This is a genomic window from Bacillus sp. N447-1 (assembly GCF_022701035.1).
Classification (GTDB): domain Bacteria; phylum Bacillota; class Bacilli; order Bacillales; family Bacillaceae_G; genus Bacillus_A; species Bacillus_A cereus.
Genome location: NZ_CP065509.1, coordinates 4,595,397 through 4,826,082 on the forward strand (window position 1 = coordinate 4,595,397; position 230,686 = coordinate 4,826,082).

Sequence of the window (230,686 nt, forward strand, 5' to 3'; positions counted from 1 at the left end):
CGTGTTTTAAATGCAGCATTAGGCATTTCGGGAGAAGCTGGTGAGATTGCTGATATTGTAAAAAAAGCTATTTTCCACGGTCATGGATTTGATCCGGCTCATTGTCCAGGAGAAGAAGAAGGGAATACGCATAAAATCGCTTTAGAGCTGGGAGACATCTTATACTACATTTCGATTATGTCTCACGAAATGGGATATACCTTAGAAGATATCGCTCAAATGAATATTGCAAAATTAGCTAAAAGATATCCGGATGGTTTTAGTAGAGAAGCAAGCCAAGCACGTGTAGATGTAAAATAAGACAAAATTTGAATTTTGTTAAGAAAAGGAGCTGGAGATAATGAGAGAACGTGAAAATTGGGATGTATTATGTGAGGTTTGCGATAAAACGATTGAACGTGGAGTAGCAACAGAATCTGGAGATAACTACTGTGACACATGTTACGACAAATTGGCATATGAGAACCAAGCTAAATGAATTTCAATTTTGTACAAAAACGGAGGGGAAAAGATGGCCTTTAGAACAGAGGAAATCAAAACATATAAAACATTTGTGATTTGTGATGATTGCAGAAAGAAAGAATCGCTATGTACAACGGATTGTCCGCCTAGTTTTGATACTAAAATGAACGGTGCGTTATCAAAGGGATACACATTCAAAGATACAGGTAAACAGTTCAAAAATTATTGTAGAGATTGCAAAGGGAAGCATGAGGTAATGAAAACAGTCATTAAAGGTTTTCTTGAAGATTATGACGGATTGATTGTTCTGAGTGATATTAGAAATTTTAAAGATGAAAAAGAATTTGTTGAACAAGCTGAAAAATATATCTTAGAAAATAGAGGTCATCGTATACCGATTCTCACTCCGCAAGTAACGGATATTATTGTTGGTGATGAAGAATGGAAACCTGGAGATGATCCAGATATCGAAGGAGAAAAAATTACAGTATATTGTTCGGAATTAGATTGGGAGAACCCGGAAGAAAACTAAACAAAAGCGTTATTTGGTCGGAAAGGGGGATTATGATGTATCCATTTTATGTAGATGGTGAAAAGGTATTTTCATTTTCTTATAAGCCAAGTAAAGGCGTTGTGAAAGATGATGATACTGGCAAGTGGTACGAAATAACAAAAGTCGAGCAAGGACGCGGGCGTAAGGTATATGGCAAGGAAACATGCAATTTGGATAGTTGGAACTGGAAACCTTATAACAATTAATCGAAAAGGGGATGGAAATCATGAGAGAACGTGAAAATTGGGATGTATTGTGTGAGGTTTGCGATAAAACAATTGAACGTGGAGTAGCCACAGAATCTGGTGAGAATTATTGTGACTCATGTTACAACAAGTTGGCATACGGGGGCAAACCTAGTCAATTTAAATCCTGTAAAAAAAGTGAGGGGTACAAATGAAAGATAAAATGGAAGGTGTCATACGCTGCGTTCAATATGAATACGAGCAACTAAATAGAAAAGTCAAAAAAGTTAAAAGAAGAAAAAAATGAACTTTTAGAACAATTGGCATCATGTAGAGAGCATTTGCTTCCATTAATGGAAAATCACAATGATTATGAAGAATTGCTTGCTTTGACTGTATCCGATCCACTGCAAATATCATATTTGTGTAAACGTGTAGCAGAAGAGTTTTATGCATTGAAATAAATTTAAACAAAATTATTATTTGAGAGGGGAATGGAGCGGATGAGATATACAAGAAATAGACAAATGACAAAAATAGGTGAAGAAAATTTTATAGGAATGAAGAATTTCAAAATCTCAACGATACGAAAGTTTGATGGGAGGTTTCCTAATAGATTAGACCCAACTTTTAAATGGATCAGAAAATCACTTGTGACTGGCAGAAATACAGTGTTTTTTCAGAAAGGCGTATGGTTACACATTATAAAAGTTAAAACACAATAAAAACGCTATTTTATTAGAAAAGGAGGGTTGCTTGTGATTAACCAAATTCACAACATGGATTGCTTAGAAGGAATGAAATTACTGCAGGATAAATCGGTAGACATGATTCTATGCGATTTGCCGTATGGGGTGACTGCACGAAACAAATGGGATGTAATAATCCCTTTCGATAAATTGTGGGAACAGTATGAACGGATCATTAAAGATGATGGAGCAATCGTATTAACAGCAACTCAACCATTCGCATCAAAGTTAATTATGAGTAATCCCAATCTATTTAGATACGATTGGATTTGGGAAAAGACATTAGCCACAGGTCATTTAAATGCAAAGAAGATGCCAATGAGGGCCCATGAGAGTATTTTAGTTTTTTATAAAAAGCTACCAACATACAACCCTATAAAAACAACGGGACATACTCCTGTTAATTCATATACAAAGCATCAAGATGATGGTAGTAACTACGGAAAAACGAAGATTGGAATAAGTGGCGGAGGAAGCACAGAAAGATATCCGAGAAGTGTACAACGTTTCTCTGCAGATAAACAAAAGGAAGCTATGCATCCTACTCAGAAGCCAGTTGCTCTTTTTGAGTATCTTATTAAAACATACACAAATGAAGGTGAAACAGTATTAGATAATTGCATGGGATCTGGAACAACTGCAGCAGCAGCTGTAAATACGAATCGTAACTTTATAGGGTTCGAGATTTTGGAAGAATATTGTGCTGCAGCTAACGAACGGATTAATAATATGCAGAGAGTATTACAAGTAATTTGAACAAAATAATCCTTTTGTAGATAAGGAGAGATTGAAGTGGAAACATTCGATATGGGATTAAAAAGTAATTGGAGAGCATTTAAAGAATTTGTGGAGAATAAACAAAAAGATTATTTAACTAAGTATTACTTTGTATTTGAAGAATGTGATGGTGGTAATATATCTTACGTTTTCGTACAACATAACGAATTGGACGAATGGTTAGAAAAAGTATTTTGGGAATGGTTGCGTTATGATACTGATGATTTAACAAATTCAATGAATGATATAAAAGTTTGGAAACTAATATCTGAGGATGAATTTAAAAAATGGAATCCACTTTATAAAGGGTCAAGAAAAACATCTATTGTTATTAATGGTGAAGTGTACTATAGAAAACTAATAAAAATCAACGTAGAGCCGTCTGTAATTGTGTCAACTGATATTCATTAAAATATTTTTTGAAGCGAGGTTGGGAGAATGAAAGGTTTGAAGAAAAGAAAAATTAGAAAAGCGATTGCTCGTCGTGCAAAAGATGTGGAGAAGTATCAAGTGAATAGAGCTTGGAGAAACATTTTTGTACAAGCTGGTATTTTAAAGTGAATGCAAACAGAATATAGTCCGGCTAGAAAACTAGAGGACACCAATTTTTAGAACAGTAATTAAAGCTGTTTTAGGAATAGGTGTCCTTTTTATTTTGGAAAGGGAGATGGGGAAATGAAGGGGTTAAAAGATCAGTTACGTGAATGGAAAAAGCAATCGAATCGAGCAAAGAAGAAAAAGAAGAAAAAACGAAAAGAGAAATTAAGTACTCGTGAAATTGAGGATTTAATGGGGATGCATAGACCTTGCTATGAACGAAGACGTGGAGCAATAAGACAAAAGTAATTTAAAAATAAAAAGGAGTGGTCTTACATGACTAAACAATTATCTTTCTTACCAAAAATCGATAGAACAGCGACACAAGAGGAATTAGAAGGTGTGTTGGAAAGCGTACGTATACATAGACAATTTGGGATGATGCGTAAAGAAATGAAAGTCACTCCTTCTTATGAAGTACGCGAGCATGGTCCTACACATACAGTTGGTAAACCATTAGAAGATGTTGCTATGGCAAATATTCAACAAAGCAAACGAGAAGAGTGGCTTGAAAGAATGTCTGTACGTATTGATCAGTTTCTAAATCGATTAGGAAACGGACGTGCAGGAAGTATTCAAAGAGATATTATTTATAAACGATATTTAGAAGAAGAAGATGTATGTGATTACATGGTTTATAACGAAATAGGGATGTCAGAGCGTACTTATCGACGTTGGAAGTCTAAAGCATTTTATAAGCTTGCTTTTGCACTTGGATTAGAAGTTTACGAGACAGAAGAAAAGGGAGGTAATGAATAATGAATTTTGTTCAACCGATACGTGATCCGGAGCAAATACAGCAGTTAAAAAATTATTTTAAGGGAAAGAGCTTACGTAATTACATTCTCTTCATTATGGGAATCAATACAGGCCTGAGAATCTCGGACATTTTGAAATTAAAGGTAGGAGATGTCAAAGGTAGTCATATATCTATGAGAGAGAAGAAAACAGGGAAACAGAAACGAATACAAATTACTGCAGCATTAAAAAGAGAACTAAAATGGTTTATAGAAGAAAGGGAAGATCATGAATACCTTTTACAAAGTAGACAAGGCAAGAATCGCCCTATCGGCCGCAGCATGGCATATAAGATATTAAGTGGAGCAGCGGCAGAGTTTGGGCTAGATGAAATAGGAACACATACACTGAGAAAGACGTACGGGTATCATATGTACATGCAAACAAAAAACATAGCATTACTTATGGAGATATTCAATCACTCGTCAGAGAAGGTCACGTTACGTTATATAGGTGTAAACCAAGATGCAATGGATAAAGCAATGACTAGGTTTAAAATCTAAGCATTGCTTTTTCTTTTTAAATCTATACAGTTACTCATAAATTCCGTACTGTGTAACTCAAAAGAGAAAGTTAAATGAAATCAATGATAGCAAGGGATTTGGCGAAGGGGTCAGTTACACACAATACAAGATATGGGTAACTCATTAGAGAAAGAACAGCGGAAATAAGTAGTTGCCAAAAACCACTGATTTGGGTAAAACAGTTGCAAAGAGTAAGTTAAGATATTGATAGGAAAAATAAGTGGCAGAGTCGTGACCGCTTTTTGGCAGGATATGTGCCGGTTGTTTTGGAATTCACGTGATATATTTGTATTGTGAGAAGTGGCGGAAAACACAACTCACAATGTTCCTTTATAAACTATATGTTGTCTAAACGATTTCGTAATGATGGCACATAAAATCCGAAACCAGCAGATGGTAATGATTGAATGGTACCATTATTAGGGAGAGCTTTTGCTCTTCTTCCAGTTACTTAATATTGTTGATACATATCAGCGGTTCATTATTAGGTGATTGGAATAAGGATAAAACTTCACGTACCGGAATTAAAGTACAAATTAATAACCTATTTCAAAGCATCCATACGGGTGCTTTTTATTTTGGAGGAGGATTCACAAAATGGCTAATAACAAATTAATTATTGAAGTAACTGCTGATACAAATGAAGCATTAGAAGGGATTAAGGAAGTAACAGAAGCTGCAAATGAATGTGCGGAAGCGTTAGAGAAGTTGGAAAAGGTCATGGGTAAGTTTATAGGTAAGAGTGAATTGGATGGAATCACAGTAAAAGTTCTTACTGTTTTAGATGGGAAGACAATTAGTGAAGCTGTTTCTAGAATTCAACAAACGGCAAATACAATTGTTTCAAGAACATGCTAAGGAAAGATAAGGAGTGAGGATAGATGCAAGTCTATTGTTCTAGTTGTAATAAAGATTACGATATGCAACCGCAAGTAGTACAGCTTCCTAATCGTATTGAAAAGTGTTACTTCACGTGTCCTCATTGTAAGCATGAACATGTTGCTGCGTATGTGAATGATAAGATTCGTAAGCATCAAGCGGACATCGCAAAGTGTCATGAACGGATTAATAAAAAGAATCTTGCTATCGAGGATGAAATGAAACGGTTGAGGAAGAGGATGGAGGGAAGTAAATGATGATATTAACCTATCTTATTATTGGTTTCCTTTATAGTTCCATTGCGATGTATCCAGTTGCGAGGGATGTTGGACAGAGAAAGAAACATGATGGTGTACATATAGTAAGTACATTTATAATCTCTATTGTATTTGCAATTTGTCTCGCGCCTCTCTGGATTATTCTTCTTGGGTTTAATATAGCGAAGTTATTTTATAGATGGAAGAATAGAAACCAAATGAAGTGTGAATGTTTTAATTGCGGTTATGAATCAACAATAGATATAGTAACTGAATCTGGTAAACGTTGTTCACAATGTAATGGTATAACAATACCTAAACCTACAGGTGATACACATGCCAAGTAAACCATTCAAGCCATGCAAGTCGTTAGGTTGTAATGAACTAACACGGGATAAGTATTGTATCAATCACCAAGATAAAGTACAGGAGACCACAAGATACTATGACAAACACATACGAAACAAAAGCTCACGCTCATTCTACAACTCAAGATTGTGGAAGGATATGCGTGAGCTTATTTATCGTAGAGATCATGGCTTATGTGTTCAATGTAGAAGCAATGACATCATTAAGATAGGAGATGTAGTCGATCACATCATACCTATTCGAATGGATTGGTCAAAACGATTAGAACCAACTAATTTACAAACACTCTGTCACGCTTGCCATAACAAGAAAACAAAAGAAGATGAGAAGAAAAACAAAAAATAATTCGAAAGAAAAAATTCATAACCAACCCCCCACCATGAAAAAGCAAAAGGCGACTTCCTGGAGACCGCCGCCTAGCTTTCCGTGTAAAAAGTTCGTTTTATTCCATAAAAGGGGGTTCAGTCGAGGGAGGTGGTTCTCATAGGAAGGAAAGCGAAGCCGATTCATTTGCATTTATTAGAAGGTAATACAAATCGATTGACAAAAGATGAAATTGAACAACGATTAAAAGCTGAAAAACAGTTGCAAGCAAAAAAAGACAAGGTAAAGCCACCAACGTGGTTAGATTTAGTTGCAAAGAAAGAGTTTAGGAGAATTGCTGGTGAATTACTAGAGCTAGACGTTATCACAAACATAGATGTGAATGCATTAGCAACGTATTGCGATGCTTATTCTGACTATGTTGAATGCACCAAAATTATCCGAGAAGAAGGACTTCTTGTTGAATATACCAATAAGGCAGCTGAAACCAATAAAGTTCCACATCCACTACTTACAAAGAAGAAGCAGTTGCATGAACAAATGAAGGCTTTGGCTGTTGAGTTTGGTCTTACACCAAGTGCAAGGGCGAAAATTGTCATTCCAAATATCAAACAAGGTCCGAAAACAAACGTAGAAAAGGAGTTTGACGTATAACATGATCAGAGAATGGATGTTGGACTACTGTGATGATGTATTAAATGGTGAAGTTGTGGCTTGTCAGAAGCATAAACAAGCTTGTAAGCGATTTTTAAGAGATATTGAGCGTGAAGGTTCTGAAGATTTTCCATATGTTTTTAAAGAAGAAAAAGCGCTTCGTTTTTTAAAGTGGATGTCTCTTTTTAAACATACAAAAGGAAAATTAGCAGGTCAGAGAATTGAACCGCATTCCATACAAATTTTCGTATTTAGCAATATTTACGGATGGGTTCATCGTAATACAGGATTAAGGCGTTTTAAAAAGGCGTATTGGCAAGTTGGACGTAAAAACGCAAAGTCTCAATCTTTAGCGTGTGTAGGCTCTTATGAAGCAATGGCATTTGGTGAAAATATGTCAGAAGTCTACATTGGTGCTACGAAAACAGAACAAAGTAAAATTGTCTGGAATGAAATTAAAGCACAAATGAATGGATGTGAAGATTTAAAAGGAAAGTTCAATATTGCGTATGGGAAAATTGAACACCTTAAAACGGATTCTTTTATTTCCGCGCTCTCAAAAGATGCTGGGAAATCTGGTGATGGACTGAATGTTCAGTGCGGAATTATTGATGAATATCACGCGCATCCTACTTCTGAAATTTATGATGTTCTGGTTTCAGGTTCGGGCGCTCGTCCGAATCCACTCATGATGATTATAACGACAGCTGGTTTCAATTTGAGCCATCCTTGCTATCGTGTGGAGTATCAATATGTTTCTAAGATTTTGGACCCTAATATTGATATTGAAAACGAAGAATACTTTGTCATGATTAATGAGTTAGATAAAGATGATGAGATTACGAATCCAGAAGTGTGGGAGAAAGCAAACCCAATCCTATGTAGTTATGAAGAAGGACGTACTTTCTTAAAGGGAGAACTTCAATCAGCCCTTGATGTACCTGAGAAAATGCGTAATTATCTCACGAAAAACATGAATAGATGGGTGGATATGAAAGAAAATGGCTACATGGATATGCAAAAATGGAAAGATTGCAAAGAAACGGTGGAATTATCCGAATTAAAAGGGTTGGAGTGCACAGTAGGTGTCGATTTATCAGCAAAAATTGACTTAACAAGTATTTCATTTGAATTTAAAAAGGATGATAAGTATATCGTAATTAGTCATAGCTTTATGCCAGAAGATACGTTAGCTGAAAAGAGAAAAACGGATAAAGTCCCTTATGATCTGTGGGTACAACAAAAATGGATCACAACAACACCTGGTGCAGTAGTTGATTACGAATATATTAAAACGCATATTAGAAATATGGAAAAAGATCATAAATTTAAAATTAAAGAAATATGTGCTGATCCTTGGAACGCAACACAATTTATGCAAGACATGGAGACAGAAGGGTATACCATGATAGAAATACGCCAAGGGATGGCAACTTTATCAGGCCCTACTAAGGATTTTCGTGAACAAGTGTATCAAAAGAAGGTCATCCATAACAACAACCCTGTACTGAACTGGGCAACTAGTAATGCTATAACAAAACAGGATGCTAACGAAAACATTATGTTGGACAAGTCAAAAACAACAGAAAGAATTGATCCGATAGCGGCTGTAATTAACTCGCATGTTCGATGCATGCTTAATTCTGGTGAGATGGACTTAAACTCCTATATTTTAAGTCAAGATTTCTCATTCTAGGAGGAATCACATGCGATTCTTATTATTTTTCATAAGTATTTTAGAAGATATTCTATTGATTTCGGGGTTGTCCATTATTGTAGGGACGACTTTTTTTGTTAATCCGATTTATGGATGGTATCTATTAGGGATTATTCTCACAATGCTGGGGGTGGTAATGATAAGAAGATAGAAAGGAGGTGAAATATTTGATTTTTCGGCAGTTATTTAGAAATCAGGATACGACAGATTTAAAAACTCCTTCTCCTTGGTTCAAAAGTTTATTTGGATATCAAGCCGCAAGTGGTGAAAAGGTAACGGTTGAGTCCTCTTTAGGTGTTCCGACGGTTTATCGGTGCATTAACATCCTTGCAAATAGTGTTGCGATGCTACCTTTTCAAACGTTTAAAAAGACAGTGAAGGGTAGGGAACGGGATAAGGCGCATCAAGTGTCATTTGTTCTAGAAAGAAGACCAAATCCTTATCAAAGTCCATTTAAATTCAAACATTTAATTGAAACACATCGTAATACATGGGGGAATGCTTATATCAATATCCATTGGGGTGTGGATGGCAGACCGAAAGAGTTGTGGGTATTAAATCCAGCTGTTACAACTCCAACTGTTGATTTAAAGACAAATAAGTTATGGTATTTCACTAGTCTTCCAGATGGTACACCTGTAAAAATACCTGATGATGACATAATTCATCTTACTACATTGTCTACTGATGGTTTGAAGGGTAAACCACCTATTCAGATTGCAAGAGAATCAATAGGTAGCTCACAGGCGGCACAAAAGTTTAAAGGTAAGTTCTTTACAAACGGTGCAGCGCATAGTGGGATATTAAAAACGCAACAAGCACTTGGTAAAGAGGCGAAAGAAGTACTTCGTGATGCATGGGAAGAGGCAAATACAGGATTAAATAATGCTCAAAGAATTGCTATTTTAGATGCTGGTTTAGAATTTGAGAAGGTTGGTATGCCTTTAAAAGATGCTCAATTTATTGAAGGTATGAAATTTGATAAAGGTGAGATTGCAAATATATTTAATATTCCGTTGCACATGATTAATGAGTTAGATCGTGCTACTTTCTCCAATATCGAGCAACAAGCGTTGGATTTTATTCAAAATACATTGAGCCCAATTCTTATTCAGTACGAGGAAGAGTTTTCTTATAAAACTTTTTCAATTCATGAGCAAAAACGATATTATTTGAAGTTTAATCTAACAAGCTTATTACGTGCTGATTCTAAATCACGAGCAGAATTCTACAAAATTATGTTAGATGCTGGTGCTTTTTCAATTAATAAAGTGCTGGAACTGGAAGACATGGACGGGATTGGGGAATACGGCGATAAACATCGTGTTGACTTAAACCATGTATCTATCGAGATTGCAGATGAATATCAATTAGCAAAAGCTAATGGAGGGACGATACAGAAGGGAGGTGAGGACGATTAAGGACGTATTTACTATTAAAAATCAAACGGAATCGTCAGCAGATCTATTTATCTATGGTGACATCATAAATAATACAGGTTGGAAATGGGATGATTCTGATATTATGCCGGATGATGTAAAAAACATTTTAGGGCAATTGGATGATAAAAGTAACCTTAATATCTATGTAAATAGTGGTGGTGGTTCTGTATTTGCTGGTTTAGCTATTTATAATATGTTAAAGCGCAATAAGGCTCAAAAAACTGTTTATGTAGATGGTGTTGCAGCTTCAATTGCTTCCGTAATCGCCCTAGCTGGTGATCGCGTTGTTGTTCCTTCTAATGCTTTCTTAATGATTCATAAACCTTGGACATATACAGCTGGAAATGCAATTGATTTCCGAAAAGCAGCAGAGGACCTTGATAACATCGAGTCAGGAATCATGAATGTATACAAAGAGAACTTAAAAGAAGGCGTTGAAATTGAAGAAATTCAACAATTAGTAGATGCTGAGACTTGGTTAAGTGGTGAAGAAGCCGAAAAATACTTCAATATAGAAGTTGTGGAAGCAAAAGAAGTTGCAGCATGTAGCAGTGATTATTTTGATAAATATCAAAAAACACCAAAGAGGATTGTAGCAAAGGCTCCTTCTATTCCAAAAAAGGATAATAGCGAACAATTAAAAATACAAAACGCACTAGACCTGTTAGAGCTTTAGGTCTATTTTTTGTGCCAAAACAAGGAGGAAATACCGAATGGATAAACGTGAACAAGAGTTACGTCAAAAAGTTGCTGATTTAAAAGCGAAAGCAGAAGAATTTAACAATAGTGGTAAATATGAAGATGCAAAGGCAAAAATTGAGGAAGCGAAAAACGCGAAAAATGAATTGGATAACTATCTAGCAATGAAGCAAATTCAAGTTCCTGAGCCTGTAAACTCACAAGCAGGAGTATTACCTCCAGCATCAGTTAAAAATGAAGATCCATCATACAAAGACGTATTTATGAAAGCTATTCGTGGCCAAAGTTTAAGTCATGAAGAAGCAAGTGTTATGCAGGAATATAAAGCAGCTTTATCTGAGAATACAGGTAAAGATGGCGGTTATATTGTTCCAGAAGATATTACTACAACTATTAATCAGTTAAAACAAACAGTTGATAACTTAGAACAATATGTAAATATACAACCTGTTTCAACAAATAAAGGGGCTCGTACATTAGAAAAGCGTGCGGCATCAACACCATTTGCGCCATTATCTGAGTATGGTAAGCCGAATGCGATGCAAGAAATTGCTTCTCCTGAATTTGATCGTTTATCTTATGCTATTGAAGATTACGCAGGATTTTTACCAGTACCAAATGATTTATTAGATGATACAGATCAAGCTTTAGAAGAATATTTACGCCAATGGATCGCTAAGAAATCTATTGCAACTCGTAACTATCTAATTTTACAAGAACTCAACAAATTGACAAAGGTTGATTTTAAGGATTATAAAGGCATTAAAACAGCGTTAAATGTTACATTAGACCCGGCATTTGCAGCTGGAGCTAATATTTTCACTAATCAAGATGGATTCAATTACTTAGATCAATTAGAAGATAAAAATGGTCGTCCACTTCTTCAACCAGACCCAACAAATCCAACACGTAGTTTATTGTCAGGAAAACCAGTTATTACTTTATCAAACAAGACAATTGCTACAGATAAAGATGGGAAAGCACCTTTCATTGTTGGTAATTTAAAAGAAGCTATTATTCTTTGGGATAGAAAACAATTATCTATCGATATGACTACAGAGGGTGGAAACGCTTGGAGAACAAATACTTCTGAGTTCCGAGCAATTGAGCGCGAAGATGTTACTCCGTGGGATACAGAAGCAGTTGTATATGGACAAATTACGGTTGCACCTAAAACAGGAGCTTAATAAGATAGGGGGTGTCCTTCTTGGTACTAACATTAGAGGAAGCAAAAAAGTATCTTCGTGTGGATGGGGATGAGGAGGACGATCTCATTACATCTTTCGTAATAGCAGCTGAAATATATATTAAAAATGCTACAAGTAAAAATGTGGATTTAGAAAGCGAGCTTGCTAAATTAGCAGCTCGTATTTTAATTGCTCATTGGCATGAAAACCGTGAAGCGGTTGGGAAAGCTGAACAATTGGCATTTAGTTTGCAGTCAATATTAGTTCAGTTGCAATATTGTGGTGGTGATTCAAGTGAATCCAGGTAAATTAGATAAACGTCTTACATTTCAAGTGAAAGACGAGGAAGTAAAGAGCCCGGACGGTGATCCAATAGAAGGTTACAAGGATTCCTTTACTGTATGGGGCTCTTTTATTTTTTTAAAGGGAAGAAAATACTTTGAAGCAGCGGCAGCTAATAGCGAAATTCAAGGTGAAACAGAAATCCGATATCGTTCTGATGTGAATGCTGATATGAAGATTAAATATAAGAACGTAATTTATGACATTGTTTCAGTTATTCCAACTGAAAAACACACCTTATCAATTATGTGGAAGCGTGGTGGAATGAATGGCTGATGGTGTTGATTTTTTAGGCTTTGATCGCTTGATATCTGAATTAGAACAAATGGGTTTACGTGGAGAAAAGATTGAAGATAGAGCCCTTGCGGCTGGTGGTGAGCAAATTCGAAAAGCCATTGCTGAAAGAAGTGAACCGAGGAGTTCAAGCCCTAAAAAACCGTCCAAGAGTGAACCTTGGCGTACAGGCCAACATTTGCTTGATAATATACGGGTTACAAAGGCACGAATGGAAAATGGTGTGAAAACGATCAAGATTGGAATAGACAAAGCGGATCGTTCTCCATATTTCTATGGAAAGTTTTTAGAGTGGGGTACTTCTAAAATGCCGGCACATCCATTTATAGAACCCGGTTTTAACGCTTCTAAAGCTGATGCGGTACGTGCTATGACAGACATCTTAAAGAATGAGATGAGGCTGAATGTATGATAAATTTACGACCTGAAATTGTGCAAGCTCTTGGAAATAATCAGGAGCTTGTTTCTTTATTAGGTGGAAAACGTGTTTATTATCGTAAAGCCAAAAACGCTGAAGAGTTTCCACGTATTACGTTTTTCGAATTAGATAATAGGCCAGATGGATTTGCAGATAATGATGAAAGCGAAAGTGAAATCACATTTCAAATCGACATTTGGTCAAAGGGAAGTACAACAGCAATCCATCAAAAAGTAAATGAAATCATGAAAGATATTGGTTTCTCACGTTATGCAGTAGCTGATTTGTATGAAGATGATACACAAATTTTTCATTACGCGATGCGATTCGCGAAAGGAGTGGAGTTATAGATGGCTGGAGAAGTGATTACAATTAGTTCGACTGTCGGTGTAGATAGTCTTGTTTATGCAAAACTATTAAAAGATGATGCATCAGGTGTTTCATATGCAGATGTAAAGAAGTTAGAAGGGGCAGTAAAGGTTAAAACTTCTAAAAAAGTAGCTTCAGAAATTATGTGGAGTGATAATAAAAAATCAGAGATTGCTGAATCTGACGGAGAAGTGGAAGTTGAAATTGAAGTTCGTGGACTTTCCTTATCAGCGAAAGCAGATATTGAAGGGTATCCAGAAGTTACAGATGGCGTATTAGATGAAAAACGAGAGGGAGAAAAGCCATATTTAGCAATCGGATGGCGTTTCTTAAAGGGTAATGGAAAATATCGATATGTTTGGTTATTAAAAGGGAAGCTTTCACAAGAGGAAGAAGAAGCTGAAACTAAGAAGGATAAACCAAACTTCCAAACTACAAAACTTAAAGGCTCATTTATTGAACGAGACTTTGATGATAGACCAAAATTTACAGCTGATGCCGATGAGCCTACATTTACAAAAGCCGTTGGCGATAACTGGTTTAAAAAGGTATATGAAAAAACAGCAACAACACCAGCAGGAAAGTAAGGGGGAGCAAGAGCTCTCTCTTTTTTATTAACGAGGAGGAAAAGCCATGAAATTAACACTAATGATCAAGGAAGAAAAGAAAACTTTTAATTTACCGGATTTTATTCCAGCACGTTTAATTCGTCAAGCACCTGAACTTGCAGATATTCCAAACAATCCTGGACCTGAGGATATGGATAAAATGGTTCAATATGTAGTAAAAGTTTACGGAGAACAATTTACATTGGATCAATATTGGGATGGTGTGGATGCCCGTAAATTTTTATCAACAACTTCAGACGTAATTAATGCAATTATCAATGCAACTGTGGATGCGGCTGGTGGTACACCAGGAACTGGAGAAGAAACAAACCCAAACGCGTAGAGGGAGGGGGGTTAACGTTCAGTGAGTTTATGGACGAGCTCTACCTCTCTTTATTACGTCAGGGGTATAAACACCATCATATCGATAACGAAATGGATATCTGGCATTATTTAAGGTTAAACCAAAAATATCGTGAGCAAGATCATTCAAATAGTGATAATCAGAATTCAAATGAGATTGAAGTTCCAGCAGAAAACATTATCTAATAAGGGGGAAGATGATGGCGAATGAAATGAATAATTTAGTCGTTAGGCTGTCCCTTGATAATGTAAATTTTCGTCAAGGTATAGCCAATTCAGGACGTGCCGTAAGGACATTGCAGAATGAATTGAAATCAATCAGTACGGGTATGGGTGGCTTCTCTAACGCTAGTGATCAAACGCGTGCTAAAACAGATGCACTTAACAGATTAATTGAAGCACAAAAAGAGAAAGTAAGAGCATTAAGACAAGCCTACGATCAAAATAAGGCTAAATTAGGTGAAAATGATGCAGCAACCCAGCGATATGCTTCACAAGTAAATAGAGCCGTTGCTGATTTAAATAGATTTGAAAATGAATTAAAACAAGTAAACCGTCAAGCTGAACAAAAAGGAATGGATAAGTTAAACAACTCTTTAAAAGCTTTACAAGCTGAATTCCAGTCCGTTACAACAGGCATGGGTGGTTTTTCTAATGCAACTGAACAAACACGAGCTAAAATTGATGTTTTATCTCGTATGGTAGATAAACAGAAAGAAAAAATTAGAGAACTTCAATCAGCATATAACCGGGCTAAGGCTGAAGAAGGAGAAGCGAGTCAATCGGCACAACGATATGCTGAGCAAATCCATCGAGCAACAGGTGAATTAAATCGATTTGAAACACAATTACAACAGTCTAATCGTGAATTAGAAGAACAGGGAAATAGACTTCTTAACTTTGGGAATCGAATGGAGTCATTAGGTAACCATTTGCAGAATGCCGGAATGCAGATCGGCATGGTGTTTGGTGGTATGACTTATGCAATTGGTCGAGGTCTAAAATCAGCTGTGGAAGAATCTATGAACTTCGAACAACAGATGGCTAACATAAAAGCCGTATCAGGTGCGACTGGACAAGAAATGAGTAAACTCTCTGAATTAGCTGTTAAATATGGAGAAGATACAAAATATTCTTCTGTTGAAGCTGGAAAAGGGATTGAAGAATTAATAAAAGCCGGCGTTAGTTTAAAGGACATTATCGATGGTGGATTAGAAGGAGCATTAAACTTAGCGGCCGCAGGAGAATTAGAGTTAGGCGAAGCAGCTGAAATTGCTTCAACCGCCTTAAATGCATTTAAAAAGGATGGCTTAAGTGTTACAGATGCCGCTAACTTACTTGCAGGAGCTGCTAACGCTTCGGCCACTGATGTACACGAATTAAAATATGGTCTGTCAGCATCCGCAGCAGTTGCTGCTGGGGCAGGTATGACGTTTAAAGATACATCAACAGCCTTAGCAGTTTTTGCGCAGAATGGTTTAAAAGGTTCAGATGCAGGTACGTCTTTAAAAACAATGCTTATGAGATTAAATCCATCTACTAAAGAAGCGTATAACAAGATGGCGGATTTAGGTCTTATCACTTATAATGCGCAGGCTGGATTTGATTTCTTGGTTAAAAACGGAATCACGCCAGCATCTAGAAGTGTGGGAGATATTGAAGTTGCATTAGAGAGTTATGTAATGAAAACGGAGGGCGTAAAGAAATGGAATGATAAGTGTGATACTACATTTCGTGAATTAGCAACTAGTTCGGCTTTCCTATCTTCTAAATTTTATGATCAAGAAGGACATATCCAAAGTTTAGAAAATATATCTGGAATTCTTCATGAATCCATGAAAGGTTTAACAGACCAACAACGAAGTATGGCTTTAGAAACATTATTCGGATCAGACGCAGTTCGTGGTGCAACGATTCTGTTTAATGAAGGATCACAAGGTGTAAATAAAATGTATACCGAGATGTCCAAAGTTACTGCTTTAGAGACCGCTAATACGAAAATGAACACTTTGAAAGGTCGTATCGAACAATTAAGTGGAGCGTTTGACACTATGAAAAAGACAATCGGTGATGCGCTTGCTCCTGTGGTAAGTGCTTTTGTCGCTGGATTGCAGAAACTTGTGGATGGTTTCAATGCACTGCCTGGACCAATACAAAAGGCAATCGCAATTACAGGTGGTATTGTTCTTGCTTTAACGGCTATTGCAACGGTTATTGGAGTAGTTCTAGCAGCAGTTGGAATGGTGGTTTCAGGGATTGGCGCTTTAGGGGTTGCATTAGGAACTTTAGCAACATCTTTAGGGATAGCAGGTGGAGTCGCAGGTTTGTTGGCCGTAGCACTGGGACCAGTAGCAATTGCTTTAGGTGTAGTAGCAGCCGCTGTGGGTGTTGGGGTATTAGCATATAAAGGATATCAAAAAGCAACAGAGGACAGTATCGCTTCGGTAGATCGTTTTGCTACAAATACAGAAGGGAAAATAAGTTCTTCCACAAAGAAAGTTCTTGGTGAGTATTTCAAGTTGTCTGATGGTATTAGACAAAAGTTAACTGAAATTAGATTGAACCATGAAGTGATTACAGAGGAGCAATCACAGAAGTTAATAGGTCAATATGACAAGTTAGCTAATACAATTATTGAAAAAACTAATGCAAGGCAGCAAAAAGAAATTGAAGGGCTTAAAAAATTCTTTGCTGATTCATATGTATTGACCGCTGAAGAAGAGAACAAACGAATCGAACAGTTAAATCAGCATTATGAACAAGAAAAGCTAAAAACACAGGAAAAGGAAAATAAAATTAAAGAAATTTTACAAACCGCAGCTAGAGAAAACAGAGAGTTAACAACATCTGAACGCATCTCCTTGCAAGCTTTACAAGATGAAATGGACAGAGTTGCTGTAGAGCAGATGTCTAAAAATCAAATGGAGCAAAAAGTTATTCTTGAAAATATGCGCGTACAGGCTAGTGAGATTTCAGCTAGACAGGCAGCGGAAGTTGTAGAGAATAGTGCCAAAGCAAGAGATAAAGTTATTGAAGATGCGAAAAAGACTCGCGATGAAAAAATTGCAGAGGCAATTCGTCAGCGTGATGAAAATAAAACGATTACTGCTGATGAAGCGAATGCAATCATTGCTGAGGCAAAACGTCAGTATGATAGTACAGTTTCCACGGCAAGAGATAAGCATAAGGAAATTGTGAGTGAAGCAAAATCTCAAGCTGGGGAACATGCAAATCAAGTGGATTGGGAAACTGGACAAGTAAAATCTAAGTTTGAAGTTATGAAAGATGATGTTGTTCGAAAAATGAAAGAAATGGGTTCGGATGTTTCCAACAAATATGACGAGATGAAAAATGCAGCCAGCAATAAAGTAGAAGAAATCAAAAATACTGTTTCAAGAAAATTTGAGGAACAGAAAAAAGCTGTTAAAGATAAAATGTCAGAAATAAAACAGGACATTGAAGATAAGTGGAATACAGTCGAAAAATTCTTTAGCACTATAAATCTACGTTCCATCGGTAAATCAATTATAGAAGGGCTTGGTAAAGGAATAGATGATGCTTCAGGAGGTCTATTTAGTAAGGCAGCTGGAATTGCAAATGACATTAAAAAGACTATTTCCGGAGCTTTAGAAATTAACAGTCCATCTAAAGTAATGATTCCAGTTGGTAGCGCCGTACCAGAAGGTGTTGGGGTTGGTATGGATAAAGGGAAACGTTTTGTTGTGGATGCAGCAAAAAATGTAGTTGGAACTGTAAAAAAACAAATGAGTAATATGCCATCTGTTTTTGATTTTGGATTCCAAACTTCGCATTACAGTATCCCTAACGATTCCTTAAATGGATTTGGAGATTATGATCAACCTAATGGTGGACAAAATGTTTCAACTAATAGAAATGTTTATCCAAATAGATCTTTTGATGAAAAGGAAATAAATCTTACTGTAAACATGACCAATGTTCTTGATGGAAAAGAATTAGCGAATGGTACGTATGAGTACACCACAGCGCTTCAAGAACGTAAGCGAAAACAATTAGAGCAATTTTAAGGACGGTGATATATTTGAGTAAATTAAATTTTACATTTAATAATATTCGAAAAGATTATATTCAAATGCTAGTAGGAAGAAAACGTCCTTCATGGGCTCCAATTAAACAAAATCTTGTCAGAGTTCCTCATCGTCCAGGGGCTTTTTTTATTAATACAGAAACACAGGAGCGTCGTATTGACGTTCCTATTGTTATTAAAGCGAAGAAAGATATAGCTGATTTGCAAAAAGTAAAAGAAGATTTAGCGGCTTGGTTAGTTACTAAACAACCTTCTGAACTTATTTTTGACGATGAATTGGATAGAACATACCTGGCACTTATCGATGGCTCTTTTGACGCGGAAGAATTAGTTAATCGTGGTAAAGGCATAATTACATTTATTTGTGCAATGCCTTATAAATTAGGGCCGAATAGAAAAATAGATTTGAAATTAGAGGGGAGCAGATTAATAACAAATATATTGAATAATGGAAGTGAATATTCTGATCCTAAGTTTACAATTAAGGTGGAAAACCCATCTACTTTTATTGATATTTCACGAAAAAAGGAAGAAGAAACACAACATTTTCGTATGGGATACCCTGTTTCTGTGGAAGAACGAACAGTCGAGAAAGAACAACTTGTTATGCATGATGAAATGAAAACAATGGTTGGTTGGACTCAAAATGGTCCAAACACTGACGAAGGTGAAAACACGGGGACGCTAAAGTCAGATGGTGAACGCTTTGTAATTGATAACTTTGGTGCAGGTAGCAAATGGCATGGCGGGGTTGCTAGAAAGAGTTTAAAAGAACCGCTACAGGATTTTACTGTTGAAGCAATTGTGGAATGTTGGAATCAAAATAGTGCTAAATCTATGGGGCGTGTAGAAATATATCTTCTAGATGTGAATTCTGATGTCATAGGCAAAATGACAATGGCGGAAGTACATGTGAACGTAGCTTCTAATTACGGAGAGATACGCGCCGGAAAAATTAACGAAGGACAGCACATTATCTCAACTACGGGGGATTCTCCCTGGACTTGGAATGACTTTACGGGTCGCTTGCGAATTACTCGTGTCGGAAACTTTTGGGTGGCTGATATTGCTCGTATTTTAGAAAAGGGTGGATACGATTCAGAATCATACCGTGAGTATTTTGATGTGGATGAAAGATACTCAAAAAATCAACTAGCACAAATTATGGTTCATATTGGAGGATGGAAAGAAGCACCTAATTTAAATGCTTCGATAAACGATATAAAAGTTTGGAAATTTAATAAAACCACCACTCTCGAAGCGCCTTATATCGTACGAAAAGGTGATGTAGTGGAAATTGATACGGCAGATGCAAGCATCAAGATTAATGGCAAAGATGCAATCTATACGAAAGACTTATTCGGTGACTTTATAAATATAGAAAAAGGAACGAATCAAATCGAAGTTTTTCCTTCTGATATCGGACAAGTGGAAGTGGCATACAGGGAGAGATATCTATGAGTAATAATGATTTACACATTTTTGATTTTAAAACAGAACAAATCATTGCAGTAATTAAAGAACAAGACTATTGGGATGATCTCCGTAAATGGGAACTAAAAAACAATGTAGATCAATTTGAATTTACGGTTTCAGATGGTACACATAAAGCAGCAAAGTTAATGCAACAAAACATAGTCTTAAAGCGTGTTCGTGATGGATCGTTTGTTTCATATGTGATAAATGAAAGTGAACAAGATTCTGTAAATCGTTCTAAAAAAATCTATGCGCTCAGTGAACATACAAAACTCAGAAAGGCAAAAGTTATTAAACCACAAACAATTGAATCTTATACAGTAAATCAATGGATGGACTTTGCTTTAGAAGGTACAAAGTGGCAACGTGGTGTAACAGAATATGCAAGTTTCCGTACCATTCATATTAAAGAATTTACAAACCCATTAGACTTACTTAAAACAATAGCAAGTACCTTTGAGCTAGAAATCCGATTCCGTACAGAAGTACAAGGTTCGTTTATTGTTGGTAGATACGTAGATATGGTACGTAAGGTAGGCAGGGACAATGGAAAAGAAATTGTCTTAGGAAAGGACTTACAAGGTATACGCCGTATTGAAAATTCACAAGATGCGATTTCTGCACTAGTTGGTGTAGGACCTTTTAACGAAGAAACAGGTGAGTATCTAACTTTTGAAAAGATAAATGGCGGGAAGTTATACGTCGCTGATGCAGATGCCTTACAACGTTGGACAGAAGATGGTTCACACAAATATGACATCTATAGCCCGCAAACAGAAGATCAAAACATGTCACCTGAGAGATTAAAGCAATTGACGAAAGCAGAACTAAAGAAACGTATTAATAGCACTGTACAGTATGAAGTAACTCCAATTGCATTAGAAAAGATATTTGGTTTATCTCATGAAAAAGTAAATAAGGGCGATATTGTCCATATCAAAGATACAAAATTTACGCCACCTCTGTTTTTAGAAGCGCGTCTTATCGCAGCGGATGAATGTGATACAAATGCAGCAAATGATAAATGTTATTTTGGTGATTTTAAAGAAGTGGAAGATACGAGAAGTCTGTTAGATCGGATGTATGCCCAAGTTATGGGCAGTCTAGCTGGAAAAGCGAATAAGGGTTTGTTAGATAGACTAGAAGAACTTGTGAAAGAAACGAATGAGCAAGTTGATGTTGTGAAAAAGGAATCAGAAGCAGCAAAAAAGTTAGCAGAAAAAGTACAAGAAAACCTTAAAAATTATCAAACAAAAATTATTGAAAGCGCAAAACCACCGACAACCGGTTTAGAAGATGGAAAAACCTTATGGTTAGATATTTCAAAAGGTAAGCCTGGCATCCTCAAATTATGGAAGAATGGCAATTGGGAGTCGGTTGTTCCTGATGTGGACAAAGTAAAGAAAGAAACCTTAGAGCAAGTCAACAAAGATATTGAAACCACCAAAAGTGAATTAAATCAAAAGGTTCAAGAAGCACAAGAGCAAGCGACAGGACAATTCAACGAAGTAAAGGAAAGCTTACAAGGTGTGAGCCGTACGATCTCGAGTATTGAGAACAAGCAAGATGAAATCGGCAAAAAGGTGACTAAGTTCGAACAGGATTCTAGTGGATTTAAGCAATCTATTGAAACGTTAACAAAAAAAGACGGTGAAATTACCGAAAAATTAAATACGGTAGTAGAGACTTCCGAAGGCACCAAAAAGATAATCTCTGAGGTGCAGCAAACAACAAGTGAGCTTAAGAAAACAACAACTGAAATTACAGAAGAAGCAGGAAAAATTTCTACAAAATTAGAACAGGTTGAAGCTCGTACAGTAGGCGGTGAAAACTGGCTAATCAATACTGGGAAAAATCAAAAACCACAAACAATTGGAATGTCTGGAGGCGCACAAATCAATAAGGCTGGTCAAGCATTCTCTGAGGATTACATAATCTTAGAATGTACAGATCATACCGACTCTTTCTATCAATTCCATTTAGATAATACAAAGATGGGTGACTTTGAAAAAGGTAAGGATATGACATTCAGTATCGATATGCAAAACGACGTTCCAATTGATCTAATTGTATTCCAATTTATTAATGGAGTGTGGACAGAAAACTTATACAATAGATTTCCTGTTGCTGATTGGTCCAGAAGATCATTTTCATTTAAGATTGATGCGCGAGCAACTGGATGGGGATTGCGATTAAGATTTGAAAGAAATGAAAATTCAAAGGGTAAGAGATTTCGTTTTAAGAAAGCTAAACTAGAAAAGGGTTCTGTTTCAACAGACTTCAGTCAGTCAACATATGAGCTAGGGCAAAGTGTGGATGGAATCAAAGAAACAGTAACAAAAGTAGAAAATAATCAGGGGGGATTTGATAAGCGTGTAACAGCAGTAGAGAAAAACGCTGAAGGTATTTCTCAAAACGTTAGCAAGTTACAAGAAACACAAACGACACAAGGTAAACAGATTTCTGAAGCACAATCTACAATCGAACAACATTCTGAAGCGCTAAATTTTGCTGTAAAAATGAAAGATGTTGAAGATTACGTTGGGGGAATTGGCAACCAAACGGTTTTACGCAATGTCTTGTGGAAGAACGACACGAAATATTGGCAATTAAATTCAAACGTAGTAAGAGATACACAAGTCACTTATAAGGGGTGCAATTCACTTAGTGTTATTACTACAGGCAATGCGAGCAATTTGTATAAAGGAGCATCGCACGATTATATAAACGCTGGGCCTGGATGGAATTACGTTTTCTCTGCTTACTTTTATACAGATAACAAAACTAGTATAGATGCTGGAGCTGCTATCGAGCTTCAATGTTACGATGTAAACAATAAAATGATTAAAAATTATTTACAAGAAATAACTATTTCACAAGGTACATGGATTCGTACACATGTGGCAGGGCTATTAGTAGAAGGTACAAAAAAAGTTAAAGTGCTGTTTTGGGTTCGTAAAAATGGTCGCCTATGGATGGCACAACCCATGCTACAAATTGGTGATAAACCTTCTTCATTTCAGGAGAATCCTGTTGATATTGTAGATAAAGATAAAATCATGGAAGAGTTGGCTGATAAGATAGCAACTGAAAAATACAATCAAAAAATCACTGAGTTAGAGAGAGGTATTACCGCAAACCAAGAAGGGGTTTCAATTGTCTCGAAAAAGCACGAGACTTTTGTGGGTGAGACTTTTGATGCTTACGTCAAAGAAACAGGTTCTAAACTTAAGGTTTTAGATGAAGGAATTCTATTAGAAGTAAAAAAAGGAAATATTATTTCAGCAATCAATCAAACAGCAGAGCAAATTACAATTGATGTTGCCAAGCTAAATATCAACGCTGATACCGTTGTGAAATGGCTAACAGCAAAAGGGATAAACGCCGATGTCATTAAAATCAGTGGAGATAAAGTAACAATTGATAAAAATGGAATTACAGCTAAAATGGCTGATTTCTTGTATGAAGATGACAATGGGCAGAAGTTCTCAGTTATTCCAAGAAAAAATTTAATTGTAGATCATTGTTTCGCACATATCACAAAAGGATATCAAAACGCACAATTCTTTAACATTCAGTACAGTCCATTCTGGGAGATCCATGGTTCGCCAGCTGTAGAGAATTCCATCGTAGAAACAGGTATGGAGGGTATGATTAATGCAATGCGAATCAATGGTGAAGATTGGATTCGTTATAAGCATTTTCGTGATGTACAACCTGGTAAAAAGTATACGATTTCCGCTCACTTCAGAGCGGCTATATTATCTGGAAAGAAAGTAACAGCTGAACCAACAATACGTGTGAAATTTGGAACATGGCAAGGCGACAAGCCAGTGGACAAACAAATATTTGAGAAAAAATTCTCAGCTCCTAAAATAGCAGATGGAAAGATTGTTAGATACACTGTTACATTCACGGTCCCATCGGACTACAACATGAGTAGCGGGTATATTTTCTTTGATATTTTTGGCTATGGACAAGTTGCATATGGACAATCTTGTATGGTTTCAGGTGTCCAATTAGTAGAAGGAGAATTACCTTGTATATACAATTGGGATTTATCCTATGCACAAGCAGTTAGCGGAGAAACGCCTTTTAGCGGTTTTACGTTAGGTACTGTAGATAATGCATTTCTGTTTGAGAATAACCGAAATAAAATACCATTTATAACAGCAGCAGGGGACGGTCATGCGTTAGAAATAAAAGGGGTATCACATGGTTTCGTGTCTTTTACAGATCAAAATGGTCGATTCGGATACATTGGTCATGGTTCGCCGAATGACAATCGTTTTCGTATAAGTACAAGAAACAATGTGTCTTTTGATAAATATATTGAAGCACCTGGAATCAATATGGGAGGCGGTGCATTTCATGGCCCAGGGTCAATGTATTATGGCGAAGGGTTTCAAGGGATTAATTGGTATATAAATGAAGGCGGATGGAGAGTAGCTAGTATCTAATATAAGGAGTGACAATAATGGATATGGACGTAAGACCATTTTTAGGAAGAATTATGAAAGTGAACCGAAATGAAGAAGGTTTATTTATTCCGATTCCAAAAGAAACATTGGATCGTTCAGGGATATTTAATAGTGATGAAGTAGAAGTAATCGGTCATATGGACGGAACAATTGCGATTCGTATTGCGACATTATGTGAGTTATGTGGACGAGGTTCAAGATTATATGAATTAAATATGGGACCAGTCAATAGAAAGATTTGTGCAGAGGATTACTATAAGTTAACAGGGGTATATCCTCAAAATTTAGAAAAACCAACAACTGAAAATACAATGCAAATAGAGCAGCCATAAGCTGTTTTTTATTTTGCACAAAATACGGCTTTGAGTAAATTCAATTCATAGATCAAGAGGAGCGATTTCGCTTCTCTTTTTATTTTGAGGAGATGATCAGTGTGAAACGAATAGTAGACCAAGCAATTTATGAAAAGTATGTTAGCCAAGAAAACAAAAACCTAGTCAAAGATTTTCTTATTGAAAAGAAAGCACAAGGAAAAGCGGCAAGCACTTTAAAACAATATGGTTGGGATTTGAGAATTATTTTGTTTCTAATACATCAACACTTCGAAAATAAAAACCTTATTGACCTAACACGTAAAGACATTCGGAATTTATCTATTATTTTTCAAGAGATGGAAATGTCTAATGCTCGTGTAAATGGATTAATGAGTGCGTTAAGATCCGCATTAGAATTTTGTGCGGATGATGACGACTATGATTATGAATTTAATGTGGGTTCAAGGGTACGTGGTTTACCTAAGAATCCAATTCGAGATATCACTTTTATAACTGAGGAGCAGATTAATTGGTTAATCGATGAATTACTTGAGCAAGAAAAATACATGTTAGCAATGTATTTGGCCCTTTCTTATTACAGCGCAGCTAGAAAGAACGAAGTTTACCAGGTCCAGAAAGAAGGGTTAACAGAAAACTATTATACAAATGTGGTACGAGGAAAACGTGGTAAGAAGTTTAGATTATATTACAATCACCGGGTGCAGAAATGCATTCGTTTATATATAAATCAGCGAGGTAAGGATACAATTCCAGATTTGTTTGTGCGTGTTTATAAGAATGGTGAGAGAAAAAGATTGAACAAGAGTGTATTTAATTATTGGTGCGACATATTTGCTAAGATGCTGAATGAAAAGGAAGGAAAGGAATATAAAATCAATCCTCACTGTTTCCGTCATAGCAGATTAGATAATTTGAAAGTACAAGGAGTACCACTTGAAAAACTAAAATCACTCGCTAACCATTCTGATATTTCCACAACTGAATCTTATTTAAAAGATAGAAGTGAGGAAGATATTGCAGAGATATTTGGAATGGATCCAAGTTTCTTTGCAGCATAAAAAGGAGTGAAGAAATGACAATTGAAGTAGGAGTACTTATCGCAATCGCGTCAGCATTGATAGGATATATGTCTTATTCACTGAATCGCTCGAAAGAGATTAAGTCAGATGGTAGACAAGGGGCAGAAACAAACGCGAAATTGGAGTACATCAGTAAAGGAGTTGATGATATTCGCATTGATTTAAAGGCAAACGAAAAGCAAATGATTGTACTTGGAGAGCGTATTACAAGAGTTGAAGAGAGTGCTAAACAAGCGCATAAGCGCTTAGATAACGTGGAAAAGGAGATAAATTAGTTATGAATCAATCAAAAGAAAATATCAAAAAACGATTCCGCAACTGGAAAACATGGGTTGCGGTTTTTTCTTTGCTTGGATTTTTATTTACTAAATTTGGTGTGCCAGAGGCTAAAAGCTTTTTGGATGAATTAGCGCCTTATTTGTTGACAGTTGGTATCGCTTTGGGGATTTGGTCTGATCATGATGTAAATAGCGAAGGAGAGGATAAATGATGGGTTACACTGTAGATATTTCAAAATGGAATGGCGATATTAATTGGCCTGTGGCAAAACAATACATTGATTTCATCATTGCTCGTGTACAAGATGGTTCAAATTATGTAGATCCTCTATATAAAGGATATGTACAAGCTATGAAGCAGCATAAAATTCCTTTTGGCAACTATGCATTTTGTCGTTTTGTTTCTGAAAATGATGCACGTATAGAAGCTCGAGACTTTTGGAACCGCGGAGACAAGAGCGCAACGGTCTGGGTTGCTGATGTAGAAGTAAAAACAATGGATGATATGAGAGCAGGAACACAAGCTTTTATCGATGAACTGCGCCGATTAGGTGCTCGAAAAGTTGGTTTATATGTTGGCCATCATATGTATGCTCCATTTGGTATGGCAAATGTGAAAGCTGACTTTGTGTGGATTCCGCGTTATGGCGGGAAGAAACCGGATTATCCATGCGATATTTGGCAATACACTGAAACAGGTAATGTACCTGGTATCGGTAAGTGTGATTTGAATGAATTAATTGGAAGCAAGCCGCTATCTTGGTTTACAGAAGAGAAGCAGACAGAACAAACCGTTTCTAATGGTGGCTATCAATACGTTAAATCTGGTGGATTTGGCGTTTCATTAGTTCCAGAAGTATTAAATGCTATGGCCGAACGTGGAACTAAAGGAAAAGTTATTTCTGATCCGTCAACTGGTATAGCGTACTTACAAACGGAGGTATTACCTAATTCTGAATTAGATAAAATCACTTGGTGGATGGATACTAGACCTGAAGGAAAATGGTTTTACGAGTACATTAAGAAATAAAACAAAAGAATAGTTTTATTAATAAAAATAAAAGCCGTCATTATGACGGCTTTTTTTATTGCTCAATTACTGTTGCACTAATTTTAGGCATTCCTGTTTTATCTTTTTCATCGTAAGCGCCATAAATCGTGACTGTTGCACCTTTAGATATTTTCAATCCACTTTTGAGAGTTATTTCATTTTCGCTTGATTGCACACCACTTTGTGCAATTTGAATAGTGTACATACCTTTTCCATCATTTTCATTTGTGCTTATGACAAATGAAGGTAATGCTGAAGATTTAAGTAATAAATCTACCGTTCCTGTAGCTTTAAGTCTCTTTCCTTTTTCGTATTGATCTCCATTTGCTTTAATAAAACTAACTTCTTCAGCATCTTGCTTGATCTTCTTATTTAATTCATCCTGAGATGTTAAATCTTTTTTAGTTTCTGGTTGAGATTTGACGTTTGTTTTTTCGCTTGATTCATTTGGTTTGGAAGAATCACAAGCTGTTAGACCTAATAATAGGGTACTTCCGACACAAAGACTTATAAGTTTTTTATACATTTTCATTATCCTCCTCTATATCCTCTATCCAAATTTCTTCCATGTGCAATTTTAATTCTTTTGCAATTTTGTAAGCTGTAAGAAAGCTAGGGAGCGTCGTGTTATTAACAAGTGAGCTCATTGTAGTTTGACTAATTCCAATAAGATTTGAAAATTCCTTTTGACGTATTTCTCTTTCAGCAAAAATAACACGTAGTTTACATTTTAATCGCACAATATCACCTCTTTAATTATATACAATTCGCATATGGAAATGTGTCCTCCTTTAATTTAATCAAGGAACATTTAGAAAAGTTTAAATGGACAGGCAATATAACTCTTTCTAAGTCATATACCTATATCAAGACCACCAGGAATACCAAGTAGAACTAAGGACACCAAGAGGGGAGAGGGTTACATGCGTTGGCAGTACAATCATCTGAACACAACTCCATATCTTCATCCATCAAAGGAATTACGCTCGATGTACAATGAATCCAGATCAAGAGCAGAAACAGAATCAATTATGAATCACATGAAAAATCATGAAGTGTTTAATAACAAGGAATATAAAAGATATTTTAGCTTATCCCAGGTTATCGAAGAGGATCTATACGGTGAGGAAGAAGACGTTTTAAATTGGGAAATCCTAATGGACTGTTATGATGTAGTGCTTGCGAGAAAAGGTATTATATTCCGTGAAAAAGAAGAGGAGGAATAGGTATGACTCTTGTAGGAGAAGCAGTAATTATTTGGACGGCAACAGGTTTGTCAGTAATTACGATGAAGGTAGCAGAAAAAATGGGGAAGAACGTTCCACGTTGGCTTCCACGTATTACTTTGTACACAACGCTTACAGGCTCGTTTTTATACCTTCTACGTTATGTTCTAGTTATGTTTCTATGAAGGAATGGGATGTGGAAAGCTTATATTTTATATGTCATAAGGGATTTTGCTTGTATGCACGTATTCCTCGAAACAGGGATATATACCCTCTATAAGAGGGGTATAGGGAGTGATTTTATGTTGGAGCTATTATCGGTACCGGTCGCTGGATTATTATTCGCCATATTCGGTGATAAACTTAAAAGTAAAGATGATGACCGTAAAAAAATACAAGTATTTTTTGAGGTAAGTGGAATTGCTATCCGGATTGAGGAGAGATTACAGTATCCGGTTTTTCTTGAGCGAAAAAATGATGACCGGAGCACAACTTATGTATATCGATTACCAGTAGGAATGCCAAGTAAAATTATTCAGAAAGTTGAGGATGTTGTTTCTGAAGGATTGAACAAACCTGTTCGAATTGATTACGACAATTACAAATTAAATATTCGTGTGTTTCATAGAGATATACCGAAAAAATGGTCATGGTCAAATGACTTAGTGACACAAGGGAAATGGCGTGTGCCAATGGGCCAAGGTTTAGAAAAACTTATCTACCATGATTTTGATAAAACTCCACATATGACACTAGGTGGTCTCACACGAATGGGTAAGACGGTGTTTCTAAAGAATGTAGTTACTTCACTTACTATAGCGCAACCAGAGCATATTCATTTATACATTATTGATTTAAAAGGCGGTTTGGAGTTCGGACCATATAAGAACTTAAAACAAATAATTTCCATTGCTGAGAAGCCCGTAGAAGCCTTTATGATATTAAAGGACATTCTTGAGAAGATGGAAGAGAAAATGCAATACATGAAAGATAGACATTATACAAACGTTGTAGAAACAAATATCAAAGAGCGGTACTTCATTATAGTAGACGAAGGAGCCGAACTTTGTCCTGATAAAAGTATGAAAAAAGAACAACAAAGACTATTGGGAGCGTGTCAACAAATGCTGTCCCACATAGCTCGTATAGGCGGTGCCTTAGGATTTAGATTAATTTTCTGTACACAGTATCCTACAGGAGATACATTGCCACGCCAAGTGAAACAAAATAGTGATGCGAAATTAGGTTTTAGACTACCAACTCAAACAGCTTCAAATGTTGTAATAGATGAACCAGGATTAGAATCAATAAAAAGCATTCCTGGTCGTGCAATTTTCAAAACCGATAGACTTACTGAAATACAGGTGCCTTATATTAGCAATGAAGTGATGTGGAATTATTTAAAACAATTTGAGGTGGAGAAACATGAGGATGCAAACGCATATGCAAATCAACCGTCAAATGGCGATACTTGCGACGATTAGGAAGCTACAGTTTGCGACAAGAAGGCATTTAATGAGTGTGCATGATATGGGCGGGATAAGAAATGCAAATCGAATTATGAAGGATCTCTCTTCTTACACGAGTAAATTAACTCACAATAAAGAATATGTTTATTATTTAAATCAATCAGGGCACAAGCTATTTGGTGAAGGGAAAGTAGTTCATCATAGTAGAGTAGCACATGCTATTTTACGCAATGAAGCTTGGCTACATTTGTTTTGCCCAGATGACTGGCAAATAGAAACAGAAATTAGATATATAAAAGATAATAAAAAGAAGAAGATAATTCCTGATGTGAAATTTCGTGACGAGGACAGAATACTTCATGCTGTAGAAATAGATCGTACCCAAAAGATGGTGGTCAATGATGAAAAATTGAAATGTTATGAGGAGCTTACTAGAATATATAAACAAAAATATAACGGAAAAGTGCCAGTTATTCATTTCTTCACCATAACCAAATATAGAGAAAAGAAATTGGAACAACTGGCAGCAAAATACGATGTGTTTGTAAAAGTATATGTAATTCAAGAAATTTAATTCTGTAGGAGTTAACGGGGATAGTAAATGGGAATATATATAAGAAGAGAGTGATCGCAAACGACCACTCTCTTTTGACCACGCAGACCACATTGACCACAACTTGTACCACATTTATTATTTACTTTATGTCCATTTTGTCTAAAATAGAAAATATAGCTGGACAAAAACACACGTTTTAACACATAATGGACACAATGCTTCTTTAGAGGTGTAAAGAAAAAACATTGACAAATATAAAATGGCTAGCTATAATTTTGTTTGTTGCCTTGAGGTGATATGATATGAAATGGTCCATCCATCAATTGAATAAATTGAGAAATAAAGGATTGACATTGGATGAGATGGTAGATGTAAGTGAGCTAAAAGAGGTCGAGAAAGATATTCGTGAAATTAATCCTGTTCATGTAACGGGAAGAGTTGATTTTGGCTCCGGTAAGTTTACGTTTCATCTACATATAACTGGAAGCATGGTTTTACCATGTTCTCGCTCTTTAGTAGATGTGACATTACCATTTGACATTAAAACAACTGAGGTGTTCCAAACTTCACAAGAAGAATTTGAAACTGAAGCTGAAATTCATTCTTTAGAAGGAGAAGTACTTGACTTACTGCCCGTAATCAAGGAAAATATACTTTTGGAGATTCCAATGCAAATTTTCAGTGATGATGTTTCTGGTGGAGCACCGACGCAAGGTCAAGACTGGCAAGTGATTTCGGAAGAAGACAAAGAAAAGACTGTTGATCCAAGATTGGCAGGACTTGCAAAGTTTTTTGACAAATAATCGGAAGACTGGTTCAGGCCTTCATATGAAAATAACTATTTCTTTTAAGGAGGTGGGAAGAATGGCTGTACCTTTTAGAAGAACTTCTAAAACAGTAAAAAGAAAGCGTCGTACGCATTTCAAATTATCAGTACCTGGTATGGTAGAGTGCCCAAGCTGTGGTGAAGCGAAATTAGCTCACCGTGTATGTAAAGCATGCGGTACTTACAAAGGTAAAGAAGTAATCAGCAAGTAATTGCGGGAAAATAAACGCAGAAGATATCTTCTGCGTTTATTTTTTTTTTTGTCTTAATCTTTAGTTGTTGTATTCTATCTTTTCTAGTAACTGCATATGCTTAATAAAAAATGCATAGGGAGGACTAGAGAGATGGCGACAACAAGACAAGATGCTTGGACTGATGATGAAGATTTGCTTCTGGCAGAAGTAGTACTCCGGCATATTCGAGAAGGTGGAACACAACTTTCTGCCTTTAAGGAAGTGGGAAAAAATTTATCTCGTACACCAGCAGCATGTGGGTTTAGATGGAATTCTTACGTAAGAAAGCAATATAAAGAACGTATTGAGGAAGCAAAGCAACTTCGTAAAGTAGAACATTATGAAGTGAAAGAGACAAAGGTGTTAGAACCTACGTCAATTACGTTGAATGATGTTATTGATTTCTTGCAAAATTATAAAGATGAAAACTCTTTAACGGTGTTGCAACAACAAGTTGAATCATTACAAACAGAAAGAGAGCGCCTTCTGGAGCGATTATCAGTATATGAAGAAGAGTATAGAACATTACTTGATTATATCGATCAAAAAAGAAGTGTAATGGTAGCGGAAAGAAACAATGCTCGCTCGAATGAGAAGTTAGAGAAGCTTAAGAAATAAAAAACAGCTGTTATACAGCTGTTTTTTTATTTTTTAAGCCGATTCTTCGTTTGTAACCGCATTCAAATTTGTTTCTGGATGCCAAATATAAAAATCACCATCAGTTACTGATACGGGGTTGAAATTTAATTTATCCCAAAAACCAGCTGAATGAATACGTGCTATTGTTTTAATAGGAAATTGCATTTGTTTCGCATGATTTACAAGCATTTGCCCGAATCCTTGTTTTTGAAAAGTTGGTAATACTTCAAGTTTATAAAGTTCTAGGTAAGGACCTGTAATTTCGAATGGTTCTCCGCCGTTTCTTTTCATATATAGACTCATACGTGCGATTAGTGATCCACCATAATAAATGCCATAAAATGGAGATTCACTGTCATTTTCAATAATGTTTGCTTGCAATTCTTCCAGCATAGATAGTTCTTGGGCTCCGCACCCTTTAAATTTTTTGAATTCATCTAACGTTTTATAATTGATGAGCAAGCGCTCAACTTTTGGGAATCCCATTACATCACATCCTTTTGTTATCTTGTTGAATGCAGAAAAGTAAAAATATTTACAATAATATTATAACTCATTTTTTTATTTTTATGAAGAAGATAGTATATTTCTTTTATTATTTTTTTGAGGATTTGCTAAACTAAGAGTATAAGTGTATTAATAGGCAGTATTATACATAGCGAAAAAAGAGAGTGTATTTGTTTGACAGAGGACAACGAAATTATAGGGCGTGCTCATGTACTTTAAAAAGATATAAAAAGGAGGGGAGGCAAGGGCGCTTAATGTGAATCCCTTGTGTGAAAATGAAAATTGGAATTGTCGGACCAGGTGCTATTGGTCTATTGTATACATTTTATTTACAAAAAAGTAACCAAGATGTTACGTTGTTTACAAGAACGGCTAAGCAGGCTGAAGAGTTGAATGAAACAGGTGTAACTTGTATTAGAGATGGAAGATGTGAAACAGTATATCCACCTGTTTTACCGATAGAAAGTATGGTAGCACAAAATTTAGATTATATATTTATTTCTGTGAAGCAATATCATATAGATGACGTACTACCGTTTGTGGAAGGGGCATCATCATTAATCTTTTTGCAAAACGGAATGTCGCATCTTCAAAAGATGCTGAAAATAGGGAGTGAAAATATAGCTGTTGGTATTGTAGAACATGGTGCGAAAAAAGAGGGAGGGCATATCGTTCATCATACTGGGATAGGGGTAACAAAATTTGGAGTGGTTTGTGGTCAATCTATACATTTCAAGAAAATATTCCGTTATTTTCCTGTTACTTATTTTCCAGTTCAAATAGAAACGGATTGGGAAGAGATTATGCACAAAAAATTAGTAGTAAATGTATGTATCAATCCATTGACAGCACTATTGGGAGTTAAGAATGGTGAATTAATCACGAATCGTTTTTTTTATCAAATGATGGAGCAAGTGTTTCAGGAGGTCGCATTTCTTATTAGAGGAGAAAAAGAAATGGTATGGCAAATGGTACGAAATGTGTGTGAAGGAACGTCTCGTAATACATCCTCTATGTTAGCGGATGTAAGAGCGAATAGACAGACGGAAATTAATGCGATTGTTGGATATGTATTAGAAGAAGCTAAGAAACAGCAACTACCAGTTCCGACACTTCAATTTTTGTTCGATGCAATAAAAGGGTTAGAAACAAGAGTATAAGTGTTATTCTTTGCTTTTACGTGAAACATTGACTACAATGTGGATTGGTGAGAGAACTGGATACGAAAGGAAGAATTATATGGAGATAAAAGAAATCTCTGTTCCGCAACAAGGTGTTGTAGCGGACTATATGAACGGTAAAAAAGAGATACAGTCATGTTTTGATTATATGTTAACAGAAGATGCTTTTAAACAACGTTTACATGATTTGCGTGAAAGGGAGTTTTTCCGCCAAGATTTAGTAGCGCATTTATTAGAATATAATACAAAATTACAAGCGGGAGAATCTACACTTCAAAATGTAAAAGCGCTTGGAGATGAAAATACATATGTTGTTATAGCTGGACAACAAGCAGGGTTATTAACTGGACCGCTTTATACAATTCATAAAGTTATTTCAATTTTACAGCTTGCAAAGGAAAAGGAAGAAAGTTTAGGAGTTAAAGTTGTCCCTGTCTTCTGGATTGCGGGTGAAGACCATGATATGGATGAGATTAACCATACTTTTGTAGCGAAAAATAAAAAGATGAAAAAAACTATTTTTTATGACCGTAATCCGAAAAAGGCGAGTGCTTCTGAGTCTGAACTTTCTGTTGAAGATTGTAGAAATTGGATTGAAGAGATTTTTAAAACATACCCAGAAACAAATTTTACAAAGGATGTATTAAAATTTGTTGATGATGCTTTGAAAAAATCGAATACGTATGTAGATTTCTTTGCTCATCTTATTACGAAAATCTTTGCTAATTCTGGTTTAATCCTTGTTGATTCACATCATCCTGAATTAAGAAAGTTAGAAATTCCATTTTTCAAGCGAATTATAAGTAAGTATAAAGAGGTACAAGAGGGGCTTCGTAATCAGCAAGAAGTAATTAAAGAACTAGGATACAAACCGATTATTGAAACGAAGTCTCATGCAGTGCATATATTCATGGAAATAGATGATGAACGAGTATTGCTTGAAGATCAACAAGGTAAGTTTGTTGGAAAGGATGGGGCGCATTCCTTTTCATACGAAGAGTTGATTGAAGAGATGGAGAGAAATCCGGCACGTTTTAGTAATAATGTTGTAACACGTCCTCTTATGCAAGAGTATGTATTTCCTACGCTCGCATTTATTGGAGGTCCAGGAGAATTAGCTTATTGGAGTGAATTACAACAAGTATTCCATACTGTCGGTTTTCAAATGCCACCTGTCGTTCCTCGTCTTACAATTACTTATGTGGAGAGAGATATAGCGACGGATTTATTTGATTTGCAATTGAGAGAAAGTGATCCGTTTTTAAATGATGTCGATAAATTGCGTGAAAACTGGTTGTCTAATCAAATAGAGGAACCGATTGATGATCATTTTGAAAAGGCGAAAAAAGAAATTGCCGATATTCATACATCTTTACAGCAATTTGTAAAGAAAATAGAGCCAGGGTTAGGTGCGTTTGCAGGGAAAAACGAATTGAAAATTAATGAACAAATTGAACTGCTGGAAAGAATGTTGAAAAGAAATGTTGAGAAAAAGTATGAGGTTCAGCTAAATAAATTCCGCCGTATACAATTCGCACTTCGTCCATTAGGTGCACCGCAAGAACGTGTGTGGAATGTATGTTATTATTTAAATCAGTTTGGTTTGGATTTCGTTGATCGTGTAATGGAAAACCCTTTTTCTTGGGACGGAAAACATCATGTTATAAAACTATAAAATCTTGCTCTTTGGAGCAGGATTTTATTTTTATTCCGTTGAATTTACTGTGAAGTGATTTTTTTCTGAATTATCAATCAAAAAAAGTGTTAAATATGGCAATTGTGTTGGATACTTAAATATATGACAAAATAGCACAAAATGTAAACGTATTATTCGCTTTTTCGACAGTTTTTTATTTAAATTCCCGCAAAAGATGATAAAATTTAGTATATAATAAAAGAAAATAGCGATTTGTATAGTATGTTGCCTTTGTTGGTAAGTTAAATGAGTCGTTCTTTCGTATTATTTCATTCTCTAAGCGTGAAATATGTGTTTAGAGGAAGGGATACATTCAACATAATTAATTGGAAAAAGAGTAGGTGCAACAATGTTTAAACACGTAACAGTGCTTTTAAAGGAAACAGTAGACGGCTTAGATATAAAGCCAGATGGTACATATGTAGATTGTACACTGGGGGGAGGAGGACATAGTTCTTATTTATTATCCCAATTAACTGAAGGTGGAAAATTAATAGCGTTTGATCAAGATGAGATAGCGATTCAAAACGCGAAAGAAAAGTTCTCTTCATACGGTGAACAGTTTATAACAGTAAAGAGTAACTTCCGTTATTTAGCTGAAAAACTGCAGGAAATAGGTATAACAGAAGTAGACGGTATTTTATTTGATTTAGGTGTTTCATCCCCACAATTAGATACACCAGAACGAGGCTTTAGTTATCATCATGATGCACCGCTAGATATGCGGATGGATCAAGATGCCCCATTAACAGCGTACGATGTTGTAAATAGCTGGTCATATGAACAACTTGTAAGGATTTTCTTCCAATACGGTGAAGAGAAATTTTCAAAACAAATTGCAAGAAAAATTGAAGCTTATCGTGAGAATAAAGCTATTGAAACGACAGGAGAATTAGTAGAGCTAATTAAAGAAGGTATTCCGGCTCCTGCTCGTAGAACGGGTGGGCATCCTGCTAAGCGAGTGTTTCAGGCAATTCGTATAGCTGTAAACGATGAATTAAAAGTATTTGAAGAAGCATTGGAATCTGCTATTGAGATGGTTAAGCCAGGTGGAAGGGTTAGTGTTATAACATTCCATTCATTAGAAGATCGTATTTGTAAAACAACGTTTAAGCGAAATAGTACAACGCCACAATTGCCGCCAGGATTACCGATTATTCCTGATGAATTTAAGCCGAAATTAAAGCTTATTACAAGAAAACCGATTTTACCTTCTGATATAGAGCTAGAAGAAAATAATCGTGCGCGTTCTGCGAAGTTGAGAATCGCTGAAAAACGATAAAAGGGAGAGAGAGGTATGACTAATTTAGCTGTAAAGTACAAACAACAAGCGCAAGAAGAGGTGCAAATTCAAACGCCCCCACAGCAGATGGCTAAGCCGAAGGTTAAAGCGAAAATTACAAGAATCGAAAAACTGTTGTATGTAGCGTTTATTGGCTTTTTATTGTATGCCTGTGTCGCGTTTATTGGAAATAAAGCAGGCCTTTATCAAGTTAATGTAGAAGCAGCGACGATAGAAGAAAAAATTGTACAGCAGCAAAAAGAAAATCAAGAATTACAAGCTGAAGTAGAGAAGTTAAGTCGCTATGAACGAATCGCTGAAGTTGCAAAAAAACATGGGCTAGAAATTAATGCGAATAATGTGAAAGGCCTCAAATAAGGCAATAGGTGTGAAGGAACGATGAAGAAGAATATGACTAAATTTCATACCAATAAGGGAGCAGGTTATTTTATGATATTTTTCCTCCTGCTCTTTTTGCTGTTATTAGCCCGATTTTTTTACATACAATCAACAGGAACCGTTCATAATCAGGATTTAGATGCACTTGCTAAACAAAAGCATAGTAAAAAAGGAGTTCTTGAAGCGAACCGAGGAACCATTTATGATCAAAACGGTCATGTGTTAGCGCAAGACGCAAACTCTTACAAAATGGTAGCTGCACTAAAAGGTGCTAACTCAGTTGAGAATAAAGAAGATACTGCAAAGAAAATTGCAGGAGTACTTGGAAAAGGCGAAGAGGATATTTTAGCTTCTTTAAACAAGGAAGGTAGAAGTCAAGTCGAATTTGGAACGTTAGGCAAGGATTTGACGAAAGAAAAGAAGGAACAAATAGAAGCGTTGAAGTTGCCGGGAATATCTTTTATTACAGAAAATGCAAGGGTGTATCCAAACGGTGATTTTGCATCTTACGTTATAGGTCATGCAAAACCAAATGAGAATGGAACCTCGGTAGGTCAATTTGGCATAGAGAAAAGCTTGGATAAATACTTAAGTGCTTCGAATGGAGAAGTAGCATATACAGGTGATCGTAAAGGTGTGTCCCTTGATGGGGGAAAAGTTAATGTAAAGGCACCTAAAAATGGAGATAATGCTTATTTAACAATTGATCAACGTGTCCAAAGTTATTTAGAAGACGCGATGAAAGCAGCAAGTAAGCAATATGAGCCAGAAAGTTTAATAGGGATTGTTGCAGATCCGAAAACTGGGAAAATATTAGCGATGTCTACTAAACCTAGTTATGACCCTAATGATCGCCAAATTAAATATTTCTTCAATGACGCGATTGCCAATGCATTTGAACCTGGATCAACAATGAAAATTTTTACGTTAGCGGCAGCTATTAATGAAGGTGTGTACAAAGGACAAGATTATTATCAATCCGGGACATATCAAGTCGGAAATAGGAAAATAAAAGATCATAATGGCGGTGCTGGTTGGGGCTCTATCACGTTTGATGAAGGGGTAGAGCGTTCTTCAAACGTAGCGTTTGCAATTTTAGGAGATCAAAAACTTGGTCCAGAACGTTTCCGAAAATATATTCATAGTTTTGGATTAGATGAAAAAACGAACATTGATTTATCAGGTGAAGGATCGAATACAATTTTATTTGATCAGCAAATACAACAAGTGACAACAGCTTTTGGACAAGGTTCCACTGTAACACCAATTCAGCTTGTACAAGCTGCAACGGCCATTGCAAATGATGGGAAAATGATGAAACCTTATGCAATTGATAAAATTGTAGATCCGATAACAGACAAAGTAAAATTAGAACATAAGCCAGAAGAAGTAGGAAAACCTGTTACAAAGGAAACAGCAGCGCAAGTAAGACAGTTATTAGAACGTGTTGTTACATCTCCGAAAGGTACAGGGACAGCTTATAAAATTGATGGATATTCAGTTGGTGGTAAAACAGGTACAGCGCAAATTCCGGATGGAAAAGGCGGCTATATGACAGGAAGACAGAATTATATATTCTCATTCTTAGGTATGGCACCAATGGACGATCCACAACTTGTCGTGTATGTAGCTGTTAAACAGCCGAAATTAAAAGATGATGAGAACGGCGCACAACCTTTAGCTGATATTTTTAAATATGTAACAAAAAATAGTTTAGAGTATTTAAAGATTAAGCCAAATGAAGTGAAAGATCCGAAAAAACATCTGAAAGAACAACAAACTACTGTTCCAGATGTAACTGGTAAAACGATGGCTGAAGCGGGGAAAGCGATTGATAAAGCAAAACTTCGTCCAATCGTACTAGGTGAAGGGAAAGTACAGCAACAAGTACCAAAAGCGACTGAACAAACATTAAAAGGCGACCGAGTCTTCTTGGTAGGAGATAAGCCTACAATGCCAAATATACAAGGATGGGCACTGCGTGATGTTATGAATTTAGCGAAGACATTACAGCTTAACTTGAAACCTTCTGGTACAGGATACGTAACAGAACAAAGTGTGGCGGAAGGAACATTATTACAACCTGGTACAGAATTAGGTGTCACACTCGTACCGCCACTCGAACCACAGCAAGAAGCAGAAAAGCCGTAATGGTAAAAGAGAATAAGTTCTAATTAAATAAGTACAAGCATATATTGGAACAAGCTAGGCGTAAGGGAGGCTTGTTCCGATATGCGTGTATCAAATGTAACAGTTAGAAAACGACTTATTTTTATACTTATATCAGGTATACTTATTTTCACTATTATCGATATTCGTCTTGGATATGTGCAATTTTTTCTTGGGAATATGTTAACGGATCGTGCGAAAGATTCATGGAGTCGTAATATTACTTTTGAACCCGAACGTGGGAAAATTTTAGACCGAAATGGTGTGGAACTTGCCACGAATAAAAGTGCTCCAACTGTCTTTGTTGTACCGAGGCAAATTGAAAAACCAGCAGAGACTGCAGAGAAGTTAGCTGCAGTATTAGGTGTGGAAAAAGATGAGATTTATAAAAGGATTACAAAAAAAGAATCGATTGTAAGGTTAGATAAAGGCGGAAGGAAAATATCACATGACAAAGCGAAAGAAGTACGAGGATTAAGTTTGAAGGGCGTGTATATCGCAGAGGATTCTATCCGGTACTATCCATTTGGAAACTTTTTATCACATGTATTAGGTTTTGCAGGTAGCGATAACCAAGGTCTTATGGGACTAGAAAAATATTATGATAAAGAGCTAAATGGGGACAAAGGTCATGTGCGTTTTTTTGCAGATGCGAAAGGACAAAGGATGCCTAATGTTGGTGATGATTTCAAAAAGCCAGAAGCTGGTTTAAATTTAGGATTAACAATCGATGCGCGTATTACAAGGATTATGGAAAGAGAAATGAATATTGCTGAGTCAACTTATAATCCTGACGGTATGATTGCGATTGCAATGAATCCTAAAAATGGTGAAATTTTAGGTATGTCTAGTCGACCGAGTTTTGACCCAGCGGATTTTCAAAGTGTCTCTCCAGAAGTGTATAACAGAAATCTACCTGTATGGAGTACGTATGAGCCTGGTTCAACATTTAAGATCATTACATTAGCTGCAGCATTGAATGAAAATTTAGTAGACTTAGAGAAGGATACGTTTTATGATGATGGAGCAGCTGAAGTAGGTGGAGCTAGATTGAAATGCTGGAAAGCAGGAGGTCATGGCAGTCAAACGTTTTTAGAAGTCGTTCAAAACTCATGTAACCCGGGATTTATTGAACTTGGTGATCGCCTTGGTAAAGACCGATTATTTAAATACATTCGTAATTTTGGTTTTGGGCAGAAGACTGGAATTGACTTGCAAGGTGAAGGCAGTGGGATTTTATTTAATTTAGATAAAGTTGGTCCAGTAGAGCAAGCAACAACTTCATTCGGCCAAGGGGTTTCTGTTACACCGATTCAACAAGTAGCAGCTGTAGCGGCGGCTGTAAATGGTGGAACATTGTATCAGCCGTATATAGCTAAGGAGTTTATTGATCCGAAAAATAATCAAGTTGTTAGTAAAAAGACACCTGTTGAGAAAAGAAAAGTTATTTCCAAGGAAACTTCAGAAAAAGTTCGTTATGCATTAGAGAATGTTGTAGCGAAAGGTTCTGGTAAAGGTGCTTATATTGATGGATATCGTGTAGGTGGAAAAACGGGTACTGCTCAAAAGGTGAAAGATGGTAAATATTTAGAGAATAATTATATAGTATCTTTTATCGGATTTGCTCCAGCGGATGATCCAGAGATTGTTGTGTATGTTGCTGTTGATAATCCAAAAGGGGTTACACAGTTTGGTGGAGTGGTAGCAGCTCCGATTGTCGGGAATATCCTTCGAGATGCGCTTCCTGTTATGGGAGTGAAACCGAGAAAAGAACAAGTTGAGAAAGAATATAAATGGGGCGATACACCAACTGTGGAAGTTCCGAATTTAATTGGAATGAAAAAGAAAGACTTACAAACACAACTCGTCGATTTGAAGCTTGATATAAGTGGAGATGGAGAGAAAGTAATTAAACAATCACCAGAAGCGGGAGCTAAAGTAAAAGAAGGCTCAAAAATTAGAATTTACTTCGGGAATTAAAGGTAACATAGTACGTTTTATGGTACAATTGGTGGAAGTGAGTTCTTTATAGAACAGTTACTTAATTTGAGACAGTAAGTGTCTCATTCATAAATAGGTCAGTAGCACTTACCTCCTTATATAGGAGGTAATGTGTTGCTTACTGAAAAAAGATAAATAAACAATGTAGAGAGGGTTTAGTGAAATGAAGTTGCATACACTTGTATCATGTTTGCATGATTTTCCAGTTGTTCCAAAAGAAAATCCAGAAATCACATCTATAGAAGCTGATTCACGTAAAGTGAAAGAGGGAAGCTTATTTGTATGTATGAAAGGATATACGGTTGATAGCCATGATTTTGCTAAGCAAGCAGCGGCACAAGGAGCGGCTGCTATTGTTGCGGAAAGACCAATTGATGTTGACGTTCCAGTTGTACTTGTGAAAAATACTTTTCGTTCGTTAGCGGTTTTAGCTGATTATTTTTATGGTCAACCGACACACAAGTTACATTTAATCGGAATTACAGGTACAAATGGAAAGACAACAACATCGCATATTATGGATGAGATTATGCGAGCACATGGTCATAAAACAGGGCTAATTGGAACGATTAATATGAAAATCGGTGATGAAACATTTGAGGTGAAAAATACAACACCAGATGCACTAACACTTCAACAGACGTTTTCAAAAATGGTTGAACAAGGTGTGGACAGCACGGTAATGGAAGTTTCGTCACATGCGTTAGATCTTGGTCGTGTACACGGATGTGATTACGATGTAGCGGTGTTTACGAATTTAACCCAAGATCATTTAGACTATCATAAAACGATGGAAGAATATAAACATGCAAAAGGGTTACTATTTGCACAGCTTGGCAATAGTTATAATCATAATCGTGAAAAGTACGCTGTGCTCAATAGCGATGATAATGTAACAGAAGAGTATATGAGAAGTACTGCAGCAACAGTTGTAACATATGGTATTGATACAACAAGTGATATTATGGCAAAAAATATCGTTATGACGAGTGGCGGGACTACATTTACGCTTGTCACACCATATGAAAGTGTAAATGTTACGATGAAATTAATAGGTAAATTTAATGTATATAACGTACTTGCAGCAACAGCAGCAGGACTTGTTTCGGGTGTGAAATTAGAAACAATCATTGCTGTTATAAAGGATTTAGCTGGGGTTCCAGGACGTTTTGAAGTTGTTGATGGAGGGCAAAATTATACAGTTATTGTTGATTACGCACATACGCCAGATAGTTTAGAAAATGTATTAAAAACTGCAAAACAATTTGCAAAAGGTGATGTGTATTGTATCGTTGGTTGTGGTGGCGATAGGGACCGAACGAAGAGACCGATAATGGCAAGTGTTGCAACAAAATATGCAACTCATGCAATTTATACATCAGATAATCCAAGAAGTGAAGATCCAGCGGCTATTTTAGATGATATGGTACATGGTGCAAGCGGGAAAAATTATGAAATGATCATTGATAGAAAAGAAGCAATACACCATGCAATCGCTAAAGCGAAAGCGGATGATATCATTATTATTGCTGGTAAGGGTCATGAAACGTATCAAATTATTGGTAAAGAAGTTCATCATTTCGATGATCGTGAAGTTGCTAAAGAAGCAATTACAGGGCGTTTAAACAACGAAGAGTAACAACGTGAGAGGAGGACTACATGTGCTTGAGCAAGGTTTATTAGTAACGGCTGGGGTAGCATTCTTAATTTCTGTTGCCCTTTCGCCATTGTTTATTCCATTTTTAAGAAAATTAAAGTTCGGACAGAGTATTCGTGATGAGGGACCAAAGTCACATCAAAAAAAATCAGGGACACCGACAATGGGTGGTATCGTCATATACGTATCTATGATGGTAACTTCACTTATTATGGCGATTAAGTTTAATTATTTAGGTGCAGAGGTTTCGTTATTACTATTAGTGACGTTTGGTTACGGATTGATTGGATTTTTAGATGACTACATAAAGGTAGTTAAGAAGAGAAATCTTGGTTTAACATCAAAGCAAAAATTAGTAGGTCAGCTTGTTATTGCTATTGCATTCTTTTTAATTGGAAAAGGGCAAGCGTTCCACACATACATCATGATTCCGGGAACGGATGTTAAGTTTGAATTAGGTTGGGCGTATTTCGTACTTGTACTATTTATGCTTATTGGTGGATCAAATGCAGTTAACTTAACTGACGGTTTAGATGGTTTATTATCAGGAACAGCTGCTATTGCATTTGGAGCATTTAGTATTATTGCTGTGGCACAAGAGCAATTTGGAGTAGCGATATTCTGTATGGCAGTTGTAGGAGCTGTACTTGGATTTTTAGTATTCAATGCGAATCCAGCAAAAGTGTTTATGGGAGATACAGGTTCATTAGCTTTAGGTGGAGCCATTGCAGCTGTAGCGATTTTATTAAAACAAGAATTGCTACTTGTAATTATTGGCGGAGTATTCGTAATGGAAACTTTATCGGTTATCATTCAGGTCATTTCATTTAAAACAACAGGAAAACGTGTCTTTAAAATGAGTCCATTACACCATCACTATGAATTATGTGGTTGGTCAGAGTGGCGTGTTGTTGTGACGTTTTGGTCTGCAGGATTTTTATTAGCTGTGTTAGGAATTTATATCGGGGTGTGGATGTAATTGAAAACTGTAACTGAATTTCAAAATAAGAATATTCTTGTATTGGGCATTGCAAAAAGTGGTTATGCAGCAGCTACATTGTTACAAAAGTTAGGGGCAAATGTTATTGTAAATGACGGAAAGCCTTTAGCAGAGAATGTACTTGCTGCAGAATTACAAGCAAAAGGAATGGACGTTGTATGCGGTGGTCATCCTTTAGAATTATTAGAGAGAAATATTTCTCTTGTAGTAAAAAATCCAGGAATCCCGTATTCTAATCCAATATTAGTTGCTGCGAAAGAAAAGCAAATTCCGATTGTTACGGAAGTTGAATTAGCATATCGTATTTCAGAAGCACCATTTGTTGGGATTACGGGGTCTAACGGTAAAACGACGACGACAATGCTGACATTTGAAATGCTAAAAGAAGGACAAAAGCATCCTGTAATTGCAGGGAACATTGGAACTGTAGCGTGTGAAGTAGCACAGGATGCAAAAGAAAATGAAGTTGTAGTTACAGAACTTTCATCGTTTCAATTGATGGGAGTAGAATTGTTCCAACCTAAAATTGCTGCGTTTTTAAATTTATTTGAGGCCCACTTAGACTATCATGGGACGAAGAAAGAATATGGTTTAGCAAAAGCAAATATTTTTAAAAACCAAACAGAAAATGATTATAGTGTAATAAATGCGGATGATGCAGATGTGATGGCTTTGTCTGCGTATTCTAAAGGTCAAAAAATCCTGTTTTCGACAACGAAAGAAATTGAAGATGGTGCGTGTATAAAAGATAACGCTCTTTATTTCAAAGGTGAAAAAGTTATTGAAGTAAGCGATATCGTTTTACCTGGTCAACATAATCTAGAAAATATTTTAGCTGCGATGAGTATTGCGAAATTATTAGGTACTTCTAATGAAGCAATTACGGTCGTGTTAAAACGTTTTACGGGTGTAAAACATCGTTTAGAATATGTAACAACGATTAACAACCGTAAGTTTTATAATGATTCAAAAGCAACGAATATGTTAGCGACTGAGAAAGCACTATCTGCGTTTACACAACCGATTGTGTTACTAGCAGGTGGGCTTGATCGCGGAAATGAATTCGATGATTTAATTCCGTATTTCAAAAATGTAAAAGCGATTGTAACATTTGGACAAACAGCTCCTAAACTAGTAAGAGCGGCAGAAAAAGCGGGATTAGATATAATTGAAAGTGTCGATACTTTAGATGAAGCAGTGGTGAAAGCTTATGCTCATTCTAAAGATGGTGATGTCGTTCTTCTTTCTCCAGCGTGTGCAAGCTGGGATCAATTTAAAACATTTGAAGAAAGAGGAGACATTTTTATACAAGCTGTGCATAAACTTATATAAAGTAAATCAAAACATCAGTAGGCTAACACCTACTGATGTTTTGTTACATAGGGCAAAAGGTTCTGCCTAAAGAGGTGGTGTTTGTGGGTAATGAAGAAAACGCCTGATTTTATTCTCATCATCGTAACACTTTCATTGTTGACAATCGGAATGATTATGGTTTATAGTGCGAGTGCAGTTTGGGCCTCTTATAAAATGGGGGACTCATTCTTTTTTGCAAAAAGACAATTACTGTTTGCGGGTCTTGGTGTAGTAGCTATGTTTTTTATTATGAAAATTGATTATTGGGTGTGGCGTACGTATTCAAAAGTGATTTTGCTAGTTTGCTTCATTCTTCTTATTCTCGTTCTTATTCCTGGAGTAGGTCTTGTTCGAGGAGGAGCACGAAGTTGGATTGGAATCGGGGCATTTTCGATTCAGCCGTCAGAATTTATGAAGTTTGCGATGATTATTTTCTTGGCAAAGTTTTTAGCAGAACGGCAAAAATTGATTACATCTTTTAAACGTGGTTTATTACCGGCTCTTAGTTTTGTGTTTCTTGCTTTTGGGATGATTATGTTACAGCCAGACCTTGGGACAGGAACGGTAATGGTTGGGACATGTATCATTATGATATTCATTTCGGGAGCGAGAGTTTTTCACTTTGCAATGTTTGGTTTGATTGGTGTAGCAGGATTTGTAGGGTTAATTGCATCAGCACCGTATCGAATGAAACGCATTACATCATATTTAGATCCGTGGTCAGATCCGCTCGGGAGTGGATTTCAAATTATCCAATCATTACTTGCAATTGGACCTGGTGGATTATTTGGGCTTGGACTTGGACAAAGTAGACAAAAATTTCTTTATTTACCTGAACCACAAACTGACTTTATATTTGCGATCTTATCCGAGGAATTAGGTTTTATTGGTGGTTCATTTGTGTTATTATTATTTAGTCTATTATTATGGCGCGGGATTCGTATCGCATTAGGAGCGCCAGATTTATATGGTACGTTTTTAGCAGTAGGTATTGTGGCGATGATTGCGATTCAAGTAATGATTAATGTTGGTGTTGTAACAGGACTAATGCCTGTTACGGGTATTACCTTGCCGTTTTTAAGTTATGGTGGATCAAGTTTGACATTAATGTTAATGGCAGTAGGTGTATTATTAAATATAAGTCGCCATTCTCGCTACTAAACCCTGTTTATAAGACAGGGTTTTTCGTATGTGTGTAAAAATGCAATATGTATATAGAAATAAATATAATGGAAATAAGAAAAGAGAAGCGGAGGAGTTAGTAGTGCGTGTATTAGTGAGTGGTGGGGGTACTGGTGGTCATATTTATCCAGCTCTTGCTTTAATTAGAGAAATAAAAAAGTTAAATCCAGAAGCAAGATTTTTATATATTGGTACGGAAAATGGACTAGAGAGTACAATCGTTCCAAAAGCAGGTATACCATTTCAATCTATTGTTATAAGTGGATTTAAACGAAAAATATCATTAGATAATGTGAAAACAGTAATGCGTTTTCTAAAAGGTGTACAGGATAGTAAACGATATATTCGTCGTTTTAATCCGGATATCGTAATTGGAACGGGTGGATATGTATGTGGACCAGTTGTATACGCTGCAGCCAAATTAGGTATTCCAACTATTGTACATGAACAAAATAGTGTACCAGGTGTAACGAACAAGTTTTTAAGCCGTTATGTTGATAAAGTTGCTGTTTGTTTTGAAGCAGCTATAGAGCATTTTCCGGAGTCAAAAGTGGTAATGACAGGTAATCCACGAGCATCAGAGGTAATGGAACAAAATGGAATGAAGGGGAAACGTTCAGTTGGGCTTTCTCTTCCTAAAAAGTCTGTACTTATATTTGGTGGAAGTCGTGGGGCTAGACCGATTAACGATGCCTTCGTTGAAGCAATTGAACAGTTTGGGAACAAAAGCTACGAAATACTATATGTAACAGGTGAAGTACATTATGACAAAGTGATGGAAGCCGTGAAGCAAAAAGGGAACCCAAGCAATGTTATTATTAAGCCGTTCATTCATAATATGCCAGAGGTACTAACTGGTGTAGACCTTGTTGTTTCAAGGGCTGGGGCAACAACACTTGCAGAATTAACAGCGTTAGGAAAACCAAGTGTGTTAATACCGAGTCCGTATGTAACAAATAATCATCAGGAAAAGAATGCACTTTCAGTTGTTGATAAAGGAGCGGCAAAAATGTTACTTGAAAAAGATTTAACAGCTGAAACGCTTATTCGTGATATTGATGAGATTTTATTAGATACACAAACATTACAAAATATGAAGCTAGCTGCTAAGCAACTAGGTATTCCAGATGCAGCAAATAAGCTGTATGAAGTAATGAATAAACTTGTAAAAAAATAAAGTGAGGCTTTAATCAGTAGGGAGTGATTCTCTCTCTTTGATTATTACCTTTCACTAATCGGATGTTTACTGGTATCCTCATTTCGCCTAATTTCTTTGTTATCACCTAATTTTGATTTAGGAGCTGTACTGCCCGTAAATAGAGGGATAACGTTAGGTGAACGCCCTGCATATTATTGTCATAAGGAGACTTAATATGGGGGAGATTGTCTATGGAACAATTAGTAAATGAGCTTATAGAAGCAGACGTTGGTCGTGTTTTGGCTAACGAGCCGTTAGCACGTTATACAACTATGAAAATAGGTGGCCCAGCGGATATTTTAATTGTGCCAAAGCATGTAGCCGGTATTGAAAAAACATTACAGTTAGTAAAGCAATACAAAACGAAGTGGACTGTAATTGGTCGCGGTTCAAACCTTCTTGTATCTGATCAAGGCATAGAAGGTGTTGTTATTCGTTTAGGAGAAGGATTAGATCACTTAGAGGTCGAAAAACATAAGGTAAGAGTTGGTAGTGGATATCCTCTTATTAAATTGTCAACTTTACTTAGTCGTCAAGGGTTAGCTGGATTGGAGTTTGCAAGCGGTATTCCAGGAAGTGTCGGTGGTGCAGTATATATGAATGCAGGTGCACATAAATCGGATATATCGAGTGTATTATCGAAGGCTCTCATTCTGTTTGAAGACGGTGCAATTGACTGGTTAACGAATAAAGAACTGGAGTTTTCTTATCGGGCATCTGTATTGCAAACGAAACGTCCTGGTATTGTTTTAGAGGCGGTGTTTCAATTACAGGCGGGGAAACGTGAAGAAATTGTACGTAGCATGCAAAATAATAAAGATTACCGCCGTGAAACGCAACCATGGAATCACCCGTGTGCAGGAAGTGTATTTCGGAATCCAATCCCACATTTTGCAGGAGATTTAGTAGAAAAAGCAGGGCTTCGTGGCTATAGGATTGGTGGAGCTCAAATTTCTGAAATGCATGGCAATTTTATTGTTAATACTGGGGGAGCTTCAGCGCAAGATGTATTGTCTTTAATTGAATTAATAAAACATACAATTAAGGATAAATTTGATGTAGATATGCACACAGAAGTAGAAATCATTGGAAGATAACGGTTATTCGTTCCGCTCATTATCATTTATGTTATAATAAGAAGATAAGAACGGCATGAGGAACATGCCGTTCTTTATGTTACATAGGGGGATCGTACATGAATAATAGTAAAGTGATTAAACTACAAGATCGTGTACCAAAATTGAAAAATCAAAAGAAAAAAAACAAAAAAAATGTTAATCATCGATTGATTTTATACATATCAATTTTATTTTTATTAGTGCTCTTTTTAATTTATTTTCGGTCTCCGCTTAGTAATATAAAAAAGATTAGTGTGTTTGGAAATCACTATATGACGGATGAACAAGTAATGAAGGATTCAGGCGTGACATATGATACAAGTTATTTCCGAGTGACAGCACATAAAGCTGAAGAAAACTTAACGAAGCGAAAAGAAATTAAAGCAGTAAATGTAAAAAAACGTTTTCCAAACAATATTGATATTCATATCGAAGAATATTTAACGATTGGTTATATAAATAAAGAGGGAAAATTACAACCGTTATTAGAGAATGGAAAAACGCTTGATGTACTACCTAATGGAAAACTTCCTGTTGCAGCACCGATTTTCGAACCTTTTAAAGAAGAGAAAATGAAGGAGTTAATCGCTGAACTAGAAAAATTAACACCAGCTATTTTAAAATCTATTTCGGAGATTCGCTATTCACCAACGAATGCGAATGAAGATCATCTTACTTTATATATGAATGAAGGTTATGAAGTGAGCACTACAATTCAAAATTTCGCAAAACGTATGGAAGCCTATCCGCTTATTTTAAAAACAATTGAGCCAGGTAAGAAGGTATTAATTGACTTAGAAGTAGGTGCATATACGAAAGAATTAGGTGCGGAAGAAAAAAAAGAATAGAATGGTAGTTTTCGTTACTTATAGCAGAAAAAACGAAACGAATGTTCTATTATGTGTATACGAATTTAGAAGAATGGTTCATTTGATGAAAAATATGTAAAATTCTTAGATTCATACTAGTATTGGTACAAGTTTCACTTTTCTATGAGTACATCTTAGTGTAGACTTATACTTGGCGGTAAACTTTACACTCGAAATAGAATTATTTCAAGATAAGCAGTTATTCATAGTTTACTGCGATATTCTTAATTGAATGCTAAATAAAAATAAGAAAAATATAGGGTTAAAAAAGGGAAACGTATAAAGACGTTGAATATTTTTCTTATAAATAGTAAAGTTGCGATTGTTGTTCCATATATTGAGTTGTATGGTATAAATAAAGAAGGAGGTGCCAAAGAATGAACAGCAATGAAATATATGTTAGTCTTGACATCGGTACATCCAATGTTAAAGTCATCATTGGTGAAATGGTTAATGACAGCTTAAACATTATTGGTGTTGGAAATGTAAAATCAAATGGTTTAAAGAAGGGATCGATAGTTGATATAGACGAGACTGTTCGATCAATTAAAAAAGCAATTGAACAAGCTGAGCGCATGGTGGGAATCCACATTGAGCAAGTTGTAGTAGGTGTCAATGCAAACCAGGTACAGCTACTTCCTTGTCACGGAGTAGTCGCTGTTTCAAATGAAGATCGTGAAATCGGGAATGAAGATGTCTTACGCGTTCTAGATGCAGCACAAGTTGTGTCAATTGCTCCAGAACGTGAGTTTATTGATGTGGTACCTCGACAGTTCATCGTAGACGGTCTTGACGAGATTAACGATCCACGCGGGATGATCGGTGTAAGATTAGAAATGGAAGGTACACTTATTACAGGCTCGAGAACTTTACTACATAACCTACTTCGTTGTGTAGAAAAAGCAGGTCTTGAAATTGTTGATATTTGTCTTCAACCTTTAGCGGCTGCAACAGTTGCAATATCTTCAGATGAAAAAAATAGAGGAGTAGCCCTTGTTGATATGGGGGGAGGATCTACAACTTTATCTATTTTTAAAGATGGAGAGTTACAAGCGACAAGCGTATTACCATTAGGTGGAGACCATATAACGAAAGATATTGCGATTGGGTTGAAAACTTCAACAGAAAATGCAGATCAAATTAAGTTGAAATATGGACATGCTTTTTATGATACAGCATCTGAAGAAGAGATGTTTACGGTTCCTATTATGGGAAGTGATCAAACAGAACAATATTCTCAGTTGGAATTATCGGATATAATAGAGGCTCGTGTAGAGGAAATTTTAATGTTTGTTCAAGATGAAGTGCGTAAGTTAGGAGTAAAGCAAGTGGCTTCTGGTTATGTACTAACTGGCGGAATTGCTTCTATGCCAGGTGTTCTTGATCTTGCATATGATATTTTACATGAAAATGTTCGTGTAGCAACTCCTGATTATATTGGTGTGCGTGAGCCCCAATATACAAGTGGAGTTGGATTAATTAAACATTCTTATCAAAAAGCTAAATTACGTGGGAAAAATGTGCAGGAAAAGCAAGAGCATTTTGAACCAGTACCAGCACCAGCACCAACGCCGGTACAACAGCAACCCACGAAACAAAAAACTCGTAATCAAAACAATAATAATCAAAATGATGACCGCATGATGTCAAAAGTAAAACGTGTATTCCGTTATTTATGGGATTAAAATTGGACACGAAAAATGAGGTTCTAGGGGGATTTCGACATGTTAGAGTTTGATACTACTCAAGATCAATTAGCGAATATAAAAGTTATCGGTGTCGGCGGTGGCGGAAACAATGCTGTAAACCGTATGATTGAACACGGTGTACAAGGTGTAGACTTTATCGCTGTGAACACTGATGCACAAGCATTAAATCTATCAAAAGCTGAAACAAAAATGCAAATTGGTGGAAAATTAACGCGTGGACTTGGTGCAGGCGCAAACCCTGAAGTAGGGAAAAAAGCTGCAGAAGAAAGTAAAGAACAGATCCAAGAAGCACTTCGTGGTGCGGATATGGTCTTCGTAACTGCCGGTATGGGCGGTGGAACTGGAACTGGTGCAGCTCCAGTTGTTGCTCAAGTTGCAAAAGAATTAGGTGCTTTAACAGTAGGTGTTGTAACACGTCCATTTACTTTTGAAGGACGTAAGCGTGCGACGCAAGCAGCATCTGGTATTGCAGCATTTAAAGAAAATGTAGATACTCTTATTGTAATTCCAAACGATCGCTTATTAGAGATTGTTGATAAAAATACGCCAATGTTAGAAGCATTCCGTGAAGCTGATAACGTATTACGTCAAGGTGTTCAAGGTATTTCGGATTTAATTGCAACGCCAGGTTTAATTAACTTAGACTTTGCAGACGTAAAGACAATTATGTCTAATAGAGGTTCTGCTTTAATGGGTATTGGTTCTGGTAATGGGGAAAATCGTGCTGCAGAAGCTGCGAAAAAAGCAATTTCTAGCCCATTACTAGAAACATCTATTGATGGAGCTCAAGGTGTTATCATGAACATTACGGGTGGCGCTAACTTAAGCTTATATGAAGTACAAGAAGCGGCAGACATCGTAGCTTCAGCTTCAGATCCAGAAGTAAATATGATCTTCGGTTCTGTTATTAACGAAGGATTAAAAGATGATATCGTTGTAACTGTAATTGCAACTGGTTTTGATGATAGCATTGCAACTCAACCACCAAAACCAATTATTCGTCCGAATGCGAACCACACGCAACAACAGCAACAACCAGTAGCTCAACCTTCAAAACAGCGTGAAGTAAAACGTGAAATGAAGCGTGAAGAGCCAGTTGTACATGAGCGTCATTCAGATTCAGATGATATCGATATTCCAGCATTTTTACGTAACCGTCGTAGACGATAAAAAAAGGAGCTTTCATGCTCCTTTTTATTTTTTATGGAAAAGACCTGCTAAGCAGGTCTTTTTTTATTTCGTATATTTCAATATATTTTGTTTGTGAAAATAAGAGTATATCATTCTATGAATTTGTACTTTTATTTTTTACCGACAGATTATGTCTAGAAATCACAAAATAACAAAAAAACACCTCCGCAAATTGACACACTTTCCTATTGGATATGCATTATACTAGTCTCAACTTGAAAAAAGAGGTGAATTGTTTGGTTGTTTACGCCGACGTTGTTTGGTTGTTAAACGCCTGCATTGATTTTCTTTTGCTTTTATTAACAGCTACCGTGTTAAAAAAGAAAATCAAAAGATGGAGGCTTGTGTTAGGGGCATTTATAGGTTCAACCATTGTTATTTTTGCCTTTACTCCTTTTGCTTCTATGATGACACATCCAATTATGAAACTACTGTACTCGTTACTTATTGTGTATACAGCATTTGGGTTTACGACATTTAGAAATTATGCACAAACTGTTTTTACTTTTTACTTTGTAACCTTTATGGTTGGCGGAGGATTAATTGGAACTCATTTCTTTTTGCAAACGAATGAAATGGTAAATGGATTGGTTCAATCTCAGTCAATTTCTTACGGTGATCCAATTAGTTGGTTATTTGTTATTTTTGGTTTTCCAGTAATTTATTATTTTTCTAAAAAGCGTATTGAAAGCGTAGAGGTCACGAAAATACACTATGATCAAATTGTGAAAGTAAAAATTCAATTAGCCGAAGAAGAACTAGAACTCGCAGGTCTTATTGACAGTGGGAACCAACTTTATGACCCATTAACAAAAACACCTGTTATGATTATGCATGTTTCATCATTAGAACATTGCTTACCATCTTGGTTAACAGAACAAATTTATTCCAAAACAGAAATTCCTCAAATACCAGAAAATGATTCTGGTTGGGCGACCAAATTACGCTTAATTCCTTTCCGTGCAGTAGGAGTAGAGAGTCAATTTTTGTGGGCAATTAAGCCTGACAGTGTGCAAGTTGACCATGAAGGTAGTTCTATTGTTGTAAACAAAGTATTAATTGGATTAAATACACAACAGCTGTCTACTAATGGGGAGTATCAATGTATTGTGCATCCAAAAATGTTGATTTCGCAAAAAATGGTGATCGCTTAATAAATGAGAGGCGGGATAATATGATGAAATTAAAATTTTATTTAGTATACCTTTGGTATAAAGTATTGCTGAAATTAGGAATTAAGACCGATGAAATTTATTATATTGGTGGAAGTGAAGCGTTGCCACCACCGTTAACAAAAGAAGAAGAGGAAGTTCTTTTGAATAAATTGCCAAAAGGAGATCAGGCAGCAAGGTCATTACTTATTGAACGTAACTTAAGGCTCGTTGTATATATAGCAAGAAAGTTTGAAAATACAGGGATAAATATTGAAGATTTGATTAGTATAGGAACAATCGGCCTTATTAAAGCGGTAAATACATTTAATCCAGAAAAGAAAATAAAATTAGCAACATATGCATCGCGTTGTATAGAAAATGAAATTTTAATGCATTTACGTCGAAATAACAAAAATCGTTCGGAAGTTTCTTTTGATGAACCACTAAACATTGATTGGGATGGGAATGAACTGTTATTGTCTGACGTGTTAGGTACAGATGATGATATTATTACAAAAGATTTAGAAGCTACTGTAGATCGTCACCTTTTAATGAAAGCATTACACCAATTAAATGATCGTGAAAAACAAATTATGGAACTTCGGTTTGGGCTTGCTGGAGGAGAGGAAAAGACGCAAAAAGATGTGGCTGATATGCTTGGGATTTCACAGTCATACATTTCGCGTTTAGAAAAAAGAATTATAAAAAGATTACGAAAAGAATTTAATAAAATGGTGTAAAGAATAAGACCAGCCGTTATGTAGGCTGGTCTTATTCTATTTAGTTGTATTAGGAAAGATAATTTAAATAATAAATCGTGAAAAAACCACATGCATAAAATCCCCTTCAAAGGAAATACTTTACACTGTACAGCAACTCCCGATAGGAGGGAACACTTTGACGAGAAACAAAGTAGAAATTTGCGGTGTTGATACAGCTAAACTTCCAGTATTAAAAAATGAAGAGATGCGTAAATTATTTCGTGAAATGCAAAGTGGAGAGATAAGCGCAAGAGAAAAATTAGTGAATGGAAACTTACGTCTTGTACTGAGCGTCATCCAAAGATTTAATAACAGAGGAGAATATGTTGACGATTTATTTCAAGTTGGTTGCATCGGACTTATGAAATCAATTGATAATTTTGATTTAGGCCAAAATGTAAAATTTTCAACGTATGCTGTGCCGATGATTATTGGGGAAATACGCAGATATTTGCGTGATAATAATCCGATTCGCGTATCGCGCTCATTGCGAGATATTGCGTATAAAGCTTTACAAGTAAGAGAAAAATTGATTGCAGAAAATTCAAAAGAACCAACAGCAATGGATATTGCAAAAGTGCTAGAAGTAACTCATGAAGAGATAGTATTTGCTTTAGATGCGATTCAAGATCCAGTTTCATTATTTGAACCGATTTATAATGATGGGGGAGATCCTATCTTTGTTATGGATCAGTTAAGTGATGAAAAACAAAAGGACGAGCAGTGGGTTGAAGAATTAGCATTGAAAGAAGGAATGAAGCGTTTAAATGATAGAGAGAAAATGATTATTAGAAAACGTTTCTTCCAAGGAAAGACACAGATGGAAGTTGCAGAAGAAATTGGGATTTCCCAAGCGCAAGTATCACGTTTAGAGAAGTCAGCCATTAAACAAATGAATAAAACGATTCAAGGATAAGGTCTCACCAATTATGGTGAGACCTTTTTATATGTAATATGGTTTGTGCTCATAGTAGGGGATTAGTGTTCATATAATGAAACTAGCATGGTGTTTCGTATAGGTGGCTTCCTGTAAATATGAGAAACAGTTTCCAATTTGTCATATAAGGGAGAGGATAAAAATGGTGATACGAATTTCAGAGTTACAGATGAAGGATGTTATAAATATTTCAGATGGAAAAAGGATTGGGAATATTGGAGATATTGAAATTGATATGAACACAGGGAAAATTTGTTCTGTTATTATTTCCAAACAGACACGTATGCTAGGTATTTTTGGAAAAGATGTTGAGATTGTAATTCCTTGGAAGGAAATTGTGAAAATTGGGGAAGATGTCATACTTGTAAGAGTAAATCCTGTTAATTCTGTAACAGAATCAATACAAACACCGACAATTTCATAAAGAATATTACAAATTCCTCTTTTTTTTCTGTTAGGATTATGAAAAAATAAAAGTATGGTAAAATAGACAGGAAGTACCATGCTTTTTTCTGTTATTTTAATTAAAAGGAGCCGCTTTATTATGAGAGAACCATTTAAATATGTGGACGGTATACTGTATTTACAAGCGTGGAAAGAACTTGGAAACATTACTGCTGGATTTACGACAAAAGATGGTGGGATAAGTACGGGCTCCTTTCATGCGATGAATTTAGGATTACATGTGAATGATATCGTGGAGAACGTTCATGAAAACAGACGCATTTTAGCAAATAAGTTACAAAAACCATTAGAAAACTGGATTTGCTCTGAACAAGTTCATGCTCATCATGTTGAAAAAGTAGGGCAACAGGAAAAGGGAAGTGGTGTCTATTCATATGAGGACGGCATTTCAAAAACAGATGGCATTTATACGAGTAATGAAGATGTTCTGTTAACGTCTTGTTACGCGGATTGTGTTCCGCTCTATTTTTATGCACCATCACATGGTATGATAGGACTTGCGCATGCTGGATGGAAAGGCACTGTACAAGAGATTGCAAAGGAAATGATTCAAAAGTGGAATGCAGAAGGTATTTCAAGTGATGAAATTCATGTTGCAATTGGGCCGTCGATCGGATCTTGTTGTTATGTTGTGGATGATCGTGTATTAACAGCAGCACAGGAAGTAGTTAGCGGTGCTGTTCCTCATCAAAAAATTTCTGACGGGCAGTACGCAATTAATTTAAAAGAAATTAATCGTATATTATGTGTACAAGCAGGCATAAAAGAAGAGCATATTGTAATGTCATCTCTTTGTACAAGCTGTGAAGAGCAACTATTTTTCTCTCATCGTCGTGATCAAGGTAAGACAGGAAGAATGTTGAGTTTCATAGGTTTTAAGGGGGAAGGAAGCAAGTGACAGTACAAGAAAATTTAGTAATTGTAAATGAAGCTATTAAAGAATCTTGCGCTCGAGCTGGACGTTCGTTGCAAGATATTAAACTTGTTGCAGTTACAAAAACTGTAGGGATTGAAAAAACAAACGAAGTAATTGAAGCTGGAATTATCGATTTAGGTGAAAATAGAAATGAAGGTTTCTTACAGAAATACGAGCATTTCGGTTCAAAAGTTAATTGGCACTTTATTGGCTCATTACAAACGAGAAAAGTAAAAGAAATCATTAATGAAATTGATTATTTACATTCGTTAGATCGTCTTTCGCTGGCGAAAGAAATTCAGAAACGTGCTGATAAGAAAGTGAAATGCTTTATTCAAGTGAAAACCTCATCTGAAGAATCGAAGCAAGGATTGGCAATAGAAGAGGTTGTTTCTTTTATTCAAAGTTTGCAAGAATTCGATAAAATTGAAGTGGTTGGACTAATGACGATGGCTCCATTTACAGAAGAAGAGGAAGAAATCAGACGCTGTTTTAAGGAATTACGTATGCTGCAAACAGAGGTGCAGGAGCTAGAGTTATTACATGCGCCATGTAAAGAATTATCAATGGGAATGTCCAACGATTACACAATTGCAATTGAAGAAGGGGCTACATATATTCGTTTGGGAACGATTTTAGTAGGAAAAGCGTAAAAGGAAGGAGAATCTTATTATGAGTTGGTCAAAAGTAAAATACTTCTTTTTTGATACACCGGAAGAAAAAGAAGCAGCTCAATATGGTTATGAAAAGGAGCAAACAGACATGAAAAAGCAGCAAGATCCACCAGAACAACAAGACGTTACGTTTCCGAAAGCGCAACCGAAGCAAAATGTTGTGAGTATTGAAACAGCAAAACAATCTTCAAAAGTTGTTTTATTAGAACCACGCACATATTCGGAAGCACAAGGGATTGCGGACCACTTAAAAGGTAGACGAGCTGTTGTAATTAATTTGCAGAGAATGTCTACTGATCAAGCGGTACGTATCGTTGACTTTTTAAGTGGTACTGTATACGCTATAGGCGGGGACATTCAAAAAATAGGGCCGAAAACATTTATGTGTACACCTGAAAATGTAGATATTGTTGGTGCGATTTCAGAGTTATTCGGTGAAGAAGAAGAAACAAATATAAAGAGGTGGTAATACGCCATGACAACAGTTTTTATAGTGTTAAGTTATGCTATCGAGATTTACTCGTGGGCACTTATTATTTACATTCTCCTATCATGGTTTCCTGGTGCAAAGGAATCATCTTTTGGAGAGTTCCTGGCACGTATTTGTGAACCGTATTTAGAACCATTCCGCCGCTTTATTCCGCCGCTTGGAATGATTGATATTTCTCCAATCGTTGCGATCTTTGCGTTGAAACTTGCTAAAACTGGTTTGTTCAGTTTATTAAGCTATTTCTTATAGTAAGAAGGTAAATACATGAGCATCTACGAACATTTTAGGCCTGATGAGGAGGTCTTTGTGGATAAAGTGCTAGAGTGGAAGCGAGCGGCGGAGTACCATCAAGTGAAGTTAACGGATTTTCTTGATCCTAGGCAACAACAAATTGTTTCTATGGTAATAGGACAAGGTGATGTTGCTGTACAATTTGGTGGTGCAACGCCTAATGCAGAGCGTAAAAGAGCACTTATTTATCCAGACTATCTAGAATTAAATGAAGAAGAATTTCAAGTAGAAGTATTAGAAATTGACTATCCTTCCAAGTTTTATACGCTAGAACATAGGCAAATATTAGGTACATTTATGTCTCTTGGTTTAACAAGAGAAAAATGTGGTGATATTTTGCTGCAAGAAAATCGTGCCCAAATTGTAGTTGCGAAAGAAATTGTATCGTATATTGAGATGAACTTACAATCAATAGGGAAAGTAAAAGTCTCTTTAGCGTCAGTGCAAGGAGAACAAATTCTACAGATAGATGAAACGTGGGGAGAGAAATCTGGAACGGTTTCTTCACTTCGTTTAGATGTTATGTTAGCTGAAATGTTACATTTATCTAGACAGAAAGTACAACCTTTCATAAAAAATGGTTTAGTAAAAGTCAATTGGAAAACAGTGGAGCAAACTTCTTATGAATGCTATCCAGGAGATGTTTTTTCTGTTAGAGGATATGGCCGAAGTAAATTATTTTCTGTAGAAGGTAGAACAAAACGCGACAAATGGAGAATTTTGTATGGTATACTAAAATGATTGGTTTTTTAGAAGGAAATCCTCCTATTTTGTCGAAGAAAAGATATAATTGAAAGAGGAAATTTAGATAACTACTTGGAGGTGGCGTTGTGCCGTTAACACCATTAGATATTCATAACAAAGAATTTGGTCGCGGATTCCGTGGCTATGATGAAGATCAAGTAAATGAGTTTCTTGATCAAATTATCAAAGATTATGAATTGGTCATTCGTGAGAAAAAAGCTTTAGAAGAAAAAGTTGCGCAGTTAGAAGGGAAGTTAGATCATTTCTCTAATATTGAAGATACGTTAAACAAATCTATCGTCGTTGCACAAGAAGCAGCGGAAGAAGTAAAACGTAATGCGCAAAAAGAAGCGAAATTAATTGTGCGTGAAGCTGAAAAGAATGCTGATCGTATTATTAACGAAGCATTAGTAAAATCAAGAAAAGTTGCTTTTGATATTGAAGAGCTAAAGAAACAAGCGAAAGTATTCCGAACTCGTTTCCGTATGTTATTAGAAACACAGCTTGAGATGTTAAACAACGATGATTGGGATAAACTAATTGAATTAGAAGACGAAGTAGATGAACTGTTGAAAAAAGAAGAAACAGTGTAAGCTTGACGTTTTTCTCATTATTACATATAATTTTAAACAACATATTTATTAAGAAAAACGAAGATAGGGATAAGTACCTTTTCAAACCTTATATAGCGAACTGAGGATGGTGTAAGCTCAGGATAAGGAGATAGTGGGAATATCACCCTGGAGTTCCGCGCTGAACAAATAGAGTAAGCGTAGGCGTGTATTCGCGTTAAGAATATAAAGAGGATTCTATACATATGTATATGATCTACTAGGGTGGTACCGCGGGAGACTTTCTCGTCCCTTTTTGGGATGAGAAGGTCTCTTTTTTATTCCGTTTTTTAAGTGTTTCTTTTATACATGTAAGGAGGAATTGAGCATGGAGTACAAAAATACATTACTGATGCCAAAAACAGAGTTCCCAATGCGTGGGAATTTACCAAAACGTGAGCCTGCAATGCAAGAAAAATGGGCTGAAATGAATATTTACGAAAAAGTACAAGAACATACAAAAGGACGTCCTTTATTTGTATTGCATGATGGACCTCCATATGCGAATGGTGACATTCATATGGGACATGCATTAAATAAAGTATTAAAAGACTTTATTGTTCGTTATAAATCAATGACTGGTTTTAGTGCGCCATATGTTCCAGGATGGGATACGCACGGTTTACCAATTGAACAAGCTTTAACAAATAAAGGTGTAAAACGTAAAGAAATGACAGTTGCTGAGTTCCGTAAGTTATGTGCAGAGTATGCATATGAACAAGTAGAACGTCAACGTGAACAATTTAAGCGTCTAGGTGTACGTGCAGATTGGGATAATCCATATATTACTTTAGAGCCAGCTTATGAAGCACAACAAATCAAAGTGTTTGGTGACATGGCGAAAAAAGGTTATATCTATAAAGGTCAAAAACCAGTTTACTGGTCTCCAACGAGTGAATCTGCTTTAGCGGAAGCTGAAATTGAATATCAAGATAAAAAATCAGCATCTATTTACGTAGCATTCCCTGTAAAAGATGGAAAGAACGTATTAGAAGGTGATGAAAAGTACATCATTTGGACAACGACACCTTGGACATTACCTGCAAACTTAGGTATTTCTGTTCACCCAGAGCTTGAATATAGCATTGTAAAAGTAAACGATGAGAAATATATCATTGCTTCTGAGCTGTTTGAGACAGTTGCAAAAACGTTAGAGTGGGAAAATGCTGAAGTTGTGAAAACAGTAAAAGGTAGCGAACTTGAGTACACAGTTGCAAAACATCCATTCTACGATCGTGATTCATTAGTTATGCTAGGAGACCACGTAACAACAGATGCAGGTACAGGTTGTGTTCATACAGCACCAGGACACGGGGAAGATGACTTCGTTGTTGGTAAAAAGTATGGATTAGAAGTACTTTGCCCAGTCGATGATAAAGGTGTATTAACAAATGAGGCACCTGGATTTGAAGGCTTATTCTATGATAAAGCTAATAAACCAATTACAGAAAAATTAGAAGAAGTAGGCGCGTTACTGAAACTAACATTCATTACACATTCATACCCACATGATTGGAGAACGAAAAAACCAATTATTTTCCGTGCGACAGCACAGTGGTTTGCATCTATTGAAGCATTCCGTAAAGAATTAATAGAAGCTGTAGCAGAAACAAAATGGGTACCAGCATGGGGAGAAACTCGTCTTCATAATATGGTTCGTGACCGTGGTGACTGGTGTATTTCTCGTCAGCGTGCATGGGGTGTGCCAATTCCGGTATTCTATGCTGAGAATGGTGATCCAATTATTACGGATGAAACAATTAACCATGTAGCAGATTTATTCCGTGAACACGGTTCTAACGTATGGTTCGAGCGTGAAGCGAAAGATCTATTACCAGAAGGATTTACACATCCAGGTAGCCCAAATGGCGAATTCCGTAAAGAAACAGACATCATGGATGTATGGTTCGATTCAGGTTCTTCTCACCAAGCGGTATTAGAAGAGCGCGAAGATTTACAGCGTCCAGCTGATTTATATTTAGAAGGATCTGACCAGTATCGTGGTTGGTTTAACTCTTCATTATCAACAGCAGTTGCTGTAACAGGTAAAGCTCCATATAAAGGCGTACTAAGTCACGGTTTCGTACTAGATGGTGAAGGACGTAAGATGAGTAAGTCGATTGGAAACATTGTCGTACCGAAGAAAATTATGGATCAATTAGGCGGAGACATTTTACGCTTATGGGTATCTTCTGTTGACTATCAATCTGACGTACGTATTTCAGATGATATTTTAAAACAAGTAGCAGAAGTGTATCGTAAAATCCGTAACACATTCCGTTTCTTATTAGGAAACTTAGACGACTTTAAGCCAAGTGAAAATGCAGTAGCTGTAGCTGAACTTCGTGAAGTAGATCGTTACATGTTAGTGAAATTAAATGACTTAATTACAAAAGTTAAAGAAGCATATGAGACATACGACTTCGCTGCTGTGTATCATGCAATTCATAACTTCTGTACAATTGATTTAAGTTCATTCTATTTAGACTTTGCAAAAGACATTTTATATATTGAAGGTGCAAACCACGAAGATCGTCGTGCGATTCAAACTGTATTATATGATGTTCTTGTTGCGTTAACGAAACTTGTAACACCAATCTTACCGCATACAGCTGATGAAGTATGGCCATACATTCCAGGCGTAACAGAAGAAAGTGTACAATTAACTGATATGCCAGAAGCTGTACAATTAGATGACGCGGAAGCGTTAAAAACAAAATGGGATGCATTTATGACATTACGTGATGATGTGTTAAAAGCACTAGAAGTAGCTCGTAATGAAAAAGTAATCGGTAAGTCATTAAATGCAAGCATTACGCTATATCCAACTGCAGAAATGAAAGCTATGTTAGAGTCTATTAGCGAAGACTTAAAGCAATTATTCATCGTTTCTGAGTATAAACTTGGTGGTATGATGGATGAAGCGCCAGCAGATGCACCGAAGTATGAACATACAGCGGTTGTTGTTGCTCAAGCAACTGGTGAAACATGTGAACGTTGTTGGGTAGTTTCAGAAACAATTGGTAAAGATGCTGAACATGAAACATTATGTGAGCGTTGTGCAACAGTTGTTAAAGAAAACTATGTAAAATAAACAAAAAAGCTGACTGCTATTGATGCAGTCAGTTTTTTTGTTTATGGCATATCAAAATCACTTTCAGACTCTTTCCTGTGAAGGAAAAATGTGTGTGAGGTAAGCAAATAAATTTCGGACACACTAACTGTACATTACAGCTAGGAGGAATGTACACGTGAATGAAATTTACATGGAAATAAAAGAAGAATTGCAATTGATGAGAAAAGAGTTGCAAGAGAGACTAGCTAAAGAAGTAATGCACAAATATGATGTCGAGTTCAGCCAAGAGCTTGGATATGAAATTAAGGAAGAGATAAAGAAAAAATTGCTATTACATGATATAAAAGAGGATTTAAAGGATGTAGAACGCGCATTATTTAAAATGGAAATAGACATGTATGGTATTTGTGAAGAGACGGGGAGATTAATTTCGACAAAGCAAATGAAGACAATGCCGACTGCCCGTACGATTCATGAATTCTTTTATGAAAAGGTAAATGTATGAATACGCACAACGATATTATATTACCTTTTTTTAATTTATTTTATTCTTCTATAAAGGTTCATTGTGAAAAGGTAGCAGCTATGCTAAAATTTTGAGGTACACTGTCTTTGTGGGGGAAATGAAAATGATATATTATGTAATAGCGTTATTCGTCATTGCTATCGATCAAATATCGAAGTGGTTAATTGTAAAGAACATGGAATTGGGTACGAGTATTCCGATTATCGACAATGTATTATACATAACATCACATCGAAATAGAGGCGCTGCTTGGGGTATTTTAGAAAATAAAATGTGGTTCTTCTACATTATTACAGTTGTTTTTGTAGTGTTTATTGTATTTTATATGAAAAAGTATGCGAAAACAGACAAGCTTCTAGGTATTTCGCTAGGCCTAATTTTGGGCGGGGCAATTGGTAACTTTATTGATCGTGTATTTAGACAAGAAGTAGTGGATTTCATTCACGTGTATATTTTCTCGTACAACTATCCAGTATTCAATATAGCTGATTCAGCATTATGTATTGGTGTTGTATTAATTATTATTCAAACATTATTAGAAGGCAAGAAAGCGAAGGAGTAATTGAATGAGTGAAGTAGTACAAGTAACAGTTGCAGCAGAGCAAAAAAATGAGCGAATTGATAAATTCGTTGCAGGGATAAATAACGAATGGTCACGTACGCAAGTGCAGCAATGGATTAAAGATGACGTTGTGACAGTAAACGGGAAAGCGGTAAAAGGGAATTATAAAGTAAAAGAAGAAGATGAAATTACAGTAACAATTCCTGAACCAGAAGAGTTAGATATTCAACCAGAGGATTTAAATTTAGAAATTTATTATGAAGATGCAGATGTGCTTGTTGTAAATAAGCCACGTGGTATGGTTGTACATCCAGCACCAGGGCATACAAGTGGTACACTTGTAAATGGCCTTATGCATCATTGTACAGACTTATCAGGCATTAACGGTGTAATGCGTCCAGGTATCGTGCATCGTATTGATAAAGATACATCTGGACTATTAATGGTTGCTAAAAATGATATGGCACATGAATCGCTTGTGAATCAGCTTGTAGCAAAAACAGTAACGAGACGTTACAAAGCGATTGTACACGGTGTGATTCCGCATGATAAGGGAACGATTGATGCTCCGATTGCTCGTGATAAGAAAGAGCGTCAAAGTATGACAGTTGATGAAAATGGTAAGAACGCTGTTACGCACTTCCAAGTGTTAGAACGCTTTAAAGACTTTACACTTGTAGAATGTCGCTTAGAAACGGGACGTACGCACCAAATTCGTGTTCATATGAAATATATTGGCTATCCACTTGCAGGAGATCCGAAGTATGGTCCGAAGAAAACGTTAGATATGAATGGACAAGCACTTCATGCGGGTATTTTAGGCTTTGATCATCCTCGTACGGGTGAATATATTCAGTTTGAGGCACCGATTCCAGAAGTGTTTGAAGACGCATTAAATATTTTACGAAAATAGTATTGACAAATCATAAGAAAACTGAGATACTGACAACAGTTAAATAATGATCCTTTAACACAGCCCCGTGAGGTTGAGAAGGTAACGGTTTGAAATACTTAGGGTATGTTGTACCCTTTTTTCAAAAGTCCTCTCGCACACGCTGAGAGGACTTTTTTTATACCATTACTCTCACGCAAGAAAAAAGCTTGGAGGTGTAGAGCATGCAAGAGAAAGCTGTCGTTTTAGATGACCAAATGATTCGCCGCGCTTTAACACGAATTAGTCATGAAATCGTGGAACGAAATAAAGGTGTCGATAATTGTGTTCTTGTCGGAATTAAAACTCGTGGAATTTTTATTGCACAACGTTTGGCAGAACGAATTGGTCAAATTGAAGGAAAAGAAATGGAAGTTGGAGAGTTAGACATTACGTTATATCGTGATGATTTAACACTACAATCGAAAAATAAAGAACCACTTGTAAAAGGTTCTGATATCCCTGTAGATATTACGAAGAAAAAAGTTATCCTTGTGGATGACGTATTATATACAGGAAGAACAGTTCGAGCAGCAATGGATGCTCTTATGGATTTAGGTAGACCATCTCAAATCCAATTGGCGGTTCTTGTTGATAGAGGTCATCGCGAATTACCAATTCGCGCTGATTATGTAGGGAAGAATATTCCAACATCAAGTGAAGAGCGTATCGAAGTTGATTTGCAAGAGACAGATCAACAAGATCGAGTAAGCATATACGATAAGTAAAGCCCTTTTAAATGTAGTCCTGTGAGGCTGCCAAAGGGTCTTGGCTTTCATATGTCAAATTTGGCATACGAAAGTGTAGGACTCTTTGTGCACAGGCACAAAGAGTTTTTTTATTGCAAAGATTTAAACTGAAGGAGGATGTAACAATGGAACAAAAGCCAGTGTTAGACGTTAATGAAGTACCGAAACCGGGAAAATGGTTATTTTTAAGTATACAACATTTGTTCGCGATGTTTGGATCAACAGTGCTTGTTCCGTTTTTAACAGGATTGAATCCATCAGTAGCATTAATATCAAGTGGATTAGGAACGTTAGCATTCCTTCTTATAACGAAAGGTCAAGTACCTGCTTATCTAGGATCATCATTCGCCTTTATCGCACCGATTATAACAGCGAAAACGGCAGGTGGACCGGGAGCGGCAATGCTTGGTGGTTTGCTAGCAGGACTTGTGTACATCTTAATCTCACTCGGAATTAAGAAATCAGGATCAGAGTGGATTATGAAATTACTACCACCAATCGTAGTTGGTCCAGTAGTAATGGTAATCGGTCTAGCTTTAGCACATACAGCAGTTAACATGGCGATGAACGGTGCGGATGGCAAGTATAGCTTTACACACTTTTCAGTAGCGTTAGTAACATTAGCAATTACAATTATATGCTCGATATTTGGAAGAGGATTTTTCAGTATCATACCAGTGTTACTTGGCATTATCGGCGGATATATCTTCGCTTACTTCCAAGGGCTAGTAGACTTAAAGCCGGTAGCTGAGGCAAAATGGTTTGTTGTACCAGATTTCACAGTACCATTTGTAACATACACACCAGAGTTTTCATGGAAGATTGTACTCTTGATGGTACCAGTTGCACTAGTAACAATATCAGAACATATCGGACATCAAATTGTTCTTGGAAATGTTATTAAAAGAGATTTAATTGAAAAACCAGGTTTACACCGTTCAATCTTCGGTGACGGAGTAGCAACATTAATCGCGTCACTAATCGGTGGGCCACCGAATACAACGTATGGTGAAAACATCGGTGTGCTAGCAATTACGAGAGCATACAGTGTATACTTATTCATCGGTTCAGCAGTATTCGCAATCATGTTCGGATTTATCGGTAAGATTTCTGCACTGATTCATTCGATCCCAACACCAGTTATGGGTGGTGTATCAATCTTACTATTCGGTGTAATCGCATCAAGCGGATTACGCATGATGGTAGATGATAAAACAGATTTAAGTGACAAACGAAACTTAATGATTGCATCAGTAATATTAGTAATCGGTATTGGTGGAGCGGTACTTCACGTAGGAGAATCATTCCAAGTAGAAGGAATGGCACTAGCAGCAATTGTAGGTGTACTGTTAAATCTACTACTACCGGAAACGAAACAAATAAAACAATCTAAGCAGATTGCTTCATAATAATAACCTTTTAATTCAGTCCTGTGAGACCGGAAAGGGTGGCTTCTTTCTTGCACCCTAGTCTCACACGATTAGGGTATTTTTATGCAAAAGTTGTTATAAAAATTCAAAAGTGGTAACATAAAAATCAGAAAGATGAGGGATGACGATGAGCCATTTGTTAACGATGAGTGAATTATCGGAAGTAGAAATTTCAGAAATCCTAAAAGATGCAGAAGATTTTGCGAATGGAAAAGAGAGCAAAACGACAGAGCAAACTTTTGTTGCGAACTTGTTCTTTGAGAATAGTACGAGAACGAGATTTAGCTTTGAAGTTGCTGAGAAGAGATTAGGACTTGATGTTTTAAACTTTTCAGCTGATGCATCTAGCGTACAAAAAGGAGAAACTCTATACGATACGATAAGAACACTAGAATCAATCGGAACAAAAGCAGTGGTCATCCGCCACGAGCAAGATCGCTACTTCGATGAATTAAAAGATCAGGTGAATATTCCAATCTTAAATGCTGGAGATGGATGCGGAAACCACCCAACACAGTGCCTACTGGACCTTCTTACAATTAAACAAGAGTTTGGAAGATTTGAAGGTTTGAAGATTGCAATAGTAGGAGATGTTCGTCATAGCCGAGTAGCACGTTCTAATGCAGAAGCATTAACGAAGCTTGGTGCAACAATTTACTTTGCAAGTCCAGAAGAGTGGAAAGATGAAGACAACACATTTGGAACATACAAACCATTAGATGAACTTGTTCCAGAAGTTGATGTAATGATGTTACTCCGTGTACAACATGAGCGTCATGATCATTATGAAACAGACATTATGAAAGAATATCATGAGAAACACGGATTAACAGTAGAAAGAGAAAAGCGTATGAAAGAAGGAAGCATTATTATGCATCCAGCTCCTGTAAACCGTGATGTTGAAATTGCAAGTGAACTTGTTGAGTGTGAGCGTTCACGTATATTTAAACAAATGGAAAATGGAGTTTACGTAAGAATGGCTGTACTAAAACGCGCCTTACCAAATGTATTAGGAGGAATGAAACATGAATTATTTGTTTAAAAATGGTCGTTATATGAATGAAGAAGAAAAAATCGTAGCAACGGATCTTCTCGTACAAGACGGTAAAATCGCTAAGGTAGCAGAAAATATTACGGCAGATAATGCTGAAGTAATCGATGTGAACGGAAAGTTAATCGCACCTGGATTAGTAGATGTACACGTACATCTTCGTGAACCAGGTGGTGAACATAAAGAAACAATTGAAACAGGTACACTAGCAGCGGCAAAAGGTGGATTCACTACAATTTGCGCAATGCCAAATACACGCCCGGTACCAGATTGCAGAGAACATATGGAAGACTTGCAAAAACGTATTGAAGAAAAAGCTCATGTTAACGTACTACCATACGGAGCAATTACAGTACGTCAAGCTGGTTCTGAAATGACAGATTTCGAAACATTAAAAGAACTTGGAGCATTTGCTTTCACAGATGACGGCGTAGGCGTACAAGATGCGAGCATGATGTTAGCGGCTATGAAACGTGCAGCAAAATTAGATATGGCAGTAGTTGCGCACTGTGAAGAGAATACGCTTATTAATAAAGGTTGTGTACATGAAGGGAAGTTTTCTGAGAAACACGGATTAAACGGTATCCCATCAGTATGTGAATCTGTACATATTGCAAGGGATATACTGCTTGCTGAAGCAGCAGATTGCCACTATCACGTATGTCATGTAAGTACGAAAGGTTCTGTACGTGTAATCCGTGATGCGAAACGCGCTGGAATTAAAGTAACAGCAGAAGTAACACCGCATCACCTAGTGTTATGTGAAGATGATATCCCATCAGCTGATCCTAACTTTAAAATGAACCCACCGCTTCGTGGAAAAGAAGACCATGCAGCATTAATTGAAGGTTTATTAGATGGAACGATCGATATGATCGCAACTGACCATGCACCGCATACAGCGGAAGAGAAAGCACAAGGAATTGAAAGAGCACCGTTTGGAATTACTGGTTTTGAAACAGCATTCCCGCTTCTATACACAAACCTTGTGAAAAAGGGAGTTATTACGCTAGAACAGTTAATTCAATTCTTAACAGAAAAGCCAGCTGATACATTCGGCTTAGAAGCAGGTCGCCTAAAAGAAGGTAGAGCAGCTGATATTACAATCATTGATTTAGAACAAGAAGAAGAGATTGACCCAACAACATTCTTATCAAAAGGAAAAAATACACCATTCGCAGGTTGGAAATGCCAAGGATGGCCGGTAATGACAATCGTTGGTGGTAAGATCGCATGGCAAAAGGAGAGTGCATTAGTATGAAAAGACAACTTATCTTAGAAGATGGAACAGTATTAATTGGAACAGGTTTCGGAGGCGAAATCGAAAAGTCAGGTGAGGTTGTATTTACAACAGGAATGACTGGATATCAAGAAACATTATCTGATCCATCATATTGCGGTCAAATCGTAACATTCACGTACCCATTAATCGGAAACTACGGCATTAACCGTGACGATTTTGAATCCATTCACCCATCTGTAAATGGTTTAATCGTAAACGAAATTTGTGATCACCCATCAAACTTCCGTAATGAAATTTCGTTAAATGATTACTTGAAAGAAAGAAATATCCCAGGATTAGCAGGGATTGATACGAGAAAATTAACGAGAAAAATTCGTCAATACGGTACATTACGTGGACGCCTTTGTAACATGGATGCAGATGTAGAGTACATTGTAAGCCAATTAAAAGCGACAGTATTTACAGATCATGTAAAACGCGTATCAACGAAAGATCCATACCCAAGCCCAGGTCGTGGTCACCGAGTTGTACTAGTAGACTTCGGTATGAAACATGGTATTTTACGAGAATTAAATAAGCGTGACTGTGATGTAATTGTAGTTCCTTACAACACAACAGCGGAAGAAATTTTACGCCTTAGCCCAGATGGAATTATGTTAAGTAATGGACCTGGAGATCCGAAAGATGTACCAGAAGCAATTGAAATGTTAAAAGACATTATCGGTAAAGTTCCTTTATTCGGAATTTGCCTAGGACATCAATTGTTCGCTCTAGCATCAGGTGCAAATACAAGTAAGTTGAAATTTGGTCACCGTGGTTTAAACCATCCAGTAAAAAATCTTGCAACTGGAAAAGTAGCAATTACATCTCAAAACCACGGATACGCAGTAGAAGAAGAATCAGTTGAAAATACAGATCTTGAAATTACACATGTTGCTTTAAACGATGGAACGGTAGAAGGTCTTCGTCATAAGAAGTTCCCGGCATTTACAGTACAATACCATCCAGAAGCTTCAGCGGGACCAGAAGATGCAAATGATTTATTCGAAGATTTCTTAACAATGATTGAAAACTTCAAGAAAGAAGGGGAAGAGTTATGCCAAAACGCCTAGACATTAACACAATTTTAGTAATCGGATCAGGACCAATTGTAATTGGGCAAGCAGCGGAGTTTGACTACTCTGGTACACAAGCTTGTCAATCTCTTAAAGAGGAAGGTTACAAAGTAATCCTTGTTAACTCTAACCCAGCAACAATTATGACGGATACTGCAACAGCAGATAAAGTATACATCGAGCCATTAACATTAGAATTCGTAAGCCGTATTATTCGTAAAGAACGTCCTGATGCAATCCTACCAACATTAGGTGGTCAAACAGGTTTAAACATGGCTGTTGAACTTGCAAAATCAGGCGTACTTGACGAGTGCGGAGTTGAAATTTTAGGAACAAAATTATCAGCAATCGAGCAAGCGGAAGATCGTGATTTATTCCGTACATTAATGCAAGATTTAAATGAACCAACACCACCAAGTGAAATTATTCATAACCTTGATGAAGCATATGGATTTGTAAACGAAATTGGTTACCCAGTAATCGTTCGACCAGCGTTCACATTAGGAGGAACGGGCGGCGGAATTTGTCATAACGAAGAAGAGCTAATTGAAATCGTAACAAGTGGTTTAAAACATAGCCCAGTAACACAATGTTTATTAGAGAAAAGTATTGCTGGCTGTAAAGAAATTGAATACGAAGTAATGCGTGATTCAAATGATAACGCGATTGTAGTGTGTAACATGGAAAATATCGATCCAGTTGGTGTTCATACAGGTGATTCAATCGTTGTAGCACCGAGCCAAACGCTAAGCGACCGTGAATACCAAATGTTACGTAACACGTCATTACGAATTATTCGTGCACTAGGAATTGAAGGTGGATGTAACGTTCAGCTTGCACTAGATCCATATAGCTTCCAATACTATGTAATCGAAGTAAATCCACGTGTAAGTCGTTCATCTGCACTAGCATCTAAAGCAACTGGATATCCAATTGCGAAATTAGCAGCAAAAATTGCAGTCGGCTTAACGTTAGATGAAATCGTAAACCCAGTAACACAAAAAACTTACGCTTGCTTCGAGCCAGCGTTAGACTATGTTGTTTCAAAAATTCCACGTTGGCCGTTTGATAAGTTTGAATCAGCGAACAGAACGCTTGGAACACAAATGAAAGCAACTGGTGAAGTTATGTCAATCGGACGTAACTTAGAAGAATCATTACTAAAAGCAGTTCGTTCTTTAGAGCTTGGCATTTATCACTTAGAATTAGACCACTTAAAAGAACTTGATAAAGAAACGATGAAAAAACGTATCATTAAAGCGGATGATGAACGACTGTTTATTGTAGCAGAAGCAATTCGCCAAGGTGTAACGAAAGAAGAAATCAATGAATGGTGTGAAATGGACTTCTTCTTCTTACAAAAAGTTGAAAACATCGTAAATATGGAACGTGAAGTAAAAGCGAATGTAGGAAATATGGAAGTACTACAAACTGCAAAAGAAATGGGCTTCAGCGATCACTACATTGCAGCAGCTTGGAACAAAACGGAGCGCGAAATTTACGATATGCGTAAAGAAAATAATATGATGCCAGTATTCAAAATGGTAGATACTTGTGCGGCAGAGTTTGAATCTGCAACGCCATATTACTACAGCACATATGCGGACGAAAATGAATCGATTGTAACAGATCGTAAGAGTGTAGTAGTTCTAGGATCTGGTCCGATCCGTATTGGTCAAGGTGTTGAGTTTGATTACGCAACAGTTCACTCAGTATGGGCAATTAAAGAAGCTGGATATGAAGCAATTATCATTAACAACAACCCAGAAACAGTTTCAACAGACTTCAGTATTTCTGACAAATTATACTTTGAACCATTAACGATTGAAGATGTAATGCATATTATCGATTTAGAAAAACCAGAAGGTGTTATCGTTCAGTTCGGTGGACAAACGGCAATTAACTTAGCAGCGAAACTAGAAGAACACGGTGTGAAAATTTTAGGAACATCACTTGAAGACTTAGACCGTGCAGAAGATCGTGATAAATTCGAAGCTGCTTTAACAAAACTTGGCATCCCGCAACCAGTTGGTAAAACAGCAACGACTGTAGAACAAGCGGTAGCAATCGCAGAAGAAATTGGTTACCCAGTATTAGTAAGACCATCTTACGTACTAGGTGGACGTGCGATGGAAATCGTATATCGTCAAGAAGAACTACTGCACTACATGAAAAATGCAGTTAAAGTTCATGCAGATCACCCAGTATTAATCGACCGTTACATGGTTGGTAAAGAAATTGAAGTAGATGCAATTTCCGATGGTGAGAATGTATTCATTCCAGGTATTATGGAACATATTGAACGCGCTGGAGTTCACTCTGGTGACTCAATTGGAGTATATCCACCACAAAGTTTATCTGAAAAACTAAAAGAACAAATCATTGAACATACAATTGCACTTGGAAAAGGATTAAACATTGTTGGATTACTAAATATCCAGTTTGTAGTATTCAAAGATCAAGTGTACGTAATTGAAGTAAATCCACGTGCAAGCCGTACAGTACCGTTCTTAAGTAAAATTACAGGCGTACCGATGGCGAATGTTGCAACGAAAGTTATTTTAGGGCAAGACCTAGTAGAGCAAGGATACGGAACTGGCTATCACCCAGAAGAGAAAGAAGTATATGTAAAAGCTCCGGTATTCTCATTCGCGAAACTACGCTCAGTTGATACAACATTAGGACCTGAAATGAAATCAACAGGGGAAGTAATGGGTAAAGACTTAACGCTTGAAAAAGCATTATATAAAGGATTAGTTGCTTCTGGAATTAACATCCCAACGCACGGCTCAGTAATCATTACTGTAGCGGATAAAGATAAAGAAGAGGCGATGGAAATTGCAAAACGTTTCCACGAAATCGGCTATAACTTATTAGCAACAGCTGGAACAGCACAATCATTAGAAGAGCAAAATATCCCAGTACAAGTTGTAAACAAAATTGATTCTGAAGACTACAACTTACTAGATATTATCCGTCAAGGAAAAGCACAGTTTGTAATTAACACATTAACAAAAGGTAAACAACCAGCGCGTGATGGTTTCCGCATTCGCCGTGAATCAGTAGAAAATGGTGTGGCTTGCTTAACATCACTTGATACAACAAGAGCAATCTTACGAGTATTAGAATCTATGACATTCTCAGCTCATTCAATGAAAGAAATTACGCAAACAAAGCGTCACGAGGTGGTACATGCATGATGCAAAAGCAAAATATGATCGTCGTTAACCAAAAAGAAATCGCAAAAAATATTTACGAATTAGTGCTTCAAGGAACGTTAGTACAGCAAATGAACGAACCAGGGCAGTTTGTACACATTAAGGTAGCAGAGGGCATTGCGCCCCTTCTGCGCCGCCCAATTAGTATTTGTAATGTAGATCAAGAGAAGAACGAATTTACAATGCTATATCGTGCCGAAGGACAAGGGACAAAAACATTAGCAACTAGAAAACAAGGTGAAATGGTAGATGTACTAGGACCATTAGGACACGGTTTTCCTGTAGAAGAAGCAGAAGCTGGTCAAACAGCTTTACTAGTAGGTGGGGGAATTGGTGTACCACCACTTTATGAATTATCACAGCGCCTCGTTGCAAAAGGTGTACGTGTTATTCACATCTTAGGCTTTCAAACGAAAGATGTAGTTTTCTATGAAGAAAAATTTGCAGAACTTGGTGATACGTACGTTGCGACAGTAGACGGTACACACGGTACAAAAGGATTTGTCACAGATGTAATTGATAATTACGGAATTGACTTTGATATTCTTTATTCATGTGGTCCGCTAGCGATGCTTCGTGCATTAGAAGGACGTTACAAAGAGAAAAAAGCCTATATTTCATTAGAAGAACGTATGGGCTGTGGTATTGGAGCTTGTTTCGCATGTGTATGCCACTTACAAGAAGATCCAAGTGGACATTCTTACAAGAAGGTGTGTAGCGACGGACCAGTATTTCCAATCGGGGAGGTTGTACTATGAACAGATTGCAAGTTGAATTACCAGGATTATCATTAAAAAATCCAATTATACCGGCATCTGGATGCTTTGGGTTTGGTCGTGAATATGCACAGTTTTACGATTTAAGTGTACTAGGATCAATCATGATTAAAGCGACGACAGAACAACCACGTTATGGAAATCCAACGCCTCGTGTTGCTGAAACACCAGGGGGCATGCTAAATGCAATCGGACTTCAAAACCCGGGATTAGACAAAGTAATGAATTCGGAATTACCATGGTTAGAACAATTTGACCTTCCAATTATTGCAAACGTTGCAGGCTCACAAGCTGAGGATTACGTAGCGGTTGCGAAGGAAATTTCTAAAGCGCCTAATGTCCATGCACTAGAATTAAACATTTCTTGTCCGAACGTAAAAACAGGTGGTATCGCCTTTGGTACAAATCCTGAAATTGCTGCTGATTTAACGAAGCGAGTAAAAGAGGTTTCTGAAGTACCTGTATACGTGAAATTGTCACCGAACGTGGCAAACATAGTAGAAATTGCAAAAGCGATTGAAAATGCAGGTGCAGATGGTTTAACGATGATTAATACATTGCTTGGTATGCGTCTAGATTTAAAAACAGCTAAACCAATTTTAGCAAACCGTACAGGCGGATTATCAGGTCCTGCGATTAAGCCAGTAGCAATTCGCATGGTACATGAAGTAAGCCAAGCGGTTAACATTCCAATTATCGGAATGGGTGGTATTGAAACAGCTGAAGATGTAATTGAATTCTTCTATGCTGGCGCAAGCGCAGTTGCAGTAGGTACAGCGAACTTTATCGATCCGTTCGTATGTCCGACAATTATTGAAGAGTTACCAGCATTATTAGATGAATTAGGATTTGATCACATTTCGGAATGTCAAGGAAGGAGCTGGAAGCAAACATGTCACAGTCGTTAATCGTTGCACTAGATTTTCCAGGGAAACAAGAAGTAGAACAATTCTTACACCACTTTGAAGGGGAAGAGTTATTTGTCAAAGTAGGTATGGAGTTATTTTACAAAGAAGGCCCTGCGATTATTACGTACTTAAAAGAAAAGGGACATAAGATCTTCTTAGATTTAAAACTTCATGATATTCCGAATACAGTAAAAAGCGCTATGCGTAGCCTAGCTAGTCTAGATGTTGATATGGTAAATGTTCATGCTGCTGGGGGAAGCAGCATGATGAAAGCTGCGATTGAGGGATTAGAGGAAGGTAAGCAAGAAGGAAAAGAGAGACCGATTTGTATTGCAGTTACACAACTAACAAGCACTTCGGAAGCTATGATGAAAAAAGAGATCGGCATTGAGAAAACGTTAGAAGAAGCGGTTGCTCATTATGCAAAATTAACGAAAGAAAGTGGACTTGATGGCGTTGTTTGTTCAACACTTGAAGTTCCAAAATTACGTGAAGTATGCGGAAATGAATTTGTAACAGTAACACCGGGAATTCGTCTTGCAAGCGATGATGTAAATGACCAAGTGCGCGTAGCAACACCGAAACGTGCGAGGGAACTTGGCTCAAGCTACATCGTAGTTGGACGTAGTATTACAAAAGCAGAAAATCCGCTTGAAGCGTATAAAACAGTAAAACAACAGTGGGAAGGTGTAACAGTATGAAAAAAGAAATCGCATCGCATTTATTAGAAATTGGAGCAGTATTTTTACAACCGAATGATCCATTCACTTGGTCTTCAGGTATGAAATCACCAATTTATTGTGATAACCGTTTAACTTTATCTTATCCAAAAGTACGTCAAGCGATTGCAGCTGGATTAGAAGAGTTAATTAAAGAGCACTTCCCAACTGTAGAAATTATTGCAGGAACAGCAACTGCTGGTATTGCGCACGCTGCATGGGTAAGCGATCGTATGGATTTACCAATGTGCTACGTACGTAGTAAAGCAAAAGGTCACGGTAAAGGGAACCAAATCGAAGGAAAAGCTGAAAAAGGTCAAAAAGTCGTAGTAGTAGAAGACTTAATTTCAACTGGCGGTAGTGCAATTACATGTGTAGAAGCACTTCGCGAAGCTGGATGTGAAGTATTAGGAATCGTATCAATCTTCACATATGAATTAGAAGCAGGAAAAGAAAAACTAGAAGCAGCTAACGTAGCATCATATTCTTTAAGTGATTACAGTGCATTAACTGAAGTTGCAGCAGAAAAAGGTATGATTGGACAAGCTGAAACGAAAAAATTACAAGAGTGGCGTAAAAATCCAGCTAACGAAGCTTGGATCACAGCGTAACACGAAAAAAGACGACCGCGGGGGAACGCGGTCGTTTTTTTATATCATTGTTATAATTTCATGTAACGAACAGATAGTAGGAATATCGTACTTGAGTTGTGAGTTATCCCGATTCAACCATATCCCTTGCATCCCAGCTGCTGTACTACTAATCGCATCAGTCTCTAATCGATCGCCAATATAATAACAATCTTTCATTTCAAGGTTCGATTGTAATACGGTTCTGTGAAAAATTTCAGGATCTGGTTTCGATATACCAAGTTCACTAGAAGTAAATATATATTTGAAAAAAATCTATAATACCATTTCTTTCAGCAGCCTCATAATCAAGTAAAGTTCCATCAATATCAAAGAAAATCATATTACAATCTCCTTAACTACTTAGTGCTTTCTGCAAGCTTATATCCTTTTACAAACAATAGAGTCACATAAGAAACAATAAATGAGAAAATGCTATACATGCCGACCCAAAAGAAAAATTTTGGAGTAAAGGCGATAACACCTATTATTAAAAAACTAGCAAACGTTACAATCGGCATTACGTAATACGTTTTCGTCTTGCGCGTTCCAATAACAGAAACGATAAAGATAAGTAACGGACAAATTAATAAGACGAAAATCAATTCATTCATAGGTATGTCCCCTTTTCTAATTGCAGTAATCTGTTTCTCGTAAACGTTTTGAAAAAATTACTCTCCTAATATAATTTCGCTAAGGGATAACGAATCCCTGTTGAAAACCAGTAATTCATGATGAATTTTACAAGAAAAAACGTAAGCAAGAGAACACTTGCTTACGTTATAAAATAAACATCGCAAAGATAGTGGTGACAATTAAACCGATAACAACCGGTAAAAAGTTTCGGCGTGCCAGTTCAAATGGATCTACCTTGCAAATTGCAGCAGCAGGAATAAGCGCCCAAGGAATTAACGTCCCGCCCCCGGTCCATATAGCCGCAATTTGTCCGAGTGCTGTTAATGTAGCTGTTCCATGACCTAAAGCTGTTCCGAAAAGGTTTGCAATGGAACCAGCAAGCGATATACCGGAAAAACCAGATCCATCTAAGCCTGTTATGACACCAACGATAGTTAATGTTCCCCCCGATACGTATTGGTTTAAAGGGACCGTTTGAGATAAGGCAATCCCTAAGTCGTTAATGATTCCATGTGAACCTTTCGGTAAATAGTCTCCGATAATTTTCACAAAGCCGCTATCTCCTAAATAAAAGAGTGCAGCAATTGGAATAACTGGACCAAAGATTTTAAATCCAAATTGGAGCCCTTCTATAAAATAATCGGTTGTTTTATTTAGTCCATTACCTTTGTAGGCGATGAGTGAAATGATGATAATCATAATAACAGTCGTTCCGCCGATAAGTGCAGTTGCGTCGCTTCCTTGTAGTTTAAATTGAATCATGCAAAGGATATCAATGATATATACGATAGGAATACATATAGCGAGCCATTTTTTTATGCGAGGAGATAATGAAGTGAGCGTTTTAGAAGAATCAGTTGATGGGATAGATTCTTGTATAGATAAGCCTGTATGAAACTCTTTTCGTAAGAAGAAAAAAGCGACGGAAGTTGTCACAACGCCCATAACGATAACGAGTGGAACACTTGCAGATACGACGCTGGAAACAGGGAGACCAGCCGCGTCTGCGGTTAATTTTGGTGCGCCTTGTATAACGAAGTCGCCGGATAAAGCAATCCCATGACCGAATAAGTTCATAGCAATTGCTACTCCAATTGGGGGGAGACCGACGCGTACAGCAACCGGTAATAAAATAGCTCCCATTAAGGCGACAGCGGGAGAAGGCCAAAAGAAGAAAGAAATTGTCATCATCAAAAGGCCAATAATCCAGTAGGCGAGGGTAGGGGTACGGATCATCTTTGTAAATGGTGAAATCATTGTATCATTTATACCGGTATGAACGAGTAAATTGCTCATGGATACAATAATAGAAATGATTAATATAGTTGGTAATAGCTCAGTAATGGCGTAAATAAAACTTTGAAAAATGCCGCTAACGGCAAGAGGGATAGAACTTGTAGCAGTTAATGCTAATAAAAAGATAAAAACGATACAAATAATTGTAGTATCTTTCCGGAGAATAAAAAAGGTAATAATAGTGAGTAAACAAATAACATAGAGAGCGTGTAATAGCGTTAATTCAACTCCCATAACATTCACATCCTTAGGCAATCGTGTAGTTTATTGTATGAAAGTAGGGAAAGTATGTGAGTATAAGAAACAGAAAAAAAGGTAAAATTTCATGTACTACAATGGTAAGGATAAAAAATGGATGTTATAATACAATTAATCCTAAAATGGAATTAAAGGAGGGCTTATGCACAAAAAAATTGGATTTTTGGGATTTATCATATCTTGTAGTCTATTAATCATTTTAAAGCTATTTACAAACAATGAATGGATAAGTATTATACCTGTTTTCGGGTTTGTATTTATACTTTTATATAACTGGGATGGTATGAAACAATACAGTAAAAAGTATCGGAATTATGATAGGTATCATCGTTGTTTGCTCATTGTTCGCAGGGGTTATTTTAATAGAGGGTCAGAAACAAATGGAGAAAATGTCTATTTTTCAAGAATGGATGTCTTCTGCAAACGGTCTTTATCTTGTAATTATAGTTGTTATTTTTCTAAGAATTGTTATAAGTATAGCAAGTTACATATTAAAGGAGAAGTAGAATGGGGGAGTACGAATGAGAGAAAAAATAGGATATTATGGTGTGCTAGTTTGTTTACTATTATCAATTATTTCAGGACAATTTCTTAATAGTGAATGGGTACCAGTTATATTATGTATAGGAGTATTGATTTTTGCTCCTATGTATCGCTGGAATGAATGGAAAGCATATAGTCGAAAAAAGAAAATGGTTTTCAGCATCGAATTTGTCATTATAATCAGTACAATTCCGTTTTTATTATGGAAAGGAAATGAGATAATAGATGGAATTGTAATGTTTCAAGGGTGGTTGTTTATTGCGAAAATGCTATATTTAATATGCATTTTAATGTTGGTAGTGGTAGTCACTAAAATAGTAAACGAAAAGCTATTCGTTAATGAATAAAAGAAAATGCCACCTTATTCGGTGGCATTTCCTCATTTTACTGCATGAGCTTTTTGCATCTTTTTAATTAAACGAATTTGTCCACGATGATTGATTTCATCTTCAAAAACGTGAAACCACTTAAAATAGTTATTTGCTGGTTTGTCATACCAAAAGTCTGTCGTTTTAAATAACCATTCATCAGGTAACGATTGAAAAGTCTCGATTGTTTTGGAACGTACTTCTTGTAATGTATTTATGTAAAATTCTATAGCGTTTCCTTTTATTTTCTCACGCCCAAGATCGCCTAATTCAATGCCAGGTAACCAGCGTTCTAATTCAGCCTCCGTTGGTTCACGGTCTTCAAAAGTATGAATCTGGTAGTAAAATTCAATAGCAGCCATATGATACAATAACATGCCAATTGAATTTGCTTCCTTATCATATAAATAATCAAGTTCTTCAATTGTTAAACTTTCCACTGCTTGCATTGTTGTATAGCGAGCGTAATTCATCATGGAAACAAGCTTTGAAAATTCTACATGTAAACCCTCCAATTTATCAATTACAAAATTCAATTAAAATTCCCCCTCTTTAAATGAACACTCCAGAGAAGGAATTCTATGTGTAGAAAAAAACTCCTTTTAAAAAGGCCATGATTTTAACAAGGGATTACAATTAGTTCTCTATTTGATTTTGTAATAACTTCATATCCGTCTTTTGTAATGACGATATCATCTTCAATTCTACAACCGCCCCAGTTCGGTATGTAAATGCCCGGCTCAACTGTAACAACCATACCTTCTTGTAAAGTTGCCTTGCTTTCTTGGGATAAGCGAAGTGGTTCATGTATTTCTAACCCAAGACCGTGCCCGGTAGAGTGGCCAAAGTATTGACCGTATCCATGTTCTGTAATGTAATTCCTCGTTATATCATCGATACTTTTCGCAGTTTCTCCAGGCTTAATTGCTTCAGTCCCACGCTTTAACGCTTCTCGTACAACATTGTATATTTTTTGGAATTCTTCCGATGGTTCCCCGATTGCTACGGTACGTGTTATATCGGAACAATATCCGTCGTAAAGTGCACCGAAGTCTAATGTAACGATATCGCCTCGTTCGATTATTTTATTTGATGCAACTCCATGGGGAAGTGAAGAACGAACGCCTGAGGCTACAATGATTTGGAATGAAGAAGATGTGGCCCCTTTTTTTCGCATGAAAAATTCTAACTCATCTCGAACGTCAGTCTCGCTTATTCCAGGCTTTAGAAATGTAACAATATGGTGAAATGCTTCGTCAGCGATCGTAGCTGCGATTTTCATTGTTTCTATTTCAGATGTGTCTTTAATAAGTCGAATATCTTCAATAATCTCACACACTGGAACCATTTCTATATGTATATATTTTTGTAGTTTCTTAAATTGTTGCAAAGTCATATTATTGTCTTCTATACCAAGTTTTTGAATTTTTAATTTTGATACTTGATTTGCAACTTCTTCTTCTAAATTTCCTTTATGCATAATAATTTCTGCTGCTTTTATTTCCGTTTTTGCTTGATCTACGTAACGGAAATCAGTAATGAAAATAGCTTTATGCGCAGCGATTAAGACAACGCCTGCGCTACCTGTAAAGTTTGTTGCGTATTGACGGTTTTCTTTTTTTGTAATAAGTAACCCGTCGATTCCGTAATTATGTAGTTGTTTTTGGATGTTAGTTATTCTTACATTCATTTTAATTCCTCCTTTTTACATTAATAAAGCAAGAATTGTGCCAGTATATTTATTTAGAATAAAAGAGAAGAGGGTAGCTGTGTGTCAAAAAAACTAGACGAATGTAAAATAAATATATATAAAATTTTTACAGTAAGTTTTTATGTGACTGAACAATAATATAAACTTGCAAACGAAAATCTTTTTAATTTAAATATTATATTTTTTGTATAAATGGATTAATTTAATTGGTATAATAAGGGATTGTTACGTTTTTTATAGGTAAAGGGATGTAACGAAAAAAACTGGGTTAAGGAATGTGAGTGTATGAAGAAATTAAGTAAAGTAATGTCATTTTGTTTGGCCGCTAGTATGCTTGTTATAACGGGGTGTGAAACAAGTGAACACAAAGTTCAAGTAAATGAAACGATTGAACAGCTTGATGAAGCGCCAGAAGTGACAGAAAAAGAAGCGAAAAAGATTGTAAGAAAGAGTGTAGATGGAATAGCAAATGCGTTTAGTGAGATGGAAAAAGAAAATGGATGGAGCCGAAATAATCCTGGGGATTTAGAGACAGCTAAAAAAGGAGTTAAAGGATTGGTTTCAGAAAAGTTTGTAGAGAATCAGCTTCCTGAATTGCTTGCTAACTTTAATAGATCGAGAGAGACTGATATGTTACCATTCCCAAATTATTTTCAAACTGAAATAAGATTTTCTTCTTCACAAGATAAAGAAAATTTAACGGTACATACATTAAGTTTAGAAGATGAAATAGGTCATGCGGCCCAAGATTGGGAATTTCATTTGGTGTATAAAGAAGGGGAATGGTTAATGGATAAATGGTCATTCGTTTTTCCTGAAGATTTAAAACTTACAAAAGAAGAAGCAAATAGAATTTTAAAAATGCCAGACGATAAGAATGTGTCATTTGTAAGTGAAGAAAATAGTGGCGATAAGAAATACATATTCAAAGATAGTAACGGATTAATTACTGTAAATGCGAAAACATCTCTTATTTCATACAATGTAGATAAAAATAGGTATGAAAAGGTAACGAAAGAAAGAAATATTCAAGAAACAGAACAAGTACAGAGAAAGGATTCGAGTGCGTATACAGGCTCAAAAGAAGAGAAACAATCGCAAAAAGAATCTTCTTCAAAGATAGATAGAGCAAATGTTTTAAGTGAATTAGCTGCTATAGATAAACAAGAAAAACATACGAATGCTATGTCAACCAATGATATAGTAAATGAAATAGAAGGAAATTATGAACTGTGGGATAATAAACTAAATGAAATTTACAGTACATTAAAAAGTACGATGTCACCTGATGCGTTTCAGTCGTTAAAAACGAAACAAATTGCGTGGGTTAAAGAAAAAGAAAGTAAAGTTAAAGCAATTGGTACTGATACAAATAACGGAACGATGAGGCGTATAGAAGCTTCAGAAGAGAAATATAAGATGACAAAAGCAAGATGTTATGAATTAGTAAATGGGTATATGAACTAGTGTGAACGAATATAAAAAATGCGTTGCTTATAAGCAACGCATTTTTGTATTTACGCTTTTAATTTCATTACAATATCAGCATCTGGTGTTACATATACGGTTTGCTGATTGTCGTACGTAACAAAACCAAGTTTTGCACCACTCGGTTTTTTGACATGGCGTATTTTGGTGAAATCAACAGGTACAGAGCTAGACTCTTTCGCTTTACTGTAATAGGCAGCAATTTTGGCGGCTTCTAGTAAAGTTTCTTCAGCAGGCTCTAAAGAACGAATGACAACGTGAGAGCCAGGTATGTCTTTCGTATGTAACCAAATTTCATCACGGCGGGCAAACTTCGTTGTTAAATAATCATTTTGTTTATTGTTTTTACCAACGAAAATCTCTGTGCCATCACTTGCTACATATTTATCTAATACTGGTTTAGTAGGCTTTTTCTTTGCGTTTTTCGTTTTGCGATTGCGCACATAACCTTCTTCAGCTAATTCCTCACGAATTTCTTCAATATCTTTTGAAGAAGCAGCTTCCATTTGTTGAAGTAAGCTATCAAAATAAAGAATTTCTTCATTTGTTTTTTCGATTTGTTCTTCTACAACAGCAACCGAATTTTTTGCTTTTTGATACTTTTGGAAATAGCGTTGTGCATTTTCAGATGGTGTTTTTAAAGGATCTAATGTGATTTTTACAGTTCCACCATCCTCATCGTAATAATTAACGACCTCAATATCTTTATCGCCCTTTTTTAAAGCGTACATATTGGCTGTAAGTAGCTCTCCAAATAGTTGATATTTATCTGCTTTTCCAGCATCTTGCAGTGTTTTTTCGAGTTTTATGAGTTTTTTCTCGTTTTTATTTTTTTCGTTTTGCATAAAGCGTTCTAAATCATGAGCTTGTTGTTTTACACGATCACGTTCTGCTTTGCCAAAGAAGAAACGATCTAACAATTCGCTCACTGATGAGAATGTTTTTTCTTCTCCTTGCAAGTGTGTAAGAGGGAAAAGATAAAAGAATTCTTTTCCATTTGCAGTAATCATTGTAGGTGTATATGCATGAGATAGTAATGGTGTTTGTATAGAGAAAAATGCTTCTGATAATGCTTTCTCGTTTACCATACCGGCTTTCTTTACTACTTCTTTTGCAAATAATGGGGATATTCCCATGAAAGCACCAACGAGTTGTTTATCCATATTTCCAGATAGAAAGTCTAGCGGTCTAATAAAATCATCTGCGGTTTCAATTTGCAGAGGATTGATTTTATGTTGGGCTGGTGGCGCGACGTACTCAGCACCAGCATATACAGTTCGGTGACGGTTTACGGCTAATGAAACGTGTTTTAAGCTATCTAAAATCACGTTTGTTTTCGTATCTAATAAGATAATGTTACTATGTCGTCCCATTATTTCAATTACTAATGTTTTTAATGATTCGTCTCCGATTTCATTACGACTGCGAACTGTAATTTGAATAATGCGTTCTAAGTCGATTTGTTCAATTTTTTCAATAAATCCACCTTCTAAATGTTTGCGAAGAAGCATACAGAACATCGGCGGTATTGCTGGCGAATCGTAGTTTTGATTCGTTAAGTGCATACGCGCATATGTAGGATGAGATGAAAGAATTAGTTTTTGGTTCTTTCCATTCGCTCGAATATGTAATAAAATCTCGTATTTTGAAGGTTGATATATTTTGGAAATTCTTCCTGTGTAAAGAGAATTTTCAATTTCATGTGTAATCGCTCTTGTAAATAATCCATCGAATGCCATAAATGAACACTCCTTTCTAACTAAATGTTAATTATAGCATTTTTTTGGACGAGGCTGAATAAGCTTTCAATAGAGTATGTCTGGAATCAGGAGGTCGATAGCAGGATGAACTGGTATGGAATGCGAGCACATGAAGTGGAAGAAAGAACGAATACGAATGTAAAGGTTGGACTTACAGAGAAAGAAGCAGAAGGGCGAGTAAAGAAATTTGGTACTAATGAATTAGAAGAAGCAAAAAGGCCTTCTGCACTAATGGTATTTTTAGCACAGTTTAAAGATTTCATGGTACTCGTTTTGTTTGGAGCAACAATTGTTTCTGCGTTTTTAGGTGAATACATTGATTCTATTGCTATTGTTGCCATTGTTATTATCAATGGTATTCTCGGCTTTTTTCAAGAAAGAAAAGCTGAAAAATCATTGGAAGCTTTAAAGGAACTAGCTGCCCCGCAAGTTACTGTAATGCGGAATGGAAAGTGGGTAAAAGCACCATCTAAAGCACTTGTTTTAGGTGATATTATTAAGTTTTCCAGTGGTGATCGTATTGGGGCTGATGTGCGTCTTGTTGAGGCATCAAGTTTATATATTGAAGAGTCTGCTTTGACAGGGGAGTCCGTACCTGTACAAAAGAAGGTAGAAGCACTGCAAGGGCAAGATGTTGCAATTGGGGATCAAAAAAATATGGCTTTTATGGGGACAATGATTACGCGAGGATCTGGTACAGGAGTCGTTGTAGCAACTGGTATGAATACAGCGATGGGGCAAATTGCAAATATGTTGCAAAATGCAGAGCAAATGGAAACGCCACTGCAAAGAAGGTTAGAACAGCTCGGAAAAATATTAATTATTGTAGCTCTTATTTTGACAGCGCTCGTTGTATTGGCTGGTGTGTATCAAGGGAATGAAGTATATCATATGTTTTTAGCTGGCGTATCGCTAGCTGTTGCGGCTATTCCAGAAGGATTGCCAGCAATTGTTACAGTAGCTTTATCACTTGGTGTACAGCGTATGATAAAAAAGAGAGCAATTGTAAGGAAGTTACCGGCCGTAGAAACGTTAGGCTGCGCTTCTGTTATATGCTCTGATAAAACGGGAACAATGACACAAAACAAAATGATGGTAACACATATGTGGTCAGGCGGAGAATTGTGGAAAGTGACAGGGCAAGGATATGAACCTAATGGCTCTTTTATGAAAGGTGAAAAAGAAGTGAATCCAGCTAAGACAAAATCACTTTATCAGCTACTTACATTTGGTTCACTATGTAACAATGCAAATATTATTCAAAAGAAAAAGGCGTACGTATTAGATGGGGATCCAACAGAGGGAGCGCTTGTAGCTGCAGCAATGAAAGCTGGGATAACACGTGAGGCATTGAAAGGGAAATTTGAAATTATTCGTGAATTTCCATTTGATTCAACTCGAAAAATGATGAGTGTTATTGTACGAGATCGAGAGGGGAAAAAGTTTATTGTTACGAAAGGAGCACCGGATGTTCTTTTGCAAATGAGTCAAACAATCTTATGGGGGGATAAGCAGCAGCCGTTAAGTGAGCTATATAGAAAAGAAGTACAAGCGGCTATTCATAGCTTAGGTAGTCAAGCGCTTCGAACAATTGCAGTTGCGTTTAAACCTTTAAAAGTCACGGATTCTATTGAACATGAAAGAGACGTTGAAAAAGATTTTATGTTGGTTGGGATACAAGGTATGATTGACCCGCCAAGGCCAGAAGTCGCGCAGGCGGTAAAAGAGTGTAAAGAAGCTGGTATTCGAACAGTAATGATTACAGGTGATCATAAAGTGACAGCAATGGCGATTGCTGAACAATTAGGAGTTTTACCACCAGATGGACGCGTTGTTGAAGGAGTAGAACTCGCGAATATGGATGTGGAGGAATTAGAAAATGTTGTAGAAGATACGTATGTATTCGCTCGTGTATCACCTGAGCATAAATTGAAAATTGTTAAAGCATTGCAAAATCAAGGACATATAGTAGCGATGACAGGTGATGGAGTGAACGATGCTCCAGCTATAAAAACAGCGGATATTGGGATAGCGATGGGGATTACAGGGACAGATGTTGCAAAAGAAGCCTCTTCACTTGTTTTACTAGATGATAATTTTGCTACAATTAAGTCAGCGATTAAAGAAGGAAGAAATATATACGAGAACATACGTAAGTTCATTCGCTACTTATTGGCGTCAAATGTTGGAGAAATTTTAGTTATGTTATTTGCGATGTTACTTGCATTACCACTGCCGATGGTTCCTATTCAAATTTTATGGGTGAACTTAGTTACTGATGGTTTACCAGCGATGGCATTAGGTTTGGATAAGGCTGAAGGAGATGTGATGAAGAGAACACCGCGTCACCCGAAAGAAGGGGTATTCGCTAGAGGGCTTGCGTGGAAAATAATAAGTCGAGGGTTTTTAATTGGAGCAGTGACGTTAGTGGCGTTTATTATTGCGTATAACCAACATCCAAATGAACTGAAATATGCACAAACTGTAGCGTTCGCGACGTTGGTACTTGCACAGCTTATTCATGTATTTGATTGTCGTAGTGAGCATTCTGTCTTTCACCGTAATCCATTTGGGAACGTGTATTTAGTAGGGGCGGTTATTATTTCGTTACTACTTATGCTAGTGGTTATATATTATCCACCGTTACAACCGATCTTTAGCACAATGCCGATACAAGCAAGAGATTGGTTATTAATTGGAGGTTTGTCATCAATTCCGACTTTCTTACTAGTAGGTTCTTTATTAACAGGGAAAAAGGCTAAGAAGAAAAAGCCGATGTTATATAAGAAGGGATTAAACTTGAAATAGTCAATGTTATGAAAATGTGATATAATTTACAGAAGGTAGTAGAGCCTTGTCTCTATTACCTTTTTCATTGAGTTATTTTATGGCTTGGATGTGATAAAAATGATTTCTAGTATGACAGGGTTTGGAAGATCGAAAGTAGAAAGTGATACTTTTCAAATTACAGTAGAAATGAAATCGGTGAACCACCGTTTTTTAGAGATGAGTATTCGACTTCCTAAGCAAATGATGGTATTTGAGGACAAAATTCGTAAAATAATTGCACAGCAAGTTCGACGTGGGCGCATCGAAGTGTCTATTAGTATAGCAGGTGAAGGACTTGTTGAAAGAAAATTAAGTGTGAATTGGTCACTTCTTGAGCAGTACCAATCGATGATGGAAGATATAAAAGGGAAATTTCAATTACAAGATTCTATTACACTTCAGCAATTAATGGCAATGCCAGAAGTAACAGCAATTGAAGAAATAGAAAATGTAAATGAACATTTTGAGAACAGTTTATATGAGGCTGTTCGTCAAGCTGCTCATATGTTGAAAACGATGAGAGATGGCGAAGGAGAACGATTACATAAAGATATAGCGTATCGTTTACAAGAGATTAGCAATTGTGTAAATGCGATTATTCCACATGCACCAATTGTTACACAAAAATATCGTGAACGATTAGAAAATCGCTTAAAAGAATTACATAATCAAGATCTAGATGAACAAAGATTGCTAACAGAAGTCGCAATCTTTGCAGAGCGTTGTGATATTCATGAAGAGTTAGTTCGTTTGCAAAGTCATTTAGAGCAATTTCGTGAAACATTGCAGATTGAAGAGCCTGTTGGAAGGAAAATGGATTTCATCGTGCAAGAGATGCATAGAGAAATTAATACGATTGGTTCTAAGGCAAATGACTTAACAATTTCAAAATATGTTGTAGAAATGAAAAATAACCTTGAAAAAATTCGTGAACAAGTACAAAATATTGAGTAGCTTTCAAAAAATATATAAAGTTATACGTGGTGGAGAAATCGGATAGACTTACTAGGAGGCGCAAACTATGGCCATGCGGTTTTTAAATATTGGATACGGAAATATTGTATCTGCTCATCGAATTATTGCTATTGTAAGTCCGGAGTCAGCTCCTATTAAACGAACAGTACAAGAAGCACGCGAACATAATGCTTTGCTTGATGCTACGTATGGGAGAAAAACAAGGGCGGTTATTGTTATGGATGATGGGCATGTTGTATTAAGTCCAATTCAACCAGAGACGATTGCACATCGTTTGAATAATAAAGAAGATTTAAGTGAGGAAGGGTAGGTTTTACATATTTATGAGAAGTAGAAGAGGATTGCTCATCGTTCTTTCAGGGCCTTCTGGGGTTGGAAAAGGGACGGTTCGTAAAGAGCTGTTTAGCCATGAGGATACACGTTTTCAGTACTCTATTTCAGTAACGACACGTAAGCCGCGTGAAGGTGAAGTAGATGGTGTGGATTATTTCTTTAAAGAAAGAGAAGAATTCGAGGAAATGATTCGTAATGAAAAATTACTTGAGTGGGCTGAGTTCGTAGGTAATTATTACGGAACACCGATTGACTATGTTGAAAAAACATTACAAGAAGGAAAAGATGTATTCTTAGAAATTGAAGTGCAAGGAGCAATTCAAGTTAAGAAAGCTTTCCCAGAAGGTGTATTTATTTTCTTAGCACCTCCAAGTTTATCTGAACTAAAGAGCCGTATTGTCGGACGTGGTACAGAGACTGAAGATGTTATTGAAAATCGTTTAACTGTAGCGAAAGAAGAAATCGAGATGATGGACGCTTACGACTATGTAGTAGAAAACGATCAAGTTGAATTAGCTTGTGATAGAATTAAAGCAATTGTGGTTGGCGAACATTGCCGCCGCGAAAGGGTAGCAAAATATTATAAAGAAATGACGGAGGGTCTATAATTATGTTAAATCCATCAATTGACTCATTACTACAAAAAATCGATTCTAAGTACACTTTAGTAACAGTGGCTGCAAAACGCGCACGTGAAATGCAACTTGCTAATAACTGTGTTGTAGAAAAACCTGTTTCTCATAAATGTGTAGGTAAAGCATTAGAAGAAATCGATGCAGAAGCATTAAGCTACGTACCAAGTGAAGATAAAGTAGCTGAATAAGCCTTTGCCTTCGACAAAATAAAACATAGACTTTATAATTTTCTATGTAACGGTAACAACCTATTTACAAGTAGGTTGTTATTTTTTTACGAAAGGAATGAAATATCGGTACTGACGAGCTGAGAATTCTATTTCAGTATTATAAGTTTGAAAAAGAAAGAGGACGAGTCATATGCTAAAAGGGAAAAAGATACTTTTATGTGTAACAGGAGGCATTGCGGTTTTTAAAGCAGCTGCGTTAACGAGTAAATTGACACAATCTGGCGCGATTGTCAAAGTAATGATGAGTGAGTCGGCAATGAAGTTTGTTACGCCTCTTACATTCCAAGCGCTTTCTCGCCATGATGTATATACGGATACATTCGATGAGAAAGACTCAGCTGTTATTGCTCATATTGATTTAGCAGATTGGGCGGATGTTGTACTTGTCGCACCTGCTACTGCCAATTGTATTGGAAAGTTAGCTGGTGGTATTGCAGATGATATGATTACAACTACTTTGTTAGCTACTACAGCTCCGGTATGGATTGCGCCTGCTATGAATGTGCATATGTATGAAAATAAAATAGTTCAAAAAAATATGATGACATTGAAAACGCTAGGATATACATTTATTGAGCCTGGGGAAGGCTTTTTAGCATGTGGATATGTAGCGAAGGGACGACTAGAAGAACCTGAAGCAATTATTGCACGGTTAGAGGAAGCTTTCTCAGAACACAAACCATTGCAGGGAAAAAGAATATTAATAACTGCTGGCCCAACACGTGAAAAGGTTGATCCAGTTCGTTTTATGACGAATTTTTCTTCTGGGAAAATGGGGTATGCGATTGCGGAAGTGGCAGCGAATTTAGGCGCTGATGTTATACTCGTTTCAGGACCGACAGCATTAAATCCACCGTTACATGTAACGACAGTGCAAGTGGAATCTGCACAAGATATGTTAGAAGCAGTTCTTCAACATTATCAAAACGTAGACGTTCTCATTAAAACAGCAGCAGTTGCAGATTATCGTCCGAAATATGTGCATGAGAATAAAATGAAAAAGCAAAATGGTGATGCTGTCATTGAACTTGAAAGAACGGTGGATATTTTAAAAACATTAGGGCGGAAAAAGGATAAACAGTTACTTATCGGTTTTGCTGCTGAAACGACAAATGTAGAGGAATATGCAACGAAAAAACTACGTGAGAAAAATGCAGATATGATTGTCGCGAATGATGTAAAAGCGCAAGGAGCTGGATTTGGCACGGATACGAATATTGTAACAATGTATAGAAAAGATGGAAAAGTTATTGAGTTGCCACTTTTAATGAAAAAAGAGGTAGCTCGTGAAATATTGAAGCAAATTGAAATGATGTTAGAAGATGATCGTTTATGAAATTTGCAAGTGTAATTGTTGATGTACCTGCCCGTCAGACAGATCGACCATTTGATTATATTATTCCTAAAAAATGGGAAGATATTGTACAGACAGGAATGCGTGTAGTAGTTCCGTTTGGGCCAAGAAAATTGCAAGGTTTTATTATTGGGATTAAAGATTCGGTGGATGTAGAAAGTAAGAAGTTAAAGACAATCCATGAAATATTAGATGTAACACCGGTTTTAAATGATGAATTATTAAAGCTTGGATATTGGCTTACAAGTGAAACGTTATGCTACATGATTTCAGCTTTTCAAGTGATGCTTCCAACTGCGATAAAAGCAACGTATAAAAAACGTCTACAACTTTGTAAACAGGAAGAAATAGCACCTGAAATACTATATTTATTTCAGGATAAAGAAGCAATTGATTTTGAAGTAATCGAGCAACAGCCACATTTATACCGAACTATTCAACAAGAAATTAAAAATGGTACGGTTGAAGTCGTTTATCAAGTGAAAGATAAAGTACAAAAGAAGAAGCAAAGAGTGGTTCAGCCGGAGTTGCCAGAAGATAAATTGGAATTAGCGGCATTTGAACTGAAAAGTAAAAAACAACAAGATGTACTTTATTATTTTGTGGAAAATTATAAAAGTACACCGTTGAAAGTAATTACAGAAGAGTTACAAATAACAGATGCTCCAATAAAAGCACTTGTTAAAAAGGGATTCATTTCAGAAAAGTATGTGGAAGTATACCGAAATCCGTATGACGATGATGATTTTGAACAAACAAAACCATTTCCACTTACGGAGGAACAAAAACAAGTTATTACACCGATTTTATCATCAATTACAAATGAAACTTATAATCCATTTTTGCTATATGGTGTTACAGGAAGTGGAAAGACAGAAGTATATTTACAATCTATAGCAGCAGTGCTCAAGAAAGGAAAAGAAGCTATCGTTCTTGTTCCTGAAATTGCACTAACGCCCCAAATGGTGGATCGTTTTAAAGGTAGGTTTGGCTCGCAAGTTGCAGTTCTTCATAGTGCGTTGTCTGTTGGAGAAAAGTATGACGAGTGGCGTAAGATTTTAAGAAAAGAAGTGAAAGTTGTAGTTGGTGCGCGTTCAGCTGTTTTTGCGCCTTTTGAGAATTTAGGGATTATTATTATTGATGAAGAGCATGAATCAAGTTACAAACAAGAAGATAATCCGAGGTATCATGCAAGAGATGTAGCTGTCTGGAGAGGACAATATCATAAATGTCCTATCGTTCTTGGTAGTGCGACACCAACACTTGAATCGTTTGCAAGGGCGAAAAAAGGTGTTTATGAACTATTAACAATGGAAAAACGTATGAATGAACAAGCTTTACCAACGGTAGAGATTGTTGACATGCGAGAAGAACTTCGTGACGGGAATCGATCAATGTTTTCTAAGGCGCTGCATGAAAAAATAGCAGATCGATTAGAAAAGAAAGAACAAATGGTACTCTTTTTAAATAGAAGAGGTCATTCTACATTTGTTATGTGCCGTGATTGTGGGTATGTTGTCCAATGTCCGCATTGTGATATTTCATTGACATATCATAAAATGAATCATCGTTTAAAATGTCATTATTGTAGTTACGAAGAGAATATGCCAACTGAGTGTCCAGCTTGTCAAAGTACATACATTCGTTTCTTTGGTACAGGTACACAAAAGGTAGAAGAAGAAATTACAAAACTATTTCCAGAGGCGCGAGTCATTCGAATGGATGTAGATACGACAAGTCGAAAAGGAATGCATGAAAAATTATTAAAGGCGTTTGGGGAAGAAAAAGCAGATATATTACTTGGAACACAAATGATTGCTAAAGGATTAGATTTTCCGAAAGTAACGCTCGTTGGGGTTTTAACTGCAGATACGATGCTTCACTTACCTGATTTTCGGGCGAGTGAAAAGACATATCAGTTATTGACGCAAGTAAGTGGACGAGCGGGTAGACATGAATTGCCAGGGGAAGTTGTGATTCAAACGTATACGCCAGAACATTACAGTATAGAGTTAGCGAAGAACCAACAATATGATGTGTTTTTTGACCAAGAAATGCAAATGAGACGAACAAGACAATATCCCCCATATTACTATGTTGTACTCGTAACTGTATCTCATCCAGAATTATTAAAAGCGGTACAAGTGACGGAAAAAATTGCCTCGTATTTACGAACGCATTGCTCACAGCAAACAATGGTGCTAGGACCAGTTGCTTCAGCGATTCCAAGGATAAAAGATAGATATCGTTATCAATGCATGATAAAATACAAACGGGAACCAAACTTAAAGAACGTGCTCAAAATGGTAAATGAACATTATCAAGCAGAAATGCAAAAAGAGCTACAAATCTCAATTGATTTTAATCCAACAATGTTAATGTAGCGGAGGGAAATATGGCAGTTTTAGAAATAATAAAGCATCCAAATGAAGTGTTAGAAACACCATGCGAAAGAGTAATTAACTTTGATAAAAAGTTAGTGAAATTGTTGAAAGATATGCATGAAACAATGTTAATTGCGGACGGAGTCGGTTTAGCTGCGCCTCAAGTAGGTGTAAGCTTGCAAGTAGCGGTTGTTGATGTCGATGATGATACTGGGAAAATCGAGTTAATCAATCCATCAATATTAGAAAAACGTGGTGAACAAGTAGGTCCCGAAGGCTGTTTAAGCTTCCCGGGACTTTATGGTGAAGTAGAACGTGCCGATTATATTAAAGTAAGAGCGCAAAATCGCCGTGGGAAAGTATTCTTATTAGAAGCGGAAGGATTTTTAGCGCGTGCAATTCAACATGAAATTGATCATTTACACGGTGTTTTATTTACATCGAAAGTGACAAGATATTATGAAGAAAACGAACTAGAATAGGTGTTAAAAGGAGCGGTTTTTAAATGATAAAAGTAGTGTTTATGGGAACACCGGACTTTTCAGTGCCGGTGCTTCGTCGTCTTATTGAGGATGGCTATGAGGTAGTAGGTGTTGTGACGCAACCTGATCGTCCAGTAGGTAGAAAAAAAGTATTAACACCTACACCTGTTAAAGTTGAAGCGGAAAAACATGGTATCCCTGTGTTACAGCCGTTAAAAATTCGTGAAAAAGATGAATATGAAAAAGTATTGGCATTAGAGCCAGATTTAATTGTAACAGCTGCATTTGGGCAGATTGTACCAAATGAAATTTTAGAAGCACCAAAGTATGGGTGTATTAATGTTCACGCTTCTTTACTTCCTGAACTTCGTGGTGGTGCACCAATTCATTATGCAATTATGGAAGGTAAAGAAAAAACAGGTATTACAATTATGTATATGGTAGAAAAATTGGATGCTGGTGATATCTTAACGCAAGTGGAAGTTGAAATTGAAGAGCGTGAAACGACAGGCTCATTATTTGATAAATTAAGTGAAGCAGGAGCACACCTTCTATCTAAAACAGTGCCTTTATTAATTCAAGGTAAGTTAGAACCGATTAAACAAAACGAAGAAGAAGTAACGTTTGCGTACAATATAAAACGTGAGCAAGAGAAAATTGATTGGACAAAAACAGGTGAAGAAGTATACAATCACATTCGCGGATTGAATCCATGGCCAGTTGCTTATACAACTTTAGCAGGACAAGTTGTTAAAGTATGGTGGGGGGAAAAAGTGCCTATAACTGAACCGGCTGAAGCAGGTACGATTGTTGCAATCGAAGAAGATGGTTTTGTTGTAGCAACGAGTAATGAAACAGGTGTTAAAATTACTGAATTGCAACCTTCTGGTAAAAAGCGTATGAGTTGTTCACAATTTTTACGTGGAACAAAACCTGAAATTGGAACGAAGTTAGGAGAAAATGCATGAGACAAAATGTTCGTGAATTAGCTCTTGATGGTTTAATTCAAGTGGAAAAAAGTGGTGCATATAGCAACTTACTTTTAAATAATCTAATTGAAAAAAGTGCAATTGATAGAAAAGATATTGGTTTATTAACTGAAATTGTATATGGAACGATTCAACGTCGTGACACATTAGATTATTATTTACAGCCTTTTTTAAAAAAGAAGGTTGAGGCGTGGGTAAGAGTATTGCTTCGCTTATCTTTATATCAAATGATTTATTTAGACCGAGTGCCAGAAAGAGCGGCTATTCATGAAGCGGTTGAGATTGCAAAGCGTCGCGGGCATAAAGGAATTGCTGGTATGGTGAACGGTGTATTACGTTCGATTCAGAGAGAAGGTGTACCTTCTGTAGATGAAATCAAGGATCCAGTAGAACGTCTTGCAATTACAACAAGTCATCCAGTTTGGCTTGTCCAAGAGTGGACTTCAGAATACGGTTTAGAAACTGCAGAAAAAATGTGCGAAGTAAACATGTTACCCCCTGTACCAACAGCGCGTGTGAATGTTGATAAGGTAACTGTAGAAGAAGCGATTGAGTTGTTAGCAAGTGAAGGTATAGAAGCAAAACGTGGTGACTTATCAGATGATGCTATTCAGATTGAAAGAGGAAATGTAGCGCATACAGAAGCGTTTAAAAAAGGATTTCTTTCTATTCAAGATGAAAGTTCTATGCTTGTAGCACGCGCTTTAGAACCGAATACGGGAGATGCAGTTCTTGATAGTTGTGCTGCTCCAGGCGGAAAAACAACGCATATCGCGGAACGATTAAAGGGAACTGGTAAGGTCATGTCCCTTGATTTACATGCACACAAAGTACGTTTAATTAAACAGCAAGCAGAGCGACTTGGTCTAGAAAATGTCGAAACTAAAGCGCTAGATGCTAGAAAAGTGCAAGAGCACTTTGCAAATGAAACGTTTGATAAAATATTGGTAGATGCACCGTGTTCTGGATTTGGTGTAATTAGACGTAAACCTGATATTAAGTTAGGAAAAGATAAAGGCGATAGTGAAAGATTATCGACGATTCAAATTGCAATACTAGAAAAAATAGCACCATTATTAAAACAAGGCGGTCGTCTTGTTTATAGTACGTGCACAATTGAGAAAATAGAAAATGAACAAGTAATAGAGAAATTTTTACAAGAACATCCTGAATTTGAATGGGATACTACGCTTAAAGAGCGTATGCCAGAAAAATTAACTCCGTATATTGATGAAGGTCAAGTGCAAATTTTACCGCATTATTTTGCGACGGATGGCTTTTATATTGCTTGTTTAAGGAAGAAGGTGTAGCATCATGGAAACGACTGTAAGAAAACAAAAGAAAAATTTAGAAACGAAGAAACCATCAATTTACTCTTTACAACTTCATGAAATGCAAGATTGGTTAAAGGAACAAGGAGAACCGAAGTTCCGTGCTGGACAAATTTTTGATTGGTTATATAAAAAACGTGTAAAAAATTATGAGAATATGTCAAACCTTTCTAAAGGATTGCGTGATAAATTGTCGAATTCCTTTGATATTACTACTTTAAAAACGTTAGTAAAACAAACGTCTTCGGATGGAACAATTAAATTCTTATTCCAATTATATGACGGATATTCTATTGAAACGGTATTAATGCGACACGAATATGGAAATTCCATTTGTGTAACAACGCAAGTTGGTTGTCGTATTGGGTGTACGTTCTGTGCTTCGACACTTGGTGGATTAAAGCGAAACCTAGAAGCTGGAGAAATCGTAGCGCAAGTAGTAGAAGTTCAGCGTGCGCTTGATGAAACAGAAGAACGTGTAAGTTCTCTTGTTGTTATGGGGATTGGAGAACCATTTGATAACTATGATAATTTAATGGGATTCTTACGCATCATTAACCATGAAAAAGGACTTCATATTGGTGCGAGACATATGACTGTTTCGACGAGTGGAATTATCCCGAAAATTTATAAGTTTGCTGAAGAAGATCTACAAATTAATTTTGCGATTTCATTGCATGCTCCAAACTCAGAATTACGTTCAAAATTAATGCCGATTAACCGTGCTTATAAATTACCAGATTTAATGGAAGCTATTAAATACTATGTAAATAGAACAGGGCGTCGTATTACTTTTGAATATGGATTATTTGGAGGAGAAAATGACCAAGTAGAGCATGCTGAAGAGCTTGCTGCGCTCTTAAAAGGTGTAAAATGTCATGTGAACTTGATTCCGGTAAACTACGTACCTGAACGTGATTATGTACGTACGCCACGTGAACAAATTTTCTTGTTCGAAAAAACGTTAAAAGATCGTGGAGTGAATGTAACGATTCGCCGTGAACAAGGTCATGATATTGATGCAGCCTGCGGTCAGTTGCGTGCGAAGGAGCGCAAAGAAGAGACGAGGTGACGAGATGAAAGCCGTATTTCTATCGGATAAAGGAAAAGTTCGTCAACATAATGAAGATAGTGCAGGAGTTTTTCACAATTTAGATGGAAATGTATTAGCGGTAGTAGCAGATGGAATGGGAGGTCATCGAGCTGGTGATGTAGCTAGCTCGATGGCCATTCAATTATTTCATGATTATTGGAAGCAAACACATAATATGAATGAGCCGAAAAAAGTAGAACAATGGTTACATACTAGTGTTGGGATTATTAATGAGCGTATATATGAATATGCTCAGCAAAATGCAGAATGTAATGGTATGGGAACAACGCTTATAATAGCTGTTTGTACACCAAGCTTTGTGACAATAGGGCATATAGGAGATAGTCGTTGCTATATGGTATCAGAAGGAGAAATGACGCTAGTAACGGAAGATCATTCGCTTGTAAATGAGCTTGTGAAACATGGTGAAATTTCAAAGGAAGACGCAGAGTATCATCCGAAAAAGAATGTGTTATTAAGAGCATTAGGAACAGAAGAAAAAGTTGGGTTAGATGTTAAAACGTTGGTGATTGAGGAAGATGATCAATTACTTCTTTGCTCTGATGGGTTATCAAACAAAGTTTCTATTGATGATATGCGACAAATTTTACAGTTAAATGAACAGCTTGAAGGTAAAGGGCAGTGTCTCATTCAATTGGCAAATGATCGCGGTGGAGAAGATAATATCACACTTGTTCTTATTGATTATGCGGGTTCGACAAACGAAAGTAGGTGAAGTGCAACGTGCTGATTGGAAAACGCTTAAATGACCGTTATAAGCTGCTGAAAATGATTGGTGGTGGCGGAATGGCCAATGTATATTTAGCTCATGATGATATACTTGGCCGAGATGTAGCGGTAAAAATATTAAGACTCGACTACTCAAATAACGAAGAGTTTATTAAACGTTTCCATCGAGAAGCGCAGTCTGTTACAACGTTGTCGCATCCAAATATTGTGAATATGTATGATGTCGGAGAAGAAGATGGTATATACTATCTTGTCATGGAATATGTACCAGGACAAACATTGAAGCAATACATAATTGAGCGAGGGATGTTACCTATAGGAGAAGCTCTTGATATTATGGAGCAGTTAACATCCGCTATGGCACACGCCCATCATTTTGAAATTGTGCATCGTGATATAAAGCCGCACAATATTTTAATTCGAGCTGATGGAATAATAAAAGTAACAGATTTTGGAATTGCGACAGCTACAAGTGCAACAACAATTACACATACAAATTCAGTGCTCGGTTCAGTCCATTATTTATCACCAGAACAGGCACGTGGCGGAATAGCAAATAAACAATCAGATATCTATTCTCTTGGGATAGTTATGTTTGAATTGTTAACAGGAAGACAACCGTTTTCTGGCGAATCTGCTGTTGCTATAGCTTTAAAACATTTACAAAGTGAAATCCCATCACCAAAAAGATGGAATGAAAATATTCCGCAAAGTGTTGAAAATATTATATTAAAAGCAACTGCAAAAGATCCGTTCCATCGATATCAATCTGCCAATGCGATGAAGCGAGATATTGAAACTGCGCTATATCCAGAGAGGATAAATGAGCAACCGTTTTACATACCAGAAGATATGGAAGCGACGAAAGCGATTCCGATTATTCAACAAGAACAATTATTTGAAAATGTAAGTGATGAAACGATTGTTTTAAAAGGGAGTAAGGTGGAAGAACCGATAAGAGCAGAAGCAGCTGAGTTAGATAAGAAGAAAAAACGGAGTAACAAGTGGCTTAAAGTTTTAATTTCAACATTTTTATTTTTAGCAATAGGAATAACATTAGCGCTTACGGTTATTCCAGGATTATTTATTCCGAAAGATGTGAAAGTTCCTGATGTGGCTGGTATGAAATACACGACAGCTGTAAATACATTAGTAGAAAAGGGCTTTGAGGTGACGGAGCCTAATATTGTATATACAGATGATGTTGAAGTTGGGGATGTAATAAAAACGGACCCTGTAGCAGGAAGAGTCGTAAAAGAAAACGCTAAAATTACTATCTATCAATCAGGTGGGAAAAAGAAAAGTAAGATGGCGAATTTCACAGGACAAAACTTTGAGAGTGTAAAAGCTGAGTTAGAAGAAAAATATAAACAAGTTACAGTAAATTATATTGAAAATGATAAGCCGAAAGGTGAAATTGTAGAGCAAATTCCGACGCCTGATCAAATGGTTATAGAAGCGGAGCAAGAACTGAAAATCTGGGTAAGTAAAGGTCCTTATCAAATTAGACCAGGTGACTTTTCGGGGTGGACTGAAAATAGTGTAACTGGTTATTTGAATGAGAGAAAACTAACGTCAGATATAAAACGAGAGTATTCAGATACAGTCGAAAAAGGACTTGTAATTTCGCAATTTCCAAAACCAGGTACACCATTAAAAGAGGGAGATAAAGTAACTATTATTATCTCTGATGGTCAAAAGCCTAAAGTGACTAAAACGGTAAAATTGGACAATATCTCTATCCCATATGAGCCTGCTGTAACAGGTGAAAAAAAGCCGCAAACAATAGAACTTTATAAAGAAGACATGCAGCAAAAAATGGATAGACCGGTTGAAACGAGAACAATTACTGAATCAGCGACTATTTCTTTAGAATTTGTAATTCAAGAAGGTTCAAAGGGACACTATAAAATTGTACGAGATGGAGTAACGATTATTGATAAAGAAGTACCATATCCAACTCAATAATAGTGAAAGTCTACTTATTATTATTGCCTGTTATGCTGTCTACAAAGTGGACGGTATAGCAGGCAAAAATATATGATTCAAAAAGCTAGTAACGTGATGCAGCTGTAAATATTTTTTTGCATTTAATGGGAAATTTAATGTATATTAGCGAAAGTATATATGGTAGGTTTTGAAATCGTTATTTAGAAAATTTAAATCCATTCATTTTTAAATTCAGCATCACCTTATACAAAAAAAGGAGAATTCTATGCCAGAAGGAAAAATTATAAAAGCTTTAAGTGGGTTTTATTACGTGCAGCATGAAGAAGGGGTTACGCAATGTCGTGGACGAGGTGTATTTAGAAAAAATAAAATTACACCACTTGTAGGAGACCAAGTTGTTTTTCAGGCAGATAATCCAACTGAAGGTTATGTGCTTGAAGTGTTTGATCGAAAAAATGAACTTGTTAGACCTCCTATTGCTAATGTCGATCAAGCGATCCTTGTGTTCTCTGCAGTAGAACCAGATTTTAATCCTGGACTGTTAGATCGATTTTTAGTGCTGATTGAATATCATAACATTAAGCCAATTATTTGTATTAGCAAGATGGATTTAGTAGATGAAAAGATGAAAGCAACTGTTGAAGCTTATGCGAATGATTATCGTGAGATGGGTTATGATGTTTTATTTACTTCTATTAATACGTCAGAAAGTATTGATATATTAAAACCATACTTAGAAAATTGTGTTTCTGTCGTTGCGGGTCAATCTGGTGTGGGGAAATCTTCAATGCTTAATGTGCTACGTCCAGAATTAGAGCTGAAAACAAATGATATTTCCTCCCATTTAGGACGCGGGAAGCATACGACAAGACACGTAGAATTAATTGCAATTGGGAGTGGACTAGTAGCAGATACACCGGGTTTTAGTTCACTAGATTTCATTGATATAGAAGTAGAAGATCTTACATATTGTTTTCCAGAGTTGAAAGAAGCGAGCCAATACTGTAAATTTAGAGGGTGTACACATCTTTCTGAACCGAAATGTGCGGTGAAAGCTGCGGTTGAAGAAGGGAAGATTACAGAATATCGCTATAAGAACTATAAACAATTCGTAGAAGAAATTAGAGAGAGAAAGCCGAGGTATTAGTTATGATTAAAATTGCACCATCGATTTTATCAGCAGATTTTTCAAAATTAGGGGAAGAAATTAAAGATGTAGAAAAGGGCGGAGCGGATTACATTCACGTTGACGTAATGGATGGACATTTCGTACCAAATATTACGATTGGACCGTTAATTGTAGAAGCTATCCGTCCAATTACATCATTACCATTAGATGTACATTTAATGATTGAAAATCCTGATAACTATATCCCGACTTTCGCACAAGCGGGAGCGGATATTATTACTGTTCACGTAGAGGCGTGTCCACATCTACATCGTACAATTCAGTTAATTAAATCTCATGGTATTAAAGCGGGCGTTGTATTAAATCCACATACGCCAGTTTCAGTAATTGAGCATGTATTAGAAGATATAGATATGGTATTACTTATGACAGTAAACCCTGGATTTGGTGGACAGAAGTTTATCCATTCTGTATTACCGAAAATTAAACAAGTTGCAGACATGGTGAAAGAGCGCAATCTAGAAGTAGAAATTGAAGTTGATGGTGGTGTAAATGCTGAAACAGCAAGACTTTGTGTGGAAGCAGGAGCAAATGTACTTGTAGCTGGATCAGCAGTATACAATCAAAAAGACCGCGGTGAAGCAATTCGCGTAATTCGTGGGTAGTGATGAACTTTATCCTAGTAAGGTATTCATAGGATGGCGTAAAAATATGTAAAAAGGCAATCTACCGAATGGCAGATTGCCTTTTTACAATGGAAGGGGAAGAAAAAATGATTATTCATATTTTGGCAGGAGGACCTTCGGAATATTGTGCAGATTTTGCTCGATATGAGGATGAGGAAGTAGTGTGGGCAGCGGTTGATAGGGGAGTATACCGTCTATTAAAGAAAGGGATTACACCGGCTGTTGCGTTTGGAGATTACGATTCAGTTACCGAAGAAGAATTAGTATGGATGGGACAGCAAACGAACGAATTACATATTGTTCCGCGAGAAAAAGATCAAACGGATTTAGAAATTGCAATTAACTGGGCATTAGGACAGAAGCCGGCACTAATTCGTATTTTTGGTGCTACCGGTGGAAGGCTTGATCACGGTTTGGCAAATATACAGATGCTGTTAAAAGGGTTAGAAGTAGAGATAGAAATGTGTATTGTGGACAATAAAAATGAAATAACAGTTAAAAAAGTGGGTACACATATAATTGAAGAAAATAAAAACTTTCCTTATGTATCTTTTGTACCAGTTACTGAAATAGTGGAAGGGATTACATTGTTTGGTTTTAAGTACCCGCTTACTAATAAAACAATAGAGTGGGGATCAACACTTTGTATTAGTAACGAACTCGTTGAGGAAAAAGGTACTTTTTCATTTACTTCTGGCATATTAATGTTGATAAGAAGCACTGATTGAAGAAACAATTTTGCTCCTTACATCATATAGTGACCAAGTGGAGTAATGGGGATTAGGAGGGAAACCATGAGATTTTATACAATTAAGTTACCTAAATTTCTTGGTGGAATTGTTCGTGCAATGTTAAATACCTTCAAAAAAGATTAAAAAAAGCACCTATCACCGGTGCTTTTTCCATTGTTATAGTAAAAAAAGAGCCTATCGGCTCTTTTTTTTATTATTAAACACGTTCGATTTTGCCAGATTTTAATGCTCTAGCAGAAACGTAAACACGTTGAACTTTTCCGTCGATGCGTACGCGAACTTTTTGAAGGTTAGCGCCCCACTTACGTTTTGTAGCGTTCATTGCGTGAGAACGAGAGTTACCAGAACGAGCTTTTCTTCCAGTAATAGCACAAACACGAGCCATTTATATTTCCCTCCCTTGATACCTTACCATACGTAATTTTTCAATGTTAGTCTTTTATGCGATGCTAAAAACACTACTATAATTTAACACAACTAAAAAGAGAATGCAACACCGTAGAAAAAAGAAATCAAGAAAATTTACTTGACACTATATGTCAATGAAGAAAAGTTGAAATCCATAAAAATTGCTTGACATATTATAGTGGTACATGTTGTATAATAACAATGGACTATTTTGCTCATCATAAAAAAGTGTAATTTAAAACATAAAATATGAGAGTGAAAAGAAAGAACGATGGAATTTTCTTTAAAAAGATTATATGATAGTAACTAAAGTAGTCTAGCTCACTTTCACCATTTATGAAGGGGGAAACGAGATGTCAATTGAAATTAAAACGAAGTACGGTCAAATTGATATTAGTACAGATGTAATTGCAACAATTGCTGGAGGTGCCGCGGTAGATTGCTACGGTATCGTAGGTATGGCATCAAAAAATCAGTTAAAAGATGGATTAACAGACATTTTACGAAAAGAAAATTTCACTAGAGGTGTTATTGTTCGTAAAGATGAAGATGAAGTACATATTGATATGTATATTATTGTGAGCTATGGTACGAAAATTTCAGAAGTGGCACATAATGTGCAGACGAAAGTGAAATATACATTAGATCAAACTGTAGGACTAGCAGTAGATTCTGTAAACATCTACGTACAAGGAGTTAAAGTAATAAACTTGTAATGTGCATTAAGGAGGAAAATCTGTGTCAATTCAAAAAATTGATGGAAAACGTTTATCACAAATGATCATGCAAGGAGCGAATAATTTAACAAATAATGTTCAGCTTGTTGATGCATTAAACGTATTTCCAGTTCCAGATGGCGATACCGGTACAAACATGAACTTATCTATGACTTCAGGTGCGCGTGAAGTGAAAGCAAATCCTTCACAGCATGCTGGTAAAGTCGGCGTAAGTTTAGCCAAAGGATTATTAATGGGAGCTCGTGGTAACTCTGGAGTTATTTTATCTCAGTTGTTCCGTGGTTTCTCTAAATCCATTGAACAAAAAGAGGAATTAACAACAGTTGATTTTGCTGCAGCACTAGAAGCTGGAGTAGAGGCGGCTTATAAAGCGGTTATGAAACCGATTGAAGGAACGATTTTAACGGTTGCAAGAGAAACGGGTAAATATGCAGTAACAGTTGCGAAAAAACAGCGCGACTTTGTTTTGTTTATGGAAGACGTTGTGAAAGAAGCAAACGCATCGTTAAATCGTACGCCAGATTTATTACCTGTATTAAAACAAGTTGGCGTTGTAGATAGCGGTGGTAAAGGTCTTGTAGTGGTATACGAAGGGTTTTTAGCTGACTTAAAAGGAGAAACGATTTCTTCTGATGCACCGACGCAACCATCTATGAATGAAATGGTACGCGCAGAACATCACCGTAGTGTACAAAGCCAATTGAGTACAGAAGATATTAAATATGGATATTGTACAGAGTTCATGGTGAAATTAGAGGCTGAAAAGGTGAAAGAGCATAATTTCTCTGAACAAAAATTCCGTGAAGATATTAGTGTATATGGTGATTCTCTACTAGTTGTGTCTGATGATGAAATTGTAAAAGTTCATATCCATGCAGAACATCCTGGAGACGCTATGAACTACGGGCAAAAATACGGTAGTTTAATTAAGATTAAAGTAGAAAATATGCGTGAACAGCATACTGCTTTGTTAGATGAACCTACTATGGTTCCTGAGCAACCAGCTCAATCGAAAGAAAAACAACCATATGGTATCGTAACTGTAGCTATGGGTTCTGGTATTAAAACTTTATTTGAGAGCATTGGCGCAACGAAAGTTATCGAAGGTGGTCAAACGATGAATCCAAGTACGGAGGATATCGTGAAGGCAATTGAAGAAGCAAATGCTGAAAAAATCATTATTTTACCGAATAACGGAAATATTGTAATGGCAGCAGAACAAGCGGCATCAGTTGTAGATCAAGAAGTTATTGTTGTTCGTTCGAAAACAGTTCCTCAAGGTATGGCAGCAATGTTAGCATTTAACCCAGTTGGAACGTTAGAAGAGAATGAAGAAAACATGCAAGAAGCTTTATCTCATGTGAAAACAGGTCAAATTACGTATGCTGTACGTGATACGGAAATTGATGGTGTAGCAATTCAAAAAGATGATTTCATGTGTATTGCAGATGGGAAAATTGTATCTACAAATGCTGAAAAAGTAGGAGCTGCGAAGCAATTACTAGAAGCGCTTATTGATGAAGATTCTGAAATCGTAACGATTCTACAAGGGGAAGATGCAACTGATGAAGAAGTAGCGGAGTTAGTTGAATTTGTAGAAGAGAAATTTGAAGATGCAGAAGTAGAAGTACATGCTGGAAACCAACCAGTGTATTCTTTCATCTTCTCTGTAGAATAAGATAAGATTCGTTTTGAAAATAAATGGATTACTTACTTGCTAATGGATAAGAAGTAGTAATATGAAGTTTATTACTAGTTTTTATTCAAAAGGCTAGCATATTGAAGAGAGAAAAGAGCCTTGCTGCTAATAGTGAGGCTCTTTTTTACTTGTTTTATATAAGGGATTTGAGTAGTTTCTCTTAGAATGCCTATGATAGAATATATAAGGTGAAAGAGAGCGATTACAGATGCTAATTGGTACTCAAATAAAATGCAATAAAGAAAATAATGTGACGGGGTGTGAGAATCTTGAATGATGTTGTACAAGTTCCTGTTACGGATGTAAAGGGGATCGGAGGAGAAACATCTGAGTTACTACATGAGATGGGTATTTATACAGTTTCTCATCTATTAGAACATTTTCCGTACCGTTATGAAGATTATGCGATGAAAGATCTTGCTGAAGTAAAGCATGATGAACGTGTAACGGTTGAAGGGAAGGTTCATAGTGCTCCTTTGCTGCAATATTATGGTAAGAAGAAATCGCGTTTAACAGTTCGTGTTCTCGTCGGTCGTTATTTAATTACGGCGGTATGTTTTAATAGGCCTTACTATAAGCAAAAATTAAAGTTAGATGAAACGATAACGATTACTGGTAAATGGGATCAACATCGTCAAACAATTGCTGTATCAGAACTTCATTTTGGACCGGTTGTACGTCAACAAGAAGTGGAACCTGTTTATTCAGTAAAGGGGAAACTTACAGTAAAACAGATGCGTCGTTTTATTGCTCAAGCGTTAAAGGAATATGGAGATTCTATAGTCGAAGTGTTACCGGATGGTTTGTTAGGGCGATATAAATTATTACCAAGATATGAAGCGCTCAGGGCATTGCATTTTCCGGTAGGACAGGAAGATTTGAAGCAAGCGCGTCGCCGTTTTGTATATGAAGAATTTTTCTTATTTCAGCTGAAAATGCAAACGCTCCGGAAAATGGAGAGGGAAAATTCAAAAGGGACGAAGAAAGAGATTCCGTCAGCAGAATTACAAGAATTTATCGATGCACTGCCGTTTCCATTAACGGGTGCGCAGCGCCGAGTTGTAGATGAAATTTTGAAAGATATGACATCTCCTTATCGGATGAACCGACTATTGCAAGGTGACGTTGGTTCTGGGAAAACAGTTGTTGCTGCGATTGGTCTTTATGCATCGAAATTAGCTCATTATCAAGGTGCTTTAATGGTTCCTACAGAAATTTTAGCTGAGCAACATTATCAGTCGCTTGCTGAAACGTTTTCGCATTTTGGTATGAAGGTGGAACTGTTAACAAGTTCTGTTAAAGGGGCGAGACGTCGAGAAATTTTAGCGAAGTTAGAACAAGGAGAAATAGATATTCTTGTTGGAACGCATGCCTTAATTCAAGATGAAGTTATATTTCATAGGTTGGGTCTCGTTATTACAGATGAACAGCATCGATTTGGTGTAGCGCAGCGCCGAGTTTTACGGGAGAAAGGTGAAAGTCCAGATGTATTATTTATGACAGCGACACCAATTCCGCGTACGCTTGCAATTACTGCATTTGGAGAGATGGATGTTTCGATAATCGATGAGATGCCAGCAGGTAGAAAGGTGATTGAAACATACTGGGCAAAACATGATATGTTAGATCGCGTTCTCGGTTTCGTTGAAAAGGAGATAAAAAAAGGAAGACAGGCATACGTTATTTGTCCTCTAATTGAAGAATCTGAGAAACTTGATGTGCAAAATGCTATCGACTTACATAGTATGCTGACGCATCATTACCAAGGGAAATGCCAAGTTGGATTGATGCATGGGAGATTATCGTCTCAGGAAAAAGAAGAGATAATGGGACAGTTTAGTGAAAATAAAGTACAAATTCTTGTATCGACAACAGTTGTTGAAGTAGGTGTGAACGTACCGAATGCGACTGTAATGGTTATTTATGATGCAGAACGTTTCGGTTTATCGCAGCTTCATCAGCTTAGAGGGCGTGTCGGCCGTGGTAGTGAACAATCATATTGTTTATTAATAGCAGACCCTAAATCAGAAACAGGGAAAGAAAGAATGCGCATAATGACTGAAACAAATGATGGATTTGTATTGTCAGAAAAAGATTTAGAATTACGAGGTCCTGGAGATTTCTTTGGGAGTAAGCAAAGTGGCTTACCAGAATTTAAGGTTGCTGACATGGTACATGATTATCGAGCGTTAGAAACGGCAAGGCAAGATGCGGCGATACTAGTAGATTCAGAAGCGTTTTGGCACAATGATCAGTATGCTGCCTTGCGTACGTATCTTGATGGGACAGGTGTGTTCCAAGGAGAGAAGCTCGATTAAAGGGAGTCAACAAAAGTTTTTGTTGCATTCTACTTTTAATGATTATATACTACTGTTAGTACCTAGTCATAAAAATGGATGGTGCGGTATGAAAAAAAGAAGAAGTAAAAAAGAAAGACAAGAGTTATTACAACAAACAATCGAATCAAATCCTTTTATTACGGATGAAGATTTAGCGGAAAAATTTCAAGTGAGTATACAAACGGTACGACTTGATCGTATGGAATTGTCTATTCCTGAATTAAGAGAGAGAATTAAACATGTAGCTACAAAGCAACATGAAGAAGATGTGAAATCTTTACCGTTAGAAGAGGTTGTTGGAGAAATTATTGATATTGAATTAGATAGACATGCAATCTCTATCTTTGAAGTAAAGATAGAACATGTATTTAAAAGAAATCAAATCGCTCGTGGGCATCATCTGTTTGCGCAAGCAAACTCACTAGCTGTTGCGGTTATTGATGAAGAATTAGCTTTAACTGCAAAGTCTACCATTCGATACATTCGCCCTGTAAAATTAGGAGAGCGTGTTGTTGCAAAAGCGCGCGTTGAAGATGTAGAGAATGATAAAGGCCGGACGGTTGTCAAAGTGCGTAGCTTCGTTGGAGAAGAACTTGTTTTTACAGGCACTTTTGAAATGTATCGATCTAGTAATTATAGTGAGGAAGGTAACAACTTATGAAAATCGCAATAGATGCAATGGGCGGAGATCACGCTCCAAAGGCTGTAGTATTAGGGGCAATGAAAGCTATTAAGGAATATTCTGATTTACATATTACGTTAGTAGGGAAAGAAGAGGAAATTCGTCAATACTTAACCAGTGATGAACGAATTACTATTCTTCATACAGACGAAAAAATAGAATCAACGGAGGAACCAGTAAGAGCGGTTCGTCGAAAAAAACAAGCTTCAATGGTGCTTGCGGCACAACAAGTAAAGGATGGAGAAGCAGACGCTTGTATATCCGCAGGTAGTACAGGAGCTTTAATGGCAGCTGGATTATTTGTAGTCGGTCGTATGGAAGGAATTGAGAGACCAGCTTTATCGCCTACAATGCCAACTGTAGATGGAAAAGGTTTTGTTATGTTAGATGTTGGAGCAAATGTTGATGCAAAACCAATTCATTTATATCAATATGCAGTAATGGGATCTGTTTATGCTGAGAAGGTAAGAGGAATTGAAAATCCTCGCGTTGGACTATTAAACGTTGGAACAGAGGATGGAAAAGGAAACGAGCTTTCAAAGCAAGTATTTGCAATGCTTAAAGATGCGCCAATTAATTTCGTGGGGAACGTTGAATCAAGAGATTTATTGCAAGGTGTAGCAGATATTGTTGTATGTGATGGTTTTACAGGGAATGTAGCGTTGAAATCATTAGAGGGAACAGCACTTGCGCTATTCTCTATGTTGAAAGAACAGTTAATGAGTTCATTTACGAGCAAATTAGCAGCGGCGGTATTAAAGCCAAAACTTATGGTATTAAAAGATAAAATGGATTATTCGGAGTATGGAGGAGCTGCATTATTTGGATTGAAAGCACCTGTCATTAAGGCTCACGGTTCTTCTAATGATCAGTCGATATTTAGTGCGATTCGTCAAACGAGAGAAATGGTAGCGAAAGAAGTAATTCCTACGATTTCAAGCGTAATGGAGAAAGAGTCACTCCAATAAGAGGAGGATTTGAAATGGGAAAAATAGCATTTCTTTTTCCGGGCCAAGGTTCACAGGCAGTTGGAATGGGTAAACAATTAGCAGAGAATAATAAAGAGGTTGCAAAAGTGTTTGCAAAAGCAGATGAGGTGTTGGAAGATTCACTTTCAGAAGTGATTTTTGAAGGACCGCAGGAAAAGCTTACATTAACAACAAATGCGCAGCCTGCATTATTAACAACGAGTTTTGCTATTTTGACAGCTTTGAAAGAGTATGACATTACACCTGACTTTGTCGCTGGTCATAGTTTAGGTGAATATAGTGCTCTTGTAGCAGCTGGTGCATTAACTTTTGAAGATGCTGTATATGCTGTAAGGAAACGTGGCGAATATATGGAAGAAGCTGTTCCGGGCGGGGAAGGCGCAATGGCAGCTATATTAGGTGCTGACCCACATATGCTGAAACAAGTTACAGAAGAAGTAACAAGTGAAGGATATGCAGTGCAAATCGCTAATATGAATAGTACGAAGCAAATTGTGATTTCTGGAACGAAGCAAGGCGTAGAGGTTGCTTCTCAAAGAGCGAAAGAAAATGGTGCAAAGAGAGCGATTCCACTAAAAGTAAGTGGGCCATTCCATTCTTCACTTATGAAGCCGGCAGCTGAGAAGTTCCAAAGTGTTTTAAATGAAATTACAATTCATGACACGAATATTCCTGTTATTGCAAATGTTACGGCGGAAGTTATTACACGTGGTGCAGACATTCAAGAAAAGTTAATCGAACAGCTTTATTCGCCTGTATTATGGTACCCGTCTATTGAATATATGGTGAACCAGGGAGTAGATACATTTATTGAAATTGGACCTGGAAAAGTACTTGCTGGACTTATGAAGTCAATTGATTCATCAGTAAAAGCATATGCGATATACGATGAAGAGACATTAAAAGATACCATTTCAAATTTGAGAGGAGAAAACTGATGTTAAAAGGGAAGGTAGCATTAGTAACTGGCGCTTCACGTGGAATTGGTCGCGCGATTGCGATTGATTTAGCGAAACAAGGGGCAAATGTAGTAGTAAATTATGCTGGTAATGAACAAAAAGCAAATGAAGTAGTAGATGAAATTAAAAAATTAGGTTCTGATGCAATTGCGGTAAGAGCAGATGTTGCAAATGCTGATGATGTTACAAATATGGTGAAACAAACAGTAGATACATTTGGACAAGTTGATATTCTTGTAAATAATGCTGGTGTAACGAAAGATAATTTATTAATGCGTATGAAAGAAGAAGAATGGGATACAGTTATTAATACAAACTTAAAAGGTGTATTCTTATGTACAAAAGCAGTATCTCGTTATATGATGCGTCAACGTCACGGTAGAATTATAAACATCGCTTCGGTTGTTGGTGTTATAGGAAACCCAGGACAAGCTAACTATGTTGCTGCTAAAGCGGGTGTTATTGGATTAACAAAAACATCTGCAAAAGAGTTAGCAAGTCGAAATATTACAGTGAATGCAATTGCGCCGGGCTTTATTGCGACTGATATGACGGATGTACTAGATGAGAATATTAAAGCCGAAATGTTAAAAGTTATTCCAGCTGCTCAATTTGGTGAAGCGAAAGATATCGCGAATGCTGTAACGTTTTTTGCTTCTGATCAAAGCAAATATGTTACAGGTCAAACGTTAAATGTTGATGGCGGTATGGTAATGTAATAAAAGAATCGATTTCACCTAGTTTTTTTGGTCAATATTTAATATAATATTTGAGGGGAGGTGAATGGAATGGCAGATGTTTTAGAGCGCGTAACAAAAATCATCGTTGATCGTTTAGGAGTAGAAGAGACTGAGGTAGTACCAGCTGCAAGCTTCAAGGAAGATTTAGGAGCAGACTCCCTAGATGTAGTAGAACTTGTAATGCAATTAGAAGATGAATTCGAAATGGAAATTTCTGATGAAGATGCTGAAAAGATTGCTACTGTTGGCGATGCTGTGACTTACATAGAGAGTCATCTATAATGCTTAAGTGAAGTCCCGTTTTTTAGCGGGGCTTTCTGGCTTATATCTGGAGGGACCTATGCCGTACCGAAAATATAGAGAAAAAAAATACGAAACAAAATATCGTGAAGCATTTAAAGTGTTTCAAGAAAAGATAGGTATTACGTTTACAGATGAAAAATTATTGATTCAAGCATTTACGCATTCATCGTATGTGAATGAGCATCGAAAAAAACCGCATGAAGATAATGAGCGTCTTGAATTTCTTGGAGATGCAGTATTGGAACTGACTGTATCGCAGTATCTGTTTCAAAAATATCCGACAATGAGCGAAGGAGAGTTAACAAAACTACGTGCAGCTATTGTATGTGAGCCATCTCTTGTTCGTTTTGCGAACGAATTGTCATTTGGTAGCCTTGTTTTATTAGGAAAAGGTGAAGAAATGACAGGTGGACGTGAACGACCAGCTTTATTAGCGGATGTCTTTGAAGCGTTTATTGGTGCCCTTTATCTTGATCAAGGGCTAGAAACAGTTTGGGAATTCTTAAAAGAAATTGTATATCCGAAAATTAATGAGGGTGCTTTTTCTCATGTGATGGATTATAAGAGTCAGTTGCAAGAATTGATTCAGCGTGATGGCAGTGGCAATGTTGAGTATCAAATTTTGCAAGAAAAAGGACCAGCTCACAATCGAGAATTTGTGTCACGTGTTACGTTAAATAACGTAGCTTTAGGTCTTGGTAGTGGTAAGTCGAAAAAAGAAGCAGAGCAACAAGCTGCTGCAGAAGCATTGAAAAAATTAAAAGAACAACTATAAGGAATCCCCCTTTGAATGAGGGGGATTCCTTGTGCATAGAATGAAACTTTCTTTTTGTTTATAATGAAAAAGAAGGTAAATCCGTATAATACTTGTTTTTGTATAGAGAACATTTATAACGACGGAGAATAGGAGGAAGGCCTTTCGTGTTTTTAAAAAGATTAGAAATAGCAGGGTTTAAGTCTTTTGCTGAGCGTGTATCTGTTGATTTTGTCCCAGGTGTAACTTCTGTAGTAGGACCTAATGGAAGCGGGAAAAGTAATATTACTGATGCAATTCGCTGGGTACTTGGTGAACAATCTGCAAAATCATTACGTGGTGCAAAGATGGAGGATATTATTTTTGCAGGCAGTGATACGAGGAGAGCGGTTAATGTTGCTGAAGTAACAATAACTTTAAATAATGAAGATCAACGTTTACCAATTGAATACAATGAGGTGTGTGTAACACGTCGTGTATCTCGTTCAGGTGATAGTGATTTTTATATTAATAAACAATCATGTAGATTGAAAGATATTATCGATTTATTTATGGACTCTGGTATGGGAAGAGAAGCTTTTTCAATTATTAGCCAGGGGAAAGTGGAAGAGATTTTAAGTAGTAAGTCAGAAGAGCGTCGAGGTGTATTTGAAGAAGCGGCAGGCGTACTAAAATACAAACTTCGCAAAAAGAAAGCTGAAGGGAAATTAGCAGAAACACAAGAAAACTTAAATCGTGTACAAGATATAATTCATGAATTAAGTAGTCAAGTAGAACCTTTAGAAAGACAAGCTTCTATTGCGAAAGATTATCTTGAGAATAAAGAAGAATTAGAGAAAGTAGAAGCTGCGCTTATTGTCCATGAAATTGAAGAATTGCACGAGAAATGGGAAGCGCTTCGAAATCAGTTTGGGCATAATAAAAACGAAGAAGCTAAAATGTCAACGAATTTACAAAAAAGTGAAGAAGAGCTTGAGGAATTACGAGGACAATTACAAGCGGTAGATGAGTCTGTAGACTCGTTGCAAGAAGTACTTCTTCTTTCTAGTAAAGAGCTAGAAAAACTTGAAGGGCAGCGCGAGTTGTTAAAAGAGAGAAAGCAAAATGCTACGACGCATTGTGCGCAACTTGAGCAGTTAATTGTTGAATTAACAGAGAAAGCTAAAAGTTACGATGGTGAGATTGAGTCAAGTACAGAAGCTTTAATGCAATTTGTGAATGAAGTAAAAGAGTTGGAGCAAAAATTGCATGATAATGAGCAACTGCTTGCTACTTTTGCTGACAATTTAGAGGAACAGATTGAGAATTTAAAAGGTGACTATATTGAGCTTTTAAATCAACAAGCTAGTCATCGTAATGAATTATCTATGATTGAAGAACAATCTAAACAGCAAACGTCTAAAAACGAGCGTCTAGATGAAGAGAATGCGAAATATGTAGAAATGCGTATGGAAATTACAGCGAAAAAGACGAAACTTGTAGAAAGTTACGAACAAGCGAAAGAAAAAGTAGCTGGCATTCTCTCAAACATACAGAAGACAGAGGCGGCGCTTGGGAAATGTAAGACGCAGTATAGTGAAAATGAAACAAAACTGTATCAAGCATATCAATTTGTGCAACAGGCACGTTCTCGAAAAGAAATGCTTGAAGAGATGCAAGAAGATTATTCTGGATTCTATCAAGGTGTACGTGAAGTATTGAAAGCTAGAGAAAATAGGTTGCAAGGTATCGAGGGTGCTGTTGCGGAACTGTTAACGGTACCGAAAGAATACGAAGTTGCAATGGAAATTGCTCTAGGTGCAGCGATGCAGCATATTGTTGTACAAACAGAGGAGCATGCTCGTAATGCGATAGCATTTTTAAAGCAAAATAAACATGGACGTGCAACGTTTTTACCGCAAGCTGTTATTAAAAGCAGGTCTTTATCATTTGAGCAATTACGCATTGCAAATCAACACCCATCGTTTGTAGGTGTGGCGGCAGAACTTGTGCAGTACAACAATAAATATGAAAATGTAGTTTCAAATTTATTAGGTACGGTTATTGTTGCGAAAGATTTACGCGGAGCAAATGAGTTGGCGAAACAACTGCAATACCGTTATCGCATTGTAACAATCGAAGGTGATGTAGTGAATCCTGGCGGTTCTATGACTGGTGGGGCGGTAAAGCAAGCGAAATCTTCTTTATTAGGACGCCAACGTGAACTGGAAGAGTGGACTCGCAAGTTAACTGATATGGAAGAAAAAACAATGAAGTTAGAAAACTTTGTTAAAGCAGTAAAACAAGAGATTCAAGAAAAAGAAGTGAAAATACGCGAACTAAGGCAAACTGTAGAAGTAGATCGTGTAGATGAGCAGAAATTAAGAGAAGAGATTAATCGTCTAGAATTAGAAGAACATCGTATTAATGATCGATTGTCTATTTATGATTTAGAGATTGAAGGGTTTTTACAAGATCGAGTAAAAATGCAAGGGCGTAAAGAGGAGTTAGAAGGGATTTTAACGAATCTTCAAGCTGATATCACTAAGTTAGATAGTAAAATTGTAGCTTTAACAAAACAAAAAAGTGAGCAACATTCTTCGAAAGAAAAAGTTCAAAAAGAAATGACGGAGTTAAAAGTGCTGGTAGCTGAAAAGCAACAACGCTTATTTAATCAAAAAGAAAAAGTTGAACGATTGACGAAGGAAAAAGAAGAAACGGATGCGACACTTGTAAAAACGAAAGAGGATTTAGCGTTCTTAAAACAAGAAATGACATCTAATTCAAGTGGTGAAGAGCAAATTACGAATATGATTGAGAAGAAAGCATATGATCGTAATCAAACTTCAGAATTAATTCGCTCTCGTCGTGAACAACGTGTATCGTTGCAAGAGAGGGTAGAACATTTAGAGCGCAATTTGAAAGAAACGACAGGTAAACATAAATATATTCTTGAAATGTTGAAAGATCAAGAAGTGAGAATAAATCGACTTGATGTAGAGTTGGAAAATAGATTACAACATTTACGTGAAACATATACGATTTCATTTGAAGCGGCAAAACTAAAATATACAATGACAATGCCTGCAGAAGATGCGCGTAAGAAAGTAAAATTAATCAAATTATCTATAGAAGAGTTAGGTACAGTGAACCTAGGGGCAATTGATGAATATGAACGTGTAGCGGAGCGTCATACATTCTTACTAGAGCAGAGAGACGACCTAGAAGAAGCGAAAGCGACATTGCACCAGCTTATTACCGAAATGGATGAAGAAATGAAAAAACGCTTTTCTACTACGTTTGAAGGCATTAGAATGGAGTTTCAATCGGTATTCTCTGAATTATTTGGAGGCGGTAGAGCGGATTTAGTAATGACTAATCCAGAGGATTTACTAAATACGGGTATTGATATTGTAGCACAACCGCCAGGGAAGAAACTGCAGAACTTAGGTTTACTTTCAGGTGGAGAGCGTGCTTTAACAGCAATTGCGCTTTTATTTGGTATTTTAAAAGTACGCCCAGTACCATTCTGTGTACTAGATGAGGTAGAGGCAGCCCTTGATGAGGCGAATGTAGCTCGTTTTGCACAGTATTTAAAGAAATTCAGTAATGAGACGCAGTTTATTGTAATTACACATAGAAAAGGTACAATGGAAGAGTCTGATGTGTTGTACGGTGTAACAATGCAAGAATCAGGGGTATCTAAACTTGTTTCGGTTCGTTTAGACGCCGGAGAAGAACTTATTGCAAGTGAATAGGAAGGATGGGAAAGTATGAGTTTTTTTAAAAAACTAAAAGAAAAAATTTCAAAACAAACGGATACAGTTACAGAGAAATTTAAACAAGGATTAGAAAAAACGAGAAATTCATTTGCGGATAAAGTGAATGATTTAGTTTATCGTTACCGTAAAGTGGACGAAGATTTTTTTGAAGAGTTAGAAGAGATCTTAATCGGTGCAGACGTTGGCGTTGCGACGGTAATGGAATTAATTGACCAATTGAAAGAAGAAGTACAACGTCGTAACATTCAAGATCCAAAAGAAGTACAAGCTGTTATTTCAGAAAAACTAGTAGGAATTTACAAAGGCGACAGCGATTTTAGTAACGAAATTAATATGCAAGAGGACCAATTAACGGTTGTTTTATTTGTTGGTGTTAATGGTGTAGGAAAAACGACGACAATTGGTAAACTGGCGCATAAGTTTAAATCAGAAGGTAAGTCAGTCCTATTAGCGGCAGGAGACACATTCCGTGCTGGAGCGATTGAACAATTAGAAGTATGGGGCGATCGCGTTGGTGTAGAAGTGATTAAACAAGGATCTGGATCTGATCCAGCGGCGGTTATGTATGACGCTGTACAAGCTGCGAAAGCACGTAAGGTAGATGTATTACTATGTGACACAGCAGGACGCTTGCAAAATAAAGTAAATTTAATGAAAGAATTAGAGAAGGTGAAGCGTGTAATTGAGCGTGAAGTACCAGGTGCTCCTCATGAAGTATTACTTGTTATTGATGCAACAACAGGACAAAACGGTTTAAGCCAAGCGAAAACATTCCGTGAAGCAACGAATGTAACTGGTATTGTTTTAACGAAGTTAGATGGAACTGCTAAAGGTGGTATTGTATTAGCGATTCGTAACGAAATGGATGTACCAGTGAAGTTTGTTGGATTAGGAGAGCAAATGGATGACTTGCAACAGTTTGATCCAGAACAATATGTGTATGGTTTATTTGCGAACTTAGTAGAAACAGAAGAAGTATAAGTGAAAGGAGCGGTATTTCCGCTTCTTTTTCTATAAAAAATATATGATGTTAAGAAAAAAACTTGACACTCTTTTGGACTACATGTAAACTAATTCATGTAAAGGGAAATCACTTAACAAAGGATGATCCAACATGCTCGAAAAAACAACGAGAATGAACTATTTATTTGATTTTTATCAATCGTTGTTAACGCAAAAACAAAGAAGTTATATGTCGCTTTATTATCTAGATGATTTATCTCTTGGTGAAATTGCGGAAGAATTTGATGTAAGTCGCCAAGCCGTGTATGATAACATTAAACGGACTGAAGCGATGCTTGAAGAATATGAAGAAAAATTAGTATTACTTCAAAAGTTTCAAGAGCGACAGCGACTTGTTGCAAAGCTAAAACAGCTAATCAGCGAAGAAGAGCATGTGAATGAAGAAATGAAACAAGTTGTTGAAGCTATCGAAAAATTAGATTAGGAGGGCGGCAATATGGCATTTGAAGGATTAGCCGACCGACTTCAACAGACAATGCAAAAAATCCGCGGCAAAGGAAAAGTTTCTGAAGCCGATGTGAAAGAAATGATGAGAGAAGTTCGTCTAGCTCTTTTAGAAGCAGATGTTAACTTTAAAGTAGTAAAAGATTTTGTGAAGCGTGTGTCTGAACGTGCTGTCGGACAAGATGTAATGAAAAGTTTGACACCTGGACAACAAGTAATTAAAGTTGTACAGGAAGAACTTACAGAACTTATGGGCGGAGAGCAAAGCAAAATTGCTGTTGCTAATAAGCCACCGACTGTTATTATGATGGTTGGTCTGCAAGGTGCGGGTAAAACAACGACGACAGGTAAGCTTGCGAATTTGCTTCGTAAAAAGCATAACCGTAAACCGATGCTTGTTGCAGCGGATATTTACCGTCCAGCAGCGATTAAACAGCTTGAAACATTAGGGAAGCAATTGGACATGCCTGTATTCTCTTTAGGAGATCAAGTAAGTCCTGTTGAAATTGCGAAACAAGCGATTGCAAAAGCAAAAGAAGATCATCACGATTATGTTTTAATCGATACAGCGGGTCGCCTGCATATTGATGAAGAACTAATGGATGAATTAGCGAAAGTTAAAGAAGTTGCGAAACCGGATGAAATTTTCCTTGTTGTCGATGCGATGACGGGACAAGACGCGGTAAATGTTGCGCAAAGTTTCCATGAACAGTTAGGTTTAACAGGTGTTGTATTAACGAAATTAGATGGTGATACGCGCGGTGGTGCTGCATTATCTATTAAGGCTGTAACAAACACGCCGATTAAATTTGCTGGTATGGGTGAAAAACTAGATGCAATTGAAGCGTTCCATCCAGAGCGTATGGCATCCCGTATTTTAGGGATGGGCGATGTCTTAACATTGATTGAAAAAGCGCAAGCTACAGTTGATGAAGAGAAAGCGAAAGAACTTGAGCAAAAAATGCGTACGCTTTCGTTTACGCTTGACGATTTCCTAGAACAACTTGGACAAGTGCGTCAACTTGGGCCGCTTGATGAATTGTTAGGAATGCTTCCTGGTGCAAATAAAATTAAAGGGCTGAAAAATGCACAAGTTGATGAAAAACAAATTGGGCATATTGAGGCAATTATTCGTTCTATGACTAAATTAGAACGAGAACAACCGGAAATAATCAATGCTAGTCGCAAAAAGCGCATTGCCAAAGGTAGCGGTACAACTGTACAAGAAATCAATCGTCTAATTAAACAATTCGATGACATGAAAAAAATGATGAAGACGATGACGGGAATGCAAAAAGGTAAGAAAAAAGGACTAGGTGGATTGAAGTTTCCATTCATGTAAGGAAAAAAAGATGGCTCTGTTAAGAAAAAATACTTTACAAAGCAATAGTCTTTTTGCTAATATAATTATCTGTGTGAAATAAATTCGGAGGTGCTTTATAAATGGCAGTTAAAATTCGTTTAAAACGTATGGGAGCTAAAAAAACTCCTTTCTATCGTGTAGTTGTTGCAGATTCTCGTTCTCCTCGTGACGGACGTTTCATTGAGGAAATCGGAACTTACAATCCAGTTGCTCAACCAGCTGAAGTTAAGATCAACGAAGAAGCAGCATTAAAATGGTTAGGAAATGGTGCTAAACCATCTGATACAGTTCGTAACTTATTCTCTAACCAAGGTATCATGGAGAAATTCCACTTATCTAAACAAGGTAAGTAATTGAGGCAATGACTATGAAGAAGTTAGTCGAGACGATTGTCAAGCCTCTTGTCGATTATCCTGAAGATGTAAAAGTTACACAGGAACTTTGCAACGGAGAGATAAAGTATCGATTAACTGTACATCCTGAGGATGTTGGAAAAGTCATTGGAAAGCAAGGGAGAGTTGCGAAAGCGATTCGAATGCTCTTGTATTCAGTGGGACATCATAATGATGAAAAAGTAACACTGGAAATTCAATAAACGTAAAAAAGGGCGAGGAGTTATTCCTCTCCCTTTTTTAACATTTAAATAGAGAGTGCATGTTCCATCTGTGAAATGGAGATGCTTAATTTATATAGAAACCAGGGGTGACATACTATTTATGACAAAATGGTTTAACGTAGGGAAAATTGTAAATACTCATGGCGTAAGAGGAGAAATCCGTGTTATTTCTCGTACTGATTTTCCAGAAGAGCGATATAAAGTAGGAAACACGTTATACATATCGAATGAGAAAGGCACAGACTACCTTCCGGTGAAGGTAACTTCTCATCGCCAACATAAGACATTCGATTTATTAACATTTGAAGGATATAACAATGTAGATGAAGTAGAGAAGTTTAAAGGTTCTTTAATAAAAGTACCAGAAGAGCAGTTAGGTGAACTTGCTGAAGGTGAATACTACTATCATGAAATTATTGGTTGCAGTGTTGTAACGGAAGAAGGAGAAGCGCTAGGGACAATCAAAGAGATTCTATCTCCTGGTGCAAATGATGTTTGGGTAATTAAACGCCCGAAGGGTCAAGATCTCTTAATTCCTTATATCGATGACGTTGTACTTCAAGTTAATATTGAAAATAAATTAGTAACCATTCATGTAATGGAAGGGCTGCTATAATGAAAATTGATATTTTAACGTTGTTCCCAGACATGTTTACCGGTGTATTTGGATCTTCTATATTAAAGAAGGCACAAGAAAAAGAAGCGGTAAACCTTCGTGTTGTTAACTTTCGTGATTATACAACAAGTAAGCATAATAGTGTAGACGATTATCCTTACGGCGGAGGAGCTGGTATGGTGCTTACTCCTCAGCCTATTTTTGATGCTGTAGAAGATTTGACGAAAGAGACAGAGCGTAAGCCTAGAGTTGTCTTAATGTGTCCGCAGGGCGAAAGATTTACGCAGAAGAAAGCGGAAGAGCTTGCAGGGGAAGAACATTTGATCTTCGTATGTGGGCATTATGAAGGGTATGACGAACGAATTCGTGAGCATCTCGTAACGGATGAGATTTCTATTGGTGACTATGTATTAACGGGCGGAGAATTAGCCTCTATGGTTATTACTGATAGTGTTGTACGTCTCTTGCCAGGTGTGCTAGGAAATCATGCTTCACAAGTAGAGGATTCGTTTAGTACAGGTTTATTAGAGCATCCTCATTATACACGTCCGGCTGATTTTCGTGGTATGAAGGTACCGGATGTATTAATGTCAGGGAATCATAAAAACATTGATGAATGGCGACATAAGGAATCTTTGCGTCGAACGTATACGCGTAGACCGGATTTGTTAGATGAGAGAGAGTTATCTAAACAAGAGAAAAAATGGCTTGAGGAAATAAAGCGAGAGCAGTAATAACTTCATATATTTGCTATTGCAACAGGCCTAGTAATATGCTATTATAACATTTGTGCTACTGAAATCAGTAGCCGTATTAACGATGTTCCGCTGTAATTTATTAAGACTTTATAAGAGCATCTGTTTAAAGGAGAGAATTTAATATGCAACAATTAATCGCAGAAATTACAAAAGGCCAATTAAAAACTGACCTTCCTTCATTCCGTCCTGGTGACACTTTACGTGTACACGTAAAAGTTGTTGAGGGAACTCGTGAAAGAATTCAGCTTTTCGAAGGTGTTGTAATTAAACGTCGTGGTGGCGGAATCAGTGAAACATTCACAGTTCGTAAGATTTCTTACGGTGTAGGTGTTGAGCGTACATTCCCAGTTCACACGCCAAGAATCGCGAAAATCGAAGTACTTCGCCGTGGTAAAGTACGTCGTGCTAAGTTATACTACTTACGTAACCTTCGCGGTAAAAAAGCACGTATTAAAGAAATTCGATAAGACATGTATGGGAGCTTGTAAATGCACAAGCTCCCTTTTTCCAATCTATATGAAATTTTGGTATAATACGAGCAGTTTACATAACCGTGGAGGGGAAATGCATGAAAAAAGAGAAGAGTTCACTTTGGGAATGGATTAAGGCAATTTTGATTGCTGTTGTATTAGCTGGTGTTATTAGACAGTTTTTCTTTGCGCCAATTCTCGTAGACGGGGTATCGATGGCACCTACTTTACATGATCGTGATCGAATGATTGTGAATAAAATTGGTTATCACATTGGAGATCCAAAACGCTTTGATATTATCGTATTTCGAGCAACAGAAGATAAAGATTACATTAAGCGCATTATAGGCCTGCCAGGCGATGAAATAGAGTATCGTAATGATAAACTGTATGTTAACGGAAAGGCTTATGAGGAGCCGTATTTAGACAAGCAGAAAAAGCAAATTGCTGACGGACCGCTTACATATGATTTTAATCTTGAAGAAATGACAGGCAAGAAAACCGTTCCAAAAGATCAATTATTTGTTTTAGGTGATAATCGTCGTTTTAGTAAAGATAGCCGTTCAATCGGTACGATTTCAATGGATCAAGTAATTGGTAAAGCTAATATGTTATATTGGCCGTTAGAAGACGCACGTATTGTGAAATAAATGAAAAAGAAGGTGGCAACATGGTAATTCAATGGTTTCCAGGGCATATGGCGAAGGCTAGACGCCAAGTAACGGAGAAATTAAAATTAATTGATGTTGTAATTGAACTTGTAGATGCTCGATTACCATTATCATCTCGAAACCCAATGATTGATGAAATCATTACACATAAGCCAAGGCTTGTTGTTTTAAATAAAGCGGATATGGCGGATGATCGTTTAACAAAACAATGGATCGCATATTTTAAAGAAAAAGGCCATATGGCAATTTCGATTAACGCGCAAGCTGGACAAGGTATGAAGGAAATTGCAGCAGCTTGTAAAGTGCTTGTTAAAGAAAAATTTGATAAAATGGTTGCAAAAGGTATTAGACCGAGAGCGATTCGTGCATTAATTGTAGGTATACCAAATGTTGGTAAATCTACATTGATTAATAAATTGGCAAAGAAAAATATTGCTAAAACAGGAGATCGTCCAGGTGTGACAACAGCTCAACAATGGATTAAAGTTGGGAAGGAAATGGAATTGTTAGATACACCAGGTATTCTGTGGCCTAAATTTGAAGATCAATTAGTGGGTCTTCGTTTAGCGACAACGGGTGCAATTAAAGATTCAATTTTAAATTTACAAGATGTAGCTGTTTACGCATTACGTTTTATGGAGAAACATTATCCAGAACGCTTGAAAGAACGCTATAATTTAAATGAGATTCCAGAAGATATTGTGGAATTATTCGATGCAATTGGAAAAAATAGAGGCTGCTTAATGGGCGGCGGAATGATTGATTATGATAAGACATCTGAGCTTGTGCTTCGTGAGCTTCGTGGTGGCAAACTTGGAAAAATGACGTTTGAAACACCGGAAGAGTTTGGAGAGCAAGTGGAAGATGTGGAAAAAATAGAAGAAGTATAAGACGTGCGTTTGTGCGTCTTTTCTTTTTGGATATGTTTAAAAAGGAGCTTGTATAAATGCAAACTATGACGATAAAAGAAGCGGAAAATGTATTGAAAGAAATTATGAATGAAGAAGATGATCGCTTTCAACTGTTAATGAAAGATGATCGAAAAGGTGTTCAAAAGCTCGTTTTGAAGTGGTATAAACAAAAAGAGTTAGAACAGAAAGAAAAAGAGAAGTTTTTTGAAATGTCCAAGTATGAAAATGCTTTGCGTGAAAAAGGGGTCACATATATCGCGGGTATTGATGAAGTAGGGCGCGGGCCATTGGCTGGGCCTGTTGTGACGGCAGCTGTCGTTCTTCCTGAGGATTTTTATATTCCAGGGTTAAATGACTCGAAAAAGTTGAGTGAAGCGAAACGTGAGCGTTTTTATGATGAAATAAAAGTACAAGCAATTGCAATTGGAGTAGGAATTGTATCACCGCAAGTTATTGATGACATTAATATTTACCAAGCAACGAAACAAGCGATGTTAGATGCAGTTGCAAATTTATCTTGTACACCTCAACATTTATTAATTGATGCGATGAAGCTTCCTACACCAATTCCGCAAACATCAATTATTAAAGGTGATGCGAAAAGTGTTTCGATTTCAGCAGCATCCATTATAGCAAAAGTAACGAGAGATCGTATGATGAAAGAACTGGGAGAGAAGTATCCTGAATATGGATTTGAGCAACATATGGGATATGGCACAAAGCAACATTTAGAGGCAATTGAAGTGCATGGAGTACTAGATGAACACCGCAAGTCATTCGCACCAATTAAAGATATGATTCAAAAATAAGCTGTAAATATACAGCTTATTTTTTATTTTGGCATATAAACATTACTATTTTCGAAAAAGAATAAAGCGATTTCAGTTTTCTGACACTTTATTGTAGACAGCGTGCCAATCATCTTATACAATGGCAATGTAATGTTTTTTAAACATTAAAAAACTTTTCGAGTAAAACAGGAAAACAGGGGAGGATGGGACCATGAATATCCATGAGTACCAAGGTAAGGCAGTCCTTAGAAGCTATGGGGTTAGCGTTCCGAACGGGAAGGTTGCGTTTACAGTAGAAGAAGCTGTAGAAGCAGCGAAAGAATTAGGAACAGATGTATGTGTAGTGAAAGCACAAATTCACGCTGGTGGACGCGGCAAAGCTGGCGGAGTAAAAGTTGCGAAAAATTTAGATGAAGTTCGTACATATGCAGAAAGCATTTTAGGAACTACACTTGTGACACATCAAACAGGTCCTGAAGGTAAGGAAGTAAAACGCTTACTTATCGAAGAAGGTTGCGATATTAAAAAAGAATATTATGTAGGTCTAGTTTTAGATCGTGCAACTTCTCAAGTTGTTTTAATGGCGTCTGAAGAAGGCGGAACAGAAATTGAAGAAGTAGCAGAAAAAACACCTGAAAAAATCTTTAAAGAATATATTGATCCAGCAGTAGGCTTGCAAGGTTTCCAAGCGCGCCGAATTGCATTTAACATCAATATTCCAAAAGAGCTTGTAGGACAAGCTGTGAAGTTTATGATGGGCTTATATCGTGCGTTTATCGAAAAAGATTGCTCTATCGCTGAGATTAACCCACTTGTTACAACAGGCGAAGGTAAAGTTATGGCATTAGATGCAAAATTAAACTTTGATTCTAATGCGTTATATCGCCATAAAGACATTTTAGAGCTTCGTGATCTTGATGAAGAGGATTCAAAAGAAATTGAAGCTTCAAAATACGACTTAAACTACATTCCTTTAGATGGAAATATCGGTTGTATGGTTAATGGTGCAGGTCTAGCGATGGCTACAATGGATATCATTAAACATTACCACGGTGACCCAGCTAACTTCTTAGATGTTGGTGGCGGTGCAACTGCAGAAAAAGTTACAGAAGCATTCAAAATTATCCTTTCTGACAAAAATGTAAAAGGTATCTTCGTTAACATTTTTGGTGGCATTATGAAGTGTGATGTTATTGCAGAAGGTGTTATTGAAGCAACGAAACAAGTAGGTCTTGAGTTACCTTTAGTTGTACGTCTTGAAGGCACAAACGTAGAACTAGGTAAGAAAATTTTAAATGAGTCTGGCTTAAATATTGTTGCAGCAGAATCTATGGCAGACGGTGCACAAAAAATTGTTTCACTAGTGGGCTAATAGAAAGCGGGGGAGAAAAATGAGCGTATTAGTTAATAAAGATACAAAAGTTATTGTTCAAGGTATTACAGGTTCTCAAGGTTTATTCCATACAAAACAAATGATTGAATACGGTACGAAAATTGTCGGTGGTGTAACACCAGGTAAGGGCGGCACTGATATTGAAGGTGTACCAGTATTTGATACAGTAGAAGATGCAGTGAAAGCAACAGGCGCAAACGCTTCAGTTGTATACGTTCCACCCGCTTTTGCGGCAGATGCAATTATGGAAGCTGTTGATGCAGAAATTGATTTAGTAGTATGTATTACTGAAGGGATTCCTGTATTAGATATGGTAAACGTAAAGAGATATATGGCGGGTAAACATACACGTTTACTTGGACCAAACTGCCCAGGTGTAATCACACCAGATGAATGTAAGATTGGTATTATGCCAGGATATATTCATAAAAAAGGTCATGTTGGTATCGTATCTCGCTCTGGTACATTAACTTATGAAGCTGTACATCAGTTAACACAAGAAGGTATTGGCCAATCTACTGCTGTAGGTATCGGCGGAGACCCTGTTAACGGTACAGACTTTATTGATGCGTTAAAAGCATTTAATGAAGATGAAGAAACACATGCTGTAATTATGATTGGTGAAATCGGCGGTACAGCAGAAGAAGAGGCAGCTGAATGGGTAAAAGCTAATATGACAAAACCTGTCGTAGGCTTCATTGGTGGTCAAACAGCGCCTGCTGGCAAACGTATGGGCCATGCTGGTGCAATCATTTCTGGCGGTAAAGGAACTGCTGCTGAAAAGATTAAAACAATGGAAGCTTGTGGCATTAAAGTAGCTGAAACTCCAGCAGTTATGGGAGAAACGCTAATCTCTGTTTTAAAAGAAAAAGGTTTATTTGAGACTTGTAAAAACTATTAATCTGTTGAAAGACACCTTCTTACTTGAGGGTGTCTTTTTACACTTTTTTCTGTTTACATAATAAAAATTATGGGTAAGGAGAATCAAGATGAAAAGAGAGAGATTATTACATGTTCATTACTTGCTAGTAGATTATTGGAAAGCGATGGAGAGGCTACTATATGTCGATCCAGAATTAAAGAACATATATAATTTTAACGAAAAACAAATGGAACACTACACTGGAATATCCTCGAAAAAATCTTCAGAACTAGTAAAATTTCTTCAAAATTCAAATCTTCCGCAATATATATCTTATTTAGAGAGAAATCGTATTTTTTATATAACGATATGGGATGAAGATTATCCGCAATTATTACGTGAAATACAAGACCCTCCCTTCGTTTTATATGGAAAAGGAGAGAAAGATTTCCTGAATAAAGTAAATAAATTAGCAGTTGTTGGAACGAGAGAACCATCATTATATGGTTATGAGAGTTTGAAGTTTATTTTACACCCTTTATTAGAAAGAGAGTGGCTTATTGTCAGTGGGTTTGCAAAAGGGATAGATACAATGTCTCATGAGATTACAGTAAGGCATCATTGCCCGACTATTGCGATATTAGGGCATGGATTGTCTTTTATGTACCCGAAAGAAAATAGACATTTATATGAAATGTGGAAGGAATATATATTGTTATTGACAGAGTATCCGCCGCACTATGCACCGAAAAAATGGTATTTTCCAAAAAGGAACCGGATTATTAGTGGTATAAGTAAAGGTGTTTTAGTTGTAGAAGCGAAATCGAGAAGTGGAACACTTATTACTGCAGACCTTGCGTTAGAGCAAAATAGAGAGGTGTTTGCGCTTCCTGGACCTATATTTGTAGAGGGGGCATCGGGAACGAATCATCTTATTCAGCAAGGAGCAAAACTAGTAAGAAATGCAGAAGATATCTTGGAAGAGATTTTAAATTAACCTTATATTTTTATGTTTTTATTAAACAATTATTGACAAATGGTAGATTGGCACTGTATGGTATATTCATTCTTGATTGACAAAAACAAGAGAAATCAATAAGATTAATGAAGACTTGAATCCACCTCTTAAGGAGGCACTAGCATGTCAGATTACCTCGTAATCGTGGAGTCGCCTTCTAAGGCGAAGACCATTGAGAAATATTTAGGGAAAAAATACAAAGTTGTCGCGTCTATGGGACATGTTCGCGATTTGCCAAAAAGTCAAATGGGGATAGAAGTAAAGAACAACTTCACCCCGAAGTATATTACCATTCGTGGTAAAGGTCCCGTCTTAAAAGATTTAAAATCAGCGGCGAAAAAAGCAAAGAAAGTCTATCTCGCGGCCGATCCAGACCGTGAAGGGGAAGCGATTGCTTGGCATTTAGCGAATACGTTAAATGTGGACGTTGAATCAGATTGTCGGGTTGTGTTTAATGAGATTACGAAAGATGCAATCAAAGAATCATTTAAACATCCTCGTGCAATTAATATGGATTTAGTGGATGCACAACAAGCAAGACGTATACTTGATCGTCTTGTTGGTTACAATATTAGTCCTTTATTATGGAAGAAAGTAAAAAAAGGATTAAGTGCAGGGCGTGTACAATCTGTAGCAGTTCGTTTAATCATCGAGCGTGAAAGGGAAATTCAAAACTTTGAACCTGAAGAATTCTGGACAATTAAAACAGAATTTGTAAAAGGAAAAGACACATTTGAAGCAAGCTTTTACGGTGTAGATGGTGAAAAAGTTCAATTAACAAATGAAACGCAAGTGAATGAAATAATTGAACAGATGAAAGACAATGCGTTTTCAGTTGAAAATGTAACGCGCAAAGAGCGAAAACGTAATCCTGCATTACCGTTTACAACATCTTCCTTGCAACAAGAAGCAGCACGTAAGTTAAACATGCGAGCAAAGAAAACAATGATGCTTGCACAGCAATTGTATGAAGGGATAGATCTTGGAAAACAAGGAACTGTAGGTCTTATTACGTATATGAGAACTGATTCAACACGTATCTCAGAAACAGCTCAAACAGAGGCTCGTACTTACATCACTGAAGCGTATGGTACGGAATACATAGGAACAGAAAAGAAGAAAGAAACGAAAAAGTCAAATGCACAAGATGCGCATGAGGCAATTCGTCCTACTTCAGTAATGAGAAAGCCAGAGGAACTAAAAAGTTTCTTAGGTCGTGATCAACTTCGATTATATAAATTGATTTGGGAGCGATTTGTTGCAAGTCAAATGGCGTCTGCTATAATGGATACTGTGACAGCGAGACTCATTAATAACAATGTTCAGTTCCGTGCAAGTGGATCGGTTGTAAAGTTCCCAGGATTTATGAAAGTGTATGTAGAGTCAAAAGATGATGGTGCTGAAGAAAAGGATAAGATGTTGCCACCTTTAGAAGTAGGGGAAACTGTATTTTCAAAGGATTTAGAACCAAAGCAACATTTTACACAACCTCCTCCGCGCTATACAGAGGCTCGCCTAGTAAGAACACTTGAAGAACTTGGAATTGGAAGACCGTCAACATATGTACCTACACTTGAAACAATTCAAAAGCGTGGGTATGTAGGTTTGGATAATAAACGCTTCGTTCCGACTGAACTTGGTGAAATAGTAATTGAACTTATTTTAGAGTTTTTCCCAGAAATTATTAACATTGAATTTACTGCCAATATGGAGCAAAGCCTTGATGAAGTAGAAGAAGGAAATGCGAATTGGGTAAAAATTGTTGATGATTTCTACGTAGGTTTTGAACCGCGTTTAGAAAAAGCGGAAAAAGAAATGCGTGAAGTGGAAATTAAAGATGAACCAGCTGGGGAAGATTGTGAATTATGTAATCACCCAATGGTCTTTAAAATGGGTAAATACGGGAAATTTATGGCTTGCTCGAATTTCCCAGATTGTCGTAATACAAAGCCGATTGTGAAAGAAATCGGTGTTACTTGTCCAAAGTGTGATAAGGGTCAAATTATTGAACGCCGTAGTAATAAAAAGAAACGTCTTTTCTATGGGTGCGGTACGTATCCGGAATGCGACTTTGTATCTTGGGATAAGCCAATTGGTCGTAAGTGTCCGAAGTGCGAAGGCATGCTTGTAGAGAAAAAGTTGAAAAAAGGCGTGCAAGTACAATGTATTTCGTGCGATTATGAAGAAGAACAACAAATGTGAGCGTAACTGCTCACATTTTTTTCGGGAAGAAAAGGAAAGGTGATATAAATGACAACACAAGTAGTAAACGTCATTGGCGCAGGTCTTGCAGGAAGTGAAGCAGCTTACCAAATTGCAAAACGTGGTGTCCAAGTTAGATTATATGAAATGAGACCGGTAAGGCAAACGCCAGCTCATCACACAGATAAATTCGCTGAATTAGTATGTAGTAACTCACTTCGTGCAAACACTTTAACAAATGCAGTTGGAGTTATTAAAGAGGAAATGCGCTTAATGGATTCTGTAATTATTCGTGCGGCGGATGAGTGCTCTGTACCAGCTGGAGGTGCTTTAGCTGTAGATCGTCATGAGTTCGCAGCTAAAGTAACAGAATATGTAAAGAACCATCCAAATGTAACTGTAATGAATGAAGAAATTACAGATATTCCAGAGGGACCGACAATTATTGCTACAGGTCCATTAACATCTCCTGATCTTTCTGCAAAATTGAAAGAATTAACAGGAGAAGATTATTTCTACTTCTATGATGCTGCAGCCCCAATCGTAGAAAAAGACAGCATTGACATGAATAAAGTGTATTTAAAATCGCGTTATGACAAAGGTGAAGCTGCATATTTAAATTGCCCAATGACAGAAGAAGAGTTTGATCGTTTTTATGAGGCTCTAATTGCTGCTGAGACAGTGCCTTTAAAAGAGTTTGAAAAAGAAATTTTCTTTGAAGGTTGTATGCCAGTAGAAGTTATGGCAAGTAGAGGGAGACAGACGTTAGTATTTGGACCTATGAAACCTGTTGGATTGGAAGATCCCAAAACAGGGAAAACGCCATATGCTGTTGTTCAGTTACGTCAAGATGATGCAGCGGGAACTTTATACAATATCGTAGGTTTCCAAACTCATTTAAAGTGGGGACCGCAAAAAGAAGTGCTACAGTTAATTCCGGGATTGGAAAATGCAGAGATTGTACGTTATGGTGTAATGCATCGTAATACGTTTATTAATTCACCTAATTTGCTTCGTCCAACATATCAATATAAACAACGTGATGATTTATTCTTCGCTGGTCAAATGACTGGAGTAGAGGGATATGTTGAATCAGCAGCATCAGGATTATTAGCAGGAATTAATGCTGCGCGTCTTGTGCAAGGTGAAGAGCCAGTTGTATTACCGCCAGTAACTGCGATGGGTAGCATGGCAAATTACATTACGGCAACGAACGCTAAAAACTTCCAGCCGATGAATGCGAACTTCGGTCTATTTGCACCGTTAGAGAAGAAGATTAAAAAGAAAGTAGAACGAAATGAAGCGTACGCAGCACGCGCTTTAGAAACGATTCGAAATTTTGTAAATATTTAGTTAAATTTCTTGCAAAGGCTACTAAGTTGTGATACGATTTAGTAGCCTTTATTGAGGTGAGTTGTGTGAATGTGAAGAAATTGTTACAATTATTCGTTGGATATTTACAAATTGAAAGAAATTATTCAAAATATACAATTGCAAGTTATCAAAATGATTTAGAACATTTTGTGCAATTTATGGAACGAGAAGGCATATCCTCTTTTTTAGACGTTACATACGCGGATGTTCGTTTGTACTTAACGACGTTACACGATGAAAAGTTAGCCCGTAAATCTGTCGCAAGAAAAGTATCAAGCTTACGAAGTTTATATCGTTTTTTGATGCGTGAAGGTTATCGAAAGGATAATCCGTTTGCACTTGCGTCACTCCCCAAAAAAGAATTGTCAATCCCAAAGTTTTTATATGCTGAAGAGTTAGAGGAATTATTTGAAGTTTCTGACACGGAAACGCCATTAGGTCAAAGGAATCAAGCTTTATTAGAGTTGATGTATGCGACTGGGATCCGTGTGAGTGAATGTGTCAATTTACAACTTACCGATATTGACTTTGCGGTGGGAACAATTTTAGTAATGGGAAAAGGAAAAAAACAAAGGTATATTCCGTTCGGAAGCTATGCGCAAGATTCTTTAATTACTTATATAGAGAATGGGAGAAAACAGTTAGTTAATAAGACTGACGAAGATTCTCATATGGTATTTTTAAATGCGAAAGGTACACCGCTAACAAGTCGTGGGGTTCGTTATGTTTTAAATGAACTCATTAAAAAGGCTTCGCTGACAATGCGGATAAGTCCCCATATGTTAAGGCATACATTTGCTACACATATGCTAGATGAAGGGGCGGATTTACGTACTGTACAGGAGCTATTAGGCCATGAAAATTTGTCGACGACACAAATTTATACGCATGTCTCTAAAGAAAGATTGCGTTCTGTTTACATGAAGCATCACCCGCGGGCATAAATTGCTTTAAAAGCTATAAAAACAAATAAAGGAGTTTTTTCTATGGGAAATTTCCACGCTACAACGATATTTGCAGTTCATCATAATGGAGAATGTGCAATGGCTGGAGATGGCCAAGTGACAATGGGAAATGCTGTTGTAATGAAACATACAGCTCGTAAAGTTCGTAAACTTTTCCAAGGTAAAGTTTTAGCTGGTTTCGCAGGATCAGTTGCTGACGCATTTACTCTTTTTGAAATGTTTGAAGGGAAATTAGAAGAGTATAATGGCAACTTGCAGCGTGCTGCTGTTGAAATGGCAAAACAATGGCGTGGCGATAAAATGTTACGTCAGCTAGAAGCGATGCTCATTGTCATGGATAAAACAACTATGCTCCTTGTTTCAGGTACAGGAGAAGTGATTGAACCGGATGATGGTATTTTAGCAATTGGATCTGGTGGGAATTATGCACTTTCTGCAGGTCGTGCTTTAAAGCAATATGCAAGTGAACACTTAACAGCGAAGCAAATTGCGAAAGCGAGTTTAGAGATTGCTGGCGATATTTGTGTTTATACGAATCACAACATAATTGTTGAAGAATTGTAGAATCGTAAGGGAGGCATATTATATGCATTTACATTTTACTCCGCGCCAAATTGTGGAAAAATTAGATCAATACATCATCGGTCAAAAAGACGCAAAGAAAGCGGTTGCTGTAGCGTTGAGAAATCGATATCGCCGCAGTAAATTAGCTGAAAATTTACGTGACGAAATTGCGCCTAAAAATATTTTAATGATTGGACCGACAGGTGTTGGGAAAACAGAGGTAGCACGACGAATGGCGAAACTCGTTGGAGCACCTTTTATTAAGGTTGAGGCTACAAAATTCACAGAAGTTGGATATGTGGGTAGAGATGTAGAGTCGATGGTACGTGACTTGGTGGAAACGTCGGTTCGTATCGTAAAAGAAGAAATGGTAGTGAAAGTTCAAGATAAAGCAGAAGAGCAAGCGAATCAACGTCTTGTTGAAATTTTAGTGCCGAGTCCGGAGAAGCAATCTGGATTCAAAAATCCATTAGAGATGCTTTTTGGAGGCGCTCAAAATTCGAATCAAACGTCTGATACACAAGAAGATGTTGAAATCGAAAAGAAACGTCAAGATGTGGAGAGAAAGCTTGCTGCAGGGCTTCTTGAAGAAGAAATTGTATCGATTGAAGTGACTGAACAACAGTCTTCCATGTTTGATATGTTACAAGGAACTGGCATGGAACAAATGGGAATGAATTTCCAAGATGCGCTAGGAAGTTTTATGCCGAAAAAAACGAAAAAACGTAAACTTTCTGTAAAAGAAGCAAGAAAACTCTTGACAAATGAAGAGGCACAGCGCTTAATTGATATGGATGAAGTTACACAAGAGGCTGTTTATCGTGCTGAACAGCTCGGGATTATTTTTATCGATGAAATTGACAAAATTGCTGGTAAGCAGTCGAATAGCGTAGATGTATCACGTGAAGGTGTGCAACGTGACATTCTGCCAATTGTAGAAGGGTCGAATGTTGCGACAAAATACGGATCAGTAAAAACGGATTATATTTTATTCGTTGCAGCTGGAGCGTTCCATATGTCTAAACCGTCGGATTTAATTCCGGAATTGCAAGGGAGATTTCCGATTCGAGTAGAATTAACAAAATTATCGACAGACGATTTTGTTAAAATATTAATCGAGCCTGACAATGCGTTAATTAAACAATATATGGCATTATTAGCGACTGAAGGTATAGAAATTGAATTTTCAGACGAAGCTATTCGTAAGATTGCTGAGATTGCTTATCAAGTTAATCAGGATACAGATAATATTGGAGCAAGAAGACTTCATACGATTATGGAGAAGCTCCTTGAAGATTTATCGTTTGAAGCATCTGAAATTACGTTAGAGAAAATAACGATAACACCTCAATACGTTGAGGAGAAATTAGCAACAATTGCTAAAAATAAAGATGTGAGCCAGTTTATTTTGTAATAGTGTCATCAGGTGACTCGCCCTAGTTTCCAAGTGATGAAAAAATATGTGAGTAACATGTAGGAGGAACTTTTGAAATGGAATTATTAGCAAAAACGAGAAAATTAAATGCGTTATTACAGAGCGCAGCAGGGAAGCCTGTAAACTTTAGAGAAATGTCTGACACAATGTGTGAAGTAATCGAAGCAAACGTATTCGTAGTTAGCCGTCGTGGTAAATTACTAGGTTATGCAATTCACCAACAAATCGAAAACGAACGCATGAAGCAAATGCTTGCAGAACGTCAATTCCCAGAAGAATATACACAAAGCTTATTCAACATTACAGAAACATCTTCAAACTTAGATGTGAACAGTGCTTACACAGCATTCCCAGTAGAAAACAGAGAATTATTCGGTCAAGGTTTAACTACAATCGTACCAATCGTTGGTGGCGGTGAGCGTCTAGGTACATTAGTATTAGCTCGTCTTGGTCAAGAGTTCTTAGATGATGATTTAATCCTTGCTGAGTACAGCTCAACTGTTGTAGGTATGGAAATCTTACGTGAAAAAGCAGAAGAAATCGAAGAGGAAGCGCGTAGTAAAGCTGTTGTTCAAATGGCAATCAGCTCATTATCTTACAGTGAGTTAGAAGCAATTGAGCATATCTTCGAAGAATTAAATGGAACAGAAGGTTTACTTGTTGCAAGTAAAATTGCTGATCGCGTAGGAATTACTCGCTCTGTAATCGTAAATGCACTACGTAAATTAGAAAGTGCTGGTGTTATTGAGTCTCGCTCTTTAGGTATGAAAGGAACATACATTAAAGTGCTAAACGACAAGTTTCTACAAGAACTTGCTAAATTAAAAACAAACTAATTTATAAAAAACTCTCCTCAATTGAGGAGAGTTTTTTTTGTGCAATGGATAGAAGATGCTTGTGAAAAGTGTCATAAGCGTGTTTTCTGGGAAAACTATTAATTGTATTTACTTTTTTGCTTAAAAGAAAAGAAGGTTGGTAATACTAGAATTCGAGTATGAACAAAGAAAGTTTTACATTGTTCGCATTTTCGACTTGATTGTAATATTTCAGTATGATATAGTAAGCAGTGGTGTCAGTACAAAGTACACACGTTTACTGATTTAAGTGTTGGTGCTACGTTTGTAGTTTCGCTTAGAGATGAAGTAAACGGAGGATATCAAAAACCATTTAGGAGGAACTATATTATGTCAGTAATTTCTATGAAGCAATTGCTTGAAGCTGGTGTTCATTTCGGACATCAAACTCGTCGTTGGAACCCAAAAATGAAGCGTTACATTTTCACAGAGCGTAACGGTATCTACATCATCGACTTACAAAAAACTGTGAAAAAAGTTGAGGAAGCTTACAGAACGATGCGCGACATCGCTGCTGAAGGCGGAGACATCTTATTCGTAGGTACTAAAAAACAAGCACAAGAAGCTATTAAAGAAGAAGCAACTCGTGCTGGTATGTACTTCGTTAACCAACGTTGGTTAGGTGGAACTTTAACAAACTTCCAAACAATCCAAAAGCGTATCAAGCGTCTTAAAGACATCGAAAGAATGCAAGAAGATGGTACTTTCGAAGTACTTCCTAAGAAAGAAGTTGTTCAACTTAAAAAAGAGTTAGAGCGTCTTGAGAAATTCTTAGGCGGTATTAAAGATATGAAAGGTCTTCCAAGTGCATTATTCGTAGTAGACCCTCGTAAAGAGCGTATTGCAGTTGCTGAAGCACGCAAATTACACATTCCAATCATCGGTATCGTTGATACAAACTGTGATCCAGACGAAATCGATCACGTTATCCCAGCAAACGATGATGCAATTCGTGCTGTAAAACTTCTTACATCTAAAATGGCAGACGCGATCCTTGAAGCAAAACAAGGTGAAGAAACTGTTACTGCGTAACAAAGTTGGAAAGGTGATAAGGGGTTCGGCCTTTTATCACCTTTTTTAAGGTATAAACACCTTTATAAAAGGTATAAATACATATTTTAGGAGGATGAAAAGTATGGCAATCACTGCTCAAATGGTAAAAGAATTACGTGAAAAAACTGGCGCAGGTATGATGGACTGCAAAAAAGCTTTAACAGAAACTAACGGCGACATGGAGAAGGCAATTGACTTCTTACGTGAAAAAGGTATTGCGAAAGCTGCTAAAAAAGCAGACCGCATTGCTGCTGAAGGTTTAACTTTCATTGAAACAAACGGTAACGACGCTTTAATCTTAGAATTAAACTCTGAAACTGATTTCGTTGCGAAAAACGAAGGTTTCCAAACACTAATTAAAGAATTAGCTGCTCACTTATTAACTAACAAACCAGCTAACGTTGAAGAAGCTATGGCTCAAACAATGGAAAACGGTAAAAAAGTTGAAGAGCACATCAACGAAGCAATCGCTAAAATTGGTGAAAAACTTACACTTCGTCGTTTCGAAATCGTATCAAAAACTGATGCAGATGCATTCGGCGCTTACCTACACATGGGTGGACGCATTGGTGTATTAACAGTTCTTGAAGGTTCTACTGATGAAGCTGCTGCTAAAGATGTTGCAATGCACATCGCTGCAGTTAACCCTAAATACATCGACCGCGATGCTGTAACAGCTGAAGAAGTTGAGCATGAGCGTCAAGTATTAACACAACAAGCATTAAACGAAGGCAAGCCTGAGAAAATCGTTGCGAAAATGGTTGAAGGCCGTCTAGGCAAATTCTTCGAAGAGATTTGCTTACTTGACCAAGCATTCGTTAAAAACCCTGATATGAAAGTTCGTCAGTTCGTTGAGTCTAAAGGCGGAACATTAAAAGGATTCGTTCGCTACGCTGTTGGTGAAGGTATTGAAAAACGCGAAGACAACTTTGCTGAAGAAGTAATGAACCAAGTAAAAGGTAGTAACTAATACAGATTAGGGAACACATTGTGTTCCCTTTTTTAAAATAAAGATGTAAGCAATTGGAGGTTCATTATGAGTAAACCGAAATATAATCGTGTCGTTTTAAAGCTAAGTGGAGAAGCTTTAGCTGGAGAGCAAGGATTTGGAATTAACCCAACTGTTATTAAGTCAGTTGCGGAACAAGTAAAAGAAATTGCAGAACTTGATGTAGAGGTTGCTGTTGTTGTTGGTGGCGGTAACATTTGGCGTGGAAAAATTGGAAGTGAAATGGGCATGGATCGTGCAGGGGCAGATTACATGGGCATGTTAGCGACAGTTATGAATTCATTAGCTCTTCAAGATAGCTTGGAGAATATCGGAATTCAAACTCGTGTACAAACTTCAATTGAGATGCGTCAAGTTGCAGAACCTTACATTCGTCGTAAAGCAGTTCGTCACTTAGAGAAAAAACGTGTTGTTATTTTTGCAGCAGGTACAGGTAACCCATACTTCTCTACAGATACAACAGCAGCATTACGTGCGGCAGAAATTGAAGCAGATGTAATTTTAATGGCGAAAAACAATGTAGATGGTGTATATAATGCGGATCCATCTATTGATCCAACAGCTACAAAATACGAAACGCTTACTTACTTAGATGTATTAAAAGAAGGTTTAGGTGTAATGGATTCTACAGCTTCTTCTCTATGTATGGATAATGATATTCCACTAATTGTATTCTCAGTTATGGAAAAAGGTAATATTAAACGTGCCGTTTTAGGCGAAAATATCGGAACAGTGGTAAGGGGGAAATAAATATGGGACAACAAGTATTGAAGTCTTCAAATGAAAAAATGGAAAAAGCAGTTGCTGCTTATTCTCGTGAATTAGCAACAGTTCGTGCTGGCCGTGCAAACGCGTCTGTATTAGATAAGGTACAAGTTGATTACTATGGTGCACCAACACCAGTTGTGCAATTAGCGAACATTACAGTTCCAGAAGCGCGTTTACTAGTAATTCAACCTTATGATAAAACTTCTATCGGTGATATTGAAAAAGCAATTTTAAAAGCAGATTTAGGCTTAAACCCTTCTAATGATGGAACTGTAATTCGTATTGCATTCCCTGCACTAACAGAAGAGCGTCGTCGTGATCTTGTAAAAGTTGTGAAAAAATATGCTGAAGAAGCAAAAGTTGCTGTTCGTAACGTACGTCGTGACGGAAATGATGATCTTAAGAAGCTTGAAAAAGCTGGCGAGATTACAGAAGATGATTTAAGAGGATATACTGAAGATATCCAAAAAGAAACAGATAAATATATTGCAAAAGTTGACGAAATCGCAAAAAACAAAGAAAAAGAAATCATGGAAGTGTAATAGCGATAACTTCGCAAATATGACCCTCTTCTTAAGGGGGTCTTTTTACACTTTTAGGCATACGTCTGCTTGCTGGAGGGTATGAATGATGTTTAAAAACTTTCCTTTTTTTAAAGGTAAAAAGGACACATCGTTTGATCATCTCGTTGAAGAAGTGAAAAAAGGATATATCCCAGAACATATTGCCATCATTATGGATGGGAATGGAAGATGGGCAAAGAGGAGAGCAATGCCTCGTATTGCGGGACATCATGAAGGTATGCAAGTTGTAAAGAAAATTACAAAATTTGCAAGTAAACTTAATGTGAAAGTGTTAACTCTCTATGCTTTTTCAACTGAGAACTGGAAAAGACCGAAAAAGGAAGTTGATTATTTAATGAAGCTTCCAGAAGAATTTCTAGGTACATTTTTACCAGAATTGATTGAAGAAAACGTACAAGTCCGAGTAATAGGGCAAAAAGATCGTCTTCCTACGCATACACGCAGAGCGATGGAGAAAGCCATGGAAGATACGAAAGAGAATACGGGATTAATTCTTAATTTCGCGTTAAACTATGGAAGTCGAGATGAAATCGTTTCTGCTGTGCAACATATGATGAAAGATAATGAGGAAGGAAAAATTCGTTCTGAAGAGGTAAGTGAAGAAATGCTTTCCTCCTACTTAATGACGAGTTCTTTACCTGATCCAGAGTTGTTAATCCGAACAAGCGGAGAGCTACGTATTAGTAATTTCATGTTATGGCAAATTGCATATTCGGAGTTTTGGTTTACAGACGTGTATTGGCCAGACTTCAAAGAAGAACATTTGCTAAATGCGATTACTGACTTTCAACATAGAGGGCGCAGATTCGGAGGCGTGTAGAAAGAGAGGGTTTGGTAGTGAAACAGAGAATTATTACTGGAGTGGTTGCTGCCGCGCTATTCATTCCCATCGTAATATACGGTGGCGTGCCTTTTACGGTTTTAGTGTATGCACTTGCTTCTATAGGTTTATATGAATTAATTCGTATGAATAAGCTTACGCTTATTTCAGTACCGACAGTTTTAGCTGCAGTATTATTGTGGATTCTTTTAATTCCAAGTAGTGCATCAGAACTGTTTACATGGATTGGATTAGGTAAATTGGAAATCACATTTGTGATTGTTTTATTACTTTTATCATATACAGTCCTTTCTAAGAATACATTTACTTTTGATAATGCTTCATTTTTACTGATGGCAACGACATATGTGGCAATGGGATTCTTATATTTAAATGAAACGAGAATATTAGGAATTAAATATGTATTTTGCGCATTATTTGTTATATGGGCTACTGATTCAGGCGCATATTTCGTAGGAAAAGCATTGGGCAAGAGAAAATTGTGGCCAGAAATTAGTCCGAATAAAACGATTGAAGGTTCATTAGGCGGTATCGTTTGTGGAATTATTGTGGCACTTGTTTACAACGTGTTCTTCCCAGTCGAATCGAATGTAGTAATTTTAATTGTGCTGACAATTATCATTTCTATTTTTGGACAAATTGGTGATTTAGTACAATCTGCTTTTAAACGTCATTATGGCGTAAAGGATTCAGGTACAATTTTACCTGGGCATGGTGGTATATTAGACCGAACAGATAGTTGGTTATTCGTTTTACCAATTCTCTACTTCTTATTACAATACAATTAATAAATGAACGAGGGGTTGGAGTCATGAAAAACATTAGTTTATTAGGTGCAAGCGGATCAATTGGTACACAAACTTTAGATGTATTACGCTCGCACCCAGACCAATTCCGTCTCGTTGCTTTTTCTGTAGGGAAAAATATTGACTACGCAGTAAAGGTAATTCAAGAATTTTCTCCGCAAATCGTCTCTGTGCAAAGAGAGGAAGATGTTTTAAAATTACAATCTGTTTCTGGTAATACAAAAATTGTATATGGTAGTGAAGGACTTTTAGAAGTAGCATTACATCCAGATGCGGAGATTGTAGTAAATGCTGTTGTAGGTAGCGTAGGGTTGTTACCAACACTTCGTGCAATTGAGGCGAAAAAAACAATTGGAATTGCAAATAAAGAAACGTTAGTAACTGCAGGACATCTTGTAATGGAAGCAGCACGAAAACATAATGTTTCGTTACTTCCAGTAGATAGTGAACATTCGGCTATTTTTCAGTGCTTGAATGGTGAAAATGAAAAAAGAATTTCTCGTCTTATTATAACGGCTTCTGGTGGAAGTTTCCGTGATAAAACGAGGGATGAATTGCATCATGTGACCGTAGAAGATGCGCTTCGACATCCAAACTGGTCAATGGGTTCGAAAATTACAATTGATTCTGCTACAATGATGAATAAGGGACTAGAAGTAATTGAAGCGCATTGGCTTTTTGGTATCCCTTATGAGCAAATCGATGTTGTTTTACATAAAGAAAGTATTATCCATTCTATGGTTGAATTTGAAGATCGTAGTGTAATGGCGCAGCTTGGTTCACCTGATATGCGAGTACCAATTCAATACGCACTTACATATCCTGATAGATTGCCTCTTTCAGACACAAAACAGTTAAACTTATGGGAAATAGGGACGTTGCATTTTGAGAAAATGGACCAAGAACGATTCCGTTGTTTACGTTTTGCGTATGAAGCTGGAAAAGCAGGTGGAAGTATGCCAGCTGTAATGAACGCAGCGAATGAAGTAGCGGTTGAAGCCTTTTTACAAAAGAGAATTGGTTTCTTAACAGTGGAAGACCTCATTGAAAAAGCAATGAACCATCACAATGTCATTGCACGACCGAGCTTAGAGGAAATTTTGGAAATTGATGCGGCCACAAGACGGTTTGTGATGGAACAAATTTAGCAAAGGTGGTTATGGAATTGAATACAGCGATTGCCTTTATATTAATTTTCGGTGCACTCGTATTTTTCCATGAGCTAGGGCATCTATATTTCGCAAAAAGAGCAGGTATTTTATGCCGCGAGTTTGCGATTGGTTTTGGTCCGAAAATATTCTCATTTGAAAAGAATGAAACGGTGTATACGATTCGATTACTGCCCCTTGGTGGCTATGTAAGAATGGCCGGCGAGGATGCGGACACAGTTGAGTTAAAGCCTGGGAAAAAGGTTGGCCTTGTATTAAATGAAAAAGACGAAGTTGTAAAATTAGTTTTTGATGGATATGAAAAGTATCCAAATGTTCGTGTTATTGAAGTCGAACAAGCTGATTTGGAGCATAATTTAACAATTTCGGGCTATGAAGAGTACGAGGAAGAGCTTCAAACATTCCGAGTGAATGAAAAGGCTCGTATTATTACTGCGGGGGAAGAAATTCAAATTGCTCCGTATAATAGACAATTTGGCTCGAAAAAACTAGGGCAACGCGCTTTAACAATCTTTGCGGGTCCTGCAATGAACTTCATTTTAGCATTTGTTATTTTTGTGATTCTTGGATTTGTACAAGGGGTTCCTATTGACAAACCAATGGTCGGAAAAGTGATGGATAACAGTGCAGCACAGCAAGCTGGATTGAAAGAGAATGATACAATTCAAGCTATTGATGGGAAAAACACAAGTACATGGAAAGATGTTGTTACTATTGTACGTGAAAACCCAAATAAAGAAATTACGTTACAAGTAAAGCGTGATAATGAACAGTTTAATGTGAAAGTAACGCCAACACTCGATAAAGAAGGAAAAGACGAAGTTGGTAGAATCGGTGTGTATTCTCCTGTAGAGAAAACAGTAATGGGTTCTATTAAATCAGGATTTGAACAAACGTACCAATGGACGAAACTAATTTTTGAATCTCTTGTTAAATTAGTAACTGGTCAATTTTCTATTAATGAGTTATCAGGTCCAGTAGGAATTTATAATCTAACAGATCAAGTTGTAGATTATGGGTTTACGCGTGTACTAAGTTTAGCTGCAGTTCTAAGCATTAATCTTGGTTTATTTAATTTATTACCAGTTCCTGCTTTAGATGGTGGCCGTTTATTCTTCTTCTTAATTGAAGCGTTACGAGGGAAACCAATTGATCGCCAAAAAGAAGGAATGGTTCACTTTATTGGTTTTGCATTATTAATGTTACTTATGTTAGTTGTAACTTGGAATGACATTCGTAAGTTTTTCTTGTAAAATAAAGTGAAACTTATAATGAAATAGAGCTCGTAGAATAAAATCCCTCACCTAACTCGAGGTGAGGGGTTTTACTGCGTGTAAGAGTAAAATGAAGAGGTGCAAATAAATGAAACAAAGTATGGTATTCAGTCCTACATTACGTGAAGTTCCAGCTGATGCTGAAATTAAGAGTCATCAGCTATTACTTCGTGCAGGTTTTATGCGTCAAAATGCTTCTGGTATTTATAGCTTTCTACCATTTGGATTAAAAGTATTACACAAAGTAGAACGTATCGTTCGAGAAGAAATGGAGCGCGCAGGAGCTGTAGAATTATTAATGCCAGCTATGCAAGCTGCGGAATTATGGCAAGAATCAGGTCGTTGGTATTCTTACGGATCTGAATTAATGCGTATGAAAGATCGTAATGCTCGTGAATTCGCATTAGGAGCGACACATGAGGAAGTAATTACGGATCTTGTGCGTGATGAAGTGAAATCATATAAAAAATTACCGTTAACATTATACCAAATTCAAACAAAATTCCGTGATGAGCAAAGACCTCGTTTCGGCTTATTACGTGGAAGAGAGTTTCTAATGAAAGATGCATACTCTTTCCATGCTACACAAGAGAGCTTAGATGAAGTATACGATCGTTTATATAAAGCATACTCTAACATTTTTGCTCGCTGTGGCTTGAATTTCCGTGCAGTTATTGCTGATTCTGGAGCAATGGGCGGAAAAGATACACATGAATTTATGGTATTATCTGATGTTGGTGAAGATACAATTGCATACTCTGACACATCTGATTATGCAGCAAACATCGAAATGGCTCCTGTTGTAGCTACGTATACGAAGAGTGACGAAGCAGAAAAAGCACTTGAAAAAGTAGCAACACCAGACCAAAAAGCAATTGAAGAAGTATCTGCATTCTTAAACATCGAAGCTGACAAGTGCATTAAGTCTATGGTGTTTAAAGTAGATGAGAAATTAGTAGTGGTACTTGTTCGTGGTGATCACGAAGTAAACGATGTGAAAGTGAAAAATGTATACGGCGCTTCAGTTGTTGAGCTTGCTTCTCATGAAGAAGTAAAAGCATTATTAAATTGTGAAGTTGGTTCATTAGGACCGATTAATGTAACAGGTGATATCGAAATTATTGCTGATCATGCTGTAGCATCAATTGTTAACGGATGTTCAGGAGCGAATGAAGAAGGATTCCATTATGTAAATGTAAATCCAGAACGTGACTTTAAAGTAAGTCAATATACAGATTTACGCTTCATTCAAGAAGGAGACCAATCTCCAGACGGAAACGGAACAATTCTTTTTGCACGCGGAATTGAAGTTGGTCATGTATTCAAATTAGGAACTCGTTATAGTGAAGCAATGAACGCAACATTCCTGGATGAAAACGGAAAAACACAACCACTTATTATGGGTTGTTACGGTATCGGGGTATCTCGTACAGTGGCAGCAATTGCAGAGCAGTTTAACGATGAGAACGGCTTAGTTTGGCCAAAAGCTGTAGCACCGTTCCATGTGCATGTAATTCCAGTAAATATGAAATCGGATGCACAACGTGAAATGGGTGAAAATATCTACAACTCATTACAAGAACAAGGCTATGAAGTGTTATTAGACGATCGTGCAGAACGTGCAGGTGTTAAATTTGCAGATGCAGATTTATTCGGTCTTCCAGTTCGTGTTACAGTTGGTAAAAAAGCAGACGAAGGTATTGTAGAAGTGAAAGTACGTGCTACAGGTGAGTCTGAAGAAGTAAAAGTAGAAGAACTTCAAACATATATTGCAAATATTTTAAAATAAGAAGAGGTACCTCGTAATGGGGTACCTTCTCTTTCTTTGTAAACGTATTTTGTAAAAGAAGAGGTGAGAAATCTTTCTTTGTGGTACGTTTCAATTTATAATAGCAAATGGAAGGAGAGTGCTTATGTCTTTAACAAATGAACAACAAGAGCGATTTCAAATTTTGCTCCAGCAGTTGCAAATACCAGACGACCTTATAAATCAATATTTACAAGGCGGTGGTATTGAAAGGCTCGTTATTGATAAAGCGAATAAAAGTTGGCATTTTGATTTACAGGTGCCACGTATTTTGCCTACAGAATTATATGAATTGCTAGAAACAAAGCTTAAGCAATCATTTTCTCATATTGCAAGAACAACATTTGCATTAGAAACAGAGAATAAACAATTTACAGAAGAAGAAGTGAGGGCGTATTGGCCGCTTTGTACGGAACGAATTACATTTTCACCTATGTTCGCATACTTAAAGAAGCAGCTTCCGCAGGTGAATGGAGTGAAGTTGCTAATAAATGTGAATAACGAGCTGGAGTCTACTGCTTTAAAGAAAAACGTTGCGAAACCAGTAGGGGATCAATACGAAGTTTTTGGATTCCCTCGTTTTCAGTTAGACACACATATACAGCAAAATACAGAAGAAATGCAAAAGTTTCGTGAACAAACGCAGCAAGAAGACCGCGAGCGTGTTATACAAGCTATGGAAGAAATGGCGAAGAAGCAAGCTGAAGAAAGCAGCGTTGTGTATGAAGGACCGATTACACTCGGGTATCTTATTAAGCCAGATGAAGAGATTACACCGATGCGAGAAATTCAAGATGAAGAAAGAAGAAAAACGGTTCAAGGATATGTCTTCCATGTAGAAACAAAAGAGCTTCGTAGTGGACGTACGTTATTAACTTTAAAAATAACGGATTATACGGATTCTATTATGATCAAAATGTTTTCGCGTGACAAAGAAGATATTCCAATGTTGCAATCCTTGAAAAAAGGAATGTGGGTGAAAGCGCGTGGTTCTGTTCAAAACGATACATTCGTTCGAGATTTAGTAATGATTGCAAATGATATTAATGAAATAACAGGACCGTCTCGTAAAGATAAAGCACCAGAAGGCGAAAAACGAGTAGAGCTGCATCTCCATACTCCGATGAGTCAAATGGACGCTGTCACTCCAGTTTCTAAGCTTGTTGCTCAAGCTGGTAAATGGGGACATGAGGCTATTGCGGTTACAGACCATGCCGTGGCTCAGTCTTTCCCAGAGGCGTATTCTGCGGGGAAGAAGGCTGGAGTTAAAGTTATATATGGTGTAGAAGCAAATCTAGTTAATGATGGTGTACCGATAGCGTATAACGAAGCGCATCGTTTACTTGCAGAGGAAACGTATGTTGTTTTCGACGTTGAGACGACAGGTTTATCAGCTGTATACGATACAGTCATTGAGTTGGCTGCCGTAAAAGTAAAGGGTGGCGAAATTATTGATCGCTTTGAATCTTTCGCAAATCCGCATCAACCATTATCAGCGACGATTATTGAATTGACAGGTATTACAGATGATATGTTAACTGATGCACCTGAAGTGGACGAAGTGTTTAAAAAGTTTGAGGAATGGATGGGCGACCATACACTTGTTGCTCATAACGCGAGCTTTGATATGGGCTTTATTAACGTAGGTTTTAAAAAGGCTGGACTAGAAAAAACGAATAACCCCGTTATTGATACGTTAGAACTTGCACGATTCTTATTCCCAGAAATGAAAAATCATCGATTAAATACGATGTGTAAAAAACTTGATATTGAATTAACACAACATCACCGTGCGATTTATGATACAGAAGCGACGGGATATTTACTTGTGAAAATGTTGAAAGACGTAATTGAAAAGGGATTTGAATATCACGATCAATTAAATGATAGCATGGGACAAGGGGATGCGTATAAGCGTGGCCGTCCAAGTCATATGACGTTACTTGCCACATCAGATGTTGGATTGAAAAATTTATATAAACTTGTTTCATATTCTCACCTTAATTACTTTTACCGTGTACCACGTGTGCCGAGGTCACTATTAAAAAAATACCGTGAAGGAATTTTAGTAGGAACGGCTTGTGATAAAGGTGAAGTGTTCGAGGCGATGATGCAAAAGGCACCTGAAGAGGTAGAAGAAATTGCCCAGTTCTATGATTACATTGAAGTAATGCCTCCAGAGGTGTTGCGTCATTTAGTAGAACGTGAACTTGTTCGAGACGAAGGTCAATTAAAAACAATTATTTCTAACTTAGTAAAACTAGGTGAGACGTTAGATAAACCAGTTGTTGCTACAGGAAACGTGCATTATTTAGACCCTGAGGATGCAATGTATCGTAAAATTTTAGTCAGTTCGCAGGGCGGAGCCAATCCGTTAAATCGACATTCATTACCGCCAGTACATTTCCGTACAACTGATGAAATGTTAGAATGTTTTTCATTCTTAGGTGAAGACAAAGCGAAAGAAGTTGTTGTAACAAATACACAAAAGATTGCGTCATTAATTGGTGATGTGCATCCAGTAAAAGACGATCTATACACACCGAAAATTGAAGGTGCTGATGATGAAACGCGTGATATGAGTTATAAAATGGCGCGTAGCATTTATGGTGAAGAGCTACCGGAAATTGTAGAAGCACGTTTAGAAAAAGAATTAAAAAGTATTATTGGGCATGGATTCGCCGTAATTTATTTAATTTCACATAAGCTTGTGAAAAAATCGTTAGTAGACGGATATCTAGTAGGTTCGCGTGGATCGGTAGGGTCATCATTTGTTGCAACGATGATGGAAATTACAGAAGTAAACCCATTACCACCACACTATGTATGTCCGAAGTGTAAGCAATCAGAATTCTTTAATGATGGTTCTGTAGGTTCTGGTTTTGACTTACCAGATAAAGAATGCCCTGCTTGTAATATTCCATATGTAAAAGATGGACATGACATTCCGTTCGAAACGTTCCTTGGATTTAAAGGAGATAAGGTACCCGATATCGATTTGAACTTCTCCGGGGAATACCAACCACGTGCCCATAACTATACGAAAGTACTGTTCGGTGAAGACTATGTATATCGTGCAGGAACGATTGGTACAGTTGCGGAAAAAACTGCTTACGGATATGTAAAAGGTTATGCAAATGATCATAACTTAACGATTCGAAATGCAGAGATTGATCGCTTAGTAGCAGGGTGTACCGGTGTAAAACGTACAACAGGACAGCATCCAGGCGGTATTATCGTTGTGCCAGATTACATGGATATCTTTGATTTCTCACCAATACAGTATCCAGCTGATTCAATTGGTGCTGAATGGAGAACAACGCATTTTGATTTCCACTCGATTCATGATAATTTATTGAAACTTGATATACTAGGACACGATGATCCGACCGTTATTCGTATGTTACAAGATTTAAGTGGTATTGATCCGAAAACAATCCCAACGGATGATCCAGAAGTAATGAAAATTTTCTCTGGTCCAGAATCGTTAGGGGTAACGGAAGAACAAATTAACTGTAAAACAGGTACACTTGGTATACCAGAGTTTGGTACAAAATTCGTAAGACAGATGTTAGAAGAGACAAAACCGACGACATTCTCAGAGTTAGTCCAAATTTCTGGACTATCACATGGTACCGACGTATGGCTTGGTAATGCAAACGAGTTAATTTATAACGGTACATGTACGCTGAGCGAAGTTATCGGTTGTCGTGATGACATCATGGTATATTTAATCTATCAAGGTCTAGATCCATCATTAGCCTTCAAAATCATGGAGTCGGTTCGTAAAGGTAAAGGTGTACCGGAAGAATGGGAAGAAGACATGAAAAATAATAATGTACCAGGTTGGTATATTGATTCATGTAAGAAGATTAAATACATGTTCCCTAAAGCCCATGCGGCTGCTTACGTACTTATGGCTGTACGTATCGCATACTTTAAAGTACATTTTGCACTGTTATTCTATGCCGCATATTTTACAGTTCGTGCAGATGATTTTGATGTAGAGGCAATGGCGAAAGGTTCAGCATCTATACGTGCAAGAATTGATGAAATTGCTCAAAAGGGACTCGATGCTGCGCCGAAAGAGAAGAGTTTATTAACGGTACTAGAAATGACACTTGAAATGTGTGAGCGTGGATACTCATTCCAAAAGGTGGATTTATACCGCTCACATGCAACAGAATTTATTATTGATGGAGATACATTAATCCCTCCATTTAATGCAGTACCTGGTCTTGGCACAAACGCAGCTTTAAGTATTGTAGAAGCACGTAAAAATGGAGACTTCTTATCAAAAGAAGACTTGCAACAGCGAAGTAAGGTTTCGAAAACAATTATTGAGTATTTAGATAGCCAAGGTTGTTTAGGAGACTTACCAGATCAAAACCAGTTATCACTGTTCTAGTAGGTAGGAAAAGTCTTTGCAAATCAACATTTCCTATGATATACTATTAACCGAGATAACCATGTCATGTATATTGTGTAAAGAAAAGAGTGGGGAAACCCACTCTTTCGTGTTACTATCTATGTTTTATCTACGTAGATAGGTAAAAGATTTCTGTCGTATATACATATTTTGTTACAAGTTTTACTTCTTAAATTTGGTAATACTAAGACAGATAATCCCTGCTGAACAGCAGGGGCTTTTGTTAGCTAACGAGAAAGAATAAGATAGACCGTTTTTAAATTGGCGGGGTCTTCTTCTTTTAAATGGTACATGACGGCAGGAAGGAGGCTGTTTATGGATAAGAAAGTCACAGAAGTTGTAGAAGCATTTGCGCAGCCGATCGTTGAAGAGTTAAATCTTGAACTTGTAGATGTAGAGTATGTGAAAGAAGGACAAGACTGGTTCTTACGCGTATTCATCGATTCTGAAAAGGGAGTCGACATTGAAGAATGCGGTGCGGTAAGTGAACGTTTAAGCGAAGCTTTAGATAAAGAGGACCCAATTCCTCATCTTTACTTTTTGGATGTATCATCTCCTGGAGCGGAACGCCCATTAAAGAAAGAAAAAGACTTCCAGCAAGCGGTAGGAAAACAAGTGGCAATTAAAACATATGAGCCGATTGATGGTGAAAAGATGTTTGAAGGAAAACTGCTTTCTTACGATGGTACAACAATAACATTATTATTAACAATTAAAACACGTAAAAAAGAAATCCAAATTTCGATGGATAAAGTCGCAAATGCGCGACTTGCTGTTACGTTTTAGTTAGAAGGGGGATCTTCATGAGCACTGAGTTATTAGATGCTTTGCTCGTATTAGAATCTGAAAAAGGCATTAGCAAAGACATTATTATTGATGCGATTGAAGCAGCTTTAATCTCTGCTTATAAGCGCAATTTTAATCAAGCACAAAACGTTCGTGTGAGCTTTAACCCAGAAGTGGGAACAATTCAAGTTTTAGCACGTAAAGACGTAGTAGACAATGTGTTTGATCCACGTCTTGAAATTTCTGTAGAGGAAGCAAGACAAATTAATCCAAACTACCAAGATGGTGACGTACTAGAAATTGAAGTAACACCAAAAGACTTTGGTCGTATTGCAGCACAAACTGCAAAACAAGTTGTAACACAACGAGTGCGTGAAGCAGAGCGCGGTGTTATTTACTCTGAGTTTAGTGATCGTGAAGAAGATATTATGGTAGGTATTGTACAACGTCAAGATGCTCGTTTCATCTATGTAAGCTTAGGAAAAGTAGAAGCTTTATTACCTGTAAGTGAGCAAATGCCTAATGAGCAATACAAACCACATGATCGTATTCGCGTATTCATTACGAAAGTAGAAAAAACGACAAAAGGACCACAAATTTACGTATCACGTACACATCCTGGTCTTTTAAAACGTTTATTCGAAATGGAAGTTCCTGAAATCTATGATGGAACTGTAGAAATTCGTTCTGTAGCACGTGAAGCTGGTGATCGCTCTAAGATCTCTGTATATGCAGAGAACACTGATGTTGATCCAGTTGGTTCTTGTGTAGGACCAAAAGGGCAACGTGTACAACGCATTGTAGACGAATTAAAAGGTGAAAAAATTGACATCGTTCGCTGGTCAAATGATCCAGTTGAATATGTTGCAAATGCATTAAGCCCATCACAAGTTGTTAAAGTACTTGTAGATGAAGAAGAAAAAGCGACAACAGTAGTTGTTCCAGACCACCAGCTATCATTAGCTATCGGTAAGCGTGGACAAAATGCACGTCTTGCAGCTAAATTAACAGGCTGGAAAATTGACATTAAGAGTGAGTCTGATGCGAAACAACTTGGTATTGTAACAGAAGAAGATAGCGTAATCGCATTTGGATTCGATTCAGTGGAAGACGAAATCGAATAGAGGTGATGAGTATGAGCAATCGAAAAGTTCCGTTACGAAAATGTGTTGCAACGCAAGAAATGAAATCAAAACGAGAGCTCGTTCGCATTGTTCGTTCCAAAGAGGGAGAAGTGTCCATTGATTTAACTGGGAAAAAATCAGGACGAGGTGCTTACTTGTCGAAGGACAAGGAGAGCATTCTTCAAGCTCAAAAGAAAAATGTTTTGGAACATCATCTAAAAGCGAAAATCGACGGTTCTTTATATGAAGAGCTTCTTGAGCTTGTTGAGAAGGAGTCGAAATAAGTGTCCGATTGGAAATCGTTTTTAGGACTAGCAAACCGGGCTCGGAAAATTATTTCGGGTGAAGAACTCGTTTTAAAAGAAGTACGAAGTGGTAAAGCAAAACTTGTATTGCTATCTGAAGATGCGTCAGTAAATACTACAAAACGCATCACAGATAAAACTACGTACTACAACGTACCAATGAGAAAGGTCGAAAATCGACAACAATTAGGGCATGCGATTGGGAGAGATGAGCGAGTCGTTGTAGCTGTGTTAGATGAAGGCTTTGCGAAAAAGCTGCGTAGCATGCTCGATACAAATTACCGGGGGTGAAGGTATGAGTAAAATTCGAGTGCATGAATATGCAAAAAAACATAATATCTCAAGTAAAGATCTTATGACAAAACTAAAAGAAATGAATATCGAGGTTTCGAATCATATGACAATGTTAGACGATGAAGTAGTAAATAAATTAGATAATGAATATCAAACTGAAAAACCTTCTGTTGCAGATGAGTTTGAAGTAGAAGAAAAAGTTGTTCGCAGTAAAAAGAACAGCAATAAGAAAAAGAAAAAAGGCAAAGGAAACGAAGACAAACGTCAAGAGAACTTTGCTGGTAGACAACAAACTCAAATTGTAGAAACACCAGATAAAATTACTTTCTCTGGAAGCCTTACAGTAGGAGATCTTGCTAAAAAATTAAGCAAAGAGCCATCTGAAATTATTAAGAAGCTCTTCATGCTTGGAATTATGGCAACAATTAACCAAGACTTGGATAAAGATACAATTGAGTTAATTGCTAACGACTACGGTATTGAAGTAGAAGAAGAAGTAATTGTGAGCGAGACTGAGTTTGAAACATTCATTGATGAGCAAGATGATGAAGAGAACTTAAAAGAACGTCCAGCTGTAGTTACAATCATGGGACACGTTGACCACGGTAAAACAACATTACTGGATTCTATTCGTAACTCAAAAGTAACTGCAGGCGAAGCGGGTGGAATTACTCAGCATATCGGTGCATATCAAGTTGAAGTAAACGATAAGAAGATTACATTCTTAGATACACCTGGTCACGCAGCATTTACAACGATGCGTGCTCGTGGTGCACAAGTAACGGATATTACAATCCTTGTTGTTGCAGCGGATGACGGTGTTATGCCACAAACGGTTGAAGCAATTAACCATGCGAAGGCAGCAGGAGTACCAATTATTGTTGCTGTGAATAAAATGGATAAACCAGCTGCAAACCCTGATCGCGTAATGCAAGAACTAACAGAATATGAATTAGTTCCAGAAGCTTGGGGCGGAGATACTATTTTCGTACCAATTTCTGCAATTCAAGGCGAAGGCATTGACAACTTACTAGAAATGATCCTTCTTGTAAGTGAAGTAGAAGAATACAAAGCAAATCCAAACCGCTATGCAACTGGTACAGTAATCGAAGCACAGCTTGATAAAGGTAAAGGAACTATCGCGACATTACTTGTTCAAAACGGTACGCTTCGAGTTGGAGATCCAATCGTTGTTGGAACTTCATTCGGACGTGTTCGTGCAATGGTAAGTGATATTGGTCGTCGTGTAAAAGTTGCTGGTCCATCAACTCCTGTTGAAATTACTGGTTTAAACGAAGTACCACAGGCTGGAGATCGTTTCATGGCATTCGCTGATGAGAAGAAAGCTCGTCAAATTGGTGAATCACGTGCACAAGAAGCGTTAGTTGCACAACGTGGTGAGAAATCTAAATTAAGCCTTGAAGATTTATTCCAACAAATCCAAGAGGGCGATGTAAAAGAAATTAACTTAATCGTAAAAGCAGACGTACAAGGTTCTGTTGAAGCGATGGCAGCATCACTTCGTAAAATTGATGTTGAAGGCGTAAAAGTTAAAATCATTCACACTGGTGTAGGTGCGATTACAGAATCTGATATCATTTTAGCTTCTGCATCTAATGCAATTGTAATTGGATTTAACGTACGTCCAGATGTGAACGCGAAGCGTACAGCTGAATTAGAGAACGTTGATATTCGTTTACACCGTATTATTTATAAAGTAATCGAAGAGATTGAAGCAGCGATGCAAGGTATGCTTGATCCAGAATTCGAAGAAAAAGTAATCGGTCAAGCAGAAGTTCGTCAAACGTTTAAAGTAACAAAAGTTGGAACAATCGCAGGTTGTTATGTAACAGACGGTAAAATTACGCGTGATAGTGGCGTACGTATTATCCGTGACGGCGTAGTAATTTTCGAAGGACAACTTGATACGTTAAAACGTTTCAAAGACGACGTAAAAGAAGTTGCACAAAACTATGAGTGTGGTATTACAATTGAGAGATATAATGATCTTAAAGAAGGGGACATCATTGAAGCGTACATTATGGAAGAAGTGAAGCGATGATTATCGCTTCACTCTCATTCGAGTGTATGATTTACGATGTGCATTCTTTAAAAGAGAAACGTGCAATTTTACAACGTGTGTTAACTCGTGTGAAACAGCGCTATAATGTAGCTGTTTCTGAAGTTGGGCACCAAGATGTATGGCAACGTACAGAAATTGCAATTGTTTCCGTATCCTCAAATCGTGTTATCTGTGAAAAAGAAATGAATCGTGTACTTGAGTACATCGATTCATTTCCTGAAATTGAACGTACAATAACACATTTGGAATGGTATTGAATGAGGTGAAGAGTTATGAAATTACGTGCGAACCGTGTGGGCGAGCAAATGAAAAAAGAATTAGGCGATATTATCAGTCGTAAAATTAAAGACCCACGTATTGGATTTGTTACAGTAACAGATGTACAAGTGAGTGGTGATTTACAAATTGCTAAAGTATATATTTCTGTTTTAGGTGACGAAGAACAGAAAGAAAATACTTTAAAAGGTTTAGCGAAGGCAAAAGGCTTTATTCGTTCAGAAATTGGCCAACGTATTCGTCTTCGTAAAACACCGGAAATTACCTTTGAGTTTGATGAGTCTATCGGATATGGTCATCGAATTGATACACTTTTACATGAAATTAATAAAGACGGTAAACGTGAAGAATAATGGATAGACATTTGTCTATCCATTTTTTCAATGCAAAATAAGTTTTGGATATTTAATACGAAAGAATTATGATGAGGTGAACATATATGGAAGGTGTAGTATTATTACATAAGCCAAAAGGCATGACATCACATGATTGTGTATTTAAATTAAGAAAGATATTGCGAGAAAAGAGAATTGGTCATACGGGAACATTAGATCCAGATGTAACAGGAGTATTACCAATTTGCGTTGGAAGAGCAACGAAAATTGCACAATTTTTAACAAGTGAAACGAAAACATATGAAGGTGAAGTAACATTAGGGTTTTCAACGACAACTGAAGACGCTTCTGGTGAGGTTGTTGAAACGAAAAATGTAGATCGTACTATTACTCGTATGGAAGTAGAGAAAGTCCTTGCGGAATTAACAGGCACGATTGAACAAATGCCACCAATGTTCTCGGCTGTAAAAGTAAATGGGAAAAAATTATATGAATATGCAAGAGCAGGACAAGAGGTGGAACGTCCAGTTCGTACAATTACAATTCATGAATTCGTATTACTTGATGATCGTGAAGTTTTTGAAGGAGAAAATATTTCATTCCGTTTCCGTGTAACGTGTAGTAAAGGAACATATGTAAGAACGTTAGCTGTAATGATCGGGGAGAAACTTGGTTTCCCATCACATATGTCTCACCTTGTAAGAACGGCATCTGGTGAATTTTTATTAGAAGATTGCATATCATTTGAAGAAATTGAAGAAAACGTGCAAAATGGAACAGTAGAGTCTATCTTCATTTCAATTGATGAAGCATTAAGTAAGTTTCCAAAAATGGTTGTAGATGAAAAGCAAGCAGAGAAAATAAAGAATGGTATGTTCTTAAAGAATGAATTAGAAATAACAGCACCATTTATTACAGTGTTTGATAAAAATGATCGTTGCTTAGCAATTTATGAACATCATCCGAAACATCCTGGCATGTTAAAGCCGATGAAAGTACTTGTGAATAATCAAGAACTAAAGCTATAATGAATTATTGGAAGGATTATTACAGAAAAAGGTGAATTCAAGCGTGAAACTTATTCATTTAACTCATCCACATGAACAAAATAAATTAGAATTACCACCTACTGTAATGGCATTAGGATTTTTTGATGGCATTCATTTAGGACATCAATGTGTAATTCGAACTGCGAAAAAAATAGCGGACGAACGAGGATATAAAAGTGCAGTTATGACATTTCATCCTCATCCATCTGTTGTTTTAGGGAAAAAGGATGCGCATGTGGAGTATATTACACCAATGCGTGATAAAGAAAAAATAGTCGAAAGCTTAGGAATCGATATATTATATGTGATTAAATTTGATGAATCATTTGCAGGGTTATTACCGCAACAATTTGTAGATGATTATATTATTGGTTTAAATGTAAAGCATGTAGTAGCAGGGTTTGATTATTCATATGGACGTTTAGGAAAAGGAAAGATGGAGACTTTACCATTTCATGCAAGAGGGGAGTTTACACAGACTGTGATTGAAAAAGTTGAATTTCAAGAAGAGAAAGTAAGTTCTACAGCATTACGAAAGTTAATTCGAAATGGCGAAATGGAGCAAATTCCATCTATTTTAGGTAGAGCCTATACTGTAGCGGGAACAGTTATACACGGCGACAAACGTGGGCGTCAAATTGGTTTCCCGACAGCTAATGTAGGTTTAAGTGATGAGTATTTATTGCCACCTGTAGGTGTTTATGCAGTGAGATTAAAAGTTCACGATGAATGGTACGATGGTGTATGTAATATTGGATATAAACCGACTTTTAAAGAAGATGAGCGTCAATTATCAATTGAAGTGCACTTATTTGAATTTAACAAAGATATATACGATCAAAATGTTACAGTAGAGTGGCATATGCGTATAAGAGCAGAAAAGAAATTCAACGGTATTGATGAGTTAGTTGAACAAATCGCAAAAGATAAGAAAACAGCACAAGAATATTTTATGAGCGAAAAGAATATACTTGCTTTTTCAAATGAAAAGTAGTATTCTATGTTATGTACTTTATGACAACCATTGCTTGGCATTGCGACTCACCGACGCTTGCTAGGTAATTGGGGGTTTAATTAATAGGAGGTGAAATAGGATGGCTTTAACACAAGAACGTAAAAATGAAATCATTGCACAATTTAGAACTCATGAGACTGATACTGGTTCTCCAGAGGTTCAAATTGCTGTCCTAACGGAGCAAATTAACACTCTAAACGAGCACTTACGTACTCACAAGAAAGATCATCATTCACGTCGTGGTCTATTAAAGATGGTTGGTAAACGTCGTAACTTACTAACTTACCTTCGTAATAGCGATATCACACGTTACCGTGAATTAATCACAAAGCTTGGCTTACGTCGATAGTCAAAGAAGCGGGAATATTCCCGCTTTTTTGTTAGGTAAAAATATATCTTCTACGCTTTATAGCTTACTTAATTTTAGGCAATACTAGAGGTAGAATATTGTGATATACTATCCATTTACATAGAAGAATTGAATACTTTAAATTGAGAGGGGTACTTAAATGAGTCAAGAAAAGCAAGTCTTCTCGATAGATTTAGCTGGTCGCCAGCTAACAGTTGAAACTGGTCAGCTTGCAAAACAAGCGAACGGAGCAGTATTAGTAAGATATGGCGATACAGCGGTTCTATCTACAGCAACTGCATCAAAAGAAGCAAAAAATGTAGATTTCTTCCCACTTACAGTAAACTATGAAGAGCGTTTATATGCAGTCGGAAAAATTCCTGGCGGTTTTATTAAGCGTGAAGGTCGTCCAAGTGAAAAAGCAATTTTGGCAAGTCGTTTAATCGACCGTCCAATTCGTCCGCTATTCGCAGATGGCTTCCGTAACGAAGTACAAGTTGTCAGCATTGTAATGAGTGTTGATCAAGATTGTTCTTCTGAAATGGCAGCTATGCTTGGTTCTTCATTAGCGTTATCGATTTCAGATATTCCATTTGAAGGTCCAATCGCTGGTGCGACAGTTGGCCGTATTAATGGCGAATTCGTTATTAACCCAACAGTAGAACAGCAAGAACAAAGTGATATTCACTTAGTTGTAGCTGGTACGAAAGATGCGATTAACATGGTTGAAGCAGGAGCAGATCAAGTACCTGAAGAAACAATGTTAGAAGCAATTATGTTTGGTCATGACGAAATTAAACGTCTAATTGCATTCCAAGAAGAGATTGTACAAGCTGTAGGTAAAGAGAAATCAGAAGTGAAACTTTATGAAGTTGACGCTGATCTTAACCAAGCTGTACGTGAAATGGCTGAAGAAGATATGCATTCAGCAATTCAAGTACATGAGAAACATGCACGTGAAGATGCAATTAACGAAGTGAAAAAGCGTGTTATTGAGCATTACGAAGCGCAGGAAGCTGACGCTGATACATTAGGACAAGTAAATGAGATTTTATATAAAATTGTAAAAGAAGAAGTACGTCGTCTTATTACAGTTGAAAAAATCCGTCCAGATGGCCGTAAAGGTGACGAAATCCGTCCATTAGCATCAGAGGTTGGTATTTTATCTCGTACACACGGTTCTGGTTTGTTCACTCGTGGACAAACACAAGCATTAAGTATTTGTACATTAGGTGCATTAGGCGATGTGCAAATTTTAGATGGTCTTGGTGTAGAAGAATCAAAACGCTTTATGCACCATTACAATTTCCCATCATTTAGTGTTGGTGAAACAAGACCAATGCGTGGACCAGGTCGTCGTGAAATCGGTCACGGTGCACTAGGAGAACGCGCACTTGAGCCTGTAATTCCATCTGAAAAAGATTTCCCATACACAGTACGTCTTGTATCTGAAGTTTTAGAATCAAATGGTTCTACTTCACAAGCAAGTATTTGTGGTAGTACTTTAGCAATGATGGATGCTGGTGTTCCACTTAAAGCTCCAGTTGCAGGTATTGCAATGGGTCTAGTTAAAACTGGTGAGCATTACACAATTTTATCTGATATTCAAGGTATGGAAGATCATTTAGGTGATATGGACTTTAAAGTAGCAGGCACAGCACAAGGTGTAACTGCACTACAAATGGACATTAAAATCGATGGTCTATCTCGTGAAATTTTAGAAGAGGCATTACAACAAGCGAAAGTTGGTCGTGTGCACATTCTAAATCATATGTTATCTGTTATTCCAGAGCCACGCACTGAATTATCAGCGTACGCTCCAAAGATTATTACAATGACAATTAATCCAGATAAAATCCGTGACGTTATCGGACCGAGCGGTAAACAAATCAATAAAATTATTGAAGAAACTGGCGTTAAAATTGACATCGAGCAAGATGGCACAGTATTCATTTCTTCAATAAACCAAGAAATGAACGACAAAGCTAAGAAAATTATCGAAGATATCGTTCGCGAAGTACAAGTAGGTGAAATCTACGAAGGAAAAGTGAAACGTGTTGAGAAATTCGGTGCTTTCGTTGAATTATTCAGCGGTAAAGATGGATTAGTTCATATTTCTGAACTTGCACTTGAGCGTGTAGGTAAAGTAGAAGACGTTGTAAAAATCGGTGATGTAATTACAGTTAAAGTTATCGAGATTGACAAGCAAGGTCGCGTAAATCTATCTAGAAAAGTATTGCTAAAAGAAGAGCAAGAAAAAGAAGCTGCTAAAGAAGAAAACAAACAAGAGCAGCAATAAGTAAAAGCCAGTTTAACTGGCTTTTTTTGTTATGTAAAAATATGATTTATATATATTTTTATGTCAGCATAGGTATAGTTTTCATTATAACGCTCAAATTAACAAAGATAAGAAGAAAATGTTTTTATATAGTTAATTTGGGAGGGTTTATATGAAAGTTCGTATATTGGCATACATATGTATATTTTCTTTATATGTCAGTTTAGGCTCTTATTCTGTTTTTGCACAAGATAACTTGCATGAAGAAATTCAAAAGCATGCAAAAAAGTATGAGATTGCACCTCAAAATGCGATGATTGATAAAATATGGAAGGCAACACCTGGATATAATGGAAGACAAGTGGATATTGAAGCATCGTATAATAATATGAAGAAGCTAAAGGAATTTGATCAAAAATATCTTGAATTCAAAGAAGTCTCACCGAGTGTTCATTTAGAAGATTTATCACCCGCTCCAATTTATAGAGGCCATCCAAATAAAAAGATGGTAGGATTAACAATAAATGTGGCATGGGGAAATGAGTATTTGCCTCGCATATTAGAGATATTGAAAAAGCATGATGTGAAGGCCACTTTCTTTTTAGAAGGACGTTGGGTGAAAGAAAATTTACGATTTGCAAAAATGATTGTCGATGCAAATCAAGAAGTCGGAAATCATTCTTATACGCACCCTAATATGAAAACGCTATCGTCTGATGAAATACGAGAGCAGTTACAAAAAACAAATCGAATGATAGAAGTAGTAACGAATCAAAAAGTAAGATGGTTTGCCCCGCCGAGTGGAAGTTTTCGGGATGAAGTCGTGAAAATCGCTGATGATTTCCAAATGGGAACGATTATGTGGACTGTCGATACAATCGATTGGAAGCGACCTGAGCCAGATGTACTATTGCAGAGAGTAATGAGAAAAATACACCCAGGTGCTATCGTATTAATGCATCCTACTTCGTCAACGGCAGAAGCATTAGATACAATGATTAAAAAATTGAAGGAACAAGGATATAAAGTGGGGAATATAACAGAATTACTGGATGAAAAACGTGTGGATTAAATACATTTGCATGACATTCATCCTTAAACTTGTTATCATTAAATAATAGCACTTATTTAGAGAAACTGGCAGTAGGAGGAAAGTTTTTGATTAAAAAATATACTTGTAAAAATGGTGTAAGAATAGTTATGGAGAATATACCAACTGTAAGATCGGTTGCGATTGGTATTTGGATCCATGCGGGATCAAGAAATGAAAATGAAAAAAATAACGGGATTTCTCACTTTTTAGAGCATATGTTCTTTAAAGGGACAGAAACACGTAGTGCACGAGAGATTGCAGAATCATTTGATAGCATTGGTGGTCAAGTGAATGCATTTACTTCAAAAGAATATACATGTTACTATGCAAAAGTATTAGATGAGCATGCTAAATATGCTTTAGATGTTTTAGCAGACATGTTCTTTAATTCAACATTTGATGAGGAAGAACTGAAAAAAGAGAAGAATGTCGTATGTGAAGAAATTAAAATGTACGAAGATGCTCCAGATGATATTGTGCATGATATGTTAACGAAAGCAACATATGAAACGCATCCACTTGGATATCCTATTTTAGGAACAGAAGAAACGCTTAATACGTTTACAGGTGATACGTTACGTCAATATATAAAAGATCATTACACACCTGAAAATGTAGTTGTATCAATCGCAGGAAATATTGATGAAGCATTTTTACAAACAGTGGAGCAATATTTCGGTAGTTATGAAGGAACAACAAACCGTGAACAAGTACATAGCCCAATTTTCCATTTCAATAAGGTAGCCCGTAAAAAAGAAACGGAACAAGCTCATTTATGTCTAGGATATAAAGGCTTACAAATGGGACACGAAGATATTTATAACTTAATTGTATTAAATAATGTTTTAGGCGGTAGCATGAGTAGCCGTTTATTCCAAGAAGTACGTGAGCAACGTGGATTAGCTTACTCAGTATTTTCTTACCACTCTTCTTATGAAGATACAGGCATGTTAACACTTTACGGTGGAACAGGTAGCCAACAATTAGATACATTGTATGAAACAATGCAAGAAACATTAGAGACATTGAAAAATACAGGTATTACAGAAAAAGAGCTTATGAATAGTAAAGAGCAATTAAAAGGAAACTTAATGTTAAGTTTAGAAAGTACAAATAGCCGTATGAGCCGTAACGGTAAAAATGAATTGCTTCTTCGTAAACATCGTTCACTTGATGAGATTATTGAAAGTGTAAACACTGTAACAAAAGAAAATGTGGACGGATTAATTCGCAATATGTTTACTGACGAGTTCTCTGCGGCACTTATTAGTCCAGACGGAAAACTTCCAAAAGGAATAAAACTATAATCAATTTTTACGATGTATAAAAAATAACCTTCTCTCTTTTTAAATGAGAGAAGGTTATTTTTTTTATACATATAGAATAGGTACTAATTATAGACAATGCAAATGAAAAATTCAGTAGGGGAGTGGAGTGTGTATGCGATTAAGTGAATTAAGTGGTAAAGAGGTTGTAGATATAGAAAAAGCGGAAAAAATGGGAGTCTTAGGTTATATGGATTTAGAGATTAATGAGAAAGACGGGCAAATACAAACACTTATAATACCTGTAGGGAAGTGGGGAGGTTTTAAAAAGGAACCACAAGAAGTAAGGGTGGCATGGAGTCAAATAAAGAAAGTCGGACACGATATGCTTCTTTGTGATAGTATAGATCGTTCAAATTCGGAGTGAAGGATGGCCATTTTGGTCATCTTTTTTTGTATCTACATAGAAACCTGATAAATCATATGTGCATTTGGATTTTCAATCACCATAAACTCGTACATTACATATGATGTGGAGGAAAAAGAAAAAGTAGGCACTTTTCTTATAAATGACAGAAAAAGAAGGTGAATTAGGGAATGTTGACTGAGATGCATATTGCTGTCATAGGAGGAGATGCAAGGCAGCTAGAAGTAATTCGTAAGCTAGTTGAATTGGATGCGAAACTTTCTTTGATAGGTTTTGATCAGTTAGATCATGGTTTCACAGGGGCAGCAAAAGAAAGTATACAAAATTTAGATTTCACTTCTGTAGACGCAATTATTTTGCCGGTTGCCGGTACAAATGCCAAAGGAGAAGTAGATACTATTTTTTCAAATGAAAAAGTTTCAATAACGAAAGAACAAATTGAAAATACACCAGAACACTTTACTATATATTCAGGTATTGGTACACCTTACTTGGAAAATCTCGTATCTACTACGAACCGAAAACTTGTTAAATTATTTGATCGTGATGATGTAGCAATATACAATTCTATTCCAACGGTAGAAGGTACATTAATGATGGTAATTCAACATACCGACTATACAATTCATGGGTCCAATGTAATGGTTCTAGGATTTGGTAGAACAGGAATGAGTGTTGCGAGAGCATTTCAATCATTAGGAGCCCATGTCAAAGTTGGAGCAAGACGATCTGAACATATTGCACGTATTACAGAAATGATGTTTTCTCCTTTTCATATGCAAGACATAGAGAAAGAAGTAGGAAATATCGATATTGTAATTAATACGATTCCACACCTCGTTGTAACAGCGAATGTTATTGCAAAAATGCCAGCTCATACGTTAGTGATTGATTTAGCTTCTAAACCAGGCGGTACCGACTTTAGATATGCAGAAAAAAGAGGAGTCAAAGCATTGCTAGCACCTGGATTACCAGGTATTGTTGCCCCAAAAACGGCTGGGCAAATCTTAGCAAATGTTCTTTCTCAGTTATTAGCAGCAGATGCAATCGCAAAGGAGGAGGAAAAGAAATGAGTTTGAAGGGGAAACGAATTGGTTTCGGATTTACAGGTTCACATTGTACGTATGAGGAAGTTATGCCGCACTTAGAAAAATTAATTGCTGAAGGAGCAGAAGTACGTCCTGTTGTTTCATACACTGTTCAATCAACAAATACTAGATTTGGAGAAGGAGCAGAGTGGATTAAGAAGATTGAAGAAATAACAGGTTTTAAAGCAATTAATTCAATTGTTGGAGCAGAGCCACTTGGACCTAAAATTCCATTAGACTGCATGGTAATCGCTCCTTTAACAGGAAATTCTATGAGTAAATTTGCAAATGCAATGACAGATTCTCCAGTACTAATGGCAGCAAAAGCGACGCTAAGAAATGGCAAGCCTGTCGTATTGGCAGTTTCGACGAATGATGCTTTAGGATTAAATGGGGTAAATCTCATGCGCCTAATGGCAACAAAAAACATCTACTTCGTCCCATTCGGTCAAGATGCGCCAGAGAAAAAACCGAACTCAATGGTAGCTCGTATGGAGTTACTGGAAGATACAGTATTAGAAGCGCTGCAAGGGAAGCAATTGCAACCGGTTGTCGTAGAAAAATTCAGATATATGAATTAAAAAACGAAAAAAAACGGACAATTTTTGATGAAACCATCATTCTTACTGTAGAATATGATAAAATTAACGTTATTAAGATTAGAAGGGGTATTGTATACTCCTTCTGATTCTAAGTTATAGAAGGATTGGTATCTAGAAAGGGGCATAGTGATGGAAAAGCAAAAAACTTTTCATGTCGCTGTAGTTGGAGCAACCGGCGCAGTTGGTGAACAAATGTTAAATACTTTAGAGAAACGAGAATTTCCAATCGGGAAATTAACGTTACTTTCATCTAAACGATCTGCAGGTAAGAAACTTGTATTTAAAGGCGAAGAATTTACAGTTCAAGAGGCAACTCCTGAAAGCTTTGAAGGAGTAGATATTGCACTATTTAGTGCTGGTGGATCTGTATCGAAACAATTAGCGCCAGAAGCAGCAAAACGCGGTGCGATTGTTGTTGATAATACAAGTGCATTCCGTATGACAGAAAACGTGCCACTTGTTGTACCTGAAGTAAATGAAAACGACTTAAAAGAACATAATGGTATTATTGCAAATCCAAACTGTTCTACAATTCAAATGGTAGTAGCTCTTGAGCCAGTTCGTCAGCAATATGGTTTAAAACGAGTAATCGTTTCCACATATCAAGCTGTATCAGGTGCTGGTGCGGCAGCTATTGAAGAACTGCATGAACAATCACAAGCAATCTTAAATGGCGAAGAAGTTAAGGCAAATGTTCTTCCTGTATCAGGTGATAAGAAGCATTTCCCAATTGCTTTTAATGCGATTCCACAGATTGATAAATTCCAAGATAATGGATTTACGTTTGAAGAAATGAAAATGATTAACGAAACGAAAAAAATTATGCATATGCCTGAATTAGAAGTAGCGGCAACATGTGTACGTTTACCAGTTGTATCAGGACACTCTGAGTCTGTTTACATCGAAGTAGAAAAAGAAGGCGTAACAGTAGCAGAATTAAAGAGCTTACTTGCAAATGCGGAAGGTATTGTTCTACAAGATAATCCAGAAGAGCAGTTATATCCAATGCCAGCTACTGCAGTAGGTAAAAACGAAGTATTCGTTGGAAGAATCCGTAAAGATTTAAATAACGATAAAGGATTCCATCTTTGGGTCGTATCTGATAACTTATTAAAAGGCGCTGCATGGAATTCTGTTCAAATTGCAGAGCGCTTAGTAAAATTACAATTAGTGTAAACGGCTAAGAGAAGGTGCAAAATATGAAAATAATTGTTCAAAAATTTGGTGGCACATCAGTACGTGATGACAATGGACGTAAGCATGCGCTTCATCATATAAAAAAATCATTAGCTGCTGGTTATAAAGTAGTTACTGTCGTATCTGCTATGGGCCGTAAAGGTGAACCATATGCAACGGATACGTTATTAAGTCTTGTAAATCAAGAGGAATCTACTATTTCTAAGCGTGAGCAAGATTTATTATTATCGTGTGGAGAGTTAATCTCTGCAATTGTTTTCTCTAATATGTTGAATGAGAACGGTATAAAAGCAGCAGCATTAAATGGTGCACAAGCTGGTTTTGTAACGAATGATGACTTTACGAATGCAAAGATTATTGAAATGAATTGCGATCGTATACATGAAGAGTTAGAAAATGTAGATGTAATCGTCGTTACAGGATTCCAGGGACAAACGAAAAAAGGTGATACGACAACACTTGGACGCGGAGGTAGTGATACTTCAGCTTCAGCATTAGGTGTTGCACTTCATGCTGAATACATCGATATATTCACTGATGTAGAAGGTGTTATGACTGCGGATCCTCGTATTGTAAAAGATGCACGTCATCTTCAAACTGTAACGTATAACGAAATTTGTAACATGGCTTATCAAGGTGCGAAAGTCGTTCATCCACGTGCAGTTGAAATTGCGATGCATGCAAAAGTGCCACTTCGTGTACGTTCTACGTATTCTGATAGTGAAGGTACGCTTATTTCAGCATATGACGGTGCTACAAGAGGTCGTGATGTAGAAGAACGTCCTGTTACAGGCATTGCCCACGTATCAAACGTAACGCAAATTAAAGTGCTTGCAAAAGAAACGGCATATGATTTGCAACAACATGTGTTTAAAGAGATGGCGAACGAAGGAATAAGTGTTGATTTAATTAATATTTCACCTACTGGCGTAGCATATACGGTGAGTGATAATGTATCAAGTCATGCAGTTAAATTATTACAGAACCTTGGATATGAGCCAATTGTGACAGAACATTGTGCGAAAGTATCTATCGTTGGGGCTGGAATGGCAGGATACCCAGGGGTTACTGCGAAAATCGTTACAGCTTTAGCGGAAAAAGGTATTCAAATCCTGCAATCGGCAGATAGTCATACAACAATTTGGGTTCTTGTAAAAGAAACTGATTTAGTGGAGGCTGTAAATGCATTACATAGTGCGTTTGAGCTTTCAAAAGAAAAGCAACTGGAACAATAAGGAGTGAGACCATGATAGATTTTGGGACAATTGCAACCGCGATGGTAACACCGTTTGATATAAACGGGAATATCGATTTTGCAAAGACAACGAAATTGGTAAATTATTTAATTGATAACGGTACAACAGCAATCGTGGTAGGAGGAACGACAGGAGAATCTCCTACATTAACTTCAGAAGAGAAAGTAGCGTTATATCGCCATGTCGTATCTGTTGTCGATAAAAGAGTGCCCGTAATCGCTGGAACAGGTAGCAATAATACGCATGCTTCTATTGACTTAACTAAAAAGGCAACAGAAGTTGGTGTGGATGCAGTAATGCTAGTAGCACCGTATTATAACAAACCGAGTCAAGAAGGAATGTATCAGCATTTTAAAGCAATTGCTGAAAGCACGCCGCTTCCGGTTATGCTATATAACGTTCCAGGACGATCTATTGTACAAATCTCCGTTGATACAGTTGTTCGTTTATCAGAAATAGAAAACATTGTTGCTATTAAAGATGCCGGCGGCGATGTGTTAACAATGACAGAAATCATTGAAAAAACAGCGGACGACTTTGCGGTATACAGCGGTGATGACGGTTTAACGTTACCAGCTATGGCAGTTGGAGCGAAAGGTATCGTTTCGGTAGCCTCTCATGTTATCGGAAACGAAATGCAAGAAATGATTACAGCATTTCTTGCAGGAGAATTTAAGAAGGCACAAAAATTACATCAATTACTTGTAAGAGTAACTGATTCATTATTTATGGCGCCAAGTCCAACTCCAGTAAAAACAGCGTTACAAATGGTTGGATTAGATGTAGGTTCTGTACGTTTACCACTTCTTCCATTAACAGAAGAAGAAAGAGTAACGTTACAATCTGTAATGCAATCTATCCCTCGTTAATAAAAAATGACCTAGTGTAGAACTAGGTCATTTTTTACTATATGCAAATCTTTTCCTCTTTTTCTTACTTATATGTGTTCTTATAAGAATATTAATCGCTTCTTCATTATGTGTATAAGAAAATAATCGTACCCCTTTAACTGAGTCAAAAAATGATAGATATTATGGCATAAACGTAATAAACTACGGTGTCTGTTTTTAGAGAAATCCCCTCAAATGTGACGTAATTCATAAAAAAACTCCATTTTGTAAGTGTTTTTGTTGGATTCTAGAAAAATAAATCTTGAAACTCCCTATTATGAAATGAATTTAGCGTATGTATGGCTAGTTCTTCAAAATAATATGGAGTATAAAATCGGAGTAAATATAAAGGAAATACGTTCGATACTTTTGTTGTCATTCCGTTCTTTTCCTCTTTCTTTCGCACGATTTAACTTGTGTTCTATTTCTTGTATCAGGTATAATATGGCTAAGTAGCTTAGTACGGGTATGCTTAGCAAAATTGGGAAAAATTATAATTTAATTAAATTTTCATATCATATCGAATAAGATATTTGATTTATATAATGAAAGAGAGGTGAAACCTGGTTTAAAAAATAAACAAGGACATGATATCGCATAACGGTAAGGACATTCGTCTTGGACGGTGAAAATATGGTGGTTGTAGAGTTTCCCCTGGTGTCTCTGCAATTTTAGTGAAATCAGTGTTTGCAAGATTTTTAAACCAGGCAACAACATGAAGAGAAAAGAGAATGAGTCTGTTAAAGTATTTGCTCTTGGTGGAGTAGGTGAAATCGGGAAAAACATGTACTGTGTTGAAATTGATTCTGAAATCTTTATCGTAGATGCAGGGTTAATGTTCCCGGGGGATGAAATGTTTGGAATTGATATCGTTATTCCTGATATTACATATTTAGTGGAAAATCAAGAGCGAGTAAAAGGTTTATTTATTACTCACGGTCATGAAGATCATATTGGTGGAATTGTGTATGTACTTCGTAAATTATCTATTCCAGTCTATGCAACGAAATTAACAGTAGGACTTATACAAGAAAAACTTGGTGAAGCGGGCATGTTAGGCCGTGTAGACCTAAAAACAATCGATTCAAATTCAACAGTAGAATTTAACACTACAACGGTGTCATTCTTCGGAACGACACATAGTATTCCGGATTCTGTTGGCGTTTGTTTCCATACATCAAAAGGTGCAGTCGTATATACGGGAGACTTTAAATTCGATCAAACTCCAATTGGAAATAGTGGAGCAGACCTTGGTAAAATGGCACAAATCGGAAATGAAGGCGTACTTTGCTTATTATCTGATAGTACAAACGCAGAGCGCCCAGGCTATACAGGTTCAGAAAAAGAAGTTGGTGTAGAAATCTCTAAAGTGTTCTACGGCGCAGAAGGTCGCATTATCGTTGCTTCATTTGCATCGAATGTACATCGTATTCAACAAGTATTTGATGCAGCTGCTGAAACAGGGCGAAAAGTAGCAGTAGTAGGACGTAGTATGGTGAAAGTAGTAGACATTGCAAGACGTCTTGGTTATTTAGATGTTCCAGAAGGTATGGTTATTTCATTACAAGAAGTAGACAACTTCCCAGAGAAAAAGGTAGCTATTTTAACGACAGGTAGTCAAGGTGAACCGATGGCTGCTCTATCTAGAATGGCAAAACAAGCGCATAAGCAAATTTCAATTCGTAAAGGTGATACTGTTATCATTGCTGCTTCGCCAATTCCGGGTAATGAAATATCTGTATCAAAAATTATTGATTTGTTATTTAGAGCTGGAGCTGAAGTTGTTTATTACGGCGAACGAAAAGTTCACGTGTCAGGTCACGGTAGCCAAGAAGAATTAAAATTAATGTTAAATTTAATGAAACCAAAGTACTTTGTACCCGTACATGGTGAGTTCCGTATGCAAAAAGCACATGCATATTTAGCTGAAGATGTAGGTATTACAAGAGAAAATATCTTTATCGTAGAAAAAGGCGATGTAATTGCTTTTGGTGACGATGAAGCAAACTTAGTCGGTAAAGTACAAGCTGGTAATGTTTTAATTGATGGATTAGGTGTAGGTGACGTTGGTAATATCGTTCTTCGAGATAGAAAGATGTTATCTCAAGATGGAATACTAGTAGTTGTTGTAACGCTTGGTAAAGATGAAAAGAAAATTATCTCTGGCCCAGAAATCATTTCACGTGGTTTCGTATATGTTCGTGAATCAGAAGCGTTAATTGAACGATCTACAGAGATTGTACGTATGATTGTTGAGCAGTCAATTAAAGAATATTCAATTGAATGGTCAATGTTAAAACAAAATATTCGTGAATTATTAGGACAGTTCTTGTACGAAGAGACAAAGAGAAAACCTATGATTTTACCGATTATTATGGAAGTATAAAAAGATCACCCTTATGGGTGATCTTTTTTCTTTTTAACCCTATCGAATGAAATTTATAACTTAAGAAATAATAGTTATATACGAGTGAAAGGGGATGCGAAATGACAGAACGTGATCGATATACAAATGAAGAAAAAGAAGCTGAGCCAAAAGAAGCTGGAAAAGAGGCTTCAATAGTTGAAAAAATTCAACAGCTTGGACAGACAAATGTACCACAGATGAATGAATCACGTATTCATTGTTTAACGATTATCGGACAAGTGGAAGGTCATGTTCAATTACCACCGCAAAATAAAACAACAAAATATGAGCATATCATTCCGCAAATTGTTGCGATTGAACAAAATCCGAAAATTGAAGGTTTGCTTTTAATATTAAATACAGTTGGAGGTGACGTTGAAGCTGGGCTAGCAATTTCTGAAATGGTAGCTTCACTTTCAAAACCAACAGTATCTCTAGTTTTAGGTGGGGGACATTCCATCGGTGTACCGATTGCTGTTTCTACTGACTATTCGTTTATTGCGGAAACTGCGACGATGACAATTCATCCAATTCGTTTAACAGGTCTTGTCATAGGTGTGCCACAAACATTTGAGTATTTGGATAAGATGCAAGAAAGAGTCATTCGTTTTGTGACGAAGCACTCGAAAGTAACAGAAGATCGTTTTAAAGAGCTTATGTTTGCGAAAGGAAATTTAACGCGAGATATTGGGACGAATGTAATTGGTGGGGATGCAGTAAAGTACGGTCTTATAGATGATGTCGGCGGTATTGGAAATGCGATTCGAAAATTAAACGAATTAATAGATGTTCGTGCGGAAGATAGTACAGAAGGGACAATGCTACAATGATTTTATATACAATTATGCCAGAGCAACTTGTGTATCCGGTCGATTATTCACAATGTGAAAGTCAAAAAGTTGTAAATATAAATGGTGTGGAATTAATGGTTTCTGAAGAGGAACATGGATGTTATTCTATTGTACGTGTGCTAAGTACGGACCCACTTCACTATTTAGAGTTTGAGCCCGGTCAGAAAATAACCTTTTAGCAAAAAGAAGGATTTTGTTTAGAAGCTATGGTATAATATAAAAAACAAGACGGTTGAGCAGCCATGAGTAGGCTGCTTTCTTCTGTTTATTTAGCATTTTACAAGAAGTGTAAAAATAGAAGATATAAAGACCAGAAAAATAGAGAAAACAGACATATAAATAGAGCGTTTTGAAGGGAGCTTTACTTATATGTAGAACACGAGGTGAAGAAATGGCAAAACAAAAGCAAAGAGGGACGAAGGCAAAGGCAAGACGTACGATAAAGCCAACTTTGTATTATGAAATCGTCGGTTTAACTCTTTTTGCACTTTCAATCATTACGATTTTACAGCTAGGCGTTGTAGGGAAATCGTTTGTGTTATTTTTTCGCTTCTTCTTTGGTGAGTGGTACATAATTGGTGTGTTAGGTGTAATAGCTTTATCGGTTTCCTTTGTTATAAAACGCGGATGGCCGAACCTTTTAAATAAACGATTAATTGGATTTTATTTAATTGTATTGGCGATATTAATGTTTAGTCATATTACATTATTTAACCTTCTTACAAAAGATGGAGCAGTGCAAAATACTTCTGTTATTGTGAGTACGAAAGATAACTTCTTTCTTGAAATGAAAAAGGGGCCAGATAGCGTTCATTTAGGTGGTGGTATGTTTGGTGCGCTTATGTTCGCAACATGTTACTTCTTATTTGACGAAGTAGGAGCTTATATCATTGGTATTATTCTAGTTATTCTCGGTATACTTTGTATAACAAATAAGCATATTGGAGAAGTGTTAGCTCCAGTTGGTAGAATTCTTAGAAGTCAGTTTCAAGTGATGCAAGGGGATTATAAAGATTGGAGAGCCAAAAGAACGGCTGAACAAACAGAAAAGAAAAAAACAACAAGAAGCACAAGAAGCAAACGTGCTGCAGAACAAGAAGAAATTATTGAGCCGATGGAAGAAATCTCAATTGATCCTCCGATTATTTCGAATTTCACTGAGAATTATCCTGTAAATGAAGAAGAGGATAAACGAATCGAAGTAGAGCAAGAAGAGTTGATCACTTCACCGTTTATTGAAGAGACTCCGCCAATTGAAGAACCAAAGAAAAAGCGTGGAGAAAAAATTGTTGAATCGTTAGAGAGTGAAGCGCAAGCACCTCCTATGCAATTTTCAAATGTAGAAAATAAAGATTACAAGCTTCCTTCACTTGATATATTAAAATTTCCAAAGAATAAGCAAGTTACAAATGAAAATGCGGAAATTTATGAGAATGCTCGTAAATTAGAACGTACATTCCAAAGTTTCGGAGTGAAAGCGAAAGTAACAAAAGTGCATAGAGGTCCTGCAGTTACAAAATATGAAGTGTATCCTGATATGGGGGTAAAGGTAAGCAAAATTGTCAGTTTAAGTGATGATTTAGCCCTTGCTTTAGCTGCAAAGGACATTCGTATTGAAGCGCCAATTCCCGGGAAATCAGCTGTAGGGATCGAAGTTCCAAACTCAGAAGTTTCGATGGTAACGCTGAGGGAAGTTCTTGACTCTAAGGCTAATAATCATCCGGAAGAGAAGTTGTTAATTGGTCTTGGCCGAGATATTACAGGTGAAGCTGTATTAGCCCGTCTAAATAAAATGCCTCATTTACTCGTAGCTGGTGCGACAGGTAGCGGGAAAAGTGTATGTATTAACGGTATTATTGTTAGTATTTTAATGCGTGCAAAACCACATGAAGTAAAATTAATGATGATTGACCCGAAAATGGTAGAGCTAAATGTATATAACGGTGTGCCTCATTTGTTAACGCCAGTTGTAACTGATCCGAAAAAAGCATCGCAAGCATTGAAAAAAGTTGTGAGTGAAATGGAACGTCGTTATGAATTGTTTGCTCATAGTGGTACACGTAACATTGAAGGATACAACGATTATATAAAAGAGCATAATAGTCAATCAGAAGCGAAACAACCCGAATTACCTTATATTGTAGTAATTGTGGACGAGTTAGCAGATTTAATGATGGTTGCTTCGTCTGATGTAGAGGATGCGATTATGCGTCTAGCGCAAATGGCTCGTGCTGCTGGTATTCATTTAATTATTGCAACGCAACGTCCGTCAGTTGACGTTATTACGGGTGTTATTAAAGCAAATATTCCATCACGTATTGCATTCGCTGTATCTTCTCAAACAGATTCTCGTACAATTCTTGACGGTGGTGGTGCAGAGAAGCTACTAGGTCGTGGAGACATGCTGTTTATACCAATTGGTGCATCGAAACCTGTACGTGTACAAGGCGCATTTTTATCAGATGATGAAGTTGAGAGAGTCGTAGAATATGTTATTGGACAGCAAAAAGCACAATATCAAGAAGATATGATTCCGCAAGATGTTCCTGATACGAAGCAGGAAGTAGAAGATGAATTATATGATGAAGCGGTTCAACTTGTAGTGGAAATGCAAACAGCATCTGTTTCTATGTTACAACGTAGGTTTAGAGTAGGTTATACGCGAGCTGCTCGCCTAATTGATGCAATGGAAATGAATGGTGTAGTAGGTCCGTATGAAGGGAGTAAACCGAGAGAAGTACTCATTAATGATGTACAAGAAAAAAGTTCTTAAAAAAAGCCTAATTGTTTTTACAATTAGGCTTTTTTATATAGTGTTTTTGTTATATACTATACTCAGCGATAAAGAAAGGGCTTACATTTAGGGGTGCCCTTTAGAATACGAATACTTTGAGTATGTTTTATGTAAATGTTCGATATTTAATGCAGAAAAATGTTAGATTTTGTTGACACGTATGAGAGCAAGTGGTAAGATTACTTCGAAAAGAATCACTGCCTCATATAATCTTGGAGATAAGGTCCATAAGTTTCTACCTGGCAACCATGAATTGCTAGACTATGAGGGGAAAAGTGTGTAACAAAGGATGTAAAGGATCTTTGTGCCGAACTTTTTCTCGAAATGAGGAATGTTTATGGTGCAAAGTTTTTTTTATGCAATAAAGAGTGAAAATTTTATTTTAAAAAATTATTATTATTTATTCGACAATTACACTTATTTTGGTGTTTAGTCATTTGTACTATGTTGTAAGTTGAAAAAAGAGAAAAGAAGTCTTACATCAGAGGTCGAATAATTGAAATGCGGGGGAGTCTTATGTCAGTAAAATCTGATAGTCGTCACCTATATCTACGGGTGATTGATCACATCAAAGAAAAAATTAAAGATGGCGCTTATAAAGAACGACAAAAGTTACCATCAGAGTTTGATTTAGCGAAAGAACTTGGCGTAAGTAGAGCGACTTTAAGGGAAGCGTTGCGTATTTTAGAAGAAGAAAATGTTGTCATTCGTAGACATGGTGTAGGGACATTTGTAAATGCAAAGCCATTATTTTCTTCTGGAATAGAACAACTTTCTAGTATTACAGATATGATTTCTAGTGTGGGGAAAACACCAGGAACAATCTTTTTATCATCATCTACTACAACTTTAACAGAAGAGGAAAAAGAGAAGTTTAATAGTGAAGATGGTTTTAATGCAGTGATGATTGAACGCGTGCGTACAGCAGATGGGGAACCTGTTGTGTATTGTATCGATAAACTTGCAAAAGAAATATTGCCAGACTTATCGGGTTACAATGAGGAATCATTATTAACGGTGATACATAATAACACGCATAAGCGCATAACATATGCGGTTGCTCACATTGAGCCAATTGGCTATCACCCTAAAATCTCACCAATTTTAGAATGTGAGCCTGAAACAGCACTGCTTGTATTAAAACAAATGCACTATGATCAAAATGATGAGCCAATCTTATATTCTATCAATTACTTTAGAGCTGATAAATTTAGCTTCCACGTATTAAGAAAGCGTATGTAGGTAAATTCCTTTTTAGGGAGGTGACAGCAAGAAGTAAGGAACAGCAGCGTAAGAATAAATAAATATATATCATTTTTGGAGGGGTTTCTAGTATGAAGAAAAAAGCAGGCCTTTTATTATCATTAACTTTAGCAGCAAGTACAGTTTTAGGTGCATGTGGTAACTCGGATAAGGCGAGCAGTGACAAGAAAGACACGAAAGACAATAAAGACTTCAAGGTTGGTCTCGTAACGGATGTTGGGGGCGTTGATGATAAGTCATTTAACCAATCTTCTTGGGAAGGGTTACAAAAGTTTGGTAAAGATAATGGTTTAAAAGAAAAGACAAATTATCGTTACCTTCAGTCTGAAAAAGAAGCTGATTATATTCCGAATTTAAAAAAATTCTCAAAAGATAAATATGATTTAACATTCGGAATTGGTTATAAATTAGAAGGTGCAATTAAAGAAGTAGCAAAAGAATCTTCAAAACAACAATTTGCAATCGTAGATACTGTTGTAGATGCACCGAACGTAACGAGCATTACGTTTAAAGATCATGAAGGATCATTCCTTGTAGGTGCGGTAGCAGCTATGTCAACAAAATCGAATAAAGTAGGATTTGTTGGTGGAATGAAAAGTGATTTAATTAGTAAATTTGAAAATGGATTTAAAGCTGGTGCAAAGGCAGTAAATCCAAACATTGAAATCGTATCTGAATATGCAGAAGCATTCGATAAGCCTGAAAAAGGTACAGTTCTTGCTTCAGCAATGTATGGTCAAGGCGTAGACGTAATTTATCATGCTGCTGGTGGTACAGGTAACGGTGTGTTCACAGAAGCGAAAAACCGTAAGAAAAAAGGTGAAAATGTTTGGGTAATCGGTGTTGACCGTGACCAACATCAAGAAGGTATGCCTGAAAATGTAACATTAACTTCAATGATTAAACGTGTTGATGTAGCAGTAGAAAAAGTAGCTAAAGAAGCAAAAGATGGGAATTTAAAAGGCGGGAAAATTGAAGAGTTTGGCTTAAAAGATGACGGTATTGGTATTTCAAAAACAACTGATAACGTGAAAAAAGTTAACCCTGAAATTTTAACAAAAGTAGAAGAGCTTGAAAAGAAAATTACAGCCGGTGAAATTAAAGTGCCAGCTACAGATAAAGAGTATAAAGAATATGAAGCTTCTCTAAAAAAATAAATAGAGAAATAGCAAAGGTTAGTTCATAGAACTAACCTTTGTATGTATAAAACTTCCGAATTGCTTAATAAGTTAATAGTGTAATAGGGAATGTTCCCTGTTAAAAGGAGGAACACAATGGAATACGTAATTGAGATGAATAACATTACGAAAGTATTCCCAGGCATTGTAGCGAATGATGATATTACGCTGCAAGTAAAGCAGGGTGAGATACATGCTTTACTTGGAGAAAATGGTGCAGGGAAATCCACATTGATGAATGTACTATTTGGTTTGTACCAACCAGAGCAGGGTGAAATTAAAATTAAAGGTAAACCTGTAAAAATCACAAATCCGAATATAGCAAATGACCTTGGTATTGGAATGGTCCATCAACACTTTATGCTTGTTCATAATTTTACAGTTACAGAGAATATTATTCTCGGAAATGAACCGAAGAAAAAAGGGAAAATTGCTGTTGAGGAAGCTGCTAAAGAAATTCAAAAACTGTCTGAACAATACGGTTTATCTGTAGATCCATATGCGAAAATACAGGATATTTCAGTTGGTATGCAGCAGCGTGTTGAGATTTTGAAAACTCTTTACCGCGGTGCAGAAATTTTAATATTTGATGAACCAACAGCTGTGTTAACACCGCAAGAAATTCATGAGCTAATTCAAATTATGAAAAAGCTTGTGCAAGAAGGAAAATCTATTGTTCTTATTACACATAAGTTGAAAGAAATTATGGAAGTTTGCGATCGTTGTACGATTATTCGTAAAGGAAAAGGGATTGGAACGGTTGACGTTGCAAATACGGATGAAAATAAACTTGCAGAATTAATGGTCGGACGTCAAGTGAATTTTAAAACAGAAAAAATAGACGCGAAGCCAAAAGAAGAGGTACTTTCAATTGCAAACCTTGTTGTTCACGATGCACGTCAACTACCTGCTGTAAAAGGCCTTGACTTAACTGTTCGTGCGGGGGAAATTGTTGGGATTGCAGGGATTGATGGAAACGGACAAAGTGAATTAATAGAAGCAATTACTGGTTTACGAAAAGTTGAGTCAGGTTCTATTGCAATTAAAGGAAAAGAAATAACAAATTGGCCTGTTAGAAGAATAACAGAAGAAGGAATTGGTCATATTCCAGAAGATCGTCATAAACACGGACTCGTTCTTGATTTTTCTGTTAGAGATAATATAGTTCTGCAAACGTATTATAAAAATCCATTTTCAAAGAAAGGGATTTTAAATTTCAGCAAAATTACAGAAAAAGCAAAGGCTCTTATTGAACAGTTTGATGTGCGTACACCTAGTGAGCAAACGTTAGCACGCGCTCTATCTGGGGGGAATCAACAAAAAGCAATTATTGCACGTGAAGTAGACCGAAATCCAGATTTATTAATTGCGGCACAGCCAACACGTGGTTTAGATGTAGGAGCAATTGAATTTATTCATAAGAGATTAATAGAGCAAAGGGATAAAGGAAAAGGTGTATTACTTTTATCATTAGAATTAGATGAAATCTTAAATGTTAGCGATCGAATTGCTGTTATTTATGAAGGGGAAATTGTAGCAATAGTTGATGCGAAAGAAACGAATGAACAACAGCTTGGATTGTTAATGGCTGGAGGAACAAAGAAGGAGCAGGTGGGTACAAATGGCTAAAAAGCTTTTAACAGAACGAACGATAAATATTTTAGTCCCAGTACTATCCGTTATTTTCGGCTTACTTGTAGGAGCGATTGTAATGCTAGTTAGTGGCTATGATCCAATTGTTGGTTATAGTGCACTTTGGACAGGAATGTTCGGCAGCGCAAGTGCGATTGGTGAAACGCTTCGTACAATGATACCGCTTATTCTTGCTGGCTTATCGGTGGCGTTTGCATTTCGTACAGGTTTATTTAATATCGGGGTAGAGGGTCAATTGTTAGTTGGTTGGCTTGCAGCGGTTTGGTTCGGTTATGCAGTCTCACTACCAGCTTTCCTTCATATTCCATTATCTATTTTATTTGCAGCATTGGTGGGCGGAATTTGGGGCTTCATTCCGGGATATTTAAAAGGGAAGTTTCAAGTGAATGAAGTTATTGTAACTATTATGATGAACTATATCGCTTTGTATGTAACGTATGACATCATTAAGCGTTTCTTACATGCGGGTAATGACAAAACGTATGATATTAAAGAGAGTGCGTCACTATCTTCAGACTGGCTTGCTTCTATTACTGATGGTTCACGTCTACACTGGGGAATTATTGTAGCAATTTTAATCGCTATTTTAATGTGGTTCTTATTAGATCGAACAACTTTAGGTTACGAATTAAAGTCAGTAGGATTTAATCAGCATGCTTCTCAATATGCAGGTATGAAAGTTTCTCGTAATGTAGTATTCTCCATGACAATTGCTGGTGCATTTGCGGGGATTGGTGGAGCGATGGAAGGATTAGGGACATTCCAGAGTATGACAGCGATGTCTTCGTTTACAGGAGTAGGATTTGATGGGATTGCCGTAGCATTACTTGGAGGGAATAATCCGTTTGGTATAATCCTTTCAGCTTTATTATTTGGTGGTTTGAAAAGTGCTTCCCCTCAAATGAACTTTGAGGCAGATGTACCGTCAGAGCTTATTAATGTAATTATTGCATGTATCATCTTCTTTGTTGCATGTAGTTATGTGTTAAGATGGGCGCTTACACGCATGAGCAAGGAGGGGAAATAAATGAGCTTTTTAGATATATTAGCCATTCTTGTGACGGGTACGTTATATACATCGGCACCTATCATTTTCACAGCACTAGGTGGTGTATTTAGTGAACGATCGGGTGTTGTAAACATCGGATTAGAAGGACTAATGCTATTTGGTGCATTTATTGGAGTCGTTACAAACTTATTAATGGGTGATACTTGGGGAACGATGACTCCGTGGATTGCGTTACTATTTGCGGCAATTGGTAGTGGATTATTTGCATTACTTCATGCGGTAGCTTCTATTACATTCCGAGCAGATCAAGTTGTAAGTGGTGTAGCCATTAACTTCTTATCTCTTGGTTTAACAGTATTTGCAATTAAGAAGATTTTTGATAAAGGGCAGACTGACTTTATTCAGTATCGTATTGAAAAGATTGATATTCCAGGCCTTTCGGATATTCCGGTTTTAGGGAAAATATTTTTCTCGAACGTACCAATAACGTCATATATTGCCATTATTTTAGCATTCGTTGTTTGGTATGTTATTTATAAAACACCGTTCGGTCTTCGTCTACGTGCTGTTGGTGAACACCCAATGGCAGCGGATACGATGGGGATTAACGTATATAAAATGCGCTATATTGGAGTCTGTATTTCAGGAGTGTTTGCTGGAATTGGTGGAGCGATTTTTGCAATGTCAATTTCTAATAACTTCTCAGGGGCAACTATTACAGGACAAGGTTTCTTAGCTTTAGCTGCTATGATTTTTGGAAAGTGGAATCCACTAGGCGCACTAGGTGCAGCTCTATTCTTTGGTTTTGCGCAATCTCTAAGTGTAACGGGCGGAACAATCCCTGTATTAGATCAAATTCCAAGTGTTTTATTAACGATATTACCATATATATTCACAATATTAGCGCTTGTCGGTTTTGTAGGTCGTTCTGAAGCTCCGAAAGCTTTAGGAACTCCTTATGAAAAAGGAAAACGATAAGTATTTTATAAGTATAAAAAAGCTCGCACATTAGTGTGGGCTTTTTTACATAGAATATATTTAATACGGAATTTTACTATGTTCCTTACATATTAAAGTTTTTAGAAAGAATCATATGTAAGCATAATAAGGGAGAAAAGTTGATTTTTTATTTCTAAAAACTGTATATTGAAGAGGAATATTCCTATATACGTAAAGGAGGGCTATAAATGAAACTAATGGAACAACAACTACATGAGTTAGGTGGTTTGCGCGTACATATTATTCCGACTGATAAATATAAAACGAATACCTTTGTATTTCGTTTTAAAGCGCCTTTAAATGAGGAGACGGTGACAGAGCGTGCCCTATTGCCATACGTATTGCAAAGTGCGACAGAAAAATTACCTTCTGTAATTCGTCTTCGTCAATATTTAGAAGAATTATACGGATCTTCTTTAGCGGTAGATGTAAGTAAAAAAGGGGAAGACCATATTATCTCCATTTATGTAGACATTGCAAATGAAGTTTATTTACATGATGCACCACCGTTATTTGAAAAAGCGCTTTCTATGTTGTCAGATATTGTGTTACATCCAGCAACGGAGGGGAACGGTTTCCTATCTTCTATCGTAGAAAGTGAAAAAAGAGCACTGTTACAGAGAATTGAAGCTACTTATGATGATAAAATGCGTTATGCAAACGAGCGTTTAATTGAAGAAATGTGCAAAGTAGAACCGTATCGTTTAAGTGCAAATGGAAAAAAAGAGAGTGTTATGTCTATTACAAATGAAAGTTTGTATCAATATTATCAAAAGGTGTTAGCGGAAGATGAAATGGATCTATATATTATTGGTGATATTTCAGAAAACGCCGTTGATCTTGTAAGTAAGTATTTTTCTATTTCAACTCGTCCAGTGAGAGAAAGAAATGTACTCCTTCATAGACGAAATAATGAAGAAAAAGAAGTTGTTGAAAAACAAGAATTAAAACAAAGTAAATTACACATCGGTTATCGTACATTTGTCACATATAAAGATGAAGATTATTTTGCATTGCAATTGTTCAATGGATTGTTTGGTGGCTTTTCTCATTCGAAGTTATTCGTAAATGTGCGTGAAAAAAATAGTTTAGCGTACTATGCAGCATCGCGCTTTGAAAGTCATAAAGGTTTATTATTTGTTATGTCAGGAATCGAAGCGAAAAATTATGAAAAAGCAGTTGAGATTATTAAAGAACAAATGCTTGCGATGCAAAACGGAGAGTTTTCTGAAGAAGAAATACATCAAACAAAAAGTGTCATCCAAAATCAAATATTAGAGGCAATTGATACACCACGTGGCTTTGTAGAAATGCTATATCATGGTATTATTTCAGATCGTACACGTCCAGTTGAAGAATGGCTTACAGGTATAGAAAGTGTGACGAAAGAAGAAATTGTAAAAGTTGCTAAAAATATTGAACTAGACACAATTTACTTTTTACAAGGAACGGAGGGAGAGTAAATGGAGAAAATTGTTTATGAGCAATTAAAAGAAACACTCTATTATGAAAAACTTCCTAATGGATTAGATGTATATGTTTTACCGAAACAAGGATTTAATAAAACATTTGCGACGTTTACGACGAAATATGGTTCTGTAGATAATACATTTGTACCATTAGGGAAAGAAGAAATGATTCGTGTGCCTGATGGAATTGCACATTTTCTTGAGCATAAATTATTTGAAAAAGAAGATCACGATGCTTTCCAATTGTTTAGTAAACAAGGAGCATCGGCAAATGCTTTTACATCCTTTACACGAACAGCTTACCTTTTTTCATGTACTTCAAACGTAGAACAAAATTTAAATACATTGCTAAACTTCGTGCAAGAGCCTTATTTCTCTGAAAAAACGGTTGAAAAAGAGAAGGGGATAATTGGGCAAGAAATTCAAATGTATCAAGATAACCCAGATTGGCGTTTGTACTTCGGGTTAATTGATAGCTTGTTTGTAAAACACCCAATTAAAATTGATATTGCAGGGACAATCGAATCTATTAGTAAAATTACGAAAGATTTATTGTATGAATGTTATGAAACATTTTATCATCCGAGCAATATGTTATTATTTGTTGTGGGTGCAATTGATCCAGAGAAAACAATGGATTTAGTACGTGAAAATCAAGCGAAAAAAGATTATAAAAACCAGCCAGAAATTGTGCGTTCATTTGAAGAAGAACCAAATGAGGTAAATGAAAAGAAAAAAATTATTTCAATGCCTGTGCAAACACCGAAATGTTTAGTTGGTATTAAAGCGACTAATTTAAAGGAAAAGGGGCAAGCGCTTTTAAAACAAGAAATTGCGCTTACGTTACTCTTAGATTATTTATTTGGGAAAAGTTCTGTTCATTACGAAACTTTATATAATGAAGGGCTTATTGATGATTCATTCTCGTATGACTATACAGAAGAAAATAACTTCGGTTTTGCAATGGTTGGCGGTGATACGAAACAACCTGATGAATTGGCAAATCGTTTAAAAGATATTTTATTAAAAACAGATTATGATCAATTAGATGCGGCGGCATTAGAACGAGTGAAGAAAAAGAAAATTGGTGGTTTTTTACGCTCGTTGAATTCACCAGAATATATTGCAAATCAATTTACACGATACGCGTTTAATGAATCTAGCCTATTTGACGCATTGACTGTATTAGAAGGACTAACCGTTCAAGACTTACAAGAAGTAGCGAAATTATTGTTATCAGAAGACAAAATGAGTATTTGTCAGGTGTTACCGAAAAAATAAAATTAAAAAGATACCCTCATCTTATCATTGAAAAATTGTAAGATGAGGGTATTATTTAGTTATGTGAAAATTGAACTTGTAGAGATAAGAGAGGGACTTTATGAAAAAGTATGCGTTAGTAACTGGAGGGAGCGGAGGAATTGGCTCTGCTATTTCGAAACAATTAATTCAAGATGGATATACAGTTTATGTTCATTACAATAACAGTGAAGAAAAGGTATTGGAATTGCAGAAGGCATGGGGAGAAGTTATCCCTGTTCAAGCGAATTTAGCTTCTAGTGATGGAGCAGAGCAATTGTGGGGACAAATTGAACATCCTATTGATGTTATTGTATACGCAGCTGGGAAGAGTATTTTTGGACTAGTAACAGATGTAACAAACGATGAATTGGATTATATGGTAGAACTTCAAGTGAAGAACGTATATAAATTACTTTCTATGGCACTTCCGCCTATGATCGGGAGAAGAAGTGGTAATATTGTAATTGTTTCATCTATATGGGGACAAATAGGGGCTTCTTGTGAAGTGCTTTATTCAATGGTAAAAGGGGCACAAAATTCATATGTGAAAGCTTTAGCGAAAGAAGTTTCTTTAAGTGGATTACGTGTGAATGCAGTAGCACCAGGAGCAATTGAAACGGAAATGTTAAGTGTTTTTTCTGAAGAAGATAAAATGGGAATTGCTGAAGATATACCATTAGGTAGAATAGGATTACCAGAAGAAGTAGCGAAAACAGTTTCATTCCTCGTATCACCAGGAGCGTCTTACATAACTGGACAAATTATCGGAGTGAATGGCGGTTGGCACTGCTAAAAAATTCTTACATAAAAAATGAATAGTTGCACAAATTAAGGATGATTTTATTACTCAATAGTGAGGTGCTTAATTATGTCAGTATTAGATAATTTTGATCAGTGGAAGAGCTTTTTAGGAGAACGTTTAGAGCAAGCGCAAGACAAAGGTTTAGATGGCGGTGCGGTATCAGATATGGCGTTTCGTGTTGGCGACTATCTTGCTAATGAGGTAGAAGGACGCAATGACCAAGAGAAATTATTAGCTGAGCTTTGGAAAGTTGCTGATGAACAGGAGCAACATACAATTGCAAATTTAATGGTTAAGTTCGTACAACATAAGTAAAAGTAGAGAGGAGATTCTCCTCTCTACTTTTTTTGTATAATAATTACACAGGGTAGATTATACATTTAGCTTCCCTATTAAGGTGAAATCATATAATATAGTACGTAGGTGTAAAGTAAGCAAGGGGAGTGATCTTGGATGATTGAATGGTATTTTGAATATGAAATACATAAAAACCGACCTGGCTTGCTTGGTGACGTTTCTTCGTTAATCGGTATGCTCGGCATTAATATTGTCACAATTAATGGTGTAGATAATGCACGACGTGGGTTACTTCTTATGTGTGATAATCAAGAGCAAATCTCTAGACTTGAATCAATTTTAAATACGATGGATAACATAACGGTAACGAAATATCGTCCGCCCAAGCTAAGAGATAAGCTAGCGGTTAGACATGGTAGGTACATACAACGAGATGCGGATGATAAGAAAACATTTCGATTTGTGCGTGATGAATTAGGCTTACTTGTAGACTTTATGGCAGAAATTATGAAAAAAGAAGGCCATAAACTAATTGGGATACGCGGAATGCCTCGTGTCGGAAAAACAGAATCCATTGTTGCTGCAAGTGTTTGTGCAAATAAAAGGTGGTTATTTGTATCATCTACTCTTATTAAGCAAACTGTTCGTAGTCAATTAATTGAAGATGAGTATAGCGATGACAATATTTTCATCCTAGATGGAATTGTGTCAACGAAGCGTGCTAACGAAAGACATTGGCAGCTCGTTCGTGAAATTATGAGATTGCCTGCAACGAAAGTTGTGGAACATCCTGATGTATTTGTGAGTCAGTCAGAATACACATTGGATGATTTTGATTATATTATCGAGTTGCGTAACGATTATGATGAAGAAATTCAATATAATTTAGTAGATGAAATTGAGCAAGGTACGCAAAATAATTTCTCTATGTTTGACTTTTAAAGAAATATTGAGGTGTTAGTAGTGACGGAATTGGGACAAAAGCTGAAAGAAGCAAGAGAAGCGAAAGGCTTGTCTATTGATCAGCTGCATGAGATTACAAAAATTCAAAAACGCCATTTAGTGGCAATTGAAGAAGGCAATTATGATGTATTGCCAGGAGCTTTTTATGCGCGTGCATTCATTAAACAATACGCAGATGCGGTTGGATTAAATGGAGAGGAACTGCTCGTAGAACATCAGAGTACGATACCACAATCTGAAAAGCGTGAAGTTCCACAAGTATCAACGGGACAAAAAACACAAGAAACAATGCAAAAATCTTCATCATGGCCAATTGCAGATCACATGCCGAAAATCTTAGTTGCGCTGTTAGTAATCGCAGTTGGAGTGGTAATCTGGTTTGTGTTTCAAGCGTTAACTGGAAAAGATGATGAAAAAGTTCCGAGTGCTCAAAGTGAGAAAATTGAAGTTCAAAAAGCGAAAGATTCTCCGTTAGATACGAAGAAAGATGAAGTGAAAGCGGAAGAGCCAAAAAAAGAGGAACCAAAGAAAGAAGAACCAAAGAAAGAGGAGCAACCAGCACAACCAACTGGACAGCAAGAAGTGAAAGTAGTTGGAACAACTGGAAAGGTATCTACTTTGGAAATTCATAATAATAAAACATTAGAACTGGAATTATCGGGTAAAGGTGCGAGTTATGTAGATGTTAAAGATGATGCTGGGAATGTGATTCTAAACGCTACAGTACAAGAGGGCCAAATAGAAAAACGTGATGTATCAACATTAAAAGAAGTGCGACTTAATATTGGAAATGCAACGAATGTTGAAGTTAAACTGAATGGCCAAGTGGTCGCTTATCCATTGGATCCAGAAAAAGAACTTCACCAAAGATTGGTGATAAAAAACCAAGGGATAGAGCAACCTGCACAATAACAGTCATCGCTTCGATGACTTTTTTTCGATGAACAAATGTTTTTGATATGATGGAGGAATAGCTGTGAATTTACCAAATAAAATTACAATATCTAGAATCTTCTTAATTCCAATTTTTATGGTAATTATGTTAGCACCCTTTGATTGGGGTTCATACAAAATTGGTGATGTTGATTTACCGATTCAACATTTAGTGGGGGCACTTATCTTTATCATTGCTTCAGCTACAGATTGGATTGATGGACATTACGCAAGAAAATATAATCTTGTAACGAATTTAGGGAAGTTTCTTGACCCGTTAGCTGATAAATTACTTGTTTCGGCAGCACTTATTACATTGGTAGAGATGCAATATGTACCGGCTTGGATTGTTATTGTAATTATCAGTCGTGAGTTTGCGGTAACTGGTTTACGTCTTGTACTTGCTGGAACAGGGGAAGTAGTTGCAGCAAACCAGCTAGGAAAAATTAAGACATGGACACAAATTATTGCGATTGCAGCATATTTATTACACGATGTACCTTTAAATTTAATCCATATTCCAGTTGCGGATATCTTCATATGGATTGCATTAATCTTTACTGTTATTTCAGGATGGGATTATTTCTGGAAAAATAGAGCTGCTTTTGTAAACTCAAAATAGAAGTTTATGGGGGAATTGGGATGAATGCTGAGATTATTGCGGTTGGAACTGAATTATTACTTGGACAAATTGCAAATACAAATGCCCAGTTTTTATCTGAAAAGTTAGCTTCAATCGGAATTAACGTGTACTATCATACTGTTGTTGGTGATAATAATAAGCGATTGCAAAAGGCGATTGAAGCTGCGGAAGAACGTGCTGATATACTTATTTTTACAGGCGGATTAGGACCGACAAAAGATGATTTAACGAAAGAAACGATAGCTGCTAGTTTAGATGAAGAGCTTGTGTATGATGAAAAGGCATTAGCCTTAATAAGTAATTACTTTAAGCGTACAGGCCGTGAATTTACGGAGAATAATAAAAAGCAAGCGCTCGTTTTAAATGGAGCAACAGTATTTGCAAATGACCACGGTATGGCGCCGGGTATGGGGGTAAATAAGAACGGAAAAGTTTATATTTTATTACCAGGGCCGCCAAAAGAAATGAAACCAATGTATGTAAGTTACGTAGAGCCTTTTTTACGTAATTTTACAACAGGAGAAAACATTTATTCTCGTGTGCTTCGTTTCTTCGGCATTGGGGAGTCCCAATTAGAGGTGAAAGTTCAAGATTTAATTGATGGACAAACAAACCCAACAATTGCCCCGTTAGCAAATGATGGAGAAGTGACATTACGTTTAACCGCTAAGCATCAAAATGTTAGCGAAGCGGAGAAACTAATTCAACATGTGGAAGATTTGATTTTAGAAAGAGTAGGAGAATTTTTCTACGGATATGACCAAGAATTTTTGCATTATAAGGCAATCGAGTTATTGAAGAGAAAAGGGTTAACTTTAGCGTGTGCAGAAAGTTTAACAGGTGGTCTTTTTGGAAATCAAGTAACTGAAAACGCTGGTGTTTCTTCTGTGTTTAAAGGCGGTGTCATTTGTTATCATAATGATGTGAAGCAATATGTTTTACGTGTGCCTGAAGAAGTGTTGCATACTGATGGTGCAGTTAGTAAAGAATGTGCTCGTTATCTTGCTGAAAATGTTAAGGATGTACTAAAAGCGGATATTGGAATTAGTTTCACTGGGGTAGCAGGGCCAGATGCTTCAGAACAGAAAGAACCAGGAACAGTATTTGTTGGGCTTTCGATTAAGGATGAACCAACTGTAGTCTTTTCTCTTAATTTAAGCGGAAGTCGTCAACAAATTAGAGAACGAACAGCAAAATATGGATTTTATCATTTATATAAAAAGCTAGAAGAGATATAAGTTTCTTCTAGTTTTTTTTACGGTTAAATTTAGATATTATTTGATAGAAAATAAAAAAATCGAATAAATGTTCGATTTTTGTTGGCAAATTGAATTGAAAATAGGTATAATAAGATTAGCAATTCAGTTAAGGAGGAATTTTGAATGAGTGATCGTCAAGCAGCGTTAGATATGGCGTTAAAACAAATAGAGAAGCAATTCGGTAAAGGTTCAATTATGAAATTAGGAGAACAAGCGGAGCGTAGAGTTTCTACGGTTTCTAGTGGTTCTTTAGCACTTGATGTGGCACTAGGGGTAGGCGGATATCCACGTGGCCGTATTATCGAAATTTACGGACCTGAAAGTTCAGGTAAAACGACAGTTTCATTACATGCAATTGCAGAAGTACAACGTCAAGGTGGACAAGCAGCATTCATCGATGCGGAGCACGCAATGGATCCTGTATATGCACAAAAATTAGGCGTTAACATAGATGAATTACTATTATCACAGCCTGATACAGGGGAGCAAGGATTAGAAATCGCGGAAGCACTTGTACGAAGTGGTGCGGTTGACATTATCGTAATTGACTCTGTAGCAGCTCTTGTACCGAAAGCAGAGATTGAAGGCGACATGGGTGACTCACACGTAGGTTTACAAGCACGTTTAATGTCACAAGCACTTCGTAAGCTTTCAGGAGCAATCAACAAATCAAAAACAATTGCAATCTTTATTAACCAAATTCGTGAAAAAGTTGGGGTTATGTTCGGAAACCCAGAAACAACTCCAGGTGGTCGTGCGTTGAAATTCTATTCAACTGTTCGTCTTGAAGTGCGTCGTGCGGAGCAATTAAAGCAAGGTAACGACATCGTTGGTAATAAAACAAAAGTAAAAGTAGTGAAAAATAAAGTAGCACCACCATTCCGTGTTGCTGAAGTTGATATTATGTACGGAGAAGGTATTTCAAGAGAAGGTGAAATCTTGGATATGGCTTCTGAGCTTGATATCGTTCAAAAGAGCGGTGCTTGGTATTCTTATAATGAAGAACGCCTAGGACAAGGTCGTGAAAATTCGAAGCAGTTCTTAAAAGAAAATACAGATTTAAGAGAAGAAATTGCTTTCTTTATTCGTGAGCATCACGGAATTAGTGAAGATTCTGGTGCTGAGGGCGCAGAAGATTCAACTCTTCTTGATTAAAAAAATAAAAGACACGGCCTCGTGTCTTTTATTTTTTTATCTACTATTAAGGAGCATAATACTATAGATAAAAAATATTTTTTTACTTCAAATGCGTTGTGTAAAGAGGGATATATAAATATTTTAAGTAAAAGAAATGGGAATTACTAAGGTTTTCCAGTATAGTAGGCTCCTTACTTTTAAAATTTAAGTCACATTCAAGGCTGAAGGCAAAGAAAGTAAAAGTAGACAACGCTTGACAATGAAAATTACGATAGATACAATGAGAATGTATATTTTTTCTTATATACAATATACTCTTCTCAAGAAGAGAAGTAATATTCGGAGTAAGGTTTAAATCTTACCGAAATAATAATATGACATTTTAATTGTGAAATGAAGAAAGTCCCTTAAAAAAGCGGGACGACGGTCTTTGCTGTATGTTGTAATTCAATGTACATGCCGACAGTCTTTTTTCATTCATAGCAAGGGGAGGTGAAATCATGACGAGTACAGTTTGGATACTCATCTCCATTTTGCTTGCAACAGTCGGTGCAGTTGTTGGCTTTTTTGTTCGAAAGTCTATTGCTGAAGCGAAGATTAATGGTGCGGCTAATGAAGCGAGACGTATTTTAGACGAAGCGAATCGTGATGCTGAAGCACTTAAGAAAGAAGCGCTTTTAGAAGCAAAGGATGAAATTCATACACTTCGTACAGAAGCTGAATTAGAAATTCGTGACCGTAGAAGCGAATTACAAAAACAAGAAAATCGTTTAATGCAAAAAGAAGAGAACCTTGATCGTAAAGACGAAACGCTCGATAAACGCGAGCAACAGTTAGAGAAGAAAGAGGAATCTCTTGTAGCGAGACAACAACAGATTGAAGAGTTGGAAAGCAAAGTGGGAGAGTTAGTTCAAAAGCAACAAACAGAATTAGAGCGCATTTCCAATCTGACACGCGAACAAGCGAAAGCAATTATTCTTGGTAAAGTAGAAAGTGAAGTTTCTCATGAAATCGCTGTTATGGTAAAAGAGAGTGAAGTTCGCGCGAAAGAAGAAGCGGATAAGAAAGCAAAAGAGATTTTATCTCTTGCAATGCAAAGATGTGCAGCTGATCATGTTGCTGAAACAACCGTTTCGGTTGTAAATCTTCCAAATGACGAAATGAAGGGACGTATTATCGGGCGTGAAGGTCGTAATATTCGTACGTTAGAAACGTTAACGGGTATTGACTTAATTATCGATGATACACCAGAGGCAGTAATCCTTTCTGGATTCGACCCAATTCGTCGTGAAACAGCTCGTATCGCTCTTGATAAACTAGTACAGGACGGACGTATTCACCCAGCGCGTATTGAAGAGATGGTCGAAAAATCAAGACGTGAAGTGGACGAGTATATTCGCGAAGTCGGAGAGCAAACAACGTTTGAAGTGGGTGTTCATGGATTACATCCAGATTTAATTAAAATTTTAGGTCGTTTAAAATACCGTACAAGTTATGGTCAAAACGTCTTAAAACACTCTATGGAAGTTGCATATTTAACTGGACTTATGGCGGCAGAGCTTGGCGAGGATGAAAAACTAGCAAGACGTGCAGGTCTATTACATGATATCGGAAAAGCGATTGACCATGAAGTAGAAGGAAGCCACGTTGAAATTGGTGTTGAACTTGCAACGAAATATAAAGAGCATCCTGTAGTTATAAACAGTATCGCATCTCACCATGGTGACACAGAACCAACTTCTATCATTGCAGTTTTAGTTGCAGCAGCAGATGCTTTATCAGCTGCAAGACCGGGAGCTCGTAGTGAAACACTTGAAAACTATATTCGTCGTCTTGAAAAGTTAGAAGAGATTTCAGAGTCTTATGAAGGCGTTGAAAAGTCATTTGCAATTCAAGCAGGACGTGAAGTTCGTATTTTGGTAAAACCAGATACAATCGATGACTTAGAAGCTCATCGTTTAGCTCGTGATATCCGAAAACGTATTGAAAATGAACTGGATTACCCAGGACATATTAAAGTAACTGTTATTCGTGAAACACGTGCAGTGGAATACGCAAAATAAAGTGGTGAAACACCACTTTATTTTTTTGTGTTGGAATTGGATAAAATAAAGACAGTTAGTTATATAGTATAAAAGTGAAACAAACTTATAATAAACATATTATAAGGAATTTACTTGATGCTATAGCAATAAAAAATGCAGTACATAGAAAGGGTAAGACATATGAGAATATTATTTGTTGGGGATGTAGTAGGATCTCCTGGTAGAGGTATGATTCAACAATACGTACCGGCATTAAAGAAAAAATATACACCTACAGTAACAATCATTAATGGAGAAAACGCAGCAGGTGGCCGTGGGATTACAGAAAAAATATATCGAAATTTTTTAGAATGTGGGGCGCAAGCAGTTACACTTGGAAACCACGCTTGGGATAATCGTGAAGTATTTGAATTCATCGATGATGCAAAATATCTTGCAAGACCAGCTAACTTCCCAGAAGGAACTCCAGGAAAAGGACTTATCTTTGTGAACTGTAATGGAACAGAAGTTGCAGTTATTAACTTACAAGGACGTACTTTCCTTCCTCCGATTGATTGTCCATTCCGTAAAGTGGATGAATTAATTAATATTGCGAAAAAACGTACGAATATTATCTTTGTTGACTTCCATGCGGAAACTACAAGTGAAAAACAAGCGCTAGGTTGGTATGTAGATGGACGTGCTACAGCAGTAGTAGGTACGCATACGCATGTCCCTACAGCAGATAACCGTATTTTACCAAGCGGAACGGCATACATTACAGATGTTGGAATGACAGGGCCGTATGATGGAATATTAGGTATGGATAGAGAAGCAGTATTGAAGAAGTTTTTAACAAACTTACCAGTACGATTTGAAGTAACAAATGGTAGAACGCAATTAAGTGCAGTGTTAATTGATGTGGATCCAAATACAGGAAAAGCAAAGAAAATTGAACGTATTTTAATTAATGACGATCAACCATTTTTTGAGTAAATTCCCGTTAAATTTTAGATAAGTTATTATATTTTAATTTTTTAGAAAAATTACGAAAATTTAGCAGGAATACGCGCCATTCCTCGTGAATATAAGTTAAAGTGAAATAATTGCTAATACTTTTTAAAGAAACGAGGAGGAAACGCGGAATGGAAATATTAAAAGTTAAAGCAACGTCGGTCCCTAATTCTGTAGCTGGTGCACTTGCAGGTGTTATTCGCGAACGCGGAACAGCAGAAATTCAAGCTATTGGTGCAGGTGCATTGAACCAAGCGGTAAAGGCAGTAGCAATCGCAAGAGGATTTGTAGCGCCTAGTGGTTTGGACCTGATTTGTATCCCAGCGTTTACAGATATTATGATTGATGGCGAAGAGCGTACAGCAATAAAATTAATTGTAGAACCTCGTTAAGTTTTAAACAACCTGTTTGCAGTATGCAAACAGGTTGTTTTTATAATGGAGGAATGAAAATGAAAATTTTTGATGCTCATTGTGACGTGCTTCTTCAGTTATGGAGTGCACAAGGGAAAAGGAATTTTAACGATGATTCACAATTACATATTACATTTGAACAGTTAAAGAGAAGAAAAGGAAGTATACAATGTTTTGCTATATATGTACCAGAAACAGTGGCATATGAAAACCGATTTGAAGCAGCATTACAAATGGTAGATATTTTTTATAATGAAATTTTATCCCTACCAGGTGTAAAGTTTATTCAGACAAAAGATGATATTAACATGTTAAAACAGGACGAGGTTGGAGCGATATTAACACTAGAAGGATGCGAAGCAATTGGAAAAGAAGCAATGAAATTACGGTTGTTGTATCGCCTAGGAGTACGTTCTTTTGGACTAACATGGAATTATGCCAATCTCTTAGCTGATGGTGCGCTAGAGACACGTGGGGCGGGTTTAACGAATTTTGGTAAACAGGTTGTACAAGAACTGAATGCGCTACATGTATGGACTGATGTGTCTCATCTGAATGAAAGAAGTTTTTGGGATGTTATAGAGATTGCAAAAAATCCTATTGCTTCCCACTCAAATTGTATGAAACTTTGCGAGCACCCACGTAATTTAAACGATGAACAACTTAAAGCTCTTATAAAGAAAAATGGCATGATCGGTGTCACTTTTGTACCGCAGTTTCTAACGAATGAAAATGAAGCAAATATAACAGATATAGTAAGACATATCGAATATATTTGTTCATTAGGTGGAGAGTACAATATAGGATTTGGTTCAGATTTTGATGGGATTTTAGAAACAGTTGTAAATGTATCAGTTTATCGAGATTATGAAAATGTAATGAATGAGCTTTGTAAACACTATGCTGCATCTACTGTAGAACGATTTTTATATGATAATTTTGTAGAACATATGAGTTTTTAAGTTTTGGTTTAAAATTCAGAAAAATTAAAATTAATTCATTTGATTTTATTGCTTTTTTTAAGACCTAATACTAGAATGAAAAACAAAATAGCTTTATACTAAAGATTCAGGGAAATCAGAAGAGGCATAATTTGCGTCCGTTGTAGTTTATTTGCATAAAAAATGCTAAACTATTACTGTAAAAAAATACACTACAATGAATGCAGCCAAAAGGGGTGTAGGAGATGATTAGTCAACTTTCATGGAAAGTTGGAGGCCAACAAGGTGAAGGAATTGAAAGTACAGGAGAAATCTTCTGTATTGCATTAAACCGATTAGGATATTACCTATACGGTTACCGCCACTTCTCATCACGTATAAAAGGCGGCCATACAAATAATAAAATTCGTGTAAGTACAACAGAAGTACGCGCGATCTCAGATGATTTAGATATTTTAATTGCTTTTGACCAAGAAACAATTGATTTTAACTTCCACGAACTACGTCCAGGTGGAATTGTAGTTGCAGATGCGAAATTTAATCCGACAATACCCGACAATACAGATGTAAATCTATATGTGATACCGTTTACAGATATTGCTTCAGAATTAGGCACATCATTAATGAAAAACATGGTTGCTGTTGGAGCGTCAAGTGCAGTATTAGGATTAGATGAAACAGCTTATTTAGATGTTGTTGAAGAAATCTTTGGTCGTAAAGGAGAGCAAGTCGTTCAAAAGAATATGGACGCAATTAAACGTGGCTCTCAATATATGAAAGAATTACTAGGTGAGAAAGTAAACATGATGCAGCTTGAAAAAGCTGATGGTAAAAAACGCATGTTTATGATTGGGAACGATGCAATCGCATTTGGTGCGGTAGCTGGTGGTGCTCGTTTTATGTCAGCATACCCAATCACACCTGCATCAGAAATTATGGAATACTTAATTAAAAAATTACCGAAAGTCGGCGGAACAGTAATCCAAACTGAGGATGAAATCGCAGCTTGTACAATGGCAATCGGTGCAAACTATGCTGGTGTTCGTACATTAACGGCATCTGCTGGTCCAGGTCTTTCATTAATGATGGAAGCAATCGGTTTAGCAGGTATTACAGAAACTCCATTAGTAATTGTTGATACACAACGTGGCGGCCCAAGTACAGGATTACCAACTAAGCAAGAACAGTCTGACTTAATGGCGATGATTTACGGTACGCATGGTGAAATTCCAAAAATCGTAATGGCGCCAAGTACAGTTGAAGAAGCTTTCTATGACATTGTAGAAGCATTTAACTTATCTGAAGAATATCAAGTTCCTGTTATTTTCTTAACAGATTTACAGCTTTCTTTAGGAAAACAAACAGTAGAACCACTTAAATTAGATAAAGTGGAAATTCGTCGTGGTAAGCTTGATTTAGAAGTAGAATTACCAGAACGTGAAAATAAAGCATACTTCAAGCGTTATGAAGTAACAGAAGACGGCGTTTCACCACGTGTTTTACCTGGTATGAAAAATGGTGTTCACCATGTTACAGGTGTAGAACATGATGAAACTGGAAAACCATCGGAATCAGCAATAAACCGTAAAGATCAAATGGACAAACGTTTCCGTAAAATGGAGAACTTGAAGTTTAATACCCCTGTTTATAAAAATGTTAAGCATGAAGAAGCAGACGTATTGCTTGTTGGATTTAACTCAACTCGTGGTGCGATCGAAGAGGCAATGACGCGTTTAGAACAAGAGGGTATGAAAGTAAACCATGCTCATGTGCGTTTAATTCACCCGTTCCCAACAGCTGAAATCGATCCACTTGTGAAAAAGGCGAAGCGTGTTGTAGTAGTAGAAAATAATGCAACAGGTCAGCTTGCTAACATTATGAAAATGAATCTTGGTAATGGTGAGAAAATTTCTAGTCTTTTAAAATATGATGGAAACCCATTCTTGCCGAAAGAGATTTACAACGAATGCAAAAAAGGGGTTGTATTAAATGGCAACATTTAAGGACTTTCGTAACAGTGTAAAGCCAAACTGGTGCCCAGGTTGCGGAGACTTCTCAGTGCAAGCTGCAATTCAACGTGCGGCAGCTAACGTTGGCCTAAATCCAGATGAACTTGCTGTTATTTCTGGTATCGGCTGTTCAGGCCGTATTTCAGGTTATATTAATTCATATGGTGTGCATAGTATTCATGGTCGTGCCCTTCCAATTGCGCAAGGTGTGAAAATGGCAAATCGTGATTTAACAGTTATCGCTTCAGGTGGTGACGGTGATGGATTTGCGATTGGTATGGGTCATACAATCCATTCTATTCGTCGTAATATCGACATTACGTACATCGTAATGGATAACCAAATTTACGGATTAACAAAAGGGCAAACTTCACCACGTAGTGAAGCTGGATTTAAAACGAAAAGCACACCACAAGGTTCAATTGAACCATCACTAAATGTAATGGAAATGGCCTTAACAGCTGGTGCGACATTTGTGGCGCAAAGCTTTTCGAGTGATTTAAAAGAATTAACACAAATTATTGAAGCTGGTATTAACCATAAAGGATTTTCATTAATTAACGTATTTAGCCCATGTGTTACTTACAATAAAGTAAATACTTACGATTGGTTTAAAGAGAATTTAACGAAACTAAGCACAGTAGAGGGATATGATCCATCTAATCGCATGATGGCTATGCAAACTTTAATGGAAAATAACGGTTTAGTAACAGGGTTAATTTATCAAAATACTAAGCAACCATCATATCAAGAACTTGTTAAAGGCTATAGTGAAGAGCCTTTAGTGAAATCTGATTTAAATATGGATCAGAAAATGTTTGATGAGCTTGTTGCTGAATTTATGTAATGTAAGAAGAGGAGGTTGCCGATTTGGTAACCTTTTTTTATGTACAAAAATATAGGGTAGTCTTATTTACTTAGAAAATTCAGAATGATAAAATAATATATAAATCGTTGTATGAAAATGGCAAGTTCATTGCTTATGAAATTTAAGATAATAAAGGGCCTCTTTATTGTTAAAATTGGCGAAATACATCATACTATGGTAATGTTTATAGGGATAAAGCAATATGCTTTTTGGTAGGACAACAAGAAATGATAAAAAGGGAATGTCTATTTGCGTGGGGAAGACTTCATTCTTATGAATGATTAGATTGATTACTCAAGTTTCAAAGGACAAGTTATCTCTCAAGCTATCTAACCATTTTTGAGGTGAGTCTAGGCGCATTAAAATGGACTATAGAGTATGTATAGTTAAGGGTGAAAGGAGATTACCAATGAACGAGCAACAACGATTAGCAAGTCAACAAGCAAATTCCTCTACGAAAAAAGAAGAGAAAGATTATAGTAAATACTTTGAAAGTGTATATCAACCACCTTCCTTAAAGGATGCGAAAAAGCGCGGGAAAGAAGAAGTTAAAATTGAACGGGATTTTGGCTTACCTGAAGAGTTTCGCAATTTTGGTACAGGAAGAAAGTTCTATATTCGTACATATGGTTGTCAAATGAATGAGCATGATACGGAAGTAATGGCAGGCATTTTCACCGCACTTGGATATGAACCAACTTTTTCAACTGAGGATGCAGATGTAGTTTTATTAAACACTTGTGCAATTCGTGAAAATGCTGAAAATAAGGTGTTTGGTGAGCTAGGCCATTTAAAGTCACTCAAACGAAGAAATCCAGACCTTTTAATTGGTGTATGTGGTTGTATGTCTCAAGAGGAATCTGTTGTAAATAAAATTATGCAAAAAAATCAGCATGTAGATATGGTATTTGGAACGCATAATATTCATAGATTACCGTACATTCTAAAAGATGCGATGTTCTCGAAAGAGACGGTAGTTGAAGTATGGTCAAAAGAAGGTGACGTAATTGAAAACCTTCCGAAAGTACGTCGTGGTGATATTAAAGCTTGGGTAAATATTATGTATGGCTGTGATAAATTCTGTACGTATTGTATTGTACCGTATACACGCGGAAAAGAGCGAAGTAGACGTCCAGAAGATATTATCCAAGAGATTCGTCATTTAGCTGCAAATGGTTATAAAGAAATTACTTTACTTGGTCAAAACGTAAATGCATATGGTAAAGACTTTGAAGATATAGAATACGGTCTTGGCGATTTAATGGACGAACTTCGTAAAGTTGATATTGCCCGTATTCGTTTTACAACGAGCCATCCACGTGATTTCGATGATCACTTAATTGAAGTGCTTGGCAAAGGTGGCAACCTAGTAGAACATATCCATTTACCAGTTCAATCTGGAAGTACGGATATGCTGAAAATTATGGCACGTAAATATTCGCGTGAGCATTATTTAGAACTTGTAAGAAAAATTAAAGAAGCAATTCCAGATGCAGTATTAACAACAGATATTATCGTTGGTTTTCCAAATGAAACAGATGAGCAATTTGAAGAAACGATGTCGTTATATCGTGAAGTAGGGTTTGATACTGCCTTTACATTCATTTACTCTCCTCGCGAAGGTACACCAGCAGCAAAAATGAAAGATAATGTACCGATGGAAGTAAAGAAAGAACGTCTTCAACGCTTAAATACACTAGTAAATACGTTGGCAATTGAAAAGAATAGTCGTTACAAAGGTCAAATTGTAGAAGTGTTAGTTGATGGGGAAAGTAAAAATAATCCGGAAGTACTTGCAGGTTATACTCGTACGAATAAACTTGTAAACTTCGTCGCTTCAAAATCTTTAATTGGTCAGCTTGTGAAAGTAAAAATAACGGAAGCAAAAACTTGGTCTCTTAACGGGGAATTAGTTGAAGAGCCGATTGAGGTGAAATAATAGATGAAAGTATATTCGAAAGATGACATTGTTGAACAAGCGAAAGAATTAGCAAAAATGATTTCTGAAACAGAAGAAGTTGATTTTTTTAAGAAAGCAGAGGCGCAAATTCATAAAAATGAAAATGTAAAGCGCGCAATCGATGAAATTAAAGCACTGCAAAAACAAGCAGTAAACTTGCAACATTACGGGAAATGGGAAGCTTTAAAAAAGGTAGAAGCTGAAATTGATGCATTGCAAGATAAGTTAGACAGTATTCCAGTCGTACAACAATTTAAATCTTCACAAACATACGTAAATGACTTATTACAGTTAGTTGCTAGTACAATTTCTAACAACGTAACAGATGAAATATTAATTTCAACTGGTGGCGATGTACTAAAGGGTGAAACTGGCGCAGCAGTAGAAAGTAAAAAAGGAAATTGTGGTTGTTAAAGAGATGTCATATTGACATCTCTTTTTTTGTGGATTAAACGTAAGGTCTTCTCAAAAAAAAGAATGACACATTCCGCTATTGTCACGCATATGATTAAGTGAATAGTGATTGAGGAGGGTTACGAATGTCCGAATTTAGAGAGATTATTACAAAAGCAGTGGTTGGAAAAGGACGTAAGTATACAAAGTCAACGCATACATGTGAATCGAATAATGAGCCAACAAGTATTTTAGGGTGCTGGGTAATTAACCACTCGTACGAAGCAAGAAAGAATGGAAAACATGTGGAAATTGAAGGTTTCTATGATGTGAACACTTGGTATTCATTTGATGGAAATACAAAGACTGAAGTTGTAACAGAACGTGTGAACTACACGGACGAAGTAAGTATTGGTTATCGTGATAAAAACTTTTCTGGTGACGATTTAGAAATTATTGCTCGTGTTATTCAGCCGCCAAATTGTTTAGAAGCACTTGTATCACCAAATGGTAATAAAATTGTTGTAACTGTAGAACGTGAATTTGTAACAGAAGTAGTTGGAGAAACGAAAATTTGTGTAAGTGTAAATCCTGAAGGTTGCGTAGAATCAGATGATGATTTCCAAATTGCTGATGATGAATTTGAAGAATTAGATCCGAACTTTATCGTTGATGCAGAAGAAGAGTAATAGAAAGCTAGGGAGAAGTTCTTCCTAGCTTTTTACTTTACATAAGTGGCGCTGAATGAACATGATTCTTTATGAAATATGTTATAATGAAGAAAGACTCCTGAAATAGGAGATAAGAGTGTCCGTGAAATGCGACATATATGAAAATAGATTATCATGTAAGAATTATGGAGGAAAAGTATGACTCAATATACGCCTATGATACAGCAATATTTAAAGGTTAAGGCAGATTATCAAGATGCCTTTTTATTTTTTCGCTTAGGCGATTTTTATGAAATGTTCTTTGAGGATGCTGTTAAAGCAGCCCATGAACTTGAAATTACATTAACGAGCCGAGATGGTGGTAGTAGTGAACGTATACCAATGTGCGGTGTACCATATCATGCGGCTAAAAACTATATTGAACAACTTGTTGAAAAAGGATATAAAGTAGCTGTTTGTGAGCAAGTAGAAGATCCGAAAACAGCTAAAGGTGTAGTACGTCGTGAAGTAGTACAATTAATTACGCCAGGAACGATGATGGAAGGGCGTACAATTGATGAGAAAGAAAACAACTTCTTAGCCGCATTAACACATTTTGAAGATGGATCATATGCATTAGCTTGTAACGACTTAACGACTGGACAAAATACAGTAACGTTACTGACTGGTTCAGTAGAAGATATTTTATTAGAAGTGTATGCAACTGGTTCGAAAGAAATTGTTGTTGATTCTTCATTTTCTAAAGATGAACTAAACAAGTTAACTGAAACATTGAAAATGACGATTTCGTATGAAGATGCAACGGCAATTCCGGAAGGATTAGAACATCTTGTGAAAAATGTTTCACAAGCAAAATTAATTAAAGCAGTTGGACGTTTATTTAACTATGTAATAAGAACGCAAAAACGTTCTTTAGATCATTTGCAACCAGTAGAAATTTATTATACGAATCAATTTATGAAAATTGATGTACATTCAAAGCGAAACTTAGAACTGACAGAAACACTTCGGACGAAAGAAAAAACAGGATCACTATTATGGTTATTGGACAAGACGAAAACAGCTATGGGTGGTCGTATGTTAAAACAGTGGATGGAACGTCCACTTATACAGAAAGAAAGAATTGAAGAGCGTTTAGAAATGGTTGAAACGTTTGTAAATGATTACTTCTTACGTGAAGATTTAAAAGAAAAGTTAAAAGAAGTATATGATTTAGAACGCTTAGCAGGAAAAGTTGCATTTGGTAACGTAAATGCAAGAGACTTATTACAATTAAGACGTTCATTACTTCAAGTGCCAGCTATTTTAGAAGCAATTAGTTTGTTAGATAACGCTTATGCATCGAGATTAATTCAAGGTGCAGATCCATGTGAAAGCTTAACAGAATTACTAGGAAGAAGTATTCAAGAAAACCCACCGCTTTCAATTAAAGATGGAGATATTATTAAAGATGGTTATAATGACAAGCTTGATCAATATCGTTACGTGAGTAAAAACGGGAAAACGTGGATTGCTGAGCTTGAAAAAAGAGAACGTGATATTACTGGAATTAAATCGTTAAAAATCGGATACAACCGTATTTTCGGTTACTACATTGAAGTAACGAAAGCGAATCTTGCAGCACTTCCAGAAGGTCGCTATGAACGTAAACAGACGCTTGCTAATGCTGAACGTTTCATTACAGATGAACTGAAAGAAAAAGAAACGTTAATTTTAGAAGCAGAAGAAAAAATTGTACAACTAGAATACGATTTATTTACAGCGCTTCGTGAAGAAGTAAAAGTATTTATTCCGAAATTACAACATTTAGCAAAAGTAATTAGTGAATTAGACGTACTGCAAAGTTTTGCGACAGTTAGTGAAGAAGAACAGTTTGTAAAACCTGTACTAACAACGAAGCGTGAAATCTTTATTAAAGATGGTCGTCATCCTGTCGTTGAAAAAGTATTGAACGGGAAATTGTATGTACCGAATGATTGTATTATGCCAGAGAAGATGGATGTCTTTTTAATTACAGGACCGAACATGTCTGGTAAAAGTACGTATATGAGACAATTAGCACTTGTAACTGTTATGTCGCAAATCGGTTGTTTCGTACCAGCAACAGAAGCAGTATTACCTGTATTTGATCAAATCTTTACGAGAATTGGTGCAGCGGATGATTTAATATCAGGTCAAAGTACATTTATGGTCGAAATGTTAGAAGCGAAAAATGCAATTGCAAACGCATCAGAAAGAAGTTTAATTTTATTCGATGAAATTGGACGAGGTACATCTACCTATGATGGTATGGCACTTGCACAAGCAATCATTGAACATATTCATGACCAAATTGGTGCAAAAACGTTATTCTCTACGCATTATCATGAATTGACTGTGTTAGAAGAGAGTTTAGATCAACTGAAAAATGTACACGTTTCAGCAATTGAAGAGAATGGAAAAGTAGTATTCCTTCATAAAATTCAAGACGGGGCAGCTGATAAAAGTTACGGAATTCACGTTGCGCAACTTGCAGAGCTTCCAGATAGCTTAATCGCCCGCGCGAAAGAAGTGTTAGCACAGCTAGAAGGACAGGAAGAAATTATTATTCCAAAACGAGTAGAAGTGAAAGTACAAGAAGCTGCTCCAGAACCTGTAGTTGTAAAAGAGGAAATAGCAGAAATACAGGAAACGAAAGTAGAGACTGAAGAAGAATCGCAACTATCTTTCTTTGGAGGAGAACAGTCTTCGAAGAAACAAGACAAACCTCTGCTAGATCAAAAAGAAACAGCAGTATTGGCGCAAATTAAAAAAATCGATTTACTTGATATGACACCTTTAGAAGCGATGAACGAATTGTATCGCTTACAGAAAAAGTTAAAGAAAGGATGAGTAAGTAGATGGGGAAAATTCGCAAACTCGATGACCAACTCTCTAACTTAATTGCGGCAGGGGAAGTAGTAGAGCGCCCTGCTTCAGTCGTAAAAGAACTTGTGGAAAATTCTATCGATGCGAATAGTACATCTATTGAAATCCACTTAGAAGAAGCTGGGTTATCGAAAATTCGTATCATTGATAACGGTGATGGTATTGCAGAAGAAGACTGTATCGTCGCTTTTGAACGCCATGCGACGAGTAAAATTAAAGATGAAAACGATCTGTTTCGCATAAGAACACTCGGTTTCCGCGGTGAGGCATTGCCGAGTATTGCCTCTGTTAGTGAATTAGAATTAATTACTAGCACAGGTGATGCGCCTGGTACACACCTCATAATTAAAGGTGGAGACATTATAAAACAAGAGAAAACTGCGAGCCGAAAAGGAACCGATATTACAGTACAAAACTTATTCTTTAATACACCAGCGCGTCTTAAATATATGAAAACCATTCATACGGAGCTCGGGAATATTACAGATATCGTGTATCGTATTGCAATGTCACATCCAGAAGTATCGTTAAAACTGTTTCATAATGAAAAGAAATTGCTTCATACATCAGGTAACGGTGATGTAAGACAAGTACTTGCATCGATTTACAGTATTCAAGTTGCGAAGAAGCTTGTTCCAATTGAAGCTGAATCTTTAGACTTTACAATTAAAGGCTATGTAACATTACCAGAAGTAACGAGAGCATCTCGTAATTATATGTCAACGATCGTAAATGGTCGTTACGTTCGAAACTTTGTACTAATGAAAGCAATTCAGCAAGGCTACCATACATTACTGCCAGTTGGCCGGTATCCAATTGGCTTCTTATCGATTGAAATGGATCCAATGCTAGTTGACGTTAACGTACATCCAGCGAAGTTAGAGGTTCGTTTTAGTAAAGAACAAGAATTGCTAAAGCTGATCGAAGAAACATTGCAAGCTGCATTTAAAAAAATACAGCTCATTCCAGATGCAGGCGTAACAACGAAGAAAAAAGAAAAAGACGAAAGTGTGCAAGAACAGTTCCAGTTTGAGCATGCGAAGCCGAAAGAACCATCTATGCCGGACATTGTTTTACCAACTGGCATGGATGCAAAACAAGAAGAACCGCAGGCTGTGAAACAGCCACCACAACTGTGGCAACCGCCGAAACAAGAATGGCAACCACCACAGTCGCTCATAAGAGAAGAACAAAGTTGGCAACCATCCACTAAACCGATAATCGAAGAACCAATTCAAGAAGAGAAATCGTGGGATAGTAATGAAGAGGATTTTGAACTAGAGGAATTAGAAGAAGAAGTTCGGGAAATAAAAGAGATTGAAATGAACGGGAATGACTTACCACCGCTTTATCCAATTGGACAAATGCATGGAACATATATTTTCGCTCAAAATGATAAAGGCTTATATATGATTGACCAGCATGCCGCGCAGGAACGTATTAATTATGAATACTTCCGTGATAAAGTAGGAAGGGTAGCGCAAGAAGTACAAGAGTTACTTGTACCGTACCGTATTGATCTATCTCTTACTGAATTTTTACGTGTCGAAGAACAGTTAGAAGAACTAAAAAAAGTTGGGCTATTTTTAGAACAATTCGGCCATCAATCCTTTATCGTCCGCTCGCATCCAACATGGTTCCCGAAAGGACAAGAAACAGAAATTATCGATGAAATGATGGAGCAAGTTGTCAAACTAAAAAAAGTGGATATTAAAAAGTTACGTGAAGAAGCAGCCATCATGATGAGCTGTAAAGCATCCATTAAAGCGAATCAATATTTAACGAACGATCAAATATTTGCCTTACTGGAAGAATTACGTACAACAACAAACCCATACACATGCCCACACGGAAGACCGATTCTTGTGCATCATTCTACTTATGAGTTGGAGAAGATGTTTAAGAGGGTTATGTAGAGTGAATAAATTATATTTCAAAAGGGAGCAACATTTACTGTTGCTCCCTTTTCATATGTAGATTTAATAGTTAAACGAGAATATGGTGGAGTAATTTTACCGTTTATTTCTTGGTTGTGTTAGCTTAAATTTATCTATGTATAAAAAAGCGCTGTATACAGCACTTTTTAAAATGTGCATGAATTGTATCATTACTAACTAAATAACTATGCATGGTTGAATGTTGCTTCTTATTTAGCTAATTGTTATAAAGATCTATACAATTACTTATTTTTATTATTATTAATTTTTCAGTGTATAGAACTTGCTCTTTATAGTGCTTCTTAATTGGGAAGTTATGTGTACCTGTGCCGTTCTTGAATTTTTATCAATGGGGTTCTTTAGAGGAACTGTTGTAGTTTCAGTAAATTCATATGGGTAATTTATTTTAGATTTATCTTCAAACATGAAAATGCCTCCTTTTAGGATCTCCTAAATTCTTTACTATAACATGATATGCATATAGATATTTTTTGGACTAGTTATTTATATAGGTTAATGGAATTTAATTACATAACTACTGAAACATTTTAAAGGAAAACAATTTGAGAAAGAAATGGTATGAATAGCTGTTGGCTCCTATTGTTGTTTTTTTGTTTGACAGCACAGTTAATTATGTATATAAATTCAATATAGATTGTTTTTATAATATGGTTTATATGGGATTTTCTTGATAATATAATGTGGAATATTATAGTGTTATTAGGTTATTAGGAACATTTAATGCTGTTTCATAACTGAAAGGTAATTGAAAAAAACTGAAACTTTTCTCATAAAAATTCAATCTAACTTGAAAAATGAAAGGAAAATGAAATTTTCCAAAAGATATTCTTTGTTAAGATAAAAGCATACATACAAAAAGTATTGACATATCTTAAAAATGTATTTTCAAGATATAGTGGGGGAAAAGATGAGATTAGAAAAACAATTAATAAAAAAGATGTATTATGAAACATTCCTAATGGAGAATGAAACAAAACCAACTCTTGACGTACTTGGACAAGCTTATGTAAACGAAGAAAAAAATGAGATTTCTGATGGGTCTTATATTCGTTTTGCACAAGGTGAATTTTATTATCGTCATCAAGATTTTGAAGCAGCTATTTTTAAATGGGAGAAGGTTAGTAATGAATTAGCACCATGGGCACAAAAAAATATTGCGGATGCTTATTTCGAACTGAATCAGTTATCATTTGCTGAAAATATTTATACTTCTATTACTACTGATAATAAAATATTGATGACCGAAATTAGACTACAATTACTTTCTCTTTACATTGAGCAAAATAATTTTGACTCAGCTTTCGGTGTTATTAAAGAAGCAGTTTCTTTAAATCCTGATTATCCGAATGTCACAAAAATTGCCCGTTCCTTTTATGAGGAACAGCAAGATTTTGATAGTGCAGTAGAGCTTGCTGTGAATGAGTTAATTCGCATAGAATCGTATCCTTGGTTTGAGGTGTTAAAAGGATATATCGATAAAGGGTTTACTAAACATATTTCACCAGACTATTTTTATGATGCATTAGATACATTAAATAATGTAGATCAAGTACAATTTACGCAAATGGTTTCATCACTCTGGAACAGTTATAAAAATGAAAAAAATTACTTATTGTGGCTTAACACAATAAATGAATTTTTCTTACATATTGAAATACATTCGTCCGATATATGGAACAAAGTTTCTGCTCTTTACGAAGAAACGTACTTTGCATTAATTCAAGGTCAATATACGCTTAGACAATTAAACGATATCATACCAAATCTGTTAGCAAATTGGTTAAAGGTAGTCAATCCATCTTATGCTGTATTTCCATCTGCAGCTGTATTGGTATGGGATGAGATTTTCCCTTCCAAAATAGATTCAGCAAATATAGAACATGCGGAAAACTTACTGTCACATTCTATTAATCATGTAAATGGCTTAGAGTACAGCTTACACCTTTTTGAATCTATTACACAGTGGGCACAAAAGCAGAATATAGAAATAGGTCACCGATTTAAATGGTTAGTTGACGAGCTCGCAGATTTAAGAACAAATCGTATTTTAGTAACGGGAACTTCAGGGAACGGAAAAACTACATTTATTAACTCTATATTAGGAGAAAATATATTAGAAAAATCAATTTCAAATGTAGTAGTTTTAAAAAATGATGCTCATATAGAAATAAACGCTATAACAGACTCAGCAATTACAACAACGGAAGATGTCTCTGATTACCATAATATGATGTCTCAGCACCATCAAACATATAGAGATAGAGCGTGTGTTGAATTTAAATTACCATGCAGATTTTTAAATGAAAATAAACTTGCATTTGTAGTGACACCTGGCTTTAATAGGAATAACGACACTAGAGATGAGATATTCGAATATTTAAATTCTGTAGACGAATTACTGTTCGTATTGAATGCGGATTCACCTTTTACTGATAAAGAACGTGACATTCTATTAAGTATTCAAGAACATACGCCAAATTTACAAATTCATTTCTTATTAAATAAAATCGATAACATTTACAGTGAAGCAGAAGTGAAAAGGGTATTACATGATACGGCAACGAGAATAAACACATATTTCCCGTATGCGAGAATTTTCCCTTATTCCTCGTTATATACAAGTAGTCAACAATTAAATGATTTAACTGAGTTTATTCATTTTAACTTTAATCATAAAAATATCGATGCAGAACGTACTGAAAAGTTATTATTTTTCATTCGAAAACAATTACATATCTTTTGGATAAACGTGTTGAGAAAGAAAATAATCTGGTAGATGCTATTAATTGGAATGAAGATATGCTAGTGAAACTAAACGGTAGCATTAATAACCTTACTACATTTGAGAGGGAAAAAATTCATTTCATTACACAATCATATCGTTCAATGAAGACTGAAATTACAAATGATCTTACTGAAAATATTCCGAAGATATTAAAGAGCTGTTCTAATTTAATTAGTGAAGAAAGTGATTTCGGGCACATGGATACGGAACTAAATAAAGCAATGAATGAAAGAGTGCATAAATATTTAGAACAAACTGTGTTACCTAATCTGGCTCTTTCTATGCAAAATTGGATTGCAACTTCTAATAATGAGCTTCTTCAAAGTCAAACGTATTTAGAAGAACTTAGTGAAGGGCTTAATTCACTATTTGGAGAAAATAGAATACAGTTAGAATGTGACTTTAAAGTGCTTGATGACTGGCGCAGAGATACTGACAGGATGACGACTAGAATACAAATGGATGAAGTAAATATTTTACGTCGATTTACGCCAGCACAATTTTTACTGAAAAGTGCCGGTAAATTATTTGGAGTTCTTCCTAAAAATAAATCTATGCTATATAACAAATACAAACAGTATGTAGAAAATGAAGATTATACTGAAGTAACGGCTTCTATTATGAAGAAATTTTTCTTGCAATTTGAGCTATTTGAAAACACACAAGAGCGAGATATTAATATATTCTTTAGGAATCCATTTAACTCTTTAAAGCAAGCTGTAGAAAACACGCATTTAGAAATACAAGAAAAACAAGAGATATTACATAAGATGAAATCAAATCCTGAAATCTATCATGATTCTATCATGCTCTTTGAATTGAGATTGCGTCAATGTGAAGTAATTTTAAATATAGGTAATGATAATACCTATACGGATGTAGCTTTAGAAACAAGCGTAGAATAAAAGTAAAAGGGAGCAACTGTAATAAGTTGCTCCTTTTTCATATATAGATTATTTTTCTGTTTCTTTAATTTTAGTTTGTACTTCACCAGTTTTAATCTTATTACTTTCTGAGAAGCGTAATAAATCGCCTTCAATAATTTTGTCAGACATTCGTAATTCATTTTGGGCACGTTTAATGAGGGCTTGAGCTTCTTTTTTTGGTAAATCTACAATTTCACCTGTTATACGGTCGTAGAAAGTGTTGTTTTTGTATGCATACTTATCTGTAACGAAGCTACCATCACGTAAAACAACAAAGCCAGTATATTCATCTGAAAACATATCATGGCCAAAACGAATATCATTCGTAGTATCAATCCCAAGTAAATTTAGAATAGTAGGTTTTATATCAATTTGTCCTGTAGGCTTTGAAATCGTTTCACCTTCTGTTTGGCCAGGCATATGAATATATAAAGGTGTACGTTGTAAATTCAGAGTATCAAATTCTGTTATTTGATCTTTTTCTAAAAACTGTGCCATTGCACGATTATGTTTTTCAGAAATGCCATAATGATCACCATATAAAACAATAATAGAATCATCATACATTCCCTCAGCTTTTAAACGCTCAATAAATTTTTTAATGGATTCGTCTAAGTAACGTGCTGTTACGATGTAACGATCAAATACGCCATTACCAGAGTTGTATGGTTCAATGAATTTTGTATCTTCATCATACGTAAATGGATAATGGTTTGTTAAAGTAAGGAAACGAGCATAGAATGGTTGATTAACAGTTTTTAATATATCTACTGATTGATCAAAGTATTCGATATCTTTTAATCCCCAATTTAAATTTGTTTCTGGTGTAATTTTGTAATCAAGCTCATTATAGTAACGATCATAACCAAGAGCAGAGTACATGATATTACGATTCCAAAATGTTGCGTTATTCGCATGAAATACAGAAGTGAAATAACCTTGCTGACGTAAAATTTCTGGAGTTGCAGTATAATCATTGTTACCGTGTGTAAAGAATACAGCTCCTCGATTTAATGGATACAACGACGTATCGATTAGAAATTCAGAATCAGATGTTTTCCCTTGACCAGTTTGATGGAAAAAGTTATCAAAGTAATAACTTTCATTTATGAATTCATTTAGGAATGGTGTAACTTCTTGCCCGTTCACTGATGCGCCTATTAAGAAGGTCTGCAAGGATTCAAGAGTGACGACAATTACGTTTTTTCCTTTCGCTGCACCAAACATATTAGGGTTTGGCTCGCTTTGATTTGCTTTTACGTAGTTTTCAGTTTCTTGTAATTTACTACTATCAGCAAGTGCTTTTTGTGACCCAGCTTTTACTTGCAGTGTTAAGTCATATACTTGGTGAGTATATAAGCCTAAATTTTTGACAAGCATGACTCGGTCGAATGATCTTGTTAATAATTCAGGGCGCTCTTTTTCTGCAAGATGTAGATTCGCAAAGAATACACCAATCGTTAAAAGAAAGTATAACAAGCGCGTAGAATGAGTTACACGTTCTGTTTTAAAGACCAATGATTTCTTTTTTAATAAAATAAAGAAGAAAACAATGTCTACGAATGCGAGTATAATTTTGTAGTTTAATATTTCTATAATACTGCCGCCTAATTGGCCGAAGTTTGAGGTTTGTCCAAGTACTGGTAATGTAACGAAATCACTATAAAAATCATAGAACATTACATTTCCAACAAGCACGATTGTTAATAAGAAATTAATACAGAGCGCTATATAATTTCGCTTTTCACCAGTTGCAAATAATGCTAATCCAACAAATGCTAATGATGCGGCTAGAGGGCTAATAAACAAAATGAGCTCTTGCGTTGAAGACTCGATTTTTAAATCAAAACTGAATCGCGTAATAAGATATGTTTTTAACCATACCGCTAAAGCCATTATTATAACAAAACTTATATTTTGCATTTGTAAATTTATTTTGTTCTTCATTTTTACACCTTCTTTATATAATTTATTTAACTAAAGTTATATATTATGTTTTTATAACTATTAGAGTGTAATGAACCATTTAGACTTTGTTTTCTAAAGGGAATAATTTGAAGTATTCATATATATACAATGGGGATTTTTAAAGCGTAGTAGCATAAATATAACTCTTTTTGAGAAACGGGCAGAACAAGTCATAGTTGTAGTGAAATTGACTTATAGACATCCTACCATATTAAACACTATGATGATGTTACAAAATATCGAACAAATAAAAGTGAAAATGGATAGAGACTTTTAAAACTGTTGACATTCAATTTATTAGAATTGAATGTCAATCGTTTTAAATATACAGTTATATTACATATGTATTTTGTAAAATCCCGATTTTTTGTCGGTTAATTATTAGCAGGGAAGGATAGGGGGTTTATTAATATAATTTTACTATATGTAAGTAAAGTGTTTTGAAATTGAAAATATTTGACTGACATTTTAATGATAGAAATTAAATGTCAGATAAGTACTTTCCAACATACAGACCACTTGCAGCTGCTTGAGATAATGAATGCGTAACGCCTGAACAATCTCCAATTAAAAATAGCCCATGTATACTAGTTTCAAAATGATTATTAATTTTTATCGTAGGAGCATAGAACTTTCCATCAATTCCATATAGTAAAGTATGTTGATCAATAGGTTCTTGTATAAATTGTTCTAAACGTAATAAAAATTCTTTGAGCCCTTCAATATATAATTGAGGAATTTCTTGATTCAAATCTCCATAATCCCCCTGTAGTGTAGGCTGTATACGGCTATGTTCCATGCTGTTTTCCGCCGTAGGTTGTTTCTTTAGTAAGTCCTCTAAGCGCTGTATAACAATCCGATCTCGTCCTTGGTTAATGCCTTTAATAATTGAACTTGCGTATACATTTGCTTCTTTGAGAGTTGGAAAATAGCTAGGAATAAATAAAGTGAAATTTAAATTAGAAGTGCCAGTTCCTTGCTCTCGAAAATTTTGACCGTCAGGCATAACTAAACCTTCTTCGTACTTTCGAATGATGCGTCCTTTTGGATTCATACAGTAAGTAGTTGCTGTGAAATGCTCACCTTGATAAGAAAGTTTTGTTTCAAAAGTATCTTTTAATATAGAACGTAATTGATGTTCTTTCATTTCTACTCTAATTCCTAAATCTACACGTGTTTGCTCCTGAGAAATATTTAGGGAACTGCACATTTCTTTTAACCAATCGGCCCCAGAGCGCCCAGTTGCAAATACTAGTTGCTTAGTTTGAACTGTTCCTTGATTTGTATCTATTGTAAAATGATCTTCCTGTTTCAGAATATGTTGTACATCTATATGAAATTGAATCTTTATTTTCGTCAGTAAAAATTCATAGAGCTGCTGAAAAATGTTACTGGAAAGTGTAGTACCAAGATGTCTTACTTCTGTTGTTAGCATTTGTAAACCACACGCTTCAGCTCTCTTAGTGAGACTTGAATTTTCAGTAGAATATTTTGAAACCGAACTTCCACCAAACTGACATAGAATTTCATCTACTTCAGCCATGAGTTGTAAAAAACCCTCTTTACCGACTTTTTTCTCAAGTTCTCCGCCAAATCCGTTTGTATAATTAAATTTCCCTTCAGATTTGCCTAAACCACCAAACCCGAAATATTTATCACATGTAGTACAATTACACACTTTTCCTTCGTCTAAAGGACAATGGCGATCTTCTAGCGCTTTACCTTTATCAAGAATTAAAACTTTTTTGTTACTTTTAGCTAGTGAATAAGCCATAAAAATGCTACTTACTCCAGCGCCGATAATCGTAACATCATACATATTCTTCCACCTGCTAACGAATAGTTTGTTTTTTATTTTTCTAGTGTATAACAATTTTATGAAGTTAAGAAATAGCTTTTATTAATAAAGTGGGAGTTTTTGAACTTGATGCTTTATTAATTTCTACGAGTGGTGGAGTAAATACAAAAATTTTTATTTGAAAGAAGAAACAGTTTAAAAAATAACTATGTCATATGATTAATAACATCTTACATAGAAAAAAACAGACCTTTTAAGTGAAGAGGTCTGTTAATGATTTTAAATCTTATTTAGCAAAAACATGATTACCAATTACTGCTACTGTTTGACGTGTCGTAATCCACTTGTCCGTTGATGTTTTTGGATTGTAGAAATAAATCCAGTCTGAATCTACTCCATTTGTGGAGATAGCCTCTTCTACAGCCATTTTTGCTTCTGCACTTGCAGGTTGATTAATTCTTCCATCTGTAACAGGAGTAAATGCATATCCGTATTTAATAGGTTCATAAATAACGCCTGTTATTGTATTTGGAAAACCTTTTGCATTTACACGATTTAGTATAACTTTGGCTACTGCTACTTTTCCTTTATAGGATTCGCCACCTGCTTCAGCGGTAACTAAGCGTGCCATTAAGTCTTTTTCTTTTTGTGAAATACTTGAGTTGATTTTTAAATGTTGTCCTGTATAAAGCTTGTTTCCGACTGTATTGTTCATTTGTTTTATAGATTGGACAGTGACATTGTAACGCTTTGCTATCGTTTCTAATGAATCTCCCGGTTGTACTTGATAAATAATTTGTTCAGAAATGTTCGCAGGCTTGGCATTTTGAGGAACAGTGATTTCATTTGATTTCACGGACCCTGGAATATGTAACTGTTCGCCAATAAAGGTTTTATCGTTTCCTTTATTATTAGCCTGTTTAATGGATTGTATTGAAACTCCGTATTGTTTACTAATGCCCCAAAGTGTATCGTTCTTTTTTACTGTATGAATGGTAGAAGCTTCAGCTGTACTTTGACTACATACGAATGTAATTGCGGCCGCAGATAAAGGAATTATATGTTTTATTTTTAGTAATTTCATTGTAAATCCTCCTAAGAAAAAATTAAGGTGAAACGATTAAGTAATGTAGTTTGAAATGTGTATATGCGTAATATATTAATGTAAGTATATTAGCACATATAAAATAAATAATCACTATAAGTTTCATATTCGTTTAGTGTAGAGTCAGAATATGAAATATTGCATATGAAAATACATTGAAGTTCATATTTCTGATTACTATAATCTATTTAGTAGAAAGGAATACGTTATAGAATTAATCATTATAGATTAATATAATGATTAATAATTATTAATAGGAGGATTGATGTAATGAAAATATTTCAAAAAATGTGTGCGTCAACTGTAATCATTACAACACTTTTAGGAACAGGAGGCACTATCAATAGTGTATATGCTGATTCTATAGAACAGCAGAGTAAATTAGGGATAGAACAAGAAACAGATAAGCAAATCATTGTAAAATTTAAAGCGGATTTGGATTTGCCATATGAAGATGGTATTGAAAAACAAATACAATCTCAAACGAATGATAAAATAATAAAAGATCTTTTGACAGAATATCCAGATGTAACATTTACTCGTTTATTCACATCTGTAAGCCCGGAACAAATACAAAACCTTGAAGTGAAAGCACCTAATCATGTATCTACAAGTCTATTAAACTACTATATTCTTCAAAATCAAAATAGTGGGTATGAAGAAGAAATAGTAGATAAGTTAAAGGCATCTTCTTTAATAGAAGATGCGTATATGAAGAAACAAGAGAAAATAATGCCACCTGAAGTGCAATCATCAAGTGTAGCTCTTAATCCTAATAACAATCCTAGATTTAAAAAACAAGGTTATCTTGAAGCAGCCCCATACGGTATTAATGCGCCTTTCGCCTGGGGAATTCAAGGCGGTAATGGAAATGGTATTACTTTTGTTGATATGGAATACGGATGGCTATTAAATCATGAGGATTTATTACATCAAAATATTGAATTAATGTCTGGAAGAAATATAGATCAGCATGTCGGTCATGGGACGTCTGTACTAGGAATTGTATCCTCTGAGGACAATGAAGTCGGGAATATTGGGATTGCGCCAAAAGCGAAAGCAAAGGTTATCTCTCAAATAAGAGATAACGGACAGTATAATACGGCTGATGCAATATTAAGCGCTGTAAATCAGTTAGAAGCTGGGGATGTTTTATTATTAGAGGCGCAAGCATCCTTTGATGGATATGGTGATAAATATTTACCTGTTGAAGTACAACCAGATATTTTTGATGCAATTCGTGCTGGTACAGATAAAGGGATTGTAATTATAGAGGCTGGAGCAAATGGGTGGAATGATTTAGACCAGTTCAAAGATAGAAAAGGTAAGCAAGTCTTAAATCGTAATAGTAAAGATTTTAAAGATTCGGGTGCAATTATGGTAGGCGCTGGCTCTTCATCTTTCCCTCATGAACGTATGTGGTTTTCGAATTATGGAAGCCGTATTGATGTGTACGGATGGGGAGAAAATGTAGATACAACTACAGCTGAACAAAGTAGAAGTGCTGTAAATCTATATACTTCAAGCTTTAGCGGAACATCTAGTGCCTCGCCAATTATTGCTGGGGCAGCGACTTTAGTACAAAGCATTGCTAAAGAAAATTTAGGACAACCATATAGACCTAGTGAACTAAGAGCAATATTAAGCAACCAGAGCACAGGAACAAAATCTAAAGATCCATATGCAGATAAAATTGGTGTTTTACCAGATTTGAAGTCTATACTAGTAAACTTAGGCTATGAACAAAGAAAACCAAACGGTGGGAATGAATTACAAGTAACAGAAAATGAACCAAATAATGAGCCTAGACAGGCAAATAAAGTTAACTTTCATACACCGGTGAAAGGAATGCTACATAATAGTGATAGAGTAGATGTATTTACTTTCCAAATTGACTCGCCGGAAAATATTAATATTTCTCTACTAAATGAACAAAATATCGGAATGACATGGGTACTTCATCATGAATCAGATTTAAATAACTATGTAGCATATGGTGAAAATGAAGGCAATGTAGTTAAAGGAACTTATAATGCAAAGCCAGGTAAATATTATTTATACGTCTATAAATATGAGAATACAGATGGTTCATACGTATTGAACATAAAATAAGTAAAAGGAACTTCAGATGAAGTTCCTTTAAATTTTCTAATTTAGTATATGTGAATGATTTTTAACTTTACTTCTATGCAATATTTCATATTGATGAAATGTTATTTATTTTTTCTGAACTAGCTTATATTATATTCAATAAGTTTGATATAAAAACAGAAAAAGAGAGGGATAATAATGAGCAATAAGAAGTTAATTTTGAAATTATTCATATGTAGTACAATATTTATCACATTTGTATTTGCTTTACATGATAAGCAAGTAGTTGCAGCTAGCTCTGTTAATGAGCTTGAAAATTGGTCGAAATGGATGCAACCTATACCTGATAATATCCCGTTAGCACGAATTTCAATTCCAGGAACACACGATAGTGGGACGTTCAAGTTGCAAAATCCGATTAAGCAAGTATGGGGAATGACGCAAGAATATGATTTTCGCTATCAAATGGACCATGGAGCTCGCATTTTTGATATAAGAGGACGTTTAACAGATGATAATACGATAGTTCTTCATCATGGGCCATTATATCTTTATGTAACACTGCATGAATTCATAAACGAAGCGAAACAATTTTTAAGAGATAACCCGAGTGAAACGATTATTATGTCTTTAAAAAAAGAGTATGAGGATATGAAAGGGGCAGAAGATTCATTTAGTAGTACGTTTGAAAAAAATTATTTTGTTGATCCTATCTTTTTAAAAACAGAAGGAAATATAAAACTTGGAGATGCTCGTGGGAAAATTGTACTACTAAAAAGATATAGTGGTAGTAATGAATCTGGAGGATATAATAATTTTTATTGGCCAGATAATGAGACGTTTACCACAACTGTAAATCAAAATGTAAATGTAACAGTACAAGATAAATATAAAGTGAGTTATGATGAGAAAGTAAAATCTATTAAAGATACAATGAATGAAACGATGAACAATAGCGAGGATTTAAATCATCTATATATAAATTTTACAAGCTTGTCTTCTGGTGGTACAGCATGGAATAGTCCATATTACTATGCCTCTTATATAAATCCTGAAATTGCAAACCATATAAAACAAAAGAATCCTGCGAGAGTAGGCTGGGTAATTCAAGACTACATAAATGAAAAGTGGTCACCATTATTGTATCAAGAAGTTATAAGAGCGAATAAGTCATTAATAAAAGAATAAAGATGATGAGAGTGAGAAGCGATAAAATATATCGCTTCTTATTTCTTTTCCAATAACCAACAATATAAATTGTACTTTTATAATAGAAAAAAATAAAAACATAAGATATAATCATACATATAAAATTTGTACCTATAAATTTTATATGTATGATTGAATTTGATTTGTTGTAATGAAATGGAGGTATATACTATGAAGTTTCCACATGATTTTTTATTCGGAGCTGCTTCAGCTTCTTATCAAGTAGAAGGTGCATGGAATGAAGATGGAAAAGGTGTTACGAATTGGGACGAGTTTTCAAAAATTCCTGGCAAAACATACAATGGAACAAATGGTGATGTAGCTGTTGATCATTATCATCGATATAAGGAAGATGTTCGCTTAATGGCTGAGATGGGATTAGAATCGTATCGTTTTTCTATTTCTTGGGCGAGAATATTGCCGACTGGAGATGGAAAGGTAAATGAAAAAGGGATTGAATTTTATAACAACTTAATTGATGAATGTTTAAAATACGGGATTGTGCCGTTTGTCACTTTATATCATTGGGATTTACCATTACCGTTAGAAAAAGATGGTGGATGGACGAATAAAAGAACAGCAGAGGCTTTCGTAAAATATGCAGAAACTTGTTTTAAGGCATTTGGTGACAGAGTTAAGCATTGGATTACTTTTAATGAGACCGTAATGTTTTGTGGATTAGGTTATTTAAAAGGTGCACATCCACCAGGAATACAAAATGATGTTCCAAAGTATTTTCAAGCGACTCATTATGTATTTTATGCACACGCGAAAACAGTTGCGGTGTACAAGCAGCTGAAACAATATGGTGAGATTGGGATTACACATGTTTTCTTACCAGCTTATAGTGTGGATGATCAAAAAGAAAATATACAAGCAGCAAATCATGCGAATGAATATGAAACGTATTGGTATTATGATCCAATTTTAAAAGGCGAGTATCCGTCTTATGTTGTACAACAATTAAAGGAAAAAGGATGGACTCCTAATTGGACGGTTGAAGAATTAGAAATCATTAAACAAAATGCAGAAGAAAATGATTTTATTGGCTTGAATTATTATCAACCAATACGAGTAGAAAGATACGATATGGATATAAAGAGTGAGGAACATTCTCGAGAAAACTCAACGCTTGCTCCAGGTAACCCTTCTTTTGATGGTTTTTATCGAACAGTTAAAATGGATGATAAAACATATACAAAATGGGGATGGGAAATATCTCCCGAAGGTTTCTTAGAGGGATTGCATATGTTGAAAGCGCGTTACGGTGACATAAAGATGTATGTAACGGAAAATGGACTTGGTGATGAAGATCCAATCATTGACGGAGAAATTGTAGATGTTCCGAGAATTAAATTTATTGAAGCGCATTTAAAAGTAATGAAGCGTGCAATTGAAGAGGGAATTAACTTAAAAGGTTATTATGCATGGTCAGTGATTGATCTTTTAAGTTGGTTAAATGGATATAAAAAGCAATATGGCTTTATTTTTGTCGATCATAATGATAACTTAAAACGTAAGAAGAAACTTTCGTTTCATTGGTATAAACGTGTGGTCGAAACGAGAGGGGAAGAGTTATAACAGATAAAAGCGTATTTTAGGAGAAAGTGTATGAGTGCAAAGTATAAACAAATTGCAGATGTGTTAGAGCAAAACATTCGAGATGGGCTTTTTAATGAAACGAAAAAACTACCTACAGAAGAAGCGTTGATGAATCGATTTGAAGTAAGCCGTAATACGATACGTAAAGTAATTAGTCAGCTTGTGAATAGAGGTTATATTTTTCAAGTGCAAGGTAGTGGCATGTTTTTACGCGAAACTTCTGTAACAGATTACATTAATTTAGGAAGTTTACGTGGATTAACGAAAAATCTTGTTTCACAAAATATTGAAACGAAAGTGTTAGAGCTGGAAGTAATAGATGCGGACGAAGAGATAGCAAAGCGGATGCAATGCGAAGCTGGAACTAGGTTGTATTTTTTGAAGCGCTTAAGAATTGTAGATGCTAAACCATTCTCTATTGAAGTAAGTTATTTCAAAAAGGATATTATTCCATATTTGAACGAAGAAATAGCATTAAGCTCTGTATACAGTTATTTCATTGAAGATTTACGATTAAATATTGGTTTTGCTGATAAAGTTATTAGTTGTGAAAAAGTAAATAAAGAAAATGCACAGCTTTTAGAATTAAATGAAGGTGATCCGGCGCTTCTTATTGAAAATACAGTGTATCTTGTAAATGGAACAATTTTTGAGTTATCTCAGTCGATGTTTCATTATGAAAAGGCGAAACTTTTAAATCGAATTAATTTTAAATGAAAAATTATCGTGTGAAAAAAGCAACTGGTCCTAAGTGATCAGTTGCTTTTTATTTTTTAAGTGGATGAGCAAAAAAACATGAAAGTGGTTGGTCCGCTTTTTGTAAACATCTATTATGATAAGAGAAGAAAGGTAGTATGTTATCGACGTTTTAAAGAGGAAGGTTTTTATGTAAGTTCTTTAATTAAAATAGATGGGTCTTAGAGAGGTGAAAAGACAATGAGTTTTGCAATTTCCCTAGTCGTTATTATTGTAATTGTATCGCTATTTGGGACTGTACTAGTTGCAAGAAACGTGGAGGAGAATTACGGTAAGTCTACAAAAAGAAATGTGAAAAACTTATCTGCAATCTATATTCTTCTTCTTTTTGTTCTACTGGCCGGGGTAACATGGTACGCGGTAATGATTTAATAGTTTGTAAAAGAATTGAAATGAGAGTATGAAGTTGGAATTTCAGAAGCTATTGAGTAATCAGAAAGAGAACCATTTTGGATATATCCATTTACGGATAAGAAAATGTGACTAATTAATACTATTTTTACGGTGAATACTGTTAGTAAAAAATGAGGATAGTTCGTTTTGAAAGGAGGAAACTAGATGGAATGGAAACCAAATCGTGCAGATAAGACACCTGTATATAAACAAATTGCGGATTATATTGAAAGAGGCATTTCTTCAGGTGAATTTCCTTCTGATAGTAAGTTACCTTCTGAGCGTATGTTAGCAAAGGAATTACAGGTGAACCGGAGTACAATAGTAGCTGCGTATGAAGAATTAAAATCACTTGGAGTAGTAGAACGGCAAAAGGGAAGCGGAACACGGGTCAATACAGACATATGGGGTGTCTCACATAAACGAATACCGAACTGGGGTAGGTACGTGGAGGATGGATCGTTCTTACCTAACGTACCACTCGTTCAACAAATTCGAACGGAAACACAAAAAGATGATTTAATTAATTTAGCAAGCGGTGAACTGTCACCAGAATTAATTCCAAGTGATAGATTTCGAACAATTTTGTCGGAGAAAACATTTATGGAAAACCTCGGTTATGATCATCCACTTGGAAATGAGATGTTGAGAAAAACAATTGCAGCACATGTTCAGCAATATAAACAAATTGAAGCAGATTCAAGCTCTATTCTTATTACGTCAGGAGCACAACAGGCGCTTAATCTTATCGTTCAATGTTTATTAAAACCTGGTGATGCGATCGCGATTGAAGATCCTTCGTATTGTTTTTCGCTTCCAATGTTTAAATCGGCCGGTTTGAACATATTTCATTTACCTGTTGATGAGCATGGAATGAATCCAGATGACTTAATCGATTTGCACAAAAAGCATCGCATTCGTATGGTGTTTTTGAATCCAGATTATCAGAATCCGACGGGGACTGTGCTTTCATTAGCGAGACGTAAAAAAATTTTAGAACTGTCTTCTGAGTTCGGTATACCAATTGTAGAAGATGATCCGTATAGTTTAATCTCTTTTAATGGAGAAGTGAACCCGACATTAAAATCAATGGACCAAAATGGAAATGTTCTTTATATAAGTTCATTATCAAAAATTGTTGCATCAGGATTACGTATTGGATGGATAATTGGTCCTACACGTGTAATTGAGCGTTTAGCAGATGCAAAGCAACAAGTTGATTTTGGCCATAGTGTATTTACGCAGTGGGTAGCAAATCAATTTTTAGAATCAAAGGATTTCCATAAACATATTACGATACTTCGTGGACAATTGAAGCAAAGAAGAGATGTATTAATTGCAGAGCTTGAAGGAACATTGGGAGACCGAGTTGAATGTTTCGTGCCAGAGGGTGGAATACATGTATGGTGTAAAGTGAAAGGAAAGTTTGATGAATATCACTTATTAGGTGAATCTATACAGAATGGTGTCGCATTTGTTCCGGGCAGTGTTTTAGGTTCGAAAAATGAATATATACGATTTACGTTTGGTAGAGCGAATATAGAACAAATTCAACTTGGAATTAAACGGTTTGCCGACACGCTAAATGAGATTTCATAATATGGATGTGTGATAGTGAAATGAGGGAAAGAAATGAAGTACGTGACGCTTTTACTTCAAGTAGGCGTGCTATATGTATTTAGCCTAGTGGGTACGTGGATTCAAGGAGTATTCCATCTATCAATGCCAGGAAGTTTAATAGGGATGTTAATACTGTTCCTGCTCCTTTCCACTCGCGTTTTACCGTTAAAATGGTTTGAGTTAGGTGCGGAAAAGTTAATCGTATTTTTACCGTTATTTTTAATCCCTTCGACAACAGGGCTCATGGAATACGGGTCTTTTCTTTTCAGTAAGGAGAGTATTATATTCCTTTTAGTAGTTGCAAGTACTGTAGTAACTTTGATTGTTTCAGGGTATATAAGTCAATTATTAATAACAACAAAAAAATAAAATCGACAAGGTGCACGATTCAAATGGTCTTAATTATTATTACTGTAGCAATTTATTTCTTGGCGACAAAGCTATATAAAAAATTTACGTTTGCATTTACGTTACCGGTGTTAACAGTTACGGCAATTATGATTTGTTTATTTTTCATTTTTGGTATTTCTCATCATGAGTATAGGGAAAATGGAGGAGACATTCTTTCAAGCTTATTGAGCTCTGCAATTGTAGCATTAGCCATACCTCTATTTAAAGAGCGAAAGATACTTATGAAAAATTTTTTATCGATACTTATTGGAGTAGTGATAGGTATAGTGGCTGTAACGAGTATGAATGTAGTGATTGGCGGAATTTTAAATATAGATAAGGAACTTATATTAACTACTTTACCACAGTTAGCAACGATGCCTATTGCCCTATCATTAGCGGATCAAATTGGTGGTATTCCATCTATGACTTCTAGTTTTGTAGTTGTTGCAGGAATAACAGGCGCTATTATCGGACCAACAGTACTTAAGTTTTTCAGTATAACAAGTACGATTGGAAAAGGAGTTGGAATGGGCTGTGCATCACATATTATCGGTGTGAGCCGTCTCGTGAAGGAAGGCGAGAAAGAGGCGACAATCGGTTCGGTAACGATGATTGTAACTGGAATACTCATTAGTATACTAATACCGTATGGAACGAAATTTATTTTTTAAATGTAATGGAGATGATAACAATGACAACATGGTTTATAGTTACATTATTTGTTTTTGGAGCTATTAAAGTATTAGTTTCTAGCATGCCCACTTCTGTTGTGGAATCAATTATTAGTAAATTTGAATTGCATCAAAAGCTTGAGGCGGAAAATACTTCTATATCGATAGATGGAAAAAATATAGAGGGAGAAATGAAACTACAAGTTATTCATGAATTTAATGAGGCTTTGTTTTTAGATAAACATTATTTCCCGCCGCACGGAGAAGGGACACCCATAGTCATTGATACGAAGAAAGGGAATAAAGAGATTAGATTTTCGCTATATAGCTATGAAGAACATGTTGATGTCATTAAGCAATATAAGAAGAAAGTCGTTGCCTATCGTTTACGCTCTAAAAGCCTTCAAACATTGGCACCATTAGCAATAACGGAAGAGTATGCTTAAGAAGGGACCTATAATGGTCTCTTTATTTTTTTATCCAATTATATACGTTCCAAATAAAAGAATGAAAAATCATATAACCAAATAAAGAATATGTATGGTTCCAATTCGCGTTATGTACAAATAAACCTAAACTTTCAGCAATCTGTTCAAAAAGGCTAGCACAAATACCGATTGAAATAATAAATAAAATTCTAGAAACGTTAGATAATTTTTTTGAAATGTGTATAAAGATAACTGTTAAAATCGGCAGTACGAACAATGTAAAAGCTATATTAACCGAAAATGTGGATGAGAAGGGCCTAGCCGGAAAGGAATATATTTGTTTATGAACAAAAAAGGCATCTAAGCAAGTTCCAATAATAGAAGAGAGAAAGATTGTAACTACTAATGCTAGAAACTCATTCTTCTTCTCGGAGGAGGACATTTTTCTTTGCGAGAATGGCGAGTTCAATTTTTTCGAGTGTTTTGCAGTAGTCTTCTGTAATTTGTCCATTTATATTTTCCTCCTTATCAACTAAGTAATTTACAACTTGCCAATCGGTAAACCAATCTTCACTGTCAACTTCTTCATGCTTCATATCTCGCCATGCATAGATGAGTGCAGGGCTGTATATGCGATAAGCGCCATTTCGTAACTGGCATTTCTTTATTCGGCGCTTATAAAACTCACGGGAAAAAGATTCATTTACACTTGAAAATAAATGGGGCCAGTAATCTTTCCTTGATCCTGTATGTGGATGGTGTTGAGCCCAGCTTATTATTTGAGATAAAACATGTGTATCTCGAAATAATAATGAGTACAATCTTTTTCCAATTAATATCCGTTCATGTAAGGAAGTGAAATGTTTCATTGTATCACCAAATAGTAATACTTTTTGTTTCTTATCATTTTCGTAGAATGGGAAAAGAATATGATTAAACTGAAAGAAATCAAAGAGTTTAAATCCAATACTATTTAGTACAGTCTTTTTAAATTGTACATTTTGAATCACTCTTTTTTCTAAGTAGTTTTGTTCATTAATAATAGTGGCAATCGCTAAAGTTTTTTTGTTACCTGTTTTCCAAAAATGGTGCCACATCGTTTCCATAAATGTAGAAACATTTAGGTGAGGGAGAAGGTGAAATAACTTTTGTGATCTCTTTACACTTTGTTCGTAAAGTAAAAATTGAGGGTATACATCTTGGAAAATAAGCCAATTCCCTTTTTCTAAAAAAGAAAAAAATATGAATTGATCTTTCTCTGATAAAATTCTCGTATATAAATCCCCCTTTAAATCAGTCATATTCCAACCGCCGTTACGTGATACCATATGTCCAAGCAGTGCCCAATGTATTTCTGGATATTGAATGTAAAATTGGTAGTATGCGCGTGTTCTTGTAACATTATTTTTATTTAGCTGTTCTGTTTGTATTTTTATTTTGTTGATGATGAGTTGCTCTTCTTTCGTTAATTTATACATGGTATCAGAAGGAATAAGTTTGCTTTTTTGTTTTAATTCATTTTTTACGTCGAATAGGGAGAGAGGCAGTGCTTTGGAAGGTCCGTTATATGTATGATTTGAATTGCTTCGGTCCATTCCGTTACCTCCCTTTTTCATAAATTTAAACATGATTATTGGCTATGAATCATTCTATTTATTTTATTACGAGTATAAGAAATAAATGAGCGGTGTTTTTTTACAAGGAATTTATTTATCATGCAAACAGTATGGAAAATCTTACTGTTGTGAGGTGAAATGAAAAACAGAAACTAAGTTTAATAGTTTCTGTTTTTTTATTTTGTCAATTAAATGTAACAAACGACGATTATGATTTGAATCAATTGAAAATAATTCAATAAATATTATTTAAATTGAGATGTTTCGTAGGAGGAAAAGGAATGTTAAATAAAATAATTTTAATTACTGGTGGTACAGGTTCGTGGGGGCATGAACTTATAAAACAACTATTAGAAAAATCACCGAAAGAAATTAGAGTTTTTTCAAGAAATGAAACGGTTCAGTTTGAAATGCAGCAACAGTTTATAAATGATCATAGGCTAAAATTTATTATTGGAGATATTCGTGATAAAGATCAACTAGTCTATGCATGCCAAGGTGTACATTATGTATTCCATCTTGCAGCTTTAAAACACGTTCCAGTATGTGAGTATTATCCTTATGAAGCTATAAAAACTAACATACATGGTACGCAAAATGTAATTGAAGCCTCTACACAGATGCAAGTTGAAAAAGTTATATATGTTTCAACGGATAAAGCAGCTGATCCATCAAATACGTATGGGATGACAAAAGCAATTGGTGAAAAATTAATGGTTCATGCGAATATACAAACGAAGAAAACAAAATTCATTTGTGTTCGTGGTGGAAATGTTTTAGGAACGAGTGGAAGTGTAGTACCGCTTTTTAAACAACAAATTAAAAGATCTTCAGAAGTAGGGATTACCGATGCGAATATGACTAGATTTTTCTTAACAGTTGAAGATGCTGTTGGATTGTTATTTAAAGCCGTATATCAAGGTAGAGGCGGGGAAATCTTTGTTATGAAAATGCCGGCATGTAAAATAACAGATTTAGCGGAAATATTAATTGAAGATTCAAAAAAAGAAAATATTAAGGTGAAAGAGGTAGGGATAAGACCGGGTGAAAAATTAAGTGAAATGCTTCTATCTGAGGTAGAGAGTAAAACAAGTATAAGTTTTGATCAAAATTATTTTGTGGTACTACCGACGATTCCTATCGAAGGACTTCAAGAATATTATTCTAGCTATCCGCTAGTGGATGTGAAGAGTTTTAGTTCTCAACAAGATTTACTTGCAAAACATGAGGTGAAACAAATGCTATTAAAAGGAGGGTTTTTGCGATGAAAAAAAATGCGAGCCTTTTAATAACTGGTGCAAATGGTTTCACAGGCCGCCATGCTTGCCACTATTTTTTAGAGCAGGGCTTTCATGTAATTCCTATGTTTCAAAATCGTGCACATAGAGAAAAAATTAGAAATGGTATTACGTGTAATTTAACTAATAAGAGCGAAGTAATGAAGGTAATGAAACAAATAAAGCCAGACTACGTATTGCATTTAGCGGGAAGGAATTCGGTTATAGAATCTTGGACAGCTGCTCTTGAGTATATAGAGATTAATGTAATAGGAACGTTATATTTATTAGAAGCAATTAAGCAAGAAGCCTCGCATTGTAGAACATTAGTTATAGGATCTGCTTTGCAAGCAGATAGTATGAACGAAATGAAAATTTCAAATCCATATAGTTTAAGTAAAACGATGCAAGTCATTATTGCAGAGGCTTGGGGAGGATTAATGGATTCAAATATTATCATTGCAAAGCCCTCAAACTTAATTGGTCCAGGGGTATCGAATGGTATTTGTTCGATTCTCGCAAAGAAAATAATAGATATAGAATCAGGTAGAAGTAAGGCTATTATCGAAGTAAACAGTTTGAAAGATAGTAGAGATTTTCTAGATGTACGTGATGCGGTCAAAGCGTATCATGTGTTATTACGAGATGGAATAAATGGAAAACAATATAATATCGGATCAGGAGTAAAACGATCTTTATTAGATGTACTAGAACAATATAAAGAATTAACACAGCTAAATTTTTTTATAGAGGAAACAGAGAAAAGTGGGAGCGACTCAAATGAGAGTTTAGCAACAGAGGAAATAAAAAATTTAGGTTGGATCCCAGAAATTGAATTTCATCAATCATTAAAAGATGTACTTGAGTATGCGAAGTGTAGTGACATCTGCGTGCAATGAAAAACAAAAAAGGGTGTAAGAAATATATGAATGGTTATGAAGTAATAGATAATCAAAATACGCTATTTCTTTCAATTGTTGATACGCTGGACTGGAGAGATGAAGAAGCGCATGTATTGCTTATTTATGAGGCAATACATAAATATCAAGCGTATGTAGAAGAAAAAAGGGTTAATCGAATAAAGTCAGCATTAGAGACGGAAACTAGATATGTGATTCAAATCTTTGCTCAATACGAGTGTAGTGAGTATGGAAATGATTTTTATGAACTCATTAACGATCTTTTACAAGATATAGAGGTGGAGTTAAAGATTTATATAAAAAATAATAAGTTTATTTACATTTAAAAGGTAAAGAGAAAGCTAGATTTTTAATAATAAAGGTGGGTATAAGTTATGAGCAAAACGATTCTTTTTACTGGGGGCGGTACAGCCGGACACGTTATGATTAATATTGTATTAATTCCTAAATTTATAGAGAAAGGCTGGAGAGTCGAGTATATTGGATCCAAAAATGGAATTGAAAAATCATTAGTGCAAAATGTTAAATACAATAGTGTTTCAACGGGAAAGCTTAGGAGATATTGGGATTGGGAGAATTTTAAAGATCCTTTTAAAATTATACGCGGTTGTTTACAAAGTTATAATTTAATTAAGAAAACAAAGCCTGACGTTATCTTTTCAGCAGGAGGATTTGTTTCAGTTCCTGTAGCTATAGGAGCATGGTTAAATCGTGTGCCTATAATTATACGTGAACCAGATAGCACATTAGGGCTTGCCAATAAAATAGCATTACCTTTTGCTACAAAGCTATGCACAACATTTCCTCAGACAGGAGAGAATGTAAGTAATGAGAAGAAGGTTTATGTAGGACCAATTGTAAGGGAAGAAATTGAGAAGGGTAACGTATTACGAGGAAGAAGATATTGTGAATTTCAGCAAGATAAACCAGTATTATTAATTATGGGTGGGAGTCAAGGTGCTAAGTGGATAAATGATATGGTAAGGGAATGTTTAGATACAATACTATTAAACTTTAATATTATTCATATATGTGGTAAAGGGAAGATAGACCCATCTATTGGCATGGAGGGATATATGCAATTTGAATATATAGGCGACGAGTTGCCGCATATACTAAATATGGCAAGTGTTGTAGTTTCTAGAGCGGGTTCTACTGCTATTTCTGAATTGTTATTTTTGAAGAAACCGATGTTGCTTATCCCGTTAACTAACAGTTCCAGTAGGGGAGATCAAGTTTTAAATGCTGAATATTTTTCACGGCAAGGATATGCGGAAGTTATACTCCAAGACAGAGTAAGTACGAATACATTTATACATGCAGTAAATAAGTTGTATACAAATAAGGAGAAATATATTCAAAACATGAATGGATATAAGAAAACAAATGATGAGGGAATTCATCAAATAATAGATATAATAAATGAAGTGGTGAAGTAATAGAAATGTAAATAGAAAAAAAAAGGAAAGAAGGTATCTTCTTTCCTTTTTGCTATATTTGTTCTAATTAGTTATGTACTATGGGTGAATGCCGTTTTCTAATAGCTCAGTAAATGCATGAATATGAATAGGTTTACTGTAATAATAACCTTGAATAAACTGACATTTATTTTTTTGAAGGAAATTTACGTGCTCTTTCGTTTCTACACCTTCAGCAATGACAGACATTCCTAATGTATTTGCTAATGTGATGATCGTTTTAATAATTTCCATTCCATCATCACATGTTTCAGACATTGTAATAAATTCTCTCGGGATTTTTAACGTATCAATTGGATACAAAGGTAAGTAGGCTAGCGAAGAATAACCTGTACCAAAATCGTCGATAGAAATGTGAATCCCTAAACTTTTTAGTGTACGCAGTTTTATCAATGTTTCTCGCTCATCCATCATTGCAATTCGCTCTGTTAATTCAAGATCAAGAGAGCTTGCTGGTAAACCTGTATTTGTTAAAGTAGAAGAAATAGATTTTACAAAATCCTCTTGTTCAAATTCCTTAGCAGATAAATTTACACCTATTTTTAAATGTGAATATCCGAGTGCGTGCCAACGTTTCATTTGTTTACAAGCCTGCTCTAATGTCCATTTACCTATTGAAATAATTTGTAGTGTTTCTTCTGCAATCGGAATAAACTCGTATGGAGAAATAATACCTAATTCAGGATGATTCCACCTAATTAAAGCTTCTGCACCGATAATTTTATTAGATTCACTATCAACTTGAGGTTGATACAAAAGGAACAATTCTTCATTTTGTAGTGCGTTTGGTAAATCTTTTTCTAATCGCAATCGTCTTTCAATTTTTTTAGCGATTACATCGTCATAAATAGATACAGAGTTAAGTTCTTTTGCTTTTGCATCATACATTGCAACATTAGCGTTTTTCAGAAGTGTAGCGGTATCGATTCCGGAATGTGGATAAATAGCGATGCCGATACTCAGTGATAAAGTTAATTTATGCTCATGTATGATAAATGACTTTTTCATGCATTTAAATAATTGGTTACATAATTGGAATAAGTAATCTTCGTCAGTATAGTTTTCAATTATGATTGTAAATTCATCGCCACCGATTCTTGAAAGATGAGTATGTGATGGAAGACATGATTGGAAGCGCTTTGCTACTTCTTCTAATATGTAGTCTCCTGATGAATGTCCAAGTGTATCGTTAATTGCTTTAAAGCGATCTAAATCTAAATATAATAATGCAAACTCGCTTTCTGTTATTTCAGCATTTTTTATAACTCTCTTTAATTTCTTATGGAAAAAGGCACGGTTACCAATTTTCGTTACAGTGTCATGGAATGCTAAATATTTTATTTCTTCTTGCTGTTTTTTTAGTGCAGTAATATCTTTCACCATAATATAGCTTCCTGAAATTTGTCCGTCTATTATAATAGGAATGATTGTAACGTATAAAAAATAAGTAAAGCCATCTTTATATTGAGAACTAAGTTGTAAGGATGCCGATTCTTGTTGTTTCACTTTCTCTAACGCCAATGCTAGCTTATGCTTATCTTCATCTAAAATAATCGAAAAACAAGTTTCACCGAGTAACTCATCTGTTGGTGCTCCAAGTAGTACACTCCCAGCCTTATTTACATTTAAGAATATTCCATTTAAATCAATGGTGAAAATAGGGTCAGGATGATATTCATATAATGATTTAAACTTTTGCTGTTTTTGAGAAAGAGCCTCTGATTTATGAACTAAATCAGAAGTCCGTAAAGTAACTTTTTCTTCTAGTTGGGCATTAAATGCCTGCAAACGTTTTGTTAAGGAATTGTTTTGCATACGTACGATAGAATGACGAATGAGTACGAAAATAAAAGTAATACAATTTCCTGTAATGAGAGTTGAAGATGATGTTTGTTCTTTTAATGTAAACCCGATTAGTATTGCAACAGCAAGATAGGGAAATACAACTAAAGCTTTTTTTCCTATTATAGGGTTTACAAGGAAATAATTTTTATGGCTATTATGATCTTCTGAAATAGAGCCAGCTATTGCAATAAGTAATATAGGTATTCTATATAAAAGACGTAATAATATTATCGTTTCAGTTGATAAGTGGTTATTTAAGTAAAAATAAATATAGTTAAAAGTTGCAGAACTTATTAATACAAAAATAAAGATATAAATTTTCCGTTTGGAATTAAAAATTGTTGGACGGAAAAAGAGACTAACACCTAGCAGTAGAAATAATAAATCTGCAATTGGGTATAAAAATGAAAGGAAAACATCTCCTAGTGAAAGAGCGAATATATTTAAATTTGGTTGATTAAATAAATACCATTCTAATGTAAATATGGAAGTAAGCACTATGCATATATCACAAATAAAGAACGCTTTCTCCCATTTATTGCATTCCTTTAAGATTTTATAGCAGAAAGCGATAAGACAGAAAAATAGAAAAACATGTAAAATACATCAGAAACCGTAAAACGATGTATTGGAATTTCGAAGAAGCTATCTTGATATGTATATACTATTTTCCCTAATAAAAAACTACCAATTGCTATTGTAATACATATCCAAAACGGATTTGAACTGACTTTTTTAGAGTATATAGAGTAAATCAGTGATACAAATGTAATGGCTTCAACGACAAGTGAAGCGAAGCGTACATCTGAATTTGAAAAATGAGTAGGGAACAGATAGAAAAACATAAAATAGATTGAATAGCATATTAATGTTCCGATTAATATACATAATTGTAAATTTTATTTAATTTCAATGAAATCACCTTCTTTAATTATGCACTATGTTCGTTATATCTATACATAATAATATTATTTAAGAATTGTATCAGATTTCCTTATAAAAATCATGTTTATAAGGAAAGTGTTAAAGAGTGTAAGTATTCTTAAGGTTGAAAAAATATTGCGGTTGATAGTATAGACTGTATCAAGACTTTAAATAGAAATTGTATATTTAGTCATCCTTTGAATTGTAAAGTTTTTAGTGATTTGTAAGTGGAGATGCAAAATTGCATATAAAATGATGAGTATCTTTTTTTGGTGAGCTTTTTATTTTTAATCTGAAGATTAATATTTGTGAAAATATTGAGAAAAGATATAAAATAAGAACGTGTATTCTTACAGAGTGGAATAGTATTGCCACTAAATAGGGAGGCTTTTTTATGATATATCGAATTAAAGATGCAGAAATATACTATGAAATTGTGGGAGAGGGTAAACCGGTCATTATCATACATGGCTGCGCCCCTGACCATAGGTTAATGATGAAATGTATGGAATCAGTATTTCAGAAATATGAAGGTTATAAGCGAATATATATTGATTTACCTGGAATGGGAAAATCGAATGCTCCAAATTGGATAAATAGTTCAGATCGTATAGTAGAAGTGCTTATCACATTTATTGAGGAAATCATTTCTACTGAAAAATTTTTATTGGTAGGAGAATCATATGGAGGCTATTTAGCCAAAGGTATACTTGCAAAGATGTTTGAGAGAGTTAGCGGATTACTATTAGTATGTCCTGTTGTTGTAGCGGATCCAGAAAAAAGGATTCTTCCAGATAAACAGGTAATTGTACAAGATGAGGAATTTTTAAATACGCTCACTTCCACAGAAAGAGAGGAGTTTTGTGAGTTAGCTGTAATAGCAAATGAATATACATATAAGCGATTTAAAGAAGAAATTAAGCCTGGGTTAGATGTTGCTAATTATGAATTTATTGAAAGGTTGCAAAAGAATTACTCTCTTACTATGGATTTTCAGCATGAAAAATATGAAAATCCCGTTCTTTTACTGACTGGAAGACAAGATATATCAGTAGGTTATCAAAATATTATAGAAATTATTGAAGAATATCCAAGGGCAACATTAGCAGTGTTAGATATGGCAGGGCATAATTTGCAAATTGAGCAGCCTGAATTATTTGAGAGTTTAGTAGGAGAATGGATTAGACGAACAAATCAGCACAGTTTATAAAGTATTTTAGTATTACCCCTAAGTGTTGAAATGGGATAAATGAACGTGATTTATTAACTTATCTTGCTATTTGCCGGGCAGCCCGATTAGTGAGGGCTGATTAAAGTTTCACTTTATAAAAAATTTTAAGGAGAAATTATGAGCACATATATTTATATGGTTAGACATGGTGAATCACCAAAACTAGAAGGAAATGAAAGAATGCGTGGATTAACTGAGAGGGGACATATGGATGCCCGTAGAGTAACTGACATATTAAAAGCGGAGAGGATTGATACTTTTATTTCCAGTCCTTATAATCGGGCTATGCTAACGATAGAGGAGTCAGCTAATTTCCATGAAAAAGAAATAGTAGTATATGAAAATCTTAAAGAGTGTATGTTTTCAAGTGAGGATCAGGTTATATCAGACAAAGAGGTGTATCCACTTGTACAGAAGATGTTCTCTAATCCGGACTTTGCACGAACGGAAGGAGAGTCATATGCAGATTGCCAGAGAAGAGTAGTGAAAGTATTAAAAGAAATCTTAATGGATTTTCGAGGATGCAAAATTGTAATTGGTACACATGGGCTTGTCATGACATTAATGATGAACTATTTTGATAAACAATATGGTTTTGAATTTTTAATGAATACGTCAAAACCGGATATATATAAGATGGAATTTAAAGAAGAACAATTAATGAATGTAGAGAGATTATGGAAAGCTGAATAAAATTAGTTGCATGGATTTTGTTGTAAAAGTTACTTTTATAGCAAAGTCTTTTTGAATAGAAAGCATCTTTATCAACTATTGTTAGAATGTTAAATAAATAAGTAATTATTCAGTCTTTGAATAAATTATGGAGAAATTGGTTTAGGGAAACAATTTTAAATGTGTCAAAATTCCAAACGTTGGATTTATATTCAATAGGAGAAAAAGATGTAGAATTTTGTCTTACAGTCCCCGTTTACTTTTCATTTCATTACATATAGGCTTTGTGGTGTAAGGGAGGACATTGCCTTTACGTAAAATCTATAAGGAGGTCATTGTAATGAAACAGATTAAAAAGTTTGCGGGAGTTGCTTTAGCGGGGACGATTGGATTAAGTGGATTACTGTTTTTAGAACCAAGTGTAAGCGTTGCGGAAGCACAGCAAGTGAAAGTAGAAAATTTCAATACAATTGATGTAACGATGAATCTAAATGAATTGTATGTATTAAGTGGCAGAAGCATTGATATTCTTTCTGGAGATAAAGAAGCAATTCAGTTAAATAAATACACAATTAGTTTTAATAAACCTGGGAAGTATGTGATTAAAGTAAATGGCTGTATTTATGATGATGTATATACTTTTATTGTAAATGAGTAGTATATATTCTTAAATTGCGAGATAAAAACAGAAACACCCTATTTGCGATGAGAGTCGTAAATAGGGTGAATTTATTTGTATTAAGCTGTACTTTAAATATGTTCACTAATTTTCTTTTGTTATGTAAAAGTGTTAACAATGTAAATGAAATATACATCTTCACAGTCAAAAAAGTTAAAATATTTCGTTTTAAGGATTATAATGGAGGGAGGAACATAAAAGGGAGTGAATGAACTTGAAACAAGAACTTATTGAAAGATTTACGAGATATGTAAAAATTGATACGCAATCAAATGAAGAAAGTCATACAGTACCAAC

Annotated in this window: 217 protein-coding genes, 5 pseudogenes, 1 riboswitch and 1 other annotated feature (2 of these 224 only partly in view); of the genes and pseudogenes, 205 read left to right on the forward strand and 17 right to left on the reverse strand. The window is 36.2% G+C overall.

Features of this window, described 5'->3' with window-relative positions; translation table 11 throughout:
• The 33 genes from IQ781_RS23625 to IQ781_RS23785 all read left to right on the forward strand — a co-directional run.
• Positions 1 to 300: the 3' portion of a nucleoside triphosphate pyrophosphohydrolase family protein gene (locus IQ781_RS23625; protein ID WP_242808170.1), read on the forward strand. The gene continues 156 nt to the left of window position 1, outside the view; only the last 300 of its 456 coding nucleotides appear in the window; its start codon lies beyond the left edge, outside the window; the stop codon is at positions 298 to 300.
• A gap of 40 nt (positions 301 to 340) precedes the next feature.
• Complete coding sequence (locus tag IQ781_RS23630; RefSeq protein ID WP_242808171.1) at positions 341 to 478, forward strand: hypothetical protein; 138 nt, start codon at positions 341 to 343, stop codon at positions 476 to 478.
• A gap of 33 nt (positions 479 to 511) precedes the next feature.
• Positions 512 to 994 (forward strand): hypothetical protein, encoded by a 483-nt coding sequence (locus IQ781_RS23635; RefSeq protein ID WP_242808172.1) that lies wholly within the window; start codon positions 512 to 514, stop codon positions 992 to 994.
• Positions 995 to 1,029: 35 nt separating this feature from the next.
• Positions 1,030 to 1,221, forward strand: coding sequence for a hypothetical protein (locus IQ781_RS23640; protein WP_098285164.1), 192 nt, complete (start codon positions 1,030 to 1,032; stop codon positions 1,219 to 1,221).
• Between the two features lie 737 nt (positions 1,222 to 1,958).
• Positions 1,959 to 2,705, forward strand: coding sequence for a DNA-methyltransferase (locus tag IQ781_RS23645; RefSeq protein ID WP_242808173.1), 747 nt, complete (start codon positions 1,959 to 1,961; stop codon positions 2,703 to 2,705).
• A 36-nt stretch (positions 2,706 to 2,741) separates the two neighbouring features.
• On the forward strand, positions 2,742 to 3,137 hold the full coding sequence (locus IQ781_RS23650; RefSeq protein WP_242808174.1) for a hypothetical protein: 396 nt from the start codon (positions 2,742 to 2,744) through the stop codon (positions 3,135 to 3,137).
• 27 nt (positions 3,138 to 3,164) lie between these two features.
• On the forward strand, positions 3,165 to 3,287 hold the full coding sequence (locus IQ781_RS23655; protein WP_242808175.1) for a DUF3983 domain-containing protein: 123 nt from the start codon (positions 3,165 to 3,167) through the stop codon (positions 3,285 to 3,287).
• Between the two features lie 114 nt (positions 3,288 to 3,401).
• Positions 3,402 to 3,572, forward strand: coding sequence for a hypothetical protein (locus IQ781_RS23660; RefSeq protein WP_242808176.1), 171 nt, complete (start codon positions 3,402 to 3,404; stop codon positions 3,570 to 3,572).
• Between the two features lie 27 nt (positions 3,573 to 3,599).
• The gene (locus tag IQ781_RS23665; protein WP_242321823.1) at positions 3,600 to 4,082 is read left to right on the forward strand and encodes an ArpU family phage packaging/lysis transcriptional regulator; all 483 of its coding nucleotides are present in this window, start codon (positions 3,600 to 3,602) and stop codon (positions 4,080 to 4,082) included.
• A complete protein-coding gene (locus tag IQ781_RS23670; protein WP_242808177.1) occupies positions 4,082 to 4,624 on the forward strand; it encodes a site-specific integrase in 543 nt (180 codons plus the stop codon). The genes IQ781_RS23665 and IQ781_RS23670 overlap by 1 nt, the downstream gene beginning before the upstream one ends.
• Positions 4,625 to 5,242: 618 nt before the next feature.
• Positions 5,243 to 5,503, forward strand: a complete 261-nt coding sequence (locus IQ781_RS23675) for a hypothetical protein (protein WP_242808178.1) — start codon at positions 5,243 to 5,245, stop codon at positions 5,501 to 5,503.
• A gap of 23 nt (positions 5,504 to 5,526) precedes the next feature.
• Entirely contained in the window at positions 5,527 to 5,781 is a 255-nt protein-coding gene (locus tag IQ781_RS23680; protein ID WP_242808179.1) for a hypothetical protein, read from the forward strand.
• Positions 5,778 to 6,128, forward strand: coding sequence for a hypothetical protein (locus IQ781_RS23685; RefSeq protein ID WP_242808180.1), 351 nt, complete (start codon positions 5,778 to 5,780; stop codon positions 6,126 to 6,128). The genes IQ781_RS23680 and IQ781_RS23685 overlap by 4 nt, the downstream gene beginning before the upstream one ends.
• Complete coding sequence (locus IQ781_RS23690) at positions 6,118 to 6,495, forward strand: HNH endonuclease (RefSeq protein ID WP_242808181.1); 378 nt, start codon at positions 6,118 to 6,120, stop codon at positions 6,493 to 6,495. The genes IQ781_RS23685 and IQ781_RS23690 overlap by 11 nt, the downstream gene beginning before the upstream one ends.
• 129 nt (positions 6,496 to 6,624) lie before the next feature.
• The gene (locus IQ781_RS23695; RefSeq protein ID WP_242808182.1) at positions 6,625 to 7,128 is read left to right on the forward strand and encodes a phage terminase small subunit P27 family; all 504 of its coding nucleotides are present in this window, start codon (positions 6,625 to 6,627) and stop codon (positions 7,126 to 7,128) included.
• Between the two features lies 1 nt (position 7,129).
• Positions 7,130 to 8,824, forward strand: coding sequence for a terminase large subunit (locus IQ781_RS23700; RefSeq protein WP_242808183.1), 1,695 nt, complete (start codon positions 7,130 to 7,132; stop codon positions 8,822 to 8,824).
• A 188-nt stretch (positions 8,825 to 9,012) separates the two neighbouring features.
• Positions 9,013 to 10,266 (forward strand): phage portal protein, encoded by a 1,254-nt coding sequence (locus IQ781_RS23705; RefSeq protein WP_242808184.1) that lies wholly within the window; start codon positions 9,013 to 9,015, stop codon positions 10,264 to 10,266.
• Positions 10,253 to 10,963: a head maturation protease, ClpP-related gene (locus IQ781_RS23710; protein ID WP_242808185.1), complete on the forward strand. Its 711-nt coding sequence runs from the start codon at positions 10,253 to 10,255 to the stop codon at positions 10,961 to 10,963. Before IQ781_RS23705 ends, IQ781_RS23710 begins: the two co-directional genes overlap by 14 nt.
• Before the next feature lie 37 nt (positions 10,964 to 11,000).
• Positions 11,001 to 12,173 carry a phage major capsid protein gene (locus IQ781_RS23715; protein ID WP_242808186.1) on the forward strand — a complete coding sequence of 391 codons (1,173 nt, stop codon included), beginning with the start codon at positions 11,001 to 11,003 and terminating at the stop codon, positions 12,171 to 12,173.
• A gap of 20 nt (positions 12,174 to 12,193) precedes the next feature.
• The gene (locus IQ781_RS23720; RefSeq protein ID WP_242808187.1) at positions 12,194 to 12,481 is read left to right on the forward strand and encodes a head-tail connector protein; all 288 of its coding nucleotides are present in this window, start codon (positions 12,194 to 12,196) and stop codon (positions 12,479 to 12,481) included.
• Entirely contained in the window at positions 12,468 to 12,791 is a 324-nt protein-coding gene (locus IQ781_RS23725; protein WP_242808188.1) for a phage head closure protein, read from the forward strand. The genes IQ781_RS23720 and IQ781_RS23725 overlap by 14 nt, the downstream gene beginning before the upstream one ends.
• Positions 12,784 to 13,221, forward strand: a complete 438-nt coding sequence (locus tag IQ781_RS23730) for an HK97-gp10 family putative phage morphogenesis protein (RefSeq protein ID WP_000763224.1) — start codon at positions 12,784 to 12,786, stop codon at positions 13,219 to 13,221. The genes IQ781_RS23725 and IQ781_RS23730 overlap by 8 nt, the downstream gene beginning before the upstream one ends.
• Positions 13,218 to 13,577 (forward strand): tail completion protein gp17, encoded by a 360-nt coding sequence (gp17, locus tag IQ781_RS23735; protein WP_242808189.1) that lies wholly within the window; start codon positions 13,218 to 13,220, stop codon positions 13,575 to 13,577. Before IQ781_RS23730 ends, gp17 begins: the two co-directional genes overlap by 4 nt.
• Positions 13,578 to 14,183 carry a major tail protein gene (locus IQ781_RS23740; RefSeq protein WP_242808190.1) on the forward strand — a complete coding sequence of 202 codons (606 nt, stop codon included), beginning with the start codon at positions 13,578 to 13,580 and terminating at the stop codon, positions 14,181 to 14,183. It abuts the gene before it with no gap.
• Positions 14,184 to 14,229: 46 nt separating this feature from the next.
• A complete protein-coding gene (gpG, locus tag IQ781_RS23745) occupies positions 14,230 to 14,547 on the forward strand; it encodes a phage tail assembly chaperone G (RefSeq protein WP_242808191.1) in 318 nt (105 codons plus the stop codon).
• A 220-nt stretch (positions 14,548 to 14,767) separates the two neighbouring features.
• Positions 14,768 to 18,613: a phage tail tape measure protein gene (locus IQ781_RS23750; RefSeq protein WP_242808192.1), complete on the forward strand. Its 3,846-nt coding sequence runs from the start codon at positions 14,768 to 14,770 to the stop codon at positions 18,611 to 18,613.
• Between the two features lie 65 nt (positions 18,614 to 18,678).
• Positions 18,679 to 20,094 (forward strand): distal tail protein Dit, encoded by a 1,416-nt coding sequence (locus tag IQ781_RS23755; protein ID WP_242808316.1) that lies wholly within the window; start codon positions 18,679 to 18,681, stop codon positions 20,092 to 20,094.
• Entirely contained in the window at positions 20,091 to 24,569 is a 4,479-nt protein-coding gene (locus IQ781_RS23760) for a phage tail spike protein (protein ID WP_242808193.1), read from the forward strand. The genes IQ781_RS23755 and IQ781_RS23760 overlap by 4 nt, the downstream gene beginning before the upstream one ends.
• 17 nt (positions 24,570 to 24,586) lie before the next feature.
• The gene (locus IQ781_RS23765) at positions 24,587 to 24,922 is read left to right on the forward strand and encodes a hypothetical protein (protein ID WP_087876108.1); all 336 of its coding nucleotides are present in this window, start codon (positions 24,587 to 24,589) and stop codon (positions 24,920 to 24,922) included.
• A gap of 101 nt (positions 24,923 to 25,023) precedes the next feature.
• Positions 25,024 to 25,983 (forward strand): tyrosine-type recombinase/integrase, encoded by a 960-nt coding sequence (locus IQ781_RS23770; RefSeq protein WP_242808194.1) that lies wholly within the window; start codon positions 25,024 to 25,026, stop codon positions 25,981 to 25,983.
• A 14-nt stretch (positions 25,984 to 25,997) separates the two neighbouring features.
• A complete protein-coding gene (locus IQ781_RS23775; RefSeq protein WP_000151531.1) occupies positions 25,998 to 26,279 on the forward strand; it encodes a hypothetical protein in 282 nt (93 codons plus the stop codon).
• 2 nt (positions 26,280 to 26,281) lie between these two features.
• Positions 26,282 to 26,494, forward strand: coding sequence for a hypothetical protein (locus tag IQ781_RS23780; protein ID WP_001076454.1), 213 nt, complete (start codon positions 26,282 to 26,284; stop codon positions 26,492 to 26,494).
• Complete coding sequence (locus IQ781_RS23785) at positions 26,494 to 27,312, forward strand: GH25 family lysozyme (RefSeq protein WP_242808317.1); 819 nt, start codon at positions 26,494 to 26,496, stop codon at positions 27,310 to 27,312. The genes IQ781_RS23780 and IQ781_RS23785 overlap by 1 nt, the downstream gene beginning before the upstream one ends.
• A 55-nt stretch (positions 27,313 to 27,367) precedes the next feature.
• Here IQ781_RS23785 and IQ781_RS23790 read toward each other — a convergent pair whose 3' ends face one another.
• Positions 27,368 to 27,859, reverse strand: coding sequence for a hypothetical protein (locus IQ781_RS23790; protein WP_242808195.1), 492 nt, complete (start codon positions 27,857 to 27,859; stop codon positions 27,368 to 27,370).
• Complete coding sequence (locus tag IQ781_RS23795) at positions 27,852 to 28,073, reverse strand: helix-turn-helix transcriptional regulator (RefSeq protein ID WP_001237239.1); 222 nt, start codon at positions 28,071 to 28,073, stop codon at positions 27,852 to 27,854. The genes IQ781_RS23790 and IQ781_RS23795 overlap by 8 nt, the downstream gene beginning before the upstream one ends.
• A gap of 183 nt (positions 28,074 to 28,256) precedes the next feature.
• On the opposite strand from IQ781_RS23795, the gene IQ781_RS23800 reads away from it, so the two are divergent.
• From IQ781_RS23800 to IQ781_RS23830, 7 genes are all read left to right on the forward strand, one after another.
• Positions 28,257 to 28,559: a hypothetical protein gene (locus tag IQ781_RS23800; protein WP_086691900.1), complete on the forward strand. Its 303-nt coding sequence runs from the start codon at positions 28,257 to 28,259 to the stop codon at positions 28,557 to 28,559.
• A gap of 2 nt (positions 28,560 to 28,561) precedes the next feature.
• Positions 28,562 to 28,744: a hypothetical protein gene (locus tag IQ781_RS23805; RefSeq protein WP_242808196.1), complete on the forward strand. Its 183-nt coding sequence runs from the start codon at positions 28,562 to 28,564 to the stop codon at positions 28,742 to 28,744.
• Between the two features lie 117 nt (positions 28,745 to 28,861).
• Entirely contained in the window at positions 28,862 to 30,043 is a 1,182-nt protein-coding gene (locus tag IQ781_RS23810; protein WP_242808197.1) for an FtsK/SpoIIIE domain-containing protein, read from the forward strand.
• Complete coding sequence (locus IQ781_RS23815) at positions 29,985 to 30,602, forward strand: replication-relaxation family protein (protein ID WP_002178874.1); 618 nt, start codon at positions 29,985 to 29,987, stop codon at positions 30,600 to 30,602. Before IQ781_RS23810 ends, IQ781_RS23815 begins: the two co-directional genes overlap by 59 nt.
• Positions 30,603 to 30,886: 284 nt before the next feature.
• A complete protein-coding gene (locus tag IQ781_RS23820; RefSeq protein ID WP_000872149.1) occupies positions 30,887 to 31,387 on the forward strand; it encodes a YceD family protein in 501 nt (166 codons plus the stop codon).
• Positions 31,388 to 31,448: 61 nt separating this feature from the next.
• Complete coding sequence (gene rpmF / locus IQ781_RS23825) at positions 31,449 to 31,622, forward strand: 50S ribosomal protein L32 (protein ID WP_001984764.1); 174 nt, start codon at positions 31,449 to 31,451, stop codon at positions 31,620 to 31,622.
• 132 nt (positions 31,623 to 31,754) lie between these two features.
• A complete protein-coding gene (locus IQ781_RS23830) occupies positions 31,755 to 32,261 on the forward strand; it encodes an RsfA family transcriptional regulator (RefSeq protein ID WP_000246467.1) in 507 nt (168 codons plus the stop codon).
• A gap of 33 nt (positions 32,262 to 32,294) precedes the next feature.
• Here IQ781_RS23830 and IQ781_RS23835 read toward each other — a convergent pair whose 3' ends face one another.
• Positions 32,295 to 32,768 carry an N-acetyltransferase gene (locus IQ781_RS23835; protein WP_000506694.1) on the reverse strand — a complete coding sequence of 158 codons (474 nt, stop codon included), beginning with the start codon at positions 32,766 to 32,768 and terminating at the stop codon, positions 32,295 to 32,297.
• 296 nt (positions 32,769 to 33,064) lie between these two features.
• On the opposite strand from IQ781_RS23835, the gene panE reads away from it, so the two are divergent.
• The 39 genes from panE (at position 33,065) to pyrE (ending at position 76,752) form a co-directional block, all read left to right on the forward strand.
• Positions 33,065 to 33,949, forward strand: a complete 885-nt coding sequence (gene panE, locus IQ781_RS23840) for a 2-dehydropantoate 2-reductase (protein WP_002164452.1) — start codon at positions 33,065 to 33,067, stop codon at positions 33,947 to 33,949.
• Positions 33,950 to 34,028: 79 nt separating this feature from the next.
• Complete coding sequence (bshC, locus tag IQ781_RS23845) at positions 34,029 to 35,645, forward strand: bacillithiol biosynthesis cysteine-adding enzyme BshC (RefSeq protein WP_000403038.1); 1,617 nt, start codon at positions 34,029 to 34,031, stop codon at positions 35,643 to 35,645.
• 370 nt (positions 35,646 to 36,015) lie between these two features.
• Positions 36,016 to 36,948: a 16S rRNA (cytosine(1402)-N(4))-methyltransferase RsmH gene (gene rsmH, locus IQ781_RS23850; RefSeq protein ID WP_000472508.1), complete on the forward strand. Its 933-nt coding sequence runs from the start codon at positions 36,016 to 36,018 to the stop codon at positions 36,946 to 36,948.
• Positions 36,949 to 36,963: 15 nt separating this feature from the next.
• Positions 36,964 to 37,326 (forward strand): cell division protein FtsL, encoded by a 363-nt coding sequence (gene ftsL, locus IQ781_RS23855; protein WP_000182804.1) that lies wholly within the window; start codon positions 36,964 to 36,966, stop codon positions 37,324 to 37,326.
• A 21-nt stretch (positions 37,327 to 37,347) separates the two neighbouring features.
• Positions 37,348 to 39,498 carry a penicillin-binding protein gene (locus tag IQ781_RS23860; RefSeq protein WP_000739960.1) on the forward strand — a complete coding sequence of 717 codons (2,151 nt, stop codon included), beginning with the start codon at positions 37,348 to 37,350 and terminating at the stop codon, positions 39,496 to 39,498.
• An 81-nt stretch (positions 39,499 to 39,579) separates the two neighbouring features.
• A complete protein-coding gene (locus IQ781_RS23865) occupies positions 39,580 to 41,496 on the forward strand; it encodes a stage V sporulation protein D (RefSeq protein WP_001266234.1) in 1,917 nt (638 codons plus the stop codon).
• 184 nt (positions 41,497 to 41,680) lie between these two features.
• Entirely contained in the window at positions 41,681 to 43,156 is a 1,476-nt protein-coding gene (murE, locus tag IQ781_RS23870) for a UDP-N-acetylmuramoyl-L-alanyl-D-glutamate--2,6-diaminopimelate ligase (RefSeq protein WP_000766313.1), read from the forward strand.
• Between the two features lie 22 nt (positions 43,157 to 43,178).
• The gene (mraY, locus tag IQ781_RS23875; protein ID WP_000893060.1) at positions 43,179 to 44,153 is read left to right on the forward strand and encodes a phospho-N-acetylmuramoyl-pentapeptide-transferase; all 975 of its coding nucleotides are present in this window, start codon (positions 43,179 to 43,181) and stop codon (positions 44,151 to 44,153) included.
• Entirely contained in the window at positions 44,154 to 45,506 is a 1,353-nt protein-coding gene (gene murD / locus IQ781_RS23880; RefSeq protein WP_000860115.1) for a UDP-N-acetylmuramoyl-L-alanine--D-glutamate ligase, read from the forward strand.
• A gap of 90 nt (positions 45,507 to 45,596) precedes the next feature.
• Positions 45,597 to 46,688 carry a stage V sporulation protein E gene (gene spoVE, locus IQ781_RS23885; RefSeq protein WP_000753520.1) on the forward strand — a complete coding sequence of 364 codons (1,092 nt, stop codon included), beginning with the start codon at positions 45,597 to 45,599 and terminating at the stop codon, positions 46,686 to 46,688.
• 103 nt (positions 46,689 to 46,791) lie between these two features.
• Positions 46,792 to 47,886, forward strand: coding sequence for an undecaprenyldiphospho-muramoylpentapeptide beta-N-acetylglucosaminyltransferase (murG, locus tag IQ781_RS23890; RefSeq protein WP_139846726.1), 1,095 nt, complete (start codon positions 46,792 to 46,794; stop codon positions 47,884 to 47,886).
• 212 nt (positions 47,887 to 48,098) lie between these two features.
• Positions 48,099 to 49,004: a UDP-N-acetylmuramate dehydrogenase gene (murB, locus tag IQ781_RS23895; RefSeq protein ID WP_000437018.1), complete on the forward strand. Its 906-nt coding sequence runs from the start codon at positions 48,099 to 48,101 to the stop codon at positions 49,002 to 49,004.
• Positions 49,005 to 49,102: 98 nt separating this feature from the next.
• Positions 49,103 to 49,873 (forward strand): cell division protein DivIB, encoded by a 771-nt coding sequence (gene divIB, locus IQ781_RS23900; RefSeq protein WP_001065793.1) that lies wholly within the window; start codon positions 49,103 to 49,105, stop codon positions 49,871 to 49,873.
• A gap of 398 nt (positions 49,874 to 50,271) precedes the next feature.
• Positions 50,272 to 51,579 carry a cell division protein FtsA gene (gene ftsA / locus IQ781_RS23905; RefSeq protein WP_001087558.1) on the forward strand — a complete coding sequence of 436 codons (1,308 nt, stop codon included), beginning with the start codon at positions 50,272 to 50,274 and terminating at the stop codon, positions 51,577 to 51,579.
• Between the two features lie 39 nt (positions 51,580 to 51,618).
• Complete coding sequence (gene ftsZ, locus IQ781_RS23910; RefSeq protein ID WP_000888984.1) at positions 51,619 to 52,773, forward strand: cell division protein FtsZ; 1,155 nt, start codon at positions 51,619 to 51,621, stop codon at positions 52,771 to 52,773.
• Positions 52,774 to 53,030: 257 nt separating this feature from the next.
• Positions 53,031 to 53,948, forward strand: a complete 918-nt coding sequence (spoIIGA, locus tag IQ781_RS23915) for a sigma-E processing peptidase SpoIIGA (RefSeq protein ID WP_000261975.1) — start codon at positions 53,031 to 53,033, stop codon at positions 53,946 to 53,948.
• A gap of 20 nt (positions 53,949 to 53,968) precedes the next feature.
• The gene (gene sigE, locus IQ781_RS23920) at positions 53,969 to 54,688 is read left to right on the forward strand and encodes an RNA polymerase sporulation sigma factor SigE (RefSeq protein ID WP_000976948.1); all 720 of its coding nucleotides are present in this window, start codon (positions 53,969 to 53,971) and stop codon (positions 54,686 to 54,688) included.
• Positions 54,689 to 54,845: 157 nt separating this feature from the next.
• Positions 54,846 to 55,625 (forward strand): RNA polymerase sporulation sigma factor SigG, encoded by a 780-nt coding sequence (sigG, locus tag IQ781_RS23925; RefSeq protein ID WP_000197755.1) that lies wholly within the window; start codon positions 54,846 to 54,848, stop codon positions 55,623 to 55,625.
• A gap of 163 nt (positions 55,626 to 55,788) precedes the next feature.
• Positions 55,789 to 56,070, forward strand: coding sequence for a YlmC/YmxH family sporulation protein (locus IQ781_RS23930; RefSeq protein ID WP_000236745.1), 282 nt, complete (start codon positions 55,789 to 55,791; stop codon positions 56,068 to 56,070).
• Between the two features lie 120 nt (positions 56,071 to 56,190).
• Positions 56,191 to 57,009, forward strand: a complete 819-nt coding sequence (gene pgeF, locus IQ781_RS23935; protein WP_017657591.1) for a peptidoglycan editing factor PgeF — start codon at positions 56,191 to 56,193, stop codon at positions 57,007 to 57,009.
• Positions 57,006 to 57,680, forward strand: a complete 675-nt coding sequence (locus IQ781_RS23940; RefSeq protein WP_000218005.1) for a YggS family pyridoxal phosphate-dependent enzyme — start codon at positions 57,006 to 57,008, stop codon at positions 57,678 to 57,680. Before pgeF ends, IQ781_RS23940 begins: the two co-directional genes overlap by 4 nt.
• Before the next feature lie 19 nt (positions 57,681 to 57,699).
• A complete protein-coding gene (locus IQ781_RS23945) occupies positions 57,700 to 58,170 on the forward strand; it encodes a cell division protein SepF (RefSeq protein ID WP_000119129.1) in 471 nt (156 codons plus the stop codon).
• Positions 58,171 to 58,176: 6 nt separating this feature from the next.
• Complete coding sequence (locus tag IQ781_RS23950) at positions 58,177 to 58,440, forward strand: YggT family protein (protein WP_000214233.1); 264 nt, start codon at positions 58,177 to 58,179, stop codon at positions 58,438 to 58,440.
• A 15-nt stretch (positions 58,441 to 58,455) separates the two neighbouring features.
• Positions 58,456 to 59,223 (forward strand): YlmH family RNA-binding protein, encoded by a 768-nt coding sequence (locus IQ781_RS23955; RefSeq protein WP_002164454.1) that lies wholly within the window; start codon positions 58,456 to 58,458, stop codon positions 59,221 to 59,223.
• Positions 59,224 to 59,312: 89 nt separating this feature from the next.
• The gene (gene divIVA, locus IQ781_RS23960; protein ID WP_001131611.1) at positions 59,313 to 59,819 is read left to right on the forward strand and encodes a septum site-determining protein DivIVA; all 507 of its coding nucleotides are present in this window, start codon (positions 59,313 to 59,315) and stop codon (positions 59,817 to 59,819) included.
• A gap of 51 nt (positions 59,820 to 59,870) precedes the next feature.
• Positions 59,871 to 60,094, forward strand: a binding site (T-box leader).
• A 71-nt stretch (positions 60,095 to 60,165) separates the two neighbouring features.
• Entirely contained in the window at positions 60,166 to 62,931 is a 2,766-nt protein-coding gene (gene ileS2 / locus IQ781_RS23965; protein WP_000455951.1) for an isoleucine--tRNA ligase, read from the forward strand.
• Between the two features lie 157 nt (positions 62,932 to 63,088).
• Positions 63,089 to 63,418 carry a TraR/DksA C4-type zinc finger protein gene (locus tag IQ781_RS23970; RefSeq protein WP_001002956.1) on the forward strand — a complete coding sequence of 110 codons (330 nt, stop codon included), beginning with the start codon at positions 63,089 to 63,091 and terminating at the stop codon, positions 63,416 to 63,418.
• A gap of 124 nt (positions 63,419 to 63,542) precedes the next feature.
• Entirely contained in the window at positions 63,543 to 64,001 is a 459-nt protein-coding gene (lspA, locus tag IQ781_RS23975) for a lipoprotein signal peptidase LspA (protein ID WP_000642180.1), read from the forward strand.
• A 4-nt stretch (positions 64,002 to 64,005) separates the two neighbouring features.
• Positions 64,006 to 64,914, forward strand: a complete 909-nt coding sequence (locus tag IQ781_RS23980; RefSeq protein WP_000005829.1) for an RluA family pseudouridine synthase — start codon at positions 64,006 to 64,008, stop codon at positions 64,912 to 64,914.
• Between the two features lie 203 nt (positions 64,915 to 65,117).
• The gene (pyrR, locus tag IQ781_RS23985) at positions 65,118 to 65,660 is read left to right on the forward strand and encodes a bifunctional pyrimidine operon transcriptional regulator/uracil phosphoribosyltransferase (protein WP_001156491.1); all 543 of its coding nucleotides are present in this window, start codon (positions 65,118 to 65,120) and stop codon (positions 65,658 to 65,660) included.
• A gap of 146 nt (positions 65,661 to 65,806) precedes the next feature.
• The gene (gene uraA / locus IQ781_RS23990; protein WP_000435928.1) at positions 65,807 to 67,090 is read left to right on the forward strand and encodes a uracil permease; all 1,284 of its coding nucleotides are present in this window, start codon (positions 65,807 to 65,809) and stop codon (positions 67,088 to 67,090) included.
• A gap of 148 nt (positions 67,091 to 67,238) precedes the next feature.
• Positions 67,239 to 68,153, forward strand: coding sequence for an aspartate carbamoyltransferase (pyrB, locus tag IQ781_RS23995; RefSeq protein ID WP_000018849.1), 915 nt, complete (start codon positions 67,239 to 67,241; stop codon positions 68,151 to 68,153).
• On the forward strand, positions 68,137 to 69,423 hold the full coding sequence (gene pyrC, locus IQ781_RS24000) for a dihydroorotase (RefSeq protein ID WP_139846727.1): 1,287 nt from the start codon (positions 68,137 to 68,139) through the stop codon (positions 69,421 to 69,423). Before pyrB ends, pyrC begins: the two co-directional genes overlap by 17 nt.
• Positions 69,420 to 70,517: a carbamoyl phosphate synthase small subunit gene (locus IQ781_RS24005; RefSeq protein ID WP_000828680.1), complete on the forward strand. Its 1,098-nt coding sequence runs from the start codon at positions 69,420 to 69,422 to the stop codon at positions 70,515 to 70,517. The genes pyrC and IQ781_RS24005 overlap by 4 nt, the downstream gene beginning before the upstream one ends.
• Positions 70,502 to 73,720 carry a carbamoyl-phosphate synthase large subunit gene (gene carB / locus IQ781_RS24010; RefSeq protein ID WP_001126101.1) on the forward strand — a complete coding sequence of 1,073 codons (3,219 nt, stop codon included), beginning with the start codon at positions 70,502 to 70,504 and terminating at the stop codon, positions 73,718 to 73,720. The genes IQ781_RS24005 and carB overlap by 16 nt, the downstream gene beginning before the upstream one ends.
• Positions 73,717 to 74,496 carry a dihydroorotate oxidase B electron transfer subunit gene (pyrK, locus tag IQ781_RS24015; protein WP_000983359.1) on the forward strand — a complete coding sequence of 260 codons (780 nt, stop codon included), beginning with the start codon at positions 73,717 to 73,719 and terminating at the stop codon, positions 74,494 to 74,496. The genes carB and pyrK overlap by 4 nt, the downstream gene beginning before the upstream one ends.
• The gene (gene pyrD, locus IQ781_RS24020; protein ID WP_001081049.1) at positions 74,493 to 75,422 is read left to right on the forward strand and encodes a dihydroorotate oxidase B catalytic subunit; all 930 of its coding nucleotides are present in this window, start codon (positions 74,493 to 74,495) and stop codon (positions 75,420 to 75,422) included. The genes pyrK and pyrD overlap by 4 nt, the downstream gene beginning before the upstream one ends.
• The gene (pyrF, locus tag IQ781_RS24025; protein ID WP_000083510.1) at positions 75,407 to 76,123 is read left to right on the forward strand and encodes an orotidine-5'-phosphate decarboxylase; all 717 of its coding nucleotides are present in this window, start codon (positions 75,407 to 75,409) and stop codon (positions 76,121 to 76,123) included. Before pyrD ends, pyrF begins: the two co-directional genes overlap by 16 nt.
• Positions 76,120 to 76,752: an orotate phosphoribosyltransferase gene (pyrE, locus tag IQ781_RS24030; protein WP_000711440.1), complete on the forward strand. Its 633-nt coding sequence runs from the start codon at positions 76,120 to 76,122 to the stop codon at positions 76,750 to 76,752. The genes pyrF and pyrE overlap by 4 nt, the downstream gene beginning before the upstream one ends.
• Before the next feature lie 39 nt (positions 76,753 to 76,791).
• Here the strand turns inward: pyrE and IQ781_RS24035 are convergent.
• The 3 genes and pseudogenes from IQ781_RS24035 to IQ781_RS24045 all read right to left on the reverse strand — a co-directional run.
• Positions 76,792 to 77,043: pseudogene (locus IQ781_RS24035) on the reverse strand (HAD family hydrolase); the annotation flags it as partial.
• 86 nt (positions 77,044 to 77,129) lie between these two features.
• The gene (locus tag IQ781_RS24040; RefSeq protein ID WP_001003935.1) at positions 77,130 to 77,384 is read right to left on the reverse strand and encodes a YbeF family protein; all 255 of its coding nucleotides are present in this window, start codon (positions 77,382 to 77,384) and stop codon (positions 77,130 to 77,132) included.
• Positions 77,385 to 77,550: 166 nt separating this feature from the next.
• A complete protein-coding gene (locus tag IQ781_RS24045) occupies positions 77,551 to 78,936 on the reverse strand; it encodes a hypothetical protein (protein ID WP_139846728.1) in 1,386 nt (461 codons plus the stop codon).
• 166 nt (positions 78,937 to 79,102) lie between these two features.
• On the opposite strand from IQ781_RS24045, the pseudogene IQ781_RS24050 reads away from it, so the two are divergent.
• Both IQ781_RS24050 and IQ781_RS24055 read left to right on the forward strand, forming a co-directional pair.
• Positions 79,103 to 79,466, forward strand: a pseudogene (locus tag IQ781_RS24050) (YoqO family protein).
• Positions 79,467 to 79,481: 15 nt separating this feature from the next.
• Positions 79,482 to 79,850 carry a YoqO family protein gene (locus IQ781_RS24055; protein WP_001208250.1) on the forward strand — a complete coding sequence of 123 codons (369 nt, stop codon included), beginning with the start codon at positions 79,482 to 79,484 and terminating at the stop codon, positions 79,848 to 79,850.
• A gap of 32 nt (positions 79,851 to 79,882) precedes the next feature.
• On the opposite strand, the gene IQ781_RS24060 is transcribed toward IQ781_RS24055, so the two are convergent.
• Together IQ781_RS24060 and IQ781_RS24065 are read right to left on the reverse strand one after the other, a co-directional pair.
• Positions 79,883 to 80,407 carry a DinB family protein gene (locus IQ781_RS24060; RefSeq protein ID WP_001012056.1) on the reverse strand — a complete coding sequence of 175 codons (525 nt, stop codon included), beginning with the start codon at positions 80,405 to 80,407 and terminating at the stop codon, positions 79,883 to 79,885.
• An 83-nt stretch (positions 80,408 to 80,490) separates the two neighbouring features.
• Complete coding sequence (locus IQ781_RS24065) at positions 80,491 to 81,561, reverse strand: M24 family metallopeptidase (RefSeq protein WP_139846729.1); 1,071 nt, start codon at positions 81,559 to 81,561, stop codon at positions 80,491 to 80,493.
• A 306-nt stretch (positions 81,562 to 81,867) separates the two neighbouring features.
• Here IQ781_RS24065 and IQ781_RS24070 point away from each other — a divergent pair, with 306 nt between their 5' ends.
• On the forward strand, positions 81,868 to 83,049 hold the full coding sequence (locus IQ781_RS24070; RefSeq protein ID WP_000736520.1) for a lysozyme inhibitor LprI family protein: 1,182 nt from the start codon (positions 81,868 to 81,870) through the stop codon (positions 83,047 to 83,049).
• A 50-nt stretch (positions 83,050 to 83,099) separates the two neighbouring features.
• Here IQ781_RS24070 and IQ781_RS24075 read toward each other — a convergent pair whose 3' ends face one another.
• Positions 83,100 to 84,809 carry an Rqc2 family fibronectin-binding protein gene (locus tag IQ781_RS24075; protein ID WP_000863284.1) on the reverse strand — a complete coding sequence of 570 codons (1,710 nt, stop codon included), beginning with the start codon at positions 84,807 to 84,809 and terminating at the stop codon, positions 83,100 to 83,102.
• Between the two features lie 105 nt (positions 84,810 to 84,914).
• Here IQ781_RS24075 and IQ781_RS24080 point away from each other — a divergent pair, with 105 nt between their 5' ends.
• The 17 genes from IQ781_RS24080 to spoVM all read left to right on the forward strand — a co-directional run bounded on the left by IQ781_RS24080 (position 84,915) and on the right by spoVM (position 102,855).
• Positions 84,915 to 87,638 carry a calcium-translocating P-type ATPase, SERCA-type gene (locus IQ781_RS24080; RefSeq protein ID WP_001104778.1) on the forward strand — a complete coding sequence of 908 codons (2,724 nt, stop codon included), beginning with the start codon at positions 84,915 to 84,917 and terminating at the stop codon, positions 87,636 to 87,638.
• Between the two features lie 99 nt (positions 87,639 to 87,737).
• Positions 87,738 to 88,613: a YicC/YloC family endoribonuclease gene (locus IQ781_RS24085; protein ID WP_000625869.1), complete on the forward strand. Its 876-nt coding sequence runs from the start codon at positions 87,738 to 87,740 to the stop codon at positions 88,611 to 88,613.
• 67 nt (positions 88,614 to 88,680) lie between these two features.
• Entirely contained in the window at positions 88,681 to 88,944 is a 264-nt protein-coding gene (gene remA / locus IQ781_RS24090) for an extracellular matrix/biofilm regulator RemA (RefSeq protein WP_001251456.1), read from the forward strand.
• Between the two features lie 13 nt (positions 88,945 to 88,957).
• Complete coding sequence (gmk, locus tag IQ781_RS24095) at positions 88,958 to 89,575, forward strand: guanylate kinase (protein ID WP_001257741.1); 618 nt, start codon at positions 88,958 to 88,960, stop codon at positions 89,573 to 89,575.
• A 2-nt stretch (positions 89,576 to 89,577) separates the two neighbouring features.
• Positions 89,578 to 89,790, forward strand: coding sequence for a DNA-directed RNA polymerase subunit omega (gene rpoZ, locus IQ781_RS24100; RefSeq protein WP_000933960.1), 213 nt, complete (start codon positions 89,578 to 89,580; stop codon positions 89,788 to 89,790).
• 172 nt (positions 89,791 to 89,962) lie between these two features.
• Positions 89,963 to 91,168, forward strand: coding sequence for a bifunctional phosphopantothenoylcysteine decarboxylase/phosphopantothenate--cysteine ligase CoaBC (gene coaBC / locus IQ781_RS24105; protein WP_139846730.1), 1,206 nt, complete (start codon positions 89,963 to 89,965; stop codon positions 91,166 to 91,168).
• Positions 91,165 to 93,570 carry a primosomal protein N' gene (gene priA / locus IQ781_RS24110; protein WP_000666720.1) on the forward strand — a complete coding sequence of 802 codons (2,406 nt, stop codon included), beginning with the start codon at positions 91,165 to 91,167 and terminating at the stop codon, positions 93,568 to 93,570. Before coaBC ends, priA begins: the two co-directional genes overlap by 4 nt.
• An 11-nt stretch (positions 93,571 to 93,581) precedes the next feature.
• Positions 93,582 to 94,052, forward strand: a complete 471-nt coding sequence (def, locus tag IQ781_RS24115) for a peptide deformylase (protein WP_000279455.1) — start codon at positions 93,582 to 93,584, stop codon at positions 94,050 to 94,052.
• 23 nt (positions 94,053 to 94,075) lie between these two features.
• Positions 94,076 to 95,020, forward strand: a complete 945-nt coding sequence (gene fmt / locus IQ781_RS24120; RefSeq protein WP_000598804.1) for a methionyl-tRNA formyltransferase — start codon at positions 94,076 to 94,078, stop codon at positions 95,018 to 95,020.
• A complete protein-coding gene (gene rsmB, locus IQ781_RS24125; RefSeq protein ID WP_001249666.1) occupies positions 95,017 to 96,351 on the forward strand; it encodes a 16S rRNA (cytosine(967)-C(5))-methyltransferase RsmB in 1,335 nt (444 codons plus the stop codon). Before fmt ends, rsmB begins: the two co-directional genes overlap by 4 nt.
• Before the next feature lie 4 nt (positions 96,352 to 96,355).
• Complete coding sequence (gene rlmN / locus IQ781_RS24130) at positions 96,356 to 97,444, forward strand: dual-specificity RNA methyltransferase RlmN (protein ID WP_139846731.1); 1,089 nt, start codon at positions 96,356 to 96,358, stop codon at positions 97,442 to 97,444.
• Between the two features lie 4 nt (positions 97,445 to 97,448).
• Positions 97,449 to 98,201 (forward strand): Stp1/IreP family PP2C-type Ser/Thr phosphatase, encoded by a 753-nt coding sequence (locus IQ781_RS24135; RefSeq protein WP_000648703.1) that lies wholly within the window; start codon positions 97,449 to 97,451, stop codon positions 98,199 to 98,201.
• Between the two features lie 8 nt (positions 98,202 to 98,209).
• The gene (pknB, locus tag IQ781_RS24140; RefSeq protein ID WP_139846732.1) at positions 98,210 to 100,183 is read left to right on the forward strand and encodes a Stk1 family PASTA domain-containing Ser/Thr kinase; all 1,974 of its coding nucleotides are present in this window, start codon (positions 98,210 to 98,212) and stop codon (positions 100,181 to 100,183) included.
• Positions 100,184 to 100,430: 247 nt separating this feature from the next.
• Positions 100,431 to 101,312 carry a ribosome small subunit-dependent GTPase A gene (rsgA, locus tag IQ781_RS24145; protein ID WP_001113932.1) on the forward strand — a complete coding sequence of 294 codons (882 nt, stop codon included), beginning with the start codon at positions 100,431 to 100,433 and terminating at the stop codon, positions 101,310 to 101,312.
• 2 nt (positions 101,313 to 101,314) lie between these two features.
• Positions 101,315 to 101,959 (forward strand): ribulose-phosphate 3-epimerase, encoded by a 645-nt coding sequence (gene rpe / locus IQ781_RS24150; RefSeq protein ID WP_000589974.1) that lies wholly within the window; start codon positions 101,315 to 101,317, stop codon positions 101,957 to 101,959.
• Between the two features lie 68 nt (positions 101,960 to 102,027).
• Positions 102,028 to 102,708 (forward strand): thiamine diphosphokinase, encoded by a 681-nt coding sequence (locus tag IQ781_RS24155; RefSeq protein WP_002026234.1) that lies wholly within the window; start codon positions 102,028 to 102,030, stop codon positions 102,706 to 102,708.
• A 66-nt stretch (positions 102,709 to 102,774) separates the two neighbouring features.
• Positions 102,775 to 102,855, forward strand: coding sequence for a stage V sporulation protein SpoVM (spoVM, locus tag IQ781_RS24160; protein ID WP_001213599.1), 81 nt, complete (start codon positions 102,775 to 102,777; stop codon positions 102,853 to 102,855).
• A gap of 73 nt (positions 102,856 to 102,928) precedes the next feature.
• Here the strand turns inward: spoVM and rpmB are convergent, their stop codons facing one another.
• Positions 102,929 to 103,117, reverse strand: coding sequence for a 50S ribosomal protein L28 (gene rpmB / locus IQ781_RS24165; RefSeq protein ID WP_000124776.1), 189 nt, complete (start codon positions 103,115 to 103,117; stop codon positions 102,929 to 102,931).
• Between the two features lie 376 nt (positions 103,118 to 103,493).
• Between rpmB and IQ781_RS24170 the strand changes: the two genes are divergently transcribed.
• The 88 genes from IQ781_RS24170 (at position 103,494) to mutL (ending at position 201,960) form a co-directional block, all read left to right on the forward strand.
• Positions 103,494 to 103,856 carry an Asp23/Gls24 family envelope stress response protein gene (locus tag IQ781_RS24170; protein WP_000021109.1) on the forward strand — a complete coding sequence of 121 codons (363 nt, stop codon included), beginning with the start codon at positions 103,494 to 103,496 and terminating at the stop codon, positions 103,854 to 103,856.
• 22 nt (positions 103,857 to 103,878) lie between these two features.
• Positions 103,879 to 105,555 carry a DAK2 domain-containing protein gene (locus tag IQ781_RS24175; RefSeq protein WP_000027129.1) on the forward strand — a complete coding sequence of 559 codons (1,677 nt, stop codon included), beginning with the start codon at positions 103,879 to 103,881 and terminating at the stop codon, positions 105,553 to 105,555.
• A 290-nt stretch (positions 105,556 to 105,845) separates the two neighbouring features.
• Positions 105,846 to 107,894 carry an ATP-dependent DNA helicase RecG gene (gene recG / locus IQ781_RS24180; RefSeq protein WP_001000816.1) on the forward strand — a complete coding sequence of 683 codons (2,049 nt, stop codon included), beginning with the start codon at positions 105,846 to 105,848 and terminating at the stop codon, positions 107,892 to 107,894.
• Between the two features lie 88 nt (positions 107,895 to 107,982).
• Entirely contained in the window at positions 107,983 to 108,576 is a 594-nt protein-coding gene (gene fapR, locus IQ781_RS24185) for a transcription factor FapR (protein WP_000747348.1), read from the forward strand.
• Positions 108,573 to 109,565: a phosphate acyltransferase PlsX gene (gene plsX / locus IQ781_RS24190; protein WP_063220787.1), complete on the forward strand. Its 993-nt coding sequence runs from the start codon at positions 108,573 to 108,575 to the stop codon at positions 109,563 to 109,565. Before fapR ends, plsX begins: the two co-directional genes overlap by 4 nt.
• A 14-nt stretch (positions 109,566 to 109,579) precedes the next feature.
• Positions 109,580 to 110,524, forward strand: coding sequence for an ACP S-malonyltransferase (gene fabD / locus IQ781_RS24195; RefSeq protein ID WP_000515899.1), 945 nt, complete (start codon positions 109,580 to 109,582; stop codon positions 110,522 to 110,524).
• Positions 110,524 to 111,264 (forward strand): 3-oxoacyl-[acyl-carrier-protein] reductase, encoded by a 741-nt coding sequence (fabG, locus tag IQ781_RS24200; RefSeq protein ID WP_000911773.1) that lies wholly within the window; start codon positions 110,524 to 110,526, stop codon positions 111,262 to 111,264. The genes fabD and fabG overlap by 1 nt, the downstream gene beginning before the upstream one ends.
• 69 nt (positions 111,265 to 111,333) lie before the next feature.
• Entirely contained in the window at positions 111,334 to 111,567 is a 234-nt protein-coding gene (acpP, locus tag IQ781_RS24205; protein ID WP_000786062.1) for an acyl carrier protein, read from the forward strand.
• Between the two features lie 58 nt (positions 111,568 to 111,625).
• Positions 111,626 to 112,363 carry a ribonuclease III gene (rncS, locus tag IQ781_RS24210; protein WP_001146875.1) on the forward strand — a complete coding sequence of 246 codons (738 nt, stop codon included), beginning with the start codon at positions 111,626 to 111,628 and terminating at the stop codon, positions 112,361 to 112,363.
• 146 nt (positions 112,364 to 112,509) lie between these two features.
• Entirely contained in the window at positions 112,510 to 116,079 is a 3,570-nt protein-coding gene (gene smc / locus IQ781_RS24215; protein ID WP_000478973.1) for a chromosome segregation protein SMC, read from the forward strand.
• A gap of 15 nt (positions 116,080 to 116,094) precedes the next feature.
• Positions 116,095 to 117,084 (forward strand): signal recognition particle-docking protein FtsY, encoded by a 990-nt coding sequence (gene ftsY, locus IQ781_RS24220; RefSeq protein ID WP_000007655.1) that lies wholly within the window; start codon positions 116,095 to 116,097, stop codon positions 117,082 to 117,084.
• A 133-nt stretch (positions 117,085 to 117,217) separates the two neighbouring features.
• Positions 117,218 to 117,550: a putative DNA-binding protein gene (locus tag IQ781_RS24225; protein ID WP_000891062.1), complete on the forward strand. Its 333-nt coding sequence runs from the start codon at positions 117,218 to 117,220 to the stop codon at positions 117,548 to 117,550.
• A 12-nt stretch (positions 117,551 to 117,562) separates the two neighbouring features.
• On the forward strand, positions 117,563 to 118,912 hold the full coding sequence (ffh, locus tag IQ781_RS24230; RefSeq protein WP_000863460.1) for a signal recognition particle protein: 1,350 nt from the start codon (positions 117,563 to 117,565) through the stop codon (positions 118,910 to 118,912).
• A 101-nt stretch (positions 118,913 to 119,013) separates the two neighbouring features.
• Positions 119,014 to 119,286 (forward strand): 30S ribosomal protein S16, encoded by a 273-nt coding sequence (rpsP, locus tag IQ781_RS24235; RefSeq protein ID WP_000268750.1) that lies wholly within the window; start codon positions 119,014 to 119,016, stop codon positions 119,284 to 119,286.
• Between the two features lie 14 nt (positions 119,287 to 119,300).
• A complete protein-coding gene (locus tag IQ781_RS24240; protein ID WP_000737401.1) occupies positions 119,301 to 119,528 on the forward strand; it encodes a KH domain-containing protein in 228 nt (75 codons plus the stop codon).
• Positions 119,529 to 119,649: 121 nt separating this feature from the next.
• Complete coding sequence (rimM, locus tag IQ781_RS24245; RefSeq protein ID WP_000170278.1) at positions 119,650 to 120,165, forward strand: ribosome maturation factor RimM; 516 nt, start codon at positions 119,650 to 119,652, stop codon at positions 120,163 to 120,165.
• Positions 120,165 to 120,899 (forward strand): tRNA (guanosine(37)-N1)-methyltransferase TrmD, encoded by a 735-nt coding sequence (gene trmD, locus IQ781_RS24250; protein ID WP_000686903.1) that lies wholly within the window; start codon positions 120,165 to 120,167, stop codon positions 120,897 to 120,899. The genes rimM and trmD overlap by 1 nt, the downstream gene beginning before the upstream one ends.
• Before the next feature lie 146 nt (positions 120,900 to 121,045).
• Positions 121,046 to 121,390, forward strand: coding sequence for a 50S ribosomal protein L19 (gene rplS, locus IQ781_RS24255; RefSeq protein ID WP_001186516.1), 345 nt, complete (start codon positions 121,046 to 121,048; stop codon positions 121,388 to 121,390).
• A gap of 101 nt (positions 121,391 to 121,491) precedes the next feature.
• Positions 121,492 to 122,043: a signal peptidase I gene (lepB, locus tag IQ781_RS24260; protein ID WP_000711853.1), complete on the forward strand. Its 552-nt coding sequence runs from the start codon at positions 121,492 to 121,494 to the stop codon at positions 122,041 to 122,043.
• A 20-nt stretch (positions 122,044 to 122,063) separates the two neighbouring features.
• Positions 122,064 to 122,954, forward strand: coding sequence for a ribosome biogenesis GTPase YlqF (gene ylqF / locus IQ781_RS24265; RefSeq protein ID WP_000236704.1), 891 nt, complete (start codon positions 122,064 to 122,066; stop codon positions 122,952 to 122,954).
• 56 nt (positions 122,955 to 123,010) lie between these two features.
• Positions 123,011 to 123,784, forward strand: a complete 774-nt coding sequence (locus tag IQ781_RS24270) for a ribonuclease HII (protein WP_001194265.1) — start codon at positions 123,011 to 123,013, stop codon at positions 123,782 to 123,784.
• Between the two features lie 193 nt (positions 123,785 to 123,977).
• Positions 123,978 to 125,138 carry an ADP-forming succinate--CoA ligase subunit beta gene (sucC, locus tag IQ781_RS24275; RefSeq protein ID WP_001020791.1) on the forward strand — a complete coding sequence of 387 codons (1,161 nt, stop codon included), beginning with the start codon at positions 123,978 to 123,980 and terminating at the stop codon, positions 125,136 to 125,138.
• A gap of 19 nt (positions 125,139 to 125,157) precedes the next feature.
• The gene (sucD, locus tag IQ781_RS24280; protein ID WP_000115178.1) at positions 125,158 to 126,060 is read left to right on the forward strand and encodes a succinate--CoA ligase subunit alpha; all 903 of its coding nucleotides are present in this window, start codon (positions 125,158 to 125,160) and stop codon (positions 126,058 to 126,060) included.
• An 88-nt stretch (positions 126,061 to 126,148) separates the two neighbouring features.
• On the forward strand, positions 126,149 to 127,018 hold the full coding sequence (gene dprA, locus IQ781_RS24285) for a DNA-processing protein DprA (protein ID WP_139846733.1): 870 nt from the start codon (positions 126,149 to 126,151) through the stop codon (positions 127,016 to 127,018).
• A 144-nt stretch (positions 127,019 to 127,162) separates the two neighbouring features.
• Positions 127,163 to 129,241 carry a type I DNA topoisomerase gene (topA, locus tag IQ781_RS24290; protein ID WP_001286963.1) on the forward strand — a complete coding sequence of 693 codons (2,079 nt, stop codon included), beginning with the start codon at positions 127,163 to 127,165 and terminating at the stop codon, positions 129,239 to 129,241.
• Between the two features lie 48 nt (positions 129,242 to 129,289).
• The gene (gene trmFO / locus IQ781_RS24295; RefSeq protein WP_000213003.1) at positions 129,290 to 130,594 is read left to right on the forward strand and encodes an FADH(2)-oxidizing methylenetetrahydrofolate--tRNA-(uracil(54)-C(5))-methyltransferase TrmFO; all 1,305 of its coding nucleotides are present in this window, start codon (positions 129,290 to 129,292) and stop codon (positions 130,592 to 130,594) included.
• Positions 130,595 to 130,659: 65 nt separating this feature from the next.
• Entirely contained in the window at positions 130,660 to 131,559 is a 900-nt protein-coding gene (gene xerC / locus IQ781_RS24300) for a tyrosine recombinase XerC (RefSeq protein WP_001101243.1), read from the forward strand.
• Between the two features lie 42 nt (positions 131,560 to 131,601).
• Complete coding sequence (hslV, locus tag IQ781_RS24305; RefSeq protein WP_000526272.1) at positions 131,602 to 132,144, forward strand: ATP-dependent protease proteolytic subunit HslV; 543 nt, start codon at positions 131,602 to 131,604, stop codon at positions 132,142 to 132,144.
• 22 nt (positions 132,145 to 132,166) lie between these two features.
• Positions 132,167 to 133,558, forward strand: a complete 1,392-nt coding sequence (hslU, locus tag IQ781_RS24310; protein ID WP_000550078.1) for an ATP-dependent protease ATPase subunit HslU — start codon at positions 132,167 to 132,169, stop codon at positions 133,556 to 133,558.
• Positions 133,559 to 133,635: 77 nt separating this feature from the next.
• Positions 133,636 to 134,415, forward strand: a complete 780-nt coding sequence (gene codY, locus IQ781_RS24315; RefSeq protein WP_000421290.1) for a GTP-sensing pleiotropic transcriptional regulator CodY — start codon at positions 133,636 to 133,638, stop codon at positions 134,413 to 134,415.
• 348 nt (positions 134,416 to 134,763) lie between these two features.
• The gene (gene rpsB, locus IQ781_RS24320; protein ID WP_000111485.1) at positions 134,764 to 135,465 is read left to right on the forward strand and encodes a 30S ribosomal protein S2; all 702 of its coding nucleotides are present in this window, start codon (positions 134,764 to 134,766) and stop codon (positions 135,463 to 135,465) included.
• 103 nt (positions 135,466 to 135,568) lie between these two features.
• Entirely contained in the window at positions 135,569 to 136,456 is an 888-nt protein-coding gene (gene tsf, locus IQ781_RS24325) for a translation elongation factor Ts (RefSeq protein WP_001018578.1), read from the forward strand.
• Between the two features lie 66 nt (positions 136,457 to 136,522).
• Positions 136,523 to 137,245, forward strand: coding sequence for a UMP kinase (pyrH, locus tag IQ781_RS24330; RefSeq protein WP_000042668.1), 723 nt, complete (start codon positions 136,523 to 136,525; stop codon positions 137,243 to 137,245).
• Between the two features lie 2 nt (positions 137,246 to 137,247).
• Complete coding sequence (frr, locus tag IQ781_RS24335; RefSeq protein WP_000531501.1) at positions 137,248 to 137,805, forward strand: ribosome recycling factor; 558 nt, start codon at positions 137,248 to 137,250, stop codon at positions 137,803 to 137,805.
• Between the two features lie 85 nt (positions 137,806 to 137,890).
• Complete coding sequence (uppS, locus tag IQ781_RS24340; protein WP_000971296.1) at positions 137,891 to 138,667, forward strand: undecaprenyl pyrophosphate synthase; 777 nt, start codon at positions 137,891 to 137,893, stop codon at positions 138,665 to 138,667.
• 17 nt (positions 138,668 to 138,684) lie between these two features.
• Positions 138,685 to 139,476: a phosphatidate cytidylyltransferase gene (cdsA, locus tag IQ781_RS24345; protein WP_000813592.1), complete on the forward strand. Its 792-nt coding sequence runs from the start codon at positions 138,685 to 138,687 to the stop codon at positions 139,474 to 139,476.
• A gap of 23 nt (positions 139,477 to 139,499) precedes the next feature.
• Complete coding sequence (gene dxr / locus IQ781_RS24350) at positions 139,500 to 140,642, forward strand: 1-deoxy-D-xylulose-5-phosphate reductoisomerase (RefSeq protein ID WP_000790373.1); 1,143 nt, start codon at positions 139,500 to 139,502, stop codon at positions 140,640 to 140,642.
• Between the two features lie 17 nt (positions 140,643 to 140,659).
• Positions 140,660 to 141,916 carry an RIP metalloprotease RseP gene (gene rseP / locus IQ781_RS24355; protein WP_001090243.1) on the forward strand — a complete coding sequence of 419 codons (1,257 nt, stop codon included), beginning with the start codon at positions 140,660 to 140,662 and terminating at the stop codon, positions 141,914 to 141,916.
• A gap of 109 nt (positions 141,917 to 142,025) precedes the next feature.
• Positions 142,026 to 143,726: a proline--tRNA ligase gene (locus IQ781_RS24360; RefSeq protein ID WP_000814302.1), complete on the forward strand. Its 1,701-nt coding sequence runs from the start codon at positions 142,026 to 142,028 to the stop codon at positions 143,724 to 143,726.
• Positions 143,727 to 143,850: 124 nt separating this feature from the next.
• Positions 143,851 to 148,152, forward strand: coding sequence for a PolC-type DNA polymerase III (locus IQ781_RS24365; protein WP_000060005.1), 4,302 nt, complete (start codon positions 143,851 to 143,853; stop codon positions 148,150 to 148,152).
• Between the two features lie 336 nt (positions 148,153 to 148,488).
• The gene (gene rimP / locus IQ781_RS24370) at positions 148,489 to 148,959 is read left to right on the forward strand and encodes a ribosome maturation factor RimP (RefSeq protein ID WP_000359096.1); all 471 of its coding nucleotides are present in this window, start codon (positions 148,489 to 148,491) and stop codon (positions 148,957 to 148,959) included.
• Between the two features lie 17 nt (positions 148,960 to 148,976).
• Positions 148,977 to 150,083 carry a transcription termination factor NusA gene (nusA, locus tag IQ781_RS24375; RefSeq protein WP_000102604.1) on the forward strand — a complete coding sequence of 369 codons (1,107 nt, stop codon included), beginning with the start codon at positions 148,977 to 148,979 and terminating at the stop codon, positions 150,081 to 150,083.
• 11 nt (positions 150,084 to 150,094) lie between these two features.
• On the forward strand, positions 150,095 to 150,367 hold the full coding sequence (rnpM, locus tag IQ781_RS24380; RefSeq protein WP_000071127.1) for an RNase P modulator RnpM: 273 nt from the start codon (positions 150,095 to 150,097) through the stop codon (positions 150,365 to 150,367).
• Entirely contained in the window at positions 150,368 to 150,679 is a 312-nt protein-coding gene (locus IQ781_RS24385; protein ID WP_001286523.1) for a YlxQ family RNA-binding protein, read from the forward strand.
• Between the two features lie 4 nt (positions 150,680 to 150,683).
• Positions 150,684 to 152,744, forward strand: a complete 2,061-nt coding sequence (gene infB / locus IQ781_RS24390; RefSeq protein ID WP_000036343.1) for a translation initiation factor IF-2 — start codon at positions 150,684 to 150,686, stop codon at positions 152,742 to 152,744.
• Positions 152,741 to 153,022, forward strand: coding sequence for a DUF503 domain-containing protein (locus IQ781_RS24395; RefSeq protein ID WP_000582363.1), 282 nt, complete (start codon positions 152,741 to 152,743; stop codon positions 153,020 to 153,022). The genes infB and IQ781_RS24395 overlap by 4 nt, the downstream gene beginning before the upstream one ends.
• Positions 153,023 to 153,037: 15 nt before the next feature.
• Positions 153,038 to 153,394, forward strand: coding sequence for a 30S ribosome-binding factor RbfA (rbfA, locus tag IQ781_RS24400; protein WP_000776437.1), 357 nt, complete (start codon positions 153,038 to 153,040; stop codon positions 153,392 to 153,394).
• An 86-nt stretch (positions 153,395 to 153,480) separates the two neighbouring features.
• On the forward strand, positions 153,481 to 154,404 hold the full coding sequence (truB, locus tag IQ781_RS24405) for a tRNA pseudouridine(55) synthase TruB (protein ID WP_000399352.1): 924 nt from the start codon (positions 153,481 to 153,483) through the stop codon (positions 154,402 to 154,404).
• A 43-nt stretch (positions 154,405 to 154,447) separates the two neighbouring features.
• Positions 154,448 to 155,419 carry a bifunctional riboflavin kinase/FAD synthetase gene (gene ribF, locus IQ781_RS24410; RefSeq protein ID WP_000766706.1) on the forward strand — a complete coding sequence of 324 codons (972 nt, stop codon included), beginning with the start codon at positions 154,448 to 154,450 and terminating at the stop codon, positions 155,417 to 155,419.
• Between the two features lie 100 nt (positions 155,420 to 155,519).
• On the forward strand, positions 155,520 to 155,789 hold the full coding sequence (gene rpsO, locus IQ781_RS24415; RefSeq protein WP_001229392.1) for a 30S ribosomal protein S15: 270 nt from the start codon (positions 155,520 to 155,522) through the stop codon (positions 155,787 to 155,789).
• A 160-nt stretch (positions 155,790 to 155,949) separates the two neighbouring features.
• Positions 155,950 to 158,088 (forward strand): polyribonucleotide nucleotidyltransferase, encoded by a 2,139-nt coding sequence (pnp, locus tag IQ781_RS24420; protein ID WP_000076737.1) that lies wholly within the window; start codon positions 155,950 to 155,952, stop codon positions 158,086 to 158,088.
• Between the two features lie 151 nt (positions 158,089 to 158,239).
• A complete protein-coding gene (locus tag IQ781_RS24425; RefSeq protein WP_000868217.1) occupies positions 158,240 to 159,139 on the forward strand; it encodes a polysaccharide deacetylase family protein in 900 nt (299 codons plus the stop codon).
• A gap of 86 nt (positions 159,140 to 159,225) precedes the next feature.
• Positions 159,226 to 160,467 carry a M16 family metallopeptidase gene (locus IQ781_RS24430; RefSeq protein WP_000592996.1) on the forward strand — a complete coding sequence of 414 codons (1,242 nt, stop codon included), beginning with the start codon at positions 159,226 to 159,228 and terminating at the stop codon, positions 160,465 to 160,467.
• A 133-nt stretch (positions 160,468 to 160,600) separates the two neighbouring features.
• The gene (locus tag IQ781_RS24435; protein WP_001239759.1) at positions 160,601 to 160,852 is read left to right on the forward strand and encodes a YlmC/YmxH family sporulation protein; all 252 of its coding nucleotides are present in this window, start codon (positions 160,601 to 160,603) and stop codon (positions 160,850 to 160,852) included.
• A gap of 170 nt (positions 160,853 to 161,022) precedes the next feature.
• Entirely contained in the window at positions 161,023 to 161,925 is a 903-nt protein-coding gene (dpaA, locus tag IQ781_RS24440) for a dipicolinic acid synthetase subunit A (protein ID WP_000954735.1), read from the forward strand.
• On the forward strand, positions 161,922 to 162,521 hold the full coding sequence (gene dpaB, locus IQ781_RS24445; protein ID WP_000053596.1) for a dipicolinate synthase subunit B: 600 nt from the start codon (positions 161,922 to 161,924) through the stop codon (positions 162,519 to 162,521). Before dpaA ends, dpaB begins: the two co-directional genes overlap by 4 nt.
• Positions 162,522 to 162,671: 150 nt before the next feature.
• The gene (gene asd, locus IQ781_RS24450; RefSeq protein WP_000414846.1) at positions 162,672 to 163,718 is read left to right on the forward strand and encodes an aspartate-semialdehyde dehydrogenase; all 1,047 of its coding nucleotides are present in this window, start codon (positions 162,672 to 162,674) and stop codon (positions 163,716 to 163,718) included.
• A 23-nt stretch (positions 163,719 to 163,741) separates the two neighbouring features.
• The gene (gene dapG, locus IQ781_RS24455; RefSeq protein ID WP_000692451.1) at positions 163,742 to 164,974 is read left to right on the forward strand and encodes an aspartate kinase; all 1,233 of its coding nucleotides are present in this window, start codon (positions 163,742 to 163,744) and stop codon (positions 164,972 to 164,974) included.
• Between the two features lie 11 nt (positions 164,975 to 164,985).
• Positions 164,986 to 165,864 (forward strand): 4-hydroxy-tetrahydrodipicolinate synthase, encoded by an 879-nt coding sequence (dapA, locus tag IQ781_RS24460; RefSeq protein WP_000564762.1) that lies wholly within the window; start codon positions 164,986 to 164,988, stop codon positions 165,862 to 165,864.
• Between the two features lie 736 nt (positions 165,865 to 166,600).
• Positions 166,601 to 168,271: a ribonuclease J gene (locus IQ781_RS24465; RefSeq protein ID WP_000823096.1), complete on the forward strand. Its 1,671-nt coding sequence runs from the start codon at positions 166,601 to 166,603 to the stop codon at positions 168,269 to 168,271.
• 101 nt (positions 168,272 to 168,372) lie between these two features.
• Positions 168,373 to 169,122, forward strand: coding sequence for a translocation-enhancing protein TepA (gene tepA / locus IQ781_RS24470; protein ID WP_000139806.1), 750 nt, complete (start codon positions 168,373 to 168,375; stop codon positions 169,120 to 169,122).
• Positions 169,119 to 169,322 (forward strand): YlzJ-like family protein, encoded by a 204-nt coding sequence (locus IQ781_RS24475; protein WP_000605036.1) that lies wholly within the window; start codon positions 169,119 to 169,121, stop codon positions 169,320 to 169,322. Before tepA ends, IQ781_RS24475 begins: the two co-directional genes overlap by 4 nt.
• A 212-nt stretch (positions 169,323 to 169,534) precedes the next feature.
• Positions 169,535 to 171,916 (forward strand): DNA translocase FtsK, encoded by a 2,382-nt coding sequence (locus IQ781_RS24480; RefSeq protein WP_001118782.1) that lies wholly within the window; start codon positions 169,535 to 169,537, stop codon positions 171,914 to 171,916.
• 203 nt (positions 171,917 to 172,119) lie between these two features.
• Positions 172,120 to 172,221, forward strand: a riboswitch (purine riboswitch).
• 232 nt (positions 172,222 to 172,453) lie between these two features.
• Positions 172,454 to 173,179, forward strand: coding sequence for a GntR family transcriptional regulator (locus IQ781_RS24485; RefSeq protein WP_000114182.1), 726 nt, complete (start codon positions 172,454 to 172,456; stop codon positions 173,177 to 173,179).
• Positions 173,180 to 173,271: 92 nt separating this feature from the next.
• Complete coding sequence (locus IQ781_RS24490; RefSeq protein WP_000725771.1) at positions 173,272 to 174,357, forward strand: BMP family lipoprotein; 1,086 nt, start codon at positions 173,272 to 173,274, stop codon at positions 174,355 to 174,357.
• A 117-nt stretch (positions 174,358 to 174,474) separates the two neighbouring features.
• On the forward strand, positions 174,475 to 176,007 hold the full coding sequence (locus IQ781_RS24495; RefSeq protein ID WP_000456914.1) for an ABC transporter ATP-binding protein: 1,533 nt from the start codon (positions 174,475 to 174,477) through the stop codon (positions 176,005 to 176,007).
• The gene (locus IQ781_RS24500) at positions 176,000 to 177,058 is read left to right on the forward strand and encodes an ABC transporter permease (RefSeq protein WP_001085254.1); all 1,059 of its coding nucleotides are present in this window, start codon (positions 176,000 to 176,002) and stop codon (positions 177,056 to 177,058) included. The genes IQ781_RS24495 and IQ781_RS24500 overlap by 8 nt, the downstream gene beginning before the upstream one ends.
• Positions 177,059 to 178,018 carry an ABC transporter permease gene (locus tag IQ781_RS24505; protein WP_000008856.1) on the forward strand — a complete coding sequence of 320 codons (960 nt, stop codon included), beginning with the start codon at positions 177,059 to 177,061 and terminating at the stop codon, positions 178,016 to 178,018. It abuts the gene before it with no gap.
• A gap of 209 nt (positions 178,019 to 178,227) precedes the next feature.
• A complete protein-coding gene (yfmF, locus tag IQ781_RS24510; RefSeq protein ID WP_000772418.1) occupies positions 178,228 to 179,502 on the forward strand; it encodes an EF-P 5-aminopentanol modification-associated protein YfmF in 1,275 nt (424 codons plus the stop codon).
• Positions 179,503 to 180,789 carry an EF-P 5-aminopentanol modification-associated protein YfmH gene (gene yfmH / locus IQ781_RS24515; protein WP_000411976.1) on the forward strand — a complete coding sequence of 429 codons (1,287 nt, stop codon included), beginning with the start codon at positions 179,503 to 179,505 and terminating at the stop codon, positions 180,787 to 180,789.
• A gap of 100 nt (positions 180,790 to 180,889) precedes the next feature.
• Positions 180,890 to 181,603, forward strand: coding sequence for an elongation factor P 5-aminopentanone reductase (gene ymfI / locus IQ781_RS24520; RefSeq protein WP_000759604.1), 714 nt, complete (start codon positions 180,890 to 180,892; stop codon positions 181,601 to 181,603).
• A 75-nt stretch (positions 181,604 to 181,678) separates the two neighbouring features.
• Positions 181,679 to 181,927, forward strand: coding sequence for a DUF3243 domain-containing protein (locus IQ781_RS24525; protein ID WP_000114450.1), 249 nt, complete (start codon positions 181,679 to 181,681; stop codon positions 181,925 to 181,927).
• A gap of 138 nt (positions 181,928 to 182,065) precedes the next feature.
• The gene (locus IQ781_RS24530) at positions 182,066 to 182,851 is read left to right on the forward strand and encodes a DUF3388 domain-containing protein (protein ID WP_000574107.1); all 786 of its coding nucleotides are present in this window, start codon (positions 182,066 to 182,068) and stop codon (positions 182,849 to 182,851) included.
• Between the two features lie 21 nt (positions 182,852 to 182,872).
• Positions 182,873 to 183,784, forward strand: coding sequence for a helix-turn-helix domain-containing protein (locus IQ781_RS24535; RefSeq protein WP_000137461.1), 912 nt, complete (start codon positions 182,873 to 182,875; stop codon positions 183,782 to 183,784).
• A 64-nt stretch (positions 183,785 to 183,848) separates the two neighbouring features.
• Positions 183,849 to 184,427: a CDP-diacylglycerol--glycerol-3-phosphate 3-phosphatidyltransferase gene (gene pgsA, locus IQ781_RS24540; RefSeq protein WP_001052967.1), complete on the forward strand. Its 579-nt coding sequence runs from the start codon at positions 183,849 to 183,851 to the stop codon at positions 184,425 to 184,427.
• A 20-nt stretch (positions 184,428 to 184,447) separates the two neighbouring features.
• Positions 184,448 to 185,686 carry a competence/damage-inducible protein A gene (locus tag IQ781_RS24545; protein ID WP_000990691.1) on the forward strand — a complete coding sequence of 413 codons (1,239 nt, stop codon included), beginning with the start codon at positions 184,448 to 184,450 and terminating at the stop codon, positions 185,684 to 185,686.
• 144 nt (positions 185,687 to 185,830) lie between these two features.
• Positions 185,831 to 186,862 carry a recombinase RecA gene (gene recA / locus IQ781_RS24550; RefSeq protein ID WP_001283860.1) on the forward strand — a complete coding sequence of 344 codons (1,032 nt, stop codon included), beginning with the start codon at positions 185,831 to 185,833 and terminating at the stop codon, positions 186,860 to 186,862.
• A gap of 482 nt (positions 186,863 to 187,344) precedes the next feature.
• Positions 187,345 to 188,907: a ribonuclease Y gene (rny, locus tag IQ781_RS24555; protein ID WP_000204911.1), complete on the forward strand. Its 1,563-nt coding sequence runs from the start codon at positions 187,345 to 187,347 to the stop codon at positions 188,905 to 188,907.
• Between the two features lie 162 nt (positions 188,908 to 189,069).
• Positions 189,070 to 189,864 (forward strand): TIGR00282 family metallophosphoesterase, encoded by a 795-nt coding sequence (locus tag IQ781_RS24560; protein WP_001221095.1) that lies wholly within the window; start codon positions 189,070 to 189,072, stop codon positions 189,862 to 189,864.
• Positions 189,865 to 190,013: 149 nt separating this feature from the next.
• A complete protein-coding gene (gene spoVS, locus IQ781_RS24565; RefSeq protein WP_000404341.1) occupies positions 190,014 to 190,274 on the forward strand; it encodes a stage V sporulation protein SpoVS in 261 nt (86 codons plus the stop codon).
• Positions 190,275 to 190,333: 59 nt separating this feature from the next.
• On the forward strand, positions 190,334 to 191,257 hold the full coding sequence (locus tag IQ781_RS24570) for a dipeptidase (RefSeq protein WP_000688045.1): 924 nt from the start codon (positions 190,334 to 190,336) through the stop codon (positions 191,255 to 191,257).
• A gap of 224 nt (positions 191,258 to 191,481) precedes the next feature.
• Positions 191,482 to 193,239: a 2-oxoacid:acceptor oxidoreductase subunit alpha gene (locus IQ781_RS24575; RefSeq protein WP_000625418.1), complete on the forward strand. Its 1,758-nt coding sequence runs from the start codon at positions 191,482 to 191,484 to the stop codon at positions 193,237 to 193,239.
• Positions 193,226 to 194,092 carry a 2-oxoacid:ferredoxin oxidoreductase subunit beta gene (locus tag IQ781_RS24580; protein ID WP_000190155.1) on the forward strand — a complete coding sequence of 289 codons (867 nt, stop codon included), beginning with the start codon at positions 193,226 to 193,228 and terminating at the stop codon, positions 194,090 to 194,092. The genes IQ781_RS24575 and IQ781_RS24580 overlap by 14 nt, the downstream gene beginning before the upstream one ends.
• 430 nt (positions 194,093 to 194,522) lie before the next feature.
• Complete coding sequence (gene miaB / locus IQ781_RS24585) at positions 194,523 to 196,052, forward strand: tRNA (N6-isopentenyl adenosine(37)-C2)-methylthiotransferase MiaB (RefSeq protein WP_001005386.1); 1,530 nt, start codon at positions 194,523 to 194,525, stop codon at positions 196,050 to 196,052.
• A 3-nt stretch (positions 196,053 to 196,055) separates the two neighbouring features.
• Complete coding sequence (locus IQ781_RS24590) at positions 196,056 to 196,487, forward strand: YlbF/YmcA family competence regulator (RefSeq protein ID WP_000870461.1); 432 nt, start codon at positions 196,056 to 196,058, stop codon at positions 196,485 to 196,487.
• Positions 196,488 to 196,612: 125 nt separating this feature from the next.
• Positions 196,613 to 197,155: an outer spore coat protein CotE gene (cotE, locus tag IQ781_RS24595; RefSeq protein WP_001288799.1), complete on the forward strand. Its 543-nt coding sequence runs from the start codon at positions 196,613 to 196,615 to the stop codon at positions 197,153 to 197,155.
• A 180-nt stretch (positions 197,156 to 197,335) separates the two neighbouring features.
• Positions 197,336 to 200,008: a DNA mismatch repair protein MutS gene (mutS, locus tag IQ781_RS24600; protein ID WP_000196021.1), complete on the forward strand. Its 2,673-nt coding sequence runs from the start codon at positions 197,336 to 197,338 to the stop codon at positions 200,006 to 200,008.
• 8 nt (positions 200,009 to 200,016) lie between these two features.
• Positions 200,017 to 201,960, forward strand: coding sequence for a DNA mismatch repair endonuclease MutL (gene mutL / locus IQ781_RS24605; protein ID WP_000516465.1), 1,944 nt, complete (start codon positions 200,017 to 200,019; stop codon positions 201,958 to 201,960).
• Positions 201,961 to 202,223: 263 nt separating this feature from the next.
• Here the strand turns inward: mutL and IQ781_RS24610 are convergent.
• Positions 202,224 to 202,407: pseudogene (locus tag IQ781_RS24610) on the reverse strand (hypothetical protein).
• A 502-nt stretch (positions 202,408 to 202,909) separates the two neighbouring features.
• Between IQ781_RS24610 and IQ781_RS24615 the strand changes: the two are divergent.
• Positions 202,910 to 205,692: pseudogene (locus tag IQ781_RS24615) on the forward strand (dynamin family protein).
• Positions 205,693 to 205,740: 48 nt separating this feature from the next.
• On the opposite strand, the gene IQ781_RS24620 reads toward IQ781_RS24615, so the two are convergent.
• From IQ781_RS24620 to IQ781_RS24630, 3 genes are all read right to left on the reverse strand, one after another.
• Positions 205,741 to 207,660 (reverse strand): LTA synthase family protein, encoded by a 1,920-nt coding sequence (locus IQ781_RS24620; RefSeq protein WP_000791030.1) that lies wholly within the window; start codon positions 207,658 to 207,660, stop codon positions 205,741 to 205,743.
• A 502-nt stretch (positions 207,661 to 208,162) separates the two neighbouring features.
• The gene (locus IQ781_RS24625) at positions 208,163 to 209,500 is read right to left on the reverse strand and encodes an NAD(P)/FAD-dependent oxidoreductase (RefSeq protein WP_000272405.1); all 1,338 of its coding nucleotides are present in this window, start codon (positions 209,498 to 209,500) and stop codon (positions 208,163 to 208,165) included.
• 265 nt (positions 209,501 to 209,765) lie between these two features.
• Complete coding sequence (locus tag IQ781_RS24630; protein ID WP_000771005.1) at positions 209,766 to 210,563, reverse strand: cell wall hydrolase; 798 nt, start codon at positions 210,561 to 210,563, stop codon at positions 209,766 to 209,768.
• 291 nt (positions 210,564 to 210,854) lie between these two features.
• Between IQ781_RS24630 and IQ781_RS24635 the strand changes: the two genes are divergently transcribed.
• The 9 genes from IQ781_RS24635 (at position 210,855) to IQ781_RS24675 (ending at position 219,765) form a co-directional block, all read left to right on the forward strand.
• Positions 210,855 to 212,696, forward strand: coding sequence for a S8 family peptidase (locus IQ781_RS24635; RefSeq protein WP_000689195.1), 1,842 nt, complete (start codon positions 210,855 to 210,857; stop codon positions 212,694 to 212,696).
• 177 nt (positions 212,697 to 212,873) lie between these two features.
• Positions 212,874 to 213,863 carry a phosphatidylinositol diacylglycerol-lyase gene (gene plcA, locus IQ781_RS24640; protein WP_000066288.1) on the forward strand — a complete coding sequence of 330 codons (990 nt, stop codon included), beginning with the start codon at positions 212,874 to 212,876 and terminating at the stop codon, positions 213,861 to 213,863.
• Positions 213,864 to 214,055: 192 nt separating this feature from the next.
• Positions 214,056 to 215,465 (forward strand): glycoside hydrolase family 1 protein, encoded by a 1,410-nt coding sequence (locus IQ781_RS24645; protein WP_000671629.1) that lies wholly within the window; start codon positions 214,056 to 214,058, stop codon positions 215,463 to 215,465.
• 30 nt (positions 215,466 to 215,495) lie between these two features.
• Positions 215,496 to 216,203: a GntR family transcriptional regulator gene (locus tag IQ781_RS24650; RefSeq protein ID WP_001274912.1), complete on the forward strand. Its 708-nt coding sequence runs from the start codon at positions 215,496 to 215,498 to the stop codon at positions 216,201 to 216,203.
• Between the two features lie 219 nt (positions 216,204 to 216,422).
• On the forward strand, positions 216,423 to 216,614 hold the full coding sequence (locus IQ781_RS24655; RefSeq protein ID WP_000006458.1) for a hypothetical protein: 192 nt from the start codon (positions 216,423 to 216,425) through the stop codon (positions 216,612 to 216,614).
• A gap of 186 nt (positions 216,615 to 216,800) precedes the next feature.
• A complete protein-coding gene (gene pdxR / locus IQ781_RS24660) occupies positions 216,801 to 218,234 on the forward strand; it encodes a MocR-like pyridoxine biosynthesis transcription factor PdxR (protein ID WP_000454965.1) in 1,434 nt (477 codons plus the stop codon).
• Between the two features lie 33 nt (positions 218,235 to 218,267).
• Positions 218,268 to 218,624 carry a CidA/LrgA family holin-like protein gene (locus tag IQ781_RS24665; RefSeq protein WP_000878488.1) on the forward strand — a complete coding sequence of 119 codons (357 nt, stop codon included), beginning with the start codon at positions 218,268 to 218,270 and terminating at the stop codon, positions 218,622 to 218,624.
• Positions 218,625 to 218,647: 23 nt separating this feature from the next.
• Entirely contained in the window at positions 218,648 to 219,319 is a 672-nt protein-coding gene (locus IQ781_RS24670; protein ID WP_000242943.1) for an LrgB family protein, read from the forward strand.
• Between the two features lie 20 nt (positions 219,320 to 219,339).
• Complete coding sequence (locus IQ781_RS24675; RefSeq protein WP_000214634.1) at positions 219,340 to 219,765, forward strand: YfmQ family protein; 426 nt, start codon at positions 219,340 to 219,342, stop codon at positions 219,763 to 219,765.
• Between the two features lie 22 nt (positions 219,766 to 219,787).
• On the opposite strand, the gene IQ781_RS24680 is transcribed toward IQ781_RS24675, so the two are convergent.
• Together IQ781_RS24680 and IQ781_RS24685 are read right to left on the reverse strand one after the other, a co-directional pair.
• Positions 219,788 to 220,189 (reverse strand): CBO0543 family protein, encoded by a 402-nt coding sequence (locus tag IQ781_RS24680; protein ID WP_033666325.1) that lies wholly within the window; start codon positions 220,187 to 220,189, stop codon positions 219,788 to 219,790.
• Positions 220,164 to 221,342 carry a DUF2515 domain-containing protein gene (locus tag IQ781_RS24685; RefSeq protein WP_000376159.1) on the reverse strand — a complete coding sequence of 393 codons (1,179 nt, stop codon included), beginning with the start codon at positions 221,340 to 221,342 and terminating at the stop codon, positions 220,164 to 220,166. Before IQ781_RS24685 ends, IQ781_RS24680 begins: the two co-directional genes overlap by 26 nt.
• Positions 221,343 to 221,644: 302 nt before the next feature.
• Between IQ781_RS24685 and IQ781_RS24690 the strand changes: the two genes are divergently transcribed.
• Genes IQ781_RS24690 through IQ781_RS24705 form a run of 4 tightly spaced genes read left to right on the forward strand, consistent with a single transcriptional unit; the run spans position 221,645 to position 224,999 of the window.
• Positions 221,645 to 222,631, forward strand: coding sequence for a UDP-N-acetylglucosamine 4,6-dehydratase family protein (locus tag IQ781_RS24690; protein ID WP_000932614.1), 987 nt, complete (start codon positions 221,645 to 221,647; stop codon positions 222,629 to 222,631).
• Entirely contained in the window at positions 222,628 to 223,539 is a 912-nt protein-coding gene (locus IQ781_RS24695; RefSeq protein WP_000739078.1) for an SDR family oxidoreductase, read from the forward strand. Before IQ781_RS24690 ends, IQ781_RS24695 begins: the two co-directional genes overlap by 4 nt.
• Complete coding sequence (locus tag IQ781_RS24700; protein ID WP_002164458.1) at positions 223,536 to 223,886, forward strand: DUF6572 domain-containing protein; 351 nt, start codon at positions 223,536 to 223,538, stop codon at positions 223,884 to 223,886. The genes IQ781_RS24695 and IQ781_RS24700 overlap by 4 nt, the downstream gene beginning before the upstream one ends.
• 48 nt (positions 223,887 to 223,934) lie before the next feature.
• Positions 223,935 to 224,999 carry an undecaprenyldiphospho-muramoylpentapeptide beta-N-acetylglucosaminyltransferase gene (locus tag IQ781_RS24705; protein WP_000047561.1) on the forward strand — a complete coding sequence of 355 codons (1,065 nt, stop codon included), beginning with the start codon at positions 223,935 to 223,937 and terminating at the stop codon, positions 224,997 to 224,999.
• 78 nt (positions 225,000 to 225,077) lie between these two features.
• Here the strand turns inward: IQ781_RS24705 and IQ781_RS24710 are convergent.
• Positions 225,078 to 227,728 (reverse strand): annotated as a pseudogene (locus IQ781_RS24710) (sensor domain-containing protein).
• Between the two features lie 473 nt (positions 227,729 to 228,201).
• On the opposite strand from IQ781_RS24710, the gene IQ781_RS24715 reads away from it, so the two are divergent.
• From IQ781_RS24715 to pepT, 4 genes are all read left to right on the forward strand, one after another.
• Entirely contained in the window at positions 228,202 to 229,017 is an 816-nt protein-coding gene (locus IQ781_RS24715) for an alpha/beta fold hydrolase (protein ID WP_139846736.1), read from the forward strand.
• Positions 229,018 to 229,155: 138 nt separating this feature from the next.
• Positions 229,156 to 229,731 (forward strand): histidine phosphatase family protein, encoded by a 576-nt coding sequence (locus tag IQ781_RS24720; RefSeq protein WP_000109179.1) that lies wholly within the window; start codon positions 229,156 to 229,158, stop codon positions 229,729 to 229,731.
• Between the two features lie 319 nt (positions 229,732 to 230,050).
• A complete protein-coding gene (locus IQ781_RS24725; RefSeq protein ID WP_000809495.1) occupies positions 230,051 to 230,368 on the forward strand; it encodes a hypothetical protein in 318 nt (105 codons plus the stop codon).
• Between the two features lie 235 nt (positions 230,369 to 230,603).
• Positions 230,604 to 230,686 carry the 5' end (the start) of a peptidase T gene (pepT, locus tag IQ781_RS24730; RefSeq protein ID WP_139846737.1) on the forward strand. It continues 1,150 nt past the right edge of the window, so the window shows 83 of its 1,233 coding nt (coding positions 1-83); the start codon lies at positions 230,604 to 230,606; its stop codon lies beyond the right edge, outside the window.

Bases quoted from the DNA above. Each gene is read 5' to 3' on its own strand.
- IQ781_RS23630 (WP_242808171.1), top strand. From the start codon at position 341: ATGAGAGAACGTGAAAATTGGGATGTATTATGTGAGGTTTGCGATAAA.
- IQ781_RS23635 (WP_242808172.1), top strand. From the start codon at position 512: ATGGCCTTTAGAACAGAGGAAATCAAAACATATAAAACATTTGTGATT.
- IQ781_RS23640 (WP_098285164.1), top strand. From the start codon at position 1,030: ATGTATCCATTTTATGTAGATGGTGAAAAGGTATTTTCATTTTCTTAT.
- IQ781_RS23655 (WP_242808175.1), top strand. From the start codon at position 3,165: ATGAAAGGTTTGAAGAAAAGAAAAATTAGAAAAGCGATTGCTCGTCGT.
- IQ781_RS23660 (WP_242808176.1), top strand. From the start codon at position 3,402: ATGAAGGGGTTAAAAGATCAGTTACGTGAATGGAAAAAGCAATCGAAT.
- IQ781_RS23665 (WP_242321823.1), top strand. From the start codon at position 3,600: ATGACTAAACAATTATCTTTCTTACCAAAAATCGATAGAACAGCGACA.
- IQ781_RS23670 (WP_242808177.1), top strand. From the start codon at position 4,082: ATGAATTTTGTTCAACCGATACGTGATCCGGAGCAAATACAGCAGTTA.
- IQ781_RS23675 (WP_242808178.1), top strand. From the start codon at position 5,243: ATGGCTAATAACAAATTAATTATTGAAGTAACTGCTGATACAAATGAA.
- IQ781_RS23680 (WP_242808179.1), top strand. From the start codon at position 5,527: ATGCAAGTCTATTGTTCTAGTTGTAATAAAGATTACGATATGCAACCG.
- IQ781_RS23685 (WP_242808180.1), top strand. From the start codon at position 5,778: ATGATGATATTAACCTATCTTATTATTGGTTTCCTTTATAGTTCCATT.
- IQ781_RS23690 (WP_242808181.1), top strand. From the start codon at position 6,118: ATGCCAAGTAAACCATTCAAGCCATGCAAGTCGTTAGGTTGTAATGAA.
- IQ781_RS23700 (WP_242808183.1), top strand. From the start codon at position 7,130: ATGATCAGAGAATGGATGTTGGACTACTGTGATGATGTATTAAATGGT.
- IQ781_RS23715 (WP_242808186.1), top strand. From the start codon at position 11,001: ATGGATAAACGTGAACAAGAGTTACGTCAAAAAGTTGCTGATTTAAAA.
- IQ781_RS23730 (WP_000763224.1), top strand. From the start codon at position 12,784: ATGGCTGATGGTGTTGATTTTTTAGGCTTTGATCGCTTGATATCTGAA.
- gp17 (WP_242808189.1), top strand. From the start codon at position 13,218: ATGATAAATTTACGACCTGAAATTGTGCAAGCTCTTGGAAATAATCAG.
- IQ781_RS23740 (WP_242808190.1), top strand. From the start codon at position 13,578: ATGGCTGGAGAAGTGATTACAATTAGTTCGACTGTCGGTGTAGATAGT.
- gpG (WP_242808191.1), top strand. From the start codon at position 14,230: ATGAAATTAACACTAATGATCAAGGAAGAAAAGAAAACTTTTAATTTA.
- IQ781_RS23750 (WP_242808192.1), top strand. From the start codon at position 14,768: ATGGCGAATGAAATGAATAATTTAGTCGTTAGGCTGTCCCTTGATAAT.
- IQ781_RS23755 (WP_242808316.1), top strand. From the start codon at position 18,679: ATGCTAGTAGGAAGAAAACGTCCTTCATGGGCTCCAATTAAACAAAAT.
- IQ781_RS23760 (WP_242808193.1), top strand. From the start codon at position 20,091: ATGAGTAATAATGATTTACACATTTTTGATTTTAAAACAGAACAAATC.
- IQ781_RS23765 (WP_087876108.1), top strand. From the start codon at position 24,587: ATGGATATGGACGTAAGACCATTTTTAGGAAGAATTATGAAAGTGAAC.
- IQ781_RS23775 (WP_000151531.1), top strand. From the start codon at position 25,998: ATGACAATTGAAGTAGGAGTACTTATCGCAATCGCGTCAGCATTGATA.
- IQ781_RS23780 (WP_001076454.1), top strand. From the start codon at position 26,282: ATGAATCAATCAAAAGAAAATATCAAAAAACGATTCCGCAACTGGAAA.
- IQ781_RS23785 (WP_242808317.1), top strand. From the start codon at position 26,494: ATGGGTTACACTGTAGATATTTCAAAATGGAATGGCGATATTAATTGG.
- IQ781_RS23790 (WP_242808195.1), bottom strand. From the start codon at position 27,859: ATGTATAAAAAACTTATAAGTCTTTGTGTCGGAAGTACCCTATTATTA.
- IQ781_RS23800 (WP_086691900.1), top strand. From the start codon at position 28,257: ATGCGTTGGCAGTACAATCATCTGAACACAACTCCATATCTTCATCCA.
- IQ781_RS23805 (WP_242808196.1), top strand. From the start codon at position 28,562: ATGACTCTTGTAGGAGAAGCAGTAATTATTTGGACGGCAACAGGTTTG.
- IQ781_RS23810 (WP_242808197.1), top strand. From the start codon at position 28,862: ATGTTGGAGCTATTATCGGTACCGGTCGCTGGATTATTATTCGCCATA.
- IQ781_RS23815 (WP_002178874.1), top strand. From the start codon at position 29,985: ATGAGGATGCAAACGCATATGCAAATCAACCGTCAAATGGCGATACTT.
- IQ781_RS23820 (WP_000872149.1), top strand. From the start codon at position 30,887: ATGAAATGGTCCATCCATCAATTGAATAAATTGAGAAATAAAGGATTG.
- rpmF (WP_001984764.1), top strand. From the start codon at position 31,449: ATGGCTGTACCTTTTAGAAGAACTTCTAAAACAGTAAAAAGAAAGCGT.
- IQ781_RS23830 (WP_000246467.1), top strand. From the start codon at position 31,755: ATGGCGACAACAAGACAAGATGCTTGGACTGATGATGAAGATTTGCTT.
- IQ781_RS23835 (WP_000506694.1), bottom strand. From the start codon at position 32,768: ATGGGATTCCCAAAAGTTGAGCGCTTGCTCATCAATTATAAAACGTTA.
- panE (WP_002164452.1), top strand. From the start codon at position 33,065: ATGAAAATTGGAATTGTCGGACCAGGTGCTATTGGTCTATTGTATACA.
- bshC (WP_000403038.1), top strand. From the start codon at position 34,029: ATGGAGATAAAAGAAATCTCTGTTCCGCAACAAGGTGTTGTAGCGGAC.
- rsmH (WP_000472508.1), top strand. From the start codon at position 36,016: ATGTTTAAACACGTAACAGTGCTTTTAAAGGAAACAGTAGACGGCTTA.
- ftsL (WP_000182804.1), top strand. From the start codon at position 36,964: ATGACTAATTTAGCTGTAAAGTACAAACAACAAGCGCAAGAAGAGGTG.
- IQ781_RS23860 (WP_000739960.1), top strand. From the start codon at position 37,348: ATGAAGAAGAATATGACTAAATTTCATACCAATAAGGGAGCAGGTTAT.
- IQ781_RS23865 (WP_001266234.1), top strand. From the start codon at position 39,580: ATGCGTGTATCAAATGTAACAGTTAGAAAACGACTTATTTTTATACTT.
- murE (WP_000766313.1), top strand. From the start codon at position 41,681: ATGAAGTTGCATACACTTGTATCATGTTTGCATGATTTTCCAGTTGTT.
- spoVE (WP_000753520.1), top strand. From the start codon at position 45,597: ATGAAGAAAACGCCTGATTTTATTCTCATCATCGTAACACTTTCATTG.
- murB (WP_000437018.1), top strand. From the start codon at position 48,099: ATGGAACAATTAGTAAATGAGCTTATAGAAGCAGACGTTGGTCGTGTT.
- divIB (WP_001065793.1), top strand. From the start codon at position 49,103: ATGAATAATAGTAAAGTGATTAAACTACAAGATCGTGTACCAAAATTG.
- ftsA (WP_001087558.1), top strand. From the start codon at position 50,272: ATGAACAGCAATGAAATATATGTTAGTCTTGACATCGGTACATCCAAT.
- ftsZ (WP_000888984.1), top strand. From the start codon at position 51,619: ATGTTAGAGTTTGATACTACTCAAGATCAATTAGCGAATATAAAAGTT.
- sigE (WP_000976948.1), top strand. From the start codon at position 53,969: ATGATGAAATTAAAATTTTATTTAGTATACCTTTGGTATAAAGTATTG.
- IQ781_RS23930 (WP_000236745.1), top strand. From the start codon at position 55,789: ATGGTGATACGAATTTCAGAGTTACAGATGAAGGATGTTATAAATATT.
- pgeF (WP_017657591.1), top strand. From the start codon at position 56,191: ATGAGAGAACCATTTAAATATGTGGACGGTATACTGTATTTACAAGCG.
- IQ781_RS23945 (WP_000119129.1), top strand. From the start codon at position 57,700: ATGAGTTGGTCAAAAGTAAAATACTTCTTTTTTGATACACCGGAAGAA.
- IQ781_RS23950 (WP_000214233.1), top strand. From the start codon at position 58,177: ATGACAACAGTTTTTATAGTGTTAAGTTATGCTATCGAGATTTACTCG.
- IQ781_RS23955 (WP_002164454.1), top strand. From the start codon at position 58,456: ATGAGCATCTACGAACATTTTAGGCCTGATGAGGAGGTCTTTGTGGAT.
- ileS2 (WP_000455951.1), top strand. From the start codon at position 60,166: ATGGAGTACAAAAATACATTACTGATGCCAAAAACAGAGTTCCCAATG.
- lspA (WP_000642180.1), top strand. From the start codon at position 63,543: ATGATATATTATGTAATAGCGTTATTCGTCATTGCTATCGATCAAATA.
- IQ781_RS23980 (WP_000005829.1), top strand. From the start codon at position 64,006: ATGAGTGAAGTAGTACAAGTAACAGTTGCAGCAGAGCAAAAAAATGAG.
- pyrR (WP_001156491.1), top strand. From the start codon at position 65,118: ATGCAAGAGAAAGCTGTCGTTTTAGATGACCAAATGATTCGCCGCGCT.
- uraA (WP_000435928.1), top strand. From the start codon at position 65,807: ATGGAACAAAAGCCAGTGTTAGACGTTAATGAAGTACCGAAACCGGGA.
- pyrB (WP_000018849.1), top strand. From the start codon at position 67,239: ATGAGCCATTTGTTAACGATGAGTGAATTATCGGAAGTAGAAATTTCA.
- pyrC (WP_139846727.1), top strand. From the start codon at position 68,137: ATGAATTATTTGTTTAAAAATGGTCGTTATATGAATGAAGAAGAAAAA.
- IQ781_RS24005 (WP_000828680.1), top strand. From the start codon at position 69,420: ATGAAAAGACAACTTATCTTAGAAGATGGAACAGTATTAATTGGAACA.
- carB (WP_001126101.1), top strand. From the start codon at position 70,502: ATGCCAAAACGCCTAGACATTAACACAATTTTAGTAATCGGATCAGGA.
- pyrK (WP_000983359.1), top strand. From the start codon at position 73,717: ATGATGCAAAAGCAAAATATGATCGTCGTTAACCAAAAAGAAATCGCA.
- pyrD (WP_001081049.1), top strand. From the start codon at position 74,493: ATGAACAGATTGCAAGTTGAATTACCAGGATTATCATTAAAAAATCCA.
- pyrF (WP_000083510.1), top strand. From the start codon at position 75,407: ATGTCACAGTCGTTAATCGTTGCACTAGATTTTCCAGGGAAACAAGAA.
- pyrE (WP_000711440.1), top strand. From the start codon at position 76,120: ATGAAAAAAGAAATCGCATCGCATTTATTAGAAATTGGAGCAGTATTT.
- IQ781_RS24040 (WP_001003935.1), bottom strand. From the start codon at position 77,384: ATGAATGAATTGATTTTCGTCTTATTAATTTGTCCGTTACTTATCTTT.
- IQ781_RS24045 (WP_139846728.1), bottom strand. From the start codon at position 78,936: ATGGGAGTTGAATTAACGCTATTACACGCTCTCTATGTTATTTGTTTA.
- IQ781_RS24055 (WP_001208250.1), top strand. From the start codon at position 79,482: ATGAGAGAAAAAATAGGATATTATGGTGTGCTAGTTTGTTTACTATTA.
- IQ781_RS24065 (WP_139846729.1), bottom strand. From the start codon at position 81,561: ATGAATGTAAGAATAACTAACATCCAAAAACAACTACATAATTACGGA.
- IQ781_RS24070 (WP_000736520.1), top strand. From the start codon at position 81,868: ATGAAGAAATTAAGTAAAGTAATGTCATTTTGTTTGGCCGCTAGTATG.
- IQ781_RS24075 (WP_000863284.1), bottom strand. From the start codon at position 84,809: ATGGCATTCGATGGATTATTTACAAGAGCGATTACACATGAAATTGAA.
- IQ781_RS24080 (WP_001104778.1), top strand. From the start codon at position 84,915: ATGAACTGGTATGGAATGCGAGCACATGAAGTGGAAGAAAGAACGAAT.
- IQ781_RS24085 (WP_000625869.1), top strand. From the start codon at position 87,738: ATGATTTCTAGTATGACAGGGTTTGGAAGATCGAAAGTAGAAAGTGAT.
- remA (WP_001251456.1), top strand. From the start codon at position 88,681: ATGGCCATGCGGTTTTTAAATATTGGATACGGAAATATTGTATCTGCT.
- gmk (WP_001257741.1), top strand. From the start codon at position 88,958: ATGAGAAGTAGAAGAGGATTGCTCATCGTTCTTTCAGGGCCTTCTGGG.
- rpoZ (WP_000933960.1), top strand. From the start codon at position 89,578: ATGTTAAATCCATCAATTGACTCATTACTACAAAAAATCGATTCTAAG.
- coaBC (WP_139846730.1), top strand. From the start codon at position 89,963: ATGCTAAAAGGGAAAAAGATACTTTTATGTGTAACAGGAGGCATTGCG.
- priA (WP_000666720.1), top strand. From the start codon at position 91,165: ATGAAATTTGCAAGTGTAATTGTTGATGTACCTGCCCGTCAGACAGAT.
- def (WP_000279455.1), top strand. From the start codon at position 93,582: ATGGCAGTTTTAGAAATAATAAAGCATCCAAATGAAGTGTTAGAAACA.
- fmt (WP_000598804.1), top strand. From the start codon at position 94,076: ATGATAAAAGTAGTGTTTATGGGAACACCGGACTTTTCAGTGCCGGTG.
- rsmB (WP_001249666.1), top strand. From the start codon at position 95,017: ATGAGACAAAATGTTCGTGAATTAGCTCTTGATGGTTTAATTCAAGTG.
- rlmN (WP_139846731.1), top strand. From the start codon at position 96,356: ATGGAAACGACTGTAAGAAAACAAAAGAAAAATTTAGAAACGAAGAAA.
- IQ781_RS24135 (WP_000648703.1), top strand. From the start codon at position 97,449: ATGAAAGCCGTATTTCTATCGGATAAAGGAAAAGTTCGTCAACATAAT.
- rsgA (WP_001113932.1), top strand. From the start codon at position 100,431: ATGCCAGAAGGAAAAATTATAAAAGCTTTAAGTGGGTTTTATTACGTG.
- rpe (WP_000589974.1), top strand. From the start codon at position 101,315: ATGATTAAAATTGCACCATCGATTTTATCAGCAGATTTTTCAAAATTA.
- IQ781_RS24155 (WP_002026234.1), top strand. From the start codon at position 102,028: ATGGCAGATTGCCTTTTTACAATGGAAGGGGAAGAAAAAATGATTATT.
- spoVM (WP_001213599.1), top strand. From the start codon at position 102,775: ATGAGATTTTATACAATTAAGTTACCTAAATTTCTTGGTGGAATTGTT.
- rpmB (WP_000124776.1), bottom strand. From the start codon at position 103,117: ATGGCTCGTGTTTGTGCTATTACTGGAAGAAAAGCTCGTTCTGGTAAC.
- IQ781_RS24170 (WP_000021109.1), top strand. From the start codon at position 103,494: ATGTCAATTGAAATTAAAACGAAGTACGGTCAAATTGATATTAGTACA.
- fapR (WP_000747348.1), top strand. From the start codon at position 107,983: ATGAAAAAAAGAAGAAGTAAAAAAGAAAGACAAGAGTTATTACAACAA.
- plsX (WP_063220787.1), top strand. From the start codon at position 108,573: ATGAAAATCGCAATAGATGCAATGGGCGGAGATCACGCTCCAAAGGCT.
- fabD (WP_000515899.1), top strand. From the start codon at position 109,580: ATGGGAAAAATAGCATTTCTTTTTCCGGGCCAAGGTTCACAGGCAGTT.
- fabG (WP_000911773.1), top strand. From the start codon at position 110,524: ATGTTAAAAGGGAAGGTAGCATTAGTAACTGGCGCTTCACGTGGAATT.
- acpP (WP_000786062.1), top strand. From the start codon at position 111,334: ATGGCAGATGTTTTAGAGCGCGTAACAAAAATCATCGTTGATCGTTTA.
- rncS (WP_001146875.1), top strand. From the start codon at position 111,626: ATGCCGTACCGAAAATATAGAGAAAAAAAATACGAAACAAAATATCGT.
- ftsY (WP_000007655.1), top strand. From the start codon at position 116,095: ATGAGTTTTTTTAAAAAACTAAAAGAAAAAATTTCAAAACAAACGGAT.
- IQ781_RS24225 (WP_000891062.1), top strand. From the start codon at position 117,218: ATGCTCGAAAAAACAACGAGAATGAACTATTTATTTGATTTTTATCAA.
- ffh (WP_000863460.1), top strand. From the start codon at position 117,563: ATGGCATTTGAAGGATTAGCCGACCGACTTCAACAGACAATGCAAAAA.
- rpsP (WP_000268750.1), top strand. From the start codon at position 119,014: ATGGCAGTTAAAATTCGTTTAAAACGTATGGGAGCTAAAAAAACTCCT.
- IQ781_RS24240 (WP_000737401.1), top strand. From the start codon at position 119,301: ATGAAGAAGTTAGTCGAGACGATTGTCAAGCCTCTTGTCGATTATCCT.
- rimM (WP_000170278.1), top strand. From the start codon at position 119,650: ATGACAAAATGGTTTAACGTAGGGAAAATTGTAAATACTCATGGCGTA.
- trmD (WP_000686903.1), top strand. From the start codon at position 120,165: ATGAAAATTGATATTTTAACGTTGTTCCCAGACATGTTTACCGGTGTA.
- rplS (WP_001186516.1), top strand. From the start codon at position 121,046: ATGCAACAATTAATCGCAGAAATTACAAAAGGCCAATTAAAAACTGAC.
- lepB (WP_000711853.1), top strand. From the start codon at position 121,492: ATGAAAAAAGAGAAGAGTTCACTTTGGGAATGGATTAAGGCAATTTTG.
- ylqF (WP_000236704.1), top strand. From the start codon at position 122,064: ATGGTAATTCAATGGTTTCCAGGGCATATGGCGAAGGCTAGACGCCAA.
- IQ781_RS24270 (WP_001194265.1), top strand. From the start codon at position 123,011: ATGCAAACTATGACGATAAAAGAAGCGGAAAATGTATTGAAAGAAATT.
- sucC (WP_001020791.1), top strand. From the start codon at position 123,978: ATGAATATCCATGAGTACCAAGGTAAGGCAGTCCTTAGAAGCTATGGG.
- sucD (WP_000115178.1), top strand. From the start codon at position 125,158: ATGAGCGTATTAGTTAATAAAGATACAAAAGTTATTGTTCAAGGTATT.
- dprA (WP_139846733.1), top strand. From the start codon at position 126,149: ATGAAAAGAGAGAGATTATTACATGTTCATTACTTGCTAGTAGATTAT.
- topA (WP_001286963.1), top strand. From the start codon at position 127,163: ATGTCAGATTACCTCGTAATCGTGGAGTCGCCTTCTAAGGCGAAGACC.
- trmFO (WP_000213003.1), top strand. From the start codon at position 129,290: ATGACAACACAAGTAGTAAACGTCATTGGCGCAGGTCTTGCAGGAAGT.
- hslV (WP_000526272.1), top strand. From the start codon at position 131,602: ATGGGAAATTTCCACGCTACAACGATATTTGCAGTTCATCATAATGGA.
- hslU (WP_000550078.1), top strand. From the start codon at position 132,167: ATGCATTTACATTTTACTCCGCGCCAAATTGTGGAAAAATTAGATCAA.
- codY (WP_000421290.1), top strand. From the start codon at position 133,636: ATGGAATTATTAGCAAAAACGAGAAAATTAAATGCGTTATTACAGAGC.
- rpsB (WP_000111485.1), top strand. From the start codon at position 134,764: ATGTCAGTAATTTCTATGAAGCAATTGCTTGAAGCTGGTGTTCATTTC.
- tsf (WP_001018578.1), top strand. From the start codon at position 135,569: ATGGCAATCACTGCTCAAATGGTAAAAGAATTACGTGAAAAAACTGGC.
- pyrH (WP_000042668.1), top strand. From the start codon at position 136,523: ATGAGTAAACCGAAATATAATCGTGTCGTTTTAAAGCTAAGTGGAGAA.
- frr (WP_000531501.1), top strand. From the start codon at position 137,248: ATGGGACAACAAGTATTGAAGTCTTCAAATGAAAAAATGGAAAAAGCA.
- uppS (WP_000971296.1), top strand. From the start codon at position 137,891: ATGATGTTTAAAAACTTTCCTTTTTTTAAAGGTAAAAAGGACACATCG.
- dxr (WP_000790373.1), top strand. From the start codon at position 139,500: ATGAAAAACATTAGTTTATTAGGTGCAAGCGGATCAATTGGTACACAA.
- IQ781_RS24360 (WP_000814302.1), top strand. From the start codon at position 142,026: ATGAAACAAAGTATGGTATTCAGTCCTACATTACGTGAAGTTCCAGCT.
- IQ781_RS24365 (WP_000060005.1), top strand. From the start codon at position 143,851: ATGTCTTTAACAAATGAACAACAAGAGCGATTTCAAATTTTGCTCCAG.
- rimP (WP_000359096.1), top strand. From the start codon at position 148,489: ATGGATAAGAAAGTCACAGAAGTTGTAGAAGCATTTGCGCAGCCGATC.
- nusA (WP_000102604.1), top strand. From the start codon at position 148,977: ATGAGCACTGAGTTATTAGATGCTTTGCTCGTATTAGAATCTGAAAAA.
- rnpM (WP_000071127.1), top strand. From the start codon at position 150,095: ATGAGCAATCGAAAAGTTCCGTTACGAAAATGTGTTGCAACGCAAGAA.
- infB (WP_000036343.1), top strand. From the start codon at position 150,684: ATGAGTAAAATTCGAGTGCATGAATATGCAAAAAAACATAATATCTCA.
- IQ781_RS24395 (WP_000582363.1), top strand. From the start codon at position 152,741: ATGATTATCGCTTCACTCTCATTCGAGTGTATGATTTACGATGTGCAT.
- rbfA (WP_000776437.1), top strand. From the start codon at position 153,038: ATGAAATTACGTGCGAACCGTGTGGGCGAGCAAATGAAAAAAGAATTA.
- truB (WP_000399352.1), top strand. From the start codon at position 153,481: ATGGAAGGTGTAGTATTATTACATAAGCCAAAAGGCATGACATCACAT.
- rpsO (WP_001229392.1), top strand. From the start codon at position 155,520: ATGGCTTTAACACAAGAACGTAAAAATGAAATCATTGCACAATTTAGA.
- pnp (WP_000076737.1), top strand. From the start codon at position 155,950: ATGAGTCAAGAAAAGCAAGTCTTCTCGATAGATTTAGCTGGTCGCCAG.
- IQ781_RS24425 (WP_000868217.1), top strand. From the start codon at position 158,240: ATGAAAGTTCGTATATTGGCATACATATGTATATTTTCTTTATATGTC.
- IQ781_RS24435 (WP_001239759.1), top strand. From the start codon at position 160,601: ATGCGATTAAGTGAATTAAGTGGTAAAGAGGTTGTAGATATAGAAAAA.
- dpaA (WP_000954735.1), top strand. From the start codon at position 161,023: ATGTTGACTGAGATGCATATTGCTGTCATAGGAGGAGATGCAAGGCAG.
- dpaB (WP_000053596.1), top strand. From the start codon at position 161,922: ATGAGTTTGAAGGGGAAACGAATTGGTTTCGGATTTACAGGTTCACAT.
- asd (WP_000414846.1), top strand. From the start codon at position 162,672: ATGGAAAAGCAAAAAACTTTTCATGTCGCTGTAGTTGGAGCAACCGGC.
- dapG (WP_000692451.1), top strand. From the start codon at position 163,742: ATGAAAATAATTGTTCAAAAATTTGGTGGCACATCAGTACGTGATGAC.
- dapA (WP_000564762.1), top strand. From the start codon at position 164,986: ATGATAGATTTTGGGACAATTGCAACCGCGATGGTAACACCGTTTGAT.
- IQ781_RS24465 (WP_000823096.1), top strand. From the start codon at position 166,601: ATGAAGAGAAAAGAGAATGAGTCTGTTAAAGTATTTGCTCTTGGTGGA.
- tepA (WP_000139806.1), top strand. From the start codon at position 168,373: ATGACAGAACGTGATCGATATACAAATGAAGAAAAAGAAGCTGAGCCA.
- IQ781_RS24475 (WP_000605036.1), top strand. From the start codon at position 169,119: ATGATTTTATATACAATTATGCCAGAGCAACTTGTGTATCCGGTCGAT.
- IQ781_RS24480 (WP_001118782.1), top strand. From the start codon at position 169,535: ATGGCAAAACAAAAGCAAAGAGGGACGAAGGCAAAGGCAAGACGTACG.
- IQ781_RS24485 (WP_000114182.1), top strand. From the start codon at position 172,454: ATGTCAGTAAAATCTGATAGTCGTCACCTATATCTACGGGTGATTGAT.
- IQ781_RS24490 (WP_000725771.1), top strand. From the start codon at position 173,272: ATGAAGAAAAAAGCAGGCCTTTTATTATCATTAACTTTAGCAGCAAGT.
- IQ781_RS24495 (WP_000456914.1), top strand. From the start codon at position 174,475: ATGGAATACGTAATTGAGATGAATAACATTACGAAAGTATTCCCAGGC.
- IQ781_RS24500 (WP_001085254.1), top strand. From the start codon at position 176,000: ATGGCTAAAAAGCTTTTAACAGAACGAACGATAAATATTTTAGTCCCA.
- IQ781_RS24505 (WP_000008856.1), top strand. From the start codon at position 177,059: ATGAGCTTTTTAGATATATTAGCCATTCTTGTGACGGGTACGTTATAT.
- yfmF (WP_000772418.1), top strand. From the start codon at position 178,228: ATGAAACTAATGGAACAACAACTACATGAGTTAGGTGGTTTGCGCGTA.
- yfmH (WP_000411976.1), top strand. From the start codon at position 179,503: ATGGAGAAAATTGTTTATGAGCAATTAAAAGAAACACTCTATTATGAA.
- ymfI (WP_000759604.1), top strand. From the start codon at position 180,890: ATGAAAAAGTATGCGTTAGTAACTGGAGGGAGCGGAGGAATTGGCTCT.
- IQ781_RS24525 (WP_000114450.1), top strand. From the start codon at position 181,679: ATGTCAGTATTAGATAATTTTGATCAGTGGAAGAGCTTTTTAGGAGAA.
- IQ781_RS24530 (WP_000574107.1), top strand. From the start codon at position 182,066: ATGATTGAATGGTATTTTGAATATGAAATACATAAAAACCGACCTGGC.
- IQ781_RS24545 (WP_000990691.1), top strand. From the start codon at position 184,448: ATGAATGCTGAGATTATTGCGGTTGGAACTGAATTATTACTTGGACAA.
- recA (WP_001283860.1), top strand. From the start codon at position 185,831: ATGAGTGATCGTCAAGCAGCGTTAGATATGGCGTTAAAACAAATAGAG.
- rny (WP_000204911.1), top strand. From the start codon at position 187,345: ATGACGAGTACAGTTTGGATACTCATCTCCATTTTGCTTGCAACAGTC.
- IQ781_RS24560 (WP_001221095.1), top strand. From the start codon at position 189,070: ATGAGAATATTATTTGTTGGGGATGTAGTAGGATCTCCTGGTAGAGGT.
- spoVS (WP_000404341.1), top strand. From the start codon at position 190,014: ATGGAAATATTAAAAGTTAAAGCAACGTCGGTCCCTAATTCTGTAGCT.
- IQ781_RS24570 (WP_000688045.1), top strand. From the start codon at position 190,334: ATGAAAATTTTTGATGCTCATTGTGACGTGCTTCTTCAGTTATGGAGT.
- IQ781_RS24575 (WP_000625418.1), top strand. From the start codon at position 191,482: ATGATTAGTCAACTTTCATGGAAAGTTGGAGGCCAACAAGGTGAAGGA.
- IQ781_RS24580 (WP_000190155.1), top strand. From the start codon at position 193,226: ATGGCAACATTTAAGGACTTTCGTAACAGTGTAAAGCCAAACTGGTGC.
- miaB (WP_001005386.1), top strand. From the start codon at position 194,523: ATGAACGAGCAACAACGATTAGCAAGTCAACAAGCAAATTCCTCTACG.
- IQ781_RS24590 (WP_000870461.1), top strand. From the start codon at position 196,056: ATGAAAGTATATTCGAAAGATGACATTGTTGAACAAGCGAAAGAATTA.
- cotE (WP_001288799.1), top strand. From the start codon at position 196,613: ATGTCCGAATTTAGAGAGATTATTACAAAAGCAGTGGTTGGAAAAGGA.
- mutS (WP_000196021.1), top strand. From the start codon at position 197,336: ATGACTCAATATACGCCTATGATACAGCAATATTTAAAGGTTAAGGCA.
- mutL (WP_000516465.1), top strand. From the start codon at position 200,017: ATGGGGAAAATTCGCAAACTCGATGACCAACTCTCTAACTTAATTGCG.
- IQ781_RS24620 (WP_000791030.1), bottom strand. From the start codon at position 207,660: ATGAAGAACAAAATAAATTTACAAATGCAAAATATAAGTTTTGTTATA.
- IQ781_RS24625 (WP_000272405.1), bottom strand. From the start codon at position 209,500: ATGTATGATGTTACGATTATCGGCGCTGGAGTAAGTAGCATTTTTATG.
- IQ781_RS24630 (WP_000771005.1), bottom strand. From the start codon at position 210,563: ATGAAATTACTAAAAATAAAACATATAATTCCTTTATCTGCGGCCGCA.
- IQ781_RS24635 (WP_000689195.1), top strand. From the start codon at position 210,855: ATGAAAATATTTCAAAAAATGTGTGCGTCAACTGTAATCATTACAACA.
- plcA (WP_000066288.1), top strand. From the start codon at position 212,874: ATGAGCAATAAGAAGTTAATTTTGAAATTATTCATATGTAGTACAATA.
- IQ781_RS24645 (WP_000671629.1), top strand. From the start codon at position 214,056: ATGAAGTTTCCACATGATTTTTTATTCGGAGCTGCTTCAGCTTCTTAT.
- IQ781_RS24650 (WP_001274912.1), top strand. From the start codon at position 215,496: ATGAGTGCAAAGTATAAACAAATTGCAGATGTGTTAGAGCAAAACATT.
- IQ781_RS24655 (WP_000006458.1), top strand. From the start codon at position 216,423: ATGAGTTTTGCAATTTCCCTAGTCGTTATTATTGTAATTGTATCGCTA.
- pdxR (WP_000454965.1), top strand. From the start codon at position 216,801: ATGGAATGGAAACCAAATCGTGCAGATAAGACACCTGTATATAAACAA.
- IQ781_RS24665 (WP_000878488.1), top strand. From the start codon at position 218,268: ATGAAGTACGTGACGCTTTTACTTCAAGTAGGCGTGCTATATGTATTT.
- IQ781_RS24670 (WP_000242943.1), top strand. From the start codon at position 218,648: ATGGTCTTAATTATTATTACTGTAGCAATTTATTTCTTGGCGACAAAG.
- IQ781_RS24675 (WP_000214634.1), top strand. From the start codon at position 219,340: ATGACAACATGGTTTATAGTTACATTATTTGTTTTTGGAGCTATTAAA.
- IQ781_RS24680 (WP_033666325.1), bottom strand. From the start codon at position 220,189: ATGTCCTCCTCCGAGAAGAAGAATGAGTTTCTAGCATTAGTAGTTACA.
- IQ781_RS24685 (WP_000376159.1), bottom strand. From the start codon at position 221,342: ATGGACCGAAGCAATTCAAATCATACATATAACGGACCTTCCAAAGCA.
- IQ781_RS24690 (WP_000932614.1), top strand. From the start codon at position 221,645: ATGTTAAATAAAATAATTTTAATTACTGGTGGTACAGGTTCGTGGGGG.
- IQ781_RS24695 (WP_000739078.1), top strand. From the start codon at position 222,628: ATGAAAAAAAATGCGAGCCTTTTAATAACTGGTGCAAATGGTTTCACA.
- IQ781_RS24700 (WP_002164458.1), top strand. From the start codon at position 223,536: ATGAAAAACAAAAAAGGGTGTAAGAAATATATGAATGGTTATGAAGTA.
- IQ781_RS24705 (WP_000047561.1), top strand. From the start codon at position 223,935: ATGAGCAAAACGATTCTTTTTACTGGGGGCGGTACAGCCGGACACGTT.
- IQ781_RS24715 (WP_139846736.1), top strand. From the start codon at position 228,202: ATGATATATCGAATTAAAGATGCAGAAATATACTATGAAATTGTGGGA.
- IQ781_RS24720 (WP_000109179.1), top strand. From the start codon at position 229,156: ATGAGCACATATATTTATATGGTTAGACATGGTGAATCACCAAAACTA.
- IQ781_RS24725 (WP_000809495.1), top strand. From the start codon at position 230,051: ATGAAACAGATTAAAAAGTTTGCGGGAGTTGCTTTAGCGGGGACGATT.